203 protein-coding genes, 3 tRNA genes and 2 pseudogenes (1 of these 208 cut by a window edge) are annotated in these 229,341 nt (G+C 64.2%); 85 read left to right on the plus strand and 123 right to left on the minus strand.

The window, feature by feature from the left end; translation table 11 throughout:
* Positions 1–32 precede the first annotated feature (32 nt).
* Both NLN62_RS18035 and NLN62_RS18040 read left to right on the plus strand, forming a co-directional pair.
* A complete protein-coding gene (locus tag NLN62_RS18035; protein WP_254109722.1) occupies positions 33–1,172 on the plus strand; it encodes an HlyD family secretion protein in 1,140 nt (379 codons plus the stop codon).
* Positions 1,159–2,787, plus strand: coding sequence for an MFS transporter (locus NLN62_RS18040; protein WP_254109724.1), 1,629 nt, complete (start codon positions 1,159–1,161; stop codon positions 2,785–2,787). Before NLN62_RS18035 ends, NLN62_RS18040 begins: the two co-directional genes overlap by 14 nt.
* Positions 2,788–2,957: 170 nt before the next feature.
* On the opposite strand, the gene NLN62_RS18045 is transcribed toward NLN62_RS18040, so the two are convergent.
* The 3 genes from NLN62_RS18045 to NLN62_RS18055 all read right to left on the minus strand — a co-directional run bounded on the left by NLN62_RS18045 (position 2,958) and on the right by NLN62_RS18055 (position 5,715).
* Positions 2,958–3,404, minus strand: coding sequence for a hypothetical protein (locus NLN62_RS18045; RefSeq protein WP_063621741.1), 447 nt, complete (start codon positions 3,402–3,404; stop codon positions 2,958–2,960).
* Between the two features lie 309 nt (positions 3,405–3,713).
* Positions 3,714–4,454, minus strand: coding sequence for a sulfate transporter family protein (locus tag NLN62_RS18050; protein WP_254109726.1), 741 nt, complete (start codon positions 4,452–4,454; stop codon positions 3,714–3,716).
* Between the two features lie 88 nt (positions 4,455–4,542).
* Positions 4,543–5,715 carry a hypothetical protein gene (locus NLN62_RS18055; RefSeq protein ID WP_027525161.1) on the minus strand — a complete coding sequence of 391 codons (1,173 nt, stop codon included), beginning with the start codon at positions 5,713–5,715 and terminating at the stop codon, positions 4,543–4,545.
* 270 nt (positions 5,716–5,985) lie between these two features.
* Here NLN62_RS18055 and NLN62_RS18060 point away from each other — a divergent pair, with 270 nt between their 5' ends.
* Both NLN62_RS18060 and trpS (NLN62_RS18065) read left to right on the plus strand, forming a co-directional pair.
* Positions 5,986–7,629, plus strand: a complete 1,644-nt coding sequence (locus NLN62_RS18060) for a protease pro-enzyme activation domain-containing protein (RefSeq protein ID WP_254109728.1) — start codon at positions 5,986–5,988, stop codon at positions 7,627–7,629.
* Between the two features lie 422 nt (positions 7,630–8,051).
* Positions 8,052–9,080 carry a tryptophan--tRNA ligase gene (trpS, locus tag NLN62_RS18065; RefSeq protein WP_254109729.1) on the plus strand — a complete coding sequence of 343 codons (1,029 nt, stop codon included), beginning with the start codon at positions 8,052–8,054 and terminating at the stop codon, positions 9,078–9,080.
* A gap of 72 nt (positions 9,081–9,152) precedes the next feature.
* On the opposite strand, the pseudogene NLN62_RS18070 reads toward trpS (NLN62_RS18065), so the two are convergent.
* From NLN62_RS18070 to NLN62_RS18080, 3 genes and pseudogenes are all read right to left on the minus strand, one after another.
* Positions 9,153–9,553, minus strand: a pseudogene (locus NLN62_RS18070) (hypothetical protein).
* 286 nt (positions 9,554–9,839) lie between these two features.
* Positions 9,840–10,286 carry a nickel-responsive transcriptional regulator NikR gene (nikR, locus tag NLN62_RS18075; protein WP_027525164.1) on the minus strand — a complete coding sequence of 149 codons (447 nt, stop codon included), beginning with the start codon at positions 10,284–10,286 and terminating at the stop codon, positions 9,840–9,842.
* A gap of 69 nt (positions 10,287–10,355) precedes the next feature.
* Positions 10,356–12,815, minus strand: a complete 2,460-nt coding sequence (locus NLN62_RS18080; RefSeq protein WP_254109730.1) for a heavy metal translocating P-type ATPase — start codon at positions 12,813–12,815, stop codon at positions 10,356–10,358.
* A 63-nt stretch (positions 12,816–12,878) separates the two neighbouring features.
* Between NLN62_RS18080 and NLN62_RS18085 the strand changes: the two genes are divergently transcribed.
* The gene (locus tag NLN62_RS18085) at positions 12,879–13,154 is read left to right on the plus strand and encodes a metal-sensitive transcriptional regulator (RefSeq protein ID WP_254109731.1); all 276 of its coding nucleotides are present in this window, start codon (positions 12,879–12,881) and stop codon (positions 13,152–13,154) included.
* Positions 13,155–13,340: 186 nt separating this feature from the next.
* Here NLN62_RS18085 and NLN62_RS18090 read toward each other — a convergent pair whose 3' ends face one another.
* Entirely contained in the window at positions 13,341–14,324 is a 984-nt protein-coding gene (locus tag NLN62_RS18090; protein ID WP_254109732.1) for a YiiX/YebB-like N1pC/P60 family cysteine hydrolase, read from the minus strand.
* A gap of 190 nt (positions 14,325–14,514) precedes the next feature.
* Between NLN62_RS18090 and NLN62_RS18095 the strand changes: the two genes are divergently transcribed.
* Positions 14,515–15,897 carry an NAD(P)/FAD-dependent oxidoreductase gene (locus NLN62_RS18095; RefSeq protein ID WP_027525168.1) on the plus strand — a complete coding sequence of 461 codons (1,383 nt, stop codon included), beginning with the start codon at positions 14,515–14,517 and terminating at the stop codon, positions 15,895–15,897.
* A gap of 245 nt (positions 15,898–16,142) precedes the next feature.
* Here NLN62_RS18095 and NLN62_RS18100 read toward each other — a convergent pair whose 3' ends face one another.
* The 5 genes from NLN62_RS18100 to rpmI form a co-directional block, all read right to left on the minus strand.
* Positions 16,143–16,913 carry a sulfite exporter TauE/SafE family protein gene (locus tag NLN62_RS18100; RefSeq protein ID WP_254109733.1) on the minus strand — a complete coding sequence of 257 codons (771 nt, stop codon included), beginning with the start codon at positions 16,911–16,913 and terminating at the stop codon, positions 16,143–16,145.
* Between the two features lie 55 nt (positions 16,914–16,968).
* Positions 16,969–19,377, minus strand: coding sequence for a phenylalanine--tRNA ligase subunit beta (gene pheT / locus NLN62_RS18105; RefSeq protein WP_254109734.1), 2,409 nt, complete (start codon positions 19,375–19,377; stop codon positions 16,969–16,971).
* Positions 19,378–19,504: 127 nt separating this feature from the next.
* Complete coding sequence (pheS, locus tag NLN62_RS18110) at positions 19,505–20,587, minus strand: phenylalanine--tRNA ligase subunit alpha (RefSeq protein WP_027528249.1); 1,083 nt, start codon at positions 20,585–20,587, stop codon at positions 19,505–19,507.
* Between the two features lie 189 nt (positions 20,588–20,776).
* Entirely contained in the window at positions 20,777–21,136 is a 360-nt protein-coding gene (gene rplT / locus NLN62_RS18115) for a 50S ribosomal protein L20 (RefSeq protein ID WP_027528250.1), read from the minus strand.
* Between the two features lie 82 nt (positions 21,137–21,218).
* A complete protein-coding gene (gene rpmI, locus NLN62_RS18120) occupies positions 21,219–21,419 on the minus strand; it encodes a 50S ribosomal protein L35 (protein WP_008539890.1) in 201 nt (66 codons plus the stop codon).
* Between the two features lie 276 nt (positions 21,420–21,695).
* Here rpmI and NLN62_RS18125 point away from each other — a divergent pair, with 276 nt between their 5' ends.
* A complete protein-coding gene (locus NLN62_RS18125; protein ID WP_254109735.1) occupies positions 21,696–22,097 on the plus strand; it encodes a hypothetical protein in 402 nt (133 codons plus the stop codon).
* Positions 22,098–22,156: 59 nt separating this feature from the next.
* Here NLN62_RS18125 and infC read toward each other — a convergent pair whose 3' ends face one another.
* Positions 22,157–22,696 carry a translation initiation factor IF-3 gene (gene infC, locus NLN62_RS18130; protein ID WP_027528252.1) on the minus strand — a complete coding sequence of 180 codons (540 nt, stop codon included), beginning with the start codon at positions 22,694–22,696 and terminating at the stop codon, positions 22,157–22,159.
* Positions 22,697–22,940: 244 nt separating this feature from the next.
* Between infC and NLN62_RS18135 the strand changes: the two genes are divergently transcribed.
* The 3 genes from NLN62_RS18135 to NLN62_RS18145 all read left to right on the plus strand — a co-directional run bounded on the left by NLN62_RS18135 (position 22,941) and on the right by NLN62_RS18145 (position 25,607).
* Positions 22,941–23,729: a carboxylesterase gene (locus NLN62_RS18135; protein WP_254109736.1), complete on the plus strand. Its 789-nt coding sequence runs from the start codon at positions 22,941–22,943 to the stop codon at positions 23,727–23,729.
* A gap of 192 nt (positions 23,730–23,921) precedes the next feature.
* Positions 23,922–25,097: an IS481 family transposase gene (locus NLN62_RS18140; protein ID WP_254109737.1), complete on the plus strand. Its 1,176-nt coding sequence runs from the start codon at positions 23,922–23,924 to the stop codon at positions 25,095–25,097.
* Between the two features lie 42 nt (positions 25,098–25,139).
* Complete coding sequence (locus NLN62_RS18145; RefSeq protein ID WP_254109738.1) at positions 25,140–25,607, plus strand: nuclear transport factor 2 family protein; 468 nt, start codon at positions 25,140–25,142, stop codon at positions 25,605–25,607.
* 159 nt (positions 25,608–25,766) lie between these two features.
* Here NLN62_RS18145 and NLN62_RS18150 read toward each other — a convergent pair whose 3' ends face one another.
* From NLN62_RS18150 to NLN62_RS18160, 3 genes are all read right to left on the minus strand, one after another.
* Positions 25,767–26,564, minus strand: coding sequence for an acyl-CoA thioesterase domain-containing protein (locus tag NLN62_RS18150; RefSeq protein WP_254109739.1), 798 nt, complete (start codon positions 26,562–26,564; stop codon positions 25,767–25,769).
* A gap of 197 nt (positions 26,565–26,761) precedes the next feature.
* On the minus strand, positions 26,762–27,940 hold the full coding sequence (queG, locus tag NLN62_RS18155; RefSeq protein WP_254109740.1) for a tRNA epoxyqueuosine(34) reductase QueG: 1,179 nt from the start codon (positions 27,938–27,940) through the stop codon (positions 26,762–26,764).
* On the minus strand, positions 27,889–28,581 hold the full coding sequence (locus NLN62_RS18160; protein ID WP_027528257.1) for a glutathione S-transferase family protein: 693 nt from the start codon (positions 28,579–28,581) through the stop codon (positions 27,889–27,891). The genes queG and NLN62_RS18160 overlap by 52 nt, the downstream gene beginning before the upstream one ends.
* A gap of 168 nt (positions 28,582–28,749) precedes the next feature.
* Here NLN62_RS18160 and NLN62_RS18165 point away from each other — a divergent pair, with 168 nt between their 5' ends.
* The 3 genes from NLN62_RS18165 (at position 28,750) to NLN62_RS18175 (ending at position 31,731) form a co-directional block, all read left to right on the plus strand.
* Positions 28,750–29,556, plus strand: a complete 807-nt coding sequence (locus NLN62_RS18165; protein ID WP_027528258.1) for an undecaprenyl-diphosphate phosphatase — start codon at positions 28,750–28,752, stop codon at positions 29,554–29,556.
* A 100-nt stretch (positions 29,557–29,656) separates the two neighbouring features.
* Positions 29,657–30,994, plus strand: a complete 1,338-nt coding sequence (locus tag NLN62_RS18170) for an FAD-binding oxidoreductase (protein ID WP_254109741.1) — start codon at positions 29,657–29,659, stop codon at positions 30,992–30,994.
* Positions 30,991–31,731 carry an SDR family oxidoreductase gene (locus NLN62_RS18175; protein WP_254109742.1) on the plus strand — a complete coding sequence of 247 codons (741 nt, stop codon included), beginning with the start codon at positions 30,991–30,993 and terminating at the stop codon, positions 31,729–31,731. Before NLN62_RS18170 ends, NLN62_RS18175 begins: the two co-directional genes overlap by 4 nt.
* A gap of 34 nt (positions 31,732–31,765) precedes the next feature.
* Here the strand turns inward: NLN62_RS18175 and NLN62_RS18180 are convergent, their stop codons facing one another.
* Positions 31,766–32,737, minus strand: coding sequence for a complex I NDUFA9 subunit family protein (locus NLN62_RS18180; RefSeq protein WP_254109743.1), 972 nt, complete (start codon positions 32,735–32,737; stop codon positions 31,766–31,768).
* A gap of 138 nt (positions 32,738–32,875) precedes the next feature.
* Here NLN62_RS18180 and NLN62_RS18185 point away from each other — a divergent pair.
* The 14 genes and pseudogenes from NLN62_RS18185 (at position 32,876) to ptsN (ending at position 48,257) form a co-directional block, all read left to right on the plus strand.
* A tRNA-Leu gene (locus NLN62_RS18185) sits at positions 32,876–32,962 on the plus strand.
* A 596-nt stretch (positions 32,963–33,558) separates the two neighbouring features.
* Positions 33,559–34,944, plus strand: a pseudogene (locus NLN62_RS18190) (GH1 family beta-glucosidase); the annotation flags it as partial.
* Between the two features lie 8 nt (positions 34,945–34,952).
* A complete protein-coding gene (locus tag NLN62_RS18195) occupies positions 34,953–35,825 on the plus strand; it encodes a bile acid:sodium symporter family protein (protein ID WP_027528263.1) in 873 nt (290 codons plus the stop codon).
* Positions 35,826–35,852: 27 nt separating this feature from the next.
* Positions 35,853–36,722: an efflux RND transporter periplasmic adaptor subunit gene (locus tag NLN62_RS18200; RefSeq protein ID WP_051390301.1), complete on the plus strand. Its 870-nt coding sequence runs from the start codon at positions 35,853–35,855 to the stop codon at positions 36,720–36,722.
* Between the two features lie 377 nt (positions 36,723–37,099).
* The gene (locus tag NLN62_RS18205; protein WP_027528264.1) at positions 37,100–38,428 is read left to right on the plus strand and encodes a UbiA family prenyltransferase; all 1,329 of its coding nucleotides are present in this window, start codon (positions 37,100–37,102) and stop codon (positions 38,426–38,428) included.
* A complete protein-coding gene (locus NLN62_RS18210) occupies positions 38,428–40,167 on the plus strand; it encodes a DUF6798 domain-containing protein (RefSeq protein ID WP_254109744.1) in 1,740 nt (579 codons plus the stop codon). Before NLN62_RS18205 ends, NLN62_RS18210 begins: the two co-directional genes overlap by 1 nt.
* 19 nt (positions 40,168–40,186) lie before the next feature.
* A complete protein-coding gene (locus NLN62_RS18215; RefSeq protein WP_027528265.1) occupies positions 40,187–41,527 on the plus strand; it encodes a hypothetical protein in 1,341 nt (446 codons plus the stop codon).
* Positions 41,528–41,689: 162 nt separating this feature from the next.
* A complete protein-coding gene (locus tag NLN62_RS18220; RefSeq protein WP_027528266.1) occupies positions 41,690–42,304 on the plus strand; it encodes a ribonuclease D in 615 nt (204 codons plus the stop codon).
* A 139-nt stretch (positions 42,305–42,443) separates the two neighbouring features.
* Positions 42,444–43,181 (plus strand): LPS export ABC transporter periplasmic protein LptC, encoded by a 738-nt coding sequence (gene lptC, locus NLN62_RS18225; protein WP_027528267.1) that lies wholly within the window; start codon positions 42,444–42,446, stop codon positions 43,179–43,181.
* Positions 43,178–43,888, plus strand: coding sequence for an LptA/OstA family protein (locus NLN62_RS18230; protein ID WP_027528268.1), 711 nt, complete (start codon positions 43,178–43,180; stop codon positions 43,886–43,888). Before lptC ends, NLN62_RS18230 begins: the two co-directional genes overlap by 4 nt.
* A gap of 212 nt (positions 43,889–44,100) precedes the next feature.
* Entirely contained in the window at positions 44,101–45,087 is a 987-nt protein-coding gene (gene lptB, locus NLN62_RS18235) for an LPS export ABC transporter ATP-binding protein (RefSeq protein WP_027528269.1), read from the plus strand.
* 91 nt (positions 45,088–45,178) lie between these two features.
* Positions 45,179–46,801 (plus strand): RNA polymerase factor sigma-54, encoded by a 1,623-nt coding sequence (rpoN, locus tag NLN62_RS18240; RefSeq protein ID WP_027528270.1) that lies wholly within the window; start codon positions 45,179–45,181, stop codon positions 46,799–46,801.
* Positions 46,802–46,965: 164 nt separating this feature from the next.
* Complete coding sequence (gene hpf / locus NLN62_RS18245) at positions 46,966–47,559, plus strand: ribosome hibernation-promoting factor, HPF/YfiA family (RefSeq protein ID WP_027528271.1); 594 nt, start codon at positions 46,966–46,968, stop codon at positions 47,557–47,559.
* Positions 47,560–47,795: 236 nt separating this feature from the next.
* A complete protein-coding gene (gene ptsN / locus NLN62_RS18250) occupies positions 47,796–48,257 on the plus strand; it encodes a PTS IIA-like nitrogen regulatory protein PtsN (RefSeq protein ID WP_027528272.1) in 462 nt (153 codons plus the stop codon).
* 252 nt (positions 48,258–48,509) lie between these two features.
* On the opposite strand, the gene NLN62_RS18255 is transcribed toward ptsN, so the two are convergent.
* The 8 genes from NLN62_RS18255 to NLN62_RS18290 all read right to left on the minus strand — a co-directional run bounded on the left by NLN62_RS18255 (position 48,510) and on the right by NLN62_RS18290 (position 56,005).
* The gene (locus tag NLN62_RS18255) at positions 48,510–48,782 is read right to left on the minus strand and encodes a DUF1150 domain-containing protein (protein WP_027528273.1); all 273 of its coding nucleotides are present in this window, start codon (positions 48,780–48,782) and stop codon (positions 48,510–48,512) included.
* Between the two features lie 51 nt (positions 48,783–48,833).
* Positions 48,834–49,259: an Hsp20 family protein gene (locus NLN62_RS18260; RefSeq protein ID WP_011083554.1), complete on the minus strand. Its 426-nt coding sequence runs from the start codon at positions 49,257–49,259 to the stop codon at positions 48,834–48,836.
* Between the two features lie 280 nt (positions 49,260–49,539).
* Positions 49,540–50,631 (minus strand): sn-glycerol-3-phosphate import ATP-binding protein UgpC, encoded by a 1,092-nt coding sequence (locus NLN62_RS18265; RefSeq protein WP_254109745.1) that lies wholly within the window; start codon positions 50,629–50,631, stop codon positions 49,540–49,542.
* Positions 50,632–50,636: 5 nt separating this feature from the next.
* Positions 50,637–51,485: a sn-glycerol-3-phosphate ABC transporter permease UgpE gene (ugpE, locus tag NLN62_RS18270; RefSeq protein WP_254109746.1), complete on the minus strand. Its 849-nt coding sequence runs from the start codon at positions 51,483–51,485 to the stop codon at positions 50,637–50,639.
* A complete protein-coding gene (ugpA, locus tag NLN62_RS18275) occupies positions 51,485–52,366 on the minus strand; it encodes a sn-glycerol-3-phosphate ABC transporter permease UgpA (RefSeq protein WP_027528276.1) in 882 nt (293 codons plus the stop codon). Before ugpA ends, ugpE begins: the two co-directional genes overlap by 1 nt.
* 48 nt (positions 52,367–52,414) lie before the next feature.
* On the minus strand, positions 52,415–53,734 hold the full coding sequence (ugpB, locus tag NLN62_RS18280) for a sn-glycerol-3-phosphate ABC transporter substrate-binding protein UgpB (protein WP_254109747.1): 1,320 nt from the start codon (positions 53,732–53,734) through the stop codon (positions 52,415–52,417).
* Between the two features lie 453 nt (positions 53,735–54,187).
* Positions 54,188–55,393, minus strand: a complete 1,206-nt coding sequence (locus tag NLN62_RS18285) for a CaiB/BaiF CoA-transferase family protein (protein WP_254109748.1) — start codon at positions 55,391–55,393, stop codon at positions 54,188–54,190.
* A gap of 186 nt (positions 55,394–55,579) precedes the next feature.
* Positions 55,580–56,005, minus strand: coding sequence for an organic hydroperoxide resistance protein (locus tag NLN62_RS18290; protein WP_027528279.1), 426 nt, complete (start codon positions 56,003–56,005; stop codon positions 55,580–55,582).
* 158 nt (positions 56,006–56,163) lie between these two features.
* Between NLN62_RS18290 and NLN62_RS18295 the strand changes: the two genes are divergently transcribed.
* Positions 56,164–56,625, plus strand: coding sequence for a MarR family winged helix-turn-helix transcriptional regulator (locus NLN62_RS18295; protein WP_027528280.1), 462 nt, complete (start codon positions 56,164–56,166; stop codon positions 56,623–56,625).
* A gap of 5 nt (positions 56,626–56,630) precedes the next feature.
* Here the strand turns inward: NLN62_RS18295 and NLN62_RS18300 are convergent, their stop codons facing one another.
* The 3 genes from NLN62_RS18300 to NLN62_RS18310 all read right to left on the minus strand — a co-directional run bounded on the left by NLN62_RS18300 (position 56,631) and on the right by NLN62_RS18310 (position 57,697).
* Complete coding sequence (locus NLN62_RS18300) at positions 56,631–56,873, minus strand: GIY-YIG nuclease family protein (protein WP_027528281.1); 243 nt, start codon at positions 56,871–56,873, stop codon at positions 56,631–56,633.
* Positions 56,874–57,147: 274 nt separating this feature from the next.
* A tRNA-Ala gene (locus NLN62_RS18305) sits at positions 57,148–57,223 on the minus strand.
* Between the two features lie 66 nt (positions 57,224–57,289).
* Positions 57,290–57,697, minus strand: coding sequence for a TIGR02300 family protein (locus NLN62_RS18310; protein ID WP_027528282.1), 408 nt, complete (start codon positions 57,695–57,697; stop codon positions 57,290–57,292).
* Between the two features lie 179 nt (positions 57,698–57,876).
* On the opposite strand from NLN62_RS18310, the gene aroA reads away from it, so the two are divergent.
* The 12 genes from aroA to NLN62_RS18370 all read left to right on the plus strand — a co-directional run bounded on the left by aroA (position 57,877) and on the right by NLN62_RS18370 (position 70,086).
* A complete protein-coding gene (gene aroA, locus NLN62_RS18315) occupies positions 57,877–59,214 on the plus strand; it encodes a 3-phosphoshikimate 1-carboxyvinyltransferase (protein WP_027528283.1) in 1,338 nt (445 codons plus the stop codon).
* The gene (gene cmk, locus NLN62_RS18320; RefSeq protein ID WP_027528284.1) at positions 59,211–59,849 is read left to right on the plus strand and encodes a (d)CMP kinase; all 639 of its coding nucleotides are present in this window, start codon (positions 59,211–59,213) and stop codon (positions 59,847–59,849) included. The genes aroA and cmk overlap by 4 nt, the downstream gene beginning before the upstream one ends.
* 267 nt (positions 59,850–60,116) lie before the next feature.
* Positions 60,117–61,826: a 30S ribosomal protein S1 gene (rpsA, locus tag NLN62_RS18325; RefSeq protein ID WP_254109749.1), complete on the plus strand. Its 1,710-nt coding sequence runs from the start codon at positions 60,117–60,119 to the stop codon at positions 61,824–61,826.
* A gap of 187 nt (positions 61,827–62,013) precedes the next feature.
* Positions 62,014–62,994, plus strand: coding sequence for a signal peptide peptidase SppA (sppA, locus tag NLN62_RS18330; RefSeq protein ID WP_027528286.1), 981 nt, complete (start codon positions 62,014–62,016; stop codon positions 62,992–62,994).
* A 173-nt stretch (positions 62,995–63,167) separates the two neighbouring features.
* Positions 63,168–63,473 carry an integration host factor subunit beta gene (locus NLN62_RS18335; RefSeq protein ID WP_027528287.1) on the plus strand — a complete coding sequence of 102 codons (306 nt, stop codon included), beginning with the start codon at positions 63,168–63,170 and terminating at the stop codon, positions 63,471–63,473.
* A gap of 73 nt (positions 63,474–63,546) precedes the next feature.
* Positions 63,547–63,939 (plus strand): lipopolysaccharide assembly protein LapA domain-containing protein, encoded by a 393-nt coding sequence (locus NLN62_RS18340; RefSeq protein ID WP_254109750.1) that lies wholly within the window; start codon positions 63,547–63,549, stop codon positions 63,937–63,939.
* Positions 63,940–64,005: 66 nt separating this feature from the next.
* Entirely contained in the window at positions 64,006–64,665 is a 660-nt protein-coding gene (locus NLN62_RS18345) for a phosphoribosylanthranilate isomerase (RefSeq protein ID WP_254109751.1), read from the plus strand.
* Positions 64,662–65,879 (plus strand): tryptophan synthase subunit beta, encoded by a 1,218-nt coding sequence (trpB, locus tag NLN62_RS18350; RefSeq protein ID WP_027528290.1) that lies wholly within the window; start codon positions 64,662–64,664, stop codon positions 65,877–65,879. The genes NLN62_RS18345 and trpB overlap by 4 nt, the downstream gene beginning before the upstream one ends.
* Positions 65,876–66,712 (plus strand): tryptophan synthase subunit alpha, encoded by an 837-nt coding sequence (trpA, locus tag NLN62_RS18355; protein WP_254109752.1) that lies wholly within the window; start codon positions 65,876–65,878, stop codon positions 66,710–66,712. Before trpB ends, trpA begins: the two co-directional genes overlap by 4 nt.
* A gap of 212 nt (positions 66,713–66,924) precedes the next feature.
* Complete coding sequence (accD, locus tag NLN62_RS18360; RefSeq protein ID WP_027528292.1) at positions 66,925–67,866, plus strand: acetyl-CoA carboxylase, carboxyltransferase subunit beta; 942 nt, start codon at positions 66,925–66,927, stop codon at positions 67,864–67,866.
* Positions 67,863–69,206, plus strand: coding sequence for a folylpolyglutamate synthase/dihydrofolate synthase family protein (locus NLN62_RS18365; protein ID WP_254109753.1), 1,344 nt, complete (start codon positions 67,863–67,865; stop codon positions 69,204–69,206). Before accD ends, NLN62_RS18365 begins: the two co-directional genes overlap by 4 nt.
* Positions 69,207–69,345: 139 nt before the next feature.
* Positions 69,346–70,086 carry a metallophosphoesterase gene (locus tag NLN62_RS18370; protein WP_254109754.1) on the plus strand — a complete coding sequence of 247 codons (741 nt, stop codon included), beginning with the start codon at positions 69,346–69,348 and terminating at the stop codon, positions 70,084–70,086.
* A 74-nt stretch (positions 70,087–70,160) separates the two neighbouring features.
* Here NLN62_RS18370 and trxA read toward each other — a convergent pair whose 3' ends face one another.
* From trxA to ubiE, 11 genes are all read right to left on the minus strand, one after another.
* Entirely contained in the window at positions 70,161–70,481 is a 321-nt protein-coding gene (trxA, locus tag NLN62_RS18375) for a thioredoxin (RefSeq protein ID WP_027528295.1), read from the minus strand.
* 64 nt (positions 70,482–70,545) lie between these two features.
* A complete protein-coding gene (gene addA, locus NLN62_RS18380) occupies positions 70,546–74,055 on the minus strand; it encodes a double-strand break repair helicase AddA (protein ID WP_254109755.1) in 3,510 nt (1,169 codons plus the stop codon).
* Positions 74,049–77,195 (minus strand): double-strand break repair protein AddB, encoded by a 3,147-nt coding sequence (gene addB, locus NLN62_RS18385; protein WP_254109756.1) that lies wholly within the window; start codon positions 77,193–77,195, stop codon positions 74,049–74,051. The genes addA and addB overlap by 7 nt, the downstream gene beginning before the upstream one ends.
* Before the next feature lie 243 nt (positions 77,196–77,438).
* Entirely contained in the window at positions 77,439–78,161 is a 723-nt protein-coding gene (locus tag NLN62_RS18390; RefSeq protein ID WP_254109757.1) for a nucleotidyltransferase family protein, read from the minus strand.
* 113 nt (positions 78,162–78,274) lie between these two features.
* Entirely contained in the window at positions 78,275–78,592 is a 318-nt protein-coding gene (locus NLN62_RS18395) for a pilus assembly protein PilZ (protein ID WP_027528299.1), read from the minus strand.
* 77 nt (positions 78,593–78,669) lie between these two features.
* Complete coding sequence (gene tsaE / locus NLN62_RS18400) at positions 78,670–80,193, minus strand: tRNA (adenosine(37)-N6)-threonylcarbamoyltransferase complex ATPase subunit type 1 TsaE (RefSeq protein WP_254109758.1); 1,524 nt, start codon at positions 80,191–80,193, stop codon at positions 78,670–78,672.
* The gene (locus NLN62_RS18405; protein ID WP_254109759.1) at positions 80,190–82,694 is read right to left on the minus strand and encodes a PAS domain-containing sensor histidine kinase; all 2,505 of its coding nucleotides are present in this window, start codon (positions 82,692–82,694) and stop codon (positions 80,190–80,192) included. The genes tsaE and NLN62_RS18405 overlap by 4 nt, the downstream gene beginning before the upstream one ends.
* Positions 82,695–83,067: 373 nt before the next feature.
* Entirely contained in the window at positions 83,068–83,526 is a 459-nt protein-coding gene (dut, locus tag NLN62_RS18410; RefSeq protein WP_027528302.1) for a dUTP diphosphatase, read from the minus strand.
* Positions 83,523–84,974, minus strand: coding sequence for a bifunctional phosphopantothenoylcysteine decarboxylase/phosphopantothenate--cysteine ligase CoaBC (gene coaBC / locus NLN62_RS18415; RefSeq protein ID WP_254109760.1), 1,452 nt, complete (start codon positions 84,972–84,974; stop codon positions 83,523–83,525). Before coaBC ends, dut begins: the two co-directional genes overlap by 4 nt.
* A gap of 55 nt (positions 84,975–85,029) precedes the next feature.
* Positions 85,030–86,604 (minus strand): 2-polyprenylphenol 6-hydroxylase, encoded by a 1,575-nt coding sequence (gene ubiB / locus NLN62_RS18420; RefSeq protein ID WP_254109761.1) that lies wholly within the window; start codon positions 86,602–86,604, stop codon positions 85,030–85,032.
* Positions 86,601–87,362: a bifunctional demethylmenaquinone methyltransferase/2-methoxy-6-polyprenyl-1,4-benzoquinol methylase UbiE gene (gene ubiE / locus NLN62_RS18425; RefSeq protein ID WP_254109762.1), complete on the minus strand. Its 762-nt coding sequence runs from the start codon at positions 87,360–87,362 to the stop codon at positions 86,601–86,603. The genes ubiB and ubiE overlap by 4 nt, the downstream gene beginning before the upstream one ends.
* 81 nt (positions 87,363–87,443) lie before the next feature.
* Here ubiE and mutM point away from each other — a divergent pair, with 81 nt between their 5' ends.
* Complete coding sequence (gene mutM, locus NLN62_RS18430) at positions 87,444–88,325, plus strand: bifunctional DNA-formamidopyrimidine glycosylase/DNA-(apurinic or apyrimidinic site) lyase (RefSeq protein ID WP_254109763.1); 882 nt, start codon at positions 87,444–87,446, stop codon at positions 88,323–88,325.
* A gap of 270 nt (positions 88,326–88,595) precedes the next feature.
* On the opposite strand, the gene NLN62_RS18435 is transcribed toward mutM, so the two are convergent.
* On the minus strand, positions 88,596–89,339 hold the full coding sequence (locus tag NLN62_RS18435) for a ParA family protein (RefSeq protein WP_027528307.1): 744 nt from the start codon (positions 89,337–89,339) through the stop codon (positions 88,596–88,598).
* Positions 89,340–89,709: 370 nt separating this feature from the next.
* On the minus strand, positions 89,710–91,068 hold the full coding sequence (locus NLN62_RS18440) for a serine protease (RefSeq protein ID WP_027528308.1): 1,359 nt from the start codon (positions 91,066–91,068) through the stop codon (positions 89,710–89,712).
* Between the two features lie 238 nt (positions 91,069–91,306).
* On the opposite strand from NLN62_RS18440, the gene NLN62_RS18445 reads away from it, so the two are divergent.
* Complete coding sequence (locus NLN62_RS18445) at positions 91,307–92,110, plus strand: molybdopterin-synthase adenylyltransferase MoeB (protein WP_027528309.1); 804 nt, start codon at positions 91,307–91,309, stop codon at positions 92,108–92,110.
* Between the two features lie 12 nt (positions 92,111–92,122).
* Here NLN62_RS18445 and NLN62_RS18450 read toward each other — a convergent pair whose 3' ends face one another.
* Positions 92,123–93,130, minus strand: coding sequence for an aldo/keto reductase (locus tag NLN62_RS18450; protein ID WP_027528310.1), 1,008 nt, complete (start codon positions 93,128–93,130; stop codon positions 92,123–92,125).
* A gap of 116 nt (positions 93,131–93,246) precedes the next feature.
* Between NLN62_RS18450 and NLN62_RS18455 the strand changes: the two genes are divergently transcribed.
* On the plus strand, positions 93,247–94,158 hold the full coding sequence (locus NLN62_RS18455) for a LysR family transcriptional regulator (protein ID WP_254109764.1): 912 nt from the start codon (positions 93,247–93,249) through the stop codon (positions 94,156–94,158).
* 3 nt (positions 94,159–94,161) lie between these two features.
* Here the strand turns inward: NLN62_RS18455 and NLN62_RS18460 are convergent, their stop codons facing one another.
* Entirely contained in the window at positions 94,162–95,163 is a 1,002-nt protein-coding gene (locus NLN62_RS18460) for a D-glycerate dehydrogenase (RefSeq protein ID WP_027528312.1), read from the minus strand.
* Positions 95,164–95,491: 328 nt separating this feature from the next.
* On the opposite strand from NLN62_RS18460, the gene NLN62_RS18465 reads away from it, so the two are divergent.
* Positions 95,492–96,019: an SH3 domain-containing protein gene (locus NLN62_RS18465; protein WP_027528313.1), complete on the plus strand. Its 528-nt coding sequence runs from the start codon at positions 95,492–95,494 to the stop codon at positions 96,017–96,019.
* A 177-nt stretch (positions 96,020–96,196) separates the two neighbouring features.
* On the opposite strand, the gene irrA is transcribed toward NLN62_RS18465, so the two are convergent.
* Positions 96,197–96,688 (minus strand): iron response transcriptional regulator IrrA, encoded by a 492-nt coding sequence (irrA, locus tag NLN62_RS18470; protein ID WP_027528314.1) that lies wholly within the window; start codon positions 96,686–96,688, stop codon positions 96,197–96,199.
* Positions 96,689–97,039: 351 nt separating this feature from the next.
* Here irrA and fabA point away from each other — a divergent pair, with 351 nt between their 5' ends.
* The 4 genes from fabA (at position 97,040) to NLN62_RS18490 (ending at position 101,911) form a co-directional block, all read left to right on the plus strand.
* Positions 97,040–97,561 (plus strand): 3-hydroxyacyl-[acyl-carrier-protein] dehydratase FabA, encoded by a 522-nt coding sequence (gene fabA / locus NLN62_RS18475; protein ID WP_254109765.1) that lies wholly within the window; start codon positions 97,040–97,042, stop codon positions 97,559–97,561.
* Positions 97,562–97,609: 48 nt separating this feature from the next.
* On the plus strand, positions 97,610–98,833 hold the full coding sequence (gene fabB, locus NLN62_RS18480) for a beta-ketoacyl-ACP synthase I (protein WP_027528316.1): 1,224 nt from the start codon (positions 97,610–97,612) through the stop codon (positions 98,831–98,833).
* Positions 98,834–98,987: 154 nt separating this feature from the next.
* Positions 98,988–99,785 (plus strand): enoyl-ACP reductase FabI, encoded by a 798-nt coding sequence (fabI, locus tag NLN62_RS18485; RefSeq protein WP_254109766.1) that lies wholly within the window; start codon positions 98,988–98,990, stop codon positions 99,783–99,785.
* A gap of 140 nt (positions 99,786–99,925) precedes the next feature.
* Positions 99,926–101,911: an autotransporter outer membrane beta-barrel domain-containing protein gene (locus NLN62_RS18490; protein WP_254109767.1), complete on the plus strand. Its 1,986-nt coding sequence runs from the start codon at positions 99,926–99,928 to the stop codon at positions 101,909–101,911.
* Between the two features lie 16 nt (positions 101,912–101,927).
* On the opposite strand, the gene NLN62_RS18495 is transcribed toward NLN62_RS18490, so the two are convergent.
* Positions 101,928–102,524 carry a glutathione S-transferase family protein gene (locus NLN62_RS18495; RefSeq protein ID WP_027528319.1) on the minus strand — a complete coding sequence of 199 codons (597 nt, stop codon included), beginning with the start codon at positions 102,522–102,524 and terminating at the stop codon, positions 101,928–101,930.
* 86 nt (positions 102,525–102,610) lie between these two features.
* Here NLN62_RS18495 and NLN62_RS18500 point away from each other — a divergent pair, with 86 nt between their 5' ends.
* Positions 102,611–102,829, plus strand: coding sequence for a hypothetical protein (locus tag NLN62_RS18500; protein WP_156944961.1), 219 nt, complete (start codon positions 102,611–102,613; stop codon positions 102,827–102,829).
* On the opposite strand, the gene NLN62_RS18505 is transcribed toward NLN62_RS18500, so the two are convergent.
* From NLN62_RS18505 to NLN62_RS18515, 3 genes are read right to left on the minus strand one after another with little or no spacing between them, the layout of a single operon-like run.
* Positions 102,819–103,238 carry a Rid family hydrolase gene (locus NLN62_RS18505; RefSeq protein WP_027528320.1) on the minus strand — a complete coding sequence of 140 codons (420 nt, stop codon included), beginning with the start codon at positions 103,236–103,238 and terminating at the stop codon, positions 102,819–102,821. The genes NLN62_RS18500 and NLN62_RS18505 overlap by 11 nt on opposite strands.
* Before the next feature lie 51 nt (positions 103,239–103,289).
* Positions 103,290–103,778, minus strand: coding sequence for a GNAT family N-acetyltransferase (locus NLN62_RS18510; RefSeq protein ID WP_027528321.1), 489 nt, complete (start codon positions 103,776–103,778; stop codon positions 103,290–103,292).
* 12 nt (positions 103,779–103,790) lie between these two features.
* Positions 103,791–104,723, minus strand: a complete 933-nt coding sequence (locus tag NLN62_RS18515) for a hydrogen peroxide-inducible genes activator (RefSeq protein ID WP_254109768.1) — start codon at positions 104,721–104,723, stop codon at positions 103,791–103,793.
* Between the two features lie 113 nt (positions 104,724–104,836).
* On the opposite strand from NLN62_RS18515, the gene katG reads away from it, so the two are divergent.
* On the plus strand, positions 104,837–106,993 hold the full coding sequence (katG, locus tag NLN62_RS18520; protein WP_254109769.1) for a catalase/peroxidase HPI: 2,157 nt from the start codon (positions 104,837–104,839) through the stop codon (positions 106,991–106,993).
* Positions 106,994–107,083: 90 nt separating this feature from the next.
* On the opposite strand, the gene pnp is transcribed toward katG, so the two are convergent.
* From pnp to rimP, 8 genes are all read right to left on the minus strand, one after another.
* Positions 107,084–109,246 carry a polyribonucleotide nucleotidyltransferase gene (gene pnp / locus NLN62_RS18525; RefSeq protein WP_254109770.1) on the minus strand — a complete coding sequence of 721 codons (2,163 nt, stop codon included), beginning with the start codon at positions 109,244–109,246 and terminating at the stop codon, positions 107,084–107,086.
* Between the two features lie 379 nt (positions 109,247–109,625).
* Entirely contained in the window at positions 109,626–109,895 is a 270-nt protein-coding gene (gene rpsO / locus NLN62_RS18530; RefSeq protein WP_008540131.1) for a 30S ribosomal protein S15, read from the minus strand.
* A gap of 2 nt (positions 109,896–109,897) precedes the next feature.
* Positions 109,898–111,016 (minus strand): tRNA pseudouridine(55) synthase TruB, encoded by a 1,119-nt coding sequence (truB, locus tag NLN62_RS18535; protein WP_254109771.1) that lies wholly within the window; start codon positions 111,014–111,016, stop codon positions 109,898–109,900.
* Complete coding sequence (rbfA, locus tag NLN62_RS18540) at positions 111,013–111,456, minus strand: 30S ribosome-binding factor RbfA (RefSeq protein ID WP_027528326.1); 444 nt, start codon at positions 111,454–111,456, stop codon at positions 111,013–111,015. The genes truB and rbfA overlap by 4 nt, the downstream gene beginning before the upstream one ends.
* 156 nt (positions 111,457–111,612) lie before the next feature.
* Complete coding sequence (gene infB, locus NLN62_RS18545) at positions 111,613–114,294, minus strand: translation initiation factor IF-2 (RefSeq protein WP_254109772.1); 2,682 nt, start codon at positions 114,292–114,294, stop codon at positions 111,613–111,615.
* Between the two features lie 64 nt (positions 114,295–114,358).
* The gene (locus NLN62_RS18550) at positions 114,359–115,042 is read right to left on the minus strand and encodes an RNA-binding protein (protein WP_254109773.1); all 684 of its coding nucleotides are present in this window, start codon (positions 115,040–115,042) and stop codon (positions 114,359–114,361) included.
* A 24-nt stretch (positions 115,043–115,066) separates the two neighbouring features.
* On the minus strand, positions 115,067–116,677 hold the full coding sequence (gene nusA / locus NLN62_RS18555; protein WP_027528329.1) for a transcription termination factor NusA: 1,611 nt from the start codon (positions 116,675–116,677) through the stop codon (positions 115,067–115,069).
* A 2-nt stretch (positions 116,678–116,679) separates the two neighbouring features.
* Positions 116,680–117,435: a ribosome maturation factor RimP gene (gene rimP, locus NLN62_RS18560; protein WP_254109774.1), complete on the minus strand. Its 756-nt coding sequence runs from the start codon at positions 117,433–117,435 to the stop codon at positions 116,680–116,682.
* 354 nt (positions 117,436–117,789) lie between these two features.
* Between rimP and NLN62_RS18565 the strand changes: the two genes are divergently transcribed.
* A complete protein-coding gene (locus tag NLN62_RS18565; RefSeq protein ID WP_027528331.1) occupies positions 117,790–118,872 on the plus strand; it encodes a DUF2336 domain-containing protein in 1,083 nt (360 codons plus the stop codon).
* A gap of 93 nt (positions 118,873–118,965) precedes the next feature.
* Here NLN62_RS18565 and trmB read toward each other — a convergent pair whose 3' ends face one another.
* The 18 genes from trmB to murJ all read right to left on the minus strand — a co-directional run bounded on the left by trmB (position 118,966) and on the right by murJ (position 134,787).
* Positions 118,966–119,679: a tRNA (guanosine(46)-N7)-methyltransferase TrmB gene (trmB, locus tag NLN62_RS18570; protein WP_254109775.1), complete on the minus strand. Its 714-nt coding sequence runs from the start codon at positions 119,677–119,679 to the stop codon at positions 118,966–118,968.
* Positions 119,676–120,803, minus strand: a complete 1,128-nt coding sequence (locus NLN62_RS18575; RefSeq protein ID WP_254109776.1) for a M20 family metallopeptidase — start codon at positions 120,801–120,803, stop codon at positions 119,676–119,678. The genes trmB and NLN62_RS18575 overlap by 4 nt, the downstream gene beginning before the upstream one ends.
* A gap of 120 nt (positions 120,804–120,923) precedes the next feature.
* Positions 120,924–121,337, minus strand: a complete 414-nt coding sequence (locus NLN62_RS18580) for a helix-turn-helix domain-containing protein (RefSeq protein WP_027528334.1) — start codon at positions 121,335–121,337, stop codon at positions 120,924–120,926.
* A 218-nt stretch (positions 121,338–121,555) separates the two neighbouring features.
* Positions 121,556–123,169, minus strand: a complete 1,614-nt coding sequence (lnt, locus tag NLN62_RS18585; protein WP_254109777.1) for an apolipoprotein N-acyltransferase — start codon at positions 123,167–123,169, stop codon at positions 121,556–121,558.
* On the minus strand, positions 123,166–124,284 hold the full coding sequence (locus tag NLN62_RS18590; RefSeq protein WP_027528336.1) for a hemolysin family protein: 1,119 nt from the start codon (positions 124,282–124,284) through the stop codon (positions 123,166–123,168). Before NLN62_RS18590 ends, lnt begins: the two co-directional genes overlap by 4 nt.
* A gap of 13 nt (positions 124,285–124,297) precedes the next feature.
* Positions 124,298–124,795, minus strand: coding sequence for an rRNA maturation RNase YbeY (gene ybeY, locus NLN62_RS18595; protein ID WP_027528337.1), 498 nt, complete (start codon positions 124,793–124,795; stop codon positions 124,298–124,300).
* A gap of 56 nt (positions 124,796–124,851) precedes the next feature.
* Positions 124,852–125,847 (minus strand): PhoH family protein, encoded by a 996-nt coding sequence (locus tag NLN62_RS18600; RefSeq protein ID WP_027528338.1) that lies wholly within the window; start codon positions 125,845–125,847, stop codon positions 124,852–124,854.
* Positions 125,848–125,912: 65 nt separating this feature from the next.
* Positions 125,913–127,310: a tRNA (N6-isopentenyl adenosine(37)-C2)-methylthiotransferase MiaB gene (miaB, locus tag NLN62_RS18605; protein ID WP_254109778.1), complete on the minus strand. Its 1,398-nt coding sequence runs from the start codon at positions 127,308–127,310 to the stop codon at positions 125,913–125,915.
* 213 nt (positions 127,311–127,523) lie between these two features.
* Positions 127,524–127,934: a hypothetical protein gene (locus NLN62_RS18610; RefSeq protein WP_051390304.1), complete on the minus strand. Its 411-nt coding sequence runs from the start codon at positions 127,932–127,934 to the stop codon at positions 127,524–127,526.
* A gap of 10 nt (positions 127,935–127,944) precedes the next feature.
* A complete protein-coding gene (locus NLN62_RS18615) occupies positions 127,945–128,628 on the minus strand; it encodes an HAD family hydrolase (protein ID WP_254109779.1) in 684 nt (227 codons plus the stop codon).
* Positions 128,628–129,083, minus strand: coding sequence for a Fur family transcriptional regulator (locus NLN62_RS18620; RefSeq protein WP_254109780.1), 456 nt, complete (start codon positions 129,081–129,083; stop codon positions 128,628–128,630). Before NLN62_RS18620 ends, NLN62_RS18615 begins: the two co-directional genes overlap by 1 nt.
* Before the next feature lie 38 nt (positions 129,084–129,121).
* Positions 129,122–129,607, minus strand: a complete 486-nt coding sequence (gene rimI / locus NLN62_RS18625; RefSeq protein WP_254109781.1) for a ribosomal protein S18-alanine N-acetyltransferase — start codon at positions 129,605–129,607, stop codon at positions 129,122–129,124.
* A complete protein-coding gene (gene tsaB, locus NLN62_RS18630; protein WP_254109782.1) occupies positions 129,604–130,299 on the minus strand; it encodes a tRNA (adenosine(37)-N6)-threonylcarbamoyltransferase complex dimerization subunit type 1 TsaB in 696 nt (231 codons plus the stop codon). Before tsaB ends, rimI begins: the two co-directional genes overlap by 4 nt.
* A gap of 88 nt (positions 130,300–130,387) precedes the next feature.
* Positions 130,388–130,957 carry a NifU family protein gene (locus tag NLN62_RS18635; RefSeq protein ID WP_254109783.1) on the minus strand — a complete coding sequence of 190 codons (570 nt, stop codon included), beginning with the start codon at positions 130,955–130,957 and terminating at the stop codon, positions 130,388–130,390.
* 155 nt (positions 130,958–131,112) lie between these two features.
* Positions 131,113–131,607 (minus strand): universal stress protein, encoded by a 495-nt coding sequence (locus tag NLN62_RS18640; RefSeq protein ID WP_027528346.1) that lies wholly within the window; start codon positions 131,605–131,607, stop codon positions 131,113–131,115.
* Positions 131,608–131,685: 78 nt separating this feature from the next.
* Positions 131,686–132,081: a hypothetical protein gene (locus NLN62_RS18645; RefSeq protein ID WP_051390305.1), complete on the minus strand. Its 396-nt coding sequence runs from the start codon at positions 132,079–132,081 to the stop codon at positions 131,686–131,688.
* 16 nt (positions 132,082–132,097) lie between these two features.
* Complete coding sequence (gene trpS, locus NLN62_RS18650; protein ID WP_254109784.1) at positions 132,098–133,150, minus strand: tryptophan--tRNA ligase; 1,053 nt, start codon at positions 133,148–133,150, stop codon at positions 132,098–132,100.
* Between the two features lie 86 nt (positions 133,151–133,236).
* Entirely contained in the window at positions 133,237–134,787 is a 1,551-nt protein-coding gene (gene murJ, locus NLN62_RS18655; RefSeq protein ID WP_254109785.1) for a murein biosynthesis integral membrane protein MurJ, read from the minus strand.
* 186 nt (positions 134,788–134,973) lie between these two features.
* Here murJ and NLN62_RS18660 point away from each other — a divergent pair, with 186 nt between their 5' ends.
* Entirely contained in the window at positions 134,974–135,975 is a 1,002-nt protein-coding gene (locus NLN62_RS18660; RefSeq protein ID WP_254109786.1) for an adenosine kinase, read from the plus strand.
* A 146-nt stretch (positions 135,976–136,121) separates the two neighbouring features.
* Here NLN62_RS18660 and NLN62_RS18665 read toward each other — a convergent pair whose 3' ends face one another.
* Together NLN62_RS18665 and NLN62_RS18670 are read right to left on the minus strand one after the other, a co-directional pair.
* Positions 136,122–137,816 (minus strand): AMP-binding protein, encoded by a 1,695-nt coding sequence (locus NLN62_RS18665; protein WP_027528350.1) that lies wholly within the window; start codon positions 137,814–137,816, stop codon positions 136,122–136,124.
* A gap of 116 nt (positions 137,817–137,932) precedes the next feature.
* Positions 137,933–139,126 carry a serine hydrolase gene (locus NLN62_RS18670; protein ID WP_254109787.1) on the minus strand — a complete coding sequence of 398 codons (1,194 nt, stop codon included), beginning with the start codon at positions 139,124–139,126 and terminating at the stop codon, positions 137,933–137,935.
* A 323-nt stretch (positions 139,127–139,449) separates the two neighbouring features.
* On the opposite strand from NLN62_RS18670, the gene NLN62_RS18675 reads away from it, so the two are divergent.
* Together NLN62_RS18675 and NLN62_RS18680 are read left to right on the plus strand one after the other, a co-directional pair.
* Positions 139,450–139,770 carry a hypothetical protein gene (locus tag NLN62_RS18675; RefSeq protein ID WP_027528351.1) on the plus strand — a complete coding sequence of 107 codons (321 nt, stop codon included), beginning with the start codon at positions 139,450–139,452 and terminating at the stop codon, positions 139,768–139,770.
* A gap of 220 nt (positions 139,771–139,990) precedes the next feature.
* Positions 139,991–141,484: an NAD-dependent succinate-semialdehyde dehydrogenase gene (locus tag NLN62_RS18680; RefSeq protein ID WP_254109788.1), complete on the plus strand. Its 1,494-nt coding sequence runs from the start codon at positions 139,991–139,993 to the stop codon at positions 141,482–141,484.
* 114 nt (positions 141,485–141,598) lie between these two features.
* On the opposite strand, the gene NLN62_RS18685 is transcribed toward NLN62_RS18680, so the two are convergent.
* The 3 genes from NLN62_RS18685 to NLN62_RS18695 all read right to left on the minus strand — a co-directional run bounded on the left by NLN62_RS18685 (position 141,599) and on the right by NLN62_RS18695 (position 146,054).
* Positions 141,599–143,815 (minus strand): SLC26A/SulP transporter family protein, encoded by a 2,217-nt coding sequence (locus NLN62_RS18685; RefSeq protein WP_027528353.1) that lies wholly within the window; start codon positions 143,813–143,815, stop codon positions 141,599–141,601.
* Positions 143,816–144,156: 341 nt separating this feature from the next.
* A complete protein-coding gene (locus NLN62_RS18690) occupies positions 144,157–145,071 on the minus strand; it encodes a phosphoribosylaminoimidazolesuccinocarboxamide synthase (RefSeq protein WP_027528354.1) in 915 nt (304 codons plus the stop codon).
* A 65-nt stretch (positions 145,072–145,136) separates the two neighbouring features.
* Entirely contained in the window at positions 145,137–146,054 is a 918-nt protein-coding gene (locus tag NLN62_RS18695) for a pirin family protein (RefSeq protein WP_027528355.1), read from the minus strand.
* A 190-nt stretch (positions 146,055–146,244) separates the two neighbouring features.
* On the opposite strand from NLN62_RS18695, the gene NLN62_RS18700 reads away from it, so the two are divergent.
* Together NLN62_RS18700 and NLN62_RS18705 are read left to right on the plus strand one after the other, a co-directional pair.
* Positions 146,245–147,306 (plus strand): helix-turn-helix domain-containing protein, encoded by a 1,062-nt coding sequence (locus NLN62_RS18700; protein WP_254109789.1) that lies wholly within the window; start codon positions 146,245–146,247, stop codon positions 147,304–147,306.
* Between the two features lie 145 nt (positions 147,307–147,451).
* The gene (locus NLN62_RS18705; RefSeq protein ID WP_254109790.1) at positions 147,452–148,879 is read left to right on the plus strand and encodes a serine hydrolase; all 1,428 of its coding nucleotides are present in this window, start codon (positions 147,452–147,454) and stop codon (positions 148,877–148,879) included.
* A 61-nt stretch (positions 148,880–148,940) separates the two neighbouring features.
* Here the strand turns inward: NLN62_RS18705 and NLN62_RS18710 are convergent, their stop codons facing one another.
* Entirely contained in the window at positions 148,941–150,308 is a 1,368-nt protein-coding gene (locus NLN62_RS18710) for an MmgE/PrpD family protein (RefSeq protein ID WP_254109791.1), read from the minus strand.
* Between the two features lie 119 nt (positions 150,309–150,427).
* Here NLN62_RS18710 and NLN62_RS18715 point away from each other — a divergent pair, with 119 nt between their 5' ends.
* Positions 150,428–151,552, plus strand: a complete 1,125-nt coding sequence (locus tag NLN62_RS18715) for an aromatic acid exporter family protein (RefSeq protein WP_027528359.1) — start codon at positions 150,428–150,430, stop codon at positions 151,550–151,552.
* Here the strand turns inward: NLN62_RS18715 and NLN62_RS18720 are convergent.
* From NLN62_RS18720 to rpsT, 14 genes are all read right to left on the minus strand, one after another.
* Entirely contained in the window at positions 151,549–152,859 is a 1,311-nt protein-coding gene (locus tag NLN62_RS18720; protein WP_254109792.1) for an SMI1/KNR4 family protein, read from the minus strand. The genes NLN62_RS18715 and NLN62_RS18720 overlap by 4 nt on opposite strands.
* 95 nt (positions 152,860–152,954) lie before the next feature.
* Complete coding sequence (locus NLN62_RS18725; protein ID WP_254109793.1) at positions 152,955–153,605, minus strand: 2-hydroxychromene-2-carboxylate isomerase; 651 nt, start codon at positions 153,603–153,605, stop codon at positions 152,955–152,957.
* Complete coding sequence (locus tag NLN62_RS18730; RefSeq protein WP_027528362.1) at positions 153,602–154,099, minus strand: DUF2867 domain-containing protein; 498 nt, start codon at positions 154,097–154,099, stop codon at positions 153,602–153,604. Before NLN62_RS18730 ends, NLN62_RS18725 begins: the two co-directional genes overlap by 4 nt.
* Complete coding sequence (locus NLN62_RS18735; RefSeq protein ID WP_254109794.1) at positions 154,096–155,484, minus strand: MATE family efflux transporter; 1,389 nt, start codon at positions 155,482–155,484, stop codon at positions 154,096–154,098. Before NLN62_RS18735 ends, NLN62_RS18730 begins: the two co-directional genes overlap by 4 nt.
* Positions 155,485–155,696: 212 nt before the next feature.
* Positions 155,697–156,992, minus strand: a complete 1,296-nt coding sequence (gene murA / locus NLN62_RS18740) for a UDP-N-acetylglucosamine 1-carboxyvinyltransferase (protein WP_254109795.1) — start codon at positions 156,990–156,992, stop codon at positions 155,697–155,699.
* 383 nt (positions 156,993–157,375) lie between these two features.
* The gene (gyrB, locus tag NLN62_RS18745) at positions 157,376–159,811 is read right to left on the minus strand and encodes a DNA topoisomerase (ATP-hydrolyzing) subunit B (RefSeq protein ID WP_027527805.1); all 2,436 of its coding nucleotides are present in this window, start codon (positions 159,809–159,811) and stop codon (positions 157,376–157,378) included.
* Between the two features lie 285 nt (positions 159,812–160,096).
* Positions 160,097–160,726 (minus strand): hypothetical protein, encoded by a 630-nt coding sequence (locus NLN62_RS18750; protein ID WP_371260591.1) that lies wholly within the window; start codon positions 160,724–160,726, stop codon positions 160,097–160,099.
* 243 nt (positions 160,727–160,969) lie between these two features.
* Entirely contained in the window at positions 160,970–161,767 is a 798-nt protein-coding gene (locus NLN62_RS18755; protein WP_254109796.1) for a hypothetical protein, read from the minus strand.
* Positions 161,768–161,907: 140 nt separating this feature from the next.
* Positions 161,908–164,085 carry a hypothetical protein gene (locus tag NLN62_RS18760; RefSeq protein ID WP_254109797.1) on the minus strand — a complete coding sequence of 726 codons (2,178 nt, stop codon included), beginning with the start codon at positions 164,083–164,085 and terminating at the stop codon, positions 161,908–161,910.
* Between the two features lie 123 nt (positions 164,086–164,208).
* Positions 164,209–165,345 carry a DNA replication/repair protein RecF gene (gene recF / locus NLN62_RS18765; RefSeq protein WP_254109798.1) on the minus strand — a complete coding sequence of 379 codons (1,137 nt, stop codon included), beginning with the start codon at positions 165,343–165,345 and terminating at the stop codon, positions 164,209–164,211.
* A gap of 74 nt (positions 165,346–165,419) precedes the next feature.
* Positions 165,420–165,785 carry an endonuclease domain-containing protein gene (locus NLN62_RS18770; RefSeq protein WP_254113540.1) on the minus strand — a complete coding sequence of 122 codons (366 nt, stop codon included), beginning with the start codon at positions 165,783–165,785 and terminating at the stop codon, positions 165,420–165,422.
* A 327-nt stretch (positions 165,786–166,112) separates the two neighbouring features.
* On the minus strand, positions 166,113–167,231 hold the full coding sequence (dnaN, locus tag NLN62_RS18775) for a DNA polymerase III subunit beta (protein WP_027527810.1): 1,119 nt from the start codon (positions 167,229–167,231) through the stop codon (positions 166,113–166,115).
* A 253-nt stretch (positions 167,232–167,484) separates the two neighbouring features.
* A complete protein-coding gene (gene dnaA / locus NLN62_RS18780) occupies positions 167,485–168,903 on the minus strand; it encodes a chromosomal replication initiator protein DnaA (protein WP_254109799.1) in 1,419 nt (472 codons plus the stop codon).
* 1,287 nt (positions 168,904–170,190) lie between these two features.
* Positions 170,191–170,457, minus strand: coding sequence for a 30S ribosomal protein S20 (rpsT, locus tag NLN62_RS18785; RefSeq protein WP_027527812.1), 267 nt, complete (start codon positions 170,455–170,457; stop codon positions 170,191–170,193).
* Between the two features lie 384 nt (positions 170,458–170,841).
* Between rpsT and NLN62_RS18790 the strand changes: the two genes are divergently transcribed.
* The 3 genes from NLN62_RS18790 to NLN62_RS18800 all read left to right on the plus strand — a co-directional run bounded on the left by NLN62_RS18790 (position 170,842) and on the right by NLN62_RS18800 (position 172,937).
* Positions 170,842–171,159: a hypothetical protein gene (locus NLN62_RS18790; RefSeq protein WP_027527813.1), complete on the plus strand. Its 318-nt coding sequence runs from the start codon at positions 170,842–170,844 to the stop codon at positions 171,157–171,159.
* Between the two features lie 135 nt (positions 171,160–171,294).
* Positions 171,295–171,951 (plus strand): peptide-methionine (S)-S-oxide reductase MsrA, encoded by a 657-nt coding sequence (gene msrA / locus NLN62_RS18795; RefSeq protein ID WP_027527814.1) that lies wholly within the window; start codon positions 171,295–171,297, stop codon positions 171,949–171,951.
* A 245-nt stretch (positions 171,952–172,196) separates the two neighbouring features.
* Positions 172,197–172,937: a polysaccharide biosynthesis/export family protein gene (locus NLN62_RS18800; protein WP_254109800.1), complete on the plus strand. Its 741-nt coding sequence runs from the start codon at positions 172,197–172,199 to the stop codon at positions 172,935–172,937.
* A gap of 668 nt (positions 172,938–173,605) precedes the next feature.
* Here NLN62_RS18800 and NLN62_RS18805 read toward each other — a convergent pair.
* From NLN62_RS18805 to NLN62_RS18815, 3 genes are all read right to left on the minus strand, one after another.
* Positions 173,606–174,676 carry an IS110 family transposase gene (locus NLN62_RS18805; protein ID WP_254107548.1) on the minus strand — a complete coding sequence of 357 codons (1,071 nt, stop codon included), beginning with the start codon at positions 174,674–174,676 and terminating at the stop codon, positions 173,606–173,608.
* Between the two features lie 250 nt (positions 174,677–174,926).
* Complete coding sequence (locus tag NLN62_RS18810; protein WP_254109801.1) at positions 174,927–175,976, minus strand: lipopolysaccharide assembly protein LapB; 1,050 nt, start codon at positions 175,974–175,976, stop codon at positions 174,927–174,929.
* Positions 175,977–176,059: 83 nt separating this feature from the next.
* Positions 176,060–176,365, minus strand: coding sequence for a hypothetical protein (locus NLN62_RS18815; RefSeq protein ID WP_245288051.1), 306 nt, complete (start codon positions 176,363–176,365; stop codon positions 176,060–176,062).
* Between the two features lie 749 nt (positions 176,366–177,114).
* Here NLN62_RS18815 and NLN62_RS18820 point away from each other — a divergent pair.
* The gene (locus NLN62_RS18820; RefSeq protein ID WP_245288052.1) at positions 177,115–177,633 is read left to right on the plus strand and encodes a GDSL-type esterase/lipase family protein; all 519 of its coding nucleotides are present in this window, start codon (positions 177,115–177,117) and stop codon (positions 177,631–177,633) included.
* A gap of 109 nt (positions 177,634–177,742) precedes the next feature.
* Here the strand turns inward: NLN62_RS18820 and NLN62_RS18825 are convergent, their stop codons facing one another.
* The 4 genes from NLN62_RS18825 to NLN62_RS18840 form a co-directional block, all read right to left on the minus strand.
* Complete coding sequence (locus NLN62_RS18825) at positions 177,743–178,222, minus strand: hypothetical protein (RefSeq protein WP_035662825.1); 480 nt, start codon at positions 178,220–178,222, stop codon at positions 177,743–177,745.
* Between the two features lie 247 nt (positions 178,223–178,469).
* Entirely contained in the window at positions 178,470–179,141 is a 672-nt protein-coding gene (locus NLN62_RS18830) for a dienelactone hydrolase family protein (RefSeq protein ID WP_254109802.1), read from the minus strand.
* A 174-nt stretch (positions 179,142–179,315) separates the two neighbouring features.
* Positions 179,316–179,654 carry a hypothetical protein gene (locus NLN62_RS18835; protein ID WP_254109803.1) on the minus strand — a complete coding sequence of 113 codons (339 nt, stop codon included), beginning with the start codon at positions 179,652–179,654 and terminating at the stop codon, positions 179,316–179,318.
* A gap of 3 nt (positions 179,655–179,657) precedes the next feature.
* The gene (locus NLN62_RS18840) at positions 179,658–180,443 is read right to left on the minus strand and encodes an alpha/beta fold hydrolase (protein WP_254109804.1); all 786 of its coding nucleotides are present in this window, start codon (positions 180,441–180,443) and stop codon (positions 179,658–179,660) included.
* Between the two features lie 308 nt (positions 180,444–180,751).
* Between NLN62_RS18840 and NLN62_RS18845 the strand changes: the two genes are divergently transcribed.
* The 3 genes from NLN62_RS18845 (at position 180,752) to NLN62_RS18855 (ending at position 185,083) form a co-directional block, all read left to right on the plus strand.
* On the plus strand, positions 180,752–181,243 hold the full coding sequence (locus tag NLN62_RS18845; protein ID WP_254109805.1) for a (2Fe-2S)-binding protein: 492 nt from the start codon (positions 180,752–180,754) through the stop codon (positions 181,241–181,243).
* On the plus strand, positions 181,240–183,531 hold the full coding sequence (locus NLN62_RS18850) for a molybdopterin cofactor-binding domain-containing protein (protein ID WP_254109806.1): 2,292 nt from the start codon (positions 181,240–181,242) through the stop codon (positions 183,529–183,531). Before NLN62_RS18845 ends, NLN62_RS18850 begins: the two co-directional genes overlap by 4 nt.
* A gap of 457 nt (positions 183,532–183,988) precedes the next feature.
* Positions 183,989–185,083: an HD domain-containing protein gene (locus NLN62_RS18855; protein WP_254109807.1), complete on the plus strand. Its 1,095-nt coding sequence runs from the start codon at positions 183,989–183,991 to the stop codon at positions 185,081–185,083.
* Positions 185,084–185,201: 118 nt separating this feature from the next.
* Here NLN62_RS18855 and NLN62_RS18860 read toward each other — a convergent pair whose 3' ends face one another.
* Positions 185,202–185,612: a VOC family protein gene (locus NLN62_RS18860; protein ID WP_027523946.1), complete on the minus strand. Its 411-nt coding sequence runs from the start codon at positions 185,610–185,612 to the stop codon at positions 185,202–185,204.
* Between the two features lie 103 nt (positions 185,613–185,715).
* On the opposite strand from NLN62_RS18860, the gene NLN62_RS18865 reads away from it, so the two are divergent.
* From NLN62_RS18865 to NLN62_RS18880, 4 genes are all read left to right on the plus strand, one after another.
* On the plus strand, positions 185,716–186,690 hold the full coding sequence (locus tag NLN62_RS18865) for a tripartite tricarboxylate transporter substrate binding protein (protein WP_027523947.1): 975 nt from the start codon (positions 185,716–185,718) through the stop codon (positions 186,688–186,690).
* Positions 186,691–186,860: 170 nt separating this feature from the next.
* Positions 186,861–187,307 carry a helix-turn-helix transcriptional regulator gene (locus tag NLN62_RS18870; protein WP_254109808.1) on the plus strand — a complete coding sequence of 149 codons (447 nt, stop codon included), beginning with the start codon at positions 186,861–186,863 and terminating at the stop codon, positions 187,305–187,307.
* A complete protein-coding gene (locus NLN62_RS18875; protein ID WP_156944395.1) occupies positions 187,190–187,651 on the plus strand; it encodes an SRPBCC domain-containing protein in 462 nt (153 codons plus the stop codon). The genes NLN62_RS18870 and NLN62_RS18875 overlap by 118 nt, the downstream gene beginning before the upstream one ends.
* 15 nt (positions 187,652–187,666) lie before the next feature.
* The gene (locus tag NLN62_RS18880) at positions 187,667–188,401 is read left to right on the plus strand and encodes a thioredoxin family protein (protein WP_254109809.1); all 735 of its coding nucleotides are present in this window, start codon (positions 187,667–187,669) and stop codon (positions 188,399–188,401) included.
* Positions 188,402–188,552: 151 nt separating this feature from the next.
* Here the strand turns inward: NLN62_RS18880 and NLN62_RS18885 are convergent, their stop codons facing one another.
* On the minus strand, positions 188,553–189,794 hold the full coding sequence (locus NLN62_RS18885; protein ID WP_254109810.1) for a S1C family serine protease: 1,242 nt from the start codon (positions 189,792–189,794) through the stop codon (positions 188,553–188,555).
* A 199-nt stretch (positions 189,795–189,993) separates the two neighbouring features.
* Here NLN62_RS18885 and NLN62_RS18890 point away from each other — a divergent pair, with 199 nt between their 5' ends.
* The 4 genes from NLN62_RS18890 to NLN62_RS18905 all read left to right on the plus strand — a co-directional run bounded on the left by NLN62_RS18890 (position 189,994) and on the right by NLN62_RS18905 (position 192,329).
* A complete protein-coding gene (locus tag NLN62_RS18890) occupies positions 189,994–190,611 on the plus strand; it encodes a hypothetical protein (protein ID WP_027523952.1) in 618 nt (205 codons plus the stop codon).
* Positions 190,598–190,972, plus strand: coding sequence for a transcriptional regulator (locus NLN62_RS18895; RefSeq protein ID WP_027523953.1), 375 nt, complete (start codon positions 190,598–190,600; stop codon positions 190,970–190,972). The genes NLN62_RS18890 and NLN62_RS18895 overlap by 14 nt, the downstream gene beginning before the upstream one ends.
* Positions 190,973–191,002: 30 nt before the next feature.
* Entirely contained in the window at positions 191,003–191,734 is a 732-nt protein-coding gene (locus NLN62_RS18900) for a di-trans,poly-cis-decaprenylcistransferase (protein ID WP_027523954.1), read from the plus strand.
* A 109-nt stretch (positions 191,735–191,843) separates the two neighbouring features.
* The gene (locus tag NLN62_RS18905; RefSeq protein ID WP_027523955.1) at positions 191,844–192,329 is read left to right on the plus strand and encodes a cyclic nucleotide-binding domain-containing protein; all 486 of its coding nucleotides are present in this window, start codon (positions 191,844–191,846) and stop codon (positions 192,327–192,329) included.
* Here the strand turns inward: NLN62_RS18905 and NLN62_RS18910 are convergent.
* On the minus strand, positions 192,268–193,095 hold the full coding sequence (locus NLN62_RS18910; RefSeq protein ID WP_254109811.1) for a metallophosphoesterase: 828 nt from the start codon (positions 193,093–193,095) through the stop codon (positions 192,268–192,270). The two genes, NLN62_RS18905 and NLN62_RS18910, sit on opposite strands and share 62 nt — an antisense overlap.
* Positions 193,096–193,254: 159 nt before the next feature.
* Between NLN62_RS18910 and NLN62_RS18915 the strand changes: the two genes are divergently transcribed.
* The 3 genes from NLN62_RS18915 (at position 193,255) to NLN62_RS18925 (ending at position 195,421) form a co-directional block, all read left to right on the plus strand.
* Positions 193,255–193,941 (plus strand): DNA-3-methyladenine glycosylase I, encoded by a 687-nt coding sequence (locus NLN62_RS18915; RefSeq protein WP_254109812.1) that lies wholly within the window; start codon positions 193,255–193,257, stop codon positions 193,939–193,941.
* Between the two features lie 55 nt (positions 193,942–193,996).
* Positions 193,997–194,725: an SDR family oxidoreductase gene (locus NLN62_RS18920; RefSeq protein WP_254109813.1), complete on the plus strand. Its 729-nt coding sequence runs from the start codon at positions 193,997–193,999 to the stop codon at positions 194,723–194,725.
* A gap of 402 nt (positions 194,726–195,127) precedes the next feature.
* Entirely contained in the window at positions 195,128–195,421 is a 294-nt protein-coding gene (locus NLN62_RS18925) for a hypothetical protein (protein WP_254109814.1), read from the plus strand.
* A gap of 199 nt (positions 195,422–195,620) precedes the next feature.
* On the opposite strand, the gene NLN62_RS18930 is transcribed toward NLN62_RS18925, so the two are convergent.
* Positions 195,621–196,082, minus strand: a complete 462-nt coding sequence (locus tag NLN62_RS18930; protein WP_254109815.1) for a hypothetical protein — start codon at positions 196,080–196,082, stop codon at positions 195,621–195,623.
* Positions 196,083–196,499: 417 nt separating this feature from the next.
* Here NLN62_RS18930 and NLN62_RS18935 point away from each other — a divergent pair, with 417 nt between their 5' ends.
* The 7 genes from NLN62_RS18935 (at position 196,500) to acdA (ending at position 202,974) form a co-directional block, all read left to right on the plus strand.
* Complete coding sequence (locus NLN62_RS18935) at positions 196,500–197,738, plus strand: OmpA family protein (RefSeq protein WP_254109816.1); 1,239 nt, start codon at positions 196,500–196,502, stop codon at positions 197,736–197,738.
* A 189-nt stretch (positions 197,739–197,927) separates the two neighbouring features.
* Positions 197,928–198,344 (plus strand): VOC family protein, encoded by a 417-nt coding sequence (locus tag NLN62_RS18940; RefSeq protein ID WP_254109817.1) that lies wholly within the window; start codon positions 197,928–197,930, stop codon positions 198,342–198,344.
* Positions 198,345–199,087: 743 nt separating this feature from the next.
* On the plus strand, positions 199,088–199,474 hold the full coding sequence (locus NLN62_RS18945) for a hypothetical protein (protein ID WP_254109818.1): 387 nt from the start codon (positions 199,088–199,090) through the stop codon (positions 199,472–199,474).
* A 9-nt stretch (positions 199,475–199,483) separates the two neighbouring features.
* The gene (locus NLN62_RS18950; RefSeq protein WP_254109819.1) at positions 199,484–200,140 is read left to right on the plus strand and encodes a TetR/AcrR family transcriptional regulator; all 657 of its coding nucleotides are present in this window, start codon (positions 199,484–199,486) and stop codon (positions 200,138–200,140) included.
* A 2-nt stretch (positions 200,141–200,142) separates the two neighbouring features.
* Positions 200,143–201,141 carry an MDR family oxidoreductase gene (locus tag NLN62_RS18955; RefSeq protein WP_254109820.1) on the plus strand — a complete coding sequence of 333 codons (999 nt, stop codon included), beginning with the start codon at positions 200,143–200,145 and terminating at the stop codon, positions 201,139–201,141.
* Positions 201,142–201,158: 17 nt separating this feature from the next.
* On the plus strand, positions 201,159–201,734 hold the full coding sequence (locus NLN62_RS18960; protein WP_254109821.1) for a peroxidase-related enzyme: 576 nt from the start codon (positions 201,159–201,161) through the stop codon (positions 201,732–201,734).
* Between the two features lie 13 nt (positions 201,735–201,747).
* On the plus strand, positions 201,748–202,974 hold the full coding sequence (acdA, locus tag NLN62_RS18965; RefSeq protein ID WP_254109822.1) for a 3-sulfinopropanoyl-CoA desulfinase: 1,227 nt from the start codon (positions 201,748–201,750) through the stop codon (positions 202,972–202,974).
* Between the two features lie 24 nt (positions 202,975–202,998).
* Here the strand turns inward: acdA and NLN62_RS18970 are convergent, their stop codons facing one another.
* A complete protein-coding gene (locus tag NLN62_RS18970; protein ID WP_254109823.1) occupies positions 202,999–203,931 on the minus strand; it encodes a LysR family transcriptional regulator in 933 nt (310 codons plus the stop codon).
* Between the two features lie 85 nt (positions 203,932–204,016).
* Between NLN62_RS18970 and NLN62_RS18975 the strand changes: the two genes are divergently transcribed.
* Entirely contained in the window at positions 204,017–204,961 is a 945-nt protein-coding gene (locus NLN62_RS18975) for an MBL fold metallo-hydrolase (protein ID WP_254109824.1), read from the plus strand.
* Positions 204,962–205,172: 211 nt separating this feature from the next.
* Here NLN62_RS18975 and NLN62_RS18980 read toward each other — a convergent pair.
* The 14 genes from NLN62_RS18980 to NLN62_RS19045 all read right to left on the minus strand — a co-directional run bounded on the left by NLN62_RS18980 (position 205,173) and on the right by NLN62_RS19045 (position 225,089).
* Positions 205,173–205,249 (minus strand) — tRNA-Arg (locus NLN62_RS18980).
* A 155-nt stretch (positions 205,250–205,404) separates the two neighbouring features.
* Positions 205,405–208,515: an EAL domain-containing protein gene (locus NLN62_RS18985; RefSeq protein ID WP_254109825.1), complete on the minus strand. Its 3,111-nt coding sequence runs from the start codon at positions 208,513–208,515 to the stop codon at positions 205,405–205,407.
* A 184-nt stretch (positions 208,516–208,699) separates the two neighbouring features.
* A complete protein-coding gene (locus NLN62_RS18990; protein WP_254109826.1) occupies positions 208,700–209,785 on the minus strand; it encodes a branched-chain amino acid ABC transporter permease in 1,086 nt (361 codons plus the stop codon).
* Positions 209,782–210,792, minus strand: a complete 1,011-nt coding sequence (locus NLN62_RS18995; protein ID WP_254109827.1) for a branched-chain amino acid ABC transporter permease — start codon at positions 210,790–210,792, stop codon at positions 209,782–209,784. The genes NLN62_RS18990 and NLN62_RS18995 overlap by 4 nt, the downstream gene beginning before the upstream one ends.
* Positions 210,789–211,511 (minus strand): ABC transporter ATP-binding protein, encoded by a 723-nt coding sequence (locus NLN62_RS19000; RefSeq protein ID WP_254109828.1) that lies wholly within the window; start codon positions 211,509–211,511, stop codon positions 210,789–210,791. Before NLN62_RS19000 ends, NLN62_RS18995 begins: the two co-directional genes overlap by 4 nt.
* Positions 211,508–212,272: an ABC transporter ATP-binding protein gene (locus tag NLN62_RS19005; protein WP_027523971.1), complete on the minus strand. Its 765-nt coding sequence runs from the start codon at positions 212,270–212,272 to the stop codon at positions 211,508–211,510. The genes NLN62_RS19000 and NLN62_RS19005 overlap by 4 nt, the downstream gene beginning before the upstream one ends.
* 70 nt (positions 212,273–212,342) lie before the next feature.
* On the minus strand, positions 212,343–213,524 hold the full coding sequence (locus NLN62_RS19010; protein WP_156944412.1) for a substrate-binding domain-containing protein: 1,182 nt from the start codon (positions 213,522–213,524) through the stop codon (positions 212,343–212,345).
* A gap of 118 nt (positions 213,525–213,642) precedes the next feature.
* Positions 213,643–215,694, minus strand: coding sequence for an acyl CoA:acetate/3-ketoacid CoA transferase (locus NLN62_RS19015; protein WP_027523973.1), 2,052 nt, complete (start codon positions 215,692–215,694; stop codon positions 213,643–213,645).
* Between the two features lie 116 nt (positions 215,695–215,810).
* Positions 215,811–217,121 (minus strand): MFS transporter, encoded by a 1,311-nt coding sequence (locus NLN62_RS19020; RefSeq protein ID WP_254109829.1) that lies wholly within the window; start codon positions 217,119–217,121, stop codon positions 215,811–215,813.
* 198 nt (positions 217,122–217,319) lie between these two features.
* Positions 217,320–218,762, minus strand: a complete 1,443-nt coding sequence (locus NLN62_RS19025) for a sigma-54-dependent Fis family transcriptional regulator (RefSeq protein ID WP_027523975.1) — start codon at positions 218,760–218,762, stop codon at positions 217,320–217,322.
* A gap of 278 nt (positions 218,763–219,040) precedes the next feature.
* The gene (locus tag NLN62_RS19030; RefSeq protein ID WP_254109830.1) at positions 219,041–220,777 is read right to left on the minus strand and encodes a bifunctional diguanylate cyclase/phosphodiesterase; all 1,737 of its coding nucleotides are present in this window, start codon (positions 220,775–220,777) and stop codon (positions 219,041–219,043) included.
* Between the two features lie 221 nt (positions 220,778–220,998).
* Complete coding sequence (locus tag NLN62_RS19035) at positions 220,999–221,961, minus strand: sensor histidine kinase (protein WP_027523977.1); 963 nt, start codon at positions 221,959–221,961, stop codon at positions 220,999–221,001.
* Positions 221,962–222,342: 381 nt separating this feature from the next.
* Entirely contained in the window at positions 222,343–223,719 is a 1,377-nt protein-coding gene (locus tag NLN62_RS19040; RefSeq protein WP_254109831.1) for a cytochrome P450, read from the minus strand.
* 128 nt (positions 223,720–223,847) lie between these two features.
* The gene (locus tag NLN62_RS19045; RefSeq protein ID WP_254109832.1) at positions 223,848–225,089 is read right to left on the minus strand and encodes an LLM class flavin-dependent oxidoreductase; all 1,242 of its coding nucleotides are present in this window, start codon (positions 225,087–225,089) and stop codon (positions 223,848–223,850) included.
* A gap of 546 nt (positions 225,090–225,635) precedes the next feature.
* Between NLN62_RS19045 and NLN62_RS19050 the strand changes: the two genes are divergently transcribed.
* Entirely contained in the window at positions 225,636–226,832 is a 1,197-nt protein-coding gene (locus NLN62_RS19050) for a PHB depolymerase family esterase (RefSeq protein ID WP_027523980.1), read from the plus strand.
* Position 226,833: 1 nt separating this feature from the next.
* Here the strand turns inward: NLN62_RS19050 and NLN62_RS19055 are convergent, their stop codons facing one another.
* On the minus strand, positions 226,834–227,139 hold the full coding sequence (locus NLN62_RS19055) for a hypothetical protein (protein ID WP_254109833.1): 306 nt from the start codon (positions 227,137–227,139) through the stop codon (positions 226,834–226,836).
* A 135-nt stretch (positions 227,140–227,274) separates the two neighbouring features.
* On the opposite strand from NLN62_RS19055, the gene NLN62_RS19060 reads away from it, so the two are divergent.
* Positions 227,275–227,646: a helix-turn-helix domain-containing protein gene (locus NLN62_RS19060; protein ID WP_254109834.1), complete on the plus strand. Its 372-nt coding sequence runs from the start codon at positions 227,275–227,277 to the stop codon at positions 227,644–227,646.
* A gap of 109 nt (positions 227,647–227,755) precedes the next feature.
* On the opposite strand, the gene NLN62_RS19065 is transcribed toward NLN62_RS19060, so the two are convergent.
* Complete coding sequence (locus NLN62_RS19065; RefSeq protein WP_254109835.1) at positions 227,756–228,430, minus strand: MBL fold metallo-hydrolase; 675 nt, start codon at positions 228,428–228,430, stop codon at positions 227,756–227,758.
* 174 nt (positions 228,431–228,604) lie between these two features.
* A protein-coding gene (locus tag NLN62_RS19070) for a VWA domain-containing protein (protein ID WP_254109836.1) crosses the window boundary here: on the minus strand, positions 228,605–229,341 show its 3' portion. The gene runs 382 nt beyond the window's last position; only the last 737 of its 1,119 coding nucleotides appear in the window; its start codon lies beyond the right edge, outside the window — the gene reads right to left on this strand; its stop codon occupies positions 228,605–228,607.

Here is a 229,341-nt window from a genome sequence, read left to right on the forward strand (position 1 = left end):
ATTGTGTTCGCGACATGATTTCGGGGGGTGCCGTGAGTCAACAAGAACAAGTCAGTTCGCCGCCGCCTGCCGCTCCCCTCGTCGCTTCCAGGCCGACGCAACGACCGGCTCCGAGCCTGTGGAGCCGGCTCGCCATTCCGCTGTTTGCCGTCATCGTCGCGCTCGGCTTCGTCGCGTTGGCGACCCTGCGTTTCGACGAATGGGTCGGCAGCGCGGCAATCCAGACCACCAATGATGCCTATGTCCGTGCCGAGCTGACGCGGCTTGCGAGTCGGGTGACGGGCGAGGTGCTCAACGTTGCGGTCACCGATTTCCAGCGCGTGCACGCCGGCGATCTCCTGATCCAGATCGATCCCGCCGATTATCAGGCGCAGGTCGCACAGGCCGAAGCGAACGTTGCTGCCGCGCAGGCTGCGCTGGACAATCTGAGCAATCAGGTCGAGCTGCAATATGCGACGATCGCGCAGGCCGAGGCGGCGCGGCTCTCCGCCGAAGCGCTGGAGGTCGAGGCGCAGCAGGAGCAGCAGCGCCAGCAATCGCTGTCGCAGACCGAGGCCGGTACGCGGCAGCGGCTGGAGCAGGCGGTCGCATCGCTCGCGAAGGCGCAGGCCGACGTGCGTGCAAGCCGCGCCGTGATCGCCGCGCAGCGCCACCAGCTCGAAGTCCTGCAAGGAACCAAGAAGCAGCGCGCCGCCGACCTCGAAGCGGCCAAGGCGACGCTTGCAAGCGCCAGGCTCAAGCTCGGCTACACCAGCATCTCAGCGCCGTTCGACGGCGTCGTCGGCGAGCGCCAGGTGCAGCCCGGCGACTACGTCAATATCGGCACCAACCTCATCAACGTCGTGCCGCTGCCCAAAGTCTATGTGATCGCGAACTACAAGGAGACCCAGCTCACGCACGTGCAGCCGGGCCAGCCGGTTGACATCACTGTCGACAGCTTCCCGCGCGAGCGCCTGCGCGGCCGGGTCGAGCGCATCGCGCCGGCGACCGGCTCGCAAGTGGCGCTGCTGCCGCCGGATAATGCGACCGGCAATTTCACCAAGGTGGTGCAACGCGTTCCCGTGCGTATCCAGCTCGACGACAACCAGCCGCTCATCGAGCGCCTCCTGCCGGGAATGTCCGTCGTCACCAGCATCCACACCGACGGTGCAGGGACGAATGGCGGCAAATGACGGTGCCGATCCCGGACCTCTCTCGCGCGGCGGCATCGCGCCACGACCGGTCTTCGCTGTCGGGGCCGTGCTGCTCGGTTCGTTCCTTGCCAATTTCGACAGCCGGCTGACCACGGTCGGCCTGCCTGATCTGCGCGGTGCGTTCTCGCTCGGCTTCGACGAGGGAGCCTGGCTCTCCACCGCCGGCATCGGCTCGCAGATCTTCATCGCGCCCGCGGTGGCCTGGCTGGCGACGGTGTTTGGCCTGCGTCGCGTGCTCGGTATCCCGAGCCTCGTCTACGCCGTCATCTCCTTCATCATTCCCTTCGTTCACGATTTTCCGGCGCTGATCGCCCTCAGCATCGTGCATGGCCTGCTGCTCGGCACCTTCGTGCCGGCGACGTTGATGATCGTGTTCCGCAACCTGCCGATCCGCTGGTGGCTGCCGGCGATTGCGATCTACGCGATCCGCGTCGGCTTTGCGCTGGATACCTCGACCTCGCTGGTCGGCTTTTATGTCGACCATCTTGGCTGGCAATGGCTGTACTGGCAGGGCGTCGTCATCGCGCCGCTGATGGGCCTGATGGTCTATCAGGGCACGCCGAGCGAGCCGGTCAATCACGACCTGCTGCGCCATGCCGATTGGGGCGGCATGGTGCTGCTCGGTGCCTCCGTGTCGATGATCTATGCCGGCCTCGACCAGGGCAACCGGCTGGACTGGCTGGAGTCGGGCACGGTGATGGCGCTGATCACCGGCGGAGCCGTCCTGTTCGTCGGCTTCCTCATCAACGAGTCGCTAGTCCGCCAGCCCTGGGCGCATGTCAACGTGCTGTTCTCGCGCAATGTCGGATTGTCGCTGATCTTGATCCTGCTCTATACGCTGACCAGCCTCTCCAACTCGTCGCTGGTGCCGAATTTCCTTGCCACCATCGGCCTGCTCAGGCCCGAACAGAGCGGCCTGTTGCTGCTCACCTATGGCGCGCTACCGATGTTCGTGCTGGTGCCGCTCTCGATCTGGCTGCTGCGGCATTTCGATACGCGGACGGTGGTGGTCGTGGGATTTGCCTGCTTTGCCGCGGCCAATCTCTGGGGCACCCAGCTCACCCACGAGTGGGCGCGCGCGGATTTCGTCGGCATCGTGCTGCTGCAGGCGATCGGACAGTCGCTGACCCTGTTGCCGCTCATCATCACGCTGCTGTCGAACTCCGACCCGAGCCGCGCGACAGCTTTTGCGGCCTATATTCAGATCATGCGGCTTGGCGGCGCCGAGATCGGCGTTGCACTGATGGGAACATGGCTGCGGGTCCGCGAGCAGATCCATTCCAACTATCTCGGCCAGTACATTGCAACCGGGGACGTCGACGTGGTCAGGATGCTGAAGCAGCTTGCTGGCCGCTTCGCCGCCCATGGCTTGGGCGCGGCGCAGGCCCGCGCGGTCGGCACGCTCGCGGGCTTCGTGCAGCGCGAGGCCAATGTGCTCGCCTATATCGACGGCTTCTGGCTGTGCTTCTGGCTCGCGATCACAGCGCTCGGCTGCGTCGCACTGCTCACCCGCGCGCCGCCCGGACCGTTCACGCCGGCGCCGTTCGGTTTGGCCAAGTCGGTGCTGCGCAAGTGCGGAGTGGCGGTGACGTAGAGTGTCCGGATCTTGATCGGGTCGATCTAGAGCATGATCCGGAAAAGTGTGCAGCGGTTTTCCCTCGCGACAAACGCGGAACGCGTTTGCGCGGAGATCATGCTCAAACAATAACCTGAAGCGCGATGACGATTCATCCCAATCCCATCGCGCTTTAGGCGGCGTGCGGATCAGGCGATACTTCTGTCCTCCATCATCCGGCGTTTGACAGTTTCGCAAGTCTTGCGGACATCCTCCGTAAACAGCGCGCATTCTTCGATGCGCTTGAAAATCCTCTTGGCTTCCTCGCGATATGAGGCCGCGGTATCTCGCATGAAGGCAATCGTCGTGTGCACCTCGGCGGTCATCGCCTCGCATTTTTTCGCCGCGCTGATCAACTCGGTTCCCATAGCCTCGATCTCTTTGGCCGCGGCCTCATAGTCGCGCACGACGGCCTCGGCAGTGAGCTGGCCTACACGCGAAACCCCATCTCGATGCTCGACGTAGTCAGGCAATGGCTCGGATAGAGCCGGTGGGACAACCCAGCCGGGCGACCCGGGCAAAGCCGCCGTGACATCTGCTTCAAGCTTGGCCAGATCTACTGCCTTGTTTCTCGGAAATCTTTCGATGTTCGCCATGGATCAATTCTCCTACTGGACTCTAACCCTTTAGGAAATGGAGCCAATGCGCGAGAGATTCCTGACAACAGTCGCAGGCCCCGCTATTCCGCGGGACCCCCCGCCGGAATGGCGAGCTGATTGAGAATCCTGATTCGTGGCGAAAGATTCACGAAACTGCGGCGATGGTCCATCGTGAGGACGTCCTCCGCGGACGCCCACTTTCAGGCTCTCGATCGCAGGAGCACCCCAACCTCCGCCGCAAAGCGGGAGAGGGAGCGATCTCCTTGGCGGTCCGCAACCGGACTCAGGCGATCGGTCTAATCGTCGTCAGCGCATATACCGTGCCGGCTCGATCAGCTCCGGTCGCCGGCCCGACAGGCGTTTGTGCATGTGGACCATGAAGGCCATGCCGAAGATCGGCGTCGCCAGGTTGACGATCGGGATCGACACGAAGGCGGCGATGATCAGGCCGGCGGCGAAGATGGTTGCCGCATTGTCGCGCCGCATCGCCTTGGCTTCCTCCGGCGGGCGGAAGCGCATGGCGGCAAGCTCGAAATATTCGCGGCCCAGAAGCCATGCGGTGGCGATGAAGAAGATCAGGAAGCCGGCGCCCGCCAGGAACACGAAGGGCAGCACGATCAGATAGACCAGGATGGTCAGCAGCGCCGTCTTGACGCCCTCATGGATGGCCATCGTGAACGGCAGCGCGACGCCGGGGCGCTCGGCCGGATAGTGCTCGCGCTCGACATGATCGGCGACGTCGTCGACGAACAGGCTCGCCACCAGCGAGGTGATCGCGGGCATCAGGAGGATTCCGCCGAAGACGACGCCAAGGCCGGCCGCGATCGAGACGATCCAGGACAGCACCTCGAGGGCGGAGTGCCAGCCGGGGCCGAGCAGCCCCTCGAGCCAGACCTCGCCATAGGTGGCAAACCAGCTGAGCAGACGCTGCAAGCCGACCGCCAGCACGGTGATCAGCACGAGCGCGACGCCGATCGAGCGCCACAGGATCGAGCGCATCGGCGGCGAGATGATCTGCGACAGCGCCTTGACGGCGGCATCAAGCATCGGGGTACCTCTCACGAGAATTCACTCGCGAGAGGTAGACATGCCGGCCGCTTTCGGCAAGGGAGGCTGACCTGCCGCTGCGTGCGGCCTATTCTTCGGCCGCGATGCTGGCCCAGCAGGTGATTGCGCTACAGACCGAGCTCCAGCGGCCAAAACCCTTGTAGATCTGGGCCGCGACCTGCTCCTGCTGCTTCAGCGTGCCCTCGGCCTTGATCTGAGGGTCGGAGACGTTGCGGATCGCAAGCCAGCGCGGCGCCTTCGCGCCCATGTCCTTGGCGACGAGCCCGAGGATCGCATCGCCCATCTCGGAGACGTCACCGAGGCCCTGGAGATGGAAATGATCGTCCGAGGTGTCGAAGCCGAAGAAATCGGTGGTGACCACGGACGAGCTCAATCCGCTCGGCTTCACCACGAAGATTTTTGGCGGCCGCGTATTGTCCTTCGGCAGTTGCCCGGCATTGGCCTTGAACAGCGCCTTGGCCTCTGCAAAACGCGTCGTCTTCGCCGACTTGCTCGAAAAATGCTCTTGCGCGAACGGCTGCTTCTTGAACTTCGACAGGCAGTCGAAGCGAACGATCGGGCTGACGATGACGTCGCCAACCTCGACCTGCTTGCCGATGCCGCCGGCGGTTCCCGTGGTGATGACGAGCGAGGGCTGCACCTCCTGGATGATCTGGCGCCAGACGTCGATGTTCGGCAATTGCGGGCCGTCCTGCGACATGTGCGAATCGGACTTGAAGATCACGACCTTCTTCTTGCCGATCGTGGTGGTCCAGTAGGTGCCGAGCCGCTTCAGCTCCATGGCCGGGCAGCCGTTCCGCATCTTCTTGGAGATGGTCGTGAAATTGTGCTTGTAGGGCAGGTAGTCGTTGCGGGAGTCCTTGCCCGGCGTCAGCACGCGGCTGAGCGCATGGCCCTCGTCGACGGTCCAGGTCACCACCAGCACGTCGGCGCGCGGCAACGGGCTGTTGCCGTTGCCCCTCGGCTTCGGCCCGGTCTGCGGCGCGAGCCCCTTCGGCCAGGGAATGTCGGTGAAGCGCGACAGCCCGGTCGCGGTCGAGAAGGCCATGAACTCGCGGCCCGCAGGCGATTCCGAATCGAAATCGATGATCTCGCGCTGAAAATCTTCCGGAGAAACTTTTGCGGACCGTTTCACCGCTGCGTCCGCCAGGCGCTTGACAGTATAGGTCTCGCGCGGCGGCGGCGTCGTGATCGGATCGAAACCAAGATTTCTCTGAACCCATTTGCGGTCAGCCAGCATCGCTCAACTCCTGCGCCAATTGATTTTGAGAGTATCTTCCATTGGTCGGCCAAGCACGCCGACGGTTGCAATTTTAAATCGAGTTCGCTGACATCGATTGGTCCGAGCCACTGACCAATTCTGTTCCGGATTGAGATGTCGATGTTTTGATCGGTATAACAAAGGTATTTCTGAAAAAAGATCGTCAAATATCTGAACCAATTTCGACCTCAGATTACACCTATAGTTGAATACCGGCAATCGCCCTTCCAATCACAAACGGAGGAAGTCATGGCAGGCACGGTCAAACGCGTGGCGCTGGCGAACAGCGCGCGGAAGTTGCCGAAGGGGGCCAAGCTGGTTGGCGCGGCCGATCCCAAGCAGGAGATCGAGATCAGCGTCCGCCTGCGCGCCAAGCGCTCCGACGATGACACCGTGATGGCGCTGGGTGCGCAATTGCCGCGTGAACGGCAATATCTTTCCCGCAGCGAATTTGCCGAGCAGATGGGTGCCGATCCCGCTGATGTCGCCAAGATCGACAATTTTGCCCATCACCACGATCTCAACGTCAAGAGCGTGCATCTGGCCTCGCGCACAGTGAAGCTGACCGGCACGGTGAAGGCGCTGAGCGCGGCCTTCGGCGTCAAGCTCAACAAGGTCAAGCATGAGGGCGGGACCTACCGGATGCGCAAGGGCAGCGTGCAGATCCCAGCCGAGCTCGAGGGGATCGTCATTGGCGTGCACGGGCTCGACAATCGCCCGGTCGCGCGTCCGCACTTCCGGCACAAGCGGATCGGACGGGCGGCGATCGCGCACGCGGCTCAGAGCCGCAGCTTCTCGGTCGAGCAGATCGCCCAGCTCTACAACTTTCCGGACGGCGAGACCGGCGCCGGCCAGTGCATCGCGATCATCGAGCTCAACGACATCGACCAGAAGGGCAAGCCGACGGGAGCCGGTTACAAGACATCGGACCTGAAGACATTCTTCAAGAAGGCGGGAATCCCGATGCCGCAGATCGCGCCGGCGAGCGTCGACGGCGGAGCCAACAAGCCCGGCCATTCCGAAGCCGACGGCGAGGTCGTGCTCGACATCGAGGTGGCCGGCGCGATCGCGCCCGGCGCCAAGATCGTGGTCTATTTTGCGCCCAACACCACCAACGGCTTCATCGATGCGGTGAAGGCTGCAGTCCACGACAGCGCGCGAAAACCCTCGGTGATCTCGATCAGCTGGGGTGGCCCGGAAGATCCGGAGAACTCGCAACAGTTCCTCGACGGTCTCAACGAGGCGATCCGCGACGCGGCCGCAATGGGCGTCACCGTCTGTGTCGCCTCCGGTGATAACGGGTCGGCTGACATGGGCGAAGGTTGGGACGGCAAGCCGCATGCTGACTTCCCGGCGTCGAGCCCGTTTGCGCTGGCCTGCGGCGGCACCAATCTCACGGCGCCGAACGGCCACATCCAGGAAGTGGTCTGGAACGGCGGGCCGGAGGATGGAGCGGGCGGCGGCGGCGTCAGCATCGTGTTCGCCCAGCCAAAGTACCAGGCCAACGCCCATGTCCCGAAATCGCCGGCACATCACAGCGGGCGCGGCGTGCCCGATATCGCGGGCGACGCCGATCCGGCCACTGGCTATCAGATCTTCCTCAATGGCGCCGGCGCCACGATCGGCGGCACCAGCGCGGTGGCGCCGCTGATGGCGGGGTTGATCGCGCGGATCAATGAAGCCACGACCAAGAAGTTCGGCAAGACGGTCGGTTTCATCAACCCGCTGATCTATACAGCCGGGGCGCAAGGCGCGTTCCGCGACATCACCAGCGGCAACAACGACATCACCGGTCAGTTGCACGGCATGTACAAGGCCGGCCCCGGCTGGGATGCCTGTTCCGGGCTCGGCGTTCCCAACGGCACCAAGTTGCAGGATCTGCTGGCGGCGTAGTTCACGCGTGCTTCTCCCTCTCCCCGTTCTTACGGGGAGAGGGTTGGGGTGAGGGGCTGCATCCGCGATCACGGAGTCAGACTCGCACCGAGTGCGCCTCCTTTCCGTCATTGCGAGCGCAGCGAAGCAATCCAGAATCCCTCCGCGGTGACAGCCTGGATTGCTTCGCTTCGCTCGCAATGACGAGTTCGGGGCGTGGCGTCGGTCACGCCGTATCGACCGGCTTGCCGATGCATCCGAGCTGTGCGAATAAGCTGGTATGACCGACCCGATGACCCCTTTCATCTGCACTTGGTGGCGCTCCTTCTGAAGGAGCGGCGCGTCGTCATGTCTTTCATTCGACCATCGCCGCCGTGTTCGGCATGGTCATCATCCCAGGAACCCACTGTCGAAGCGCGGCGGCTCCAATCCCGGAGACGTCAATGCTTTCCCCAGCGCAAGACAAGCCGACCATCAAGCCGATCATCCTGACCGGTGATCGCCCCACCGGCCCGCTGCATCTCGGGCACTATGCGGGCTCGCTGCGAAACCGCGTCGCGCTGCAGCGGTCGCACCGGCAATACGTCCTCATCGCCGATCATCAGGCGCTGACCGACAATTCCGACGATCCCGACAAGGTGAAGCGCAACGTCATCGAGGTGGCGCTGGATTATCTCGCCGTCGGCATCGATCCCTCCGAGACGACGATCTGTCTGCAATCGGCGCTGCCGGCGCTGGCGGAGCTGTCACTGCTTTATCTGAACTTCGTCACCGTGGCGCGGCTTGAGCGCAACCCGACAGTCAAGGCGGAAATCCAGATGCGCGGCTTCGAGCGCGACATCCCGGCCGGTTTCCTCTGCTATCCCGTCGCGCAGGCCGCGGATATCACCGCGTTCAGGGCGAGCGTCGTTCCCGTGGGCGAGGATCAGGCGCCGATGATCGAGCAGACCAACGAGATCGTGCGGCGGATCAACCGCCAGGTCGGACGAAGACTATTGCCGGAAGCCGAAGCGATGATCCCGGCCACGGGGCGGCTTCCCGGCATCGACGGCCGGGCGAAGATGAGCAAGTCGCTGGGCAACAGCATCGCCCTGTCGGCGTCGCCGGGTGAGATTCGCGAGGCCGTGCGCAAAATGTACACCGACCCCCGACATGTCAGGGCCAGCGACCCCGGACAGGTCGAGGGCAATGTCGTCTTCACCTATCTCGATGCATTCGCCGAGGATCAGGCCGAGGTGGAGGAGCTCAAGGCGCGCTATCGGGCAGGGGGCCTCGGCGACGTCAAGGTCAAGAAACGCCTGGAAGATATCTTGCAAGCCTTGCTCGCGCCGGTCCGGGAACGCCGACACCGGCTCGCGCAGGATCAATCCCATGTACTGGCAGAGCTACGCAAAGGAACCGAGCGCGCGAAAGAGGTCACGCAGGCGACGCTCGACGAGGTGAAGGCAGGCTTGGGGTTGTTTTCGTTTTGAAGCTGTGCCGAGGCGGATGACGCTCTCTTCCCTTCTTCCCTTGCGGAAGAAGGTGGCGCGAAGCGCCGGATGTTATGTCATGCTGCCCGGCATGAAGCATCGGATGTCGATCCTCAGCACAGACGGCTCTGCATAAGACCTTATACAAACCGGCCAGACCATCGCCCGGCCAACTGGTTCGGTTCTTTGATCACCGCATCGTCCGGGACGTCCCACCATTCACCTCCTATATGGACGCGATAGTGGCCGTTCTTGCTTTCCCAATCGACCTCCGACAACGCCTTCCCGTCAGCGTCGGAGCAACAAAGGCCTTTACCTGACTTGAGCTTCTCGAACCAACCTTTGAGGGGAGAGTTTGCATAGCGGCCATCGACATCGCCGGCGACCGCTTTGTGAAATAGTGAAACAGGGCCAGCGAGAAAGAGTACAACGACCGACGTGGCAAGGATCGTCCTGTCTCGTGGGGCAATCATTGCGTGGATCTTTTTTTCGAGGGCCGAGCGGACGACCCCGGCTACAGGTGAGGATGACCGGGGCCGCCGACGATCCTCAGCTACAGTGCCTGAAAGGCGCCCCCCGAGGATCACGACTGATACTTAGAAAAAAATCAAAAAGCGGTCTTGTGATTGCGCGCCAACATTTTTGCTTCTTGCGCCTCGCTTCGAGATACGAGCATTCAGTCACGCGCTTCGCGAAAGAGACCCCTCACGCCCTTCCCACAAGGAGAGAGGGTGCACCGTGCGTGCGGCGAAGGCGACGTCACCCATGCTTGTGCGCGTGCTTGCGCGGCTTTGTTTGCTTGCCTTCACCCGTCGGGATCATCACCACGCGCCCGTAGCGCACGCCGCGTTCGGCGATGATGTGGTCGGCGAAATGCTTGACCTCGTCGGCTGATCCCCTGAGCGCCGTCATCTCCATGCAATTGTCGTCGTCGAGATGGACGTGCAGCGTTGCGAGGGCGAGATCGTGATGGCCATGGAATTCCTGTACCAGGCGCTTGGAGAGATCGCGCGCCGCGTGGTCGTAGACATAGACGAGGCCTGCAACGCAGGGACCCGTCTGCGCGGTGTCCTCCGCCGTCTGCTGCAACCCCGCCCTGGCGAGGTCGCGGATGATCTCCGATCGGTTCTGGTAGCCGCGCGCCTGCGCCGCCGCATCGATCTCCGCCAGCAAATCGTCCTCGATCGTGATCGTAATCCGCTGCATTGACGGCTCCCCAGCGTGCCGCGCGACCTCGCGCGGTTTGGAAGCCGTTTTACACGGATTTCGCAGGCGTCACAGCCGTGTTGCGCGAAGCCGCAGCGCGTTGCCGACGACGCTGACCGACGACAGCGCCATCGCGGCGGCCGCGATGATCGGCGACAGCAGGATGCCGAAGGCCGGATAGAGGATGCCGGCCGCGATGGGGATGCCGGCCGCGTTGTAGATGAAGGCGAAGAACAGGTTTTGCCGGATGTTGCGCATCGTCGCCTGCGACAGTTTTCGCGCGCGAACGATTCCCGTGAGGTCACCTTTGAGCAGCGTGACGCCGGCGCTTTCCATGGCCACGTCCGTGCCCGTGCCCATGGCGATGCCGACCTCGGCTGCCGCCAGCGCCGGCGCGTCGTTGACGCCGTCGCCGGCCATCGCGACGCGTCGGCCCGACGTCTGAAGCCTGGTCACGACCGCGCTTTTCTGATCCGGCAGCACCTCGGCTTCGACGTCGGTAATGCCGAGCCGGCGCGCGACGGCCTCTGCCGTGGTGCGGTTGTCACCGGTCAGCATGATCACCTTGATGCCCTCGGCGGCGAGATCCTTCAACGCCTGCGGGGTCGACGCCTTGACCGGATCGGCGATCGCGAACAGCCCGGCCAGCGTGCCGTCGACCGCCATGTTGATGACGGTGGCGCCGTCCTGGCGCAGCCGCTCTGCTTCCGCAGCGAGCGGCGTCGTGTCGATGCCTTCAGTGGCAAGATATTTTGCGTTGCCGAGCACGATGGTCTTACCGTCGACCTTGCCGGTCGCACCCTTGCCGGTCGGCGAATCGAACCCGTCGACCTGACTGATGCTGAGCTGCTTCTCCTTTGCCGCACGCAAAATCGCATCGGCCAGCGGGTGCTCGCTGGCGCGCTCGACGCTGGCGGCAAGGCGCAGGATCTCATCCTCGGCGAGACCTTCGGCCGGGACGATGGCGACGACCTTCGGCTTGCCCTCGGTCAGCGTTCCCGTCTTGTCGACCACGAGCGTGTCGATCTTTTCCATCCGCTCGAGCGCCTCGGCGTTCTTGATCAGAACGCCTGCCTGCGCGCCGCGGCCGACGCCGACCATGATCGACATCGGGGTTGCAAGGCCAAGTGCGCAGGGACAGGCGATGATGAGCACACTTACGGCGGCGACCAGGCCAAAGGCGAGGCGTGGCTCCGGGCCGAACCAGGCCCATGCGGCGAAGGCGATGATGGCGACGGCGATCACCGTCGGCACGAACCAGCCGGCGACCTGGTCGGCTAGGCGCTGGATCGGCGCGCGCGAGCGCTGGGCGTCGGCGACCATCTGCACGATCTGCGACAGCAGCGTCTCGCGCCCGACCTTTTCGGCCCGCATGATGAAGCTGCCGGATTGGTTCAGCGTGCCGGCAATGACCTTGGCGCCGGCTTCCTTGGTGACCGGCATGGATTCGCCGGTGACGAGGGATTCATCGAGCGAGGAACGCCCTTCAAGCAAAATGCCGTCGACCGGCACCTTCTCGCCGGGGCGGACACGCAAGCGGTCGCCGGCATGCAGCGTATCGATCTCGACCTCGTGCTCGCTGCCATCGGACTCGACGCGCCGCGCGGTCTTCGGAGCGAGCTGGAGCAGCGCCTTGATCGCGCCTGACGTTGCATCGCGGGCGCGCAGCTCGAGGACCTGGCCGAGCAGCACCAGCCCGGTGATGACAGCGGCCGCCTCGAAATAGACTGCGACCGCACCCTCATGACCCCTGAAGGTCGCGGGAAAGATTTGCGGCGCCAGCGTGCCGAACAGGCTGTAGACGTAAGCGACGCCCGTGCCCATCGCGATCAGCGTGAACATGTTGAGGTTGCGCGTGACGAGCGATTGCCAGCCGCGCACGAAGAACGGCCAGCCGGCCCACAGCACGACGGGCGTGGCGAATACGAGCTGGATCCAGTTCGAGAGCGTCGGATCGATCCAGTTGTGCGGGCCCGCTAGATGGCCCCCCATCTCCAGCACCACCGGTGGCAATGCCAGCGCGCCGCCGATCCAGAACCGCCGCGTCATGTCGGCGAGCTCGGGGTTGGGGCCGGTGTCGAGGCTCGCCACCTCCGGCTCCAGCGCCATGCCGCAGATCGGGCAGCTGCCGGGGCCGACCTGGCGGATCTCCGGATGCATCGGGCAGGTGTAGATCGTGCCTGCGGGCATCTCTGGCTCGCTCGACTCTTCCGTTCCCGTGGCGAGATATCTGGCGGGATCGGCCGCGAATTTGGTGCGACAGCCGGCGGAGCAGAAGTGAAAAGTCTCGCCGTGATGTTCGAAGCGGTGCTTCGACGTCGCGGGATCGACCATCATGCCGCAGACGGGATCGCGGACCTTGTCGCCGGGCGCAGCGTGATGGTGATGGGCATGGCCGGCATGATCGCCATGGCCGCCGCAGCAGGATGATGCCGCGGGCTTTTCCGCGGGCGGGGCAGCCTTGGCGGAACAGCCGCATTCGGAGTGCTTTGCGGTCGCGTCGACCTGCTTGTGTTCGGCTTCATTCATTCCAGCGCTCCGGCCTTGGCCCAGGTGCTTGTAACCTATACCCGGTAGGGGTATATAGACGTCATGCGCAAGGACATCAAGGCATCCGTCGGCAAACGCCTCGGCCGGATCGAAGGGCAGGTCCGCGGCCTCTCCAGGATGGTCGACGAGGACCGCTACTGCATCGACATCGTGACGCAGATCTCTGCGGTGCGCGCCGCGCTGCGCCGCGTCGAGGAGGAGATCCTGAAAGACCACGTCGCGCACTGCGTCGAGCACGCGATCTCGAGCGGCAACAAGACGGATCAGCGGGAAAAGATCGCGGAGTTGATGGCGGTGATCAGCCGAGCGGAACGGTGAGTTTCACACTCGCCGTCGTTGCAGAAGCGCCCGGTATCTCCCCACGTCGTCCTGGCGAAAGCCAGGACCCATACCGCGGAATCTATCGATTGTGTGCGGTCGGAGTCTCGAACGACGTGTCTTCGCCAAACTACTTCCAGGGGTAATGGGTCCTGGCTTTCGCCAGGACGACGTCGGGGTTGGCATCTACGCCGCGAAATCGCACGCCCGCGCACTGCGGCGGGGGTGGTACATGGCGATGCTCTTCAAAAACGGAAAGCGTTCCTTGACTGGAACGCGCGCGGCAGTATTGGCCTTGGCCGCACTCACTTCTTGAGCCGGAACTTCAGCCGGCGCTTCTTCGTCAAGCGCTTCAGGAACGAGCGGCGGCGAACGGAGCGTTTCTGGAAACACACTGAAAGTGCCCGCCACCTCCTCGAGCGGCTTCTGCTTGTCGGCCCAGTGCAAGGCCGTGTAGTCGAAGCCGTGCACGATGGTGGGTTTGACGACCTCGAAATAGGGCGAGATGTCGAAGTCGCGGGGCATGTAGAGCGAGGAATCGCGGATGTGCAGGATCTCGCGGCGCGCCTGCCGGCTGCCGGCCTTGGTGATCTTGGGCAGGATCGGATAGCGCACGGCGTCGAAGGCCTGCGCGATCAGCGCCGAGCAGATGATCTTGGTGGGATCGCCGGAGCCGATAGCGATCATGCGTCGCCGCCAGCGCTGCGGGATCGGCAGCGGGAACAGATAGCGCATCAGGTCCAGGATGTTCTTGGTGTCGTAGCCGAAGCCGATGCGGTTGATGGCGTAGCGGCAGACGGTGGTCCGATCCTCGTAGGACAGTCCCACCGGACGGCACAGCCTTGTATGATACGGAAAATATTTCGACAGCGGCGCGGAGGTGACGCCTTCCCCGATATTGGCCTCGATCAGCACATGCGGTTCGCCGTCGGGCTCGGCGGTCCCGTCAACCGGACCGACATAGAGGGCTGCGTGCGACCAGGTCGACTGCGTGAGATATTTGATGATGCCGGAGATGCGGTTGTTGCCCTCGACCAGCAGCACGTCGCCGGGCTGGATGACGCCGCGAAGATGCTCGGGATCGCTCGGCGTGAACGGCTCGTAGCCCGGCACCTCCTTGGAGAGGTACGCGGAAATCAACTTGCCGACTGAGTCTAGGACGGTCCCCATTGCGAGCTCCCCGCAGCCTATTCCGGCTGCCTTTTTCCCTTCTCTATCATGGTCGATACGCGTTGCAATTTGGTTCATTGCGCACGGCGATCAAGTACGATTGATTCACCATGATGGTTGCCGCGCTGCGCCAGATACGGCAAGGTTCGCTAGCTGTTCCCGTTCGCTTCAAGTCCCCGGAAACCATGACATGACAATCACGCGCCGCAGCTTCCTATCGGCGTCGGCGGCGTTCGCCGCAGCACCGGTCCTGCGCGCGACCGCGGCACCCCTGCCGCGCGAGGCCGACGTCGTCGTGATCGGCGCCGGCGCGGCCGGCATCGCTGCAGCGCGGCGGGTGATGGCGGCCAATCGCAAGGTCGTGGTGGTGGAAGCGGCAAGCCAGATCGGCGGCCGCTGCATCACGGACAGCACCACGTTCGATGCGGCGTTCGATCGCGGCGCGCGCTGGATGCACAACCCCGACACCAACCCGATGATCCGCCTTGCGCGTAGCGTCGGGCTCGACGTGTCACCGGCTCCCGTCGGTCAGAAGATGCGCATCGGCCGCCGCAACGCGCGCGCCGGCGAGACCGAGGAATTTCTGGCGGCGCTGGTGCGCGCCAATCGCGCCATTGATGAAGCATCGCGCGGCAAGCTCGACACCTCCTGCGCGTCGGTACTGCCCAAGGAGCTCGGCGACTGGGCGGGCACGGCCGAATTCCTGCTGGGCGCGAACTTTGCCGGCAAGGACCTCAAGGAGCTTTCGGTCATCGACAAGGCCCGCGCGCAGGACCGCAACTCCGCGATCGCCTGCAAGCAGGGTCTGGGCACGCTGATCACCAGGCTCGGCGAGCAGATGCCGGTTGCGCTGTCGACGCCGGCGAGCCGCATCCTCTGGAGCAACCGCGACGTCAGCGTCGAGACATCAGCCGGCAAGATTGTCGCGCGCGCCGCCATCATCACGGTCTCGACGAACGTGCTCACTGCAGGCGCGATCAAGTTCGCGCCTGACATCCCCAAGCGCACACTCGATGCAGCCTCCAAGCTCAGCCTCGGCAGCTACGATCACATCGTGCTGCAACTGCCGGGCAATCCGCTCGGGCTCGCGCGCGACGACATCCTGATCGAGCAGAGCAACTCGACCCGCACCGCGCAGCTGTTCGCCAATATCGGTGGTTCGTCGTTGTGCTCGATCGACGTCGGCGGCTCCTTTGGCCGCGACCTGTCGGAACAGGGCGAGCAGGCGATGGCTGCATTCGCCAGGGAATGGCTCACGAAACTGTTCGGCAGTGAGGCCACGGCGGGAATCAAGAAGATCAGCGCGACGCGCTGGAACGCCTCGCCGTTCGTGATGGGCGCGATGTCGGCGTCCGCGCCCGGTGGGCAGCTTTCGCGAAAAATCCTGACCGAGCCGATCGGCTGCATGTATCTCGCGGGCGAAGCGACGCACGATACGCTCTGGGGCACCGTCGACGGCGCCTGGGAGAGCGGCGAGCGCGCCGCCGAAGCCGCGCTCCGCCGCATCGGCGCGCTAAGGGATGAGCCTCCCGAATTGCCGACGCAATCGACGAAGCGGCGGCAGAAACGTTAGCCGTTGTTCTGTAAAAACGCCCCAAACTCAACTCGTCGTCCCGGCGAAGGCCGGGACCCATAACCACAGGGAGTGGTTATCGCACGAGATTGGTGACCACGAGTCTTCGCAAAACTACTCCCTGTGGTTATGGGTCCCGGATCTGCGCTTCGCTTGTCCGGGACGACGAGCGGAGTTTGGCGCGCGCGCTCGCCTTACGACACTAACCGGAGTCCTGGCTTTCACCAGGACGACCGTGGAGGGAATTACCGCAACACCCCATCCAACGCCGGCAGGCCAAAAATGACGGCCATCGCGATCAGCGCGTAGCAGATGGCGCGAAACACTTTTTCGCTGGCACGCCCGAACAGTGACGCGCCGAAGGCGACACCTGCCGCGTAGACCGGGCCGACGACAAGGGAGAGCAGCAGCGTATCGCGCGTGATCAGGCCGGTCGTCGCGTAGCTCACCATCGAAAACGAATCCGAGGCACCGAAGAACAGCACGATGTTGGCGCGGGCGACCGTCGCGACGATGGGGCGGCCGAGCCAGTAGCCGACGATCGGCGGGCCGCCGGTCTGCGCGAGGCCACTGCAAAAGCCGGAGAGGCCGCCGATGCCGACCGAAAGCCAGGCGTGATCCTTGCCGCGATAGCGCCAGCCCGACAGCAGAAGCATCAAGAGCGCGGCGACGAAGCAGGAGATGATCCAGCGCGTGGTGACGGGATCGAGCACGCTGAGGAAGTAGGTGCCGATGGGCACGCCGATCAGCGCGCCCAGCACGATCACGGCCGTGGCCTTGCGATCCGCCTTGCGCCAGGCGTCCGGAAGCAGCGGTGCCGCAGAGACGAAATCGATGATGAGCAGCAGTGCGGCGACGAGCCGCGGCTGCGCGACGCTGCTCGCAAGCGGCATGAAGATCAGCGCAGCGCCGAAACCCGAGAAGCCGCGCGCGGTGCCTGCGACGAACGCGATGGCGCAAAGCGCCATCGCAATGGTGAGGCTGACATCCCTGGGGAGGAGGTCGGAAAGACTCATGCTCTACAATTTCAGGAGCATGATGTTGTCCGAAAACCGCTTCGCACTTTCGGCATCATGCTCGCAGCGTGCCGCCGGTCTTCTTCGTCACCTCGGCCACGATCTTGGCGGCCACCGCTTCGATCTCCTGATCGGTCAGCGTCTTCTCGCGCGGCTGGATCGTCACCGCAATCGCGATCGACTTCTTGCCGTCGTCGATGCCCTTGCCTTCATAGACGTCGAACACGTTGACCGCGGTGATCAGCTTCTTGTCCACCGCCTGCGCCGTGCGGACGATGTCGCCGGCCTTCACGCCGCGATCGACGATGAAGGCGAAGTCGCGCGAGACCGGCTGGAACGCGGACAGCTCGATTACGGGCTTTGCCCGCGTCGGCTTCTTCTTGGCCTCGGGAATGCGGTCGAGGATCACCTCGAACGCCATCACGGGGCTGTCGGCGCCGAGCGCTTCCAGCGCGCGCGGGTGCATCTCGCCGAAATAGCCGAGCACGTTCTGCGGGCCGATCTGGATGGTGCCGGAGCGGCCCGGATGCAGCCATTTTGGTCCCCCCGCAACGATCTGCAGCGCCTGCATCGGCGCGCCGGCTGCAGCTAACACCGCCAGCGCATCGGCCTTGGCATCGAACGCGTCGGCCGCGGCAGAGCCCGACCAGTGACGGCCCAGGCCTTCCGACGCGGCAAAACCGCGACGAACACCCGACGCCGCCATGAATTGATCCTGCGGACGATCGCCCTTGAAGAGCTGCCCGACCTCGAACAGCGCGACATCGCCAAAACCGCGGTCGGCATTGGTCTGCGCTGCGGCGATCAGGCCCGGCAGCAGGCTCGGCCGCATGTCGGAGAGATCGGATGCGATCGGATTGGCGAGCTCGAGCTCGCGCTGGCCGCCGCCGAACAGTTCAGCCGCCGGCTTGGCGATGAACGACCACGTCACCGCCTCGACCATGCCTCGGGTCGCGAGCGCGCGCCTGGCCCGGCGGGTGCGGAGCTGCAGCACCGTCAGCACCGGCTTGCGCGCATCCTCGCCGCGCTCGAATGGCGTCTCCGGCACCTTGTCGACGCCAAAGATGCGGACGATCTCCTCGACGATGTCGGCCTTGCCGTGCACGTCGGTGCGCCAGGAGGGCACCGCGACCTTCACGGTCGGACCTGCGCCCGCCATCATGAAGCCGAGATGGCTGAGGATGCGCTTCATCTCGACCTGCGGCACCTCGATGCCGGAGAGACGCTTGACCTCGGACAGCGGGAAATCGATGACGCGGTCATCGCCGAAGGCCTTGCCGGTCACGAAGGTTTCCGACGGCGTGCCGCCGCACATCTCCATCACGAGCTTCGTCGCGAGCTCCAGGCCCGGCACCATGAAGGCCGGATCGACGCCGCGTTCGAAGCGGTAGCGTGCGTCGGAATTGATGCCGAGCTTGCGGCCGGTCTGCGCGATGTTGATCTCGTTCCACAGCGCCGATTCGATTAGCACGTCGGTGGTGTTCTCGTCGCAGCCCGAGGCCTCGCCGCCCATGATGCCGGCGAGCGATTCGACGCCATGCTCGTCGGCGATGACGCAGATGTCGGAGTCCAGATTGTAGTTGCGGCCGTCGAGCGCGAGCAGCCTCTCGCCGTCGCGGGCGCGGCGCACGAGGAGATTGCCCGTCACCTTCTTGGCGTCGAACACGTGCAGCGGGCGCGCGCGATCGAAGGTCATGAAGTTGGTGATGTCGACCAGCGCGTTGATCGGGCGCAGCCCGATCGCGGTCAGCCGCTTTTGCAGCCATTCCGGCGAGGGGCCGTTCTTCACCCCGCGCACCAGGCGCAGCGCGAACCCCGGACAGAGCGTCGTGTCCTCGACCATCACCTTCACCGGGCAGGGGAATTCGCCCTTCACGGCCTTGATGGTCGGATCCTTGAACTTGCCCATGTCGGCAGCGGCGAGGTCGCGCGCGATGCCGTGCACGCCGGTGCAGTCCTGCCGGTTCGGCGTCAGGTTGATCTCGATCACGGGATCGCCGAGGCCGGCCCATTCGGCATAGCCCGCGCCGATCGGCGCATCCGCCGGCAATTCCATGATGCCGTCGTGATCATTGGAAATCTGCAGTTCGGCCGCCGAGCACAACATGCCGCGGCTCTCGACACCGCGGATGGTGCCGACGCCGAGCGTGATGTCCTTGCCGGGAATGTAGGTCCCGGGGGCCGAGAACACGCTGACGAGCCCGGTGCGCGCATTCGGCGCGCCGCACACGACCTGCACCGGCGCACCGCCGTCACCGGTGTCGACCATGCAGACGCGCAGGCGATCCGCGTTCGGATGCTGCTCGGCGGAAATCACCTTCGCGATCGTGAAGGGTTTTAGCGCCTTCGCCTTGTCCTCGATGTTCTCGACCTCGAGCCCGATCATGGTGAGCTTCTCGGTGAGCTTGTCGAGCGTCTCGTCGGTATCGAGATGGTCCTTCAGCCAGGAGAGGGTGAATTTCATGGCTGCGTGCCTCGGGTCTGGTGAGTATTCACTGAGTTGCTTTGGTCGGTGTCAGAGCTCCCTCCCGCCTTGTGGGCCACAAGGGGGGAGGGAACGGAGAAAGACTTCGTGGGTCCGAGCACCACCATCACGCGCTCAGCCCTCCTGCCAGCGTCGGGACTTCCAGCGGCTTGAAGCCGTAGTGGGACAGCCAGCGGACGTCGCTGTCGAACAGCTGGCGCAGGTCGGCGATGCCGTATTTCAGCATGGCGATGCGGTCGATGCCCATGCCCCAGGCAAAACCCTGGTACTCGTCGGGATCGATGCCGCAGGCGCGCAGCACGTTCGGGTGCACCATGCCGCAGCCGAGAATCTCCAGCCAGTCCTCGCCCTCGCCGAAGCGGATCTCGCCCTTGTCGCGGCGGCACTGGATGTCGACTTCCAGCGACGGCTCCGTGAACGGGAAGAACGACGGTCGGAAGCGCATGTTGATGTGGTCGACCTCGAAGAACGCCTTGCAGAACTCGTGCAGGATCCATTTGAGGTGGCCGAGATGCGAGCTCTTGTCGATCACGAGGCCTTCGACCTGGTGGAACTGCGGCGTGTGGGTCGCATCCGAATCGATGCGGTAGGTGCGGCCCGGGCAGATCACGCGGATCGGCGGCTTCTGGCTCAGCATGGTGCGCACCTGCACCGGCGAGGTGTGGGTGCGAAGCAGCATGCGCGAGCCGTCCTCCTTCGGATGGAAGAAGAAGGTGTCGTGCATCTCGCGCGCGGGATGGCCGACCGGGAAGTTCAGCTTTGTGAAGTTGTAGTCGTCGGTCTCGACATCGGGACCTTCGGCGACCGAAAAGCCCATGTCGGCGAAGATGGTGGTCAGCTCGTCCCAGACCTGGCTCAGCGGATGGATACGGCCGGCCTCAGTCGCAGCGTCGCGCGGCGGCAAGGTGACGTCGATGGTCTCGGCAGCGAGCCGTGCATCGAGCGCTGCCGACTTCAGGACGTCGCGCCGCGCGGCAAGCGCCTGGCCGACCTTGTCCTTGGCCTGGTTGATCGCCGCGCCTTGGGTCTTGCGTTCGTCGGGCGACATTTTTCCGAGCGTGGCAAGCAGCGCGGAGATCGAGCCCTTCTTGCCGAGCGCGGAGACGCGGACGGCTTCGAGCGCGGCCTCGTCGTTGGCGGCCGCGACATCGGCGATGATCTGGGATTCGAGGTTGGCAAGATCGGTCATGGCAATCCCTTTTGGCCAGGATGCGTAGCCGATGCTCCTAGCCCGTCACACCCGGCGTTTCGCCGGGCATCCACGTCTGAGAAGTGTGTTTGCGCGAGAGATGACGGCCAGGGCAGTTAAAGCGCGACAACGCGCCTTGGCCCGGGCCATCACAAGCTGAAAGCTGCGCAGAGCACAGTGGAGGACGGCTTACGCCGCCAGCGCGGCCTTGGCCTTCTCGGCGATCGCCTGGAACGCGGCGGGCTCGCGGATCGCGAGATCCGACAGCACCTTGCGGTCCACGGTAATGCCCGACTTGGCAAGGCCGTCGATAAATCGGCTGTAGGTCAGGCCGAACGGACGCACGGCGGCATTGAGGCGCTGGATCCAGAGCGCGCGGAAGGTGCGCTTGCGGCGCTTGCGGTCGCGGAAGGCATACTGCGCGGCCTTCTCGACGGCCGGCTTGGCGGCGCGGATCGTGTTCTTGCGGCGGCCGTAGAAACCCTTGGCGGCCTTGTAGACTTTCTTGTGCTTGGCGTGGGCGGTCACACCGCGTTTGACGCGAGACATGACAAAAATCCTTCAGAGATGACTTTGGTTTTCGGAAGCGCCTGCGCGGACGCAGGCTCGGCTGAATTGATCGTGGACGCGATCAGGCGTTCGGCAAGAAGTACTTCTTGACGTTGTCGCCGTCGGTCTTGAACAGCACGCGGGTGCCGCGGAGCTGACGGATCTGCTTCTTCGTCCGCTTGATCATGCCGTGACGCTTGCCGCGCTGGGCGTGCATCACTTTGCCGGTAGCAGTCACCTTGAAGCGCTTTTTAGCGCCCGACTTGGTCTTCAACTTGGGCATTTGGCTCTCCTAATGGCCATAACAGAGTACCGCCCGCGAAGGCGGCTGGCCGTCAAAAATGCTCGTTAGAGCGTTGATTGTGCTCAAGTTTCTACGAACCAGCGTGAAACCCGCACGGGCACCGCCACGGCAGCCCTTAAATCAGCCGGGCGATGAAGGCTGGGCTTATGGCAGAGGTGAGGCCAATTGGCAATGATGAACCGCGGAAACGGGCTCGCAGACTATTTGACGTTGCCACTCTTATTGTCATGCCTTGCCGCCTGGAGGCGGACCAAAATGGCCCATTTTCCGCAGTCGCTTTCGTCTCGTGTTCTTCCCCGCCTTGGCACCGTTGCACTCCTCGCCGTGATCGGTGCCGCCGCACTGCCATCAGCCGCCGATGCCCGGCTTGGCGGCTATGACGGGGTCTGGAACGTCACCTTTGCCACCACGCGCGGCAATTGCAGCTCCGGCTACATGGTTCCGTTCACGGTGATCGGCAGCCGCGTGACCTCGGCCGGCGGCGGCCGGGTATCCGGTAGGGTCAACCGCGCCGGTTCCGTTGCGGTCCAGGTCTCGGTCGGCGCCTCCCATGCCAGTGGCGGCGGCCGGCTTGCAGGTAGCGCCGGTGCCGGCTCCTGGAGCGGAATCATCTCCGGCGACCGCTGTAGCGGCACCTGGCAGGCGACGCGAAGCTGAAAACGAAACGGCCCGCCAGATGCTGACGGGCCGTTGACCTCATAAGAGCTAAATCCGGCTCAGCGCGGCGCCAGCACCATGACGACCTGGCGGCCCTCGAACCTGGCGTCCTGCTCGACCTTGGCGAGCTCGGCGACGTCGCTCTTGATCTTGTCCAAAAGCTTGGTGCCGATCTCCTGGTGCGCCATTTCGCGGCCGCGATAGCGCAGCGTGATCTTGACCTTGTCGCCCTCTTCGAAGAACCGCTGCATCGCGCGCATCTTCACGTCGTAATCGTGATCGTCGATCATCGGGCGGAGCTTGATCTCCTTGATCTCGACGGTCTTCTGACGCTTGCGGGCTTCAGCGGCCTTTTTCTGGGCGGAATACTTGTACTTCCCGTAGTCCATAATCTTGCAGACGGGAGGGCTGGTATTCGGCGAAATCTCCACGAGATCCATGCCGGCTTCCTGGGCCATCTTGATGGCCATCATGGTCTCGACCGTACCTTTGTTGTCACCGGTCTGATCGATCAGCTGGATCTGCGCATTGCGAATATCATCATTGATGCGCGGCCCGTCTTTGGCGGCAGGGGCCGGGGCTCTATTGGGACGACGAATGTTGGTTCTCCAAAGTTGTGAACGAAGCGGGTAGTCTGAAGGAAGATGCGTCTGCGGGCAAGCAAGTCGCGCCTCGCACGCGAAAAACCCTCAAATGCGAGGCATTTTGGTCACGCCCATCCCCACGCCGCTCGACATAGACACCTTGTCCCGGTTCCGCAAGCGTCCCTAAAGGCCAATGCCGATCCGGGCGTGCCGCGGAAGCACCAGACAGCTCAAACCGCACAGCAAGAGTAAACGTTCCATGACGAATTCGACTGCCAACCAGGCTCCCACCTTCATCGATGTCGGCGAGGGTCCATCGCCGCGGCGGATCGCAGTCCGCAGCCGGGCCGGGAAGGGGCCCGGGCTGTTCTGGCTCGGCGGTTTCAAGTCGGACATGCAGGGCACCAAGGCCGTGGCGCTGGACGATTGGGCGGCGGCGCATGGCCGCGCCTCGGTCCGGTTCGACTATTCCGGCCACGGCGAATCCGGCGGCAATTTTGCCGACGGCACTATCGGCCGATGGCTCGAGGAAAGCGTCGCGGTGTTCGAGCGGTTCTGCGAGGGCCCGCAAGTTGTGATCGGTTCCTCCATGGGCGGCTGGATGGCGCTGCTGCTCGCGCGCGAAATCAGGAAGCGGGCCGGCAGAGCGTCGCTGGCGGGCCTGGTGCTCATCGCGCCGGCGCCTGATTTCACGGAAGAACTGATGTGGAAGAATTTCCCGGCCAATGTGAAGAAGGAGATCGAGACCACGGGCCTCTGGCTTCGGCCGTCGGAGTATGGCGACGGCTCGCCCTATCCGATTACGCGAAACCTGATCGAGGAAGGCCGCAACCATCTTCTGCTCGGCAGCGCCATCGACGTCGGCTGTCCCGTGCGCATCCTGCAGGGCGCCAAGGACCCCGACGTGCCGTGGCAGCACGCCTTTGCACTGACGCACCGACTGCCCGCCGATGACGTCGTGCTGACGCTGATCCAGGACGGCGATCACCGCCTGTCGCGCCCGCAGGACATCGCGCGCATCCTTGCCGCGGTCGCGGAGATCGGGTGAAGTTTCGAGCTCGATGTCATTGCCCGCGAAAGCGGGCAATCCAGTACTCCGAGACGCCTGCGATTGAACGGTGAAGCCGCGGCGTACTGGATGCCCCGGTCAAGTGTTTAGGCCGGACAGATCACTGACGGGTGTTCGGAGACATAGCTGACACATCAACATTGGCTGGATTGGTCGATTCGGGGTCCGTCCATGCCGTGGAACGAGGTGTCAGTAGTGGATCAGCGACGCGAGTTCGTGCGACTTGCCTTGCAGGAGGGGGCGAACCGCCGGGAGTTGTGCCGGCGGTTCGGCATCAGTCCTGATGTCGGGTACAAGTGGCTGAGACGATGGCAGGCCGGCGATCGGGAACTGGCGGATCAGTCCCGTCGTCCGAAGGCGATGCCCAAGCGCAGCGACGCTGCAATGGAGGCGCAGGTCGTGGCTGTGCGCGATAAGCATCCAGCTTGGGGAGCACGCAAGATCGCCCATTGCCTGAAGCGCGATGGGCAGGCTGTGCCGGTGCCGTCAACCGTGCATCAGATCCTGTGTCGGAACGACCGGATCAAGCCGAGCGAGAATGCGCCACCCAACCCCGGACATCGCTTCGAGAAGGAGGCGCCCAATCAGTTGTGGCAGATGGACTTCAAGGGTCACCTGCCGCTCGGCGATGGGACGCGATGTCATCCGCTGACCATTGTTGACGATCATTCGCGCTATGTCATGTGCCTGAAGGCATGCGCGAACGAGCAGCGCCCCACCGTGCAGAAGCATCTGACAGCCACCTTCCGTCGTTATGGTCTGCCGGAGGCCTTCTACACCGATAACGGTTCCCCCTGGGGCGACACGTCGGGTGTTCGCTGGACCGGGCTGAAGGTATGGCTGCTCAAGCTCGGCATCAGGGTGGTCCACGCCAGACCGTGCCACCCGCAGGGCCGTGGCAAGAACGAACGCTTCCATCGCACGCTCAATGCCGAGGTGTTTGCCATGCGTCGCTTCCGCACCCTGCCGGAAGTTCAGCGCGCCCTCGACGCCTGGCGCATGGTCTACAACCTGGAGCGACCTCACGAGGGGCTCGCCATGAATGTGCCCGCCGACCGCTTCCGACCGAGCTCTCGTGCCATGCCCGCGCGCGTTCCGCAGGTCGAGTATGACAGCAGCGAGACCGTGCGCAGGGTCTCATCGACGAGACCCTACATCTCCTTCAAGGGACGGTTCTGGAAAGTCCCCCAGGCCTTCGCTCGCGAGCGCCTGGCCATCCGCCCCCTCGATCGCGATGGCCACTACGGAATCTTCTTTGCCAGCTGGCAGGTCGCAGCAATCGACTTGACCAATGGCCAACCTGTCAGTGATGTGTCCGAACAGGTGTCAGCCATGTCCCCGGACTAAACATCAAGCCGGGGCATGACAGACAAGTGTGAGGAGAGGCCCATGACCATCACCGCCATGCTGCGCGCGTTCTGCGACGCGGTCGAGCAACGCAATGGCAAGGCCTTTGCCGATCTCTTCACTGAGGACGGCGTCTATCACGACGTGTTCTACGGCGCCTTCGGCGGTCGCGCGGCGATCGCCGAGATGATCGACGACTGGTTCTATCGCACGGCGACCGATTTCCACTGGGACATGCATGAGCCGGTGTCCGACGGTACCACGCTCTATGCGCGCTACACCTTCAGCTATCGCTCGACGCTGCCGGAAGCGAAGGGTGCGCGCGCGATGTTCGAGGGTGTTGCGATCATGAAGCTCAGGGACGGTGGAATCGCGGAGTACCACGAGGTCGCCAACACCGCGCCGGCCTTCGTCGACCTGAAATTCGCCCCGGAGCGCATCGCGAAGATCGTTGCCAAGCAAGGCGCAGCGCTCAAGGCGCGGCCGGAGATGAAGCGGCATCTGGCGTGAGTCTCTCCACACTGTCATTCCGGGGCGCGCCACTTGGCGCGAGCTATGATGCGCAATTGCGCATCTGAGAATCCATACTCCCGACTGGTGGTTATGGATTCCGGGCCTACGCCTTCGGCGCATCCCGGAATGACGACGTGGAGAGATAGAAGCGCGCGCCTACCGCTTCGACGGATTTGCCATCGGCTTGCGCTGCGCCAGTGCGGCCACCGTCGAGGTGCCGATCGGTCCCTGCTCGTCATGGAGCCAGCATTCGCCGATCGCGATGCCGTCGGCGGAGTGGTGGTTCACCACCTCGAAGCCGATCCATTCCGTCACCGGCAGGCGATGCAGATACACGGTGACGTCGCTGTTGATGAAGGCGAGCCCCTGATCGCCGGCATTGGCGAATGGGCTGGCGAAATCCGCAGCCACCGCGACGCGCGTGAATGGCGTCAGCGCAAAGCCGTCGACCAGCTCGCGCACCTCGCTCATCCAGAGCCGGCGCGGACCGAGCGAGCCCATATGGCCGACAATGGGCCGCGTCGTCCATTTGCCGTGCATGCCGAGGCGCGGATCGGTTGGCGTTGGAATATCGGCAGGCTTCGGTGCGTCCCAATTCGGCGGCGACCAGATGCTGCCGTCCGGATTTTGCGTCCGCCGCAACAGCTGACACGAGGCGCGCGCCATGCTGACTCCGCCGGAGACGAATTCCGCCTCCACCACGCGGATGCGTAGACCGTCGCGCACGAGCCGCGTGGTGATCTCGACCGGCTTGTCGATTGTCGGCAGGCGAAACATGTCGACCGTGAGCCGCGCCGGCACGAATTCGGGGCCGCAGCAGCGCTGCTCGATGCCGAAGCCGAGCAGGCCGACAATAACGCGTCCGTGCAGCGACTTCGGATCCCAGGGACCGTTGGCAACTTCCGTCGGATGGAATGTATTGCCGGTGCGCGTGAAGAAGGGCGTAGCTGTCATGACGCGCGACCTTGAAGGAACGCGCGGGGAAATCAAGGTCCCCAACCCTCATGGTGAGGAGCACTGTGTGCGTGCCTCACATACCGCTGTCATCGTCCGCGAAGGCGGACGATCCAGTATTCCAGAGGCGGTGACGAATACGGAGAAGCCGCGGCGTACTGGATGCCCCGGTCAAGCCGGGGCATGACGGCGGAGGGTTAGGAGGCCGCGCGCCACTCCTCGCGCACGCTGTCGTCGTGCTCCGCGGGCATCGCGGCCGTCCTCATCGCCGCAAAGTCCTCGTGCGACAACAATTGCCCCAGCGCCCACACCGCCGCTCCGCGCACCAGCGGGCTTGCATCGTCCAGCAATCGCCGTGCCTCCTCCGCCAGTGCCGCATCGCCGGAGTTGCCGATCGCGATCAGCACGTTGCGCAGGAAGCGATCGCGGCCGATGCGCTTCACCGGCGACTTCGTGAACAGCGCGCGGAACGCCGCGTCGTCGAGCCGCGCGAGCTCGGCCAGATCAGGCGCGCGCAGCGCCTCGCGTGCGGCGAGCTTTGCCTCGCGGCCCTCTTGCGCGAACTTGTTCCAGGGGCAGGCGGCGAGGCAGTCGTCGCAGCCATAGATGCGGTTGCCGAGCGCCTTACGGAATTCGTGCGGGATCGGCCCCTTGTTCTCGATGGTCAGGTAGGAGATGCAGCGCCGCGCATCGAGCTTGTAGGGCGCGGGAAACGCCGCGGTCGGGCAGATGTCGAGGCATGCACGGCACGAGCCGCAATGATCGATCTCGCTCTCATCGCGCGGCAGCTTCAGCGTGGTGTAGATCGCGCCGAGGAACAGCCAGGAGCCGAACTCGCGCGAGACGAGGTTGGTGTGCTTGCCCTGCCAGCCGAGATGTGCAGCCTGTGCCAAGGGCTTCTCCATCACGGCCGCGGTGTCGACGAACACCTTGACCTCGCAAGGTGCAGTCGCGACCAGCCAGCGCGCCAGCGCTTTCAGGCGTTTCTTGATCAGGTCGTGATAGTCGTCGCCCTGCGCATAGACCGAGATCGCGGCGCGAGAGCGCTGCTTCAGGATCTCCAGCGGATCTTGATCGGGGCCGTAATTGACGCCGAGCATGATCACGGAACGTACGTCGCTCCACAGACCGCGCGGATCGACGCGACGCTCCGGCTGCGCCGCAAGCCAATCCATGTCGCCATGGGCTCCGGCCGCAATGAACTCGAGAAAGTGCTTTCCGGCGCCTTCGATCGCGCCCGGCTCAGTGACGCCGATGCAGTCGAAGCCCAGGGTTCGCGCCTCGCGCGCAAGCGCCGTCTTCAGGTCGGACAGATCGGCTTCGGTCAGAAATCCAGGTCCACATAGGTCCGCGACGCCGGCACGCCGGCCAGCCATTCGCTGAGCAGCGGGCGGAACGAGGGGCGGGATTTGACCCGCGCGTACCACGCCTTTGCTGCGTCGTCCTCGCTCCATGGCACGTCGCCCAGATAGTCGATCGCCGAAAGATGCGCCGCGGCGGCGAGATCCGCATAGGTCGGCCGGTCGCCGGCGAGGAAGTTTCGCGTCTGCGCCAGCCAGCCGATATAGGCCAGATGATAGCGCACATTGGCCTTGGCGGCGCGCATCACGTCCGCCGAGGGCGGGCCGCCGCCATTCTCCTCGCTCATGAAACGCTTGTAGATGCGTTCGGTCACCAGCGGGTGAGACACTTCCTCGAAGAATTTTTCGTTGAACCACGCCATCAGCCGCCGCACCTCGATGCGCTCGGCAATTGTTTCCGGCATCAGCCGCTTGACGCCCATCGCGGCGCCATGGGCCTCGTCGATATATTCGGCGATGATCGTGGCGCCAGGAACTGACGGCTGGTCCTCGGTCGCCAGCACCGGGGTGGTGCCCGCCGGATTGAGCGTCAGAAAGGCCTCGCGCCGTTCCCAGACGCGCTCTTCCACCAGCTTCAGGTCGAGCCCGTACTCGCCGATGATCAGGCGAATGAAGCGCGAATGCGGGCAGAACGGGTGATGAAACAGCGTGAACATGCCTTTGACTATGTCGGGGGTGCTTAAGAATCCATCAATGTTTGTTCGGCGCCAGACTAGTCTTCCAAAACCGCGAGGCAACCCCGTGTAACTCGCATTTAGCGATTGCGGCAGAGGGACGAATAGGCGAGAAGAGCCCCGCTTTTCCTGCCGAAATGGATCGTAAATATGTCAGACGCAATACGGGCAGTGATCCTCGGCATCATCGAGGGCGTGACCGAGTTCCTCCCCGTTTCCTCCACCGGACACCTTCTGCTTGCCGAGCGCTTCTTTGGTCTCGGCGAAGGCGCGTTCTGGGACTCCTTTACCGTCCTGATCCAGCTCGGCGCGATCCTCGCGATCGTCGGCCTCTACTTCAAGAAGCTGTGGGATGTCGCGATCGGCATGTTCTCGGGCGATGCCTATGCGCGCCGCTTCGTGATCGGCGTGCTGGTCGCGTTCCTCCCCGCGGTCATCGTCGGCCTCGTTGCCGGCAAATACATCAAGAGCATGCTCTTCAATCCATGGGTGGTGTGCTTCACGCTGATCGTCGGCGGCGCCATCCTGCTCTGGGTTGATCAGCTCGATCTCAAGCCGCGCGAGCATGATGCGACGCGGTTTCCGCTTCTGACCTATCTGTTGATCGGCATTGCGCAATGCCTGGCGATGATTCCGGGCGTGTCGCGCTCGGGCGCCAGCATCGTCGCCGCGATGCTGCTCGGGGCGGACAAGCGCGCGGCGGCGGAATTCTCGTTCTTCCTCGCCATCCCCACCATGATCGGCGCCTTCGCCTATGACTTTTACAAGAACCGCGGCGAGATGACGATGGACCACATGGGCATCGTCGCGATCGGCTTCGTGGTGTCGTTCGTCACCGCGATCATCGTGGTGAAGACCTTCCTCGAATACGTCACGCGCCATGGCTTCACGCTGTTCGCCTGGTGGCGCGTCATCGTCGGCTCGCTCGGCCTGATCGCGCTGGCGCTGGGGCGGTAATTCCGTCGACAATCGCGCAGCTTTCTCAACGTAATGTAAGTGTTTCGACGGTAGGCAGTTTCCAAAGCAGGCCGGCTTGCGCCTCGCGAAGGAGCTGAACATGGCGCTGATCAGCGGCTGGGGACGTTTCCCGGTCGTCGATACCGACCTCCTGACGCCGCGATCGTTCGGTGCGGTCGGCGATGCCATCGCCGCGACCTCCGGCGGTGTCGCGCGTGGCAACGGCCGCGCCTATGGCGATGCCGGCATCGGCGTCAGCCAGACCCTCGCCATGACCGCCTTCGACCGCGTCAGGTCGTTCGATCCGGCGACCGGGCGCATTCGCCTCGAGGCCGGCGTGCTGCTGTCAGACCTGATCGAGACGTTCGGTCCGCGCGGCTTTCTGCCTTACGTCGTGCCGGGCACCCGCTTCGTTTCGGTCGGCGGTGCCATCGCTGCCGACGTGCACGGCAAGAACCATCATTGCGAGGGCGGCTTCGGCCGCTATGTCGACAGCATCCTCTTGCGCACCGGTGCGGGCGAGACCATCGAGGCCTCGCGCGAGGCGAATCCGGATGTCTTTCTCGCCACCATCGGCGGCATGGGGCTGACCGGTGTGATCCTCGAGGCGACGCTCAGGCTCCGGCCGGTCGAGACCGGCTGGATCCGCGAGCGGGTGATCTCGGCGTCCGATCTGCATGCGGCGATGCGCGCGCTCGATGCCGGCGACTCCGCGACCTATTCGGTGGCGTGGATCGATTGCGTGGCGCGCGGCAGTGACCTCGGCCGCTCGCTGATCTATCTCGGCGAGCACGCCCGCGCGAGCGAGCTGCCTGATGGTGCCGAAGTCTTTCCCCGCGGACAGGATCCGCGGCTCAACGTGCCCATCGACTTTCCGTCGATGACGCTGAACCGCTTCTCGGTCCGGGCCTTCAACGAGCTCTATTACCGAATGGGCGCACGGCGCGCCGGCGGCAGTCATTTGGTCTCGATCTTTCCCTATTTCTTTCCGCTCGACGGCGTCGGCGCCTGGAACCGCATCTACGGCCGCCGCGGTTTCCTCCAGCATCAATGCGTGATCCCGCACGAGGGCGCGCTTGGCGTGCTCGGTGACATCCTCGATCGCGTCTCGCGGCGCGGCGATGCCTCGTTCCTCGCCGTGCTCAAGAAGCTCGGCCAGGGCGACGGCCTGATGTCGTTTCCGATGCCCGGCTACACGCTGGCGCTGGATTTCCCGGCGACCGGAAACATCATGAATTTCCTCGACGAGATCGACCGTATCGTCGTCGCCGCCGGCGGCCGCCTCTATCTCGCGAAGGACGCGCGTCAGTCGCGCAGCACCTTCGAGGCTGGCTATCCGGCCCTGCAACGCTTCAAGGAGATCCGGGCATCGCTCGATCCCATGGCAAAAATCCGCTCAAAGCTTTCGCAGCGACTGTTTGATGAGGTGCAGCCGTGAACTCTCGCAAGATCGTGCTGGTGTTAGGGGGCAGCTCCGATATCGGACGCGCCACCGCGCGCAGCTTCGCCAAGGCCGGCTGGGATGTTCAGCTCGCTGGCCGCGATGCCGCGGCGCTCGAACCGGATGCTGCTGACCTGCACGCGCGCTATGGCATCGGCGCCAGCACGCATCGCTTCGACGTGCTGGATACCGCTTCGTTCGACGGCTTCGTAGCTGGTTTGCCGGCGCTACCCGATGTCGTCATCTCGATCGTCGGCCTGCTGGGCTCGCAGGAAACGGCAGAGCGCGATCTCGATCACGCCACGACGATCATGCGCTCCAACTACGAAGGCCCGGCGCTGATCCTCGGCCTGTTCGCCGAAAAATTTTTGGCGCGCGGCAGTGGCTCGATCGTCGGGGTGTCCTCGGTCGCGGGTGACCGCGGCCGTGCCTCGAATTACGTCTACGGCTCCGCGAAGGCCGGGTTTTCCGCATTCCTGTCGGGCCTGCGCGCCCGCGCCAGCCGAAGTGGCGTTCACGTCGTTACCGTCAAGCCCGGCTTCGTGCGCACCAAGATGACCGAGGGCATGAAGCTGATCGGCCCGTTGACCGTGGAGGCTCCCGTCGTTGGGGATGCCATCTTTGGCGCCGTCGAGCGCCGGACCGACGTCGTCTATGTCAGCGGCAAATGGCGCCTCGTGATGTTCATCATCAAGGCGCTGCCCGAAGCCGTGTTCAAGAAGCTGAAGTTCTGAAGGTGCGCTCCCTCGCCCCGCTTGCGGGGAGAGGTTAGGCTACGCCGTTCTTGCGCTGGAACTGCCCGGCGGGGCGGAAGCGCCAGAGATATTGCGGGGCGATCCCCTCCAGCGAATCCGGCGTGATGCCGAGGCCTTCCAGCGTCAGCCCGGCCGCCTTGGCGGCATCCGAGACGACATTGTCCTTCTCGAGCAGCGTGACCTGGTCCGGCGTCAGCTTGAATGCGCCCGGCGCGAATTGCAGGAAGCTGGCCTGGAAGCGGGCAAGCCCGAACGGCAGCGGCACCAGCATGCGCTTGCGATCGGTGATCGCGAGGATCGTCTCGATGATCCCGCGCATGGTCAGGACTTCGGGACCGCCGAGCTCGTAGGTCGCGCCCGCCTTGGCCTTGCCGTCGACGGCGTCCGCGATCGCGGTGGCGACGTCGCCGACATAGACCGGCTGCATCTTGGTCTCGCCGCCGATCAGCGGCAGAACCGGCGACATCCGCGCCAGCGCGGCAAAGCGGTTCGTGAACTGGTCCTCGGGGCCGAACACCACGGAGGGACGGAAAATCGTGGCCGAAGGCACCGCCGCCAGCACGGCCTGCTCGCCGGCCGCCTTGGCGCGGGCGTAGAGCGAGGCCGACTGCGCGTCGGCGCCGATCGCGGAGACATGCACCAGTCCGGCCCCGGCGGCAGCGGCGGCCTTGGCGGCGGTCTCGGCGCCCTTGGCCTGGACAGCGTCAAAAGTCTGCGCGCCGCTCTCGGCGAGGATGCCGACCAGATTGATCACGACATGCGAATCACGCAGCGCCGCCTCGACCGAGGCCGGGTAGCGCAGATTGGCCTGCACGGTATGGACCTGGCCGACCTTGCCCGAGGGCTGCAGGAAGTTGGCGAGCTCCGGCCGCCGGACCGCGACCCGGACCCGGTAGTCGCGCTTGCACAGCGCGCGGACGACGTTTCTGCCCAAAAACCCCGATCCGCCGAAAACCGTGACGAGGGTGTCGAGATTCGATGCCATGGGGTCCGTTCCTGCCGAAAGGCTGCGCCTGAGGCAGGCTTGTATCGGGCCGGTTTGCGATGCGCAATCGGCTCGCCACGTTGGATTTGACAAGCGCGTCATCGATCCGTAGTAACCGCCCCCGTGCCCAACAGGCATGCCCAGGTGGCGGAATTGGTAGACGCGCTGGCTTCAGGTGCCAGTGGCTTCACGGCCGTGAAGGTTCGAGTCCTTTCCTGGGCACCACCCCCAACCCAAGTGGTTGAAATCGTTCATTTGTAGGGGATCTGAGCCGCTGACCGGTATACAAAACCGGGACAGAGCGCGATGAACTATCGAATGGCCTTCCTCTCCAAGGATAACCGACTCCTCGTTCCTCGGTTTCCGGACGAGGACACACGCCGACGTCCTGAAGACGTTGGACAACAACCGGGATATGTTGACCTTCGAGCAGTGCATGAGCAGCTCGCCCCTGGTCGTGACCCCCAAGATCGGTAGGGAAGTTAAGTTCTCCCGGGGCAGGAAAAGCCTCGTGGAATTCGATATGAGGGACAACGGGGGCCAATTGATAGCATTGGCCAAGAAGCTCCGTCGCAAGACGCCGAAGGGGGGCAGGCGGTCACTGCGGGCGATTGCGTTGGGCTGCACCGAGCGCGCTACGTGAGCGAAACTGGAAAGCCGTTCGCGCCCACGGCCGCCGCTCGAGTGCTTGGCGAGCTGTGACTGTCGTGTTGATCCAGATCAAACGGAAAGACTCGGCTCAATAGGAGAATTTTGAGGTCGGATAGCCGGGAGCCGGAGGTCCGTACATGAACGCAATAGCAACCAAATCGCCCGCTCCCGTAGGCCGCCGTTTTCCTGACGGGTTTTACTGGGGCGTCGGCACTTCGTCATACCAGATCGAGGGAGCATGGAACGAGGACGGCAAGGGCGTGTCGATCTGGGATACGTTCGCGCACACGCCCGGCAACATCAAGAACGACGACAACGGCGACGTCGCGAATGACCACTACCACCGGTACAAGGAAGACGTTGCGCTGATAAGGTCGATCGGCGCCAAGGCTTACCGATTTTCAATCGCCTGGCCCCGGATATTCCCTGAAGGCACTGGCCAGCCTAACCAGAAGGGACTCGACTTCTACCACCGCCTCGTCGACGAGATGCTCCGCGCCGGCATAGAACCGTTCGCCACCCTTTACCACTGGGACCTGCCGCAAACGTTGCAAGACAAATACGGTGGCTGGCGGTCCAAAGACACGGCGAAGGTATTTGCCGACTACGCCGGCTACATGGCCGAGCAACTCGGCGACCGCGTGAAGCACTACTTCACGATCAACGAGTTTCGTTCTTTCGTCGAGGGCGGCTACCAGGTTATCGACGTCGATGTTGGCGGCGGAAAGAAGGTCCGCCTCGGCGGTGCGCCTGGGCTCTCTCTCTCCGATTCCGAACTGAAGCAGGTCCGGCATCACGCCGTGCTCGGCCACGGCCTTGCTGTTCAGGCAATCCGGGCCCGCGGGCCGGTCGGCACGAAGGTCGGCTTCGCGGAGAACATCAGCGTCGCGGTCCCGCTTATCGATGCACCCGAGTACGTCAAGGCCGCGGAGACGGCCACGCGCGACCGCAACGCCGGCTTCATGACGGTCATGCTCGAAGGGCGGTACACCGAGGCGTACTTGGCCGAGGCCGGCGGCAGCACTCCCAAGTTTACGGAGGAGGAGCTGAAGACGATTGCCTCGCCGCTCGACTTCGTCGGCATCAATGTCTACAAGCCCCGTTGGTACGTAGAGCCGTCCGACGAGCCGCCGGGTTACCGGGAAATCCCGCTCAACGCCTCCCATCCAAAAATGCAATCGTCGTGGCACGTCCTCGACCCGGAGGTCATGTACTGGGCGCCACACCACATGCAGAAGATCTGGGGCGCGCGATCCATTTTCATCACCGAGAACGGCTGCGCCGCATCGGACGTCGTTGCCGAAGACGGCAGGGTGTACGACTCCGACCGCGTGATGTTCCTGCGCGCCTGCCTCGGCCAACTCCAGCGAGCGACGTCGGAAGGCGTGCCGGTGGACGGGTACTTCCTCTGGAGCGCGCAGGACAATTTCGAGTGGATTGACGGCTACGGCAACCGGTTCGGACTGATCTACGTCGACTTCGATACCTTGAAGCGCATCCCGAAGCTGAGCGCCGAATGGTTCCGGGAGGCGGCGCGGCAGAACGCGGTGGTGTAGGAAGAGGCATGAGCGTGTTAGCGCTCATAGGCTTCGCGTTGACGGCCAGTATCTTTCTAGCGGTGCTGGCAGTGGGCATGCGTGTCGCGCCCGCGGATTTGCGATATCTCTTCAGCAGACCTTCGCTTCTTTTGCGGTCCTTGGTCGCCATGAACCTGCTGGCGCCAATCATTGCCGTGCTCGTCTGCAAGATGTTCTCGCTGCACCCCGCGGTGACCGTCGCGCTCGTTACGCTCGCGGTCGCGCCAGTGGGATCTCTGTTCTCGCAGGGCATGCTCCCACTCGTCGCGCCCGGAAATGCCGCCTACGCGCGAGGGCTGTTCTTCGCAAGCATCGTGCTGTCGGTGGTCCTTACACCGCTTACCGTCGAGTTGATGCAGGTGCTCTTAGGCGGGGACCTGCATGTCAATCCGTTGTCGGTCGCGCAAGTGGTCATCAGTTCTGTGCTGCTGCCGCTCGGCATCGGCCTTGCAATCGGGCAGTGGTGGCCGGCGGCGACGCGGTGGAACTCCGCGCTCCAGACGGTAAGCACTGCTGTGCTTGCGATCTGCAACGTCGTGCTCCTGATTTTCGTTTGGTCGCGCCTGGGATTGGTCATCCAGGAAGGCACATTGACGGCAATCGCCATCATGACGCTGGGTGGACTCGCCGTCGGCCATTTTCTCGGTGGCCCCGGTGAGGACGACCGCACCGTGCTCGCGTTTGCGACGGTCTCGCGTCACCCCGGCGTTGCCATCGTCGTCGCCGGTCTCATGGATCAACCGCTGGCGCCGATCGGCGTTCTACTCGCCGTCATCGTGAGCGAGATCGTCGTCGTTCCCTACCAACTGTGGCGCAAACGGCTGCGTACCACCGGGTCCGCGACCCCCGGCGCACGTTGAATACGAGTGACTGCACAGGAGGCTGCAATGACCGCAATTGAGATCGACCGCTTGAGATCGCTCCGTCTGCGGAGCATCCCGACATTCGCCGTGGCTTGCCTGATGATCCAGGCGGCCGTCGCGCAGCAACCGGACGCGCCTGACGTCCTTGAGTACAAGGGAACGGTGGCCGCCGCGCGCGAAGCGGAAGTGGCGCCCCGAATCGATGGACTTCTGCTCAAGATCAACTTCACCGCGGGACAACCGGTCAAGAAAGGCGATCTTCTGTTCGAGTTCGCGTCAAAGGACAAAGAACTATCGGTCGCGGTTGCCGAGGCGAGCCTGAAAGAGGCCGAGGCGCAATTGCGCCTTGTCGAGGTAAAGCTGAAGAACGCGCAGACCCTCCGGACCCGCAACGTTAACTCCCAAATGCAGTTGCTGGAAGTGGAAGCACAGCGGGATCTCGCGGCGGCCAAGGCCGACCAAGCGCGCGCCAACCTGCAGCTTGCCGAACTGGTCTTGCAGCAAACGAAGCTTTACGCGCCAATCTCTGGGATCATCAGTCGTCCCTTGGTCAAGGAAGGCACGTATATCACCAAGGAAGCGCGCGATCAGAGTCGTCTCGCCACCATCGTCCAATTGGATCCGATCCGTGTGGTCGGCCAGGCGCCTGCCGCCATGTATTTTCAGCGCGGCGAAACGGTCCCGAGTATCGAGCAGATTGCCGAGCGGCGTGAGTTCAGCATCGTCCTGCCAAACAGCGACAAGTATCCGCACAGGGGACGTCTCGTCGCGGGGAGCTACGAGTTTGACGTTGCAACGCAGACGACCGAGATAGCTGTGGAGTTTCCGAATCCGGACTATCTGTTGAGGCCCGGCCTCAACGTAACCCTTCAGTCATCAATCCGGGCGAAGTAGAAGTAAAAGTAAGAGGGTTGTTTCCTGCGCGTCTGTTCGGTACACAATTCCGGTACACAACTTTGGCCGGTCGGCTCGAAAACCCAGCAAAATTCAAGGGTTCCGGACAGTGGCGATCCAGTCCTTTCCTGGGCACCATTTTTCTCGGTAGCTCCCTGATGTGACGGCCGAATCGGGGCCTTGGCGTTGCCATTGGTCCGAATGGGCTACCCGGCGCCAAACCATTTCGGCCGGTTCCTGATCCCCGAAATCCCGCCCCACCTTCTCCAGTCCGATTAAGCCGTCCTTAGCGTTTGGAAATTACGGTTTTGGCCGTCCATTTCCCTGCTCCCCGGCCGCTGGCCGGTCATGCCAGCCAGTTAAGAGCGCGTATTCGAATGGAGCAGCCCCAATGGCAGCACGATCTCCTTGAACTGGAGCCGCAGCCGGTCCCGACGGCCGCTCCGCGTGCGCTGGTCCTTGAGCTCGAAGGCGCGCTGCTGCGCTCGGATCTGTTGCTGGAGGCGCTGCTTTGCGAGCCCGGACACATGCTCGGCCGCCTGCGCGCCGCCGGGAGCTGGCGCAAGGACAAGCTCCTGCACCTCGTCGAGGGCGCCAGGCTCGACTATGCCAGCCTTCCCTATGAGCAGGACGTCCTGAACCTGGCGCTCGCAGCGCGCGCGCAGGGCCGCAAGGTCTATGTGACCGCCTCCCGGCTGCGCCACCATGCCGAGGGCATCGCCGCGCATCTCGGTTTCGACGGCGTGGTCGCGACCGCTGATCTCGACGACTTCGACTATGTCGGCCATCGTGATGCCCCGGGTGCCGATCGCAAGGCCGGCCTGAAGACTTCGGTCGGCCTGAAGGTTTGGGTGAACGCGCTCCGCGTCTATCAATACGCCAAGAATACGCTGGTCTTCGTTCCCCTGGTGACGGCGCATCAGATGAGCCTGTCGGCGCTCGGCGCGGCGCTCCTGGCCTTCCTGGCGTTCTCGGCCTGCGCGTCCGGCGCCTATCTGATGAACGATCTGTTGGATCTCGCCGCCGACCGCCAGCATCCGACCAAGCGCCATCGCGCACTTGCGGCCGGTGATCTGCCGATCGCATCCGCGCTGCTCGCGATTCCCGTGCTGTGGCTTGGCGCGTTCGCCGCCAGCCTCTGCATCTCCGGCGTCTTCACCGCCGTGCTTGCCGCCTATCTCGCGACCACGATCGCCTATTCGCTTCTGCTGAAGCGCAAGATGCTGCTCGACGTCGTCACGCTCGCCGGCCTCTATACGCTGCGCATCGTCGGTGGCGCTGCCGGTATCGGCGTGGTGCTGTCCGAATGGCTGTTGATGTTCTCGCTGTTCGTGTTCACCTCGCTGGCGCTGATCAAGCGCTTCAGCGAGCTGACATTGCGGCAGGGTGCCGGCCTTTCCGATCCCGCCAACCGCGACTACAGGATCGGCGATCTCCAGGTCATCGCGGCAATGGCCGCGGCGAGCGGCATGAATGCGGTGATCGTGTTCTCGCTCTACGTCTCGTCCTCGGCGGTGATGACGCTCTACAGCCGGCCCTGGATGCTGTGGCTGCTCAATCCGCTTTTGCTCTACTGGTTCGGCCGCGCGCTGATGATGGCGCATCGCCGCGAGATGCCGGACGACCCGATCCTCTACACCTTCAGAGACAACGCCAGCCGGATCACGGTGATGGCGATGATCTGCATCATGCTGGCAGCGATCTGATGACCGAAACAAGTCTGAATATGCCAATCGACCGGGAGGGCGCCGCGAGCGTTTCCGCTCCCCTCATCGAGACGCTGACGATTGCGCTGGCCGGCTCGCTATTGTCGATCCTGACGAGTGGATTCGTCTTCGGTGTCGACAACAACATCTTCCACCTTCCGATCGTTGCCGGCCTCTTCAATGAGCCGCAGTATCAGGACGACGCGTTCATCCAGTCGATGCGCTACTTTGCATCCGGCGTCTGGATCGTCTTGAGCGACAGCCAGAAATATTTTGACCACACCGAGCTGGTTTTCTTCGTCCTGAATTTTCTGTCGAGGCTGTTCTCTGTCCTCGGCTTCCTGTGCTGCGCGTCGCTCCTCGGCATCACCGATCGGCGCGACAGGATTGTGTTCACCTTGCTCGTCTGCTCGATACCGCTGCTTTTGGGCTATAGCCCTGCCGGTACCGGCGGCCTGTTCATCAACTATTTCACGCACTCGGAAATCGCGAACGGCACCATTCTCTTAGGCGTCTATTTCGCGGCCCGGGGGCGCTTCACGGCGGCGACCGTCGCCCTCGGCGTTACGTTCTTCGTCAATGCGTTCATGGCGATCTGGCTCGCGCCGCTGCTGGCGTTCATCGGCATCTACCTTCTGATCAAGAAGGAGACGACCATCGCTGCGGTCTGTTCGCGGACCGCGATCGGCCTCGTGATCTCCGCGCCGATCATGTTTCCGGTGCTGCACGCGATCCTGTCCAATCCCGAGCTAGGCAAGTCGCTTGGCGTGGACTATGCCGCCTATCTCCGCGAATATTTTGCCGGCCACTCCCTGATCGATTCGATCTCGATGTCCGGCATCCTCCAGATAGCGGAGATCGCGGCCCTCGGTGCAATCGCGCTTTACTGGTTCGGGCCGACGGGCCGGGAGCTGCAGGTCGCCTATCTCGGGGCGATCCTCCTCTATCTGCTCGGCGTCGTCCTGCCATCCCTGAGCACGTCACCTTTCCTCCTCAACATTCAGCTGCTTCGCTCGGGTACGATCATTCATCTGTTGGCGGGCCTCGCCATTGCCGCGCTCGCCACGTGCTGGTTGCGTCGTGACAGTTCTGCCCTATTCCTGCCCGGCTGCGCGATCGTGCTGGCGCTCTATCTGGGCGATGTCGCATTCCTGATTGCCATTCCAATCATCCTGGCAGCCCGGCATATTCGCGAAGCGACGGAAACCGTGCCTGCCTATCGTCGCAGGGTCGGGTACGCGTTGCTGGCCATGGCCGGATGCGTGCTGTTTCCGCTGGGCGCCTGGAACTATTTCGTGTTCGATCGGGCCTATTCCGAGGGGGCGCAGGAATGGGCGGATGTAGGCAATTGGGCGCGCATGTCGACGCCGACAAGCGCGACTTTCATCGTGCCGCCGAGACCCGACCTTGACGCAAAACCGACGCCGTCGATAGCGGACATTGCCCTGTCGCGGCAGGGCAACTTCGAATTCGTCTCGCACCGCCGGGTCTGGGTCGACTACAAGCGCGGTGCGGCGGCGATGTGGACGCCGTCCTACTACGCGGTCTGGCACCAGCGCATGACCGAGACGGCCGGACTCGGAGATCACGCATCAAAGCTCGCCTATGCCGCGCGCGAGGGCATCGGCTATGTCGTCGAGAAGTGCGACGCGGTGTCGTCGCAGGACAGCAGCAGCGTGCTGTTCCGCACCGCCCATCTCTGCGTGTCCGCCGCGAAACGCCAGGCCGCAGGGCTCTGAAGGCGCCGGGGCGCTCCACATGGCCAACGGCAACGTAAAGCGGCCGAACGTGATGGAGACGCCGGTCGGGAAAGCTGGGCTCGCCTTGTCGTATCCCGCTGGCGGCATCGGCCAACTGCCGAACGCCTGGTTGATGCTTTTTGCTGCGCTCCTCGCCATCCCGGTCCTTGCAAGCTTCGTCGTCGACGGCAACTCGAGCGGGCAACTCGGGTGGGACCTTCACGTGAACTGCGCGGGGGTCGATGCCTATGTTGCGGGGCTTGACCCCTACTTCATCGGCAATTTGAAGAACACCACGTTCGCATACCCCTATCTGCCGGTGACATTGGATGTCTTCCGGCCCCTGTGCTCCACGGGACTGCTCGTTGATCATCACAGCGCCGTCTATCTCGTCCTCGGCATTCTCTGCGGACTGCTGTTGCCCAGTCTTGGCGCGCCCCGTGCGGGCCTGCGCGATACATGTCTCAGAGTGCTTTGTGCCCTCGGAGCGTTCGTCGGCTTCGAATGGACACTGGCGTCCGGGAATTTTTCGATTCTGACCGGCTTGCTGACGGCGGTTGCGCTGGCGCTCTTGCTCAGTCCGCTTGAAGAGGAAGACAACACGAGCTTCATGCTGCGCTTGACCGGTGCCTCCGTGCTCGGCCTGGTGACATCATTCAAGCTGGTCTTCTGTCCCGTCCTTGCTTCACTCTACTTCCTGCCGCAGCCGCGCTTTCGCAAACTCATCCTGATCGCCGTCGCAGTCGGCATGTTCGTTTTGCCGATCCTGATCTCGATGGTGTTTTACGCCGACCTCTTCCCAAGCTGGCTCCGCGCCATCTCCGGTCAAATTCCCGGGCAGCTTGGCGTCGCCCAGGACAGGATGAATCCCTCGCTCTTCATTCTCGTCCAGGGCCTGGCAAAACGTTGGGATCTGGCGGGCAGCGAAGCGCTCGTGTTCGCCCTCTATGGGCTTGCGGCGATCGCGCTCGTGCTGGCGCCATTCGCCTTGTCCGTATCGCGCGCCATCGCCGGTCGGGTCTCGCCCGAGACCGGATGGCTTGCGAACAGGTTGGATCGATGGCTGATCGATCATCCCCGCGACGCCGCGCGCATCACGGTTCTGGCGATGTATGCACTCTATCTCTGTTCGCCGCGGCTCAAGGAATATGCCTTCTTTGAATTGGCGATCTATGCCGCCGTTCTCATCGTCGATCTTCCGGCCACGGCGATAGTGGCCGTTCTGACCGTCGCAATCCTCATTCCGACCCTGGTCTCGATCTCCGGCGGCGCCATCGAAGGCGGCTTCCTTCAGCTTTTCGCAGCGCTGCTGTGCTTCTGGGTCTTCCTGGCTGATTTTGGCAAGTATCAGCGTCCCTGAGGTCGGCTTGCGCGGATATCTGCCAGCGGATACACCGCCGAAGCGGGGACGAAGGGCTAGCCCAGACTTTTCGGATTTCGCTCGCGCGCCCGACCCTCGCCAGTTCCCGTTCCGCCCATTAGCCTGCAAGGCTGCATCGATTCGACTGAGGTTTGAAACGCCATGACCGTACGCCTGCATCGCGGCGATCTGCCGGACCTGTCCCGCTACACCGGGTCGGTCGCGATCGACACCGAGACCATGGGCCTGAACCCGCATCGCGACCGGCTCTGCGTCGTGCAACTCTCGCCGGGCGACGGCAGCGCCGACGTGGTTCAGATCCCCAAAGGGCATACTGACGCGCCGAACCTGAAGGCGCTGCTCGCCAATCCCTCGATCACGAAGATCTTCCATTTCGCGCGGTTCGACATCGCCGTGCTGTATGAGGCCTTCGGTGTGATGACGACGCCGCTCTACTGCACCAAGATCGCCTCGCGCCTGACCCGCACCTACACCGATCGCCACGGCCTCAAGGACCTCGTCCGCGAGGTGCTCAATGTCGATCTCTCCAAGCAGCAGCAATCGAGCGATTGGGGCGCAGACAGCCTCAGCGAGCCGCAGCTCGCCTACGCCGCCTCCGACGTGCTGCACCTGCACAGCTTGCGCGAACGGCTGGATGCCATGCTGGTGCGGGAGGGCCGCACCGCGCTGGCCCAGGCCTGTTTCGACTTCCTGCCGACGCGGGCGAAGCTCGATTTGCAGGGCTGGGAGGCCGAGGACATTTTTGCGCACTCTTAAGGAGATCCTGCCGGCCGGGAGGGTGCCTCGGGGCGCCCCGGCCGCCCCGTTTCGGACACAGTCGTAACGGCCTGTCGCGGGCTGCATATTCCGGCGGCGCCGGGTACAATCGGGCGTCAACGGGCGCCCCGGAGCAGCAGTGAGTTCGGTCCAGACCCCAGCCTATGATGCCTTGGAGGCGCGCTTCGCGGCAGCGGCGCGCCACAGCCGGCTGGTCCACATTCTGCGCATCGCCGTGCCGGTGACCGTCGTCATGGCGATGGCCATGATCATCTTCGTCTCGGCCTTCAACAAGTTCCGGACCACCAAGGAAGTGGCTTTCGATCCCGGAAACCTGGTGGTCTCCGGCACCAAGATCACGATGGAAACGCCGCACCTGTCGGGCTACACGCCCGACCAGCGGCCCTATGAGCTCTGGGCCAAGACCGCGACCCAGGACATCAGGGATGCCGATCATGTCGATTTGCACAAGCTCAGGGCCAAGCTCCTGATGCAGGATCAATCGACCGTGTTCCTCGATGCCCTCAACGGAACCTTCGACAACAAGCAGCAGCAGCTCGATCTGCGCAAGGATATCTTCCTGCGGACGTCGTCGGGCTATGAGGCCCGTCTCAGCCAGGCCTTCGTCGACATGGCCAACAACACGGTCACCTCGGATGAGCATGTCGACGTCAAGCTGACCAACGGCACCCTGACCTCCGACCGCCTGAAGATCATGGAGGGCGGCGAGGTGATCCGCTTCGAAGGCCACGTCGTGATGTATCTGGACAAGCTAGGCAATGACGAGCCGGCGGCCGCGCCACCAGCACCTGCCGAGCCCGCGCGACCACCCGCGAAAACGCGCTCGCTCCAAAACAAGTCTGCGACCTCGAGATGATCTCCATGACGAAGCACCTTTTGCGCAACGGTTTTTCGAAGAGCGTTGCGTTCAGCGCCGGCGCGCTCACGCTTGGTGCGGCACTTGTCGCAGCAGTGCATGCGCAGAGCACCATGCAGGGCGTGCCCAACGCCATGCAGGGGTTTTCGCAGAACCGCGATCAGCCGATCCAGATCGAGGCCGCCTCGCTCGAAATGCGCGACAAGAAGAAGGAAGCGACCTTCGCCGGCAACGTGAAGGTCGTGCAGGGCGACACCACCATGACGTCGAAGACGCTGGTCGTGTTCTACGAATCCGGCGGCGACAAGCCCGCGGCACCGCAGCCGGCGGCGAAAAACGCCAAGGCGGCGGCACCGATGCAATCGGCAACGCCAGGGCCGAACGGCAGCTCCTCGATCAAGCGGCTGGAAGCGCGCGGCAATGTCGTGGTGACCCAGAAGGACCAAGTGGTGACCGGCGAGACCGCGGTGTTCGACACCAAGACCAATCTCATCACCATGCTCGGCGGCGTGGTCCTGACCCAGTGCAAGAACGTGCTGCGCGGCGACCGCCTGATGGTCGACATGACCACCGGGGTGTCGCGTGTGGAATCCGACAGCGGCAAGGTCCAGGCCCTGCTCCCGCAAGGCGGCGGCGGCGATTGCGGCTCCTCCAAGCCCGGCGCCGGCCCGCCTTTGGCGCTGCCGGGCGCAGCTAAACAGAAGTAAATTCAACAACTTGTGTACGGTGCTGTCGGAGCGAGGTTGAAGCCCGCCCGACAAGACTGTATCTACCCCAGCGGGCTCGGCAGCGGGATCCGCCGATAAGGGATCGAGGGTGTTTCTCTGGGCAGGAGGCATCCTTTCACTCATGCTGTGCCGGCGAATCGCGCCGGGGCGGCAGATCGCGGGATCACCGTGAAAGGCTTGAGACAGCGGGGATGGTCGATTTATTCAGCATGTTCCGTCGGCGCCCCGCCAAACGTGGCCGGCCAGGATTTGCGCGCCTGCGCGACGACATCACCGCGCTCGGTGACAGCGTCGGCAGCCTTCTGACCAGCCCGGTGCGGGACGCGCCGCCGATCGCGCGCGAGCAGCCGATACCGGCGCAGGAACCGCCGCGGCCTCGTCCCCAACCCGCCGCCAGGCCGGCCCAGACCGCCACCAAGACCAACGGTTCGGGCGGTCCGCAGCTCTTGCGCCGGCCCGGCCTCCTGGCTGTGCATAGCGTGGAAAAGAGCTTTGGCAGCCGCCAGGTGGTGCGCGGCGTCAGCATCTATGTGCGCCGCGGCGAGGCCGTCGGCCTGCTCGGGCCGAACGGCGCCGGCAAGACCACCGTGTTCTACATGATCACCGGGCTGATCAAGGCCGATCGCGGCGCGATCGAACTCGACGGCCATGACGTGACGAAGCTGCCGATGTATCAGCGCGCGCGGCTCGGCATCGGCTACCTGCCGCAGGAGGCCTCGATCTTCCGCGGCCTCACCGTCGAGCAGAACATCCGCGCCGTGCTCGAAGTAGTGGAACCCTCGCGCAAGAAGCGCGAGCAGCAGCTCGACTCGCTGCTCGACGAGTTCAACATCACGCGCTTGCGAAAATCGCCGTCGATTGCGCTGTCCGGCGGCGAGCGCCGCCGCGTCGAGATCGCGCGTGCGCTCGCGACCCGTCCCAACTACATGCTGCTCGACGAGCCCTTCGCCGGCATCGATCCGATCGCGGTCGGCGACATCCAGGACCTGGTGCGCCACCTCACCAACCGCGGCATCGGCGTCTTGATCACCGACCATAACGTGCGCGAGACGCTCGGCCTCACCGATCGCGCCTATATCGTCTATGCCGGTGAAATCTTGACCGAGGGTAGCCCGGATGAGATCGTCAACGACCCGGACGTCCGCCGTCTTTACCTTGGCGAGGAGTTCCGCCTCTAGCCCGTTTTTCGCTTTCGTCAAGACGTGTACATCGGGCTCAGACTAGGATAAGCAAAAATCGGACCAAATTTTTGGGAACGGTTCTTGCTTCATGGCGCTGACGCAGAGATTAGAGTTCAGGCAGTCGCAGTCGCTGGTGATGACGCCGCAGTTGATGCAGGCGATCAAGCTGCTGCAACTGTCCAATCTCGATCTTACGACCTTCGTGGAGGAGGAACTCGAGCGCAATCCGCTGCTCGAGCGGGCGAGCGACGAGCAGCCCCCGGGCGATGCCCCGACGGAAACGGCCCAATTCAGCGATAGCGACGATTCCGGCGGCAGCCATGGCGACGAGCCGGGCGGCGGTTCAGGCGAAGCCTTCGAGCCGGGTCAGGAAGAGTGGCTGAGCAAGGATCTCGGCACCCGCGCCGAGATCGAGCAGACGCTGGATACCGGGCTGGACAACGTCTTCTCGGAAGAGCCGGCGGAAGCCGCGGCGCGCAATGCGCAGGATGCGGCGCCGAGCGTCTATACCGAATGGGGCGGCGGCGCCTCCGGTGACGAGGACTACAATCTCGAAGCTTTTGTCGCGGCAGAGACGACGCTGTCCGACCACCTCGCCGAGCAGCTCTCGGTCGCGTTCACCGCGCCGGCGCAGCGCATGATCGGGCAGTATCTCATCGACCTCGTCGATGAGGCCGGCTATCTGCCGCCGGATCTCGGCCAGGCCGCCGAGCGGCTTGGTGCATCGCAGCAGGATGTCGCGGACGTTCTTGCGGTGCTGCAAAAATTCGATCCGCCCGGCGTCTGCGCGCGCAATTTGAGCGAATGCCTGGCGATCCAGCTTCGGGAGCTCGATCGTTACGACCCGGCGATGCAGGCGCTGGTCGAGAATCTCGATCTCCTGGCCAAGCGCGACATCGCTTCCTTGCGCAAGGTCTGCGGCGTCGACGACGAGGATATCGCCGACATGATCGGTGAGATCCGCCGCCTCGATCCCAAGCCCGGCATGAAGTTCGGCTCCTCGCGCCTCCAGACCATGGTGCCGGACGTCTATGTCCGTCCGGGTCCCGACGGCGGCTGGCATGTCGAGCTCAACAGCGACACTCTGCCGCGCGTGCTCGTGAACCAGACCTATTACTCCGAGCTGTCGAAGAAAATCGGCAAGGATGGCGACAAGTCCTATTTCACCGATGCCTTGCAGAACGCGACCTGGCTGGTGCGCGCGCTCGATCAGCGCGCCCGCACCATCCTGAAGGTCGCAACCGAGATCGTGCGCCAGCAGGACGGCTTCTTCACCCATGGTGTCGCGCACTTGAGGCCGCTCAACCTGAAAGCGGTTGCTGACGCCATCCAGATGCATGAATCCACGGTGTCGCGCGTCACCGCCAACAAATACATGGCGACAAATCGCGGCACCTTTGAACTGAAGTATTTCTTCACAGCGTCGATCGCGTCGGCCGATGGCGGCGAGGCGCATTCCGCCGAAGCCGTCCGCCACCACATCAAGCAGCTGATCGATTCGGAGGAGCCGTCCGCAATCCTGTCGGACGACACGATCGTGGAACGGTTGCGTGCGTCCGGCATTGATATCGCCCGGCGCACGGTTGCGAAGTACCGCGAAGCCATGCGCATTCCCTCTTCGGTACAACGCCGTCGCGACAAGCAGAGCGCTCTTGGGAACGTCCTCTCTACCGCACTGTCCGATCGCTCCCGCAACACCGAGCCGGCCTGATTGCGCGCGCCTCAAATCGCGCTACTCTCAAGCTCCCTTGAGATCGGCCCAGGCTCGAGCATGATCCGGCAAAGTGCGAAGCGGTTTTCCGAAAAGATCATGCTCAAACAACAGCCTAACGCGCGATGTCATCGCGCTTTGGCACCAACCAGGCGAGGCATCATATGACTCTCCGGATTTCGGGCAAAAGCATCAGCGTCGGCGAAGCCCTCCGCGGCCGCGTCACCGAGCGCACAGACGAGGTCTTGCGCAAATATTTTGACGGCAATTATTCCGGCCACATTACGCTGAGCAAGGACGGGTTCGGCTTCCGCACCGATTGCGCGCTGCACCTCGATTCGGGGATCACGCTGGAAGCCGATTCGAACGCGTCGGATGCCTATGCCAGCGCCGACCAGGCGCTGCTGATGATCGAGAAGCGGCTCAAGCGCTACAAGAGCAGGCTGAAGGACCGGTCGGCCCGCAAGACCGCCGCTGCCTCCGCGGCGCTGGCCGCGCTGGACGCCACGGCTTACGTCCTGGAGGCCCCGGGCGAGGGCGAGGACGAAGTCACCGGCTACAGCCCTGTCATCATCGCGGAATCGACCACCTCCTTGAGGCAGCTCTCGGTCAGCGAAGCGGTCATGGAACTCGACCTCAGCGGCGCCCATTGCCTGGTATTTCAGCATGGCTCGAGCGGCCGGGTGAACATCATTTACCGCCGGGCGGATGGCAATGTCGGCTGGATCGACCCTCCTGGGTCCAATTCCGGGAGTTAGCCCAGCCTGCCATCGAAGGTTCTGGGACCTTCCCCGTATGACTCCTGTCTTTAAGGATGAGCACGGTAAAAGGCGCTTGCGGGAGTTGGCACCGGGATTGCGTTGGAGTAGAAGCGCCCCACATCAGGGCCGGGGCTAAGTCCGCCTCCTGCTTCACCTTCTTGACGCCGGCCAAATCTGGTCTACCAACTTGGCCAATTCGGAACCTGACGGCTTAATTCACCTCGGAAAGCTCCATGCCGATTACCGATCTGGTCGCACCCGAGGCGATTCTCCCGGCATTGAAAGTCAACAGCAAGAAGCAGGCCTTGCAGGAACTCGCTGCCAAGGCCGCCGAGCTCACGGGGCAGAACGAACGCTCTGTCTTCGAGGTGCTGTTGCAGCGGGAAAAGCTCGGCACCACCGCGGTCGGTTATGGCGTCGCGATTCCCCACGGCAAGCTGCCCAAGCTGGAAAAGATTTTTGGCCTGTTCGCGCGGCTCGATCGCCCGATCGATTTCGAGGCGATGGACGGCCAGCCGGTCGATCTCGTCTTCCTGCTGCTCGCACCTGAAGGCGCGGGCGCCGATCATCTGAAGGCGCTGGCGCGTATCGCCCGCCTGTTGCGTGACCAGGACATCGCCAAGAAGCTGCGCGCCTCGCGCGATGCGCAGGCGATCTACTCCGTGCTCGCGCTGCCGCCGGCGAGCGCGGCGTAATTCGGCAAGCCGATCGGGCTGCTGATCCGCCCGGTGTTCTCACCTTGAGACGTGGCGTCTCCACAAGCGCCGTCATTGCGAGGAGCGAAGCGACGAAGCAATCCAGATTGCCTCCGCGGAAGCAGCCTGGATTGCTTCGCTACGCTCGCAATGACGAGGAGACTGCAAGCGATCTGCAGCTCAAAGCAAAACGGGCATGCCTTCGTGTGAAGGCATGCCCGCTTGAAATTCTATCGATGCGAAGCGCGCGGCTCAGTGCACGCTCACCGCCTGCAACTCGTTGCTCCAGGCATTGGCGATCGCGGCTTCGCGGCTGTCGGTCAGCATGATCGGCGTGCCGTCGGCGGCGTGGAGCGCGAAGAGCTTGAGGCCTGGCGCAATCTTGGGCGCCTCGGGAAACAGGTCGGGTACGTCCTCCGAGCGGATCTGCTTCACGTAGGCGATGTGGCCCTCGCCGAGGGTTGCCAGCGTCTCCGGTGAGACGTTGTTGGCTTCGTATTCGAACGCAACATGACCGTTACTCATGGTCTCGACTCCTCTCTCGAAACTAAGCGGTCGAGTCCGCTACTCGTTCCATTATTCGTGCTCATTGATAGCGATTGTCTTAACGATCCTTTCCGGTTCCGGCCGGGCAAGATCGATCGACAACAGCCCGTTCTTCAGATCCGCACCCAGCACCAGCATCCCCTCCGCCAGCACGAAGGTGCGCTGGAAGTGGCGCGCGGCGATGCCGCGATGGATGTATTGCCGGGTCTTGTCGTCCTGCTGACGCCCGCGGATCACGAGCTGGTTTTCCTCAATGGTTACATCGAGTTGGTCGCGGGTGAATCCGGCGACCGCCAGCGTGATGCGCAAGCGCTCGGGCTGGCCGTCCGACCGATCGCACCTCTCGATATTGTACGGAGGATAACCGTCGGCGCCTTTGACGACCCGATCGAGCACACGCTCGATCTCGTCGAAGCCCAGAAGGAACGGACTGGATAACGTGGGAACACGAGACATAGTTTACAAAGTCCTCGCGGAAAGCGACTTTGACGTTTCAGGGCCCTGAATGGCACCCCTTGTGACCCAATATGGGCATATCCCCGTGCCGGTTCAAGCACCTAGCGGGGGGCTGTGAGTTCGTCACTCCGGGCGGCGCAAAGCGCCGAATCCGGAATCTAGGGGTTGTGGCGCGATTTCGGGTTCTCGCTGACGCGAGCCCCGGAAATGACCAAGTCCCACGCTGGCTACTTTGCATGGGGTTGTTTTCGATATTTTTAATGGCTCGTGACGGAAAGCCTCAGGCCTCGATCCGCTTGCGGCCGTCGGCGCTGAACAGATGCAGCTTCTCGCGCACCGCGGCGATGCGGATCTTCTGACCGATCGCGGGTGCCTCGGCTCCGGGGATCCGGACGATGACCTCGCCGGGCGGCAGCTCGCCGGGCGTCGCGGAGACCTGCTTCTCGTCCTGCCGGCGTGAGCCGTAGACGAAGGTTTCGGCGCCGACCCGTTCGATGGCTTCCACGGTGAGGGCAAGCGCGACGCCGCCGGCCGGCGTCTGGTCGGTGATGACGAAGTCCTCCGGGCGGATGCCGAGGATGCCGGCCTCCGCCGCGCGGCCATTGCTGCCGAGCTGCGTCTTGACCTCGTCCGGCCGCGTCGACATCAGATTCATCGGCGGCGCGCCGATGAAGGAGGCGACGAAGGTGGTGGCCGGCTTCTCGTAGATCGCGAGCGGATTGCCGATCTGCTCGACCTGGCCGCCATTCATCACGACGAGGATGTCGGCCAGCGTCATCGCCTCGAGCTGGTCGTGGGTGACGTAGATCGACGTGGTGTTCAGCCGGCGCTGCAACTTGCGGATCTCGACCCGCATCGCGATGCGCAGCTTGGCATCGAGATTGGACAGGGGCTCGTCGAACAGGAACACCTTTGGCTGGCGCACGATGGCGCGGCCCATGGCGACGCGCTGGCGCTGGCCGCCGGAGAGCTGGCGCGGCTTGCGCTCGAGCATCGGTGCGAGCTCGAGCACGCGCGCGGCTTCCTCAACGCGGGTCTTGATCTCGGCTTCCGCCATGCCGCGATTGCGCAAGCCGTAGGCCATGTTGTTGTAGACGCTCATATGCGGATAGAGCGCGTAGTTCTGGAACACCATCGCGATGTCGCGTTCGGCGGGCTCGACCTGGTTGACGACGCGGCCGCCGATGTCGATCTCGCCGCCGGAGATGGTCTCGAGCCCCGCGACCATGCGGAGCAGCGTCGACTTGCCGCAGCCGGAGGGACCGACCAGCACGCAGAACTGACCGTCGCCGACATCGACGTCGACGCCCTTGATGGCCTCGAAGCCGCCCGGATAGGTCTTGCGGACATTGCGCAGGGTGACGTTGGCCATAGTCTCTACTTCTCCGTCTCGACCAGTCCGCGCACGAACAGTTTCTGCATCGCGACGACGACGAACACCGGCGGCAGCATCGCGAGCACGGCGGTCGCCATCACGATCGGCCATTCGGTCAGCGCGTCGTTCGTGGTCATCATCTTGCGGATGCCGACCTGGATGGTCTGCATGTCGTCGCGGGTCGTGATCAACAGCGGCCAGAGATACTGATTCCAGCCGAGGATGAAGAGGATCACGAACAGCGCCGCCATGTTGGTGCGCGACAGCGGCAGCAGCGTATCCCAGAAGAAGCGCAGAGGTCCCGCGCCGTCGATCCGCGAGGCTTCCAATAGCTCGTCCGGCACCGTCATGAAGAATTGGCGGAAGAGGAGCGTCGCGGTGGCCGACGCGATCAGCGGCAGCGACAGGCCGGCAAAGCTGTCGAGCATGTGCAGGTCGGCGACGATCTTGTAGGTCGGATAGATGCGCACCTCGACCGGCAGCATCAAGGTGATGAAGACGATCCAGAAGATCGCCATCCGGAACGGAAAGCGGAAATAGACGATCGCATAGGCCGAGATGATCGAGATCGCGATCTTGCCGACCGCGATCAGCATCGCCATGATCAGCGAGTTGAGCATCATGTTGCCGACGGGCTCGCGGGTCGTTCCGCTCGTGCCGACGAAGATGGTCTGGTAGTAGACCTCGAGGAAGTGCCCGCCCGGCAGCAGCGACATCTGTCCGTTGGCGATCAGCGCGTTGTCCTGGGTGGAGGCGACGATCGCGATGTAGACGGGGAAGGCGACGATCGCGATCCCGATCCACAGGATGATATGGGCGACGTAGCGGCGGATGCCCTCTTGCTCGACCATCAGTAGGTCACCTTGCGTTCGACGAAGCGGAACTGGATTGCCGTCAGCACGATGACGAGCACCATCAGGATCACCGACTGTGCCGCGGAGCTGCCGAGATTTCCGCCCAGGAGCCCCTCGGTATAGACCTTGTAGACCAGCGTTACCGTCGATGTTCCAGGACCGCCACGTGTCATCGTATCGATGATGCCGAAGGTGTCGAAGAAAGCGTAGACGATGTTGATGACCAGGAGGAAGAAGATGGTCGGCGACAGCAGCGGGAAGGTCACGGTCCAGAACCGCCGCATCGGGCGGGCGCCGTCGATCGCGGCCGCTTCCATCACGCTCCTCGGGATGGCCTGGAGGCCGGCGAGGAAGAACAGGAAATTGTAGGAGACCTGCTTCCAGGCGGCGGCGAGGATGACCAGCGTTGCCGCCTGATTGCCATTGAGCAGCGGATTCCAGTCGACACCCATGTCGCGCAAATAGCGCGAGAGCACACCGAGCGAGGGGTGCAGCATGAAGATCCAGAGCACGCCGACGACGGGCGGAGCGACCGCATAGGGCCAGATCAGCAGCGTGCGATAGAGCGTGCCGCCGCGCATCGGCCTGTCCGCCATCACGGCGAGCAGCAGCGCCAGGGACAGCGACGAGACGGCGATCGCGAACGAGAAGAAGAAGGTCCGGACGATCGCCTCGAAATAAGCGGGCTCCCCAAACAATTCCACGTAGTTGTCGAACCAGACGAAGCTGGTCGAGAGTCCGAAGGCGTCCTGGAGCAGGAAGGACTGGATGACGGCCTGCAGGGCAGGCCAGTAGAAAAAGATCAGGACGATCGCGAGCTGCGGTGCAACCAGCGCGAACGGCAATAGCCTTGATTGGAAAATGGCTTGCTTTTGCATGATGTGAGGTGAGCGGCAGGCCGCGAGATCGGCCTGCCGCTCATCGCCTTATTTCACGGCGGTCTTTTCGAACTGCCGGAGCATCGTGTTGCCGCGTTCGACGGCGGTATCGAGCGCCTGCTTGGCGGTCTTCTTGCCGGCGAGCGCCTGCTCGATCTCTTCCGACCAGACGTCGCGGAGCTGGACCATGTTGCCGAGCCGCAGGCCGCGCGAATTCTCGGTCGGCTCCTTGTTGGTCAGCTCGATCAGCGGCGTTTCGAGATACGGCTGATCCTTGTAGAAGCCCTCTGCCTTCGCCTTCTCATAGGCCGCCTTGGTGATCGGCAGATAGCCGGACGCCTTGTGGATGTAGACCTGACGATCGGTATCGGAGAGGAAGGTCAGGAATTTCGCGACGCCCTTGTACTCGTCGGCCGATTTGCCGCCCATGATCCACAGCGATGCGCCGCCGATGATCGAGTTCTGCGGCGCGCCCTTGACGTCGGGATAGTAAGGCATCGGCACCGCGGTGAAGTTGAACTTGGCCTGTGCCTTGACGTTGCCGAAGAAGGCCGAAGAGGTCAGGTAGATCGGGCATTCGCCGGAGGTGAAGCGGCCTTCGCCGGTGTTGGTGCGGCCAGCATAGTCGTAGGTCTTGTCCTTCTGCAGCTCGACCAGGTTTTCGAGATGCTTGACCTGGAGCGGACCGTTGAACTCGAGAACCGTGTCGAAGCCATCGAGACCATTGGCCTTGGACGAGAGCGGCACGTTGTGCCAGGCGGAGAGCTGCTCGAGATTGACCCAGGTCACCCACGAGCCGGAGAAGCCGCAGGTGGAATAGCCGGCGGCCTTCAGCTTCTTGGCGTCCTCGAAGACTTCAGGCCAGGTCTTCGGCGGCTCTGCGATGTTGGCCTTCTTGAGCGCGTCGAGATTGATCCACATGACCGTGGACGACGAATTGAAGGGGAAGGACAGCATCTCGCCCTTCGAGGTCGAATAGTAGCCGGTGATCGCGGGCAGGTAGGCCTTGGGGTCGAACTTCTCGCCGGTCTCGGCCATCAGCTTGTAGACCGGTTTGACGGCGCCGGTCGCGGCCATCATGGTCGCGGTGCCGACTTCGAACACCTGCATGATGTGCGGCGCGTTGCCGGCGCGGAACGCCGCAATGCCGGCGTTCATCGTGTCGGCGTAGTTGCCCTTGTAGGTCGGAATCACCTTGTAGTCGCTCTGCGACGCATTGAAGTCGTTGGCGAGCTTGACGATGACGTCGTTGTTCGCGCCGGTCATCGCGTGCCACCACTGGATTTCCGTCGCGGCCTGCGCCGTCGAGGCGGCAAGGCCGAACGTGGCGGCAATGGCGGCAGCCGCAGCGAATTGTCGAAGAGCCATTAAGAAAACCTCCCTTGGGCCGTCATCAAAGTGCGCATGCGCTAGCAGCGCCATATGACGTTCACGTGACTGTGTAAGCGGCCGAAACGAAAGCGGCAAGCGCCGGAAAAGGGAAGCCGTCAAATAGGCGAAGACGTCCGCGTACGGGGAGCCCGTTCGCGGCGCGCAGTCGTGGGGCGCGCCGCAGTGCGGCATTGGATGACGTGAAGTTAATGATCAGGCCGCGGGTTCGAAAACCTCTCCCGCTTGCGGGAGAGGCCGAGGCCGCCTTCGGCGGCCGTTCTTCTAACAGACGCCGAAGCAAAGCCTCGGCTATGGCGTAGCGCCGGGTGAGGGTTCTATCCTCATGGGGATTGTCCCGTTGCGGAGACACCCTCTCCCCAACCCTCTCCCGCAAGCCGGAGAGGGGGCGCAGTGCCTTTGCGGCGACGCTGAAGGCTATTCCATGAAACCCTAGCGCTTGCGCTCGGGGCCGCAGACCGTGCCCATCTCGACCATCGCCTCGATCTCGGCGCTGGAATATCCGAACTCGCCGAGCACTTCTGTGGCGTGCTGGCTGAATTTCGGCGGCACGCGGCGCAGGCTAGGCTTGCTGCGATCGAGCCGGATCGGCGAGGCGACGCCCTTGTACCAGTCCTTCTCGATGATATCGCCGCGGTAGATCGTGTGCGGATTGCTCAACGCCTGGTCGATCTTCTGCACGGGACCTGCGGGCAGTCCGGCGGCGAGCAGGCGATCGCACAGCGGCTCGGCCTCATGCTGGCTGAACACCGCGGCAAGCTCGGCGCGCAGCGCCTCGCGATTGGCGATGCGGTCCTTGTTGCGCGCAAAGCGCGGATCGGTGCCGAGCTCGGGCTTGCCGATCTCCTTGGCCAGCTTGCGGAAGGTGCCGTCATTGCCGACGCCGATGAAGATGTCGTCCGTGCGGGTCGGGAAGATCGCGTAGGGCACGAGATTGGGATGCTCGTTGCCGGTCAGGCCAGGGGGCTTGCCATGCATGAAGTAGTTCGCGGTGTGCGGATGCATGATCGCGAGGCCGGTCTCGTAGAGCGTGGTCTCGAGGAATTGCCCAAGCCCTGAGCGCTGCCGCTCCGACAGCGCCATCAAAATGCCGATCGCCGCATAAAGTCCGGTGGTGATGTCGACCAGCGGCACGCCGATCCGCATCGGCCCGCTCTCTCGCGAGCCCGTCGCCGCGATCATGCCGGTCATGGCCTGGATGATGGCGTCGTAGCCGGGATTGCCGCCGCGCGGGCCGTCGGCGCCGAAGCCGCAGATCCGGCAATGCACGAGGCGCGGGAATTTTTCGCGCAGCACCTCGTTGCCGATGCCCCATTTCTCCAGCGTGCCGGGCTTGAAATTCTCGATCAGGACGTCGGCCGTCTCCAGCATCTTGAGCAGCACGACGCGGCCGCCTTCGGAGGCGAGGTCGAGGCCGATCGAGCGCTTGTTGCGGTTGATGCCGACGAAGTAGGCCGCGTCCTCCTCATGGAAGGGAGGTCCCCACTCGCGCACCTCATCGCCTGCGGGCGGCTCGACCTTGATCACGTCGGCGCCGTGGTCGGCGAGAATTTGCGTGCAATAGGGGCCGCCGAGCACGCGCGTGAGATCAATGACGCGCAGTCCGCTCATTGCGCCGGATGCGGCTTCGGAAGTCATGACGGCAACCTTCGCTTAAGGGAGGATCGATGTTCGATCACTGGCCTAGCGAGGTTCGCGAGAGCCGGCAATGGCTCCCCGGGTGGGGCCGCATGCGCCGCCGCGGCCAATCCCGCGGCGTGGCATATCAAGGCGGCGAGTGGCTGGCGCGAGGGGGATCTCGGGCCAGCCAGCCCGCCTCTGGTTTTAGGCAACCTTCAGGCGGACGTCGACGTTGCCACGGGTCGCGTTGGAGTACGGGCAAACCTGATGGGCCTTCTCGACCAGCGCCTCGGCCTCCGCGCGGGGAACGCCGGGCAGCGAAACCAGCAGTTCGACCTCGAGGCCGAAGCCGCCTTCCGAACGCGGGCCGATGCCGACCGTCGAGGTCACCGCGGTGTCGGCGGGAACCTTCGGCCCGCCCTGGGAGGCCACGAACTTCATCGCGCCGATGAAGCAGGCGGCATAGCCGGCCGCAAACAGCTGCTCGGGATTGTTGCCCGCCCCGCCTCCGCCGCCGAGCTCCTTCGGGGTGGTGAGCTTCACGTCCAGCGCGCCGTCGAGGGTCGCAGCGTGGCCGTCGCGGCCGCCGGTGGCCTTGGCGCTGGTCTTGTAGAGGACATTCACGGACATCTTGGGTCTCCCTGGTTTCCGGTTGGGGTGCCGCATATATTGCAGACAATTAGATTGTGTGCAATATAAATTGCGCGGCCTCACATTTAATTGTTCGCAATTGAATGTGCCGCCGCTCCGCCCCAGAATGTCGAAGCGAATCTCGTGAGGCTTTTCCCATGGCTCGGAAACAACTGGCCGCTGACCAGCCGCTGCGGCTCGATAACCAGATCTGCTTTGCGGTCTATTCCGCCGCGCACGCCTTCAACCGTGTCTACAAGCCGCTGCTGGACCGGCTCGGCCTGACCTATCCGCAATATCTGGTGATGCTGGTGCTGTGGGAGCGCGACGGCGTGCCGCTGAAGGACATCGGCGAGCGACTGTTTCTGGACTCCGGCACGCTCACGCCGCTGCTCAAGCGCCTCGAAGCCGCGCAGCTCGTCAAGCGCACCCGCTCGACCGAGGACGAGCGCCAGGTGCTGATCGCGCTGACGCCGCAGGGACAGGCATTGAAGGACAAGGCGCGCAGCGTGCCGCAGTCGATCCTGGCCGCATCCGACTGCACGGTGCCCGAACTGGTCGCGATGAAAAACGAGATCGTCGCGCTACGCGACCGGCTGAATGCGGTGATTGGGGAGTAGGGGGCTTAGCAGAGCCGCTTTTTCGAGAAGGCGCGGCCTGAGTGCGACTTCAGATATTTTTCGAACGCCAATGCTTTCAGTTTGTCAGGGAAAGCGCAGTACCAGACCAGCTTCCACGGCTTGAATTTCGCGGTGTGAGCGGATTTGCCGGTGTTGTGCTCCGGAACCCGTCGCTTCAAGTCTTCCGTAGCGCCGATATATTCCTGGTCGGGGAACTCGATGCTGCGGATAATGTAGACGTACCACATTGATGGCTCACGTCGGGGCAGTCGTCTGAGGGGGCGGGGATAGAGCGTCGGGCAGTCCGTCTTCGCCCTTTGGGCTTTTCGCCGGACACCACGCTTCACCCTTCGGGCTCTGCGCGGCTGCGCCACGCGTAGCCGGGTGAAAGGCCAAACAGCTTAGCAGGCGGGAGAAGAGAATTGAACCCGTCCGTCTTCGCCCTTTGGGCTTCGCCGGACACCACGCTTCACCCTTCGGGCTCTGCGCGGCTGCGCCACGCGTAGCCCGAAGGGCGAAGCGTGGTGGAGCCAGGCGGGATCGAACCGCCGACCTCTTGCATGCCATGCAAGCGCTCTCCCAGCTGAGCTATGGCCCCTTAACCATCCGACGCGCCTTGGGCAGCGCGTCGGGAAAGACCCAGAACCACAGTTCTGGAATTATCTCAAGTCTCTTCATCGCCTCCGACATCACCAATGATGTCGGTTACGTCCTCATCGCCCTCTTCGTCGTCGGCGATAAAGGTCGAATCATCGTCATCGTCGTCCTCGAGGGTCTCGTCGACCTCGATGTCGTCCTCGGATTCGGGCACGGCCGCCTTGACCTTGCCGGTGTTCTCCTCGGCATCGGCTTCCTCGAGGGATACCATTTCCTCGGTCTCGGCCGGTTCCGGCGTGGTGTCCTGGGCCATGCTGCGCGCTTCGGCGCTGCGGGTCGGGCGCGCTGGCGCTACCGGAGCAATCGGCACCACCTCGCCAGTATAGGGCGAGATCACCGGATTCTTGTTGAGGTCGTAGAACTTCTTGCCCGTGGTCGGGCAAATGCGTTTGGTTCCGAGTTCGGACTTGGCCACGGCAGGAATCCTGGGAATGTCTGAAAAGCGGTGCTTCACTTGGCTAGTTGGCGGCCCGCTGTCAATAGCGCATTGCGGAAGAAAGACATGCCCGTGACGGCGGGCTGACCATGTGGTACCTGCGCGCGCGAGCCCAAGGAGCATTCAAGGTCTACCTGCGGGCATTCAAGGACACAATCTTGACCCATTCCGACCAACCGAGGCCGCTCCAGTCGCGCGCTAGCGGCGCCCTGACCGGGAAAGTACGGGTACCCGGGGATAAGTCGATCTCCCACCGCTCGCTCATCCTGGGCGCGCTGTCGGTCGGCGAGACCCGGATCACCGGCCTCCTGGAGGGCGAGGATGTCCTCAATACCGCCAAGTCCATGCAGGCCCTCGGCGCCGCGGTCGAGCGGACCGGGGATTTTGCCTGGCGCGTGCGCGGGGTCGGGGTGGCCGGCTTTGCCCAGCCCAAGGCGCCTCTGGATTTCGGGAACTCCGGGACCGGCTGCCGGCTGGTGATGGGGGCAGTTGCCGGTTGTCCGATTTCGGCGGTTTTCGACGGCGATGCCTCGCTGCGCACCCGTCCCATGCGGCGGATATTTGATCCCCTTGAGAAGATGGGCGCCAAGGTCATCGCCGTCGTCGAAGGCGGCAAGCTGCCGCTGACCCTGCAAGGCGCGCGTGACCCCCTTCCGATCACCTACAAAACCCCGGTGGCCTCCGCCCAGATCAAGTCGGCAGTGCTGCTGGCGGGGCTGGCTGCGCCGGGAACGACGACCGTCATCGAGAGCGAGGCGAGCCGCGACCACACCGAGCTGATGCTCAAGCATTTTGGCGCCGATATCACGTCGGTGGCGGAGGGCCAGCATGGCCGCCGCATCACGCTCGTCGGCCAGGGCGAACTGCACGGCGCCGATGTCGTGGTACCCGCCGATCCTTCCTCGGCGGCCTTTCCGGTCGTTGCCGCGCTGATCGCCGAAGGCTCCGACGTCGTGCTGTCCGACGTCATGACCAATCCGCTGCGCACGGGTCTCTTCACGACGCTCCGCGAGATGGGCGGCTCGATCGAGGAGAGCGAGGTCCGCGGCGATGCCGGTGAGCCGATGGCGAGCTTGCGCGTGCGCGCCTCGAAACTGCACGGCGTCGAGGTGCCGCCGGAGCGCGCGCCGTCGATGATCGACGAATATCTTGTGCTCGCGGTTGCGGCGTCCTTCGCCGAAGGCACGACCATCATGCGCGGCCTGCACGAGCTGCGCGTCAAGGAATCCGACCGGCTGGCGGCGACCGCCGACATGCTGCGCGTCAACGGCGTAAAGGTCGAGATCTCCGGCGATGATCTGATTGTCGAGGGCAGGGGCCATGTGCCCGGCGGCGGTCTCGTCGCCACGCATATGGATCACCGGATCGCGATGTCGGCGCTGGTGATGGGCTGCGCCTCCGACAGGGCCGTGAAGGTCGACGACACCGCCTTCATCGCCACCAGCTTTCCCGATTTCATTCCGATGATGCGTTCGCTGGGGGCCGATTTTTCATGATCATTGCCATCGATGGCCCCGCGGCCTCCGGCAAGGGCACGCTCGGCAAGCGCCTCGCGCATCATTATGGCTATCGTCACCTCGATACCGGCGTGATCTACCGGGCGGTGGCCCATGCGCTGATACAGGCGGGCGCCGACCTGCGCGACGAGGCTGCCGCCGTCGCAGTGGCTTTGGAACTTGATCCCGAAAAATTCGGCAATCCCGTCCTGAAGACCCAGCAGATTGGCGAGGCTGCCTCGGTGGTCTCCGCAATTCCCAGGGTTCGCGAAGTCCTGGTCAATTTCCAGCGGCAATTCGCCGCCGACCCGCCCGGCGCGGTGCTCGACGGCCGCGATATTGGAACCGTGATCTGCCCCGATGCGGACGTGAAGATCTTCGTCGTCGCCGACCCCAAGGTCCGTGCCCGCCGCCGCACCATGGAGGCGCGGTCGCGGGGCGAGGAGGCCGACGAAGCCGCTGTGCTGGCCGACATCATTGCGCGCGACGAACGCGACCAGAACCGGCCCATCGCGCCCTTAAAGCCGGCCGCGGATGCTTACTTGCTAGATAACTCCCAACTGGATATAGAAGGCGGCGTCCGGGCCGCCATCGACATTATCGAGGCCGTCCGAGCGGGCCGCCCGCGGACTTGAGCCGCGGTCGTCATTGGAGGAAGAGCCCGCTCCCGTTCTTGAAGGTCGATATTCCGATCCCCGTTTTGGGACCGGCGACGATTTGAGGCTCCGGAAACAATTCAACGTATCGAACGCGCGGGCTCTCGCCGGCCCGCTCTTGCTGCTTTCAGGGGAAGACCCGATGCAGCGAGCGGTCGCTCGAAGGTTTTGCGGACCTTCCGACACTGCGCGCACGATACGCCCATAAACCCAACGGCCGGCAAGACGTCCGCAACTGGAGAACAAATGGCTTCGACTTCCGCTAGTACCTACAGCCCCTCGCGTGACGATTTCGCCGCGATGCTCGATGAGTCCTTTGCAGGCGGCAATCTGCAGGAAAGCTCCGTCGTCAAGGGCAAGGTTGTTGCAATTGAAAAGGACATGGCCGTCATCGACGTCGGCCTGAAGACCGAGGGCCGCGTCGCGCTGCGCGAATTTTCCGGCCCCGGCCGTGAAAGCGACCTCAAGGTCGGCGACGAGGTGGAAGTGTTCCTCGATCGCATCGAAAACGCCCTCGGCGAGGCCGTGCTGTCGCGCGACAAGGCGCGCCGCGAAGAGAGCTGGGGCAAGCTCGAGAAGGCGTTCCAGAACAACGAAAAGGTCAACGGCGTCATCTTCAACCAGGTCAAGGGCGGCTTCACCGTCGACCTCGACGGCGCCGTGGCGTTCCTGCCGCGCTCGCAGGTGGACATCCGTCCGATTCGCGACGTCGCGCCGCTGATGAACAACTCGCAGCCGTTCCAGATCCTCAAGATGGATCGCCGCCGCGGCAACATCGTCGTCTCCCGCCGCACGGTGCTGGAAGAGACCCGCGCCGAGCAGCGTCAGGAACTCGTGCAGAACCTCGAAGAGGGTCAGGTCATCGACGGCGTGGTCAAGAACATCACCGATTACGGTGCGTTCGTGGATCTCGGCGGCATCGACGGCCTCTTGCACGTCACCGACATCGCGTGGCGCCGCGTCAACCACCCGACGGAAGTGCTCGCGATCGGCCAGACCGTGAAGGTCAAGATCATCAAGATCAACCACGAGACGCACCGCATCTCGCTGGGCATGAAGCAGCTGCTGGATGATCCGTGGCAGGGCATTGAAGCCAAGTACCCGCTGGGTGCCCGCTTCACCGGCCGCGTCACCAACATCACCGACTACGGCGCGTTCGTCGAGCTCGAGCCGGGCATCGAAGGCCTGATCCACGTCTCCGAGATGTCGTGGACCAAGAAGAACATGCACCCCGGCAAGATCGTCTCGACCTCGCAGGAAGTCGAAGTGCAGGTGCTGGAAGTCGATTCCGTCAAGCGCCGCATCTCGCTCGGCCTCAAGCAGACCATGCGCAACCCCTGGGAGGTCTTCGTCGAGAAGCATCCGACCGGTTCGGTGGTCGAGGGCGAGGTCAAGAACAAGACCGAGTTCGGTCTGTTCCTGGGTCTCGAGGGCGACGTCGACGGCATGGTCCACCTCTCCGACCTCGACTGGAAGCTTCCGGGCGAGCAGGTGATCGACAACTACAAGAAGGGCGACGTGGTGAAGGCCGTCGTGCTCGATGTGGACGTCGAGAAGGAGCGCATCTCGCTCGGCATCAAGCAGCTCGAAGGCGACCCATTCGCCGAGCCGGGCGATGTCAAGAAGGGCGCGGTCGTGACCTGCGAAGTGCTCGAAGTGAAGGAAGCCGGTATCGAGGTGAAGATCGCCGGTACCGACTTCACCACCTTCATCAAGCGCTCCGAGCTTGCCCGTGACCGCAACGACCAGCGCGCCGAACGCTTCGCCGTCGGCGAGAAGGTCGATGCCCGCGTCATCCAGTTCGACAAGAAGGCCCGCAAGGTCCAGGTGTCGATCAAGGCGCTCGAAGTCGCCGAGGAGAAGGAAGCCATCGCGCAGTACGGCTCCTCCGATTCGGGGGCGACGCTCGGCGACATCCTCGGCACCGCGCTCAAGAACCGCGGCGAGAACAAGTAAGCCAACCGCTTGTTTCGCAAGCATCAAAGCCCCGGCGTTTCGCCGGGGCTTTTTTGCTGCGCTCCTTCCGGGCTACGCGGCTACCACCCTTGCTTTCTTCAAATTGCGTCGCAATTGATGTATCCAGATAAGCCGATGGTCACGCTGCGCCTGCAAAAGGCGTGAACCCACATTTGGAGATTTTTCGATGTCGCTCGATTCGGACATCATCGTCGATCGCCGCCGGATCCGCCGCAAGCTGACGTTCTGGCGCGTCGCTGCCGCGCTGATCGCGATCGCGGCGATTGCAGGCGTGGCGCTGGTCGCGACGCCGGGCGCGCGCGGCACATTCGCGTCCGCCGGCTCGATCGCGCGCGTCCAGATCGATGGCCTGATCCGCAGCGATTCCGAGCGCACGCAGGCGCTCGAGCGGCTGGAGAATTCGCGCGCGGCCGCCGTCATTGTCCACATCAATTCGCCAGGCGGCACCACCGCGGGCTCCGAGCAGCTCTATGATTCCCTGACGCGGCTGAAGGCGAAAAAGCCGCTCGTCGTGGTGGTCGAGGGGCTTGCCGCTTCCGGCGGCTACATCACCGCGATCGCGGCCGACCACATCATCGCTCAGCAAAGCTCGCTGGTCGGCTCGATCGGCGTCCTGTTCCAGTTTCCGAACGTCACCGATCTCCTGAAGACCATCGGCGTCAAGGTCGAGGAGGTCAAATCCTCGCCACTGAAGGCAGCGCCGAACGGTTTTGAGCCCACCAGCCCCGAAGCGCGCGCTGCGCTCGATGCGCTGGTGAAGGATTCTTACGCTTGGTTCAGGGGACTGGTGAAAGAGCGCCGCGGCATGGATGATTCGCAGCTCGAGAAAGTCGCCGATGGCCGCGTTTTCACCGGTCGGCAGGCGATCGAGCTGAAGCTGATCGACCAGCTCGGCGACGAGAAAACTGCGGTGACATGGCTCGTCGAGCAGAAGGGCGTCAAGAAAGACCTGCCGGTCCGCGACTACAAGCTCCAGCCTCGCTTCGGCGATCTGCCATTCCTCAAAACGGCGGCTACCGTCACGCTCGAAGCCATCGGTTTGAGCTCGCTGGCGCATCAGATCGAGCGCAGCGGCGTCACGCAGGCGGTCGATCGGATCGGTTTGGACGGAATGCTCGCGCTATGGCAGCCGGCCGCGTCAAACTGACCGGGAACCGGGCGAGGTCGAGAGGGTTTTCCCGTTCGGCTTGTATTGTGACAGACCCCCTTTCGGACCTTTGTCACGCACTTTAGCGCGGTCCAAGCTTGATTTAGCGTCTTGACAGATCAAGGTATTTTCACGGAAATGGTCATCCGCACGCTTCCGGGTCCTATCTCTCGATGATCAAATCCGAACTTGTTCAGCGTATCGCCGAGCACAACCCGCACCTTTACCAGCGGGATGTCGAGAACATTGTGAATGCGATCCTCGAGGAGATCGTCGCAGCGCTCGCGCGCGGCGATCGGGTCGAGCTGCGCGGTTTCGGTGCTTTTTCAGTGAAGCATCGTCCCGCGCGCGCAGGGCGCAATCCGCGGACGGGCGCCCATGTGCCCGTCGACCAGAAGAGCGTCCCGTTCTTCAAAACGGGCAAGGAAATGCGCGAGCGGCTGAACCGCGACCATCCGGACCCCGGCGGGCCAGACTAGGGCCGGCGCCCAGGTTTGCCGGGGCGTGGCCGCTTGATGCGGCCACAAGCATGATTCAAGGCGAGCGATCGAGATGCGAAAATTCCTGACCGCGTTGATCGTGATTCCGTTCGGCCTGCTGCTCGTCGACTTCGCCGTCGCCAACCATCATTTGGTCAAGGTCTCCTTCGACCCCTTCAATTCGGCCGATCCGTCGCTGGCGATTGCCCTGCCGCTATTCCTGCTCCTGATTCTGGTGGCTGTCCTCGGGGTGCTGGCCGGCGGCTGCGCCGTCTGGTTTGGCCAGCGGCATTGGCGCCGCGCGGCACGCCGCCACGAGGCCGATGCGCGCTCGGCAAGGGCCGAGCTGGCGGATATTCGGGCTTCCATGGCCCCTGCAAGGCCCGATCCGCAGCGGCTGCCGGTCCGCGCCGGAAGCGGCCTTTACGGCCCCGTCGGGCGAGACAAGCAGCGCGCGACGTTGTAGAAGCGGCCGCATCGAAAACCCCGTTTTTCCGGCCGCCGACCCGCGGCCTCCACACGCTTTGAGACCATGTCCCTGCTCGTCAAGATCTGCGGCCTGTCCACGCGCGAGACGCTTCAAACGGCGCTCGATGCCGGCGCCGACATGGTGGGGTTCGTGTTCTTTCCGCCCTCGCCCCGGCATCTGTCGCTGGAAACCGGGCGCGATCTTGGCCGCCAGGTCAAGAAACGTGCGCTGAAGGTCGCGCTCACTGTGGATGCCGACGACGCGACGCTCGACAACATCATGGACGCGCTCTCGCCGGACATCCTCCAGCTCCACGGCAAGGAGAGCATCGCCCGGCTGCGTGACATCAAGCAGAAGTTCGGCCGGCCGGTGATGAAGGCGCTGCCGGTCGAGACGTCGGCCGATCTCGCGGTGCTGCCCGGCTACGCGGTGGTTGCCGACCGCATCCTGTTCGATGCCCGCCCGCCGAAGGACGCAACGCGTCCCGGCGGGCTGGGGGCGACCTTCGACTGGCACCTTCTCGAAAATCTCGATCTGACGTTGCCCTATATGGTCTCGGGCGGGTTGCACGCCCAGAACGTCGCAGAAGCCCTTCGCCTCACTGGCGCCGGTGGCGTCGACGTCTCCTCCGGGGTCGAGAGCGCCCCCGGCGTGAAGGACCCGGAGATGATCAAAGCCTTTATTCGCGCCGCGCGCGCCACCCAAGAGTTGAGCGTACGATGACCAAGGCCAAACCAAACTCCTATCGCAGCGGCCCGGACGAGCGCGGCCATTTCGGAATTTTCGGCGGACGCTTCGTCGCCGAAACCCTGATGCCGCTGATCCTCGATCTGGAGAAGGCGTACAACGCGGCCAAGGCCGATCCGGCCTTCCAGGCCGAGATGAATGGCTATCTCAAGAACTATGTCGGCCGGCCCTCGCCGCTTTATTTCGCCGAGCGCCTCACCGAGCACCTCGGCGGCGCAAAAATCTATCTGAAGCGTGAGGAGCTGAACCACACCGGCTCGCACAAGGTGAACAACGTGCTCGGCCAGATCATGCTGGCACGGCGCATGGGCAAGAAGCGCATCATCGCCGAGACCGGCGCCGGCCAGCATGGCGTTGCGACCGCAACGCTCTGTGCGCGCTTTGGCCTGGAATGCGTGGTCTATATGGGCGCCGTCGACGTCGAGCGGCAGCAGCCCAACGTCATCCGCATGGAGATGCTGGGCGCAAAGGTGTTTCCGGTGCAGTCGGGCACGCGCACGCTGAAGGACGCGATGAACGAGGCGCTGCGCGACTGGGTCACCAACGTGCACAATACCTTCTATTGCATCGGCACGGTCGCAGGTCCGCATCCCTATCCGACGCTGGTGCGCGACTTCCAGTCGATCATCGGCAACGAGACCAAGGCGCAGTTGCAGGAGGTTGAAGGCCGCCTGCCGGATTCGCTGGTCGCCTGCATCGGCGGCGGCTCCAACGCCATGGGCCTGTTCCATCCCTTCCTCGATGATTCCTCCGTCGAAATCTTCGGCGTCGAAGCCGCGGGCCACGGGCTCACGCAACTGCATGCGGCCTCGATCGCGGGTGGCCGTCCCGGCGTGCTGCACGGCAACCGCACGTATCTCTTGATGAACGAGGATGGCCAGATCCAGGACGCGCACTCGATCTCGGCCGGTCTCGACTATCCCGGCATCGGCCCCGAGCATTCCTGGCTGCACGAGATCGGCCGCGTCAACTATCTCTCCGCGACCGACGACGAGGCGCTCGCAGCATTCCAGCTATTGTCGCGGCTCGAAGGCATCATCCCGGCGCTGGAGCCTGCGCATGCCATCGCCAAGGTGATGGAGCTCGCGCCGAAGCGGCCCAGGGATCACCTGATGGTCGTCAATCTCTCCGGTCGCGGCGACAAGGACGTCCCGCAAGTCGGCGATATCCTGAGGGGCAAGAGCAAGTGACCACGCGTATCGACACCCGTTTTGCCGAGCTCAAGAAGCAGGGCCGCTCGGCTTTCGTCACTTTCGTGATGGCCGGCGATCCCGATCCGGCGACGTCGCTCGAGATCATCAAGGCGCTGCCGAAGGCGGGCGCCGACGTGATCGAGCTCGGCATGCCCTTCACCGATCCGATGGCCGACGGCCCGTCGATCCAGGCGGCCGGCCTGCGCGCGCTCAGGGCCTGCATGACGCTGAAGAAGACGCTTGAGCTCGTGCGCGGCTTCCGCAAGGACGATGATGCCACGCCGATCGTGCTGATGGGCTACTACAATCCGATCTACATCTACGGCGTCGACAAGTTTCTCGCCGATGCAAAGACTGCCGGCGTTGACGGCCTGATCATCGTCGACCTGCCGCCGGAAGAGGACGACGAACTCTGCCTGCCCGCGATGAAGGCCGGCCTCAATTTCATTCGCCTGGCAACACCGACGACCGACGACAAGCGTCTGCCGGCCGTGCTCGCCAACACCTCGGGCTTCGTCTACTACGTCGCCATCACCGGCATCACGGGTGCGGCGGCTGCGGACGCTACGGCGGTGAGCGAAGCGGTTGCCCGCATCAAGCGGCATACAAAGCTGCCGGTCTGCGTCGGCTTCGGCATCCGCACACCGGAAAACGCCCGCGCCATCGCCTCGCATGCCAATGGCGCGGTGGTCGGCACGGCGCTGGTCGATGCCCTCAAGAACAGCCTCGATGCGGAGGGGCGCGCCACCGGCAAGACCGTTAACGCCGTCGCCGAGTTGACCGCATCCCTCGCCCAGGGCGTGCGGGGCGCGCAGCAGGCGGCGGAATAGGTCATAATTCCGCTTCTAAAGCGCGATGAGATTGGGCTGAATCGTCATCGCGCTTTAGGTTATTGTTTGAGAATGATCTTTTCGGAAAACCGCTTCACACTTTTCCGGATCATGCTCTAACGCGGATCACACGGCGGCTTGCCGGGGAAAGTCCCGGCCGCCATATATCCCTTCAGGCGATCCCGAGGCGGGATGGCTAATCGGAGCAAACCATGAACTGGCTCACCAATGTGGTCCGGCCGAAGATCCGCAACATGCTGCGGCGGGAGACGCCGGAGAATCTGTGGATCAAATGCCCGGATTCCGGGCAGCTCGTGTTCTACAAGGACGTCGAGGCCAACCAGTTCGTCATCCCCGGCTCGAACTATCACATGCGCATGGGGTCGGTGGCGCGCCTCAAGTCGATCTTCGACAACGAGACCTGGTTCGACGTCGCTCTGCCGGAGGTCGCTCCCGATCCGCTGAAATTTCGCGACGAAAAGAAATATGCCGACCGCATCAAGGATGCGCGCGCCCGTACCAATCTGAACGATGCGATCAAGGTCGGCTACGGCAAGCTCGAAGGCGCCGCTGTCGTCATCGCCGTGCAGGACTTTGACTTCATGGGCGGCTCGCTCGGCATGGCCGCGGGCGAAGCCATCGTGCGCGGGCTCGAGCTCGCGGTCGAGAAGAAGTCGCCCTTCATCGTGTTCGCAGCCTCGGGCGGCGCGCGCATGCAGGAGGGCATTCTGTCGCTGATGCAGATGCCGCGTACGACCGTCGCCGTGCAGATGCTGCGCGAGGCAAAACAGCCTTATATCGTGGTGCTCACCAACCCGACCACCGGCGGCGTCACCGCGTCCTATGCGATGCTCGGCGACGTGCAGATCGCCGAGCCCGGCGCGCTGATCGGCTTTGCCGGCGCGCGCGTGATCGAGCAGACCATCCGCGAAAAGCTCCCCGAAGGTTTCCAGCGCGCCGAGTACCTGAAGGAGCATGGCATGGTCGACATGGTCGTGCACCGTCACGACCTGCGCCCGACACTGGCGCGGCTCTGCCGCCTCCTGACCAGGTCGCCGGCGCTGGAGGGCGCGTCGAAATCAGCGCAGCCGGTGACGAGCGCGGCGCAGATCGTATCGGCCCCCGACGTGGCGCCGGCCGCACCGCACGCGTGAACGCCTCCGCTGACAGCGCAAAGCCGTCGCTCGGTGACGTGATCGGGCGGCTGTCGGCCCTGCATCAGAAGCGCATCGATCTCGGGCTCGAGCGGATGCATCGCCTGCTCGAGCGGCTTGGCCATCCCGAGCGCAAGCTGCCGCCGGTGATCCATATCGCCGGCACCAACGGCAAGGGCTCGACGCTCGCATATCTCCGCGCCACGCTGGAAGCAGCAGGCCTGCGCGTTCACGCCTATACCTCGCCCTATCTGGTCCGGATCAACGAATGCGTCCGGCTCGGCCGCGTTGGTGGCGGCGTGCTGGTCGGCGACGACGAGTTGCGGGCCGCGTTTGAAGAGGTCGAACGCGTCAATGCCGGTGAAGCCGCGACCGTGTTCGAGCTCAAGACCGCCGCCGCCTTTCACCTGTTCGCGCGAAATCCGGCCGACGTGGTGCTGCTCGAGGTCGGCCTCGGCGGGCGGCTCGATTCGACCAACGTGATCGACGCGCCGCTCGCCTGCGTGATCACGCCGATCAGCATGGATCACACGGATTTCCTTGGGCCGACGCTCGGCTCGATCGCCGGTGAGAAGGCAGGAATCATCAAGCGCGGCGTGCCCGTGATATCGGCCGAGCAGACGCCGGAGGCGATGCCCGCGATCGAAGCGCAGGCCAGGCGCATGCGCGCGCCGCTGTTTGCCGCGGGCGAGAGCTGGCACGTCAATGTCGAGCACGGGCGTCTCGTCTATTCCGACGATCGCGGCCTGATGGACCTTGCGGCGCCGCGCCTGTTCGGCCGTCACCAGTTCGACAATGCCGGCCTTGCGATCGCAACGCTGCGCGCAGTCAGCGCCTTCAAGATCAATCATGCGGCGTTCGAAGCCGGAATCGTCGGTGCGGAATGGCCGGCGCGGATGCAGCGGATCACCTCCGGTGTATTGCTCGGCTGGGGACCGCAGGGCTCCGAGATCTGGCTCGATGGCGGACACAACGCGGAGGGCGGCCGCGTCGCGGCCGCCGCGCTCGGCGATCTCGAGGAGCGGGTCTCGCGTCCCCTGGTGGTGATCGCCGGCATGATGGCCAACAAGGACGCGCAAGGCTTTCTCGCCAATTTCGCCGGCCTCACCCGCCACATCATCGCGGTACCCATCCCGGAGACCGAGAACGCCATGCCGGTCGACCGGCTCGCGGATGCCGCGCGCAGTTTTGGTATGCGCGTCGAGACCGCGCCCGGCATAGAGGCCGCGCTGCGCGCCCTGTCACGGCTCGCCTATGAAGTGCCGCCGCGCATCCTGATCACCGGCTCGCTCTATCTCGCCGGCCATGTGCTCGGCATCAACGGCACGCCTCCTGCATAAAGGTCTCGTGTCCCGGACGCGCTGCAACGCATCAGCGTTGCCGCGCAGAGCCGGGACCCCAGGCCGCATGGGCCCCAGCTCTGAAGCGCACCGCTGAAGGAGCGCTGCGCTGCGTCCGGGGCACGAAGGAGAGACCACGATGCACTTTGCCGCGATTGCCGATGTCCACGGGAACTATCTCGCGCTGGAGGCGGTGCTTGCCGACATCCGCGCGCACGGCATCAAAGACATCGTCAATCTCGGCGACATGCTGAGCGGCCCGCTCGATGCGCGTCGGACGATCGATATCCTGATGCCTCTCGACGCCGTGCACGTACTCGGCAATCACGACCGCTATCTCCTCGACCGCCCGCCCGAGAACATGGGCTCATGGGATCGTCCCGCCCATGCGCAGCTGGATAGCGCGCGTCTCGACTGGCTGCGCGCGCAGGCGATGACGCGCGTGTTTCGCGACCAGGTGTTCCTCTGCCACGCGACACCGGAAAACGACGAAGTCTATTGGCTCGATACCGTTCATCCCGACGGGACGGTCGCGATGTCGCCGCTGGACCGCATCGAGCAGTTCGCAAAAGGCATCACGCAATCCCTGATCCTCTGCGCGCACACGCATCTTGCGCGCGCCGTGCGATTGCGTGACGGCCGGATGATCGTCAATCCCGGCAGCGTCGGCAGTCCCGGCTATCGCGACAAGCATCCGTATCCGCACTTCGTCGAGGCCGGCACGCCGCACGCGCGCTATGCGATCCTCGATCTGGTGAACGGCGCCTGGCAGGTGACGTTCCGCCACATCGTTTACGATCACGAGGCGATGGCCGCGCTGGCGCGGCGGAATGGTCAACCGGATCTCGCGCAGGCGCTCGCGACGGGATGGATCAGATAGCCGCAATGAACTTCACAAAACAAAACGGCCGGCATTTCGCCGGCCGTTGTCGAAAATAATCTTGGCTGGGCAAATCAGACGGCAGCGGTGATCCACTGCTGCAGCTTTGCCTTCGGCGCCGCGCCGACCTGGCGGGAGGCCATCTCGCCGCCCTTGAAGATCATCAGGGTCGGGATCGACATCACGCCGTATTTCGACGCGGTCTTCGGGCTCTCGTCGACGTTGAGTTTGACGATCTTGACCTTGTCGCCCATCGCGCCGGCGATCTCGTCGAGCGCGGGTGCGATCATGCGGCAGGGGCCGCACCATTCGGCCCAGAAATCGACGACCACCGGGCCGTTCGCCTTGAGCACTTCGGCTTCGAAATCGGAATCAGAAACCTTACCAACGGCCATGGGGATACCTCGCACAATGAGAGAAGGGCGCGACGGGAATCGCGCCCGAGATCATGGCGTCAACCTATGAACGGCGCCTTGCCGGGTCAAGGACGCTCACGCCGACATGAAGGGATGCCAGCGCCGCGTCCAGCGCGGGAGCGGAAATCTCCATATATTCAAGGGCCTCGGTCCAGAGCAGGACCGCCCTGATTGGCGTTTGGGGATAAAGCCGGGAGAGCACGGCCCGGTACAGCGCAAGCTGCCGGACATAAGCCGCCGGTGCCTCCGCGGCGCTCTTCGGCGCCACCTGGTTGGTCTTGAAATCGACGATCAGGACCTCCCCGGGGGTCACCACCAGCCGGTCGATCTGCCCCGACACCAGCGCCGGCGGCCGGCCGGATCGTTCGAGCCAACCGACGATCGCGACCTCCGGCCGACTGCCCGCGGCGAACACGGCGGCAAAACGCGGCGCGGCGATCAAGGCGAGTACCTTGTCGGCCAGCGCGGCGCGGTCGGCTTCCGGCCAATCCGCGGCGTTGCGTGCCATGAAGCCGAGCGCAGACTCGCGCCGCCGGTCGGGGGCGATATCGGGCAGGGATTGCAGCAGCCGGTGCACCAGCGTGCCGCGCTGCAATGCGAGGGCCCGGGACTGGACCGATTCGCCCGTCCGGACCGCGCGGCCTTCCCCGGCGGCCTGGCCGGAGGGGCGCACCGGATCGTCATCGAGGATCTCTTGCGGCGCCGGGCTTCGCAGCCAGTCCGGCAGGGTGATGGTCTCCTCGGTCGAGGTTGCGGGCGTGCCCAGCGCCGCGACGTCCTCCGGCCGGGCAAAGCGGGTCACTTTGCCGAGCGGAGTCTCGATCGTCTGCTTCTCGAGGCCGGAACCGGTGAGGCCCTTGTCCACGAGGTCGTACCAGCACAGCTTTCGCACCGTGTTCATGTTGCCGGGCATGCAGCCGCCGACGATCAGCCGGTCCGCCGCGCGCGTCATCGCGACATAGAGCAGGCGGCGATATTCGTCCTCGGTCTCCTCGAGCATTGCCTTGCGCGCGTCGATGACTGGTTTCGGATCGTCCGCCTTCCGCCCGGCCCACACCACGACCTCACCGCCATTGCCGCGCGGCACCTGGATCAGCCGCAGCCGCTGCGTGTCCGAGGGCGAGGAGGTGGTATCGACCATGAACACCACGGAGGCCTCCAGGCCCTTGGCGCCGTGCACGGTCATCACGCGGACCTCGTCGCGCGAAATCTCCATGTCGCGCTTCACCTCGGTATCGGCCGAGCGCAGCCAGGCCATGAAGCCTTGCAGCGAGGCCGGCGCCTTGCGCTCGTAGTTCAGCGCGAGTTCGAGGAACTCGTCGAGCGCGTCGTTGGCCTCATGGCCGAGCCGCCGCAGGATGCGCGCGCGGCCCCCGTCGCCGCCGAGCAGCCAGGCATAGAAGGCGAACGGCGTCTCGTTGCGTGCGTGGGCCTCGCAGGCCTCCAGCCTGCGCTGCACGGTTGCGAATCTCTCGCTTGTTCGCCCGTGCTCGGCCAGCGCCCGGCGCAGCGAGCCCTTGCGGTCCCAGGCGAGCGCAAACAGGTCGTCATCATCGAGCCCGAACAGCGGGCTCTTCAGCGCCACCGCGAGCGCAAGATCATCCTGCGGCAGCAGCAGCGCATCGGCGAGGTTCATCAGATCGATGATGGCGATGTGCTCGGTCAGCTTCAGCCGGTCGGCGCCGGCGACGGGAACGCCGGCATGCTTCAGCGCCTGGATCACCGCGTCGAACGCATTGCCGCGCCGCCGCACCAGGATCAGCATGTCGCCATAGCGGAGGGGACGCCGCTCACCGGTATGCCCGGTCAGCGTGCCGCTCTCCACCAGACGCTTGATCTCGGCTTGGATGCGGCGGGCGAGCTTGACCTCGGGGCTCGTGACGGAGACGCCGTCGAACGGCGCGCGCCAGCCTTCGATGTCCTGCCTGTCGTCGGCCTCCGCTAGATCCCAGAGCTCGATCAGGCTCGGGCCGGCATCGCTGAGGGCATTGTGCAGGGGATGGCCGATCTCGATCGCGTGGATGCTCTTGTAGATCTCCGCCTCGCGGAAGACGTGGTCGACCGAGTGCAGGATCGTTGCACCCGAACGGAACGAATAGGTGAACGCGACGGGATCGAATTTCAGGCCGGCTGCGGTGAACTTGCGATGCAGCTCGCGCCGGCGCGCGTCGAATTCGTGCGGCGCGGCACCCTGGAACGAGAAGATCGATTGCTTCTCGTCGCCGACGGCGAAGATGGTGCGGTTGAGTCCCTCGCGCGCGCCTTCGCCGGCGGTAAACTCGGAGATGATGTGCGCAACGATGTCCCACTGCCGCGGGCTCGTGTCCTGCGCCTCGTCGATCAGCACGTGATCGACGCCGCGGTCGAGCTTGTAATGCACCCAGCCCGAGCTGACGCGGTTCAGCATCGTCAGCGTCTTGTCGATGAGATCGTCGTAGTCGAGCAGGCCGCGCTCCTGCTTTTCGCGCCGGTAGTTCGCCGCCGCGGCGGTCGCGATATGCAGGAGAGCCTCGGTGCGATCGCGCACGGTGACCGCGCGGCGCCTCTCGATCAGTCCGCCGAGACGCTGCGCCTCGGCCTCGAACAGGCGCGCGACGGAGGGGTTGTGATCGCCGAACTTCTTGGTCAGAACGGCCTTGCGCGGCAGCTTCTCGTCGGTGAGGAAGACGCTCAGATAGGCATCGACCTGCGCGCTGCCGGAAAACAGTTTTGCCGCGCGTAAGCGCCCTGCCTGGTCGTTATCGGACTTGCTGCCGTCCTCCAGCGCAAAGGCGATGTCGTCCCAGCGCGAGCGCGGCAGGAAGGGGCCATCGAGAATTTCAAGCTCGATGTCCTCCATGCGGTCAGCGGCATCGACGCCCAGCACTGCCGCCATCTCCGCAGCAGCCGCTGCAGCGCTGCCGGCCGCGTCGGTCCAGGCCATGAAATGATCGCGGCTAAGGCAGGCTTCGCGCACGACCTCCTTGAAGGTGACGTCGGCGGCGTTCGCCATGGCGGTCAGCAGCGCGCGGCCGGTGACGCTATCAGGGTCGCGCGCGGCCTCCAGCAGCACCTTCAGATTGGCGCGCTCCATCATGTCGGTCTGGTCGCGCTCGTCGATCACGGCGAAACGTGCCGGAACATTGGCCTCGAACGGAAACTGCTGGAGCAGGCGGGTGCAAAGCGCATGGATGGTCTGCACTTTCAAGCCGCCCGGCGTCTCCAGCGCGCAGGCGAACAGCTTTCGCGCCTCGCGCCGCAGTTTTACGTTGGGGTAGGGGATGCCGGCGGCGCGGATCGCATCGTCAAGCGCGGCGTCATCCAGCGTCACCCAATGGCCGAGCGTGGTGAACACGCGCTCGGCCATGTTGGCAGCCGCCGCCTTGGTGAAGGTGATGCAGAGTATCTTTTCCGGCGGCACGCCCGAGAGCAACAAGCGGATCACGCGCTGCACCAGCACATGCGTCTTGCCCGAGCCGGCATTGGCCGACACGAAGGCCGATGCGGTCGGGTCGGACGCGCGCGCCTGCGTCGCACGCACGGCATCGGGGATAGGGCGCGGCGCCTTCACCATTCCTCGATCCCCAAGCCGCCGGCGGCGGACCATTCCTTGATGCGCGCGAGATCGTCATAGCTGCCGTAGCGGTTGGTCCACATCGGCAGGTTCAACGAGGTGTAGGCCTGGTTCTCGTCATCGAACGCGCGGATCAGTGCTTCCAGCTTGTTTCGCGCATCCGCGGCGGCGGTGTCCGGCGGCTGCGGCGCGTCGCTCGGCTTGATCTTGAGCTCGAGAATGCGCTCTTCGCCTGGCGGATTGTTGCCGCTCAGGCGAACGTAGACGAGCTGGCTGACGGATGAGCCGGCGTCGATGCCGGGAAAGCCGCCCTCGCGCAGGATCGCTGCTTCGAGCGTGAGCTGCGGCGATAATCCCATGCGCACCTGCTTGCCGGTCGGCGGCTGGCCGGTCTTGTAGTCGAGGATCGCGTAACCGCCGCCCTGCCGTTGCTCGATGCGATCGGCGCGCGCGGAGAGATAGAACGTGCGCTCATTGTCGAGCCGGATTGCTATCTCGCCGCGGGTCTCGGCGCTGATCGCCTCGATCGCGCCGCGCCGCGCTTGCTCCCATTCGCCAAACCAGCGGGCGATGCGCTGAAAGCGCGGCCACCACAACGCCCGCGCTTCGGGGCGCTCCATCAGCGGCGCAAAATGCTTTTCGCCGATCGCGCGCAGGACGCGCACTGGGTCCTGCGGCAGGCGCGCGGCATAGGCTTCCGTGAACTCGCCCAGCGCATCGTGGATGGCAGAACCGCGATCGGCTGCGGAGAGCGGCATGTCGACGGGATCGAGGGCATCGAGCCGCAGAATGTATTTTGCGTAGATCGTGTAGGGGTCGCGCAGCCAGTCCTCGATCGCGGTGACCGACAGCTTCAGCGGCCGCGTTGCGCGCGGTGGCCGCGGCTCGGGCTGCTTGATCGGCTTGACCTCGTCGGGCTGGTCCAGCGCGCTCGCGAACTGGACATATTTTTCGCCGCCGCGTTTTGCGGTCCTCCAGTGATCATCACCCGCAACCGCTTCCAGCCGGTGCAGGAAGCGCGAGGCCACCGCCGGCGCGCCACCGGCCTTGGCGGAATGGGTGAGGATCACCTCGTCGGCGCCGAGCAGCTGCGCGAAGTCATGCGCGGAGAGGCCGATGCGGCGCTCCGGCAGGTCGAGGCCGAGCTCGTGCCGCATCGGGCGGCTGAGCCAGGGATCGATGCGCGGCGAGGGCGGCCACACGCCTTCGATCAGCCCGCCGACGATGATGCGGTCGGCCTGCATCAGGCGCGATTCCAGCGGGCCATAGATCTGGAGCCGCGCGCCGGGCTTGTCCGGCCGCCGCACCGCGCGGTCGCCGAACGCGGTCTGGAACACGTCAACATAATCCGGCAGCGGCACCACCAGCCCGCTCGTCGTGCCGCCGCGCAGGAGATCGTCGAAGGCGGCGGCAAGTGCCAGTCCCTCGCGGTCCTCGAAGGCAAGCGAAACGCCCTGCTCGTCGCGCGACAGCGCGATCAGGATCTCGCGATGACGATGCGCGAGCTCGGCGAAATCGTAAGCCTTCGACGATGCCAGGCCCTCGATCGGCGCCAGCGCCGCTTGCAAGGCTGCGATCAGCGCCTGGATGCGATCGAGGTCTTCGGCCCTCAGCCGCGCGCGGGGCTCACTCCGATGCAGCGCGGAGACTTCGCTCCGCCAGAGTTTTGCAAGCTCATCGCGGAAGCGGGTGAACTCGCGCGAGAGCCCCGCCGCTCCCGGCGGCGGGCGCGTGCCGCGCAACACCGCGAGCTCCAAGCCTTCGATCGCGCTCGTCCACGCGCCGGACGTGGCGCCGAGCCGGCACAGCTGATGCTTGAGCAGCGCGAGCAAGGTCGGCGGCTCCAGGCCCTTCGTCGCAACTTCCGCCGCAAGGCGCGCGAAGGTGCCGGCGGAGGTTTCCATCAGCACGTCGCCGCCGGAATCGTCGAAGGCAAGATCCCAGCGCGCGAGCGCCGCCATCACCCGCCGGGCCAATGCGCGATCCGGTGTCACCAGCGCGGCGGATTTGTCGAGATGCCGCGCCTCGCGCATCGCAATCGCGATCGCGAGCGCTTCCATCTCGGGATTGGGCGCCTCGACGACGGCAAGCCCTTTCATGCCGGCGCCGATCTTGCCGGCGACATCGCTCTGCTTCAGCCGGTCGTGCCATTTCTCCGTCGCGCTTGACGGCCGCATCGATTCGGAGGCCAGGAGATCGCGACCACCTTCCGCCGGTGGTTGGAGGATGTCGACGTCGCTGCGCCTGATTCCGAAACGCTGCAACAGCGCGTGCATGGCATATTGCGGATGGTTCGAGGCGGGATGTTCCGCGAACTTGCCCAGCGCATCGCGCACGCCGCCGATGGTCCGCCAGGCGTCCTCGTCGAGATCGGTGTCGAGCCCCGGCAACACCACTGCGCCATGCGGGAGTGAAGCAACCGCGTGCAGGAATTTTGCGGTGGCCGGCATCGAACCGGTCGAGCCCGCTGCGATCACGGGCCCCGCGGGATGCGCGGTCAGCCGTTTTGCTTCTGCGGCGATCAGTTGATCGCGCCGCGCTGCAGGTTCGATCCGGTTGATCTCGGCGAGATGGCTCGGCCAGGCCTCGCGCGCGATGCGCAGAAACTGAAGCGAATGCTGCCAGTATTGATCGAGCTGGTCAGGAATGAGCCCGTCGAGCGCGCTCCAGTCGACGCCGCGCGTCACCATGTCGTCGATGAGGCGCGCAAGATCCGAGGCGAGCGCCAGTGTCGAGGCGGGGCCGCCGACCACCAGCGGCGCCAACACCTCGCCTTTGGCCCAGGCTGCGACCAGCCGCGCCAGCGTCAGCCTGCGTTCGAGCTCGCCCAACCGTGGCGGAATGTCGAGCGGTGTCGTGCCGGAAAACTGCTCGGCCTCGTCGGCAAAGGCGAGCTCGTCCTCGTCGATGTCGCCGAGGGCGACGATGCGCGGCAGCACCACCGCGTCCGTCTTCATCTCCTCCAGGAAGATCTCGCGCACCACGCGCATCGCGCGCCGCGTCGGCAGATAGAGCGTGGCATCCGCCAGCCGCGCCGGTTCCTTGCGCGCCTCAAAGCCATCGACCAGCCGGCCGTCGAGCAGCGCGGCGATGACCGTGCGCAGGAAGGGAACCGAGACTGGAACGGTGAAGACGCGCATGAGCTGCCTGATTCGGGATCAGGCGCCAATATAGGGAGACAGCTTCAAATGGTCATGAGCGCAAGCGAGGTCTTCCCCGCTGTTCGCCACTCCACGTGCTCTCGTGCCCCGGACGCGGCGCGGCATGAAATGACGCGCCGCTGAGCCGGGGCCCACGTTGCGTCATCACGGCTGTGGGCTGTGTGGGTCCCGGCTCAGCAGTGCATCGCTGCGCGCTGCACTGCGTCCGGGACACGAGAGCGGCTAAGCCACGCTCTCCAGGAACGCCTCTTCGGCGGCGTGCACGGCATCGGGGGTGCCGACGTGCATCCACAGGCCGTCGAGGCGGAGGCCGAACAGCCGCTCCTGCTCGCCGGCGTGGTCGAACATCTTCGTCAGCGAGAACTCGCCCTTCGGGGCGCCTGCAAATATGGACGGCGAGATGATGGCCGCGCCTGCGTAGACAAACGGCACCACCTGATGCTCGCGGCGCGCGCGCAGGGTGCCGTCCGGCAGCATCGAATAATCGCCGCGGCCGCCATAGCCGATGCTGCTCGCGGTCGGCGCCATCAACAACAGGATGTCCATCCGCGCCGGATCGAAATTCTCCGCGAGCCGCTCCAGGTTGGAGCGCACACCGTCGATCCAGAGCGTGTCGGAGTTGACGTGGAAGAACGGGGCGTCGCCCAGCAACGGCAGTGCCTTGACCACGCCGCCGCCGGTGCCGAGCACCTGGTCGCGCTCGTCCGAGATGATCACGCGCGGCCGCTTGCGGCCGGCGACATGGTCGATGATCTGATCCGGCAAATAGTGCACGTTGACCACGGCCTCGGTGACGCCGGCCTGGTCGAGCTTGTCGAGCACATGGTCGAGCAGCGGCTGGCCCGCCACGCTCACCAGCGGTTTCGGCATCTTCTCCGTCAGGGGGCGCATGCGCAGGCCGAGGCCGGCTGCGAGCACCATCGCTTTGGTCGGTTTGACGGACATGCCTGACTTTCTCGAAAACCTCTGTTTCGTGGCCCCAGCAATCCTAGCACGCGGATCAGCCGGCCAAATCGCCATAATCACCTGGGATGACGTTTGTACGACGGGTGTTGCAATCAAGCTCCCGCAGATGTGGACCGCGCCTTTTTCCGCTTGTTGCCCTGTTTGAGGAAGTTGACGCCGATCTGGTCGCCATTGACCCAGGCCAGCTCGCAGCGCCGGTAGGCCAATCCGGTGGACGACAGCAGCAGAAAAAATTCCTTGAGGTGCAGGCCCTCGACCGAGCCCTCGATGGTGAGCTTGGCGCCGGTCTCGCAGACGTCCTCCATCGTGCAATCGCGCCGCCAGGTCCCGTCGATTCCCATCATATGGGCAGGTATCCCGCGCTCGAAGACGACGCGATCGCCTTTGCGTCGTTCGGTGCTCGCTGCCATGCGTCCTCGCTTCCCACCCGTATCTTTGCGGCCTCCAGCGGACGAGATTACGGCTGCGATGGCTAACAGCCGGTAAATCAGCCCTTCGGCGGCGGAACGTTGGCGAGATACCAGTCGCGCATATGGGCCAGTGACGGGTGCGCCAGCGAGCGCTGAAGATAGGTCCAGATCCGCGGCTGGTGGCGCAGATAATGCGGCTTGCCGTCGCGGCGGTTGAGGCGCGCAAAAGTGCCGAGAAGGCGCGTGTTCCGTTGCGCCGACATGACGGCGTAGAGCTCGGCAAAGCCCGCCGGATCGAAGCCGGCATCGCCGGCGCGGCGTGCCTTGATGTAGCGCGACAGCAGCGTCAGCTCGAGGCTTTCGGGCACGTCGATGCGGGCGTCCTGAAGCAGCGACACGACGTCGTAGGATTGCGGGCCGAGCACGGTGTCCTGAAAGTCGATCACGCCGAGACGTGAGATGCCTGTGCGGTCGGCAAGCCAGATCAGATTGGGCGAGTGATAATCGCGCAGCACCCAGGTCTTCGGCGCCGCCAACGGTTTTGCGAGCAGCTCACGCCACATCGCGAAGAATTCCGCGCGCCTCTCCTCGCTCAGCGGAGCGTCGCGATCTGGGAGGTACCATTCCGGCATCAGCCCGATCTCGATCAGGAGTGCCTCAGTGTCGAAGACGGGAATGGCGTAGTCGCCATGACCGGACAGCGGCAATATCTCCGGCAAGGCCCTGCCGTGCAGCGCGGCCAGTGCGTCGGTCGCGACCTCGTAGCGTTCGGCAATCGGGTGCGGCGGATCGCCCTCGATCACGCCCTCGTTGCCAAAGTCCTCCGTGATCAGGAAACCATGGTCGAGATCGGAATGGTGGATCACAGGCGCTGAGAGGCCTTGTGCGCGCAGGCCTTCGTCGATCGCGACGAACGGTTTTACGTTCTCGGCGAGATGCACCGCGGCGCTGTAGGACTTTCCGTTGTAGATCGCGGCGCCGTCGGGGCGCTGCGGAAAATTCATGAGGATGATGATCTCGTCGTCGCGGATCAGCCGCGCATAGGAACGGGTCGAGGCGTCGCCATTCATGCGCCGCCGCGTTGCGCCCATGTAACCGGATCTCTCGAGAAACTCGCGCAGCGCTTTCAGCCGCGCGACCGTCGCTGCGGCCCTGCCGTAGCCGGTGATATCGGCCGCGCGCGCGGTCGATCCGAGCGCGGGCCGATGCGTGAGCGCGATATCGATGCGATCCAGAGGCAAGGCGGACGGCGCGCGCTCCGGCCATTCGACGAGGACGAGCGTGGCATCTGGCAGCGGCGACAGCCCGATCTCCTCGAGCTCGGCTTCGTCCTCGACGCGATAGAGATCGGCATGCAGCACCGGATATGGCGGCAGCTCATAGCCCTGCACCAGCGTGAAGGTCGGGCTCGGCACCTCCAGCGCCTCGTTGTCCGCGAGATAGCGGATCATCGCGCGTGCAGCGGCGGTCTTGCCGGCGCCGAGATCGCCGGAGAGTGTGATGACGTCGCCAGATCCGACCAGCAGTGCGAGATCGGCCATGAGCTGCGCAGTCGCGGTCTCGTTGAAAAGCGCGACGGAGAATGTCGTTGATGCGGTCATTCGGCGGCGTCGCGATGCGCCGCCTGGTCGGTCGGGAAATCGCAGGTCACGGTCGTGCCCTTGCCGACGATCGAATCCACCCGCACCTTGCCGCCATGCAGCTCGACGAAGGAGCGCACCAGCGACAGGCCGAGGCCGGCGCCGCGATGGCGCGAGCCTTGCGAGCGGCTTTCGAACCAGTTGAACACCTTGTCTTTCATGTCGGCAGGTATTCCAGGCCCGGAATCTGTCACGGTGAAGACCACGCTGCGCTCGGTGCGGCGCGCGCTGATGCCGACGGTCGAATCCTGCGGCGAGAAGCCGACCGCGTTGGCGAGCAGGTTATAGAGTACCTGCACCACGCGCTTCTCGTCGCCAATGAAGCTGCCGGCGTCGGGCGCGATCTCGACCTTGAGGCGGATGCGGTCGGTGGCGAGCCGGTCCTGGATACCTTCGGCGGCAAGCTCGATTGCCTTGGAGACGTCGACCGGGCCGAGCTCGAGCTTCATCGCCCCCGCGTCGATGGTCGCAAGATCCAGGATGTTGTTGGTCAGCGCGAGCAGCGCGTTGGTCGATTTGGTGACGTAGTCCAGATATTCGGCCTGCTTCGGCGTCAGCGGACCGGTCGAGGGATCGCTGAGGAAGTGCGCGAAGCCGATGATGGTGGTGAGCGGGGCGCGCAGCTCGTAGGAAACGTGGTGGACGAAATCCACCTTCATCTGGTCGGCGGCTTCCAGCGCCTCGTTGCGCTCGCGCAGCGCGCGCTCGACATTCTCGGTGTCGGTGATGTCCTGGAAGGTCAGCATCGTGGCGCCGTCGGGCAGCGGCCGGATCATGCCGTTCACGACGCTGCCGTCCTTGCGCTCCAGCTTCAGCGGCACGTCGACGCGATTTTCGATCGAGGTGATGGCCTCGCGGATCTGCCGCCAGACATGCGCCTCGTCGAACAGCGGCTGACACCAGCCCTCCACGGCCTGGATGTGCGGCTGCTCGCGCAAGGCCTCGTTCGACAGCTTCCACATCCGCGCGAAGGCCGGGTTCGACAACTGGACCTTGCCGTTGCTGCCGAACACCGCGACGCCCTCGGCGAGACTGTCGAGCGTCTCGCGCTGCACGCGGATCAGGCCGTCGAAGCGGCGGGCGAGATCGAGGCTCTCGGTGACATCGTCGAACAGATAGGTGACGCCGCCTTCGGGGCTGGGCGTGGTGACGACGGAGAGCGCGCGACCGTCGGGCAGGAACCATGTGTCATGGGCGGTCTCGACCGCGCGATAGGCCTCGTGCAGCTTGGCCTTCCAGGCGCGGAAATCCGGCTGCTCCGGCAGCTTGCGCGCGGCGCGGAGCTGATCGAGCACGCTGGAATCATCGGGATTGGCATCGAGGAAGGTACGGTCGAGATCCCAGAGCCGGCGATAGGAATCGTTGTAGAAGGCGAGCCGCCGCTGCCCGTCGAACACGGCAACGCCGGAGGAGAGCTGGTCGAGGGTGCGGCGATGCGCCTCCGCCATCCGCACCAGCGCCGAGCTCAGCGCATCCGCTTCGCTGGCGTCGATCGCGACGCCGACGCTGCTGTCGCCGACATTGACGGCACGCACGTCATAGATGCGGCGCTCGCCGCCGATCACGATCGGCAGGCGCGAGGTGAAGCTGGCCGCGTCCTTCAGCCCGCGCTCCATGTCGGCGCGGTCGGCGCTGTCCAGGAGCTCGAGCTTGCGCTCCTGGGCATCGATGACGTTTGCCGCTTCGGTCGCCCGCACATAGGCCGGGTTGGCGTAGGCGAGCGCTCCGTTCGCGCTCTTGGCCCAGATCGGCCAGGGACTAGCCGCGGCAAAGCCGCGCAGCATCTCGGTCTCGTCGAGCAGCGCCTTGTGGCGCAGATTGGTTTCGGCGAGCTCGCGCCGGAGCCCCGAGAGTTCGCGAATCCTGACAATGGCCTGGCCGCCGATGGCGCGGCCGATCGCCTCGAGGGTACGGCCGCTCGCGGTGGACAGATTGAGCTGGAACCCGTCGCCATGCTCGCGCAGCGCATCGACCGCGTGATCCATCTGCAGCGCCGGCTCCGGCGGCAGCCAGGTTCCAAACGCCAGCACGCGCTGCGGCGAGGAGTCACGCGGCAGCACCATGGAGATGTCGCCGGAGATCTGCGCGCGATTGTCGCCCGCGGGCCAGGAGATCAGGATCTGCGGCTCGGCGAACAGCAGCGCGCCGAAGCGGTCGGCCTGGAGTTGCAGTTCCCCGATCCGGGTCTGCAACCGCTCCTCGTTCTTCGCGGTGCGGACGCGGGTCCGCATCAACAGGATCGCGGCGACCACCGAGAAGCCCAGCAGAGCGAGCGCGGTCGCCAGCACCGCGATTTCCTGCCGGTTGAAGTCCAGCAGTGTGGAAAGTGTGTCGACGAGATCGGCGGCATCCGCCGGCGCAGCCGGAAGGAGCGCCGCAAGAGCGCCACCGATCAGGCCGTTGCGCGCCAACGACGTGCACGACAGCAGCGTCCGACGCATCGACACGATCACGCCTGACATCATTGCCCCAAGACCGCACGAATTTGCGCCCGGCGATTTCCCCCGCCGCGCGCGAATCAAGAGACAATATCCCCTTCGTGACTCGACCGGTAAGAGTCCAGATCGTGAACGCAAAGGTGGCCCCAAAAAAATGCCGGCCACGCGGTTCCAGGTCCATGTAGTCCTGCGGCTGATTCGGCTGGAGTTGCCACGTGTTAGCGTGTCACGCTGGCCGCCGCGATGGTGGTGCGCTCCCTCTCCCGCTTGCGGGAGAGGGTTGGGGAGAGGGTGTCTCCGCAGAGAGATTCCCAATGAGGAAAGAGCCCTCACCCGCGTCGCTTCGCTCCGCGACCTCTCCCACAAGCGGGAGAGGTGAAGCCAACTCGCGGCTGTGTCAGCGTCCGGTGGAGCCGAAGCCGCCGGCGCCGCGATCCGTCGCCGACAGCGTGGTGACGGGAACCAGACTGGCCTGAACGACAGGTGCGATCACCATCTGCGCGATGCGCTCGCCGCGCTTGATCTCGAACGGCGTATCGCCGTGATTGATCAGGATCACCTTGATCTCGCCGCGATAGTCCGCATCGATCGTTCCGGGCGAGTTCAGCACGGTGACGCCGTGCTTGGCGGCGAGGCCGGAGCGGGGCCGCACCTGCGCCTCGTATCCGGCCGGCAATGCGATCGCGAGTCCCGTCGGCACCAGCGCGTGCTTGCCGGGGGCGAGCGTCAGAGGTTCGCCCTCGGGAACGGCGGCCATCAGGTCGAGGCCGGCGGCCTCGGCCGTCTGGTAGGCCGGCAGCGGCAGGCCTTCGGCATGGCCCAAGCGTTGCAGTTCGACGGTGACCTTCGTGCTCAAGATGCGGGCTCCAGGGATTTGTCGGCCACGCTCTTTACGACATGCGCGATCAGCTCGGTGGCGACCTGTTCCTTGGTCATCACCGGCCAGGAATCAACCGCAATCTCGCCGTCCTCCCCACCGCTTTTACGGCTGAGCAGATGCACGGTGTTGCGGTCGCCGCCCATCACGCCGGTTGCCGGCGAGACGTCGTTGGCAACGATCCAGTCGCAGCCCTTGCGCGCGAGCTTGGCCTTGGCGTTGTCGATGAGATGCTCGGTTTCGGCGGCAAAGCCGATCACCAGCGGCGGACGCTTGTCGCTGAGTTTCGAGATCGTGGCGAGGATGTCGGGGTTTTCGACGAGTTGAAGCGGCGGCATGCCGGCCGACGTCTTCTTCAGCTTCTGCTCGCCCTCATTGGCGACCCGCCAGTCGGCAACCGCTGCGGCGAAGATGGCGATATCGACCGGAAGCGAGGCCTGCACATGCTCCAGCATCTGCCGGGCCGATTCCACGTGCTTGACCGTGACGCCGTCGGGATCGTTGAGGTCGACCGGGCCGCTCACGAGGATCACCTCGGCGCCTGCGGCCTGCGCGGCGGCGGCAATGGCAAAGCCCTGCTTGCCGGAGGAGCGGTTGGCAATGTAGCGCACCGGATCGATCGGCTCGTGGGTTGGCCCCGCGGTGATCAGCACGCGCTTGCCCGCGAGCGGCCGCGGCACCGGCGGCCGCAGCAGGCGCTCGGCGGCGACGGCGATCTCGATGGCCTCGGACATCCGGCCGACGCCGGCCTCGCCCGCTTCCGCCATCTCGCCGGCGTTGGGGCCGATCATCACCACGCCGTCGCGCTGGAGTTGCGCCACGTTGCGGCGTGTCGCGGCGTTATTCCACATCAGCGGATTCATCGCCGGCGCCAGCAGGATCTTTCGGTTGGTGGCGAGCAGGACGGCGCTGGCGAGATCGTCGGCATGACCGCATGCCATCTTGGCCATCAGATCGGCGGTCGCCGGCGCCACCACGATCAGGTCGCAGTCGCGCGCGAGGCGAATATGGCCGGCGTCGAACTCGCTCTGGGGATCGAACAGGTCGGTATAGACACGCTCATGGGAGAGCGCGCTTGCCGCCAGTGGCGTGACGAATTGCTGCGCGGCCTTGGTCAGCACGCAGCGGACGTCGACGCGCCGCTCCTTGAGCCGGCGGATCAGGTCGAGCGACTTGTAGGCTGCGATCCCGCCGCCGATGATCAGGGTGACGCTGACCTCGGCCACGGCGCCGGTGCGCGGGGATGGGGGAGCGGGAGACGCCGCGGGCGGCGCCGCGAACGGCGTCAGCGGCTCCTCGCGGCCCTCGATCAGCTCCCGCAGGATGACCCGGACCTCTTCCTCGACCGACCTGCGGTTCTTGGCCGAGCGCAGGCGCAAATAGGTTTTGACGCCTTCGTCGAGCTTGCGGATGGTCAGGCTGGCCATGACGCCCTCCAGCAGGGAATGATGGCAATGCTATCACATCATGAATGCATTGCAATCAATTCCCTCGGATGGCGAGCAGGATTCCGACCAGGGCGAGGGCAATAACCCAAAGGCCAATCGTCTGCCACCGAGCTTTGCGGCCCTCCGCGCGGGCCATTTCCTCGATCGTGTCCGACGACAGCATGTGGCCTTCGCGGGTCATGGTTTCCAGCTGCTCGAGCACTGTCACGGCGCGGCTCGCGATTGCAGGCAGTCCCGCCAGCACCCGGCCGAGCTCGCCGGCGCCGGACATCGCGCCCTGGATGCGGCCGACCGGGCCGAGATTTTGCGCGATCCACTCGCGCACCACGGGATCGGCGGTTTTCCAGATGTCGAGCTTGGGATCGAAGCCGCGCGCGACGCCCTCGACCACCACCATGGTCTTTTGCAGCAGGATCAGCTCGGGTCTGGTCTGCATGTCGAACAGGCCGGTGACCTCGAGCAAAAGCGTCAACAGCTTCGCCATCGAGATTTCTTCGGCGGTGCGGTTGTGGATCGGCTCGCCGATGGCGCGGATCGCCTGTGCAAAGTTCTCGACCGAATGGTGCGAGGGCACGTAGCCCGCCTCGAAATGCACCTCCGCCACGCGGCGATAGTCGCGGGTGATGAAGCCGAGCAGGATTTCGGCGAGGAAGCGCCGCTCCTTCAGGCCGAGCCGGCCCATGATGCCGAAATCGACCGCGACGAGATGTCCCGCATCGTCCAGGAACATATTTCCCGGATGCATGTCGGCATGAAAAAAGCCGTCGCGCAGCGCGTGGCGCAGAAAGCTCTGGATGACCTTGCGGCCGAGGTCGGGCAGGTCGACATGGGCCCCCTGCAGGCGCACGTGGTCGTTCAGCGCGATGCCGTCGATCCACTCCATCGTCAGCACGTTGTGCGTGGTGCGATCCCAATCGACCGTGGGCACGCGGAAATCCGGATCGCCCTGCGTGTTCTCCGCCATCTCCGACAGCGCGGCCGCTTCCAGCCGCAGGTCCATTTCCATCGCGACCGAGCGCGACATGGTGTTGATGACCTCGACGAGGCGCAGGCGGCGTGCTTCCGCCGAATAGGTCTCGGCCTTGTGTGCGACGAAGAAGAAATCGGAGAGGTCGCGTCGGAAGCGCGCGGCGACGTTGGGTCGCAGCACCTTGATCGCGACCGCCTTGCGCACGCCGTCGCGTACCACCTCGCCACGATGCACCTGCGCGATCGAGGCCGCCGCAACGGGCGGGCCGAAGCTCGCGAACACCTCCGTCAGAGGACGCTCCAGCGATGTCGCGATCGCGGCTTCCGCCTCGGCTTGCGAAAACGGCGGCAGGCGATCCTGGAGGCTTTCAAGGTCGCGCGCCATGACGACGCCGACGACGTCCGGGCGTGTTGCCAGGAACTGGCCGAGCTTGAGATAGGCCGGGCCCATCCGGGTCAGCGCGCGCGACAGCCGCGGTCCGTGCTTTGGGCCGCGCCGTTCGACGAGGCGGGCAAGCTTCAGGGCGAGTTGTCCAGGCGGCGGCACCAGGCTCGGATCGACGGCGCCGAACACGCCCTCGCGCGCAAACACGATCGCGGCGCGGGCAAGACGCGCAATGTGGGTAATGGCAGAGATCACAAACGCCAGCCTGAATGCAATGCGACGATGCCGCCGGACAGGGTCTGCCAGCTCACGCGGGAGAAGCCGGCCGCGCGGATCATGTCGGCGAAGGCGTTCGGCTTGGGGAATTTGCGGATGGACTCGACGAGATACTGATACGATTCGGCATCGCCCGTGACCATGCGGCCAAGCGGCGGAATCACCTTGAACGAGAACAGGTCATAGAGACGATCGAGCCCGGGCATCTCGACCGTGGAGAACTCCAGGCACAGGAAGCGGCTGCCGGGCTTCAGCACCCGATAGGCCTCGCCAAGTGCGAGATCGATCCGCGGCACGTTGCGGATTCCGAAAGCGATCGTATATGCGTCGAAGCTGCGATCGGCAAAAGCGAGCGCTTCGGCATTGCCCTCGACGAAGTCGACCTGGGTGTCGAGATGCCGCTTCTCGGCGCGCTCGCGTCCCACGGCCAGCATGTTGGCGTTGATGTCGCAGACCGTGGCATGAAAGCCGGCGCCTGCCGCCTTGGCGGCGCGGAACGAAATATCGCCGGTGCCGCCGGCGACGTCGAGCAGCGCGAACGGCCGGTCACTCCGCGGCGGGTCGAGCGCGTTGATCATGATGTCCTTCCAGACCCGGTGCAGGCCACCGGACATCAGGTCGTTCATCAGGTCATAGCGCGAGGCGACGCTGTGAAACACGTCGTTCACCAGCGTCTGCTTGTCGCTCAGGGGGACGTCCCTGAAGCCAAAATGCGTGGTTTCGCCCGGCCGATCCATTACTCTACTCCACGAGGCGGACCATAGCGCGGCCGCCGCAATGGCGCTATCACACCGCCCTCATAAGGTGAATGCCTGACCATGCCTGAATTGCCCGAAGTCGAGACCGTCCGCCGCGGCCTCCAGCCCGTCATGGAAGGCGCCAAAATCGTCAAGGCAGAGGCCCGCAGGGCCGATTTGCGCTTTCCCTTTCAGCCGGATTTCGTGGCACGGCTCCAGGGCCAGGTGGTCACCGGGCTCGGCAGGCGCGCAAAATATCTCATGGCCGATCTCGCCTCCGGCGACGTGCTGTTGATGCATCTCGGCATGTCCGGCTCATTCCGCGTGATCAAGCCCAATGATGAAAAGTCGCCGGGAGAATTTCACTATCCCAGGGGCAAGGACTCCTCGCACGACCACGTGCTGTTTCGCATGTCCTCGGGCGCCGACATCGTGTTCAACGATCCGCGCCGCTTCGGTTACATGAAAGTGATCGCGCGCAACGCGCTCGAGGACGAGCCGCTGTTGCGCGGGCTCGGCCCCGAGCCGCTCGGCAACGAATTCGACGCCGCGATGCTGGCGCAGTCCTGCGCCGGCAAGAAGACCAGCCTGAAGGCCGCGCTGCTCGACCAGCGTGTGGTGGCGGGGCTTGGCAACATCTATGTCTGCGAGGCGCTACATCGCTCGCATCTGTCGCCGCGCCGGATCGCCGCCACGCTTGTCACGCGAAAGGAGGAGCCGACCGATCATGCCAAGCGGCTGGTCGGCGCGATCCATGCCGTGCTCAACGACGCCATCAAGGCGGGCGGCTCGAGCCTGCGCGATCATCGCCAGACCACCGGCGAGCTCGGCTACTTCCAGCATTCGTTCAAGGTCTATGATCGCGAAGGCGAGCCCTGCAAGACGCCGGGCTGCGGCGGCATCGTGAAGCGCTTCACCCAGAACGGACGATCGACGTTCTGGTGCCCGAAATGTCAGAAGTGAGGATCAAGCTCGCGGCCGAGAAAGCCGTGAGTCTCTGCGCGGCTGACGAACCCACCACGAGCGTCATTGCGAGCGCAGCGAAGCAATCCAGACTGTCACCGCGGAAAGATTCTGGATTGCTTCGCTGCGCTCGCAATGACGGGGCGGATGAAGCCTTCGAATGGCGAAGCGAAGCAATCCGGCCGGGCTGGTGGGCGGATTGCTTCGCAGCTTGGGCGCCCTGCTACCGGAAAACGGGGAGCCCGGCTGTCGTCTGAGCGATCGCCCCGCTCAGGACGCCAGTGTAGCTGTGTCCTTCGACGTGATCTCTGCGGCGGCGTGCAACATTCCGTTGGCGGCCGAGATGACCTGATCGATCAGCAGATTGGTCGTCGTCGCGAGGTTGAGCCGGGTCTCGATCCAATCCCAGAGCCCGCGGATCTCGGCGGCCGACTTGCTGCCAGGCGCGAATTCGCTGACGGCAAGGCCGGCGGCGAGCGAATCCTGGTGATCGTTGCGCATTACGATCATCGGGCGCGCGAGCACGTCGGCGAGCTCGAGCGCGGCTTCCTCGCCGAGCGTATTGGCCGCATTGTCGATGCGCTGGCCGCGGATCGGTGTCTGGTTCAGCACGAAGCCGAAGGGCCGTTTCCAGGCGCGGGCGACGCTGAGCGTCGAGGCGGTAGCCTCGATGTCAGCGACCGTGGGCCGGGCCGGGATCAGGCACAGGTCGGAATGGCGAATTGCAGCGGTGGTCGCGGCGCTGAGGCCGGCCGCGGTGTCGACGATCGCGAGCTGCAGGCCGCTCGCCGCCAGCATCTTCAAACGTGGCTCGATGTTGGAGGCCTGGTAGATCGGTTCGACCACGGGATCAGCCGTGGTGCGGCGGCGCTGCCAGTTGGACAGCGTGCCCTGCGGGTCGGTCTCGATCAGGCGAACGCTGAATCCGGCCTGCCGGGCGGCCAGCGCGAGGCCGATGGCAAGGGTGCTCTTGCCACTGCCACCCTTTTGGGTGGCCAGTACGATAGTATGCATAGATGTTGAATCCTCTGGAATGCTTGGGTCTCGGGTAACGCCACGCGAACGTGCATCGATGGCGATGCTGAGCTCTTCTCGCTCAGGACGTGCCCGGCCCGATCCAAAGGGATCGCGGATGTCCGAATCAACGGTACGATGATGGCGGAATCTGGGATTGCGGCGAATCCGTAGCAATACTGAATCAGTAGTCGTACGTACCGCTCGTGCGCCGGAAGCAGCGCAGCGCGCCAGCGGTGCGCTGCTGAGCCGGGGCCCAGAAACTGCGCGCTGAGTATTTGGGTTGCATGGGTCCCGGCTCGGAGGCGCGGCATTTCATGCCGCGCCTCGTCCGGGACACGAGAGAAGAAGCGTGGCCGTCGCCTGATCGTTACTTCCGCACGCAGATGACGCGCACGACGGCCGCTTTTGCATCCGTCGAGCTGCCATTGCCGGTTACATCGTTCGCCTTCAGGAAATCGCGCACGGCATCGGCAGGCACCATCACGGCCTGCGCGGCAGGCGCCGCGTTGGCGGGGCCGGCGACGACCAACGGTTTCAGCAGTGCGATGCCGGCGAACTTGCCGTCACCATCGATCGCGGCGGCGCCGGAAAATCCGACCGCCGGCGCCGGCGAGAGCGCTGCATCGCCGCCGGTGACGGGCGCCAGCGCAGTCTTGAGGCTCGAGACCGCGGCGCTGCCGCCTTGATTCTGCGGATCGGCGATGCCGATGACATCGACGGCCGCTTTGGCCGCCCCGCTCGCCAAGTTCAGCGGCTTCAATCCGCGCGCTCCGTAGATATGCAGCAGCGCGAGATCGTGCTCCTTGTCCTCCGCAAGCCGGTCGGCATTGCCATAGCCCCCGATGGTGATGGCAAGGCACCCGTCGGTCACGAGACGGTCGGTGACGATCGCGCCGTCGTCGGTAACGACGATGCCGGTGCCATATTCGACGGTTTTCCGCGGTGGCGGTCCCGCCTGCGGCATCGAGGGAAACGCGTTGAAGGCGCTCGACATCGCGATCACGACCGGCTCGACGGTGTTTTCCATGGCCTGGTCGTAGAGGATCGTCATGATCCGCACCTCGTCACCCCTGAAGGTGCCGCGCACGTAAAACTTCTTCAGGCCCTGCAATCCCGACAGCACGAAGAAGTCGGGCTTCACCACCGTGTAATCGACCTTGCGCCCGGCGGGGTCCTTCTTCTCGACTTCCGCGAGCTTTGCGGTGGTCGGGTTCGCCTCCTTGCGGCGGCTGAGCAGCACCTGCACCGTGCCGGTCGGCGAGGTCCATTTCGAGCCGTTGGCGTCGGTCGCCTGCTGCGGCACGAGCTTGCCGGGGATGCCGAGCCGCGCGCCGCTGGTAGGCTCCATCACGATCTTCCAGCCGACGCTCTCCTGCTTCTTGCGCGCCGTCTCGGTGAGTGCGGCCCGCTCCTGCGGGTTCAGCACACCGGTCGGCTTGCCGCCGTTCGCTTTCTGGTATTCCTTGATGGCGTTGACCATGCGCTCGCTGACGTCGCCGGTAATCGCGCCGTTATACTGCCCGACCCAGGCGAGGTCGGATTGCAGCAGAAGGCGCTCCGCCTGCGCCATGGCGTCCGCGGTCTCGGACGGCGTTTGCAATGCGGGACGGATCGGAACGGTCTGGACCGTCTTCGGCCTGGTGCCGGGAAGCGGCGGCGTCGTCATCTGCGCGTGCGCGCTCGCCGCGGTCACCAACACAAATGTTGCCGCGAGCATCGATCTCATGACAAATCCAACCCGGCCATTGAACGTGGGCTCATTGAAGCACATCTCGTTGGTCGCAAACAATCTCGGGGTGGTTCAGGCCTGCGATAGAGGGCGCGAAGCCATGTTCTCATGTCCTCATCCTGAGGAGCGACCTCAAGGCCGCGTCTCGAAGGATGGCCCCGGGTGACATGCGGGCCTTCAGGGTCGAGACGCGCGTTCCGCGCTCCTCACCATGAGGGTCAAGAGAGGAACGACGATGCTGAGTCCCGACGAACTCGAACGCTATGCCCGCCATATCGTGCTGCGCGATGTCGGCGGGCCGGGTCAGGCCGCGCTGAAGCAGGCCTCCGTGCTGGTGATCGGTGCCGGCGGTCTCGGCGCGCCGGCCCTGATGTATCTTGCCGCCGCCGGCATCGGCACGCTCGGCGTGGTCGATGACGACGTCGTGTCGCTCTCCAACCTTCAGCGCCAGGTCATCCACACGACGCCCGATATCGGCCGGCACAAGGTCGAGAGCGCCGCGGAGCGGATCGCGGCCCTCAATCCGCATGTGCGCTTCGTCGGTCACGCCACCTGGCTCAACGCCGACAACGCGCTCGGCCTGATCGGCGATTACGACCTCGTGCTCGACGGCTCCGATAATTTCTCAACCCGCTATCTGGTTTCGGACGCCTGCTTCTTCGCGAAGAGGCCACTGATCACGGCCGCGCTCGGCACCTTCGACGGTTCGCTGACGACAATCCGCGCGCACGAAAAGAACGAGGCCGGTGAATTCAATCCGACCTATCGCTGCCTGTTCCCGGAGGCGCCGCCGCCGGGCACCGTGCCGGCCTGCTCCGAAGCCGGCGTGATGGGCGCGCTCGCCGGCGTGCTGGGCTCGATGATGGCGCTGGAAGCAATCCGTGAGATCGTCGGCTTCGGCGAGGGCCTGGTCGGCCGTCTGTTGATGCTGGATGCGCGCGCGATGCGCTTCGAGACGCTGCGCTACGCGCGCGATCCGGCCAATCCGCTCAACGGCGATGGACCCGTCTTCGACGATCTGAGCATCCACCGCGAGTAGTGGCGGGCTTGCTCAGCGCGCGAGCGGCCGCTCGCTGTCCAGATGTGCCATCTGCTCGGCGGCATAGCGCGTGCCGGAGGCGACATCCGGCGGGAAGGCTTTTGCGAGCGCCGCAAGATGCGCCGGCGTCAGTGTCACCTTGGTCGAGCCGAGCGCCTCGGTGAGACGGTTGCGGGTGCGGGCGCCGACCAGCGGCACGATCTCCTTGCCCTGCGCCGCCACCCACGCGATCGCAACCTGCGCCGGCGTGGCACCGATCTCGGTAGCGATCGCACGCAGCGAGTCGACAAGCGCGAGATTGGCGTCGAGGTTCGCCCCGTGGAAGCGCGGGGTCATCAACCGGTAATCCCTGCCGGCCTTGCCGCTGTCCTTTGTCCAGTGGCCGCTGATCAGACCGCGCGACAGCACGCCATAGGCGGTGATGCCGATGCCGAGCTCGCGGCAGGTCTTCAAAATATCGCGCTCGATGCCGCGCGCGATCAGCGAATATTCGATCTGGAGATCGACGATCGGATGTACGGCGTGCGCGCGGCGAATGGTGTCGGAGCCAACCTCGGACAGGCCGATATGCCTGATGTAGCCGGCCTTCACCAGCTCGGCGATTCCGCCGATCGGCTCCTCGATCGGAACATTGGGATCGAGCCGCGCCGGGCGATAGATGTCGATGTAATCGGTGCCGAGCCGCTGAAGCGAATAGGCGAGGAAGTTCTTGATCGCGGCCGGCCGGCAATCGATTCCGGCGAATTCACCGGCGGGTCCGCGCAGCGCGCCGAATTTGACGCTGAGCTGCACCTTGTCGCGCGGGCGATCCTTCAACGCTTCCCGGATCAGCATTTCATTGTGGCCCATGGCGTAAAAGTCGCCGGTGTCGAGCAGCGTGATGCCCGCATCGAGCGCCGCATGGATCGTGGCGATGCTCTCATCGCGGTCGGCCGGTCCGTAGACCTCCGACATGCCCATGCAGCCGAGACCGATCGCAGTGACGGTGGGGCCGGTTGAACCGAGTTTGCGCTGTTCCATGATGGCTCTCCTCGAATGGCGGGCAGGCTGCGCCGCGTGATGAGGTCAGATATGCGCATGGCCGATTACGCCGATAAGCTGGACAATTCAGAATAGCTTGTTCATCATATCGAACAATGGCCGATCCTGACCTGCGTGATCTCGACGTCTTCGTTGCTGTCGCCCGCACCCGCAACTTCCGGCGCGCGGCGCAGGACATTCGCGTATCCGTGTCGAGTCTCAGTCAGCGCCTACGAGATCTGGAGGAGCGCCTCGGCGTCCGTCTGATGAACCGCACCACCCGCAGCGTCGCGCTGACCGAGGCAGGCGAGCTGCTGCTGTCGCGCGTGGCCCCGGCGCTGCGGGATGTTGGTAATGCCCTCGATCAGGTCCGGGGCCTGCGCGAGGTTGCGTCGGGCCGCCTGCGCATCAATGCGCCGCCGCCGGCGGTCGATCTGGTGTTGGCACCGATGGTCGGGCCGTTCCTCGCGGCCTATCCGCAGGTCGATCTCGACATCGTTTCCGAAAGCGGTTTCGTCGACATCGTCAGTGCGGGCTTCGATGCCGGCGTGCGCTATGGCGAGCATCTCGCGCAGGACATGGTGGCGATCTCGCTGAGCGGTCCGCAAAGCTATGTCGTCGTCGCATCACCCGATTACGTCGCGCGGCGCGGCATGCCCCGGCACCCGAACGATTTGCTCGACCATGATTGCATCCGCGCCCGCTACAGCAGCGGCGTCATGCACGATTGGGAATTCGAGAAGGGCGGCCAGATCATGAAAGTCGATCCACCGGCCAAGCTGATCTCGACCAACATGGGTCTTGCCATGCGTGCCGCGCTGGACGGCGCTGGCATCTGGGCAAGCCTTGATGGCTATGTCGGCGAAGCCCTGAAGTCCGGTGCGCTGGTGAGCATGCTGGAGGATTGGTGCGAGCCGTTTCCGGGACCGTTCCTGTACTATCCGAGCCGGCGCCAAACGCCGCCCGCGCTGCGCGCCTTCATCGATTTCGTCGCCGGCTGGCGCAAACGCGAGACGCGCGAACAATAAATCTCAGAGCATGCTCGGTAGCACGCGATCCGGCGGCTTGTGAGCGTCGAGGAAGGTGCGGATGTTGATGATCACCTTCTCGCCCATGTCGACGCGGCCTTCGATGGTGGCCGAGCCCATGTGCGGCAGTAGCGTCACCTTGCCGGCTTTCGCGAGCCGCACCAGCTTCGGATTGACCGCGGGCTCGTGCTCGTAGACGTCGAGGCCGGCGCCGCCGATCTCGCCGGCTTCGATCAGCTTGATCAGCGTGTCCTCGTCGGTCACCTCGCCGCGCGCGGTGTTGACGATATAGGCCTCTTTCCGGATCAGCTTCAGCCGCCGTGCCGAGAGCAGGTGATAGGTCGCAGGCGTGTGCGGACAGTTCACCGAGATGATGTCCATCCGCGCCAGCATCTGGTCGAGGCTTTCCCAATAGGTCGCGCCAAGCTCCTCGGCGATCTTCGGGGCGACGGGACGGCGATTGTGATAGTGGATCTGCAGGCCGAAGGCGCGGGCACGGCGCGCCACGGCCTGGCCGATGCGGCCCATGCCGACAATGCCGAGGCGCTTGCCGCCGATGCGATGGCCGAGCATCCAGGTCGGCGACCAGCCCGCCCAGGGTTTGCCTTCCGTGAGCACCGAGGCGCCCTCGATCAGCCGGCGCGGCACCGCGAGGATCAGCGCCATGGTCATGTCGGCGGTGTCCTCGGTCAGAACCTTCGGCGTGTTGGTGACGGTGATGCCGCGCGCATGCGCCGCCTCGACGTCGATATTGTCGACACCGTTGCCGAAATTCGCGATCAGGCGAAGCTTGCAGTCGGGCTGGTTGATGATGTCGGCGTTGATATGGTCGGTCACCGTCGGGACGAGCACCTCGGCCGTGCGCGCGGCCTCCGCGATCTGCTCCCGCGACATCGGGGTGTCGTCAAGATTGATCCGGGCGTCGAACAATTCGCGCATGCGCGTCTCGATCGAGTCCGGCAGCTTGCGTGTCACGACGACGAGGGGTTTTTTCTTGACCGACATGTCCTGCTCTCATGAGGCTTCGCTGGCCGCCTCTGTGGTCAAAGGCTTACCGTTCAGACCTCATTAACCCGGTTGTTCGACACTGGCCTTGCCGCATCGTCCCCGGCGTTTCCTTCAAGCTCTCCCGACGTTTCCGGCCGGAAAATCGGGCCAAACTGGTTTGTTAGACGCTCGTCCTCTCTAGCAGATGGCCGGGCCAAGACAAGAACCACGGCAGCGGAGGGAAAGACCCGCGTGGGGCGGGGAGAGGACATGCGGCATGGATTTGGAAGTGATTTCTCGGAATTCGGCTCGCTTGCGCCAGGGTTCCGGCAGGAGACGGGTCGTGATGGCGTTGGGGCGTTTTTGGTCGGTGGTGGTGCTCGTCTTGGGTTGGCTGGGCGCATCGGTCAGCCCCGGACATTCGGCCAAGGACGCGGTTCAGACCGCGAGCGGCCTTCCCGTGCCGCGCTATGTCAGCCTCAAATCCGACCATGTGAATGTCCGCGCCGGCCCGACCAAGGACAACGATGTGGCCTGGGTCTACACCCGCGCCGGCCTGCCGGTCGAAATTACCGCCGAGTTCGAGAACTGGCGCCGGGTGCGCGATTCCGAAGGCGCCGAGGGCTGGGTCTATCATTCATTGCTGTCGGGGCGCCGCACCGCGGTCGTCACCATGAAGCACAAGGACGATCTCGCGCCGATCTATGATCGCGCCGACACCGAGAGCGCGGTCGCCGCAAAGCTCCAGGCCGGCGTCGTCGCCCAGGTCAAGAAATGCACCACAGGCTGGTGCCACGTCATGGGCAACGGTTTCGACGGCTGGATCCAGCAGGAGCGGCTCTGGGGCGTCTACTCCGACGAGCTGGTGAACTGACGCCGCAGGCGTCATCCCGGGGCGATGCGTCAGCATCGCAATCCGGGATCTCGAGATTCTCCGAAGCGCAATTGCGCTCGGAGGTCTGGTGCTCGCGCACCATCCCGGAATGACCACGCAAATAAAAATGGCCGGGACAAGCCCGGCCATGACGATCTCTCGTCCTGTTTCGAGAACTCAGCGCTTCTTGCGCAGGCGCACCACCATGTCGATGCGCGCGATCTCGTAGCCCTCGGGCACGTCGGGCATCTTCGAGAGCGCCAGATGCGGGTCGGGAATGTCGACCAGCTCGTGGCTGTTCTCGAGATAATAGTGGTGGTGCGTGGTGACGTTGGTGTCGAAATAGGTCTTGGTGCCGTCGACGCTGACCTGGCGCAGCAGACCGGCATCGGTAAGCTGGTTCAGCGTGTTGTAGACGGTCGCCAGCGACACCGGAACCTTGGCCAGCGTCGCTTCCTCGTAGAGCATTTCGGCGGTGAGGTGCCGGGCACCCTTGCCGAACAGCAGCCAGCCCAGCGCCATGCGCTGGCGCGTCGGGCGAAGCCCGGCGGCCTGGAGCATTTCGTTGACGTCGTGCCACGGGCAGCCGGTCAGGGCCGGCTGGCGTCCGGAGTGGAGGGACGCGGAATGGGCGGTTTCGTCATGGTGGTTCGGGGCGCTATCGCTCATTTCCGATTTCAGGGCACGCGAGGAAAACACTATTGTTCTGCAATATATGGACGGATAGATGCAGATGCAAGTTTCTCGCAACTAGAGCGGTTCTAAGTCGGTCCGGAACCGGGACGAGATGCGATCATTTTACCCTGTAAAGGGCGCTTTGACGCCGGGAGGGCCTATGATAGAGAGCGCGCGGTCCCGCTTAACCGATTTTGGCGCAGCCGGGCTCAACGAGGCTTGGCCCGCGGTCCGTCCGGTCACGCGGTTTTCGCGCCTGACAACGGCGAATGGCGCTCCTTCCGTCGAGAAACGGGGCCATTCTCGCCAAAACTGCCCCATCGGGATTTGAACAGAGGCTCCGGGATGCTGAACAGGCGCAACGGTTACGAATACGAGGATTTGCTGGCGTGTGCCCGCGGCGAGATGTTCGGCCCAGGCAACGCCCAGTTGCCGCTGCCGCCGATGCTGATGTTCGACCGCATCACGGAAATTTCGGATACCGGCGGCGAGTTCGGCAAGGGACTGGTGCGGGCCGAGCTCGACGTCAAGCCGGACCTCTGGTTCTTCGGCTGCCATTTCAAGAACGACCCGGTGATGCCGGGCTGCCTAGGCCTCGACGCGCTCTGGCAGATGGTCGGGTTCTACCTCGGCTGGATCGGCGGCGAGGGTCGCGGCCGCGCGCTGGGGTTGAGCGAGTTGAAGTTCGGCGGCCAGGTGCTGCCCGAGGCCCACAAGGTCGTGTACAACGTCGACGTCAAGCGCGTGATGCGCTCAAAGCTGGTGTTGGGCATTGCCGACGGGTGGCTTTCGGTCGACGACACGATTATCTATCGCGCCAAGGATCTGAAGGTCGGCCTGTTCAAGCAGGGCACGAGCCTGGGCTGAAGCAAGGCGCATCAATTTGAAGGCGACAACGATTAGGGCGAGGCGGTCATGAGGCGGGTTGTGGTCACCGGGATGGGCATTGTCTCGTCCATCGGAAACAACACCCAGGAAGTGCTTGCGAGCCTTCACGAGGCGAAGTCAGGCATCTCGCGGGCAGAGAAATATGCCGAGATGGGCTTCCGCTCGCAGGTGCAGGGCGAGCCGACGCTCGATCCCGCCGCTGTGATCGACCGGCGCGCGATGCGCTTCCTCGGCCAGGGCGCCGCGTGGAATCACATCGCAATGGAGCAGGCGATCCAGGATTCCGGCCTCGGGCCTGACGAAGTCTCCAACATCCGCACCGGCATCATTATGGGCTCAGGCGGCCCGTCGGCCCGCACCATCGTCGAATCCGCCGACATTACCCGCAGCAAGGGACCGAAGCGTGTCGGACCTTTCGCGGTGCCGAAGGCGATGTCGTCGACGGCGTCCGCGACGCTCGCGACCTGGTTCAAGATCAAGGGCGTGAACTATTCGATCTCGTCGGCCTGTGCGACGTCGAACCATTGCATCGGCAATGCCTACGAGACGATCCAGATCGGCAAGCAGGACATCATCTTCGCCGGCGGTTGCGAGGAATTGGACTGGTCGCTGTCGGTCCTGTTCGACGCCATGGGCGCGATGTCCTCGAAATACAACGACACGCCCGCCACCGCCTCGCGTCCCTATGACGTCAATCGCGACGGCTTCGTCATCGCAGGCGGCGCCGGTGTGCTGGTGCTGGAAGAGCTCGAGCATGCCAAGGCGCGCGGCGCGCGCATCTATGGCGAGATCGTCGGTTATGGCGCGACGTCGGATGGTTACGACATGGTCGCGCCGTCGGGTGAAGGCGCCGACCGCTGCATGCGCATGGCGATGTCGACCGTCAAGACCAAGGTCGATTACATCAACCCGCACGCCACCTCGACGCCGGCGGGTGATCCGCCGGAGATCGAGGCGATCCGGAAGGTGTTCGGCGTCGGCGAGAAGTGCCCGCCGATCTCCGCCACCAAGGCGCTCACCGGCCATTCGCTGGGCGCAACCGGCGTGCAGGAGGCGATTTACTCGCTGCTGATGATGAACAACGGCTTCATCTGCGAGAGCGCGCACATCCAGGAGCTCGATCCGGTGTTCGCCGACATGCCGATCGTGCGCAAGCGCATCGACAACGCCAAGATCGGCACCGTGCTGTCGAACTCCTTCGGCTTCGGCGGCACCAACGCCACGCTGGTGTTCAGCCGGCTGGATGCGTGATTGTTCGATTTGGTCATGCCCCGCGAAGGCGGGCCATCCAGTACGCCGCGGCCTCTCGATTTATCACGAACCGTCCTGGAATACTGGATCGCCCGCTCCAGTGCGCAAGTGCGCACAAGGCGGGCGATGACGTCGAAATGGGAGCTATGAGGCGATGGAAGGTCTGATGAAAGGCAAGCGCGGTCTGATCATGGGCATCGCCAATGATCACTCGATCGCCTGGGGCATGGCGAAGGCGCTGCATGCCCACGGCGCCGAGCTTGCCTTCACCTTCCAGGGCGATGCCCTAGGCAAGCGCGTCAAGCCGCTGGCGGAGTCTCTTGGCGTGGAATTGGTGCTGCCTTGCGACGTCGAGGACATCGCCAGTGTCGATGCCACATTCGCTGCCTTGCGCGAAAAGTGGGGCAACCTCGATTTTGTGATCCACGCGATCGGCTTTGCCGACAAGAACGAGCTGAAGGGCCGCTACGCCGACACCAGCCGCGAGAATTTTTCGCGCACCATGGTGATCTCCTGCTTCTCGTTCACGGAAGTGGCCAAGCGCGCTGCCGAACTAATGACGGAGGGCGGCAGCATGATCACGCTGACCTTCGGCGCCTCCATGCGCGCGATGCCGAATTACAACGTGATGGGCGTGGCCAAGGCGGCGCTGGAAGCCTCGGTGCGTTATCTCGCCGCCGATTTCGGTCCACGAGGCATCCGCGTCAATGCGATCTCTGCAGGCCCCATCCGCACGCTCGCCGGCTCGGGCATCGGCGAGGCACGCGCGATGTTCGCTTTCCAGCAGAAGCATGCGCCGCTCCGCCGCGGCGTCACGCTCGACGAACTCGGCGGCTCGGCGCTGTATCTGCTGTCGGATCTGTCCGGCGGCGTCACCGGCGAGGTGCACTACGTCGATTCCGGCTACAACATCGTCCTGATGCCGAAGCCGGAAGATCTGAAGGCGGAATGAGCCTTCCGAGGCCCGACCGGGGCCGCGGCGCCTCCTCGCACCCCACGATCATGGGGCAGACTCCGCAATAGCATGATGTTTCCTGCGCCCGGTAGCGCCGCACGACCGGCGCGTCCCGCGGTTCGGGAGGAATCTTGCCGATGGTGCGTGCGATCTGTCGCGCGGGTGTGCTCGCGTCCATTGCGGGCGCTGCCCTGACCTGCGCGAGCTTCCCTGTCCTGGCACAGTCGGCGATCTGGGATTCGGCCCTGTCCAATACGCACTGGTACGTGCCGACGGCACAATTGCTGGCCTACGCTGCGCCGAAAACCAGTTTTTCGAATCCGATTCCAATCGGCGATCAGACGCTGTGGTCGCTATCCACCGCGACGAATGGATCATTCACCGGGACCAGCGTCGCGCAGCTCAAGATCGGGTCGGCGCTCGTGACCGACACCTGCACGATCCAGGGCTTCGTGACGACGGCGGGGCAGATCACGATGCTGTTCACGCCGACCTCGGGAGGCGCCGTGACCGTCGGCCTCGGCAACATGCGATCTATCAACGGTGTAACGGAGATGGAAATGCAGATGATCACGGGGGATAGCCTCCTCGTGACCCACTGGGCCTATATGCTGCCCTATGACCCCGCGACCTTCACGCCGCCGCCCTCGCAGGCCGTCCCGGCCAATTCGGTGCCGCAATGGGCATGGACGGCCGGCACCCCGTGGCGGATCGTCAGTCCCGCCCTGTTCGGCACGTCCACTCCCGGACGTTTCGTCATCACGAATTATCAGAACGGATATTTCTGGGGCGTCGGTATCGCGCCCACAGGCGGTGCCACCAGTTTCACCCTGCTGGGCTCCGTGACGCCGGAGGGCAACGTTCTCTTCAACACGCTGTCACGCGGCAATCTCACCAGTCTCAATGGGACCGCAAGCGGCGACGCGTCGGGTTCGCAGATGCTGGTCAGCACCTACGACCTGACGGGCAATCCGACCGGCGCGATAGCCTACCTGTCGCTGGTGCAGCCCTATGCCGACACCCTGCGATCCCAGAACAACCGGGCAGGGATTGGCGCGGCCGACACGCTCTACCAAATGTCCACGGCGTCGCTTGGCTGGACGGGCTCCATGGTGCCGGGCTTCCTCGCCCTGGACAATCTGAGCGGTCCGAGCCTGTCCAACGCCATTAATCAGACATTGCCCGTTCTCACCGGCGCGGCGTCGCAGGCGACCTATGCGACGCAGCGCGCGCTTCAGCAGGCCGTCACGGGACGTCTTGACGACATTCGTGGGCTCAGCTCCGGCGTTGTGCCCGAGCGGAACGTCTGGATGAAGCCGTTCGGCGGCATCGTCCGGCAGGGAAGCCTCGATGGCGTCCCCGGATACAACGCCTCCGGCGGCGGCGTAGCCGTCGGCGCGGACGCTGCGATTTCGCCACGCGCGATGCTTGGCGGCGTGTTTGCCTATTCCCGTCAGGCGATCACGGGAAGCGAGGATGCGATTCCCAATCGGCTCGCCATCGATTCATATCAGCTGGGACTCTACGGCGCTTACGCGGTCAGCCGCGACCTTCACGTCGATGCCCAGCTTGACGGCGCGCTCAATGACAATGGAGAAAGTCGCTCGCTGACTTTCATCAACAACACCGCAGCAGGAAACTATCGGTCCTACAGCGCTCACGTCGGTGTTGCGGTCAAGAAGCAGATCCCGCTCGAGGTTGGACTTACGCTCGTGCCGTCATTTCGACTGGACTACGGACAGGTGCGTTCGCCCGCCTATCAGGAAAATGGTGCCGGCGGCTTCAGCCTCAACGTCGATTCGCAAGTCTATCGGGAGCTGACCCTAACGACGGGGCTCAAGGGCGCGTATCAGCTGGCGAGGCAAGCCTATCTCACCGGCGAAGTCGGGATCGGCTACAACGCGTGGAATCGGGGATTACAGATCAGCGCGACATTTGCCGGAGGTGGCACGAGCTTCGTCACCAACGGTCTCAACCTCTCGCCATGGATCTACTCGGCGGGCCTCGGACTGGTCATTGCCGGCAGCAACCGTGTCGATCTCGGCATTCGGTACGGCCTCCAGGCCACGACGTCCGGATTGCTGCAGCAATCCGGTCTGGCCGTCCTTAAGGTCAGGCTTTGAGTCCGACGCAGTCGCCTCACCCCGCCGCGATCTTCTCTGCGCGCTGGAATGCCGGCCGCGCCACGCAGCGGGCGATATAAGCGTCGAAACTGGGGCGCGGCGGCACCAACTTGAACATCCGCACGGCGAAGTTCAGCCCCGAGCCGATCACGATGTCAGCGGCCGTGAACTCGTCGCCAAGGATCCATGGTCCCTTGGCCAGCGCGGTGTCGAGGACGTCGAACACTTGCGTCGCGCTGCCCCAGGCCGCTGTGGAGGTGGGCACCTCGAGCTTGGTGAAGATCTGGATCAACCCGGGCTCGATGCAGGCCGGCCCGAAGAACAGCCATTGCAGGTATCGTGCGCGACGCGGATCGGTCGGCGCCGGCGCGAGCTTCGTCTCCGGATAGCGATCGGCGACATAGGCGCAGATCGCGGCCGCCTCGCCGAGCGCGGCATCGCCATCGACCAGGGCCGGTACCTTGCCCATCGGATTGATCTTCAAGTACTCCGGCGCCTTCTGCGCGCCCGTCGTGATGTCGGTCAGTACACGCTCATAGGGCAGGCCGGTTTCTTCCATCAGCCAGAGCGCGGAGAAGGAGCGCGAGCGGGGCGACCAGTAGAGCTTGATCATGGGATCTCACCTTTCATCGGGACGCGATTTTCCTCGTGCATCGCGCGTCTTGTGCAACTTGGCAAGTCGCTACGGCTGGGGTTGCGATGCATGTTTCACGCGAGATGTTGGTCAACGCTCCCTTTCCGCACGCTTTGGTACAACGTCATCAAAATGCACAAGACACTGAAAATGAGCCTGCAATCGCCGCTGGCGTGTCGCAGACGCTTTGGTCGATGGACGATCTCTGCGAGAAGATGGACGCTGTTGCGCCGAAGCCTGGAAAGCGCAGCCCCTACAAAAAGCACGTTGCCGTCACTCTCTAAAGGCCGTGACGCGGATTTCGACGTGCATCTTGGGGTCGCCAAGTACCGCGACGCCCAGGCACGTCCAGATCGGCTTATGATCGGGCATCCGAAGGCGAAACTGCCGCGCCATCTCCGCTGTAGCTGCAAGGATCGTCCCGTCCGGTTCCGGCGTATGGTATGAGTTGATGTGAGCGACGTTTGCCCAATCAAGCCCGACCTCATTCAGCATGAAGGCCACATTATCGAAGGCTTGATTGATCTCTGCCTCAATCGGAACGCCGACCGGGAAATCGAGCGTATCAGGATGCCAGCCGCCTTGGCCAGATAACTCAACTCGGCCATCGGTCTCCAAGACCATCGAATAGCTGTATTCTCTGGCGTTCTTTTCGCCCCAAGCGCCCGGAGAATTAAGCTTGAACCTCGCCACATTGCTCTCCCGTCGCGAGCATCGCGAGCCTATCGCAGGCAGCCCTTCATTTCAAACTAGGACACTACCTGGCAATCGATCGACGCTGTTCTTTCTGCGCCACCGATAGCACTTCATCATGAAGCCCGTTGCCGTCGCGATCTCTTCCCGCTCGAACATGAAGCCCTCGCGCTCGTACCAGCGCCAGGCCTTCTCGTTCTCACGCACGCAGCGCAGGACGATCTCGTCGGGCAACTGCGTCCGCGTGAAGGCGAGCAGCTGCCGGCCGAGCGAGCGTCCCTGATAGCTTGGCGCGACGAAGAGCATGTCGAGATAGAGTTTTGGCAGATGCAGCGCCAGCATGGCGGCGATCACGCCATGATCATCGGCGACAAAGAGGCTCCAGCCATCCTCGATCTCGCGCCGCACGCGCGCGCGCAGGTTCGCGAGCAGGAAATTGCTTGCCTCCGCCAGGCCGGTCGAGACCCAGCTCTCCATCCAGACGCGGGCGATCTCGTCGTATTCGTGCGGCTCGGCAGGACGGATGACCGGAGTGGACATGGGTATGATCGATCAGGCCCTGCGTGGAGCGGCTGTTGCCGCATGCCGTGCGCGCACCTTGCCGGCCGACAGGCACACCACCTCGGAGATTTGCAGGAGCTGCCGTGCCAGCGGGCTGGTCTTGCGCCAGACCATGCCGATGGTGCGCGAGGGCTGCGGATCGGCGAAGCGCGCGACCGAGACGGAGGCCGAGCGCGTCTCCACCGGCAGGGCCATTTCCGGGATCAAGGTCACGCCGATGCCGGCGCTGACCATCTGAACCAGCGTCGACAGTGAATTCGCATCCAGCATCTCGCGCGGCGGGGCCGATTGCATATTGCAGAACGACAGCGCCTGGTCGCGGAAACAATGTCCTTCCTCGAGCAGCAAGAGCCGCATCTCGCGCATCATCTCGCGTGAGGGCACCGGCGTTCCCTCATCCGTGCTCGGCCGCACCAGCAGGAATTTTTCCTCGAACAGTGCAACTTCGGTCAACGATGGTTCGGAGACCGGCAGCGCGACGATCGCGGTGTCGAGCCGGCCTTCGGTCAGCTCCTGGATCAGCTTGGGTGTCATCGTCTCGCGCACGCGGATATCGAGCTCCGGATGCAGGCGCGTGAGGTTCTTGGTGATCGTGGGCAGCAGATAGGGCGCGATCGTCGGGATCATGCCAATGCGCAGGCGGCCGGCGAAGCGGTCGCGCGAGGCGCGCGCGAAGTCGCCGAGCTCATCGACCGAGCGCAGGATCTCGCGCACGCGCTGGGCGAGCTCCTCGCCGAAGCGCGTGAGTGCGACCTGGCGCGCGCTGCGCTCGAGCAAGAGGCCGCCGAGCGTCTCCTCCATTTCCTTGATCTGCATCGACAGCGCCGGCTGCGAGATCGAGCAGGCTTCCGCCGCGCGCCCGAAATGGCCGAGACGCGCCAGCGCATCGAAATATCGGAGCTGCCGCAGCGTCAGATTTATCATCAGAAAATCCTATCGCAGCGATCATTAAAGTCAACTTTACCTGATAAGAGGGGGCGCCTAGAGTCGCTTGACCTGGGTCATGGCGAAGTTCGACGCCACCAGAGGAGGTATTCATGGACGATCAAGCAAAATGCCCGTTCACGGGCGGCAAACCCGCACCCTCGAACCGCGAGTGGTGGCCGAACCAACTGGATGTCCAGGTCCTGCACCGGAATTCCGATCTGTCGGATCCGATGGGCGAGGACTTCGACTATGCCAAGGAATTCAAGACGCTCGACCTGAATGCGGTCGTCAAGGACCTGCATGCGCTGATGACCGACTCCCAGGAGTGGTGGCCGGCCGACTTCGGTCACTATGGCGGCCTGATGATCCGCATGGCCTGGCACAGCGCGGGCACTTACCGCATCACCGACGGTCGCGGTGGCGCCGGTGCCGGTCAGCAGCGCTTCGCGCCGCTGAACAGCTGGCCCGACAACGCCAACCTCGACAAGGCCCGCCGGCTGCTGTGGCCGATCAAGCAGAAGTACGGCCGCAAGATCTCGTGGGCCGACCTGATGATTCTCGCCGGCAACGTCGCGCTGGAGTCGATGGGCTTCAAGACGTTCGGTTTTGCGGGTGGTCGCGCCGACGTCTGGGAGCCGGAAGAATTGTATTGGGGTCCCGAAGGCACGTGGCTGGGCGATGAACGCTACAGCGGCGAGCGCCAGCTCGCCGCGCCGCTCGGCGCGGTGCAGATGGGCCTCATCTACGTCAATCCGGAAGGACCGAACGGCAAGCCGGATCCGGTCGCGGCCGCCAAGGACATCCGCGAGACGTTCTTCCGCATGGCGATGAACGACGAGGAGACCGTCGCGCTGATCGCCGGCGGCCACACCTTCGGCAAGACCCACGGTGCGGGCGATCCGTCTCTCGTCGGACCCGAGCCGGAAGCCGGTGCGCTGGAAGATCAGGGTCTCGGCTGGAAGAGCAAGCACGGTACGGGCATCGGCGCCGACGCGATCACCGGTGGTCCGGAAGTCACCTGGACGCAGACGCCGACGAAGTGGAGCAACTATTTCTTCGAGAACCTGTTCGGTCACGAATGGGAGCTGACCAAGAGCCCCGCGGGCGCGCAGCAGTGGAAGGCCAAGGTGACCGAGGCGGTCATTCCGGACGCGTTCGACAAGTCCAAGAAGCATGTTCCGACCATGCTCACGACCGACCTCTCGCTGCGTTTCGATCCGGCCTATGAGAAGATCTCGCGGCGCTTCCTCGCGCATCCCGACCAGTTCGCGGACGCCTTTGCCCGCGCCTGGTTCAAGCTCACCCACCGCGACATGGGTCCGATCGCGCGCTACCTCGGCCCGCTGGTGCCGAAGGAGACGCTGATCTGGCAGGATCCGATTCCGGCCGTCGATCATGAGCTCGTCAGCGAGCACGACGTCGCTGGCCTGAAGACGAAGATCCTGGCTTCCGGCCTCTCGGTGTCCGAGCTGGTCTCCACGGCCTGGGCATCGGCCTCGACCTTCCGCGGCTCCGATAAGCGCGGTGGCGCCAACGGCGCGCGTATCCGCCTTGCCCCGCAGAAGGACTGGGAGGTCAACCAGCCGGCCCAGCTCTCCAAGGTGCTCGGCAAGCTCGAGGCGATCCAGAAGGAGTTCAACGCGGGCAAGAAGAAGGTCTCGCTTGCCGACCTCATCGTCCTCGGCGGTGGCGCCGCGGTCGAGAAGGCTGCGAAGGACGCCGGTATCGACGTGAAGGTGCCGTTCACGCCGGGCCGCATGGATGCGTCGCAGGAGCAGACGGACGTTCCGTCCTTCGCGCCGCTCGAGCCGCGGGCTGACGGCTTCCGCAACTATGTCGGCGGCAAGCATCAGTTCCTGAGGCAGGAGGAAGCTTTGGTGGACCGGGCGCAGCTGCTCGTGCTCACCGCGCCGGAGCTGACGGTTCTCGTCGGCGGTCTGCGCGTGCTCGGTGCCAACGCAGGTGGTTCGAAGAACGGCGTGTTCACGGCGAAGCCGGGGACGCTGACCAACGACTTCTTCGTCAACCTGCTCGACATGAGCACGCAGTGGGCGCCGGTTGCCAACGGCGCGTATGAGGGACGTGACCGCAAGACCAATGCGGTCAAGTGGACCGCGACCCGCGCCGACCTGATCTTCGGCTCGCACTCCCAGCTCCGCGCCTTCGCCGAAGTCTATGCGAGCGCGGATTCGAAGCAGAAGTTCGCCAAGGACTTCGTCGCGGCCTGGACCAAGGTGATGAACGCCGATCGCTTCGACATCGCCTGAGGTGCTCTACCTCTTCCCGCTGGGGAGAGGTGAAGGAAAACAAAAAGGGCGGCCGAGAGGCCGCCCTTCGTGTTTGCAGTGCCGAGAGATTTACTCGCCGGCCGCTTCGCGCGGAGCCTGCTGGCCCTCGGTAGCCTTCTGCTTGGCCTCGAGGTCCTCGCCGGTCTGCTGGTCGACCGCCTTCATCGACAGGCGGGTCTTGCCGCGATCGTCGAAGCCGAGCAGCTTGACCTTGACCTTGTCGCCTTCCTTGACGACGTCGGTGGTCTTTTGCACGCGGCTGGCAGCGAGCTGGCTGATGTGGACGAGGCCGTCCTTGGAACCGAAGAAGTTCACGAAGGCGCCGAACTCCATCACCTTGACGACGGTGCCGTCATAGATCTGGCCGACTTCGGGCTCGGACGCGATCGACTTGATCCACTTGATCGCGGCCTTCATCGCCTCGCCGTCGCTGGAGGCGACCTTCACGGTGCCGTCGTCCTCGATGTTGACCTTGGCGCCGGTCTTCTCGACGATCTCGCGGATCACCTTGCCGCCGGTGCCGATCACTTCGCGGATCTTGTCGGTCGGGATCTTGAAGGTCTCGATGCGCGGCGCGTATTCGCCGAGCTCGGCGCGAGCCGCGGTCAGGGCCTTCGCCATCTCGCCGAGGATGTGGATGCGGCCTTCCTTGGCCTGGCCAAGCGCCACCCGCATGATCTCCTCGGTGATGCCCTCGATCTTGATGTCCATCTGGAGCGAGGTGATGCCCGCTTCCGTGCCGGCGACCTTGAAGTCCATGTCGCCGAGATGGTCTTCGTCACCGAGAATGTCCGAGAGAACCGCGAAGCGCTTGTCTTCGAGGATCAGGCCCATCGCGATGCCGGCGGTCGGCCGCTTCAACGGCACGCCGGCGTCCATCAGGGCGAGCGAAGCGCCGCAGACCGACGCCATCGAGGACGAGCCGTTGGACTCAGTGATCTCCGACACCACGCGCGTGGTGTAGGGGAATTCGTGGTGCGGCGGCAGCACGGGATGGATCGCGCGCCAGGCGAGCTTGCCGTGGCCGATCTCCCGACGCTTGGTGCCGCCGAGGCGCCCGGTTTCGCCGACCGAGTAGGGCGGGAAGTTGTAGTGCAGCAGGAAGGTTTCCTTGTACGTCCCCGACAGCGCGTCGATGTACTGCTCGTCCTCACCGGTGCCGAGCGTGGTCACGACCAGCGCCTGGGTCTCGCCGCGGGTGAACAGCGCCGAACCGTGGGCGCGCGGCAGCACGCCAACTTCCGCGACGATGTTGCGGACCGTCTTGACGTCGCGGCCGTCGATGCGCTTGCCGGTATCGAGGATGTTCCAGCGAACGATCTTGGCTTCCAGCTCCTTGAACACGGCGGCGACACGGAGCTTGTCGTATCTCGGCTCCTGCCCTTCCGGGAAGAAGTGCGCCAACACCTTTTCCTTGGCGGCGCCGACCGCGGCGTAGCGTTCCTGCTTGATCGGGATCGCGTAGGCGGTGCGCAGCTCCTGCTCGATCAGGCCGAGCATCTCCTTCTCGATCGCGGAATTGTCGATCGCGACGACTTCGCGCGGTTCCTTGGCGGCCTTCTCGGCGAGCTCGATGATCGCGTTGATCACCGGCTGGAAGTGGCGGTGACCGAACATCACCGCGCCGAGCATGATGTCCTCGTTGAGCTCCTTGGCTTCCGATTCCACCATCAGCACGGCGTCGGCGGTGCCGGCGACGACGAGGTCGAGCTGGGTATCGACCATCTCGTCGAGGGTCGGGTTGAGCACGTACTCGTCATTGACGAAGCCGACGCGGGCGGCGCCGATCGGACCCTTGAAGGGCGCGCCGGACAGCGTCAGCGCGGCCGATGCGGCAACCAGCGCCACGATATCGGGATCGTTCTCCATATCGTGCGACAGCACGGTGACGATCACCTGCGTCTCGTTGCGCCAGCCGTCGACGAACAGCGGACGGATCGGACGGTCGATCAGGCGGGAGACCAGCGTCTCCTTCTCGGTCGGACGGCCTTCGCGCTTGAAATAGCCGCCGGGAATGCGGCCCGCGGCATAGGCCTTCTCCTGGTAGTCGACCGTCAGCGGCAGGAAGTCGACGCCTTCGCGCGGCGCTTTCGCGGCCACGACAGTGGCGATCACCACGGTCTCGCCGTAGGTCGCGAGGACGGCGCCGTCGGCCTGGCGCGCGACCTTGCCGGTTTCAAGCTTGAGAGGGCGTCCGCCCCAGTCGATCTCGACTGAATGCTTATTGAACATAGATGTCTTCTTTCATGGGTTCTCGAAAGAAGGGGCGCGTCGAAAAACAAAAACCATGCGCAAGATTGCGGGACGCTGATCGAAACGGGTGATCAGCGTCCTGCGATCCTGCCATGGTTTTTGGATTTCGGATGGCGTCCATCCTTTCGGGTCATACGGGCGCCTTGCCCGTTGCGCCCAGCCGCCGGATTGCTGCTGGACAGGTCAGTCGGCATGAGCGTGAACGCCAAATCGCGGCCTTCGACCATCATGCCCCGGATGCGAATCGGTATTGGCCCGCACCCGACATGCGCGTGAGCCTCGATCAAAAACCTTGAAAAAAGTGCTTTCGTTCGAAACCACGCGCAAAAACGCGCGCCGGTGGCGCGCGCAAGAGCTCTTAACGACGAATGTTGTGCTTCTCGAGCAGCGCCTTGTACCGCGCCTCGTCCTTCTTCTTGAGGTAGTCGAGGAGCGAACGGCGCGTCGACACGAGCTTCAAGAGGCCGCGGCGCGAATGGTTGTCCTTCACGTGGGTCTTGAAGTGGTTCGTGAGGTTGTTGATGCGTTCCGAAAGGATCGCGACCTGGACCTCAGGCGAGCCGGTGTCGCCGGCCTTGGTGGCATTCGTCTTGATGACTTCCGCTTTGCGTTCTGCGGCAATCGACATCGTCAATTTCTCTCGTTGCGACCGGTGCTGGCAGTCAGGCCGGTCAGGTTGAACACACGCTTGGGGATGATTTCGCCATTGCCAACTTCAGCAAGCGCCAAAAGACGGCCTGCCACCGTGACATAGACTGTGCCGCTACAAGTGGGCGCATCCCGTCCGCGCAATAAAACGGCCTGGCCCCGATGGAGCCTTGCCGCATCAGCCCGAGTGACGGCCAGTGCCGGGATGTCGTCCAGCGCGGTCTCAACGGGCAAAAGCGCGTCGGCGAGGCTGCCCTCGCCGGACGCGGCTCTATGGCACAAAGCCTCCAACTGATCCAGCGGAATCATGTCGTTCTCGCCAAATGGACCGACCAGGGTCCGCCGCAGCGCGCAGATATGGCCGAAAGTGCCAAGAATCCGGCCCATATCGCGGGCCAACGCGCGGACATAGGTCCCCTTGCCGCATTCGGCTTCGAATACCGCTCGATCGCTATCTGGTTGATCCACAAGGGATAAATGGTGAATCTCAACCGGGCGGGGGGCCAGTTCCACGACCTCGCCGTCGCGCGCCAAGTCGTAGGCACGCTCGCCCTGGACCTTGATCGCGGAATAGCGCGGCGGGACCTGCTCGATGACGCCGGTGAACCGGGGCAGCAGCGCCACGATGGCCTCCCGGGTCGGGCGCTGGTCGGAGGTCGCGGTCGCCCGGCCCTCGATATCATCGGTATCGCGCTCCTCGCCCCAGCAGACGGTGAAGCGGTAGCGCTTGCGGCCGTCCATCACGAAGGGGACGGTCTTGGTGGCTTCCCCGAGCGCGATCGGCAGGCCGCCGGAGGCGAGCGGATCGAGGGTGCCGGCGTGGCCGGCGCGCTTGGCCTGGAACAGGCGCTTCACCACCGCAACCGCCTGCGTCGAGGTCATTCCGATCGGCTTGTCGAGCACGACCCAGCCGTGCACATCGCGCCGGTCGCGGCGCGGCTGATTGCTCTTCTGCTGCTTGGCGCGCGGATCATTGTTGACGCGGCGCTCCTGCGCATGCGGCGTGGCGTCGCCGCGCATCTCGGCAAAATTATTTTTTTGCACGTCGCGCGAATCAGCGTCTTCGGTGCCGATTGCACCGTGAGCCGGGTCCGTCATCATTGTTCTTCTTCCCGATCCGAATCCGGATACTGTTCCAGATCCTTGTCCAAGTCTTTTTGCACCGCAGGCGTTCGCAATAATTTCTCGATCCGTTCCGCTTCGTCGAATCGCTCGTCGACGCGGAAGCGAATGTCAGGTGCAAATTTCAGGTTAACGCGCCGCGCGACTTCGCCGCGCAGGAATTTCTTGTTGCGATCGAGCGCTGCAATCACGCGTTCGGTGTCGCGGCCGCCGAGCGGCATCACGTAGATGGTCGCGAGCTTCAAATCCGGCGACATCCGTACCTCCGGCACGGTGATGATGTGGCCTTCGAGGTCCGCATCATGCACATTGCCTTGCGCCAGAATATCGGCCATCGCATGGCGAACCTGCTCGCCGACGCGCAACTGTCGCTGCGAGCCGCCGGGCGCGGAGCTCTTTTTCTGATGGTGGCGGGGCATTTCTCTGAAAAATCACCTCATCATGCCTGTGATGGGACACGGGCATTGTCATTGTCATGTTGAACGAATGAGACGTCGATGGCCGGAATGAATCCGGCCATCGCGCTCTCGCAATTTCAGTTCAAAAAGATCCAGGCGCTTCGGTAAGATTTGGACTTACAGGGAGCGCTGGATCGTCTCCACTCGATAACACTCGATCACGTCGCCCACGCGCATGTCGTGGTAGCTCTCGAAGGCCATGCCGCATTCCTGGCCGGCCTGCACTTCCTTCACTTCGTCCTTGAAGCGCTTCAGCGTCGACAGCTTGCCTTCGTGCACGACGACGTTGTCGCGGATCAGGCGCACATTGGCGCCGCGTTCCACGGTACCGTCGGTGACGCGGCAGCCGGCGACCTTGCCGACCTTGGAGATGTTGAAGATCTCCAGGATCTCGGCATTGCCCAGCATGGTTTCGCGCAGGGTCGGCGCGAGCAGACCGCTCATCGCCTTCTTCACGTCATCCACGAGGTCGTAGATGATGTTGTAGTAGCGGATCTCGATGCCGTTGCGCTTGGCGGCCGCGGCCGCCTCCTTGTTGGCGCGAACCGAGAAGCCGATGATCGCTGCGTTGAAGCCTTCAGCGAGCGTCACGTCGGATTCCGAGATGCCGCCGACACCGGCATGCAGGATGCGGGCTGCGACTTCGTCGGTGCCGAGCTTCTCGAGCGAGCCGAGGATCGCTTCCAGCGAGCCCTGGACGTCGGCCTTGACGATCAGCGGGAATTCCTTGCGGCCCGCGGTCTTCAACTGCGACATCATCTGCTCGAGCGAGCCACGCATGCCGGAGATCGAGGCTGCCGCGTTCTCGCGCTTCTGGTGCGCGCGGTAGCTGGTGACCTGCCGGGCGCGGGCTTCGTTCTCGACGACCGCGAGACGGTCGCCGGCCTCCGGCGGACCGTTGAAGCCGAGCACTTCGACCGGCACCGACGGACCTGCCTCCTGCACCGTGTCGCCCTGATCGGAGATCAACGCACGGACACGGCCCATCTCGGCGCCTGCGACGATGATGTCGCCGACACGGAGCGTGCCGCGCTGGACCAGCACGGTCGCGACGGGACCACGGCCGCGGTCGAGCTTGGCCTCGATCACGGTGCCCTCGGCCGGACGCTGCGAATTGGTCTTCAGGTCGAGGATTTCGGCCTGCAGCGCGATCATCTCGAGCAGCTTGTCGAGATTGGTCTTGTTCTTGGCGGAGACCTCGACGTCGACGACTTCGCCGCCGAACGATTCGACCTGCACCTCATGCTGGAGCAGCTCGGTGCGCACGCGCTCGGGCTTTGCGTCGGGCTTGTCGATCTTGTTGATCGCCACGATGATCGGCACGCGCGCCGCCTTGGCGTGGTTGATGGCCTCGACCGTCTGCGGCATCACGCCGTCGTCGGCCGCGACCACCAGCACGACGATGTCGGTGACCTTGGCGCCGCGAGCGCGCATGGCGGTGAACGCGGCGTGGCCGGGCGTGTCGATGAAGGTGATCTTCTTGCCGCTCTCAGGCGACAGGACCTGATAGGCGCCGATATGCTGGGTGATACCGCCGGCTTCGCCCGAGACCACATTGGCATGACGGAGCGCGTCGAGCAGCGAGGTCTTGCCGTGGTCGACGTGGCCCATCACGGTCACGACGGGCGACCGCGTTTCGGTGTCGGTGGAATCGTCGACGGCGTCGAACAGGCCTTCCTCAACGTCCGACGCGGCGACGCGCTTGACGGTGTGACCCAGTTCTTCAGCGATGAGCTGCGCAGTGTCGGCGTCGATCACGTCGGTGATCTTGTGCATCGCGCCCTGCTTCATCAGCATGCGGATGACGTCGACCGCGCGCTCGGACATGCGGTTGGCGAGTTCCTGGATGGTGATCGCTTCCGGGATCGTCACCTCGCGGATCAGCTTTTCCTTCGGTTCGTTCGAGGCATGGCCCTTCAGGCGCTGGGTGCGTCGGCGGAACGAGGCGATCGAGCGCTCGCGCACTTCGTCGGCATTGAGCGCGGTGACGACCGTCAGGCGGCCGCGCTCCTTCTGCGGGCCGGGCTTGTGGGTGGTCTTGGGGGCTGCCGCCGGACGCGCGACGCCGCCGGGACCGCGGCGGATCTGGCGCGGACCCTCGTCCTCGTCCGGTCCGGCGGCGACTGCGGGGGCGCGACCCGCCGGGCCGGCCGGCCGCTGCGTGGTCGTTGCGGGCCGGGCCGCGGAGGCCGTCGGCCGCGCACTGGTCGTCCCGGGCCGCGGCGCAGGAGCCGCCGGTGCTGCCGTCGCGGTGCGCGCCGCAGATTGCGGCTGCTCGCCTTCGCCAAAACGCTTCTTGGCCTCGATCTCGGCCTTCCGCTTGGCTTCGTCTTCGTGGCGATGACGTTCGTCCTCGGCCTTGCGGCGGGCTTCAGCGGCCTCGCGCTCAGCGCGCTCGGCGGTTTCGCGGATGGCGCGGCGCTGGGCTTCTTCCTCGGCCTGGCGGCGTTCCTCGACCTCGCGCAGCTTGGCATCGGCCAGCGCGCTGGCGCGGGCGGAACGTTCGTCCTCGGTCAGCGTGCGCAGCACCACGCCGGAATTGGCGTTGCGCGGCGCGGCGGGCGGCGGAGCCGGGCGCGCCGCAGGAGCGGGGGCGGCCGGCGCCGGCTTCGCAACCTCAGGGGTGTGCGGCTCGGTGTCCCCGATCCGGCGCTTGCCGCGCTTCTCGACCACAACCTGCTTGCTGCGGCCATGGCTGAAGCTCTGGCGCACGGTGCCCGTTTCGACGCGCGGCTTGAGCGTCAGCGTCTTGCTCGGAACGCTCAGCTTCTTGTCGCCAGGGGTCTTGGTATCAACCATTCAGCAGTCCTAATCTTGTTGTCGTTGTGCGTTGCCGCACCGTCATACCGGTCGTCGTTTGTCTTCAGAAATCCTGGCCGCGCTTTTCGGCAGTCTCGTCATCGTCCGCCATCCGGTATCGGACCAGCATCTGGCTACGTGACAGGAATGTCCTGCTCGCCGGGCCCGCGAGCAGCGCAGCATGTATCACATTTGACCTGCCTAGTGCCAAATCCAATTCTGCCGATTTCAATGCGGTGACGACCGGAATTTGCGTCTTCTCGTCGCGATTCCGCTCGTTTTGCCGCACCATCGCGTCCAATTTGCGGATTCCGTCCTGAGCTCCGTCACTGGCGTGGATCAGGACTGCAACCGCTCCCTCTTTCAGGGCGGTCTCGACTTTGCCGAAACCGGCCAGTACCTGGCCCGCCTTGGTGGCAATCGCCAGCGCCTCGGTCACACTCCGAACCAGCAGCGTTTCCGTGTCAGAGGGAAGCGTCGGCGGGACGCGCAAATTGCGCCTGAAGGCCTTGCTGAAATGGTTACGGCGGACGGCTTCCGCAACCGCCTGTCGCGAGGCCGATATCCACATGCCCCGGCCAGGGAGCTTGCGCTTGAGGTCGGGAACAATATCGCCCTGGGGTGAAACGACGAAGCGGATCAGCTCGTCGATCGGCCGGACCTTTCGGCTGACCACGCACATGCGCATGGTCGCGGACCTTTCGGTCCGCGGTCCATGGTCGAGTTCGGGGTCACTGCTGGCAAGCATCCGGGCGACATCTCCTGATCGCCCTTAAGCCGGCTGCTGTTCGGACGCCTCGGCGTCTTCAGCGGGCTTGGCGAGGTCGGCCTCGGTGATCCAGCCGGCCTTGACGCGCGCCTGCATGATCATCGCCTCCGCATCGTCGCGGGAGATGTCGATGCCGTCGAGCGCGCCCTTGAACTTGGTCTGCTCGCCGCCTTCCTTGCGCTCGGTCCAGCCGACCAGGTCGTCGGTGGCGCAGCCGGCGAGGTCGTCGACAGTCTTGATGTCGTTCTCGCCGAACTTCACCAGCATCTTCGAGGTGACGCCGGGCACGTCCTTGACGGCATCCTCGACGCCGAGTTCCTTGCGCTTGGCCTCGAGCTCGGCTTCCTGCTGCTCCAGATATTCGCGCGCGCGGTTCTGCAGCTCCTGCGCAGTCTCCTCGTCGAAACCTTCGATGCCGGCGAGTTCCTTGACGTCGACCATCGCCAGTTCCTCGACCGAGGTGAAGCCTTCGGACGCCAGCAATTGACCGACCACCTCGTCGACATTGAGCGATTCCATGAAGACGCGGGTGGAGTTCTCGAAATCGGCCTGGCGGCGCTCCGATTCCTCCTGCTCGGTCAGGATGTCGATGTCCCAGCCGGTAAGCTGCGAGGCGAGGCGGACGTTCTGGCCGCGGCGGCCGATCGCCAGCGACAGCTGGTTGTTGGTGTCGGGCACCACGACCTCGATGCGCTCGCGGTCCTCGTCGATGACGACCTTGGACACTTCGGCCGGCGCCAGCGCGTTGACCACGAAGGTCGCGATATCCGGCGACCAGGGGATGATGTCGATCTTCTCGCCCTGCAATTCGTTCACCACCGCCTGCACGCGAGAGCCGCGCATACCGACGCAGGCGCCGACCGGATCGACCGAGGAATCGCGGGAAATCACGCCGATTTTCGCGCGCGAGCCGGGATCGCGGGCCACCGCCTTGATCTCGACGATGCCGTCATAGATTTCCGGCACTTCCTGCGCGAACAGCTTCGCCATGAACTGCGGATGGGTGCGGGAGAGGAAGATCTGCGGGCCGCGGGTCTCGCGGCGCACGTCGAAGATATAGGCGCGGACGCGATCGCCGTTGCGGAACACCTCGCGCGGCAGCATCTCGTCGCGGCGGATGATGGCTTCGCCACGGCCGAGATCGACGATCACGCTGCCATATTCGACACGCTTGACGACACCGTTGACGATGTCGCCGATGCGGTCCTTGAATTCCTGGTACTGCCGGTCGCGCTCGGCCTCGCGCACCTTCTGCACGATGACCTGCTTGGCGGACTGCGCGGCGATGCGGCCATATTCCAGCGGCGGCAGCGTATCGGCAATGGTGTCGCCGACCTGGGCGCCGGGATTGGCGCGCTGCGCGTCGACCAGTGAAATCTGGTTGGAATGATTTTCAACCTTGTCGACGACCAGCATGTGGCGCGACAGCCGGAGCTCGCCCTTCTTGGGGTCGATCTCGGCGTGAACGTCGGTCTCGCTGCCGTAACGGGCGCGCGCCGCCTTCGCGATGGCGTCCTCCATCGCGGCAATGACGATACCGCGGTCGATCGATTTCTCGCGCGCAACGGCGTCGGCGATCTGCAGCAATTCAAGTCGATTGGCGCTGACTGCCATGGTTAGTCTCCTTCGTCAGGCTCGATTTCGCCGCGCCGCGCCCGTTCGGCGGCCAGGCGATGTTGCTTGGTGTTCTTCGGTGCCGGGTTCTTTTTCGGCTTGGTGTTCTTGGTCGTCTTTTCGCTGATCTTGGCGTGCGCCGGTTGCGGCGGCTCCAGGCCGAGATTGCGGCGCATCTCGCGTTCCTGCGCCTTGCCCCGGCGCATGGACTCCGCGATCAGCTCGTCGGTCAGGACCAGTCGCGCCTCGCCGATATCCTCCATCACCAGGAGAACGTCGGTGTCCTCGCCGGCCTTGACGTCGTCGCGCGTGATGCGAACGCGGTCGCCTTCGATGCCGGCAACGGTGCCGCGGAAGCGCTTTCGCCCGTCATGGGCGACGGCCATCTCGATCTTCACGAGGTGACCCAGATGGCGCTCGAAATCGGAGCGGCGCACCAGCGGCCGGTCGATCCCCGGCGAGGATATCTCCAGCCGATAGGCGCGGTCGATGGGATCGGCGACGTCGAGCACCGGCGACAGCGCCCGCGAGATCGCCTCGCAATCCTCGATCTGCATCGAGCCGTCCGGCCGCTCCGCCATGACCTGGACCGTGCAGCCGGCTTCCCCGGAGATGCGGATCCGCACCAGGCGATAGCCCATGCCTTGCAGCACGGGGCCCGCGATCGCCGAGACCCGCGCGGCCACGCCCGGCTCGACCACGAGCCGCGGCTCGGCCAATAGCTCGGTATCTGTGGAACCAGCGCTGGGTTCGATCATATCAGGGGTCAAGACGCTTCTAGTGGTTAACGCTTGCTTTAAGCTGCTTTAGGGAACTCGTGGGGTCGGTCGGCCCTCGCAGACGTGGTCGCCCGATCTCGTCGTCGATGCAGGTAACAAAAAAGAGCGGGTCCTTCCGGGCCCACTCTCAATACCGATCGTATGAGAAGATAAGTTGGCGCGGATATAGCGCTTTTCGCCCCTCTCGACAAGGCCCGGCCGCCCCAGGAGCGGCTTTTTGTGCGGCCCATGGCCTAACCGTTCCTTCACCAAGGATGGCCTAAATTGCCTGCTGGCGGCGCATTTTAAGGCTTCTCGTGTACTCCCGGCGTGCCCAATGCGAGTTTGCGTTTCATGACCGTTGCCACGTCGCTCATTCCCGGACTGGACGAGATCGTCAGGCGTGGCGACCCCCGGCGTCGCAGCGACATCGCGCGCGCCGTCGCCGACCTGTTCTTCCAGGACGCCGCCAAGCTCAGACCTGATCTCGTCGATCTCTTCGACAATCTCCTGATCGACCTCGTTCCGCATGCCGACCTGACGGCGCGCATCGATCTTGCCGAACGGTTTTCGCGCGTGGCAAACGCGCCGCGCCATCTCGTCGGTCAGCTCGCGCGCGAAAACGAAATTCAGGTGGCGGGCCCCGTGCTGCGCCGCTCGCCGGTGCTCGACGAAGCCGCGCTGCTGGAGATTGCGCGCCTGAAAGGTCAGGGCCACCTTCTTGCCATGACCGAGCGACCCGTCCTGTCCGCCGACATCACCGATGTGCTGGTCGAGCGCGGCGATCGCGACGTGGTGCGGCGTGCCGTCGGCAATGCCGGTGCGATGTTCTCGGCAGGAGGCTATTCGGAGCTGATCAAGCGTGCGGCACAGGACGGCGTGCTGACGCTCAAGATCGGCCAGCGCGACGATCTCTCCGGCGACCAGCTCAGGGACCTCCTGGGCGGAACGCTCGACGTCATCCGCCGTCGTCTGTCGAGCGTGGTCAAGCCTGCGCGCCAGGCCGAGATCAGGCGCGCGATGAACGAGCTCGAGGAGGCCTCGCTGCCGCCAGGTCCGCGGCGCGATTATGCGGCGGCACAGCGCACCGTGCTCGGCCTGCATCGCGAAGGTCACCTCGGCGAAAGCGCGCTGCTCGGCTTCGCCAAGGCCCACAAATATGAGGAATCCATCGCTGCGCTGTCCGCGATGTCCGGCGTCAGGCTCTCCGTGCTCGACCGGCTGATCGCCGGCGACCGTTACGATCCGATCCTGATCCTGGGCCGGGTTCTGAATTTCGGCTGGCCCACCGTGCGCGCCCTGATCCTGTTGTGGTACGGCCCGCAGCGCGCGCCCGCAGATGCCGATATCGAAGCGGCGCGAATGAACTTCACCAAGCTGATGCCGTCGACCGCCGAGCGCGTCGTGAATTTCTGGCGCAGCCGCCAGACGATCTGAGGTCAATTCTTCTGTCATTCCGGGGCGCGCGAAGCGCGAACCCGGAATCCCGAGATTCCGGGTTCGATGCTGCGCATCGCCCCGGAATGACAACTATAGTCGTTTGAATCGCAAATACGCCGCCTTGCGGCCCTCGCGCTCGGCTTTTCTGCCATAGCGCGTCATGGTGTAGCCGTCCCAGGGCTTCCGAAAATCGTCGGCGCGCTCGGCGAGCCAGACGAAATCCGGCGAGCGCGCGAGATGCGACAGCGTCCAGGCGCAGTAATCGTCGATGTCGCAGACGAAGCGGAATTCGCCGCTGCTTCTAAGCACGCGCGCTATCGCGGCAATGGTCTTGTCCTGGACGAAGCGTCGCTTCCAGTGCCGCCGCTTCGGCCAGGGATCGGGATGGATCAGGTCGATCCGCGACAGCGAAGAGTTCGGCAGCCAGGCCAGCAGCTCGGCGGCATCGCCCGCGAACAAGCGGATATTGCCGATATTGCGCGCCTCGATCTGCGCGAGGATCTTTGCCATGCCGTTGACATAGGGCTCGCAGCCGATGAAGCCGGTGGCCGGAAAGTCTTGCGCCTCCGCCGCCAGATGCTCGCCGCCGCCGAAGCCGATCTCGAGCCGCAGCGCTTGCGCGGCGGGATCGAAGATCTCGCGCGCATTCGCAGGCGCGCCTTGCGTGATGTCGAGCGTGAGATGCGGCAGCAGATGCGCAACGAGGTCGGCCTGGTGCTGGCGGAGCTTGTGCCCCTTGCGGCGGCCGAAGAACGCGCGTTCGCCGTCGTCAGCGCGAGCCGGATCCGATCTGCGCTCGCTCATCGCAGCGTCTGGTACAGGCGATAGAGCAGCCGCGCGCGCGGCTCGAGCGAGGAGACGTAGAGCTGCTCATAATGGGTGTGTGCGCCCTTGCCGTCGACGCCGAGCCCGTCGAGCGTCGCGGTATGGGCCGCGGTGAAATTGCCGTCCGATCCGCCGCCGGTGTGGGTGTCGATCAGGTCGAAGCCGAGCTCGCCCGCCAGCGTTTTCGCGTGCTCATAGAGCGAGGCGCCGGAATTGCTCTTTTCGTAGGGCGGCCGGTTGAGGTTGCCCGTCACCTTGACGGTGACGCCTTCGGTCTTCGATGTCAGCCCAAGAATCTTTCCGACGAATTCTTCGGCGTCGGCATTGCTGAGCACGCGCAGGTCGACCTCGGCATGGGCTTCTTCCGGCGTGACGTTGGGTCGCGTGCCACCGCGCACCACGCCGACATTGACGGTGACGCCACGCTCGAGATCGTTCATCCCCTCAAGTGCGTGGATGATGTGGGCGAGCTCGCGGATGGCGCTGCGGCCATCCTCGGGCCGCGAGCCCGCATGCGCGGGCACGCCCTTGATGAAGATTTCGAATCGCCCGACGCCCTTGCGGCCCGTGACGATCTTGCCGCCGTCGCGCGCCGGCTCCGTCACCAGCACATATTTGGCCTTGCGTCCTTCCGCTTCGATCAGCGCGCGCGAAGTCGGGCTGCCGATCTCCTCGTCCGAGGTGAATATGTGGGTGATACCGAGCGGCGAGCGGTCGGACGTGGCGCACAGGTTGCGGAATGCGTGATGGGCGATATAGGCGCCGCCCTTCATGTCGTAGATGCCGGGGCCGAAGGCGCTGTCGCCCTCGACCTTGAAGGGCAGGCGCTCGATGAAGCCCATCGGGTGTACTGTATCGAGATGGCTGAGCACGACAATGCCGGGTCTGTCCTGTCCCCATGCCGAACGCACCACGAGATGATCACCGCAGCCATTGATGCCCGCGACGCGTTCGGTCGTGACGGGCAGGTCGCGATGCTGCTCTGTGACGACAGACATCAGCTTGTTGACCTGCTCAGGCGCCTCCGTCGGCGTCTCGATCTCCACCCAGTGGCGAATGCCCTCGAGGATGGTCGCAGTGTCGAACGGATTTGAGCTGGACATGTCGTCGCCTAAAGCCTCGGGGTGAGCAATGTCGCGGAAGGTCGCGCGCCTTATACGCGGACCGCACATCACGACATAGGCCAGATTTGGCGCAGCCTCATGGCCCGAATGCAGGGCGCGTCAGCGGTTGTCGGGGCCTTCGCGGGCGGCAATCTGCTCGACGAGATCGACGATCGAGCGGCGCAGCTTGGAATCGGTGATCCGGGTGAAGGCTTTCGTCAGCGCCAGCCCTTCGGACGTGGCGAGGAAGTCGGAGACGTAGGAGGGCGAGGCGCCCTCGCTGAAGCCTTCGGGGCCCGGCGTGCCGCTCGGTCCGCCCTCGAACAGGAACGACACCGGCACCTGGAGGATTTCCGCGATCTGCTGAATGCGACTCGCGCCGACCCGGTTGGTGCCCTTCTCGTATTTCTGGATCTGCTGGAACGTCAGGCCAAGCGCTTCGCCAAGCTTCTCCTGGCTCATGCCCAACATGATGCGGCGCATGCGCACGCGGCTGCCGACATATTTGTCAACAGGGTTGGGCGCTTTCGACATCTCCTCTGCCCTCCTCAGACACCTTTAGCGCAACAGGGGAGTATGCGTCAGGTGATAACGTCGCCAAAACCTCTCTTGGGATTTTTGGGAAACATTGCGGAGAAATTTAGCAACGCCCCACTGTCTTGGTGCAGCAAGGGCAGAATGCGGAGCGCGCCGCCGCTCTGTCAACCGGTGGATTACGGTTGTCAAAAGTTTACCGGCAGCGCCGCCGGCGATCAGGGAAGCCGTCTGGCAACGCGCTTGCGCACTGCAAGAATGACGGCGAGCGCGACGAGGATCGCGGCCGGAATGTCGCCGACCCTGGCATACACGGTCGGCGGGATCGCAGTGGGCAGGCCCGAATCCAGCACGCCTTCGATGCCGAGGCCAAGACTGGCGACGACCCGGCCGACGGGATCGACGACCGCCGAAATCCCTGTATTTGCCGAGCGGACCAGCGGCAATCCGAGCTCGATGGCGCGCATCCGCGCCTGCTCCATGTGCTGGTGCGGGCCAGTGGAAATTCCGAACCAGCCGTCATTGGTCAGGTTGACGATCCAGCCCGGGCGTTCTTCGCGTCCCGCAACGTCACCGGGAAAGATGGCCTCGTAGCAAATGAGCGGTAGCGCGGACGGCGCGCTCGGCACCGGCAGCGCGTGCCGCAGGGTGCCGGGAATGAAGCCGCCCTGAACCCGGGTCAGTTGCTCGAAGCCGAGCTTCTCCATCAGATCCTGATAGGGAAGAAATTCTCCGAACGGTACCAGGTGCAGCTTGTCGTAGACGGAAAGCACGCTGCCGTCGTGGTCGATCACGTAGATCGAGTTATAGGCGCGCGTGATTCGCGTGCCGGGCGGCAGATCGGGCGCACGGACCGACCCCGTGATCAGCACCGTTCCCTTCGGCAGGAGGTCCGCGATTTGCGCCATCGCGTCGGCTTCGCGGGTCAGGAAGAACGGAAAGGCGGATTCAGGCCAGATCAGGATGGTGGCATCGCGTACGCCGGTCGACTGGGGTCCGGAGGCGCGGTCCGACAAAGCGAGGTACTTCTTCATCACCTCCGCCTTGGCGGAGTAGTTGAACTTGGCGTCCTGCTGGAGATTCGGCTGCATCAGGCGGAGCTTTGCGCCCGCCGCCATCGTCGTTGGATGCAGCGACAGGCGGATCGCGCCGAAGATGCCCATGACGATCAGCAATGCGATCGCTGCGACCGGCACGCGCCACGGCATTTTCCGATCCGCGGTGCGGTCGATCAGCACCGCGGGACTGGCGAAGATCGCGACCGTCAGGAACGTCATGCCCCACAGGCCGATCAGGGACGCGGTCTGTGCCAGCGGCAGCGGCTCGGACAACGCATAGCCGAAGGCATTCCAGGGAAAGCCGGTCAGGGCATGGCCGCGCAACCATTCGGCGACGGTGAGACTAGCCGCGAGCGCGAGAATGCGCCCGCCGTCCTTGGTCCAGAGCAGCCGTGCCAGGCCAAAGCCGATCGCCGTGTAGATCGCGAGATAGGCCGGCAGGCCCAGCACCGCGAACGGCGTCAGCCAGGCAAAGGTCTGGGCATCGACGAAGAAGGCGTAGCCGATCCAGTAGAGGCCGGGGACGAAATAGCCGAGCCCAAACCAGTAGCCGGTCAGCGCAGCGGCTGGAACGCCACCGAACCGGCCGCCGCCGGCACCGTCGATCAGCCAGACCAGCACCGGAAAGGTCAGGAACAGCACCGGCCAGGCGTTGAACGGTGAGAGCGCCAGCACCGAGAGCGCGCCGGCCGCCATGGCAATGAGCGCGCGCTTCCATCCCCAGGTGAGGATGATGGCAAGAGCGACCATCCGAAGTCGTTGCGCCGGGGTCACTGCGTGCCGGCTCCGTCGCTGGGCGGCGGATTGGGCGCGTCACCGGATGGCGGCGTACCTTGATCGGGTGAGGCCTCGCGGCGGCGGCTTTCGCGCTGGGTGCGCGGGGCCGGACGCTCTTTGCGGGCCGCGATGCGCAGCCGCTTGACGCGGCGCGGGTCGGCGTCGAGCACCTCGACCTCGTAATTGCCGGGGCCGGAGATCACCTCGCCGCGTACCGGCAGGCGGCCGACGAAGCTGACGAGATAGCCGCCGAGCGTCTCGACCTCTTCACCCGCCTCGCCAGTGACGAAATCCTCGCCGATCACGGAGCGGACGTCGTCGATGCTCGCGCGCGCATCGGCGATGAAGGAATTGTCGAGCTGGCGCACGATCGACGGCGGCTCGTCGCTGTCGTGCTCGTCGTCGATCTCGCCGACGATCTGCTCGACGATATCCTCGAGCGAGACCAGCCCGTCAGAGCCGCCATATTCGTCGACCACGAGCGCGAGATGGATGCGCGAGGCCTGCATCTGCGCAAGCAGGTCGATCGCCCGCATCGAGGGCGGCACGTAGAGGAGCTTGCGGATGATGTTGGCGTCCTGCAGCGGCAGCGCGAGGTCGACCGCGCGCAAATCGAGACCGGCAGGCAGCGGCTTCTTGCGCTTGGTCTTGGTGGCCTCCGAGACGCGGGCCTTGGCTGTCATGAAGGTCAGGAGGTCGCGGATGTGCACGATGCCGACGGGATCGTCGAGCGTCTCGTTGTAGACCACGAAGCGGGAATGGCCCGCGCTCTCGAAACGGTCCATCAGCTCGCCGAGCGGGATGTCGCGCTTCACCGCGATGATGTCGGCGCGATGCACCATGACGTCGGCGATACGGCGCTCATGCAGGTTGAGGATGTTGCGCAGCATGGTGCGCTCGACGGCGGAGAAGCCGGCATCGTCAGGCGTCGTGGCGTCGAGCACGACCTGGAGATCGTCGCGGACCGATCCCGCCTTCCAGCCGAACAGCGTGCGGATCGCGCGGATCAGCCAGCCTTCGGCGGTCGGACGCGCGATCTCGCCCGGCTGCACCACCGCGGGCAGGTTGCGGGTGTTTCGCGGATTGTCGTGGATTGGTTCGGAATCCGCCATCTCAATCGATCCGTCAGCGCTCTGCATAGGGGTCTGGGATACCGAGCTGGGCCAGGACGTCCTGTTCGAGCGCTTCCATCTCCTCCGCGTCAGCGTCGTTTTCGTGGTCGTAGCCGATCAGGTGCAGGAAACCGTGCACCGCGAGATGGCTCAAATGGTGGTCGAACGGCTTCTGTTCCTCGTCCGCCTCGCGCCGCAGCGTCTCATACGCGATCGCGATGTCGCCGAGCATGCGCGGCGCATCGCCCGCCTTCCATTCGCCCTCCGGCTGGAGCGCGGGAAAGGACAGCACGTTGGTCGGCTTGTCGATGCCGCGCCAGTTGCTGTTCAGCGTGCGGATGCCGGAATCATCGGTCAGCATCACGGCCACTTCGGCATCCGTGACGTCGTCGTCGACGAAAGAGGCCGCCGCGGCGATCGCGCGCTGGATCACCGCCTCGGCATCGGGCTCGCCCTGCCAGCAATCGGCAACGACGAGAACCTCGGTCATGGGAAGGTTGGAATGCGACATGGTGTTGTTCGGAGCGGACGACGCTTGTCTTGCGTCTTTCGATCCGGCTTTTCTCGCTATGGCTTGCCTGCGGCCGGCCGCTGTGCCGACCCCTCATAGGCGGCAACGATCCGCGCCACGAGCTCGTGGCGGATCACGTCCTCGGCGGTGAAATGAACTTGTGAAATGCCCTCGACGCCGCCGAGCAGACGGGTCGCCTCCGACAGGCCGGAGGTCTGGCCGTTCGGCAGGTCGATCTGCGACGGATCGCCGGTCACGATCATGCGGCTGTTCTCGCCGAGACGCGTCAAGAACATCTTCATCTGCATCGAGGTGGTGTTCTGCGCCTCGTCCAGGATGATCACGGCATTGGTCAGGGTGCGGCCGCGCATGAAGGCGAGCGGCGCGATCTCGATCTCGCCGGTCTGGAGCGCGCGCTCGACGATGCGCGCGTCCATCAGGTCATAGAGCGCGTCGTAGATCGGGCGCAGATAGGGATCGACCTTCTCGCGGAGATCGCCGGGCAGGAAGCCGAGTCGCTCGCCGGCCTCCACGGCCGGGCGCGACAGGATGATCTTGTCGACCTCCTTGCGCTCGAACAGTTGCGCGGCGTGCGCGACCGCGAGCCAAGTCTTGCCGGTGCCGGCGGGGCCGATACCGAACACCAGCTCATGGCGTTTCAGTGCGCGGATGTAGGAATCCTGTGCGGCGGTACGCGCGCGCACCGGGCGCTTGCGCAAATTGATGCTTTCGAAGGTCGACTTGGCCGACTTGGCGTCGAACTCGAACAGCGAGCCCTGCGCGATCACGGCACGAATCGCGCCTTCGACCTCGCCCTGGTCGAGATCCTGTCCCTTCACCGCCTGGGCGTAGAGCATCTCCAGCACGCGCCGCGCCGCGTCGCAGCCGTCGCGCGTGCCGCCGATGGTGATGTGGTTGCCCTTGGAGTCGACGACGACGCCGAGCCGGCGCTCGACCTGCGCCAGATTCTGCCCGTAGGGGCCGACCAGCGCGGAAGCGGCGCGGTTGTCGTCGAAGTCGATGACGACCTGGGTTTCGGGCGGAACTTGCATGTCGCGGTCAAATTTGCGGCTGGGAGCGAACGAAGACGAATCCGATGCGCTTTTTGGCAAGGGTTTCAGGCTCCAGTGGCGATTGGCGATAAAGCGGGCCGCTGCGCGGGCTCGGGCGTCACGAGCTCGCCGAGCAGGCTGTAGCGTTCGAGGCTGTCGATGCGAACCGGCAGGATTTTTCCGATGATATCGGGCGATGCCATCACATGTGCGGGCTGAAGGTAAGCGGTGCGACCGACGATCTGGCCGTCCTTGCGCGCCTCGCGCTCGAACAACACGTCGACGGTTGTACCAATCGCAGCCTTGTTGAAGGCCGATTGCTGGGCGTCGATCAACTCCTGGAGCCGCTCCAATCGCTGGTCCATCTCGACTAGGGACACCGTCTCCTGCATCTCCGCGGCTGGGGTTCCCGGCCGGGCCGAATATTTGAACGAGTAGGCTGCAGCGTAGCTGATTTGTGTGACCAGTGCGAGGGTCGCGCGAAAATCTTGCTCGGTCTCCCCAGGGAAACCCACGATAAAATCTGATGAAAAAGCAATGTCTTGGCGTACAGCCCGGAAACGGTCGATGATCTTCCGGTATTCATCGGCGGTATGCTTGCGGTTCATGGCCGCCAGGATCCGGTCCGAGCCCGACTGCACCGGCAGGTGCACGAAGGGCATCAGGCCGGGAAGGTCGCGGTGGGCCGCAATCAGGCTGTCGTCGACGTCGCGGGGATGGCTGGTCGAATAGCGCAGCCGAACGATGCCGGGAATCTGCGCGAGATGCTCGAGCAGCTTGCCGAGCGGCCAGCTTTGTCCGTCCGGTCCCTCGCCGTGATAGGCGTTGACGTTCTGGCCGATCAGCGTGAGTTCGCGCACGCCATGGTCGGCTAGCCGCTTCACGTCGTCGACGATCTTCGCAACCGGACGCGACACCTCGGCGCCGCGCGTATAGGGCACGACGCAGAAGGTGCAGAACTTGTCGCAGCCTTCCTGCACGGTGACGAAGGCGGAGATGCCGCGCGCGCGGATCGCCTCGGGCTTTGGCTGGGCGAGGAAGCCGAACTTGTCGGCCGCCGGAAATTCGGTCTCGATCGCGCGGCCGTCATGGCCTGCGCGCTTCAACAGCTCCGGCAAATGGTGATAGCTCTGCGGCCCGACCACGACGTCGACCACCGGAGCGCGGCGCACGATCTCCTCGCCCTCGGCCTGCGCGACGCAGCCGGCGACCGCGATCTGCATGGTGCGGCCACCGCGCGCGGCCTCGTCCTTGGCGACGCGCAGGCGCCCGAGCTCGGAATAGACCTTCTCCGACGCCTTCTCGCGGATATGGCAGGTGTTGAGGATGACGAGGTCGGCATCCTCTGTGCTCGCCGTCTCCACGAATCCTTCCGGCGCCAGCGTGTCGACCATGCGCTGGGCATCGTAGACGTTCATCTGGCAGCCATATGATTTGATGTGCAGCTTGCGCGGCGGCGTCATGGAACCCGGATTTGAGGTGGAGAACGGCCCTCAGATATAGGCTGTAGGGGCGAAAATCCAGCGATTGGACCCCTCAGAGACCGTCATTCCGGGGCGATGCAAAGCATCGAACCCGGAATCTCGCGCCAAATCCCCTGGATTCCGGGCTAATCGCGGCGCGATGCCCCGAAACGACGATGGCAGGCCAAGCTCCGGCGACCTGGGTGTATCAACCTACCGGCGCGGGGTGGCGAGCCATTCTCTCCAGAACGCATCCTGCGCATCAACCGAGGCGGGGATGACATCAGGCCCCGTTTCGAAGATTTCGACGAGATCGGTCATGTGCACGTGGGCACCCTTGGTCAGCCGGTATGCCTTCAGGCCCCGTCCCATGTCTCTCGCCATTCCAGAAGGATACACATTGAGGCTGGCACCGTAGCAGAATGGGATGAACCCCTCAGGTTCAAGCTGACGGCGTATCAGGCACAGAGCCTCGAAGAAATCGTCAGCGTTGGCTTCGATTTTCCTTCCGCGATAAGTGCAGCTCAGCCTGCACGTATCACCAACGTCGTGCTCGATGAGCACAGCTCTCTCGTCGTCACCGGCGCCAATCAGCTGAATTTCGTGTTGCTCGTCCAAGTTCACCGCACATTCTTCACGCCAAAAGCTCAGGGTCGGCCGCGACCTGCCGGACCAGCTCCGGCAACCGCCGCATGTCATCGAACGTCAATCCAGCGCCGGCCGCACGCAGCCTGGCGGCGTGACCCGGTGGGCAGTGGCTACCGCCGTGAAAGCCGAGCACGGTCATCCCGGCAGCGTGCGCACCCGTCACCCCGGGAACGCTGTCCTCGATCACGAGGCATCGTTCCGGCGCGGCTTTCATATGCTCGGCGGCGAACAGAAACAGATCGGGTGCGGGCTTGCCGCGTGCGACCTGGCTTGCGGAAAAGATGTGCGGAGCAAGCATATCGTATAGCCCGGCACAAGACAGGCCGTGACGGATCTTCTCCGGTGTGCCGCTCGATGCAACGCATTTGGGCAAATCGATTGCGCCAATCGCGGCGGCCACATGGGTGATCGGCAGCAGATCGCTGGCATAAAATTGCAGCGTCGCCGCATTCACCTGCTGCTCCAGATCGTCAGGTAGCTTGCGGCCGATTTCCTGTTCGACCATCAGCCGCGCATCCCGCTCGGATACGCCGAGGAAGCGGACCAATACCTGCTCCGGTGTGATCGGGTAGCCGTGGCGCGTCAGCACATCCGCATGCGCGCGACAGGAGATCACCTCGCTGTCAACGAGCACGCCGTCGCAGTCGAAGATGATAAGGTCTACAGGCACTAACTTGCAGGCTTCTCGTCGTCGAGCGGGACGCAATAGAGCTCGAGCCGGTGATCGACCAGCTTGTAGCCGAGCTTGCGGGCGATCTCCGCCTGCAGCTTCTCGATCTCTTCGGAGGTGAACTCGATCACCTTGCCGTCGCGCAAATTGATGAGGTGGTCGTGATGGCTGTCGCGCATCTGCTCGTAGCGCGCGCGGCCCTCGCGGAAATCGTGGCGCTCGATGATGCCGGCATCCTCGAACAGTTTTACGGTGCGATAGACGGTCGAGATCGAGATCTTGTCGTCGACGGCGACGCAGCGTCGATAGAGTTCCTCGACATCGGGGTGATCGACGGCTTCCGCGAGCACGCGGGCGATGACGCGGCGCTGCTCGGTCATGCGCATGCCGGTGGCGGCACAGCGCGCCTCGATGCCGGTCGCCTTGGTCGCAGAAGAATGTTTGAGTACGGTCATAGGGTTGTCTGCCTGGCGGGCGCCTTGTTCAGTCGATGTTACGACAAGTCACGTCGCATCAGAAGTGCGTTCAATTGTTCCCCGTTCGCCTGCTTATAGTAGCGTTCGCGGCGCCCGACCACCATGAATCCGATGCCGTCGTAGAGGGCCCGCGCCGGCCGGTTATTTTCCTCAACTTCGAGAAATATAGTGCGCACGCCGCGGCCGGCGAGGTGGCCGAGATGGGTCAAGAGCAGCGCGCGGGAGAACCCGCGGCCGCGATAGGCCTGGTCGACGGCAATGGAGAGGATTTCCGCCTCGTCGGCGCCCATCCGCGAGACCGCAAAACCGATCGTCTTGCGGCCCAATCGCAAGCGATGCACCAGCGTGTTGCGCTCGCTCATCATGCTTTCGAATTCGCCTTCGCCCCAGCCGCGCGCAAAGGCTGCGCCATGCAGTTGCGCGAGGCGCGCAGCGTCGCGCGCGCTCGCGCCCTCGACGAGGGCGGTGCCGCCGCGCCACCATTCGGCGAGCCAATTCATCATGGAGTTGCGGCGTGTGCTGCGAGTGGCGGCATGGCGGCCGGTTTCGCATCGGGCGCCCGCAAATAGAACGGACGCGCCGGATTGGTGTCGGGATCGGCGGCTGCACCCAGCCAGGCCACCCAATTGATGTCGGGCGCGGCCTGCGGATCGACGGCGATCGGTTGGGCTGCGTCCTTCGGCCAGCGATCGGCGAGAATTTTGGCGGCATTGCCGACCAGATGCGGCGCGCCGAATTGCGAGGCGGCGATCGCCTCATCGACGCCCGCAACTCCTGGCCGCACGAGCTGGCTGCCGTCGCCGGCGACGATCTGAAAATAGACGTGGTCATGCCGCGCGTCGATTGCGGAGATGACAGGTGCCGGCTTGTTCTGGCTGATGATGGCGGCAGCATAGGCCGACAGCGTCGTCAGCCCCACCGCCGGCTTGCCGGCTGCGAGCGCAAGTCCGCGCGCGGCCGAAATCCCGACGCGCAGCCCCGTGAAGCTGCCGGGACCGGTGGTAACCGCCATGCGGTCGAGCGCGGTGAAGCTGAGCTCGGCCGATTGCATCACCCGCGCGATCAGCGGCATCAAAGCTTCCGCATGCCCGCGCTTCATCGGCAGCGATTCCTGCGCGCGCAGTTCGGCGGTTTCGGTGTCGAGCACGGCCGCGGCGCAGGCGTCGAGCGCAGTATCGATGGCAAGGATCAGCATAAAAAAGCGAATGGCGAGTGGCGAATAGCGAGCAGCCTAACCGATCGGGGTTTCATTCGCCATTCGCTACTCGCCATTCGCGGCCAAATCACATCGGCCGGACTTCGACCACGTCGGGCACGAAATGCCTGAGCAGGTTCTGGATGCCGTGCTGGAGCGTCGCGGTCGAGGACGGGCAGCCGGAGCAGGCGCCCTTCATGTTGAGGTAGACGACGCCGTCCTTGAAGCCGCGGAAGGTGATGTCGCCACCATCATTCGCGACCGCGGGACGCACACGGGTCTCGATCAGATCCTTGATCATGTCGACCGTCTCTGCATCCGCCTCGTCGAAAAATTCGTCTTCCTCGTCGAGGTTGTCGTCACTGGCGGCCACGCCATCGGCGAGCAGCGGCGCGCCGGACATATAATGCTCCATGATCGCGCCGAGGATCGCGGGCTTGAGCTGCTGCCATTCACCGCTCGCCTTGGTCACGGTGATGAAGTCGCTGCCGTAGAACACGCTGGTGACGCCGGGCACGTCGAACAGTTTTTCGGCGAGCGGCGAGCGGGCGGCGGCCTCGCGCGAGGCGAATTCCATCGGGCCGCCGTCGGATACGAGGCGGCCTGGGATGAACTTCAACGTGGCGGGATTGGGGGTAGCTTCGGTCTGAATAAACATGGCTCTCTCCGGACGTCGCCGGTTCAAGGCCGGCGCGTGAGCTTTCAGTACCAGATGGCGACGCCAAACGCACGGTCAAGGGGCGGGTGGGGAAGTTTTGCTGCGGGATCAGCGGGTTAACCCCTCGCGCCGTTAACGGGGAGGGGGAAACGGTCCTATGACAGCGCGTCGACCTCGGGGTCGCTCAGCTCGCCCGAGATGATCGTCACCGGAATCGGGAACGTGCCGACGGCATTGGCGAGCAGCGCGACGAGCGGCCCCGGTCCCTCGGCGCCGGGATTGGCCGCGAGCACCAGCATCGCGATATCCGGATCCTGGTCGATGACCTCGAGCAATTGTTCCATCGGGTAGCCCTCCCGGATCACGCGTTCCGGCGTGATCGCGGCGATGCCGTTGGCGCGGCCGGCGGCGCGATCGAGCGCGGCGTTCGCCGCCTCCTCCGCTTCAGCGCGCATGATGTCGGCGACACCGAGCCATTGCTGGTTCTGGTCCTCGGTCTCGATGATGCGCAGCATCACCACGCCGCCGCCGGCGCGGATCGCCCAGCGGCTGGCGTAATAGACCGCGCGGTCCCATTCGGCGGTGTCGTCGACGATGACAAGGCATTTGGGCTTGTGACCCGGCTCAAAGCATCGTCGCTTGCTGCTCATGCATGTCCCGGCGTATCCCCGCCCGGCATGCTGCCACGGTGTGGCCGTCTTCGACAAGCGGCGTCGCCGATCTGAGCCCTAGTCTGGACGATTCCAGGGGATCGGCACGGGCGCCTTCGCGGCTGCAACACTCTCTGCGTCGCCCGGCTGCACGGAAATGATGTGCAGGTACTCAAACGGCAGTTCGGTTCCTAGCCAAAACTGATCGTTCTCAGCGACAGAAGCGGGTTGATTCGCGAGCATGCCGACATAGCCATTCGCCTTGCGCTCGCGGACGATCACCCACATCCGCTCAACGGATGGGTGTTCTTCACCCTCGACGACAATCTCGAAGATCAGCTTGGCGTAGTCGCCAGGCTGGAGAAGCTTCCGGACGGCGAGATCCGGAATTTGAAAGGTCTCGGGGGTAGCGCGGTGGCGCTCCTCCCCGTCTCCGAGGCGCCAGCCATCTCTTTCGAAGTCTGGCGTTCTCATCGGCGTCGTCCGCCGACTAGCGCTTGCGGATGAAGCCGACGATGTCCTTGGAAAGCGCCATGGTCTCGTCCGCAATCGCGCGCGCGCGGTCGGCGCCGTCGTTCAGGATGGTATCGATGTGACCGGGATCGGCAACCAGGCGCTTCATTTCGCCGGCGATCGGCGCCAGCTTTGTCACGCAGAGATCGACCAGCGCGTTCTTGAAGCTGGAGAACTGGCCGCCGCCGAAATCGCGCAGCACGTCGGCTTTCGCCCGGCCCGACAGCGCGGCGAAGATCCCGACAAGGTTGTCGGCCTCGGGGCGCGCTTCCAGGCCCTTCTCCTCCGTCGGCAGCGGCTCCGGATCGGTCTTCGCCTTGCGGACCTTCTGCGCGATGGTGTCGGCATCGTCGGTCAAATTGATGCGCGAGTAGTCCGACGCATCCGACTTCGACATCTTCTTGGTGCCGTCCCGCAAGCTCATCACGCGCGTCGCGGGCCCCGTGATCAGCGGCTCCGGCAGCGGGAAGAACAGGCCGTCGCCGAAGCCGTGACCACGAATCGAATCGCCAAAATCGTTGTTGAACTTCTGCGCGATGTCGCGCGAAAGCTCGAGATGCTGCTTCTGGTCCTCGCCGACCGGAACATGCGTGGCGCGATAAAGCAGGATGTCGGCCGCCATCAGCACGGGATAATCGTAGAGGCCGACGGAGGCGTTCTCGCGGTCCTTGCCGGCCTTCTCCTTGAACTGGGTCATGCGGTTGAGCCAGCCCATGCGCGCGACGCAGTTGAAGATCCAGGCAAGCTCGGCGTGGCCGGCGACCTGGCTCTGGTTGAACACGATGTGCTTCTTCGGATCGATGCCGCTAGCAATGAACGCCGCGGTCACCTCGCGGGTGTTGCGCGCGAGCTCGGCCGGTCCGCCCCAGACGTCCACGCCTTGCGTGATCGCATGCATGTCGACCACGCAATAGATGCAGTTGTGCGTTTCCTGCATCTTCACGAAGTTGACGATCGCGCCGAGGTAATTGCCGAGGTGCAGATTGCCCGTCGGCTGGACGCCCGAAAAAACCCGTTCAACGAATGGCATGGCAGCTTTCCTGGCAAGCTTTCCTGGAAGGTACGGGCCGTCGTTTCCAACAGCGGCGCTGCTCCGTCAAGTGTAATTCGCTGCTCTTACGCGCCCCGGTCCTGATGCGCCGGCCGCCTCAAGGCGGCAACGGCCTCGCGCCAGGACGCGATGCCGAGCAGTTTCAGGAACAGGCCATAGGCCACCAGGCCACCCGTGATCTGAAGGCCGAGAACGATCAACCCGAGCAGGCTGTGGCCGCCGGCGGGCGTGATCGCGGTCGTGAGCCAGAGCAGGGTGCCCATGGCGAGCGCGGCGAGCGCGATCCGCGGCAGCCGCTTGCGGGCGTCGTCGTCGACCGCGAAGCCGAATTCGTCTGCACCCTTGCGAAGCAGCGAGAGCGCGCTGCTCCAGGCGCCGCAGGCGATGCTCGCTGCAATGCCCGTTGCGCCGAAGACATGGCCTAGAACCACCGCGAGCGCCACGGCGACCACGAACCCCTTTGCAGTCGCGATCAGCGGCGCCATGGTGTCGCCGCGGGCAAAGAAGGCCGGCGACAGGGCCTTGATCAGGACATGGGCGGGCAGGCCGAGCGCCAGCGCCATCAGCGCGCGTGCGCTGGCCGCAGTGTCGGCCGCGCCGAACGCGCCATGCTCGAACAGCAACCGCACGATCGGCTCGGCCAGCACGATCAGGCCAAGGGTCGCCGGCAGCGCGAGACCCGTGGCGAGCTCGAGCGCCCGAGATTCGGCATGCGCCACGGCGCCGCGGTCGCCGCTACCGGTCGCGCGTGTCAGCTCCGGCACCAGCACGGTACCCATGGCGACACCGACGATGCCGAGCGGCAATTCGATCAGGCGGTTGGCGAAATAGAGCCAGGAGACGGCCGACGGCGTCGCCGAAGCAATGATGGCACCCGCCACCATCAGCCATTGCGGCCCCGAGCTTGCGATCATGCCGGGGATCGCCTTGGCGAAGAAGCCGCGCATTTTCTTGTCGAAGGTGACGCGCAGGGGCGTGGCGAGGCGCGCGCTGCGCTGCGAGCCCAGCATCAACAGTTGCAAGAGGCCGGCGATGCCGACGGTCGCGGCAAGCGTCCATGCGGCGAAGACCGCATCGGCGTGTCCCAGCAGCAGAGCTGCGATCGCGGCGATCAGCGCGATGTTGAACAGCAGCGGCGAGAACGCCGTGAGTGCAAAGCGGCCTTGCGCATTGAGCAGCCCCATCAGCACCGTGACCGGGCCGGCAAAGGCGAGATAGGGCAGCATCAGCCGCGCGTTCGCTACCGCAAGATCGCGCGTGTCGCTTCCGACGAAGCCCGGCGCGATGATGGTGATGATGAGCGGCATCACCAGCGCGATCACGATCGAGGCCAAGATCAGCGCCGCGCTGATCGTCCCCAGCACGCGGCCGGCGAAGGCCGCTGCGGCCTCTTCGCCCTCGCGCTCACGGATGCCGAGCCAGGCCGGGACCAGCGCCGCATTGAGCGCGCCTTCGCTGAGCAGCCGGCGTACCACGTTGACGAGCTGGAACGCGGCGAGAAATGCGTCCGCGACGGCACCGGTCCCGAGCAGCGCCGCGATCAGGGAGTCGCGGGCAAAGCCCAGCAGCCGTGAGGCCAATGTTCCCGTCGAAACGGTCAGGAAGGAGCGGATCATCGGGCCTACATACCATAGCGTTTTCGAGCGAAGTGGTCCCGGTTCGCGTAAAGAAAACGCGTCAAAAGATAACCCTTCGTTGCTTGCTCGCGCGGGGCCTAACGTGATAGGCCGCGAGCCGGATTTCGAGCCGAACAGGAAGCGGATTTTCCGCGTAACCGCAATCGGGCAACAGGATCAAGGTGAATGGCTGACGCGAAATATGACGTCTTGGGGATCGGCAACGCGCTGTTCGACGTGCTGGTCCGGACCGACGAGGCTTTTCTCGCCAAACACGGCATGACCAAGGGCAGCATGTCCCTGATCGACGAGGCGCGCGCCGCCGCCATCTACAAGGATATGGGCCCGGCCACGGAAGTGTCGGGAGGCTCAGCCGCCAACACCATCGTCGGCGTTGCGAGCCTGGGGGCGCGGGCGTCCTATGTCGGCAAGGTCAAGGACGACCAGATCGGCAAGCTCTATGTGCACGACATCCGCGCTGCCGGCGTTGCCTTCGACACGCCGGCCGCCAAGGACGGCCCTGCCACCGGCTGCTCCTACATCCTGGTGACGGCGGATGGCGAGCGCACCATGAACACCTATCTCGGCGCGGCGCAAGACCTGTCGCCCGCCGACATCGATCCGGCCGAAATCGCGGCCGCGCGCATCGTCTATCTCGAGGGCTATCTCTGGGACCCCAAGAACGCCAAGGATGCTTTCCTCAAGGCGGCGAAGATCGCGCATGATGCGCGCCGCAGGGTGGCGCTGACGCTGTCGGATTCGTTCTGCGTCGACCGCTATCGCGACGAGTTCCTGTCGCTGATGAAGAACGGCACGGTTGATATCGTGTTTGCCAACGAGTCCGAGCTGCATTCGCTCTACATGACCTCGGATTTCGACGCCGGGCTCAAGCAGCTCCGCAACGACGTCAATCTCGGCGTGGTCACGCGCAGCGAGAAGGGCTGCATGGTGGTGTCATCAGAAGATGCCGTCGCGGTGCCGGCCTCGCCGATCGACAAGCTCGTCGACACCACCGGCGCCGGCGATCTCTTCGCTGCCGGCTTTCTGTTCGGCCTCGCGCGGGATCTCTCCTACAAGCAATGCGGCCAGCTCGGCGCGCTCGCCGCGGCCGAAGTGATCCAGCACATCGGCGCCCGCCCGCAGGTTTCGCTGAAGGAGCTGGCGCAGCAGCGCGGATTGACGGTGTAGCGCGAACTCGCCTCAGTCTCCGCTGTCATCGCCCGGCTTGAACCGGGCGATCCAGTATTCCAGAGACAGCGACGAATACGGAGAGGCCGCGGCGTACCGGATTCCCCGCCTTCGCGGGGAATGACAGCCTCCCTTTGGCCGGTCACTCACGCCGTCTTCGCGGCCTTCAGCCCGAGCCGTTTCTCCACGGCATCCCGCATCAGAAACTTCTGGATCTTTCCCGTCACGGTCATCGGGAATTCGTCGACGAACTCGACGTAACGTGGGATCTTGTTGTGGGCGATCTGGCCCTCGCAGAAGGCGCGGACTTCCTCGGTCGTCAGCTTCTCGCCTGACCTGACGCGGATCCAGGCGCAGAGCTCCTCGCCGTAGCGGGTATCCGCCACGCCAAAGATCTGCACGTCCTGGATCTTCGGGTGGCGATAAAGGAATTCCTCGATCTCGCGCGGGTAGAGGTTTTCCCCGCCGCGGATCACCATGTCCTTGATGCGGCCGACGATGTTGCAATAGCCCTCGGCGTCGATGGTGGCGAGGTCCCCGGTGTGCATCCAGCCGTTGGCGTCGAGCACGTCGGCGGTCTTCTCCTTGTCCTCCCAATAGCCGAGCATGACGCTGTAGCCGCGGGTGCAGAGCTCGCCGCGTTCGCCGCGCTTGACGATCTTGCCGTCGAGATCGACGACCTTGACCTCGACATGCGGATGAATGCGTCCGACGGTGGAGACGCGGCGCTCAAGCGGATCATCGACCGCGCTCTGGAAGCTGACCGGGCTGGTCTCGGTCATGCCGTAGGCGATCGTCACCTCCCGCATGTTCATCTCGGTGTTGACGCGCTTCATCACCTCGATCGGACACGGCGCCCCGGCCATGATGCCCGTGCGCAGCGTTCTTAGATTGAACTTCGAGAAATCGGAGTGATCGAGCTCAGCGATGAACATCGTCGGCACCCCGTAGACCGCGGTGCATTTCTCCTGCTCGATCGTCCGCAGCGTCACGAGCGGATCAAAACCCTCGCCGGGGTAGACCATGGCCGCGCCGAGCGTGACGGAGGCGAGATTGCCCATCACCATGCCGAAGCAGTGATAGAGCGGCACCGGGATGCAGATGCGATCCGTCTCGGTCAGGCGCATCGCGCGTCCGGTGAAATAGCCGTTGTTGAGGATGTTGTGATGGGTCAGCGTCACGCCCTTGGGTGAGCCGGTCGTGCCGCTGGTGAACTGGATGTTGACGGGATCGTCGAACTGCAAGGACGCGCCGAGCGCCGCCAGCTGTTCCCGGTGACGGGCGCTACCCATGCGCGCGACTTCTTCGAACGGGATCGTGCCTGATACGGCGGGACCGCCGATCTGGATGACGATGCGTAAATCGGGCAGCCGCGCCGCGTGCAGTTGCCCCGGCCTGGCACTGGCAAGCTCCGGCAGCAGCGTGTTGAGCATCTCCATGTAGTTGCTGGTCTTGAAGGCCGTCGCGGTGACGATCGCCGCGCAGCCGACCTTGTGAAGCGCGAATTCCAGCTCGCTGAGGCGATAGGCGGGATTGATCGTCACCAGGATCAGCCCGGCCTTGGCGGCCGCGAACTGGGTCAAGGTCCATTCCGGGCGGTTCAGCGACCAGATGCCGATCCGCGCCCCGCGTTCCAGGCCGAGCGCCAGAAAGCCGGCGGCGAGCGCATCGACCCGTTCGGCAAATTCCGTCCAGGTCCACCTGACGCCGTGGCTGGGCGAGACCAGCGCCTCGCGATCGCCCCAGCGCCGCACGGCCAGGTCGAGGCTACGGCCGATCGTGTCGCCGAGCAGCGGCGTATCGGAGATGCCACAAACATAGCTGTCAGCTTTGTCTGCCAAGGTCGTGTCCTCCAGCCCGTTTCATGATGGCCACGTGCCCCGAGGGCGAGGGCCTTCGGGGCACGGTACATCTTGTTGTGAGCACGCGCGACAAGGCGCGTCTTAGACTTAAGGGGCTATGCCGCCCTCTGGCCGCTTCCGGCATCGAGGCCGGCATAGACGCCCCGTTCGAAGCCGGCGAAGGCTTCCAGGCAGTCCTTGTCGACGAAGGGTAGGAGTTGCATCAGGATCACGCCGGTGACGTCGCGTGACGGATCGATCCAGAAAAAGGTGTTGGCGAGTCCCGCCCAGGCCATGCTGCCCGGGCTGCGGCCCTCAGCCGTCTTGGCGGTGTTGATCATGAAGCTGAGGCCCCACTTCTTCGCCTGCTCAGGATAGAGATCGACATCGTTGGTGTAGATCGGTGCAGCCGAAATCAACTTGGTGACGTTGAAATCGCCGATGTGGTTCTGGCTCATGGTTGAGATCGTCTCAGGCCTGAGGACCTGGTTGCCGTTGCCGCGGCCCTTGTTCAGGATCATCTGGGTGAACTTGATATAGTCGCTTGCGGTGGAATAAAGGCCGCCGCCACCCATGTGGAATTCCGGCTCCTGCTCGAGCTCGAACGGGATCGCAGCGACCTGTCCGTTCTCGCCGCGCGCGTGCATGCCGACCAGCCGCTTGCGCATGTCATCGGTGATCTTGAACGCCGTATCACTCATGCCGAGCGGCGCGAACAGGTTGTCGCGCAAGTACGCGTCGAGCCGCTTGCCGCTGACGGCCTCGACCGCCTTGCCGACGAAATCGATGTTGATGCCGTATTCCCAGCGCGTGCCCGGATCGGACGCAATCGGCCTTCTCAACGTGTGGTTCTTGCAGGTGGTGATTCCCGGCGTTCCCGTTTTTTCCAGAAAAGCGGCGATGTCGCCGTTCCACAATTCATAGCAGAAGCCGGCGGTATGGGTCATGAGTTGGCGCAGCGTGATCGGCCGCTTCGCCGGACGCAGCTTTGGCGCGCCATTGGCATCAAAACCTTCGAGCACTTGCGGGGCGGCGAGGTCCGGCAACACCGTGCTGATCGGTGCTTCGAGCGAAAGCTTGCCCTGCTCGACCAGTTGCATCGCACCTGCGGCGGTGACCGCCTTCGTCATCGACGCGATCCAGAACACGCTGTCCACCGTCATTGCATCGGGCTTGGACAGGTCGCGCTTGCCGAACGCGCCTTCATAAAGCACGTCCTTGCCGGTCGCGGCGACGGCGACGACGCCGGGAATGGCCTTCGCATCGCTCTTCTGGCGCAGAACCTGATCGATCTGGGCTTTGCTTTGCATGCGCATTTCCTCCGGTTTGATTATTGTTGGAAGTGATCGATTGTCCTCCCGCGAACCACGTGCGGCAAGCATCTCAACTGCAGTGCCGTTCGCGATGTCGTGACTTGACGGCGGGTCACCCGCGAAGGACGACACGGGGACCAAACTGCAACACCTCGTCACAATCTGCGGTGGATGACCGCACTTCGCCGAGACCTCGCGGGGTATCAGGCGATATGCTTCGGGCATACTGCTCTGAAATATTTTGTGAAGGCGTTCAGACGCGGCCGGCCAAAGATTTGAAGCAAATGCTGGCGGCTTCGGTTGCCGCGAGGGGGCTTAAAATGATTTCGACCTGGAGCGAATGGAAGCGCTATCCCCGTCAGGGGCGGGGCGAGAACCTCGAGGCGCCGATTTCGCCAGGCATTTACGAAGTCCGGATCGCCGGTACCGGCGCGCTACATTCCTTCGGAGCGGTCGACAATCTGGCGCAGGCCCTGGCGCTGCTGCCGGTCGGCTCGAAGTCGTGGTTCGGCCGGCGCGACACCACTTCCGTGCCGGATCTCGAGTACCGGACCTGCGCCACCTCGACCAGGGCCGACGCGAAGGCGGCCGCCGAGCGCATGATCGGCCGGCGCGAGACCTATATGAGCGGCGCGGCGTAGACAACGCCAAGACTGAGTTGAGCTGAGTTCTGCCCACGATGCAGGACACCTCCCGTACGCAGAGGTAAGAGATCGCGGCCAGACTCAAGCAAAAATCGTCCTGCCCCGGCTTCGCGCTGATCCCAGATTAGCTTGAAGCAGACTTGCGTTGCGGGGCGATGCAATATGCCCCGCATGCCCCTATATTCCGGGCCAATCCGACAGTCCCAGGAGCAACGCCATGACCCCGACCGCCGCCGCACGCGCCCCGCAAGCCACCGCCGCCCTGCGCGATCGTCTCAAGGATCCCTCGCTGCTGCGCGAGGCCTGCTACATCGACGGCGCCTGGGTTGGCACGCCGTCGCGGCCGGTGACCAATCCGGCGAACGGCGTCGAGCTCGCAAAAGTCCCGGTCATGAGCACGGCAGAGACGACGCAGGCGGTGCAAGCCGCCGAGCACGCCTTCCCTGCCTGGGCCAAGTTGACCGCCAAGCAGCGCTCCAACATCTTGCGCAAATGGTTCGAATTGATTGCGGCCAATCGCGAGGATCTCGCGCTGATCCTGACCTCCGAGCAAGGCAAGCCGCTGACTGAAGCGCTCGGCGAGGTCGATATCGGCGGCGCCTATGTCGAGTTCTTTGCCGAGGAGGCCCGCCGTGTCTATGGCGAGACCATCCCGACTCAGCGTCCCGACGCACGCCTGCTTGCGATCAAGCAGCCGATCGGCGTCTGCGGCGCCATCACGCCGTGGAACTTTCCCTGCTCCATGATCACCCGCAAGGTCTCGCCTGCGCTCGCGGCTGGCTGCACCGTGGTGCTGAAGCCCGCGAATGAAACGCCGCTGACGGCGCTTGCGCTGGTCGCGCTCGCCGAGAAGGCCGGCGTGCCGAAGGGCGTGTTCAACATCCTCACCGGCAATTCGTCGGCGATCGGCAAGGTGCTGTGCGAGCATCCCGCCGTGCGCTTCGTCGGCTTCACCGGTTCGACGGAGGTCGGCAAGATCCTCTATCAGCAGGCGTCCGTCGGGGTGAAGAAGCTCGGCCTCGAGCTTGGCGGCAATGCGCCGTTCGTGGTGTTCGACGATGCCGATATCGATGCAGCGGTTGAAGGTGCGATCGTCTCGAAATATCGCAACATGGGTCAGACCTGCGTCTGCGCCAACCGCCTCTATGCCCAGGACAAGATCTACGACGAGTTCGTCGAGAAGCTTTCCAAGAAGGTCGCGGCGATGAAGATCGGCGACGGCACCGAGACCGGCGTGGTGCAGGGGCCGCTGATCAATTTGGACGCAGTGCTGAAGGTCGAAAAGCACATCGAGGATGCAGTCAAGGGCGGCGCCAAAATCGTCACCGGCGGTAAGCGCCATGCGCTCGGCGGCAGCTTCTTCGAGCCGACGGTGCTTGCCAACGTCAAACCGGATGCACTCGTTGCGCATGAAGAGACCTTCGGCCCGCTCGCGCCGGTGTTCCGTTTCAAGGACGAAGCCGAGGTGATCGCGATGTGCAACAACTCGCCGTTCGGTCTCGCCTCCTACTTCTATTCCCGCGACCTCGGCCGCGTCTGGCGTGTCGCCGAAGCGCTGGAATCCGGCATGGTCGGCGTCAACACCGGCCTGATCACGACGGAAGTCGCGCCCTTCGGCGGCGTCAAGGAAAGCGGCCTCGGCCGCGAAGGCTCGCATCACGGCATGGAAGAATATGTCGAGATCAAATACGTGATGATGGCGGGGATTTAGGTTTGTAGCCGCGGATGGAGTGCCGTAGCCCGGATGGAGCGAAGCGAAATCCGGGATTCCCGAGTCTGGTGAGAAACCCGGATTGCGCTTCGCTCCATCCGGGCTACGCTTTCGTCAGCGCCGCAGCACCGCGATCGTCCTGTTTGCAAAGCTCAGCCGCTCGGCCATGACCGACACGAAATAAGTCAGGAGCTTATGGCTGAGCTCGGGGTCTTCGTCCCTGATCGCATCGAACTGGTGCGTGTTCAGTACATAGAGCACGCTCGCGACCTCGGCCTGGATGGTCGCGCTGCGCGGCGTATGCGACACCAGACCCATCTCGCCGATCGTGGTGTAGCGGCCAAGGCTGCGCACGCGGGTGGTCCGGTTGTCCTCGGCCGGGACCATGATGCCGACACGTCCGTCGAGGATGAAGTGCATGGAATCGGCTGGGTCGCCGGCGTGCACGATGACCTCCCCGGCGTCGACCTCGATACGCTGGCAGCGGCGGATCAACTCGTCGGCGTCACGCTCGCTATCGAGAATCCGCGCGAACCAGTCCCGCAGGTTGGCCTCTTCCTGCGCCAGCCCCTGATGTTGCGAGATGATCTCGTTCTCACACCACTCCAGCGCATGATCGAGCTCGGGAATGATGGTGACGCCTTCACTGATGAAATCGCTGGACCGCAGCACCTTTTCGGCCGCGGCCGACAGATGCACCAGGATCAGCTCGACGCCGAGGTCGCGTGCGCTGCGCTTGATCTGGGCAAAGCTGTAGGCGGCTGACGAATCGACGCCGGTCACGAGCTTGAAGTCGAACAGCAGATAGCGGCACTCCGGCCGCTCCTGGAGCAGGCGCTTGACGTGCTGATAGAGCCGGTTGGCGGAGCCGAAGAACAGGTAGCTCTGCAGGTTCAGGCCCTGGATCGTGCCGCCATGGGCCAGCAGCACCTCCTGGTCGTCGCGCGAGCGGTCGAGCGAAGAGCGGTATTCGGAGCCGTCAAAGCTGTACTTGATCGACTCCACCCGCGCCGCGCTGAACGCGAATGTCAGGCAGCCGATGATCACCCCGATCAGGATGCCCGGCACGAAGCCCCAGCCGACAATGATGATGATGATGGCGATCAGCGACAGATATTCGAGCTTCGACAGCCGCTTGCGCGATTCGATGATCCATTTGTGGAGCTGATCGGCGCCGAGATAGAGCAGAAGGCCGCCCAGCACGAATTTCGGCATGAACCCGAGCAGGTCGGGGCCGATGGCGAGCATCAGCAGCGACATGGCCGCGACGGTGAGGCCGGACAAGCGTCCGCGGCCGCCGCTGCTGAAATTGAGAATCGAACGGCTGACCGAAATGCAGCCGGTATAGCCGCCGATTGCCCCGGTCAGGATGTTGGCCGCGCCCGTGATGTTCAGCTCGCGCTCCAGATTGGCCTCGCGATGCACGGCGACCTCGATCCCCGTGGTGTTGAACAATGTGCTGGACGCCGTGACGAAGATCACGGCAACCACGTTGCCGAGCAGGTCCGGCACGGCGGACCAGGGATAGCGGACGAGATCATCGCTGTGCCAGGGCAGCATGAAGGCCGCCGGCGGCGGAGGCTGGAAGGTCCAGCCCATGGCGCGCGCGTCCTCCGGCGAGATGCCCGCGATCCAGAACGCCACATGCGCCGTGAGCATGCCGCCGACAAGGATGATGGGCAGTCCGAACGGGCTGCGCGAGCGATGCCAGGTGAGGTACAGCACCAGCGCCATGGCGCAGGCCGCTCCCAGTTCCGACAGGGTGACGCCGCTGGTGAAGCGCAACAGCGTCCCGAGCTGCACCGGATGATTGGTGATCACCCGGATCGCGCCCATGACGATCAGAAGTCCGGTGGCTCCGAGGAATCCGCCGACCACGGGATAAGGCACGTAGCGGATCGCCCGGCCCATCCGCGTCAGCCCCAATCCGCACAGCGTGATACCGGTCAGAACGGTCGACAGGCCGAGCGTGATCAACACGGACGAGAGCAATGGTGCCGGCAGATTCGCCGCATCGATGCGCTCGACCAGCGAGGCGGCCAGGATTCCCGTCACCGCAGCGGTGGAGCTGTCCGGCGCGGCAATCGCAAAGGGCAGGGAGCTTCCGAATCCGATGACGGCCGCAAGCACGGCGGAGCTGATGAAGGTCGCGGCGATTCCGTAGGACAGATAGGGCGAGAGCGGACCGGCGAAGATCAGCAGGGCATAGGAGAGCCCGAAGGTGACGGTCAGCACGCTCGCGGCGCCGCCGCCCAGTATATCATTCAGCGCACGCTTGAGAGTCGGATCGAATCGAGTGGCTGGATCGTAGGTGATTGCTGGATCTGTCACGCCCTTGCGCTCGCCTCTGAAAATTCCCGTCCGAGACGTAGACGACTGCGAGCCTAGCGCAAAAGGATTCTTGCAAATATGAAATAGCCAACAGTTTGGGCGATCTGAAATGATCGGTCGAAGGCGCCGTGTCAGCCTCGGTGTCGTCCTGGCGAAAGCCCGGACCCATTACCCCAGGGAGAAGTCGTGGAGCGAACGTAACCGCGAATCTTCGCCAAACCCTGTCCTGTGGTAATGGGTCCTGGATCAACGCTCGCTCCGCTCGCTTGTCCAGGACGACAGCGGAATGTGAATGGCGGTCAACGTCGGAGTGCGTCCCCGACGATGACTCGCGAGGAGAGCTAGAGCTTCAGCTCCGACCCCGTAATCCGCCGATACGCTTCCAGGTACCTCTTGCTCGTCGCCTCGACGACGCTTGCCGGCAGCGGCGGGGGCGGGGCGTCGCCGTTCCAGCGGCCGGCGCGGCGCTCGACATCGAGATAGTCGCGCAACGGCTGCTTGTCGAAGCTCGCCTGCGGCTGGCCGGGCTTGTAGGCGTCGACCGCCCAGAAGCGCGATGAGTCCGGCGTCATCACCTCGTCGATCAGGATGATGCGGCCGTCCTTGTCGCGGCCGAATTCGAACTTGGTGTCCGCGATGATGATGCCCTGTTCTCGCGCCAGCTCCTCGCCGAGCGTGTAGATCGCGCGCGTCATGCTTTCCAGCGTATAGGCGACCTCGTCGCCGACGATCTCACGCATCCGCGCGATCGTGATGTTCTCGTCATGGCCGGTCTCGGCCTTGGTCGCCGGGCTGAAGATCGCAGGATCGAGTTTTTCGCTCTCCACGAGCCCCGCCGGCAGCTTCTCACCGGCGAGCGTGCCGGAGGCCGCGTATTCCTTCCAGGCGGAGCCGGAGATGTAGCCGCGGATCACGCATTCGATCGGAAACACCGTGGTGCGCTTGCACAGCATGGCGCGGCCGAGGATGTCGGCGCGGTGCGCTTTCAGCGCCGGCACTGCTGCGATGATCTCATCCGTGTTGGCGCTGATGACGTGATGCGGCACCACGCCTTCGAGCTCCCTGAACCAGAAGGCGCTGATCTGGGTTAGCACCGCTCCCTTCATCGGGATGGTCTCGCCCATCACGACGTCGAAGGCGCTGATGCGGTCGGTGGTGACGAGCAGCAGGCGGTCGTCATCGACGGCGTAGATATCGCGCACCTTGCCACGCCCGATCTTGGGGAGCGGCAGGTCACTGGAGAGCATGGTGGTCATCGGCAGGGGGCCTTCGGACAGGAGATCTTAAGCCGCGCGAAAAGGCGGCCCAAGATCGGGATAGCCTATTCCGGCAGCGGAATGAACTCGTGTTCCTGCGGAACAGCCGCAAAGCGGCCGGTTTTCCAGTCCTGCTTGGCCTGCTCGATCCGCTCCTTGCTGGAGGAGACGAAATTCCACCAGATGTGGCGCGGACCCTCCAGTGCATCGCCGCCGAGAAACATCATCCGCGTCGGCCTCACGGCCTTCACGGTGATGCGGTCGCCGGGCCGGAAGATCAGCAGGCGCGGCCCCTCATACCGCTCATTGGCGATCTCGACCTCGCCGTCGACGACATAGATCGCGCGCTCCTCGTGATCGGGGTCGAGCGGCACGCTCGCGCCTTCCGCCGCCGTCACCTCGGTATAGAACCAGGGCGAGACCATCGTGACCGGCGAGGTGATGCCGAACGCGGAGCCGGCGATCACCCGCGCGGTGAAATCGCGCTCGGAGATCATCGGCAGGTCGCCGGCGGCGTAGTGCTGGAACGACGGCGCGATCTCTTCCGATGCTGCCGGCAGCGCGATCCAGCTTTGCAAGCCCAGCATCTTCTGACCCGAGGCGCGCTGCGTATCCGGCGTGCGCTCGGAATGCGCTATGCCGCGGCCGGCGGTCATCAGATTCATCGCGCCGGGCGCGATCTCCTGGACGTTGCCCTCGCTGTCGCGATGCATGATCGCGCCGTCGAACAGATAGGTGACGGTGGCAAGGCCGATATGTGGATGCGGCCGCACGTCCATGCCCTTGCCGGAAACGAACTGCACCGGGCCGAAATGATCGAAGAAGATGAAGGGCCCGACCATCTGCCGCTTGCCATGCGGCAGCGCGCGGCGGACTTCAAATCCATCGCCGAGATCGCGGGTGCGCGGCACGATGACGAGATCGAGCGCATCGCATGTTTTGGGATCGCCGAGCACGGGATCGTTGTCGGGCATCCAGCTCATGGGAGAACTCCTGTTGGCCGTCTTTGGCGCAATCGTAGCAGGATTTGGCATTGCCGTCGCAATAATACCCGGACCGCTCATCGCATGCGCGTGATGAGGCGTCGCTAACTCTGATAACCTGCGGGTGCTTGAAAAAATCGGCCTGACGGACGATGTTCGGGCTGCCCAAACCCATCGGTCGCAACATTTGATGACTACAGCCGCTCTCGAGCTTGCCTTCCGCTCCGCCAGCGTCGCGCTGCTACTGGTGCTGGCTGCGTCATTGGTCGCCGATTTTCGCAACGTGTTGGCGGGGCGGCTCGGTGCTGCTCTCGCACTGGGCTTGGCCGCGCATGCGGTTAGCTATTCGGTTGGTGTCACGTCGCGGATCCCGGCATCGCATGCGCCGCTAATTGCGCTATCGACCGGCAACATCGTGGTGTTCTGGCTGTTCACGCGCGCGCTGTTCGACGATGAGTTTCGCTTGAGCTGGTGGAACGGATGGGTCTGGGCGCTGGTGACGGCGTTCAGCTTCGTTGGATGCCTCTGGATTGCACCGGGCGGCCACGTGCGGTTCTCGGTGACGGTGGTCAATCTGATCGTGCTCGGCTTCATCGCGCTTGCGATTGGGCAGACGATCGCCTCGTGGCCGGCCGACCTGGTCGAGCGCCGCCGCCGCGTTCGCGTCTTCCTCGTCTGTGCCGGCGCGCTCTATGGCGGAGTGAATGCACTGCTTCAGATCTCCGTCGCGGGTTACCGCGTCGGCGATGCCGCCGACACGATCAATGCCGGCGTGCTCGCCTGCATCGTCGCGGCCATCGCCTATGCCATGATGCGCGTCGATGCCGCCGATCTGTTTCCGGTTGCCGCGGAGGCCGCACCGGCGGTCATTTTCAGCCCGCAAGGAGCCGAAGATGCCGCTGACCAGAAGCTGATCGATGCCCTGATGCGGCTGATGGCGGATGAGCGGATCTACCGCCAGGAGAACATCACCATCGGCGTGCTGGCGGGCCGGCTGAAGATCCCGGAATACCGGTTGCGTCGGCTGATCAACCAGCGGCTCGGCTACCGCAACTTCAATGTGTTCCTGAACAACCACCGGATCGAGGAGGCGAAGGCCGCGCTGGCCGATCCCACCCAGGCCGAGGTTCCCGTTATCACCATCGCGATGGACGCCGGCTTCCAGTCCCTCGGCCCGTTCAACCGCGCCTTCAAGGCGGTGACCGGCGTGACGCCGACGGAATATCGCCGACTCAAGGCCGATGCGGCTTAGATTTTTAGATCATTGAAATCACAGATAAATTTCAAAATCGGCTAGGTCCGATCAGTTTCAACCAGGTCATTTTCCAAATCCGGCGAGCGCTTCCCGCCCGCATCCGGCTCCCTCTCCGGCACTCGCCTCGAACCGGAGAAAGCCTGTGACCCGCCGCCGAAAAATCCTCCTCCTCACCACCGCCATTGCCTGTGCCGGCCTCGCGCTCGGCGCGGCGCGGGCGCGCGATGTGCCCAAGGTTGCCACCGGCTTCATCGCCGACACGCTCTGCGCGGAAACGTTCGTCTCCGGCCTCGATCCCCAGCACAATCTCGCCGAGACCACGGATGCGATGCCGGGCGCCGGTCTGTTGACCTGGGCGATGGATTTTCAGGTCGATCGCGTGCGCAAGGATGTGACGGTGTCACTGTTCGGCATCGGTCGCAGCCACGCCGTCTATCGTGAGGGGCTCGGCTGCACGCTCGAGCACGGCCAGCGGATCACCGACGGGGCACTGCCGCCTGACGACAAGCAGCCCGCCTTGCTGCCGGAGATCGCCGGCCCGGGACTGGTGGAGCCGCAAAGCGAAGGACTGTCAACCGCGCTCGACCGCGCTTTCACCGAACCCGCGCAGCCGCCCTATCGGCGCACGCGCGCGATCGTCGTCATGAAGGCCGGCCACATCATCGCCGAGCGGTATGCCGACGGTGTCGGACCGCAGACGCCGCTGCTCGGCTTCTCCATGACCAAGTCGGTGACCTCGGCGCTGACAGGCATTCTAGTGCGCCAGGGCAAACTCAAGCTCGACGGGCCCGCGCCGATCGCCGCCTGGCAGAATCCGGATGATCCGCGCCATGCTATCACCGTCGACCAGTTGCTGCGTCACACCGCTGGGCTCGCGCTCGGAAGCTCGTTGCAGGCCTCGCTCGGCTCTGCGCTCGAGCCGGTCAACACGATGAAGTATGCGGAAAACGACATGGCAGCCTTTGCCGAGCGTGCGCCGCTTGCGACCGCGCCGGACACGGCCTGGAATTATCACGACGGCAACTTCGTCATCCTCGCGCAGCTGATCCGCAATGCCGCCGGCGGTAAGCCCGGAGATGCGCTCCGTTTCGCGCGCCGCGAACTGTTCGCGCCGCTCGGCATGGTCAACGTCACGCTTCAGCTCGACGGCGCCGGCACGATCGAGGGCTCCGGCGAAATGCTGGCGTCCGCACGCGACTGGGCTCGGTTCGGCCAGCTCTATCTCAACGACGGCGTCGTTGGCGGCAAGCGTATCCTGCCCGAGGGCTGGGTCAGCTATTCGGCATCGGCGACGCCAAATGCCTGGGTCGGCATCGGCGCCGGCTTCTGGACCAATCAGGGCGACAGCTTTGGCGCGAAATTCCGCATCGAACATGGCTGGCCGCGCGATGCGTTCTTCGCCAAGGGGACGATCGGGCAATATGCGATCGTGATCCCGTCCGAGCGCCTGGTGATCGTGCGCCTCGGCCGCTCGCCGAACTGGCCACCGGAGGTGGACGGCGTGTTCGACCTCGTCCGCGACGTGGTCGCAGCCACGCATGACAAGAGCAAGATGGCGGGTGGGAATTAGTGGGCTCTTCCCTTCTCCCTTTGCGGGAGAAGGTGCAGCGCCGATGCGGGGCGAGCTGGGCTTATTGCCTCCCCAGCTCCGTCGCCTTCGCCACGCGGTCGAATCGTTCCAGCGACAGGATCGCATCGGCAAATTGCTGGGCACGCGCGTTCAGCACGGGGCGTGCCAGCGTCAAGAATTTCTGCTGCATCGCCTGCGCATCCGGGAACGAGTTCGGTTCGCCCGAGGGATCGGCGTAGAGCCGCTCGTGCACGCCGTCGTCGGTGGTGATGCTCACGCGCGCGCCGAAGGGATGGACGCGGCCTTCCAGGCGGGCATCCTGCACGACGTCGAACTTGTCGGCGAGCGCATCGATTGCGGCATCGCCGAGCCTGCCATAGTCGTCCCAGCCGAAGCTGCCCTGGTCGAGGGCGAGCGCGCCGGTGAAAAACATCGAGAACTGGCCGCCGACGATCGAGCGCGGGTGCCGCTTGGTCGCGGCATCGCCGGTCAGCGTGATGCCGTTGCGATGCAGGCCGATCTCGACACGCTTGACCTGCTCGGGCGTCAAATTGTGCTCGCGCCGCATCGCGATCAGCGCGTCGATCGCGGCGTGGGTGTAGCGGCAGCTTGGATAGGGTTTGACGCCGATCTTCATGGTCTCGTAGCTCTTGCCGAGCTCGGCGACCGCTTTGTCCGGATGCGCATCATCTGTGTAGCCGACCAGGAGGCCGTGCTTGCCCTCGACCGATTCCGTCGAGCCGATGAAATCGTTGCGCGCCAGCGTCGCGGCGATCACGCCGTTCATCGCGGCGGCGCCGACCTGGTAGCGCTTGTTCCAAGCGCCGTTGAGCAGAAATTGCAGCGAGCCCGCGGCCTGGCTGCCGGAGACGCCGAAGGCCGAGATGATCTGCTTTTCGCTCAGGCCGAACAGCTTGCTAGCTGCGGCCGCCGCACCATAGGTGCCTGCGGTCGCGGTCGGATGGAAGCCGCGGGCATAATGTGAGGTCGGGTCGAGCGCGTTGCCGAGCCGGCAGCAGATCTCGTAGCCTGCGACGATCGCGGTGAGCACGTCGCGCCCGGAGGCGCCGACCATCTCGCCGACTGCGAAAGCCGCGGGCACCACCGGCGCGCTCGGATGCAGCGAGGAATCCGCATGCGTGTCGTCGAAATCGAGGGAGTGGCCGAGGGCGCCGTTGAGGAGCGCGGCGACCGCCGGCGTCCAGGTTTTGCTGTCGCCGAACACGGTGGACTCGCCCTTGCCGTCGAGCGCGAGCACCTCCAGCATCTTCAGCAGCGACGGCGTCGATTCCGCCTCGCGGCGCGCGCGAATCGCGCTGCCGAGGAAATCGAGCGTCAGCACTTTTGCGCGCTCAAGCACCTCCGCCGGAACATCCTCGTATTTCAGGTTGCAGACGAAGGCGGCGAGCGTTGCGGTTTCGTGGGCCATCGTGTTTCCTCGTTTTGGCCGGCAGGGTAGGCGGGCGGATTTTTCCTTTCAAGCCGCCTGGCGGCTTGCGGGTATCAGCTATGCTTTGGGCCGGGTTACGGGGATCGGGATATTCGACGATGGCATTCGCACGGCAGCTATACGACCGGGTTCGGTCGCGAAGGACGCAACTGGGGCTGGCGATCCGGGTCACGGTGGCGGCAACCGCGGCCTATGTGATCGCAACCGCGCTGCACCTATTGCTGCCGCTCTGGGCGGTCCTGACCTCGCTGATCGTGACCCAGATGAGCGTCGGGCGCTCGCTGAAGGCGACGCGCGACTACATGCTCGGCACGATCGGCGGCGCCATCTATGGTGGCGCCATCGCAATCCTGATCCCCTATTCGAGCGAAGCCGGGCTGTTGGGGCTTCTGGTCTTGTCGGTCGCCCCGCTCGCCTTCATCGCCGCTATCAATCCGAGTCTCAGCGCTGCGACAGTGACCGCCGTGATCGTGCTTTTGGTTCCCACCTTGCATCACTCCGATCCCATGACTTCGGCGATCGATCGCGTCAGCGAGGTCGCGGTCGGCGCGATCACGGGGCTGCTCGTCTCTTTCCTGGTGCTGCCGTCGCGCGCGATCCGGCAGATTCGTGCCGGCGCTGCGCGCCTGCTCGAGCTGATCGCCGACGCCTTCACCGAACTGCTGGCAGGCCTGACGCGCGGCCGCGACAACGACGCGCTGCATCGGATCCAGGACGGCATCGGCACCGCGATGGTGGGACTCAACGCCACTGGCGCCGAGGCCGAGCGCGAGCGCGCGGCGCGCCTGTCGAGCGGGCCCGACACCGGTCCTCTGCTGCGAACAGTGCTGCGGCTGCGCCATGATGTCGTGATGATCGGCCGCGCCACCGTGGTGCCGCTGCCGGCCGACGTGCAGGTCAGGCTCGCCGCGCCCTTGTCGGAGGTCGGTACGGTGATCGCGCAGTTCCTGCGCTCCGCGGCCGCGGCGCTGCGGGCCGGCGCCGGTGCGCCGCCGATCCATCCCGTGCACGTTGCGCTGCAGACCTACGCCGATGCGGTCGCCGCCGTTCGTCGCGACGGCCTGATCCGCGGCCAGCCCGGCGATACCGCCGAGCGCTTCTTCGCGCTCGGCTTCTCGCTGGAGCAGATGCACCAGAATCTCAGCGACCTCGATCGCGTCATCGGCGAGTGGTCGGAGGCGGCGGCGGACAAGCCGGCGCGGGTTGCGGATCAGTCGAGCTAGATGTTGAGGAAGCCGAGGGTCAGCTTGTCGCGCTGCTCGATTCCCTGAATGAGGGCTGCGAGCGCTGCATCAAAATTCGGTTCCGGCCTCTCCAGCTCCCAGGCGCCGTCATGATCCCAGCGATAGCACCAGCCGTAGCGCTCGCCCGGTTCGAGATGGAGCAGAAGGCAACGGCTGGCCTGTGCCGGCTCGGCTACGGGCAGCAAGTGCCGGAGCGAAACGCCGTATTCCGCGCGGAAATGCGCGACGGCCTCCTCGAGCTGCTCGGCGTCCGCGAAAGAGACAAAGCTGAGAATGTTGCTGCGCTGGGTGGCGAGATCCGCAGGCCGATAGAAGCGAAGCTCGGCGGAGTCCTCGGGCAGCCGGACCAGGAGCTCGGTCTCGCCGCGCGACAGCAGGAATTTGCGATAGTCGTCCGGTAGCTGAAGGCCGAGCTCGGTTTCCGCCTTGCGCACCTCTTCTTCGCGCGCGGGTTCAGCGGTCTTCCAGCGCCACTGTCCGTTTGCGTCCGCTTTGCGCCGCGCTTCGTAGTCGGCGTAACCGGGCAGCGCCATGATGTCCTCATAGCCGCCATAGCGTGACCGGCGATAGGCATCGTCGAAGGCATCCTCCGTGCGCTCCGGAAAATAGACGCAGAGGATGACGGCGCGCTGCAGGATGCGCTTGTGATTGGCCGCGACCCTGCAGGCCCGCTCGATCGCCGCGAGTCCGGCCGATGGATTGCCCGCGCGCACATAGGCGTCGCTGAGCGATTCGAGGATACGCCCCTCCAGCTCGCTCTCGTAAATCGACCAGGCGTAATGCGGTTGTTCTGCGGCACGCCGCGCAGCCAGCGTATCGCGCGCCCGTTCGGCAATGTGCAGCGTCCGTTGCGCGTCCGCATCGGCCGCGAGGCCGTGATGAGCGGCAAGCCACAGATACAGCGGCTCGTGCTCGGCCGGCGTGCCCTTCAGCGCCCGGAGATGTTTTGCCTGCTCGGCGAGCGGTGCGCCCAGTGCGGCCATCATCAGTTCGTCCAGGCCCTTCTGCCAATCCGGCTTGGCTTGCGGATCGGGCAAGAGGTTGCGCAGCGTATATTTGGTGTGGCTGGTCTCGAAATAGCCGGCGTCGACGAGCCTGGCCCCCTCGCGCCGGAACGAGGAGATCGCCACGGTGGCGTCCGAATAGGTCTCGCGCAGAAACTCGTCCGATCCGTACTCTCCCTCGCGCATGTGGATGCCGATGATCATGGGGTCGCCGCCCAGGATCAGCAGCAGCTCGCGGTCGTCATCACCAGGCGGACGATGGAAGAATTTGGCCAGATACATCGGATCTCCGAACGCGAGCAAAACGTAGGCCGGCATAGCTGCCGGCCGTCACGTCTCAGTCGCTTGCGCGGAGAAACTGGTTCACGGTCGCGGGGTTAGCGCCGCCTCAGACCCTTGCTTTGCATGCGCCAGACCAGGAGATCGATGCGGTCCTGGCCGAAGAACGGCTCGTTCTCGAAAACGAAGGTCGGCACGCCCCAATGGCCGGAGGCCGCGTGATCCCTTTCGTTGTCAGCGATCACCTGCTGGTAGCTATCAGGATCGGCGCTGATCGCCGCATCCATCGCGGCGAGATCGAAGCCGGCTTTTTCGGCGGCACGCGCGAGATGGTCGCCTTCGTTCCATCCCTCGGCCGAGCCGTCCCACAACACGCGCGCGATCGCGGAGGTAAATTCGAGCGCGCGACCCTCGAGCTGGGCCATGGCGCCGAGCCGGGTCAGGCGATGGATGTAGGGTTGCTCCGCCGCGACCTCCAGCGTCGTCCTGTCCTGTACGACCGGGTCGGGACGGGGAAAGCGGAACGGAATGTTCTCGTGCTGAGCCACGCGGCTGCTGTCAAGGATGACATAGGGGATGAACTGCCGGTTGGTTCTCTTGAAGAAGCCGGGCACGCGCACCGCGAGCGGATAGACCGGCCGCAGGTTCACCGTGAGATCATAGCCCGCGACGAGTTTCAGCGTTCTGGGCAGCGCCAGATAGCTGTAGGGACTTCGGAAGGAGAAGAAGAGGTCGACTGAGAGGGTCATCGGACTGCCTCCACGATCCGCCCCATCATGCTGCGGACCACCAGCTTGTGGAAGGGCATGATCAGCGTGAGATAGCTTCGGCCGAGCAGATTATGTGTCCGCACCAGCGTGGTCGAGGTCACCTGCTTCTGCTTCTGCTTCTGCGTCGCGTCGCCGGCGACATCGACCACGATGCGGAAATCGAGATGATAGTCATCGAAGCCGGCGACGAGTCGCTCCGGCGTTTCGCTGACCACCGGAAACAGCCCGATCAGGCCTCCCGGCGCCGGCGCGCCTTCGCCCGACGTCTTGAGCCCGAACGGCGTCACCAGGATGTTACGCAGGCGCAGCAGCGCATCGATCCAGCGCGGTCCGTGCAGCACCATTCGGACACAGGCCTCGCGGGCGGTAAGCACCTTCCCGCCGATCTCAACGCGATGGGCGTCGATGAATTGCGCGCCGGCAAGCAGTGCGTCGGCGTCGACCTCTGGGGTAACTTCGCGGACGGGCGTCATTCCCCCAATCTGCGCGCCAGCCGCTGGAAGCGCAAGATCAGAAGGGCGGCGTAGACGAAGGTCCCGAGCGACAGCCCGATCCAGACGCCGACCGCGCCGAGATGGATGTTGAAGGCGAGCAGCCAGGCACTCGGGAAGCCGACGCACCAATAACCGATGATGGCGAAGACGAGCGTCATCGTTGTGTCGTTGAGGCCGCGCAGCGCCCCGCCCATGATGGTCTGCAGACCGTCGGCGATGAAGAAGGTCGAGCCGACCAGGAGCAACGTCGCGGTCAGCTCGATCGTCTCCGAGCTCGTCTCGCCACCGCCGAAGAACAGCCGCGCCAGCGCATATCGGCCGATCACGATGGCAAGCGTTAGCGCCGCGACGAGCGCAACTCCGAGCAGCGCCGCGACGAGGCCTGCGCGCTGCACCGCCGCCGGCTCGCTGCGGCCAAAGGCGTGTCCGACCCGCACTGTCGCCGCCATGCCGATGCCGAGCGGGATCATGAACAGCACGGCGGTAACCTGGAGCGCGACCTGATGGGCGGCAAGCGCGGTCGTGCTGATCAGTCCCATCAGAAGCGCGGCCGAGGAGAACATGCCGTATTCCATCAGCAGCGCAAACGAGATCGGCGCGCCGATCGCGATCAGCTCGCGCGTCAAGGGCCAGTCGCCACGCCAGAGGTGTACGAGCGGATGATAGTCCGAAAACGGCTTTCGAAACGCGACGATGGCCAGCGCTGCGAAGAAGGTGCCGAAGTTGATGAGCGTGGTCGCGAGCCCTGCGCCGAGCAGGCCGAGCTGCGGCAGGCCGAACAGGCCGTGGATCAAGAGATAGACCAGCACCGCATTGGCGGGGATCGCGGCAAAGGTGATCCATAGCGGCGGTTGCGGCCGGTTCACGGCGCCCATGAATCCGCGCAGCGCAATGAAGCCGAGCGCCGGTGCGATGCCCCAGGCAAGCCCGAACAGATAGCGCTGCGCCAGCGCGGCCGAATGCGGCGTCTGTCCGAGCGCCAGCAGGATCTCTTCGCCATAGAGCGGGGAGGCAATCATCGGCAGCGAGATGAGCAGCGCGACCCATAGCCCGACGCGCAGGGAGCGCCGGATGCGCCCGACGTCTCCGGCGCCAAAGGCCTGTGCCGCCAGTGGTGCCACGGCGGCGACGAGGCCGAGGCCGAAGGTGAAGCTGATGAAGTAGACCGTGTGTGCCAGCGCTGCGGCCGCGACCGCGTCCTGGCCGAGCCGGCCGATCAGCGCGAGGTCGGTCGTCATCATCGCGATCTGCCCGAGCTGCGTCAGCATCATCGGCACGGCCAGCCGCAACGTCTCGCCGAATTCATCAGCGAGGTGGTTGGGCGCGGCAAGCTGCTGCGACGGGCGTCGGACGGTTTCGAGCATGCCCAAGCAATAGCATCGCGTCGCGTCGAAAACATGGCCTGCGCTTTTCACCCTCTCCCCTTGTGGGAGAGGGTGGCTCGCCGAGTAGCGGCGAGACGGGTGAGGGGTCTTTCTCCTCGCGCGAATCTGTCTCAGTCGTCGTGCGGATAGATACCCCTCATCCGGCGCTTCGCACCACCTTCTCCCACAAGGGGAGAAGGGACGTCATAGCCTCAGCTCTTCCGTTCCGGCACGCGCTTGATCCTGGCGCCGAGCGCGTTCAGCCGCTCGTCGATGCGCTCATAGCCGCGCTCGATCTGGTCGGCATTGTTGATCGTCGAGGTGCCCTCGGCGCAGACCGCGGCGAGCAGCATGGCCATGCCGGCGCGGATGTCCGGCGAGATCATCGAGGCGCCGCGCAGGCGGCTGGGTCCCGCGATGATCGCGCGGTGCGGATCGCACAGCACGATGCGCGCGCCCATCGCGATCAGCTTGTCGACGAAGAACATCCGCGATTCGAACATCTTCTCGAACATCAGGATCACGCCTTCGCATTGCGTGGCGGTGACGATCGCGATCGACATCAAATCGGCCGGGAAGGCCGGCCAGGGCTGGTCCTCCAGCTTCGGCACGTGGCCGCCGAAATCGTCCTGGATCTTCAGCGTCTGGTTGGAGGGCACGATCAGGTCGTCGCCCTCGACGCGACAGACGATGCCGAGCCGCTCAAAACCCATGCGGATCGAGCGCAGATGCTCGACGCCTGCGCGGACGATGCGCAGGGGCGAGCGCGTCACGGCGGCAAGTCCGATCAGCGAGCCGACTTCGATATGGTCGGGCTGGATCGCATAGGTCGCCGAGCCGAGCGTCGCCTGCCCATGAACGATCATCGTGTTGGTGCCGATGCCCTCGATCTTCGCGCCGAGCGCAACCAGGAAATTGGCGAGGTCCTGCACATGCGGTTCGGAGGCCGCGTTGCGCAGATATGTGACGCCGTGGGCAGCCACGGCCGCAACGAGTGCGTTCTCGGTCGCGGTGACGCTCGGCTCGTCCAGGAACACGTCGGCGCCGGTCAACTTTGGCGCGCGGAATTCCAGCCGGTCGGTCGCGGTGACCTTGGCGCCCAACTGCTCCAGCGCCAGCACATGCGTGTCCAGCCTGCGCCGGCCGATGACGTCGCCACCGGGCGGCGGCAGCATCACCTCACCGCAGCGGGCGAGCAGGGGGCCCGCGAGCAGGATCGAGGCGCGGATGCGGACGCAGAGCTCGGGATCGAGATCGGCGGCGCGGATGCTCTTGGCGTGAATGACGAGCGTGTTGCGCTCGCGCCATTCGGCCGACGCGCCGACCGAGCGGATCAGTTCGACCAGCGTCTCGGTGTCGCGGATGCGCGGCACGTTCTGAAGCGTCACCGGATGTTCGGTGAGCAGGGCAGCCGCGATAATCGGCAGCGCCGAGTTCTTGTTGCCGGACGGCTCGATCGAGCCCGAGAGCCGGTGACCGCCCTCGACGATATACTGGATGGGCGCCACGTCGGTTTTCTCCGTCCTGTTGCTGTGGGGCGGGCTGCTTCGGGAGCGGAAACTACCGAGAATTGAGCAGGGTAGCAATTCTGCACTTGTCGCGGCGGGAGGCCGCTCATTGGCCCCGAACAGGCCCGCTGGACCCGGCGTTTAGAACAAGCCGATGATATTGGCCACCACATAAAGGATGACGATCAGCATCAGCACGCCCATCGCCAGGAAGGAGCCCCCTCTCCCGCTTACGGGAGAGGGGCGGGGAGAGGGTGTCTCCACAACGGGGCACTCCCCAAGAGGAGAAAGCCCTCACCCGGCGCTTCGCGCCGACCTCTCCCGCAAGCGGGAGAGGTGCAGCGACGCCGTGGCCAGCAGACATAATCCGAAGCCGCTTCGCCTCAGATATCGATCGTTGCGCTTAGCGAGTGTTCCTGGATGAAATCGCGGCGCGGCTCGACCACATCGCCCATCAGCTTGGTGAAGATGTCGTCGGCCTCGTCGACCTCCTTGACCTTCACCTGGAGTAGCGAGCGCACTTCGGTGTCCAGCGTGGTTTCCCAGAGCTGCTCCGGGTTCATCTCGCCCAGACCTTTGTAGCGCTGCAGCGTGATGCCTTTGCGGCCGGAATCGGTGACCGCCTCGAACAGGTCGACCGGGCCGTGGACGACGTGCTCGCTGTCCTTGCGTCGCAGCTTGCCGGAGCGGGCGTAGACGTCCTGGAGCTTCGTCGTGTACTCGTCGAGCTTGCGGGCCTCGGCCGAGCCGAGCAGCGCGTCGTCAATGATAGCCGCTTCCTTGACGCCACGCACGGTGCGCTCGAACAGGAAGCCCTGGCCCTCGACGAATTGCCCGACCCAGCCGCGTTCGACCTCTTCGGCCTGGTTGTCCAGCCGGCTGGCGATGTATTGCGCGGCGGCCGTGGCGTTCTCGGGATTGCCGTAGATCGACTTGTTCAGCACGCCGGTGATGGCGGCCTGCTCGACGACCTTGCGGTTATAGCGGCTGTGCAAATTGCGCAGGATGCTGCGGACGACGCGGGCGTCGTCAACCAGCGAGCGCAGGTCGCGGCCGGTGCGATCGCCGCCGGTTCCGGGAACGAACACGCAATCGTCGAGCCCGGCGTCGATCAGATAGTCCTCGAGCGCGCGCTCGTCCTTCAGGTACTGCTCGGACTTGCCGCGCGTGACCTTATAGAGCGGAGGCTGGGCAATATAGAGATAGCCGCCGTCGATGATGTCGCGCATCTGCCGATAGAAGAAGGTGAGCAGAAGCGTGCGGATGTGGGCGCCGTCGACGTCGGCGTCCGTCATCACGATGATCTTGTGATAGCGCAGCTTCTCGACCGAGAAATCGTCGCTGATGCCGGTGCCGAGCGCGGTGATCAGCGTGCCGATCTGCTCGCTCGACAGCATCTTGTCGGGGCGCACGCGTTCCACGTTGAGGATCTTGCCGCGCAGCGGCAGCACCGCCTGGAACTCGCGATTGCGGCCCTGCTTGGCGCTGCCGCCTGCCGAGTCGCCCTCGACGATGAACAGCTCGGACTTCGCCGGATCCTTCTCCTGGCAATCGGCGAGCTTGCCGGGCAGCGAGGAGACCGAGAGCGGGCTCTTGCGCGTCAGCTCGCGCGCCTTTCGCGCGGCCTCGCGGGCAGCGGCGGCCTGGATCACCTTGCCGACGATCATCTTGGCTTCGCTGGGGTGCTCCTCGAACCACGCCGCAAGCGCCTCGTTGAGCACGTTCTCGACCACGGGACGCACTTCCGAGGACACCAGCTTGTCCTTGGTCTGCGACGAAAACTTGGGATCCGGCACCTTCACCGACAGCACGGCCGTCAGGCCTTCGCGGCAGTCATCGCCGGTCAGCGCGATCTTTTCCTTCTTCGCGTTGGCCTCGGCATAGCCGTTGACCTGGCGCGTCAGCGCGCCGCGGAAGCCGGCGAGATGGGTGCCGCCGTCACGCTGCGGGATGTTGTTGGTGAAGCATAGCACGTTCTCGTGGTAGCTGTCGTTCCACCACAGCGCCGCCTCGACGCCGATGCCATTGGCTTCCGAGCGCACCATGATCGGCGAGGGCACGAGTGCCTTCTTGTTGCGGTCGAGATATTTGACGAATTCCTCGACGCCGCCGGAATAATGCATCTCCTCGCGCTTCTCGACCGCATGGCGCATGTCGGAGAGGATGATGTTGACGCCGGAGTTGAGGAAGGCGAGTTCGCGCAGGCGATGCTCGAGCGTCGCGAAATCATACTCGACGTTCTTGAAGGTTTCGGTCGAGGCCAGGAACGTCACTTCCGTGCCGCGCCTGCCCGGCGCATCGCCGACGACCTTCAGCGGCGCGACGGCATCGCCATGGGCGAACTCGATGTAGTGCTCCTTGTCGTCGCGCCAGATGCGAAGCCCGAGCTTGCTCGACAGCGCGTTGACGACGGAGACGCCGACGCCGTGCAGGCCGCCGGAAACCTTGTAGGAATTCTGGTCGAATTTTCCGCCGGCGTGGAGCTGGGTCATGATGACCTCGGCCGCCGAGATGCCTTCGCCCTTGTGGATGTCGACGGGAATGCCGCGGCCGTCGTCACGCACGGTGACGGAATTGTCGGCATTGAGGATCACGTCGACGCGCGTGGCGTGGCCCGCGAGCGCCTCGTCGATCGCGTTGTCGACGACCTCGTAGACCATGTGATGCAGGCCCGAGCCGTCGTCGGTGTCGCCGATATACATGCCCGGGCGCTTGCGGACGGCATCGAGCCCCTTGAGCACGCGGATCGATTCCGCGCCGTATTCGCTCGCGTTGGAGGGCTCGTTTTCGGCACGCGGCTGCCGAGCAGGTTCTGTCATGAGAGGCCTTCGAGGATGTCGCCCGAATCAGCAGCGCAAAGGGCGCTGATTTGGGAGGTATTTGTGCCATGAAAGAGGGATTGCGCCTAGCGCAAAGTATCCTCCCACAACCCTTTGATCAGATAGGGTTTTTTAGGCAGTTTTCAAGGCGTTCGAAGACTGATTCTGGGCGCTGCAAAAAGCCCGATTCGAGGGTGCTTTCTCGCGTCGAGAACGACCGCATTTTCCCGGTGTGACGGCGCCGGTTCCGAGGCGCCGTGGGCGCCCCGGGGAAGGCTTTGGGGTTCAGTAAATCCGGGAGGGCTTATCGCCGTTGTCTCCCCCGAGGGACCAAGCCTCGCCTGAGGCCACAGTGATGGTATTGGTGCCGACCGGATGGCCCGACACGAGCAGCTGGTAGGAATACGTGCCGGGCGGCAGATCCAGCGTTTGTGGGTGATTTTCGCCGCCCGCGATCTTGATAGTTTGATCGTTGATCGCGAGCGAAGCCACGTCCGGCACGAGATAGCCGAATATCAGCCGCGCTTGTCCGGGCAGCGGCAGGAAATTGGCCTTGGCCGCGGCCTCCGCATTCCGCTGCACCAGATCGACCGTGGTCTCGTCCTTCGCGCGACCAAGCTTCAGGGTGGCCGGCCCCTCCGGGGATTTGAACGAGAGCTCCGCCTGCTCGGCCGCAACGGCGGCGCCATCTGCCAGTTCCTGCCAGCCGCGCTTCGCCAGCTCGGTGCGGTAGAACACGAGCACGTCGCCGAACTCGGCGGGTATGCTGGCTTTGAGCGTGCGCCGGATCGGGGCCTTAACGCCGTCAGCATAGTTGGAGGTGAACGATCTGTGGCTGATCCGGGTCGGCACGGGCAGATCGACATTGGGATCGAGCTTGAGTGGTCCGGCCCCCAGCCGCGACAGGTGCTGCACCCAGCCCTCGGCCTGTGCCGGAAGCGGGCAGCTTGCGAGAAGGAAGAGGCCGCATGCAAACAGCCGCCATCGTGCTGGGGCTGTCGTCCGATGCCTTGCCGTCGTCATGCTTACTCTCCAAGGATGTCGCGCATCTTGATCTTCGCGCGACGCAGAGGCGCCGCAGCCTCTAGACGACTAGTCGCCCCACGAACCGGACAGGTTCAACCCGGCCGTTACAGGCAAAGCCGGTGGCCGTCGGGCTCAGTACAGCTGGAACAGCGACTGTACGTTCCCATCGGGTCCCACCGTAAGCTCCCAGGTGTCTTCGGCGGCAATCGTGAGGGTGTCGGCGCGGGCTGGATGGCCTGCCACGCGCAGCTCGTAGGAATACACGCCCGGCGGCAGATCCAGCCGCAGCGCGTGTTGCTGGCTGTCCGCGATCGTGATCGTCTGCTTGTCGATGGTGAGCACGGCTTCGTTGTCGCTGCTATTGGCGAAGACCAGCGCGGCCTCGCCGGGCTCGGGCATGATGTTCGACTTGGTCGCAACGTCCGAATTCTTCGCCACGAGATTGACCGAGGTGTTGCCGTTCTTGCGGCCGAGTTTCAGCAGCGCCGGCCCCTGCGGCGAGGCGAAGGCAAGCTGCGCGTGATCGGCGGCGACCACCGCGCCATCCGGCTTTTCCTGCCAGCCGAGCTTTTCGAGCTCGGTGCGATAGAAGGCGAGCACGTTGCCGAGCTTGGCGGGCACGCAAGCTTCCAGCGTGCTCCGGAGCGGCTCCTTGATTCCGTACGTCACCGTGGTGTTGAAGCCGCTGAAGCTGGATTCCGCCGGCACGGGCATGTCTTTGCCGGGTTTTGGCGTCAGCTTCTGCCAGCCGATCGCAGCCTTGATCCTGGCGAGCGGGCTCGGTGCGATACAGCCGCGATAGGCCTGCACCACGTCCACGATGCCGTCGTCGGCCCGTGCCGCAATCGGCGAGTTCGCCAGGAGGAAGAGGCCGCATGCAAACAGCCGCCACCGTGCCGGGGCTTTCGTCCGATGCCTTACCATCGTCATGCTTACTCTCCAAGGATATCGCGCCTCTTGATCTTCGCGCGATGCAGAGGCTGCGACACGGTGGCCGCAGCCTTTAGACGACTAGTCGCCCCTCGAACCGGCCTGGTTCAACCTGGCCGTTACAGGCAAAGCCGGCGGGATCAGTACATCTGGAGCGGCAGCATCTCGCCGGTCGGCCCCACCATGAGGCCCCAGGCGTCACCCGCGGCGATCGTGATGCTGTCGGTGCGGGCCGGGTGGCCGGCGACCTTCAGCGAATACTGGTACTTGCCCGGCGGCAGATCGAGCATGGGGCCCTTCGGCGATTGCGGACCGCCAGCGCCGGCGGCGATCTTGACGGTCTGCTTGTTGATCGTGAGCTGTGCCTCCTGATTGCCCATGTTGCCGAGCAGCAGCTTGGCCTGTCCGGGCTTGGGCATGATGTCCGCCTTCGTCGCGGCGTCCGGGTTCTTCTGCACCAGGTTGACCGACGTCTCACCGTTGGCGCGGCCGAGCTTCAGCACGGCTGGTCCCTGCGGCGAGGCGAAAGCGAGCTGCACGCGATCGGCGGCGACCACCGCGCCATCCGGCTTCTCCTGCCAGCCGAGCTTGGTGAGCTCGCCGCGATAGAACGCGAGCACGTCGCTGAGCTCGGCAGGCACGCTGGCTTCGAGCTCGCGGCGGAACGGCGCCTCGACGCCGGGCAATTTTGCCGTGCCAAGCGAGGTCGACGTGCGCTGCTTCGGCACCGGCAGCGCGGACTCCGGGTCCGCCTCCAGCGGCTCGGACGCTTTGGCCTGCGCGCCAGCCTGATCGCTGCCGGCCTGCTTGCCGGTGGACGCAGGCTTGGCCGCGGCCATGCGCAGGCCGGACCCGCCGGCGCTGACATTCACCTTGGCGCCCATCTGCATCACCGTGAACGAGATCGTCTTGCCGCCCTTGGCGAACTCGAGGACCGCCATGTTCGGCTGGTTGATCACCGAGGGCTGCTCCTTCCAGCCCGCCTGCTTCAGCGCTGCACGGTAGAAGGTGGTGATCGCCTTGACGCTGGAGGTGGAGTTGAATTCGAGCCGGCCGTCATCGCCCTTGAAATCCACCTCCTGAGCGTTCTCCGGCAATGGCACCGGCGTGGTGCTGCCGGCCTGCGCCTGCAACGGCGAATCGGACAGCGTAGCGGCCTGCGCCTTGCGCCTGACTTCGTCCGCGGCGATGACCTGTTTCGCCATCTGCTCCGCGTCTTTCATGAATTGGTCGTCGGCGTCCTTCTTTGCCTTGGCGCGGGCGGCCAGCACGGACTCCTTCACCTGCGCGGTCAGCGTGACCATCGTGAAATCATATTTGCGGCCAAGGTGCAGCACGCCGGCTTCCTCGGGCGAGGAGAATTTCAGCGCGACGTCATCGCCTGCGGCAAGAGGTGCATTTCCCTCTTCGGTCCAGCCGCGCGATGCAAATTCGCGATGGTAGAAAGCGAGCACGGCGGGCAGTTCGGCAAGGGCGGCGACCGTCAGCTCGCGCCGGTTCGATCGGGCATCGCCCCGGCCACTTGCGGACTTGCGAGGGGTTGGTGCCGGCAGACCGGCCATGTCCTCGGCGCGAAGATCGGTCGGCAAGGCGAACGGCGCGATCTTGATCTCGACATTGGTGCGGCCGTCGTCGCGGCGCATCAGCGTCAGCATCACCGGCTTCTGACGATAGAATCCCGTCGCGTTGTCATCGGGATGGTCGTAGAACGCGCGGACGCCGTTCGGCATGGTTTCGGTCAGGTCCGCATTCGGCCAGCTTGCGGCCGTCTCGGGCGTGAGCTTGCGCCAGCCGATGGCGGCCATTTCCTTCGTGTAGAACGCCAGCGTCGCATCGAAAGCGGTGGGCGCGATGCAGCCGAGATAGGGCCGGGTCTCGTCGAACACGAGATCGATCGCGCCGTCGGGGAAGGGCACATTCGAATAAATGCGGTCCGGGGAGTAATAGACCGCCGATTGGTCGGGGCGACCGAGCCACTGCGTGAAAGAGACCGACAGTCCCTGCCGCCCCTTCTTGAAGACGAGACCGGTATTGTTTTCGTCGAGCGGCCTGACATAAGGTACCCAGCCGTCGGCTGCGAGCATCTTCTTGACGGCAGCGCGCGTCACCGCGACCACAGTCGGCACGCCATACTGCATGCGATTGGGATCGGGGCGGGAATTGTCCTCGAACGCGCCCTCCAGCCTGGGAAGCCCGTGGACGTCGACGATGCCGTCGTCGGCCCTGGCCGAAATCGATCCGCTTGCGAGAAGAGCGAGGCCGCACGCAAACAGCCGCCATCGTGCCGGAACTTTCGCCCCGCGCCTTACCGTCGACATCGTCAAATCTCCAAGGATGTCGCGCGTCCAAAATCCTCGCGCGATTGCAACGGCTGCGACACTGCCGGCGCGGCCTCAAGAGACTAGTCGCCGGGGGAACCCGCCAGGTTCAACGGTGAGACCCTACCGGCGCGCCGTGATGCGTCCGTTCTCGACGTCGAACACCTCGCCGGAGCTGCCGATCTCGGCGAAGGCGGCCGGGTCCGCGCCGGTCAGCCACACCTGCGCGCCGAGCTTTTGCAGTTCCGCAAACAGCGCGGCGCGGCGGTTGGGATCGAGATGCGCGACGACCTCGTCGAGCAGCAAGAGCGGCGCGATGCCGGTCATCTCGGCGACCAGCGTCGCATGCGCCAGCACGAGCCCGATCAGCAGCGCCTTCTGCTCGCCGGTCGAGGCATCGCGCGCCGGCATGCTTTTCGGCGCATAGACGACCTGGAGGTCGGTCAGGTGCGGACCGTCTGTGGTGCGCCCGGCGATCGCATCACGCGGGCGGTTGCCGCGCAGGATCTGGCGGTAGCGGTCCTCGACCGAGGTCGCGGTCTCTGTGAGCAACGCGTTCTCCATCCAGCCGTCGAGCGCGATTTGCGCCGACGGGAAGGCGGAGGATTGCGCGCGGGCATTGAGCATCTCGGTCAGCTTCGCCGCGGTCTGGCCGCGCGTCGCTGCGACCGCGACCGCTAGCTCCGCGGTCTCGCGCTCAATGGCGTCGCACCAATGGTCGTCATAGTTGCGTACTTCAAGGAGCCGGTTGCGCGAGCGCAAGGATCGTTCAAGCGCCGAGATGCGGCTGGAATGCTCGCTGTCGATCGCAAGCACCAGGCGGTCGAAGAAGCGCCGCCGCTCCGAGGCCGCGCCCATGAACAGGCCGTCCATCGCCGGCGTCAGCCACACCATGCGGATGTGGTCGCCAAAGGCGCTCGCCGAGTTGACCGGCTCGCGGTCGATGCGGCAGCGCCGGCTCGCCGCGCTGTCGGCGCGCGGCGCATCGATGCCGGTGCCGAGCGTGGCAAGGCCCAGCGCGCCCTCGACCTGCGCGGAGACCGCCCAGGAGCCGTCGCCCTGATTGTCGGCGACGTCTTCCAGCGTGGCCCGTCGCAAGCCGCGGCCCGGCGACAGAAATGAGATCGCCTCGATGCAATTGGTCTTGCCCGCACCATTGGGCCCGACCAGCGCCACCATGTCAGCCGCCGTCTCGAGCCCCGCCGCCCGGTAATTGCGAAACTGCGTCAGCGTCAGGCGATGAATGCGGGAAGGAGTCATGTGGGTCCTCTTACCCTCCCCCCTTGTGGGGGAGGGTGGCGCCTCACGAAGTGAGGCGACGGGTGAGGGGTATCTTACCGCGCGCTGAGCTTTGCAAGAATGTCCTCCAATACGGCCGCGGGTTGTTGCAACACATCGTTGTTCCAGTAGCGCGCGATTTGAAACCCCTCCGTGGCGAGCGCTGCATCGCGTCTCGTGTCGCTTTGCAGTTCTGCGTGCTGACTGCCGTCGATCTCGATCACAAGCCGCTTCTCGAAGCAGACGAAATCGAGAATGTAGTTCTTGAAAGGAACTTGTCGGCGAAACTTGACAGTGGAGAGCCGGCGATCCCTGAGCAGCCGCCACATTGCGGCTTCTGCATCCGTCGGTTCTTGTCGCATCTTCTTCGCGAATTCACGCAGATGCGTGGCGGTCGGTCGATGATGCGGGTCTTGCGGCACCAACCCCTCACATCGCACTCTGTTCGTGAAGCGGCGGTGGTGTGCCTTCACCTTCTCCCACAAGGGGCGAGGGCACAGCAACGCGCATCACGTCTTTGGCGTGAGGCAAAGCCGGTGCTTCACCCTCTCCCCTTGTGGGAGAGGGTGGCTTCGCGAAGCGAAGCCGGGTGAGGGGTTGCCTCCGCATTGCAGGTGCGGAGAGAGGACCCCTCACCCGAGTGAGGTTGTGTCGACGAGCGGAGCTGCCCTCTCCCGCAAGGGGAGAGGGCACAGCAATACGCAGCGCAATCGGTTCATGAGTTTGGCGTCGACGCGGAGCCACGCGGCTCACACCCGCATCGGCATCAGCACGTAGAGTGCGCTCTTGTCGTCGCGGTCCTGGACGAGGGTCGGTGAACCCGGGTCGGCGAGCTTGAGGGTTGCGACTTCGCCCTCGATCTGGGCGGCGATGTCGAGCAGGTAACGCGAGTTGAAGCCGATATCGAGCGCATCCGAGGCGTATTCGACCTCGAGCTCTTCGGTCGCGCTGCCGGAATCCGGATTGGTGACCGACAGCACCAGCTTGCCGGCGGAGAGCGAGAGCTTCACCGCGCGGCCGCGCTCGCTGGAGATCGTCGAGACGCGGTCCACCGCGGCCTCAAAATCCTTCTTGTCGACGACCAGTTCCTTGTCGTTGTTCTGCGGGATGACGCGGCCGTAGTCGGGGAAGGTGCCGTCGATCAACTTTGAGGTCAGCACCACATTGCCGATGGTGAAGCGGATCTTGGCCTGCGACAGCTCGATCGTGACTTCGGCCTCGCTGTCCTCGATCAGGCGCTGCACCTCGCCGACGGTCTTGCGCGGCACGATCACGCCAGGCATGCCGGCGGCGCCCTTGGGCTGCACCAGATCGAGCTGGGCGAGGCGGTGGCCGTCGGTGGCGACGCCGCGCAAGGTCGCAGCCTTGGCTGAGCCCGCGGCATGCAGATAGATGCCGTTGAGATAGTAGCGCGTCTCCTCGGTCGAGATCGCGAACTGGGTGCGGTCGATCAGCCGCTTCACGTCCTTGGCGGCAAGATTGAAGGAGTGCGACATGTCGCCGGCCGCAAGATCGGGAAAATCATTCTCCGGCAGCGTCTGCAGCGTGAAGCGCGAGCGGCCGGCGCGGATCGCCAGCACCGAGCGGTCGCCGTCGCCTTCCAGCACGATCTGCGAGCCGTCGGGCAGCTTGCGCACGATGTCGTAGAACATGTGCGCCGGCACGGTCGTGGAACCGGCGGTCGCGGTTTCGGCGGCGAGCGTCTCCGTCACCTCGAGATCGAGGTCGGTCGCCTTCAGTGACAATTTCGCGCCCTCTGCGCGGACCAGCACGTTGCCGAGGATCGGGATCGTGTTGCGGCGCTCGACCACGCGGTGGACGTGGCCCAGCGATTTCAGGAGTTGCGCGCGTTCGACCGTAACCTTCATTGCACTACCCGCCCGATCCCAGGATGGAAAAGCCGGGCGGCCGAAAGCGGCGCCGCGGCACGGAAGAAACCCGACAAAGCCGGATCATCCAGCCGATATGATCAAAGCCGTCAGGGTCGCGCAAGGTGGCGCGTAAAGCCATCCGATTCAAGGGATTGGGGTGCTGTTCCCCACGATTTACATCCCGATTTTGCCCCTCGCCCCGGCGGCAAAGCCGGGACGATCGATGGCAGGTCGGAATGGCCTTAGGGGTTTATTCCTGAAGCTGGCGCTTCAAGGATTCGACCTCTTCGGACAGCGCCGCATCCTTGCTGACCAGTGCCTCGATTTTGCGCACTGCGTGCAGCACGGTGGTGTGGTCGCGTCCGCCGAAGCGGCGGCCGATCTCCGGCAGCGAGCGCAAGGTCAGCGTCTTGGCGAGGTACATCGCGACCTGCCGCGGCCGGACCACGTTGGCGGTACGGCGCGAGGACAAGAGGTCGGAGCGGCTGACATTATACTGCCGCGCCACCACGCGCTGGATGTCCTCGATCTTGATGCGCTTGGGCTCCTGCGGCCGGATCAGGTCGCGCACCTCGCGCTCGGCCATTTCCAGCGTCACCGGCTGGTTGTTGAGCTTCGAATGAGCAAGCAGCCGGTTGATCGCGCCTTCGAGGTCGCGGCCGTTATGGGTGATGGTGCGCGCCAGATAGTTCAGCACCTCCTCGGGCACGTCGAAGCTTGCATGATGGGCGCGGGCGGCTGCGACACGCGACCTGAGAATGCCAAGCCGCAAGTCTTCCCCGAGCGATCCCATCTCGACCACGAGGCCGCCGGCGAGCCGCGAGCGAACGCGATCGTCCAGGCTCTCGAGATCGGACGGCGGGCGGTCGGCCGCGATCACGACCTGGCGGCCGGCATCGATCAGCGCATTCAGCGTGTGGCAGAACTCGGCCTGCGTCGACTTGCCCTGGAGGAACTGGAGATCGTCGATGACAAGCACGTCGATGCCGCGCAGCGCTTCCTTGAAGGCGAGCGCCGTCTGCGTCTTCAGCGCAGCGACGAAGCCGTACATGAATTTTTCCGCGGTAAGGTAGAGCACCTTGCGCTCGCTACCGGAATTGCCGGCCCAGGTCACCGCCTGGAGCAGATGCGTCTTGCCGAGGCCAACGCCGGCATGGATGTAGAGCGGGTTGAACATCACGGGATCGCCGCGGCGTCCTTCCGCGACCTGGCGTGCCGCCGCATGCGCCAGCGTGTTGGCGCGGCCGACGACGAAGCTTGCAAAGGTCAGGCGCGGATCGAGCGGCGAGCCACCGAGCGCGTCATGGCTGGCGGAGACTGGCGCGGTCGCGGTCGCGCGCAGCTCGGCCGAGGAGCGGCCGTCCATGCGCTTGGCCTCGATCGGCGCCGGCGCTTCCTTGAGCGCGATGGTCGGGCGCACAGCGGTGCGCACGGTGAGGTCGATACGATGCACTTCCGGCAGCTCGGCCTGCCAGCAGGAGAGCACACGCTCGGCGTAATGCGCCTGGATCCAGCTCTTCAGGAAGCGCGTAGGGACCGACAGCCGCACGCTCTCCTCCTGCACCCCTTCGAGATCCATGCGTGCAAACCAGCTGGTGTAGACGTCCTCGCCAACGCTCGAGCGCAGCCGCCCCTTCACGCGTGACCAGCGATCCTGTTCCGATGTCATTGTTTGTAACTTTTCTTTGGAGATAAGGTTGCGTTGCGAGTGCCGTTGCAGGTTTCCTGCCACGGCACGACCTCAAGCGAGGCCATCCTGAAGGCACAGGTCATCCGTTCGGCGCGAACGCCGCGAGGCAGACCAGTGATGTCAAGAATGGAGGGTTCGCGAGGTCAGCGCGTACTCAGCGCGCAAGGACTCGCCGGAGGCTGGTCGGAGGACGAACTCGAAACGGCATCGTTGGATGAAGAGATATGATTCAATACCGCGTTACGTTCGTTCGACATGGTGCCTCCCCGTCCTGCCGTGATTGCTCACGGCAAGGTCCTGCGTGTCGCCTATGAACTTCGTGCAGGAACTCCACATTCCCAGCACGAGGCCCGCCCGTCTTTCCTAACTCGTCCGCGTGGCGCTGCCTTCGCGCTTGTCGGGCCGCCCGTCGCTGTCTCTCCGTTGCGTCTGAACGCGAACGAGACACGAATGCCCCGCTAGGAGACATTTCGACAAAGAACCACCCTTCCCATATTGCTATGGGTTTCAAACCGACAATCGCTTGGTAAAGCGTCGCCCACGTGCACACCGCCGCCGATTTGCACGCTCGCCCCGTTTCTAAAACCGCGCTGGTCTCAAGATCGTGGGCGCTGCGGACGGCTTTAAGAAATACACGATGCGCAGAGACTCGCAACGGAATTGATTCACAGTTGAGGAGCTTAAATCCTGATCTGCGTTAACGCGGCGCGGGAGTTGTTCACAGGGTCGAGAACCAAGTTTTTGAATCGCCGTGCAGAATCGAAAGCAATGCGCGTCATGTGACAATTCTCCGACAGCGCGCAAAAAAAATTTACAAAAGCGTCACGCGAGTGCCGTGTGAGCCAATTTTCCAAATGCTTCGGGGCGCTATGTGGATAAGTGATTATCGAGACATCGTTTTTCGAGTCTCGTTTTGCAGGGTAACCCTGTCTTTGCACAGCTCCCGTGGAAACTACGGTGTCCAAATGCCGAGGCAGAAATTCGTTCTGCCGCGCCACACGGGCCTTTCGCAACTGCGATGAAAGTTTCCGGTGTGACGGAATCGCCAGCAGGTAAACTACGGAAGGTAAAATAGCGCGCCGAAAAATTTTTCCAAGAGCCCATCCATCGGCGCGCTTCTGTCAAAGAGCAGGTATCAACGAACTCCGGTCGCAGGGCTCTGAAGCAAAAGCTGCGGCTCGCTCTGATATTCGTCGCGTGCAGCAACAAAAAGAAAAAGCCCGGCGCGTGCCGGGCTTCATCCGCGTTCCGCGATGTGCGGTCGGATCACTTGCCGAGCTTGGCGATCTGATGCGTCAGCCGTGACACTTTGCGGCTCGCATTGTTCTTGTGAATGATGTTGCGCTGCGCGGCACGCATCAGGGCGGGCTCGGCGTTCGCCAGCGCCTTCAGCGCGGCGGCACGATCGCCGGACTTGATCGCCTCTTCGACGGTGCGGACTGCGCCGCGCATCTGGGTGCGACGCGACTTGTTGACGGCGGTACGACGGGCAATCTTGCGCGTCGCTTTCTTGGCGGAAGTGGTGTTGGCCATAGTCTCAAAAATCCTCTGCGGTGACCGGTCGCTTCTTGCTCGGATTAGCGCCGGCTGCTTGAACCGCGAAATCGACGCTCGGTTTTAGGGTGTTCGGTTGCTAAGGCTATTCCCGGAGCTTGCGCGCCAGCCTTACGGCCATTGCCTTATACGGCTGCCTCACACGGCTCAAAGAACAGCGGCGGCGGGATTGCGCCCGCCGCCAGTTGGCGCCCTTATAGAGGGGGCCTGCGGCACCGTCAACGGCTTCGGGAGGCCGCAAAGGCCCCCCTGCCAGCCCGGGAACTGCCGTAACGTACTGACGAGGTTGAATTTCCGCTCTCGCCCCGGTATTGGCTGGCGGCGTTCGCCTCGTCCCGGCGGACGGGCATATTAAGGTGATGCATGATCCGCGGCTTTTTCCGACTGATCGGCCTGTTGCTGCTGGCTGGCGGCTTCATCTTCATGGTCTATGACGGCGCCCGCTGGGTGGCGGACCAGACCCTGCGGTTCACCCGGTTCGGCCAGTTCTGGAACGATATCCATCAGTCCAGCCAGCAGGCGTTTCGGACCTGGGTCGAGGCCAAGGCCCCCTGGCTATGGACCTCGGTGATCCGCCTGGTGCTGGACCAGCCGGTTTTCGCCGTGCTGGGCATTCTCGGCATCCTCCTGATGATCCTGTTCCGGCCGCGGAAACCCCTGATCGGCTATTCGCGGGACTGACCGCTCCTGGATAAGGAGGCGGCGTAACAGGGCTGCCTCTCCAGCCGTAAATGCCTATATTCAACTGGCATCGCGAGCACGCCGCCTCAAGCACCCCTGCTTGGGCGACGGACAGCTCGTTTCGGAGATCCGACCATGCTGTTCATGCGCAAGACCACTGCACTCCCGAGCGCAGCCGAGGCGCTGCCGGGCCGTGCGCAGCCTTTACCGACCGCCACCACCCATTTCGTCAACGGCCAGAAGCTCAAGCCGCCTTACCCCGCGGGTCTCGAGCAGGCCGTGTTCGGGCTCGGCTGCTTCTGGGGTGCCGAGCGCAAATTCTGGGAGCTCGGCGAGGGCGTCTACGTCACCGCGGTCGGCTATGCCGGCGGCCATACGCCCAATCCTACCTATGAAGAGGTCTGTTCGGGCCGCACCGGCCACACCGAGGTGGTGCTGGTCGTGTACGATCCGAAGAAGATCTCTTACGAGCGGCTGTTGAAGGCGTTCTGGGAGAACCACAACCCGACGCAAGGCATGCGCCAGGGCAATGACGTCGGCACGCAATATCGAAGCGCGATCTACACCTATAACGATGCGCAGAAGAAGGCGGCCGACGAGTCCAGTGCGCTCTATCAGAAGGCGCTCGCAGCCAAGGGGCTCAGCGCCATCACCACCGAGATTGCGCCCGCCGGCGAGTTCTATTTCGCCGAGGACTACCACCAGCAATATCTCGCCAAGAATCCGGCGGGCTATTGCGGCCTTGGTGGCACCGGCGTGTCCTGTCCGATCGGCGTCGGTGTGAGCGCGTGATCTAGCCACGAACTCGGTGCACCTCTCCCGCTTGCGGGAGAGGTCGCATTGCATCGTGAGATGCAATGCGGGTGAGGGCTCTCTACTCAAAGAGCGTTCATTGCGGAGGCACCCTCATCCCAACCCTTTCCCGCAAGCGGGAGAGGGAGCGCACCGCGCCCGTTGTCCGCATTGTCGGGCCCTACGACCCTCAACGCTTTATTAACCATAACCGGTGCAAGACTGGAGCTATCTCGGTTCAAGGGATGGCTCCAGTGCGGGTTGCGCACGCGTTTCGATTGTCGATCCTGGCAGCGTCCGCCGCGCTTGCCCTTGGCGGCTGCATGCAAACCGTCGGTCCCGTCGCGGTCGCGCAGCCGCGCAGCGATCTCGACTACATGGCCTATGGCCAGCCCGCCGGGCCGCAACCGGTCGCCGTCGTCGACAATTCCGGTGGCGGCGCCATCGGCGCGCTCCGCAATTCCTTTGCCGCAGCTCCCACGCCTGCAGCGGTCGGCTATGCCGCGCCGATGCCGGTGCGCTATGACGCGTCCTATCATCTCGATGCCGGCGACAAGCTGCGCGTCGTGGTCTACGGCCAGGAAGGTCTTACCAACACCTACGCGATCGATGCCGGCGGTGCGATCACCATGCCGCTGATCGGCGCGGTGCCGGCGCGCGGTCGCACCACGGCCGGGCTCGCCTCCGAAATCGGCGTGCGGCTGCGCAACGGCTATATCCGGGAACCGTCGGTGGCGGTCGAGATCGAGGCTTATCGTCCCTTCTTCATTCTGGGTGAAGTCGCCGCGCCCGGCCAATATCCCTACGTGCCGAACATGACGGTCGAAAGCGCCGTCGCGATCGCCGGCGGCTTCTCGCCGCGCGCCAAACGGGACGTGGTCACGGTGACCCGCAGCGATGCCGGCGGCGCGATGCGAGCCGTGGTGCCGCTCGGCACTCCCGTCGGCCCCGGCCACACCGTCTACGTCGGCGAACGCTGGTTCTGATCCTCTCTCATCACCGTCAGTCCGGGGCGCGAAGAAGTCGCGAGCCCGGAATCCATTTTGCCACGCCCTCCGAGGCGCGATGGATTCCAGGCCTGCGCCTGTCGGCGCATCCCAGCGGTGCAGTCAAAAGAGCGCGTCTGTTTATGGCTCGTTTGAGACCCATCGGACCGACGCTGAAGACGTCCGCTCATCAGGGCTGACCGGAAGGCACGAAGCGACGCGATTGACCCGAATGTATGGTCCGGCCGCGCGTTGCAAGAAGATTTCGACGACTTGGCGGTGAGCGGTCTTGCATCAATGTATCCGGCCTCTGTTTGGAGCGTTGCTCCGGACCATCATGGATATCAGCGCGCATGCGATCTGATTAGCGGTCAGGCCTCGACCGGGCCATTCGGGTCACCAGTGTTCGCATGCGCCGGGAAGACCGATCCTCCATACTCGTCTTATCTTCTCGCAGACCTCGGCGGGTAAGATTACATCGTCGATGGGTCTCTCCTCATTTCATGGCTGTTCCTTTGTTCGTGCCTGGCGGTCGTTCCTTCGTCCCGGCCTGGGCGTGCAGAACGGGCCGCGCGGAAGGGGCCGTCAAGGCTGGCCGTCGCACAGGCTTACCTCTTGCTTCCATGCTGCCAGGCCACGTCTTGACGGCCCCGAGCACGGCGCGAGCATCAGGCTGGGCGGTACGCCATCGCATCGGTCTTGTCGCATGCGAAGGCGCGCCCCTTGTTGAGAACCGCCCATGCGATGCGGGCGAGCTTGTTGGCCAGCGCAATGGCAAGCACGTTGTGGTGTAGTCGCTTCTTCGCCGCTTCAATCCAAGATTTGAGGCCATAGCGTTCCCAATGCTTTGGCCCAACCTTGACCAGCACGACCCAAGCCGCCTGAACGAACAGGCTGCGCAAATAGCGATTGCCGCGCCTTGATATGCTGCCAAGGATTGTCCGGTCTCCCGTCGAGATCTGTTTCGGTACCAGCCCGAGCCAGGCGCCGAAGTCGCGGCCTTTGGAGAACACGTCTCCGGTGCCGATCGCGGCCACCATCGCGCTCGAGATGATGGGGCCAATGCCGGGGACCGTCATCAGCCGCTCGCAGTGCTGATCTTGACGGGCGAGCGTTTCAATCTCGCCGGAGAGACCTTCGATGCGCGCATCCAGGCGGCGCCAATCTGCTGACAGGTCTTCGATGATGCGCACCATGCGGAGCGACAGGACATCGGTTCGCGTCGCCAGAACGCCCGGCAGCTCGGCGCGCAGGAAACGCAACCCTTGCCGGACCGCAACGTCCCGCTCGAGCAGGAAGGCGCGGATCTGATTGATGATGCCGGTACGCTGGCTAACCAGCCGCTCGCGCACGCGGTGCAGGGCCTGCAAGTCAAGTTGGTCGGCAGTCTTGGTTGCAACGAACTTCATGGTCGGGCGTTGCACCGCCTCGGCGATCGCCTCCGCATCGCGGAAGTCGTTCTTCTGTCCCTTGCTATACGGCCGCACGTATTTGGCTGGCATCAGCCGGGCATTGTGGCCGAGTCCCTGTAGCTTGCGGCTGAGATGATGCGCGCCGACGCAAGCCTCCATCCCGATCAGGCACGGCGCCAGGTTGGCAAGTCGCGCCTCGACCTGGCCACGCGACCATTTTTGCCGGAGTACGATCGCACCACGCCGATCGTGCCCTACGACGTGAAACGAGTTCTTGCCGATATCGATACCAACCACGGCAATTGCGCTGCTAGATTTCTGAGACATGGCATGCTCCTTTTCGGTGCCCCGAACCAGCTTCGATCACTGGCGGGGCTGGAGCACGGCCGGACCATGCCATTAGCGGTCACTGACAGGTCTAGCGGACAGTATCAATTTCCAGCGTCTAGTCTTCTTCACGCATGCCGGCTCACTATCGGAAATACTCTGGGGAAACCGTCGCCGCCGCACACGGGTGGGCCGCCGCACACGAATATCCGCAACAAGTCGCGCCTGACCGTCCTGCAGGAAACCCGAGCTAAGCCGACATGTGCTTCTCCAGAGCTACCGCGATCTTCTCCAGGGCGGCATTCCTGTGCTTCATGTCGACGGTCTGTTGTTCGCACATCTCGATCATCGTCCGGCCGGACCAGCGTCTGCGCGCATGCAAACCTAATCGGGAACAAAGCCAGCCCGCCACCGCGAAGAGGCCTATCGTGGCGAGCCAGGATAGCGCCTGCCCCTGACCGAAGTCCGCGATGGCGCGGCGGAAATCGCCCCTGGTCAGGTACGCGCTGGCGCGACCGCTATGGGCGTCGCTATCTTTCGGATCGAGCGCGATCATCTGATCGTAGTCGGCGATGGCGCGGTCAATATCGCCCTTGGCTTGATAAGCGTAGCCGCGGTTGTAGTAGGCGTCCCTGTATCTCGGATAGAGCGCGATCGCCTGACTGCAGTCGGCGATGACGCGATCGAGGTCACCCTTTGCCCTGTATGCGAGGGAACGGTTGTAATATGCGACCGCATATTTCGGGTCGCGCGCGATCACCTGGTCGTAGTCGGCGATTGCGCGATCAAGGTCGCCTTTGCCATAGTAGGCGTTGCCGCGGGCGGTGAGGGCGACATTGTTGTTCGCATCGAGTTCGAGGCTGTCGGTATAGTCGGCAATGGCACGGTCGTTGTCGCCCTTGGCCTGATAGGCGTCGCCGCGCTCGCCGTATCCGACGCGCTTTCCATAGTCCGACAGACCGCTTTCGAACGCCCGGTTCACGTCCGCTATCGCCCGATCGTAGTCGTGCCGCTGGTTGTAGATACGCGACCTGTTGAGCAGTGAGCCGGCGGCTTTCGGTTCGAGCCGGATCGCCTCGTTGTAGTCGTTCAAAGCGCGGTCGACGCGATCGGCGAGACTTGTCCACGACCAGGAATAGCCACGCGCATGATACAAGTTGGACAGGCCTTGGTCATCGTAGTCGCCGCTTTCGATCGCACGGGTACAGGCGGCGATGGTCGCGGCAGCGGTTTCCTTCGATCCGTTCAAACAGTCCTGTCGATCGTCGGCTGCCGCGGGCCGGCTGACGGCGGCTGCCATTGCGATTACCAAGGCAGCCAGCCAGGCATACGCAGAAATCCTAGAGCGCATCCTCTTCTCTCCGCGACGCACCGATGTTCGGGCTAACCGGCAGACGGCTTTTCCAGAGCCGCCGCGATCCTCTCCAACAATGCGTTCGTGCGTTGGGTTTCCACAACCTGCTGCTCGAAGAGATCGACCCAACTCGCTCCGGATGCTGCGCGCCCATTCCTGCGCGAAAACCACAGCCAAACGCCGATCAGCGCCAGGAACGGCAACCAGGACATGATCAGACTCACCAACCAGTACGGCGCACCACCGCGTGCTGTGAGCGTAAACCAGGCGAAGAAAGCTCCGACGAGAACGATCCACACAGCGGCGGGCAGAAACCAAGAGCGAAGCTTGGTCATTCCATGCACGACAGTTCCCCTTGGTTGATCTTGGGATACAGACGCTATCATTGGTTGATTGGTCTTTCCATGCAGTCCCCTCTGCAGCCGTCGCAACGTGGTTAGCCGTTTCTTTGCGAGATGCCTCAGCCACCATGAAAAGCTTGGCGCAAGCTGGCGCATTGCCGCATGTCACGACTGCGCCCCTTGCTGCAACGCCTCTACACCTGCAAGAAGTGCGGCACGGTCGAGGTAAACAGAGAGCTTGCGGACTCCACGCGCCGCTCCCGGTTCGGGGCCTGTCGCTACTCTGCTATTGATTACGGTTCGCGGCCGTCATGACGAAAGTGGCAGCGCCGTTGAGCTTGTTGCAATTGTCTGGATTTGGCCCATCGGCGAAGTGGCCGCGCGCCTCGTCGAGATCCGGGCACGGTTGCTGGAGCGACACGGGTTCGAATCGCCGAAATAGGGCACGACCGGATATATGAAGATAGGAAATCTACTCGAGCCGGGCGTCGACCTGTTATGCTTCAATTGGAGACCGAATTGCCTGTCCCGCACGGGGCGCCGGAGGTAGGTGATGACGACTCGGCGCCCATAGTTCTATTCGCCGCAATCTTTCACAGCATCCATTCCAAGTTCAACTGAGCGAGGTTCTCGTGGCCAGGCGAATCCTGTGTTTTGGCGACTTTCTGACGTGGGGGTAGATTGCCGTTCGCGAGGGCGCACCAACGACAAGATTCCCTTATCCAGAGCGGTGGACGGGGATCATGGCCTCCAGACTTGGATCCGACTACGAGATCGTGGAGGAAGGTCTGAGTGCACGAACGACGGCGATCGATGATCCCGTTGATCCGCGTCTGAACGGATCCGTCTATCTGCCCTCCGCGCTGGCAAGTCACCTTCCGCTGGACCTCGTCATCATCATGCTCGGAACGAACGATGCGAAGAGTTACTATCATCGCACGTCATATGAAATTGCAGTCGGCATGTCGAAACTGGTCGGCCAGGTGCTCACGTCGACGGGTGGCGTAGGCACGGTTTACGGAGCCCCTCAGGTGCGCGTCGTGGTGCCGCCTCCACTTGCGCCGGTAGCCGATCCCTGGCTCCAGGGAATGTTCGAGGGCGGGCGCGAGAAGACGGTGGAGCTTGCGACGCAGTACAGGTCTCTGGCCAACTTCATGAAGGTCGACTTCTTCGACGCAGGACGCGTGATCCCAACAGGCGGTCTGGATGGGAATCCATTTCTCCGCGCAAAACAATGCGGATCTCGGCAACGCCCTGGCTGACAAGGTCTTGGAGATATTTTCGCGCAAGCACGGTGAATGTCGGCAGGTGAAGCTTGCGCGCCTCTGCCCATTGCTCGTGTGAATATACGGCTTGGTCACAACTCGCGCATCACCGCCTGAAATCAAGTCGCCCGTTCGGAAAGCATCCGTCGATGCGCGCCGCGTCGACCACGCGCCCGACCCATGGCCGCGTGATGCCGGGGTCCGTCAGGTTGATGTATTTTCCGACCAGGCGATCTGCACCGTCGCGCACGGCATCGATGAGCCCGTGCCTTCGGCCATCGTCCCAATCGAAGCGCAGATAGATCCGGTTCCCCGCGACGCGGAGCTCGGCGCGGCCCTGTTTCCACTTGTCCGGCGCATCGCCCAAAATGGTCGGATCGGCGCCGCCGCTCCACCGGCTCGCCCAGGCGCCGTCCAGAGGATCGGATGCTGCAGGCATCGAGGCCCATTGTGCCGCGTTGCCGTCGTCCTCGCCGCCGCCGAGTGTCGCCGTCGCGGCATAGGTGATCACGTCATGGTCGTTGGGTTCCGGCACGTCCATTGTGCCGAACGGGTTGCGGATGACGCGGCGCATGGTGTCTTGCATGACGATGTCCCGAGATGAGTTGGCTTTGAAACAGCTCTATCGCCAGGACCAGTCATCGCCCACCCGATTTCCGCAAAGGCAAACGCGATCCTCCCCCTCCGTCATTCCGGGGCGCGACGAAGTCGCGAGCCCGGAATCCATTTCGTTACGATCTCTGAGGCGCGATGGATTCCGGGCCTGCGCCTGTCCGCGCATCCCCATTGCGCAAGTGCGCAATGTGGAATGACGACGGTGAGAGAGTCGCGCTCTACTTCAAATGCTTCGCAAAGAACGCCATGCTGCGCGGCCAGGCGATGTCGGCGCTGGTCTTGTCGTAGCTCGCGCGCTCGTCGCAGTGGAAGCCATGTTGAGCGCCGGGATAGATGAAGACCTCGACGTCCGCCCGCTTGCCCTTGATGGTCTCGACGTCAGTCAGGGGAATGCCGGCGTCTTTCTCTCCGAAATGCAGCTGCGTCGGCACCTTCGGCTTCTCGTCGGCAAAGCGCACGACGGCGCCGCCATAATAGCCGATCGCGGCCGAGAGGCCGGACAGCCGTGCCGCCGCGACATAGGCGATGCTGCCCCCCAAGCAGAAGCCGATGATGCCGACCGGGCCGACACTCTTCACCGCGTCGATCGCGGCCTGCGTATCGTGCAGCATCGCTGCCCAGTCGGGGTTGACGACGAACTTGCGTGCCTCGGCGATCTCGTCGGGCGAATAGCCCGACTGGAAATTGGGCGAGGTGCGATCGAAGATCGACGGCGCGACCGCGACATAGCCTTCCTTGGCGAGCCGGTCGCACACCGAGCGGATGTGATGATTGACCCCAAAAATCTCCTGGATCACCACCACCGCGCCTTTCGGCGCGCCGGTGGGGTCGGCGCGATAGGCGCCAAGCTGGAAATTGTCGGAGGCCGTCAGTTGGATGTCCTGTCCCACGAGGTTGTCCTTCGTTGTTGGTTGTTGATCCAGAATACCGCTCCGACTCGTCATCCTCAGGAGCGTGCTCTTGCGCGCGTCTCGAAGGATGAAGGCCCTGTTGCTTCAGCGGGGGCTGCATGGTTCGAGAGGCGCCTTCGGCGCTCCTCACCATGAGGAGTGAGAGTCGCGGTTCTACTCCCACATCCAGTTCTCGCCGTAGTCCTCTTTCCAGCCTGCGAGGCGACCATGGCGGAATTGCAGGAACAGGCGGTTGCGGTGGGGGATGAGCCGGCTGCCGCCGAGATTGCGCAAGGCGAGGTAGATCTCGTTGCCGGGGCGTCCGCGAACATATTGCAGCGGCTGGCCCAGCGCCTGCGCGGCCTGGGCGGCGTCCATCCCGAAGGCGAGCGGCGTGGTGTTCGACAATGTCGTGACGAAGGGCAGGCGCGGCGGCGTCCATTGCTCGGCTTGCGCCGCGGCCGTCATCATGCCCAGCACTATCGCGACAGTTGCCATCATCGTCGGCTTCATCGTTCAGGTCCCTTCGCGGCCCGCCTCGTGCGGCAGATTTTTCAGGAAGGGGACCACTGCGTCAACAAAAGCCTGCGGCTGATCGATGTTGACGGCATGCCCGGCTGCGGGAATCACGACCTTGTGTGCGCCGCGGATTTTTGCCGCCATGTAGTCGGACGCGGCGAGGAACGGGGTGTCGTCGGCGCCGACCACGATTAGCGACGGCACCTCGATGTCCGGCAGCAGCTCCATCACCTTCGCGTCGCGCTGGGTCAGCATGCCGCGCGCGGCGAGCGCAAGCCCCCTGGCGTTGCGGTGGCTGGCGGTCGCGCGCTCGCGGGTCGCCGATGTCAGCACCTCGAGACCTTCGCGGTCGAGCTTGTCGGCCGTGGCGCGTGCGCGCGCGTTCCAGGCCTCGCGCGCATCGTCCTTTTTGAAGCCCGGACCGGTGTCGACGATCAGGAGCGCACGCACGCGCTTCTGATGCGCGCGATAGAAGGCGAGCGACATGTAACCGCCGAGCGACAGCCCGCCGATGATGGCGCGCTGCGCGCCGACCGCATCGAGGATTGCGGCCATGTCGCCGACGGTCAGCGCTTCGCTATAGGCATTGGGGTCGTCGGGATAATCCGACTGGCCGTGACCGCGCATGTCCCACAGCACGAGCGTGGTGTGCCTGGCGAGCGCATCGATCTGCCCATGCCACATCGCCGAGGTCGATGAATAGCCGTGGGTCAGAAGCAGCGGCGGCCCGCTGCCGTGGACTTCGTAGTGGATGGCAACTCCGTCCCGATCGATCCGTGGCATCGCGCCCACCTGTGTTGATGTCGAACATCCTAGCGTGATGAGTTACTTCGAGGAAACTGCCTCAGCGTGACGGCATGCATGCGTCATGCGAATTTTACGCTTATTCCGTCAGGCGGTTGCGTCAGATCGTTGTGGCAACGCACAACGGTGATGCCAGCATCATGTTTGTTTCGATCGTTTCCAAATTGCATTTGCCTCGGCAAACGAACGCGATCATTCTCGCGCCCAAGGCCGACGCCAGCCCGGTGGGTTTCGGTCAGACAAGTTGCCGCCGTAAGCGGCTTCATGCACCGGCAGGGGAAGAAACCATGCCTACTCTCACCATCAACGGGCGGAGTATGTCCGTGGATGCGGCGCACGATACGCCGCTCCTTTGGGCGATCCGCGAGCAATTGCAGATGACCGGCACGAAATTCGGCTGCGGGGCCGGTCTGTGCGGTGCCTGCACCGTGCACGTCAACGGCGAAGCCGTCCGCTCGTGCCAGACCATGGTCGGTGACGTCGCCGGCAAGAAGATCACCACCGTCGAAGGCCTCTCCGCCAAGGGCGATCACCCCTTGCAGAAGGCGTGGATCGCCGAGCAGGTCCCGCAATGCGGCTACTGCCAGTCCGGTCAGATCATGCAGGCCGCAGCGCTGCTGTCGAAGAACTCGAACCCGACCAAGGAAGAGGTCGTCGCGCATATGGACGGCAATCTCTGCCGTTGCATGACCTATTCGCGGATTCAGAAGGCGATCATGCGTGCCGCATCCGAGATGCGCACCGCGTCCGCCTCCGGCAATGAGCGGAGGCCCACATGAATCAGCACGTAAAGGACGTCACCGCCGAGACGACTGATCTCAGCCGCCGCTCGTTCCTGGTCGGCACTGCGGCCACCGGCCTCGTGCTTGGCTATGCCGGCGTCCCCGGCGTCAGTGAGGCGCTTGCCGCGCCTTCGAATTTCGAGCCGAGCGTCTGGTACTCGATCTCGCCCGAAGGTCTCGTCACCGTGACCTGCGGCAAGGCCGACATGGGCCAGCACATCGCCTCCACCATGGCGCAGATCGTCTGCGAAGAGCTGGGCGCGAAGTGGAGCGACATGCGCGTGCAACTCGCCTCCAACGATCCGAAGTTCAACGACCCCGTGCTGGGTGCGCAGATCACCGGCGGCAGCTGGTCGACCATGATGAACTTCGACGCGATGAGCCGTGCGGGTGCCGCGGGCCGCATTGCGCTCACGGAAGCTGCGGCCGCCGCGATGGGCCTGCCGCCCTTCTACAAGGACGAGCTGGTCGTGCGCGACTCCGTGATCTCGCATCCGAAGTCGAAGAAGCAGATGACCTTTGCCGAGATCGTCAAGAGCGGCAAGGCGACCAAGACGTTCACGGCCGACGATCTCAAGGCCATCAAGCTGAAGACGCCGGACCAGTACACCATGATCGGCGTGTCGGTGCCGCAGCTCGACATCCCCTCCAAGACCAACGGCACGGCCAAGTATGGCATCGACGTCATGCTGCCGGGCATGGCCTACGGCAAGGTCGTCACTCCGCCGGTGCGCTTCGGCGCCACGGTGAAATCGGTCGACGACAGCGATGCCAAGAAAGTGCCGGGCTTCATCAAGGCGGTCATCGTCGACGACAAGACGCAGACCACCTCGGGCTGGGTCGTGGCGGTGGCCAACACCTACGCGCAGGCCCGCAAGGCGGCGGACGCGCTGAAGATCGCCTATGACGGCGGTCCGAACGCAAAGCTGTCGAGCCAGTCGTTGCTGGACGAGGCGAAGCGGCTCCAGGGCCTCGACGATTCCGGACAGTATTTCGTCAAGGACGGCGATCCGAACGCGGCGTTCGGCTCGGCGGCCAAGGTGCTGGAGGCGGAATACACCACCAACATCAACATCCACGCGCCGATGGAGCCGATGAACGCCACCGCGGAGTTCAAGGGCGACATCCTGCACATCTATTCCGGCAACCAGTTCGCAACGCGCTCCGGCGCGATCGCCGCCGGTGCCGCCGGGATCGATCCGAAGTTCGTGGTCATGCACCAGATGTGGCTCGGCGGCGGCTTCGGCCGGCGGCTCGATGCCGACATGATGGTGCCGGCGGTGCAGGCGGCCAAGGCCGTGGGCAAGCCGGTCAAGGTGATCTACTCGCGCGAGAACGACATGACGATGGATTTCTCGCGTCCGCTCACCTACCAGAAGGTCAAGGCCGGCGTGGACGGCGACGGCAAGATCGTCGCGATCAGCCACGACGTAGTCTCGGCCTGGCCGACCGCGCGCTGGGGAATCCCCGATTTCCTGACACCCTCGGTCGACAAGAAGGGCCCGCTCGATAGCTTCACGGTGAACGGGTCGGACTTCTTCTACACCGTGCCCAACCACTATGTGCGGGCGATCAAGAACGAGATGGCGCACAACGCCACCCCGTCCGGTCAGCTGCGTTCGGTGGCGCCGGGCTGGACCTTCTGGGCCGTCGAAAGCATGATCGACGAGATCGCGGCTGCGACGGGCAAGGACCCCGCCCAGCTCCGCATCTCGCTGCTCGACGGCGCAGGCAAGAACGACGGCGGCGCGCAGCGGCTGCGCAACACGCTGCTCGCTGCGATGGGCCTTGCCGGCTACGGCACCAAGAAGCTCCCCAAGGGAGAAGGCATGGGCGTGGCCTGCGTGTCGTCGCAGGAGCGCGCCACCGCAAGCTGGACGGCGTGCGTCGCGCACGTCGCCGTCGCGCCGTCAGGCGCCGTGACCGTGAAGAAGCTCACGGTCGCGACCGACGTCGGCACGCAGGTACATCCCGACAACATCCGCGCCCAGGTCGAGGGTGCGGCGCTGTGGGGCCTGTCGCTCGCGTTGTACGAGAAGGCGACGCTGAAGGACGGTGGCATCGAGCAGACCAACTTCGACAGCTACACGCCCTTGCGCATGAGCCAGATGCCGGAAGTCGCGGTCGCCGTGATCGCCAATGGCGAGAAGGCGACTGGCGTCGGCGAGCCCGCGGTGACGGTGGTCGCACCCGCCATCGGCAATGCCATCTTCAACGCCTCGGGCGCCCGCGTGCGCAGCCTGCCGATCACGGCGGAGGCCGTGAAGGCGAACATGAAGGCGTAAGGCCGGCCGCAGACTGCAATTGAGACGATCCGCCGGAGGGCGACCTCCGGCGGATTTGTTTTGCGGGTCGGCCTTGCCACAAACTCAACGTCATGCCCCGCGAAAGCGGGGCATCCAGTACGCCGCGGCCTCTCCGTATCCTCGCGCTGTCTCTGGAATACTGGATCACCCGCTTTCGCGGGTGATGACGGCCGAGAGTGGGGTTGGCATCCAGCACGGTCTCTTTGGCCGACCTGTCAAATGGCTTCGGCGACTGCCGCGTTACTTTGCATGGGGTTGTTTTCGACATTTTTGGCCGAGCCGTCGGCACCTCGGCAAAATCCCTCAAACTTTAACAAACCCCGCAGGTTCCCGTTCAGCACGCGCATTAAGGGCCGGAGAACCTGATGCCGCTAGGGTGGTGCAGTCGAGCGCAGTGCTCTTTTCAGTTGCCTGTTCAGTTGCTTTTGGGGAAGCCATGACCGCCTCAGCCAAACCCGCCGCCAAACGCAGGCTCCTCCTGGCCTCCGACCGCAGCGACCAGAGCAGCGAGCTCGCCCACATCCTGCAGTCCGTCGGCGACGTCGCAACGGTCTCGACTGAGGAGATCCCCGAGCAGCCGGCGCGCGATCTCTCCGGCATCGTCGTCGACATCAACCTGCGCTCGCCCGAGAGCGTGCAGCGGGTGCGCAACAAGCTGCGCGGCGATGCCTATCGTTCGATGCCGCGTCTGTTCGTGCTGGCGGATGCGCTTCACCACGGCACCATGCAGGCGTGGGCGCTGGGCGCCACCGACACGATCTCGCGGCCACTGCAACCCGAGGCCATTTTGCAGCGCATCCGCGCCGCGTTTCCGGACACCACCACTTACGACGCCAGCGATCGCGGCAAGACGCTGAACCGTGGCGTCGAGGCGGCGCACGGCGTGCTGGCGAAAATGTTCGAGAAGCTGCCGCTCGGCGTGCCCCTGACCTTCGACGACGTCATCGCCGCCGAGAGCAAGATCCTCAAGGCGATCAAGCATTCCTCGCTGCGCGAGTGGCTCACCACCGTCGGCTGCCATCATGTCGGCAGCTACCGGCACTGTCTGTTCGTCACCGGCTTTGCGGTCGCCTTCGCGCAGCATCTCGGCATGCGCGAGGACGACCAGCGCCGTCTGACCCGCGCCGCTCTGCTGCACGATGTCGGCAAGGCCTTCGTGCCGTCACAGCTTCTGGACAAGCCCGGCAAGCTCACCGACGAGGAGATGGACGAGGTTCGCCAGCATCCGCGCCGCGGTTACGAGGCGCTCGCGGCGCAAGGCGGCTTTCCGCCGGAAATGCTCGATGTGGTGCTGCACCACCACGAGTTCCTCGACGGCAGCGGCTATCCGAACAAGCTCTCGTCGAACCAGATCAGCGACATCGTCCGCCTGACGACCATCGTCGACATCTACGCGGCGCTGGTCGAGAAGCGCGCCTACCGCATGCCCTTCACCCATTCCCGCGCCTTCGCGATGCTGGAGGGCATGGCCGGCAAGCTGGACCAGCAGCTCGTGCAGGCCTTCCGCCCGGTGGCGTTGGGATCGTTCTGACTTCCCACTTTCTCATTCCGGGGGCGCGCGAAGCACGAACCCGGAATCTCGAGATTCCGGGTTCGGTGCTGACGCACCGCCCCGGAATGACGATCTACCTCATGAACGCCAGCCCGCTTCAATTCTCATACGACGAAATCTCGATCAGGCTCCCGTCCGGATCGCGGCAATAGACCGAGCGCAGCGTGCCGCGGGCGCCTTGCTTCTCCACCGGGCCTTCCTCGATCGCGACGCCATGCGCCGTCAGATGCGCCACCACCTCATCGGGCGTGGCCGTGGTGAGGAAGCACAGATCCTCGCTGCCGGCAGTCGCATGGTTCGCGGTGAACCACTCCACCCTGTCGGCATCGCGCGGCCGGACGTTGATCTTCTGGTTGCCGAACTGAAGCGAGGTCCGCGGCGCTTTGCCGCCGCCCGGATCGAACACCCTCACTTCCATGCCGAGGATTTTGCGGTACCACTCGGCGGTAGTTGCGACATCTGCGACGTTGATGACGAGGTGATCGAGGGCCTGGACCTTGACGGACATGCCTTATCCTTTCGTCGCGATGCAGCTAGCGCACTTCTCGTCGCTGGCGCGCTTTGTTACAACGCGCTGCCTTCAAGAACAACAAACCGGGAGACGACTTCAGATGATCACACGCCGCACCGCGCTGCGCCTGCTCGCCGCCAGTCCGCTTGCAACCGCGCCGTTCTCAAGGGCCTTTGCGGCGGAGTATCCGGCGCGGCCGGTGAAATGGGTCGTCGGCTATCCGCCGGGAGGCGCCACCGACATCCTGGCGCGGCTGATCGGCCAGCGGCTGTCCGAAAAGTTCGGCCAGCAGTTCGTGATCGAGAACAAGCCCGGCGCCGGCAACAACATCGGCACCGAGTCCGTCGTCAATGCCGAGCCCGACGGCTACACGCTGCTGCTGGTCAACCCGGCCAACTACATCAACGCCTCGCTCTACGCCAATCTCAAGTTCAACTTCGTGCGCGACATCGCGCCGGTCGCCTCGTTCCAGCGCGTGCCGAACGTGATGACCGTGAACAAGGACGTGCCGGCGAAGAACGTCGCCGAGTTCATCGAGTATGTGAAGGCCAATCCCGGCAAGGTGAACATGGCCTCCTCCGGCAACGGCACCTCGGTGCATCTGTCCGGCGAGATGTTCATGGCGATGACCGGCTGCAAGATGCAGCACGTGCCCTATCGCGGCGCAGCGCCCGCGATCACCGACATGCTGGGCGGTCAGGTGCAGGTGATCTTCGACAACATGCCCTCGATCATCCAGCACATCCGCTCCGGCTCGCTTCGCGCGCTCGGCGTCACCACCGCCGACAGATCCTCGCAATTGCCCGACGTGCAGGCGATCGCGGAAACCGTTCCGAACTACGAGGCGAGCGCGCTGTTCGGCATGGGCGCGCCGAAAAACACGCCGAAGGAGATCATCGCGAAGCTCAACGGCGAGATCAACGCCATCATGAAGGAGCCCGACATGACCAAGCGTCTGGTTGAGCTCGGCGGCGAGCCGCTCGTGCAGACGCCGGACGGGTTCGGCGACATGATCAAGGCCGAGACCGAAAAGTGGAAGAAGGTCGTTGAGTTCGCCGGCCTGAAGGTCGACTAGCGATCTCGGCTAGCGCATCACGACGCTGACGAAGCCCCGCCGCGAGGCGGGGCTTTTTAATGTGCGGTCCGGAACAGGTTCCCGAGCCTGCGCGCGATCACGCACTCGTGCGGAGGAGTGTGCGCGCGGTCCGGCTTGACGTCCTCGCGCTTTCGCTTATACTAAACCATATGGTTAAATATCAAGACGAGACGCTGGACCGAACCTTTGCGGCGCTGTCCGATCCGACGCGGCGTGCGCTGCTGGCGCGGCTCGGCGAGGAGGACAGCCTGTCGGTGAGCGAGCTGGCCGCGCCGTTTTCGATCTCGCTGCCCGCGATCATGAAGCATCTCGAGGTGTTGTCGGATGCAGGCCTGATCGTGCGGGAGAAGACCGGGCGCACGGTCGCCTGCCGGCTCACCGCCAAGCCGATGGAGCAGGCGATGGACTGGCTCAATCGCTACGCACGCTTCTGGTCCGACAATTTCGATCGCCTTGCAGCTTTTGTGGAGGACGACCCATGGCCATCAACCAAGCAGCCGCCCGCGCCGATGAGCGCCCAAGCCTCACCCTCACGCGCCGCTTCCGCGCGAGGCCGGAAAGGGTCTACGCCGCGTGGACGCAGGCCGAGCAGCTAGCGCAGTGGTTCGGCCCGCCGAACATGAAGCCCGCGACGGCGCAGGCCGACCTCGACGTCCGCACCGGCGGCCGCTACCGGATCAGCTTCACCCGCGACGATGGCGAATATTTCGAGGCCGGCGGCATCTACCGCGAGGTCGTGCCGAACGAGCGGCTGGTGTTCTCCTGGGCCTGGCACTCGACGCCGGAACGCGAGTCGCTCGTCACCATCTCGTTCAAGCCCGACAACGGCGGCACGCTGATGATCTTCCACCATGCCCAGTTCTTCGACGAAACCGCACGCGACAACCATCAGCGCGGCTGGAGCTCGTTCTTCGACAAGCTCGATGCCTTCGTCGCCTGATCAGCGGAGTTCATCATGCAGCAACATCAGATCGTTTCCCGCCAAGAGTGGATCACGGCGCGCAAGGCCCATCTGGCGCGTGAGAAGGAGCTTTCGCAGGCGCGCGAGCGCCTCGCTGAGGAGCGTCGCCGGCTTCCCTGGGTCAAGATCGACAAGGAGTACGTATTCGACGGCCTGAACGGCAAGGTGACGCTCGCCGACCTGTTCACGGGACGTCCGCAGCTCGTCGTGCAGCATGTGATGTTCGCACCCGACTGGGAGGCGGCCTGCAAGAGCTGCTCGTTCTGGGCCGATGGTTTTGAGCGCATGGTGCCGCATCTTGCCGCGCGCGACACCACCATGGTCGCGATCTCGCTCGCGCCGGCCGCCAAGCTCGAGGCGTTCAAGAAACGCCTGGGCTGGACCTTCGACTGGGTGTCCTCGGGCGGCAACGACTTCAACCATGACTTTGGCGTGACGTTCACGCGCGAAGAGATCGAGAAAGGCGAGCCGAAATACAATTTCGGTACCACGCCGTTCTACGGCCCCGAGCTGCCCGGCATCAGCGTGTTCTTCCGCGACGAATCAGGTGCCGTCTTCCACACCTACTCGTGCTTTGCCCGCGGTCTCGACATGATGAATGCGGCCTATCAATATCTCGACCTCACCCCGCTCGGCCGCCACGAGGAAGGCCTGCCCTATCCGATGGACTGGGTGCGGCTGCGCGACCAGTACGCGCCGGAAGCGGCGAAGGCGGGGGTGCTGCCATAGCTAGATCCCGGACGGCGCTGCCGTAGGGTGGGTAATGGCGCGAAGCGCCGTCCCCCCATCTCTCCGAGATTGCGAGAAAGGAGGTGGGCACGCTTCGCTTTGCCCACCCTGCGGCTCCTGAGTTGAGCGGGTCGTCCTGAATTCGCACAAGCTACCGCTTCGCGTCGGCCTGCTCCGTGCCCGTGCACGAGATCAGCATCGTATAGGCGCGGGCGTTGCCGGCGATGTCGGTGGTCTTAAGTTCGCCTTTCGGCTCGGCGGTCTGGTAGGGCACGACGGAATTGTCGAGGAAGTCGCGCACTGCGCCGGTCTTGATCGCGAAGTTGATGTTTTCGGGGATCGTTCCCGTTGCCTTCATCAGCATCCTGGCATCGAGCTTCGCGACGACGACGCCGACCAGCTGGCCGGACGTGTCGAACAGTGGGCCGCCGCTGTTGCCCGGCTGGACGGCCGCGCTGATCTGGAGGTGACGGGTGTCGTTGAGAATGCCGCTGAGCGAGCTCACGATTCCCGTCGTGACCGTGAAGTCGGAGGTCAGGAGGCCATGATAGGGAAAGCCGATCGCCACGACGGAATCGCCGGAACGGATTGAACGATCGCGGATCCTGGCGAAGTCCTTGAACGTGGCCGTCGCGGGCGCCTGGAGCAGCGCCAGATCGTTGATCGCATCGCGCGACACGACGCGCAGCACCATCGTCGCTTCGCCGGTGAGATTACCCTTGATGTCCCCGACGCAGCCGTCGATGACATGATTGTTGGTGACAATGTGCCCGCTGGCGCTGACCACAAAGCCCGTGCCGCTGTAGGTTCCGGTCTTGCCCGGCTTGGCGGCGGGCGGCGCGGCTGGTTTCTCTCCCGTCGCCGGCTTCGCCGCGACCTTGGTGAAATCGCCGGCCTTGCTGAGTCCGTCGGCCTTTACCTTGGTGACGCAATTGGCCAGCGCCGCGATCACGGGCCCGCTCGACGTCAACTGGAATTGCAGGACGGTGCGGCCGGCCGTCGCGACCATAAGGCTCGCCTTCTGGAACGACCGCACGACATTCGACGGCATGATCGCGGTGAGCATGTCGGATCGATTGGCTGTGGCAAACACGCGCGCTTGCTCCTGGCCGTCGAAGATCACGTCGATCGCTGCGTTCTCGCCCTTGTTGAATTTGTAGCCGGGACTGGCGAAGCTCAGCAGCCACGAGCCCGCTGCATTCTGGGCGACGACGAGAATGACGCCGTTGGCATAGGGCGCCGTTGCTGCGCAATGCGAGAACGCGCCGGACTCATCATTGCTGAACGCGCCGCCGACCCAATTGCCGATATTGACGGACCCGAACGGCCCCGCGGCATTGGCAAACCCGACAAGAAGAACGTGCAACACGCACGCAACAGCCCACTTCAGCATCGCAAAGCCCCCGGAACGCCCTTGGGCCGCATCTTACCTGTCCGATCCGGCCAGGCGCAACCGGCAGTTGTCCGGCGCCGGCCGTCGCCCGGCCGGACGGCGGCGCCCTTGCATTTACTTTGCGACGCGGTATACTTTGCATCACAAAGTAAGGCTCGCACCCGTGGGTGCGAGGGTGGAACGAGGCTCGACGTTGCAGATGCGCGATCTCGACAAGGCGCTGGCGGATATCGTGGCGATCCGCAGCCAGATCGCAGCCGGCACCGCCTTTCGCGGCTACGGTCCCGCGACGATGGTCGCAACCGGAGCGCTCGCACTGATCACCGCCATCCTGCAATATCTCTTCATCGACGACCCGACCACCGAGCCGCTCGCGTTCTTCCTCGGCTGGGGTCTTGCGGCGGCGCTCTCCGGCGCCATCATCTGGATCGAGATGCGCGCGCGCTCGCGCCGTCATCACTCCGGTCTTGCCGATGTCATGATCTACCAGGCGATCGAGCAGTTCCTGCCGGCCGGTGTCGCCGGCGTGCTGCTTGCGGTGGTGTTGTGGAAGTTCTCGGCCGAGACGCTCTGGTTGTTGCCGGGCTTGTGGCAGATCCTGGTGTCGCTCGGCATTTTCGCTTCCGTCCGCTCGCTGCCACGCAGCGTGGCGCTGGCGGGCGCCTGGTATTTCGTGTCGGGATTCGCGGTCGTTGTGCTGGCGAGCCAGACCCACACGCTTTCGCCCTGGACCATGGGGCTACCCTTCGTGATCGGGCAGTCCGTGATGGCCGGGATTCTCTATGTTGCGTCTGGAGACAATGATGTCGAAGACTGAAAGCGCGCCCTTCTCCTACGAAGGCCTCGACCGCGTCATCCACGAGAAGGCGAGGCTTGGCCTTTTGACCTCGCTGATGGCGCATCCGAAGGGTCTTGCCTTCGCCGATCTCAAACAGCTTTGCGGCCTGACCGACGGCAATCTCAGCCGGCATCTCGCCGTGTTGCAGGAGGCCGGCCTCGTCGACGTGACCAAGGGCTACGAAGGCAACCGCCCCCACACCACCTGCCGGCTGACAAAAGCCGGTCGCCGCCGCTTCCTGGACTATCTCAGCGTGCTCGAACGCCTGGTGCGCGATGCCGCCAAGGCCGCCGGCCGCGAGGCGCCGCCGCTCGGCCGCCTCGGCATCATCTCGACCTGATCACCCCATTTCTTGACCGGAGACTTTGCGATGCAAAGTGACGTCACGCAGGCAAACGAAAAGCTTCACGTCGGCATCATCATGGACGGCAACGGAAGATGGGCGACACGGCGCGGCCTGTCGCGCGTCCGCGGCCACGAGGCCGGCGTCGAGACGATCAGGCGCATCGTCGAAGCGGCACCGAAGCAAGGCATCGGCACGTTGACGCTCTATGCGTTCTCGACCGACAACTGGCGCCGGCCCAAGGCCGAGGTCGCAGCGCTGATGACGCTGCTCCGCTTCTATCTCGCCAACGAGGTACAGAGCCTGGTCAAGAACGGCGTGCGGCTCTCCGTTATCGGCCGCCGCGACCGCCTGCCCGAGGGCATCGCCGCGGCGATTGCAGGTGCGGAGCGCGCGACCGCCCGCGGCAAGACTCTGCATTTGCGCATCGCCGTCGACTATTCGGCGCGCGACGCCATCCTCAACGCCGCCGCGAAGGCGGCCGCGCTGACGAGCCTGACCCGCGAGGCCTTCTCGCAGCTCGTCACCGGCGAAGCATCCTTGCGCGACGTCGATCTCATCATCCGCACGTCTGGCGAAAAGCGGCTGTCGGACTTCCTGTTGTGGGAGGGCGCCTATGCCGAGCTGCATTTCACCGAGCGGATGTGGCCCGAATTCGATGCCGGCGATCTCGCCGAGGCGCTTGCCTCCTTCCATCGCAGGGAACGCCGCTTCGGCGGCTTGCAGTCCCTGCCGCTGGAGCCCGCGCCGAGCATTTGACGCGATGCGGCATGGCGGCCGATGCCGAAAAGTTGAGCAGCTTCGCCGCTTTTATCCCTTCGACGCCGGACGTGCCGGTGCCTAGTCTCCCGGAGATGGGGATATCGATATGCGCGCAGTCCTTGACTATTGCACTGGCGGAACGCAGCGGCAGGTGCCAGCCGGAACCTTGATCCTCACCGAGGGCGGCGCCTCCGGGCACCTCTACGTGCTGATGGAAGGCAAGCTCGAGGTGATCAAGGGCGGCACCGTGGTTGCGACCATCGCCGAGCCCGGCGCCGTGTTCGGCGAGATGTCGGTGCTGCTCCAGCAACCCCATACCGCGACGGTACGTGCTTGCGTCGATTCCGTCATCTACGAGTTCGACGATGCCGCCTCGTTCCTGATCCAGAAGCCGGAGGTCGCGCTTCTGCTTGCGCGCCTGCTGGCGCAGCGGCTCAATGTCGCCAACACCTATCTTGCCGATCTCAAGCGGCAATATGCCGGCCAGGGCAACCATCTGGCGATGGTCGGCGACGTCCTGCAAAGCATGATCAATCTGCCGCCGCAGGAGGTTTCGCCAGGCTCGGATCGGCAATCCGATCCAAGAATGTGAGCCAGTCGGGCGGCTGCGTGATTGCTGCCGCAGGCCGCCGCAAAGGCGCATCGAGATCGATCCATTGGGCTTCGCCCGCCGCGAGCCAAAAGGCCTTGCCCGCGTCGAGATCGAGCACGATGTGGGTCGGCGGCCGGCCGTGCTGGAGGCCTGCATTGAATACCCAGGTGGTGCCGAGCCGGTCGTACCACGAGCCTTCGGTGATGAAGGGCGATTGGTGCACATGGCCCGAGATCACCATCGCCGGCTGGTACTGCGCGATCCATTGCACGAGATCGACGTCACCGAAGAAGCGCTTGCCGCCCCAGCTCGTCGGCGAATTCGCCGGCGGCGCGTGATGCGCCCAGATCCAGCGCCGCGGTCGTCTTGCGGCGGCCTCGCGCAGTTGCTCGGCGATGCGTGCCTTGGCCAGCGGCCCGTCCCACCACGGGCAGACCGTGAACAGCGTGTCGCCGATCCTCAAGTCGTCGCCGTCGCAGGCAATGCCGAGCTCGCGCACGTCAGCGATCCAGCGCGAGATTTTCTCGCCCTCGGCGCTGCGCTCGTCGAGGTCATGATTGCCCGAGCACAGGATGACGCGCGTCTGGCGCACCAGCGTCGCGAGGTATTTTTTCACCACCACGATCTGCGCGCGAAAATCCACCTGTGAGGAGATGTCCAGCGCATCGCCTGCGAAGATCACGAGGTCGAACTGCGGCGCCGCGCTGACGAGCCAGTCGAGCTGCGGCAGCGAGTAATGCAGGTCGGCGACGACCAGGCAGCGCATCGAAAATCCGTCAGGTCAGGAAATAAGGCGCGGGAATTCCGTATCGGAAAAGCAAGAAGCAGACCAGCGCGGCCAGCCCGCGGCCGCGGCAAATTGGCAAGGGCTGGACCTTCCCGGCGAAGTCTGATGTCGTAGCGCGGCCTCATCGCAGGTGATCGCATGACCTCGTTCAAAACCATTCGCGCCCGCGCCGAGAAGCGCAAGGGCGGGCCCAAACAGCTCGAGAAGCTGCTGCCGGCAAAGCCCGATGCAAAGGCGCTCGCCAAACTATCTGACGATCGCATCCTCGCGGAGATGACGAAGCGGGTGTTTTGCGCGGGCTTTGCCTGGAGCGTGATCGACCAGAAATGGGACGGCTTCGAGCAGGCCTTCCTGCGCTTCCAGCCGGCCAAGCTGAGTTTCCAGCCCGAGGACTACTGGGAAGGCCTGATGCGCGACGCCCGCATCGTGCGCAACGGCGCAAAGATTATGTCGGTGCGCGAGAATGCCGCCTTCGTGCAGGAGATTGCAAAAGAGCACGGCAGCTTCGGCAAGTTCCTGGCGAAATGGCCGGCTTCTGATGAGGTCGGGCTGCTCGATCTGCTTGCAAAGCGTGGCAGCAGGCTGGGGGGCAACACCGGCCAGATGCTGCTGCGCTTCGTCGGCTGGGACGGCTTCGTCACCTCCCGGGACGTCGTCGCGTGCCTGCGCGATGCCGGCCTCGATATTGCCGAGGAGGTGAAATCGAAGGGCGATCTCGCCAAAGTGCAGGCGCAGTTCAACGCCTGGGCCAAGGAGACGGGCTTGCCCTATGCGCACCTCTCGCGCATCTGCGCGTTGTCGGTGGGAGAAAACCGCGGGGAGTGACGGCCGCCGCGCCACGGCAGGCGCCGGACGAAGCGCCCAACAGGGAGAAGCGTCCATGGCAAAAGATCTGGAAGGCAAGGTTGCCGTCGTGACCGGGGCTGCGTCGGGCATTGGCCTTGCGAGCTCCGAGGCGATGCTGGCTGCGGGCGCGCGCGTGGTGCTGGTCGACCGCGACGACGCAGCTCTGAAGGCGGTTTGCAACAGGCACGGCGCCGCCGCGATCCCGCTCGTCATCGACCTGCTCAATCCGAAGGACTGCGCCACACTGCTGCCGCGCGTTCTGGAGAAGGCTGGTCAGCTCGATATCCTGCACGCCAATGCGGGCACGTATATTGGCGGCGACCTTGTCGATGCCGACAGCAGCGCGATCGACCGGATGCTGAACCTGAACGTCAACGTCGTGATGAAGAATGTCCACGACGTGCTGCCTCACATGATCGAACGCCAGACCGGCGACATCATCATCACGAGCTCGCTGGCGGCCCATTTTCCGACGCCATGGGAGCCGGTTTATGCGTCGTCCAAATGGGCGATGAACTGCTTCGTGCAGACGGTGCGGCGCCAGGTGTTCAAGCATGGCATCCGCGTCGGATCGATTTCGCCCGGTCCCGTCATCACGGCGCTGCTCGCGGACTGGCCGGCGGAGAAGCTGAAGGAAGCCAGGGACTCCGGAAGCCTGCTCGAGGCCAGCGAAGTCGCTGATGTGGTGATGTTCATGCTGACGCGGCCACGTGGCATGACCATCCGCGACGTGGTCATGCTGCCCACCAATTTCGATCTCTAGAGCATGATCCGGACCCGGAGGGCCGCGTTAGCGCAAAGTGCGAAGCGGTTTTCCCTCGCGACAAACGCGGAACGCGTTTGCGCGGAGATCATGCTCAAACAACAACCTAAAGCGCGATGACGATTCTTCCTAATCTTATCGCGCTTTAGGCGCGTCTTGATCTCCAGACGCGTCCTGCGGGCAACCGCCGCAGCGTGTCGACTACGTTGAGCCGCCATCTCGATGTCGCCCCAATCATGCCACGAGCACGGCACACGCAACCGATCGCCTCGGACATGGTGGCGCGGGGGAACAATTGCGCGCGCGATCTGTTCGGAAGTCTAGGCCGGGGCGGCCAGTGCTGGAACAAAGTCCGCCACGGTTACGCCGGGGACAACAGACAAGCGCGAAATGGAGCGGCTCATGAAGCTGAATCCCATCCAGGTCAAAGAGACCATGAGACAGTTGGACGCCCAGGTGCTTCCCGACGGACACCCGGCCGTGCCTCAGCTCAACAGCCTGTTCGGAGACCATACGTTTTTCGTCGACGAGAGCGGACTGAAAGTGCTGGAGCCCACCGATTCCTCCGAGATGGAGAGCCGGACCGGCGAAGTCGTCAGTCTTGCCGACTGGAGCGATCCGGAGCTGACCAGCCTCCGGGCGCACCAGCCGGAGCCGACCGGCGTGATCGTGGTGTTCGAGCCGAGCAAGCATTGAAGGATTTCGCGCAAGCGCGACGGCCGTCGGCGCGCTGATGGGCGCGCCGCGGCCGATGACGATCGGATGACGACTGGACCCCAGATGTGCCATTGATGCCGCTCGCTAACCGGCGACCGAGCGCCGGCAGCGTCGGACATTGCATGCGGAAGCTTGCCAAGGACAATGGCTGGGACGAGCGGATGTCTCAATTGACGTCTCAATTCAGGCATCTCTCAAAAAGACTTGCCTGCTCGATTTCTGGCAGGCCTTCAAATTGAACACGAATGATTTCGATCCGCTCGCCAATCTTTTGAAAGACAAGACGCACGCTGTCATATTCGTGTTGAGAGGCTGCCTTGCCGTCCGATCTGGTGATTGTAACGGGGCGCAGGGCGACCCTGATTTTCTTGCTATCAATCATTGTCGATTCAAGAACTTCATGGACCGTAGTAACGAACGCCTCGCCTTTAGTCTCCTGGACTGTCGCTGTTGCACTTCCTTCGCCAGGTGCAGCAAAAGATACCCTGGAACCCTTCTGATCAGAAATTGCTTTGCTGCAATCCGGTGACCATGTTCCCAAAAGGCCGAATTCCTTCAAGGCGCCCTTGGCGTCGTCCCCAAATGCTGGAGCGGAAAGCGTACTGGATGCGAGGACGGTCGCGACAAAGATGCGGCGCATTAGTCTCATCTCGCACGACCTCCATGCAGGAAAGCACGAGCTAGGTGTTACCCTTAAAACACCTTCTATGTATCGATTTTTTTCGCGTCATCGGCGACGCATGAACGGATGTGGACCAACCGCAGCGGCAATCAGTTAGTGGCGCGCCGCAGCCGATGAAGATGGGCACTGCTTGTTCTCCGTGGCGCCATGATGCAGCAGCCTGCTGCGCGATCCGCCGGGTGGTCGGGTTACCCCTGTAGTTGCTTCACCGATCACCACCATCGGGCGGCTTGCTCTTGACGTGCAGTCGAGCACATGAAACCGTTCGCGCCCTGCGGCCATCGGATTTCAAGCTTGGTCGTTTCGTCATGTCTCCTTTTTAGGCACGTCTCGTTGTGAGACGAGGGCCAAATTGAAATAGTTAAAGGACTACGCGTGAAATCCCCGCTGCATTTGACAATCGCCATTCTTGCTCTCGTTGCTTCGACACCGGCCTGGGCGCTCAAGGGCCTTCCCGCGTCCGTTCAGTTGCCGCCAGGTGTGGTCTTCAAGAATACCGACCGCAATGTGGACGTCGAGGATTTTGGCCAGGCGGAGTTTCTGATCGAAAAGAATGCGGAAGGCTTCGATCAACGGATCGTGCAGCAGGGCAAGCACTATCAGAGCATTTTGCACATGATTCCTCGACCGAAGCCCGATGACAGCAACAAGACGTGGCAGGAGATCAAGCCCTATTGGCTCAAGGCCGGCTGGCAGATCGTGCGCGAGTGGGAAACTGGCGCGACGCTCAAGAGTTCTCAGGGCGGAGCGGAAGTTTGGGCGACGGTGGGTGTTGCCAATGATTTCGACGAGATACAGATCGATATCGTCGAGGTGGGTGGCTCGAAGGTCGCTCTGACCCTGCGCCCTCCGGGCGCCACGCCGGAAAAGGCCGGCGACAAGGATGACTTTCCTTATCTTGCGCACTTCCCCGGGACGACGCTTGGAGGCACCAGCCAGGATCCTTCGCCGCTTGATGTCACCGTGCCGCAGAAGGACCAGGAAAGAGTGCTGGCGGGAACCGGACAGGTCATCAAGAGCTATCGCTATCCTGCGAGCGTGTCGGTGCTGCAATTCATTACGGTCTACCGTGAAGCGCTAACCAAAGCCGGCTGGCAGATTCCATTTGAAAGCCAGGGCCTCTCCCAGTCAGACGGAATTCTGCTTGCGCATTACGCACAGGGAGGCCGAGACATCTGGGTCTCCATGCATATCGGCGCCGGTGAAATCAGCGTGGCTGTGGCGGATGCCGGCGCGGACGATCTCGCCGCGCGTCTGGACAAGGACTGCCATGTGCCGCTTTACGGCGTGCATTTCGATTTCAACAAGGCGACTCTGCGCGAGGAATCCGAGCCGGTGCTCAGCCAGGTGCTGGGCACGCTGAAGGGCCAGCCAAAGCTGATGATCGAGCTGCAGGGACATACCGACAATGTCGGCAGTGACGATTACAATTTGAAGCTGTCGGAGGCCCGGGCGCAGGCCGTCATGCAATGGCTGGTCGCGCACGGCACTGAAACGTCTCGGGTGAGCGCGCAGGGCTATGGCAAAAGCCGGCCGGTCGCTTCCAACGACAGCGACGAGGGACGCGCGAAGAATCGGCGCGTCGAGCTCGCGCGCAAGGGGTGCCAGCGTTGACGGGATCCAAGCTGCGACTGATCCAGGAGGTCGCGCGAATATTCTGATTGGCGCGCCGCTGCGGATGAAGATGGGCACTGTTTCGCCGTGGCGCGATGATACGGCAGCCCGCCACGCGCTGCTGTTGGTAAGGTTGCGACACCCTCGCGACGTGACGGCCAGCTTGTCGCATTTGGCTTGGTATGAGCGATGAATCGGCATCTTTCCCTCGTCAGCCTCATAGTCGCGGACTATGACGAAGCGATCGCCTTCTTCACCGGTGCCCTTGATTTCGAGCTCTGCGAGGACACGCCGCTCGGCGGCGGCAAGCGTTGGGTGGTCGTCCGCCCACCGGGCGGCGCCGGCTCCGGCCTGCTATTGGCGCGGGCAAACGGTCCGGCCCAGGTCGCGCGCATTGGTGACCAGACCGGGGGCCGAGTCTTCCTGTTCCTGGAGACGGATGATTTCGATCGCGATCATGCGCGCATGATCGCAGCCGGTGTGCGGTTCGTTGAGGAGCCGCGGCATGAGGCGTATGGCGTCGTCGCGGTTTTCGAGGATCTCTGTGGCAACCGCTGGGACCTGATCCAGCGCAACTCGATGCACGGCTGCGAGACCAGCCCTTAGCCGACGCCGCCGCCAAGAGGCGGTTTGCTGCAGCGCGTTGTGAATGCCCCGCCGGTGAGCGGCTAGTTGTTTGGGACTAGTCGTTTATCTCTAACTCTCATGTCCGGCTTGGCGTTGGGGATGCGCACTGGGATTCTTGCCTGGCACGATCGTATTGGCCGTGTGTCTAAGCAGGAGCCGACGACAATGAATTTCCGCACGTTCTGTCTTTCATTCCTTGTTGTGAGCGCGTTGGTCGGCGTCGCGCATGCCGACACTGACGCCGCGAACCCCGCTTTGCCGATCATCATCGGTCCGCTACCCCCCGTGCACGTCGGGCCTCCTCCGATGCCGTGGTGGCCGCCACATATCCCTGTCGATCCGGTGCCGGTCCATCCGTGGCCGCCGCTTCCAGCGCCACATCCGATTGTTCCTGGTCAGGGGTGCGTGCCGGCGCCGGGCACAGCTTGCCCGCTCTGAGGCAGACACCGTCCGCTCGCGTCAGCCATAGCGCGACATATGCGCAAAGTACCGGCACGGCCTTGATAAAGGGCTGCAGCTAGTCGGATGACCCCGTAGCCGTGTGGTCCGCACCCGGTAGGGGAAACCTCAGGGCGCAAGAGTCGGAGTCGGCCGGCGTGATCGTGGTGTTCGAGCCGAGGAAGCATTGAGCGAAGCTTTGCGCTGCCCGATGGAGGTGGGCCAGCTTGCTGGCGCGCCACGGCCGATGAAGATGGGCACTACTGCTTCGCCGTGGCGCTATGATGAACCATCCCGATTTGCCAAAAGCCATCCTGACTTCGCCGTTGCCGCGAGGTCATCCTCATGTAAACGCCTTAGAGGAAGCGATGTTTGCAAGCCGTATGCGCGTCGGCGCCGGCGCTCTTGTCGTCTCCGGGGTCCTGTTCGTGATCTACCCGGCACTTCGCCCGTTCTCCGACGAGAGTTCGTTGCTGGGCGCCGCGGCCTTTGGGTCTGGGGCATGGCTGGTTTCGCACATGCTTGCCATTGTGGCGTTTGCCTTGTCGCCGCTGGGTTTGCTGGGGCTGCAATACTCTCTACTCGGGACATCGGCCGAACCGCTGCTCTTTCTCGCCGTCCGTGCGCTCGACGGTGGCACGGCTGTTGATTTTACAAGACGAGCGGTCTAATAAATCGCTGTGAAAGCGATTTTGCCATCAACAGGGCCCCGTCGTCGTGGTCGCCCGCCCAAGGACCAATCGCGGCCGGACGCGCCGCGCGCACGGCTGCTACGCACCGGCGTCGCGATCCTGACCGAGAAGGGCTTCAGCGCCGTTGGAGTTGAGGAGATCCTGGAAGCTGCAGACGTGCCAAAAGGGTCATTTTACCACTACTTCGACAGCAAGGACGCCTTCGGTCTCGAGCTCATCGACGCCTATGCCGACTATTTCGCACGCAAGCTGGACCGATGGTTCGACAATACGGAGCGCGCTCCCCTCGACCGTCTCCGTGATTTCATTGCGGACGCACGGTCGGGGATGGCGCGGTACCGCTACCGGCGCGGCTGTCTCGTCGGTAATCTCGGACAAGAGATGGGCGTTCTGCCAGAGCCGTTTCGAAAACGCCTAGCTGCCGTCTTCCGGGACTGGGAGACGCGGACGTCCCGGTGTCTGCGCGCGGCGCAGGAGGCGGGCGAGATTTCCACGGGCATCGACTGCGAAGGCCTTGCGCAGTTTTTTTGGACCGGCTGGGAGGGGGCGGTGTTGCGCGCCAAGCTCGAACGACGTCCCGACGCGCTCGACTTATTTGCCGACGGCTTTTTTGCCATCGTCCACGCAAAGTGTAAGGGGAGTTGAAGGTGGGTACGAATTTCAAAGCCATCCTGATCGAGCATGATGGCACTCGGCAGTCGGTAAGACTGGCCGAGCTTCCTCGGGACCGGTTGCCTGAGGGAGATGTGACAGTTCGCGTTGCCTGCTCGACGTTGAACTATAAGGATGCGCTGGCCATCACGGGAAAGAGTCCCGTTGTTCGTAATTTTCCTATGATCCCCGGCATCGATTTCGCGGGGACCGTCGAAGAATCCTCGAAAGCCGACTTCAAGCCAGGCGACCGGGTCGTGCTGAATGGCTGGGGCGTGGGCGAGCGGCATTGGGGCGGGTTGGCCGAAGTTGCCCGGGTGAAGGGCGATTGGCTGATCCCTTTGGAGCCGGCCTTTTCCTTGGCTCAAGCGATGAGCATCGGGACGGCCGGTTACACTGCCGCGCTCTGTGTGATGGCGCTTGAGCGCCACGGCGTTACGCCGGGAAGTGGCGAGGTGCTCGTGACCGGCGCGGCAGGCGGTGTGGGCAGCGTCGCAACGGCGCTACTCGCCAAGCTCGGTTATGAGGTGGCCGCAGTTACAGGGCGTCCTGAAGAATCGGACTATCTCACGAAGCTTGGTGCCAAGCGCATCTTGCCGCGATCGCGGTTCAGCGAACCGGGGAAGCCGCTCGCGAAGGAAGAATGGGCCGGCGCGGTCGATGTGGCCGGCGGGCAGGTGCTCGCCAACGTCTGCGCATCGATGAAGTATCGTGGTGTGGTCGCGGCCTGCGGTCTCGCCGCCGGCATGGGCCTGCCGGCGACCGTGGCCCCCTTCATCCTGCGAGGCGTCACACTCGCTGGCATCGACAGCGTCATGTGTCCTCGCGAGGAACGCCGCGAGGCGTGGCGGCGACTTGCCCGCGACCTCGATCCTTCTCTTCTTGATGCGATGACCGAGCGCGTGCCGCTCGAAGCCTGCATCAGCGTTGCAGATCGTCTCATTGCGGGCACGGTGCGCGGCCGCGTAATCGTGCCAATCTCCAACGAGCAATAATTTAGGGATCCAAAGTCATGACCCAAGCCCTTGCAGTCAGCCGCTTCCCCGTTCCCGATCTCGCCGACATGCCCGACGACATCCGCAGCCGCATCCTGGCCGTTCAAGAGAAGTCGGGCTTCATCCCGAACGTCTTCCTCGTGCTCGCGCACCGACCGGACGAGTTCCGCGCGTTTTTCGCCTATCACGACGCGCTGATGGACAAACCCGGCAATCTCACGAAAGCCGAGCGCGAGATGATCGTGGTCGCAACCAGCAACCTCAACCAGTGCCAGTATTGCGTGGTGGCGCATGGGGCGATCCTGCGAATCCGTGCCAAGGATCCCCTGATTGCCGACCAGGTCGCCGTCAACTACCGCAAGGCGGACATCACTGATCGCCAGAAAGCGATGCTGGATTTCGCCGTCCGGGTCTCCACCGAGGCTCAGAAGGTCTCCGAGAGCGACTTCGCCACGCTGAAGTCGCACGGATTCACGGAAGAGGACATGTGGGACATCGCTGCGATCTCGGCCTTCTTCGGCCTGTCGAACCGGCTTGCCAACGTCACAAGCATGCGTCCGAACGCCGAGTTCTACGCCATGGGCCGCGGCTGAGAGGAGGTACGCCATGGAGCTTTCATCGGAGCAACTGGCGCTGAAGGAAAGAGCCGCGGCGTTCTCGAACGGGCTGCTGCGCAAGCGCGGCGCCGAGATCGATCAATCGCGTGAATATCCCTGGGACGTCGTCGAAGCGCTGAAGACCGAGCGCTTCATGGGAATGACCATTCCGAAGGAATACGGCGGCCAAGGCCGGAGTTTCCTTGATACGGCATTGGTCATTGAGGAGATGGCACGCTCCTGCACAGTCTCGGCACGCATCGTCGTTGAAGCCAACATGGGTGCCATCTCGACCGTCATGGCGTACGGCACCGATGCGCAGCGCCGGCGCGCCGCCGATCTTGTATTGGCAGGCGACAAGCCCGCCATCTGCATCACAGAGCCAGAGGCAGGCAGTGACGCGAGCGGAATGAAGACCCGGGCTGACAAACGCGGCAATCGCTACGTGCTCAACGGCAGGAAGCATTGGATCACCGGTGCTGGCGTGTCGCGTCTGCACCTGATTTTCGCCCGGGTTTTCGATGAGGGCGGCGAGGAACTCGGCGTTGGCGGCTTCCTGGCGGTGCGCGGGGAAGTCGAAGGACTGCGGATGAGCAAGCGCGAAACGACCATGGGGCTCTGCGGCATGCCCGAGGGCGAGCTCATATTCGAAGATCTCGAGATCACGCCAGATATGGTGCTGCTGCCCCCGTCGGGCTTCAAGCGCGGTTTTGCCGATCTCATCAACGCCTATAACAGCCAGCGCGTCGGCGCGGGCACCGTCGCCATGGGGATCGCCGCCGGCGCCCTGGAGCACGCGGTCGAATGGGTCAGGACGCGCGAACAGTTCGGGCGGCCGATCGGCGAGTTCCAGGGCCTGCAATGGATGCTAGCTGACATGCAGACCCAGCTCACGGCGTCCCGCCTGATGCTGCATGCGGCAGCATCCTCGCGCGGTCCGGGCAGCGCGTTTCCCGACCCGATGCTCGCAGCGCAGGCAAAAATCTTCGCGTCGGAAGCCGCGATCAAGATCGTCAACGACGCGCTGCAAATGTTCGGGGCACGCGGCTATTCGCGTGACTTTCCGCTTGAGCGCATGGCGCGCGACGTGCGCATGTTCACGATCGGCGGCGGCACCGCACAGGTTCTGCGCACGCTCGTCGCCAGCAAGGTTCTGGGCTGGAAGCTGCCGCAGACCCGCGATGGCTACACGATACTCGAAAACCAACTAGATCGAGATCTAGGATCAAAGCCATGACCTTGAGATCGTTGGCGTCACCATTCAGGGTTTCTTCGCGCCTTGGCTCTTCCTCAGATCAGCAAACTCTTGCCTGAGCAGGTCCACGACCGTTCTGACCTTGGGTAGATCCGCCATGCGCTTGTGGCAGATGATCGTGAGTTCTGCGCGGAGCGAGGTTGGAAGTTCGAGCTTGAGCTCCACGAGTTCGCCCGGTCGTTTGAGCCGATGGGAAGTCTTCAGAAGGATCATCGCGCCGACGCCGGCCTGGCAGGCCGCGACCTGTACGCTGTAATCGTCAGATGTGAAAGCAGGACGAAAGTCCGGGATCCTGGCCGCGAGCTCCGGATTCGGGCTCGTCATCTCGCGCTCTCCCGCCCATGCGATCCAATCGAGGTCGCGGAAACCGTATTTCGCGGGCAGTCTCCGCGCGTAGTCCCTGCTCGCGTAGGCGCCGATCGGAACGACAACTTCATCGACTGTGATCAGATCAGGATCATCGGACGGGTATCTCCTGAGCGCGATGTCCGCCTCGCCGAGCGAGAGGTTCAGGCGTTGCGTGCTGGCCAGAACCTCGAGAGTGATCTGTGGATGCTTTCTCTTGAGCTTTTCCGCGATCGGAGCCAGGAAATCGAAGGCGAATGAAGGTACCGCCGCGATGCGTACGCGGCCGCTCACGGGTGAGTTCTTCGCATCGAGTGAGCGGGCAGCTTCCGTCGCCCATTGCGCCATACCTTGAGCCGCGGGAAGTAGCCTCGCTGCGGTTTTCGTCAAGGTGATGCCCAGGTCCTTGCGGACGAAAAGCGGCTCGCCGAGCCCGTACTCCATCTCTGCAATCCTCCGGCTCAAAGTGGGTTGGCTCACCTTGAGGCGCCGTGCGGCGCCGCTCAGACTCCCCGCGTCGCAAACGGCGAGAAAGATCCGCAGGTCATCCCATTGTAGTTCCACCTTCTCACTCCCCAGTCCGCGGTCATCCATTTATGTATGGTGACATAGGAAGTTAGGCGATTGCTATTCTGCCTGTCGAGGGCAAAAGGAGCGCCAGAAATGAGGAAAAACAATCATGCTCCGCAAGCCAGGTCTCTTTTTCATTGGCGCCTTTGCCATCGCCGTACTTCCCGCGTGCACGCAAACCTCGCATCCGGGGAAGCCCGCCGATCTCGGAAAGCCAATCAGCTCGGCGGCCATGGAAGCCTTGATCGATGAGCCGGGACCGATTGAGCTCAAGACGGTCGTTGGCGCGGATTGGATTGCCGATCTTTCGGGGCTGCTCAATCTGAACGATCCAAAAGCCGTCCAAGCTGGATTCAAGGATCACGAGGAGTCGATCAAGGTCTATGCGCATGTGGTGCGGCATCCGACGCAGGGATTTTTCCTGGTCGATACCGGTGTTTCAAAGCGGCTGGTGGAGGATCCGGCGAGCTTGGGGGTCGGATGGGTTCTGAGAAAATTCGCCAAGATTCAAAGGATGCAGGTTCGGGAAGACACGTCGTCGGTCATCAAATCGGAAGGCGTTCCTCTCAAGGGTGTGTTCATGACCCATCTCCATCTCGATCATATCTCCGGCATGCCTGATGTTCCGAAGGACATTCCGATCTACACAGGCCGCGGTGAGCCCGAATATTCGAGCCTTGTGCATATGGTCGTTCAGGGGACGGAGGACAGCCTGCTTGAAGGAAGGCCCCCACTTCGGGAATTCCAGTTCTCGAAAGATCAGGATGGGAAATTCGAAGGGGTGATCGATGTCTTCGGTGATGGTTCATTCTTCGCGATACAGACCCCGGGACATACTCCGGGCCATGTCTCCTATCTCGCCCGCACACCAACAGGTCCGGTGCTCCTGACGGGCGACACAGCCCATACGCGTTGGGGGTGGGAGAACGACGTCGAGCCTGGGACTTACACGGACAACCGAGAAAGCGAACGGAAGAGTTTGCTCGCGTTGAAGGCCCTGAGCGAACGTCACCCGAAGATGATTGTGAAGCTGGGTCATCAGCCTCTGGACTAAAGGGCAGCTAGTAACTGGTCCACAAGCTCAAGGCGCGGCTCGAGCATGGTGAGGCAGCAATTAGGCCTCGCCTCAAGCCGCCGCCCGTCACTTGCCGCTGAGGCATTCGTGGACCTGCTGGTGGTCGAGGGCCCCCCTGCGTGACGCCGCTTGCCTGCTCTGACAGGGCGAGCACATTCAGCAGACAATCGTGATTGCGCATCGATGATGTTGGCGCACCCGACACGATTCGAACGTGTGACCTTTGCCTTCGGAGGGCAACGCTCTATCCAGCTGAGCTACGGGTGCAGCGAGCCTCATTTAGCTGATTGGCGCGGGGTCGGCAACCTCTGGCCGGCGTCCTTCTCAGCCCCGGGGCGGACCCGCGCCGCCGGGGCCGGAACCTCCCGAATCCCGCGATCGAGGCCGGCGAATTCGGTCTTGGGGAGGCGGGAAACGCCGCTTCAGGCCACCGCTGCCACTTGGGCGCTGCGCGGGCCGAACAGCTTTCGCACGTCGCTTGCGGCCTTCGGCGCGCTGAACAGGTAGCCCTGCATCTCGGTGCAGCCGAGGGCGCGCAGCATCTCACGCTGCGCTTCGGTCTCGACGCCTTCGGCGACGGTGGTCATGTTGCTGGCGCTGGCGATGTTGACCACCGCCTGGACGATGACGGGCGCGCCGCTGGTTTCCGCGATGTCCGCGATGAAGCAGCGGTCGATCTTGATCTTGTCGAACGGGAAGCGCTTCAAATAGCTCAGCGAGGAATAGCCGGTGCCGAAATCGTCGAGCGCAATGCGCACGCCGATCGAGCGAAGCTGATGCAGGATCGAGAGCGCGGCCTCGTCGTCGCGGATCAGCACGGCCTCGGTGATCTCGAGTTCGAGGCGGCACGGATCGAGACCGGACGCGGCGAGCGCGCCGGCAATCTTCAGAGCCAGCGTCTCGCATTTGAGCTGCACCGGTGAGACGTTGACGGCGAGCCGCACATGGCGGGGCCAGCTTGCGGCCTCGGCACAGGCCGTGCGCAGCACCCAATCACCGAGCTCGTTGATCAGGCCGGTGTCCTCAGCCACGGGAATGAACTGGGCCGGCGAGACCATGCCGCGCTCGGGGTGATGCCAGCGCAGCAACGCCTCGCAGCCGGAGACCTCGCCGGAGCGCAAATTGACCAGCGGCTGGTAGTGGAGCTCGAAGCCGCCCTCGACCATTGCCTGACGCAGGTCCTGCTCCATGGCAAGGCGCGCCTTGGCACAGGCATCCATCGCCGGCACGAAGAAGCGATAGGTGCGGCGGCCTTCCGCCTTGGCGCCGTACATCGCGAGGTCGGCATTCTTGATGAGCTGGTCGAGATCGGTACCGTCCTGCGGCGCCAGCGCGATGCCGATCGAGGCATCGGTCGAGAGCTGATGGCCGAGACAATGGTAGGGCTGCCGAATCGCCTCGTGGATCCCTGTCACGAAGGCCAGCACGTCGGCGGATGTCTCGATCCCGGTCTGGATCACCGCGAACTCGTCGCCGCCGAGCCGCGCGATGAGGTCGCCCGGCTTGAGGCAGGTGCGGATGCGGGCCGCGACCGCCTTCAACAGCTCGTCGCCGACGTGATGGCCGAGCGAATCGTTGATGCCCTTGAATTCGTCGACGTCGATATAAAGCAGCGCGAACCGCCCGCCACCCGCGACCTTCTCGAGCTCGCGCTCGATCTGCTCGCGGAACAGCAGGCGGTTCGGCAGATCGGTCAGCGCGTCGTAATGCGCCATATGCGCGATCTTCTCGTCGGCGCGGCGCCGCTCCGTCACGTCCTCGATGACGTTGATGATGTAGCGCGGCTCGCCACCGTTGTCGCGGATGCCGATACGCTTGGAGATGACGTAGCGATGGCCACCGGTCCTGGTTTCCCAGGCCTGCTCACCCAGGACCAGGCCCTCGGGCGACTGCAGCAGGCTGTCGTCCTCGCAGGTAACGGTCTCGGCGTCTGCCGGTGGAAGAATGTCGAAGGCCGTCTTGCCGACAATCGTCTTGCCCGATTCCCCGAACACCTCCTCGGCAATCCGGTTGACCAGCAGATATTGCCGCGTGCGGGCGTCCTTCACCGTGATCTGCGAGGGGATATGGTCGATGATCTCGCGCAGGAAGGTGTAGTTGCGGTCGCGCTCCTGCTCGAGATTGCGCCGTTCGGTGATCTCCTCGATCGTGGCAACCCATCCGCCCTGCGCAAGCGGGGTGTTGATGACCTGGAAGGCGCGGCCGTTCGAGAATTCATGGATTCTCGTCGAGACCTTGCCCTCGGCGACGATCTTCATGACGCCGGCGCAAAACTCCTCGACGTTGCCGTCGAACGTCCCGCGCTCCTTGCGATGATGCATCGCCTCGTGGATGTGGCAGCCGGGCTTGATGACGTCCGGGGACAGGCCGAACATGTCGGCATAGCGCCGGTTGCAGGTGACGATGTATCCGTTGGCGTCGTAGAGGATCAGGCCCTGCGACATGTTGTTCAGGGCGGTATCGAGCCGCAGTCGTTCCGCCTCGATCCGCGCTTGCGTCTCGCGGTTCTGGCGGCTGATCTGGCGAATGATGAGATAGAGGATGAACGCGATGATCGTCGCCACCAGCGTGGCCGCTGTTATCATGAAGCGGGTTTGCTCGTGCCAATCCGCAAGCGCCGATTCCGTCGTGTTGGTGGCGATGACGATGATCGGGAAATGCACGAGCGACGCACCGGCGCCCAGCCGCCCCACGCCGTCGACCGGACTCTTCTCGATCCGCACCGTCTGCCGACCGCCCTTGGCCGCGATCTTCTGCAGCAGCGGTGCGTCGGCGTAACTCTTGCCGATCAGCTTTTCGATGTGCGGGTACCGCGCCAGCATCGTGCCGGCGCTGTCGAACAGCGATATGGCGGCGCCACTTCCGAGCGCAACGGAGGAGAAATATTTCTGATAGCTCGCCGGATCGATCCGGCGCACCATGATGCCGAGGAGCCCGCCCTGCGGGCTGGTCAGCCGACGGGCCACCACCGTGGTCCATTTGTCGATGATGAGACTGCGCACCGTCTCCAGCAATACAGGCTCTGACTGGGGATTGGATTTGAAGGTCTGGAAATAGGCTCGCGACGAGATGTTGATCTTCGGCAGCGGCTCGTTTCGCGACCAGTTGATGATGTCGCCGTTGATGTCATAGATCGCGATGTCGCCGAGATAGTTCACGGCGCTGATCTTGTTCGCGAGCATGCGATGGGCTTCATCGCTCGACATCCGCTCGCGGAACACCTCAGGCGAAGAGATGTCGGCGAGCTTCATCTGCGCCACCAGATCGGCGGCGACGGTCTCGGAATCCTCGAACTGCTGATCGAAATGGCGGGTCAGCAACACGACGGTGTTCTCGAGCTCGCGTTCGTTGTTGACGAGGGCGCGCTCGCGGAAATCGTCGATCACCATGGTGGTGACGACGAAGATGCCGGCCACCAGCAGCGCGCCGCACAGCGTCAGCCACAGCACGGGTCCGCGCCGTACGGCAGCGTCCCAGCCGCCCCTTGTGGCGGTGGCTATTCTGCTCGTGATCGTGGACGACATCAGGCGCATTCCCCCTCCCAGGGGAAACATGCATACTATGCACAAATGGCCTAACCCTTAGGAAAGCCGGTTATTTAAGGCTTAACCGGGCGGCGCCACTGTCCGGGTCGATGGCGACAGCGGACTATCCTGCTTCGCCTTCAGCTTGCGCGTTACACGCGTGAAACGGAGCAACCGCGGTGTTAACGCCGACTTAAAGCGATGCGTCTTTGGTGGGCTTGGCGTCGGCATTGCGCAGACGCCCGACCACGCCGGTCGGAAAGAAGTAGACGCTGGCAATGAAGAGCAGCCCGAGCCACAGCAGCCAGCGGTCCGGGTGCAGCAGGCCCGGCAGCAGCGGCAGACCGGCATCGGCCGCCGCCTTCGAGGCAACGCCCATCAGGGACTGAAGATAGTTTTGCGCGAGGATGAAGATGGTCGCCCCGATGATCGCGCCGTAGATCGTGCCCATGCCTCCGATCACGACCATCAGGAGAATATCGAGCATGATCGAGAAGCTGAGCGAGGTGTCGGGCCCGGCGTAGCGTAGCCACAGAGCGTTGAGAATGCCGGCGCTGGCGGCGACCAGCGCCGCGAGGCAGTTGGCATAGGTGAGGTGGAACACGGTGCGGAAGCCGAGCGCCTCGGCGCGAAAACGGTTCTCGCGGATCGCCTGGAGCACGCGGCCGAACGGCGAGTTCACCACGCGCAGCAGCGCGAGGATCATCAGGGCTGATGCCGCGAAGACGAGGTAGAAGGTCAGGGTGCGGCCGTTGAACTCGAAACCTGCAAAGCTCTTCGGGATCAGCACGGTGCCGGGCCGCAGCAATTCCGGCAGCTGAAAGCTCCGCCCGTCCTCGCCGCCGGTGAGCCAGGAGAGCTGCGAGGCCAGCACCTGGAACGCGGAGGCGACCGCGAGCGTGATCATGGCGAAGAAGATCGCCGCCACCCGCAGCGAGAACAGTCCGATCGCGAGCGCCAGCAGCGCCGCGAGCGGCAGGCCGATGACGATGCCGGTTGCGACTGCGCCCCAATTAGGTCCCATCGAATAGAGCGCGATCGCGATCGCGTAGCTGCCGATTCCGTAGAACATGGTGTGGGCGAACGACACCGAGCCGGTATAGCCGAGCAAGAGGTCATAGGAGGCAACGAGCGCCGCAAAGATGCAGATCTTGGCCGCGACGTTCATCGCCTTGGCGCCCGGGAACAAATAGGGCGTCGCCGCCAGCGCCAGGATAATGACGACGAGAATGAGGGTGAGAACGCGGCTCCGCGGTGGGTCGCCTGACAGGATCATCATCGGCTGGTCACCGCATAGAGGCCGCGCGGCCGCCACATCAAAACGGCGACCATCAGCAGGATGTTGGACACGAGGGCGAGCTTCGGCACCAGGAAGCCGCCGTAATTGGCGACCATCGCGACCAGAAGCGCGCCGATGAAGCAGCCGCCGATCGAGCCGAGCCCGCCGATGATCACGACGATGAAGATCAGCACGGTGAGATCGTCGCTCATGGAGGCGTGGACCTGCTCGCGATAGAGGGCCCACATCACGCCACCGAGGCCTGCAAGCGCCGAACCCGTCATGAACACGCCGAGGAACAGGCGGCGGATGCGATAGCCGAGCGCCTCCACCATCTCGCGGTTCTCGACGCCGGCGCGGATCAGAAGCCCGAGCTTGCTGCGGTTGAGCACGAGCTGGATCGCGATGAAGACGACGAGGCCGACCAGCATCGCGAGCAGGCGGTATTTTGCGATCGCGACGTCGCCGAAGATGAACGAGCCGCGCAGCGAGGTCGGCAGCGGCAGCGGGATGATCTGCGGGCCCCACACGGCATAAAGCGTCTGCTCGGCGACGATCAGGCCACCGGTCGTCATCAGGATCTGCTTCAGGTGCTGGCCGTAGACCGGGAGAATCAAGATGCGCTCGACGACGAGGCCGAGCGCACCGGACACCGCCATCGAGAGCAACGCGGCCGGCGCCAGCACGGCAAGGTTCATCAGAAGCGAATCCGCCTGCATCGCGGCGGCAAACGGTAGCAGGATCAGAGTTGCCACATAGGCGCCGACGGCGATGAAGGCGCCGTGGCCGAAATTGAGCACGTCCATCAGGCCGAACACCAGCGTCAGGCCTGAAGCCATGATGAAGATCATCATGCCCATGGCGAGGCTCGCGACAGTCAGCGTCAGCCAGGAGCTGGTCGAGCCGACGAAGGGAATCATGACCAGCGCGAGCGCAATTGGAAGCAGGATCGGCGCGATGTCGCGCTTGGGCTTCGGCAGCGGATCGGTTGCGGCAAGGTCGGTCATTGATGCGCCTCCAGGCTCAGGCCGAGCAGCCGCTCCTGGAGCGGCACGTCGGCGGCGAGCGCCGCCATCTCGCCGCGATGGACGATGGTGCCATTGTCCATCACCAGCACGCTGTCGCCGAGCTCGCGGGCGGCAAAGAAATTCTGTTCGACCAGGAGAATCGTCGCGCCCTTGCGCTTGATCTCCTTCAGGCACTCGATCAGCGCCATGACGATGGCGGGCGCCAGGCCTTTGGTCGGTTCGTCGATCAGCAAGAGCTTGCGCGGCTCGATGATCGCGCGGGCAATCGACAGCATCTGCTTCTGTCCGCCTGAGAGAGAGCCGGCGCGCGACAGCCAGAACCGACGCAGCGCGGGGAAGAAGCCAAAAATCCAGTCGAGTTGGGCGTCGTCGAGCGGATCGTCGCGCGCTGCGAGCACCAGGTTCTCCTTCACCGTGAGGTCGGAGAACACCGCCATGCTCTCCGGCACGTAGCCGACGCCCAGCCGGGCGATGTCGGGCGTGGCGCGGCCTTCGATGCGCTCGCCGGCGAGACTGATCTCGCCGCTGGAGGCCTGCCACAGCCCCATGATGGTGCGCAGCGTCGTGGTCTTGCCGGCGCCGTTGCGGCCGAGCAGCATGGTGGTCTGCCCCTGGGCGACCGCGAGGTCGATGCCCTGGAGGATGTGATAGCGGCCGATATGGGTGTGCACGCCGGAGAGTTTGAGCAGATCGGTCATGCGGCGCTCTTCGGGGCAACGCCGAGATAGGCTTCCTGCACGATCGGCGAGGCGATCACCTCGGCCGGCGGGCCGTCGGCGACGAGCTGGCCGTTATGCAGCACGATGATGCGGTCGGCGAGCGAGCGCACCACATCCATCTTGTGCTCGACCAGGAGGATGATCTTGCTCCTGTCCTGCTTGAGTTGCGCAATGAGGTTGAGCACTACCGGAACCTCGTCGATGCTCATGCCTGCGGTCGGCTCGTCGAACATGAAGACCTTCGGCTCCAGCGCGATCATCAGCGCGACCTCGAGCTTGCGCTGGTCGCCATGCGAGAGCGCGGTCGCGGTGACGCCGCGGCGGTTGCCGAGCGCGACCTGGTCGAGGATGCCGTCTGCGCGCGCGATCATGTCGCGCCGCACCATCCAGGGCCGTAGCATGTCATAGTGCGTGCCGTTCGCCGCCTGCACCGCGAGGCGGACGTTCTCTTCCACCGTCAGGGTCGGAAACAGGTTGGTGAGCTGGAACGCGCGGCCGAGACCAGCGCGCGTGCGCAGCGGCGCCGAGTGCTCGGTGATGTCGGTGCCGTCGAACAAAATGCTGCCGCTCGACGCGCGCAACTGGCCCGAGATCAGGTTGAAATAGGTGGTCTTGCCGGCGCCGTTCGGTCCGACGATGGCGGTGAGCTCGCCCGGGCGGAAGCTGCAGCTCACATTGTTGACCGCGACATGGCCGCCAAAGCGGATGGTCAGGTCGCGCGTCTCTAACGTCAGGGCCATCGGGAGAACTCTCGGATCATTCACGGAAAGTCCTCTCCCCGCGAGAGATCGCGGGGAGAGCAAGACAGCATCACCGCTTGTTGCGGATCGGAACGTCCATGTCCTCGATCTTCAGCTCGCGCACCGGCTCGAGGATGGCCCAGGCGACGTTCGGATCGACCTTGACCTTGAAGTGATACATGCTCTGGAGCGCCTGATGGTCTTCTTTCCGGAACACCATCTTGCCCTTCGGCGTGTCGAACTCCATGCCTTCCATCGCCGTGATCAGCTTCTCGGTGTCGGTCGACTTCGCCTTGGTGACGGCGGCAACGACGGACATCGCCGCGGCAAAGCCGCCCGCGGTGAAGAAGTCCGGCGGCGCGTTGAAGCGCTTCTGGTGCTCGGCAACCAGCCAGTCGTTCACCGGGTTCTTCGGGATGTCGTAGTAGTAATAGGTCGCGCCTTCCATGCCCGGCAGCGCCTTGTAGGCGGCGAGCGCCGGCAGGATGTTGCCGCCGGTCGAGAGTTCGATGCCGTAACGCTTCGGATCCATGTCCTGTAGCTTGGCCAGCGGATTGCCGGCGCCGGCCCAGATCACCCAGATCACCTTGCGGCCCGGCTTGTCCTTCAGCGCGTCGAACAGGCGCTGGCCGACGGCGGTGAAGTCGGTGGTCGAGGTCGGGGCATATTCTTCGGCAGCTAAGGTCGCGCCGGTCTTGGCCAGCGCTTCCTTGAAGGCGGCGACGCCGTCACGGCCGAAGGCGTAGTCCTGCGCCAGCGTTGCAACGGTCACGCCCTGCTTGCCGATCGCGACCGCGTTGGAGATCGCGTCCTGCGAGGAGTTGCGCGCGGTACGGAAGATGTAGCGATTCCACTTCTCGCCGGTAATCTGATCCGCGACGGCGGGCTCGACGATCAAAATCTTCTTGTTCTCTTCGGCGACGGGCAGGATCGCGAGGGCCGCGGCCGACGACGTCGTGCCGATCGCGATGTCGACCTTGTCGTCCTGATAGGCTTCGGCGAGCGCAGCTTTCGCTAGGTCCGGCTTGCCCTGGTCGTCCTTGGTGATGATGACGATCTTGCGACCGTCGAGCATCATCGTGCCCTTGGTGGCGTATTCAAAACCCATTTGCAGTCCGGTCTCGGTCTGCTTGGCATAAGCCTCCAGCGGGCCGGTCTTGCCGTAGATCAGCGCGACCTTGAGATCATCTGCGCACGCTGTGGTGGCCGCGGCGAGGCCAAGAATCGTTGTTGCTATGGTTGTTGTTATGATGACTGGTAAACGCAAGATGATCCCTCCTGATCCATTTTGTTGGGCAATAGCGATTTGCACAGCGCGGCGGACATTGCAATTCAACCTTCCGCCCGGGCCTGCGCATGCAAGGTCTGCATCATTTTTGAGCCTTCCGCGCGCCGCGTGACGCGCCGTCATCGCGTGCGTCAGTCCCTTCGACCTGCCGCATATCCGACTGCGCCTCGGCGGCGCTCTCGAAGATGTGCGGCGCTACGCCGCGTTTTTCCAGCGCCTCGCCGAGCTTGATGCGCAGGAACCCTGATGTCGTGTAGCGCGAGACGCCGGAATAGAAGCGGTCGACGAGGCCGCGGACCATGGCCGAATAATCGTCCATCAGCTCGGGCAGGATCGAAAAGTTGTCGTAGTTGACGATGGCGTAGACCCTATGGCCGAGCGGGGCGAGCCTGGCCTCGACGATGCGCGCGATGGCGTCGATATCGGCCTTGCTGCGCAGGGGATAGCGTTCCAGATTGACGAAGAACATGTTCTGCTGCTCGTCCAGCGTGAAGCGCTGGTCGAGCGGGATGGTCAGAAGCCGTTCGCGCAGCTCCATCAGATCGTCACGGAAGATGCGCGCGTCCATCAGGGCGGGGTCGCGCGGGACCAGCGGCTTGAAGTCCATCAGGCGCAGGATGTCGCGCTCGATATCGATGCCGGGCGCGACCTCGATGAGCTCGAGGCCGTCGGGGCGTAAGCTGAAGACGCAGCGCTCGGTGACATAGAGCACGCGCTGCCCGCGCGCCGCCGAGACGGCTCCGCTGAAGGTGACGTGCTCGACATGGTCGACGAACTTGCGTGACTTCGCTTCTTCGACGATCGACAGCTTGCCGTCGCTGACCGCGATGTTCTGCTTGCCCGCGCCGAAGGTGCCGACGAACACCACCTCCTTGGCGTTCTGGCTGATATTGATGAAGCCGCCGGCGCCCGCAAGCTTCGGCCCGAACTTGCTGACGTTGAGGTTGCCGGCACGATCGACCTGCGCGAGGCCGAGGAAGGCCGCATCGAGTCCGCCGCCGTCGTAGAAGTCGAACTGATACGGCTGGTCGATCACGGCCTGCGTATTGATGGCCGCGCCAAAGTCGATGCCGCTCGCGGGGATGCCGCCGATCACGCCGGGTTCCGCCGTCAGCGTGATGAGGTCGATGATGCGCTCCTCATTGGCGACCGATGCGATTCCCTCGGGCATGCCGATGCCGAGATTGACGACGCTGTTGGCCTTGAGTTCGAACGCGGCGCGGCGGGCGATGATCTTGCGCTCGCTCATCGGCATCACGGGCAGGGATGCTGCACGCACCCTGATCTCGCTCGAAAAAGCGGGGTTATACTGCGTGCCAAACGTCTGCCAGTGATGCTCGGGCTTCGCCACCACGACGCAGTCGACGAGGATTCCGGGAATCTTGACCTGGCGCGGATTGAGGCTGCCGCTCTCGGCGACGCGCTCGACCTGGGCGATGACGATGCCGCCGGAATTATGCGCGGCCATGGCAATGGTGAGCGCTTCCAGCGTCAGCGCTTCCTTCTCCATGGTGAGGTTGCCGTCGGGATCGCCGGTGGTGGCGCGGATGATCCCGACATTGATCGGGAACGTCCGGTAGAGCAGGCATTCTTCGCCGCCGATCTTGATCAGCTCCACCATGTCCTCGGTGGTGCGTGCGTTCAGCTTGCCGCCACCGTTGCGGGGGTCGACGAAGGTGCCCATGCCGACGCGGGTGATGTGGCCGGGCCGGTGCGCGGCGATGTCGCGGAAAAGATGCGTGATCACGCCCTGCGGCAGATTATAGGCCTCGATCTGGTTGGCGATCGCGAGCTGCTGCAATTTCGGTGCAAGGCCCCAATGCCCGCCGATCACGCGCCGGACCAGGCCCTCATGCGCGAAATGGTTGAGACCGCGGTGCTTGCCGTCGCCCTGGCCCGCCGCATAGACCAGCGTCAGATTGTGCGGCTTGCCTTGCGTATAGGGCGCATCGCCCTCGTTGGAGAGGTAGAGCTCCTCGAGCGCCATCGCGATCTCCTCGGCAAAGCCGATGCCGACGAAGCCGCCGGTGGCGACCGTGTCGCCGTCGCGGATCAGCATGACGGCTTCCGCCGCCGTGACGATCTTGCCCTTCTCGGAATTGCGCAGGTAAGGCAGAGCTGGGTGCTGGCTCACGGCGTTCCTCCCGATCCCTGGACCGCATGCCGTTGTTGTTCTATTGCGTCGATCTTAGCGCGAGGAGCAGTCCTGGAACAGGCCGCTCCTCGCGGCGCGAGACGTGGTCGGGCCGGTCAGGCCTGAACTATCTTGCGTGTTTCGGTGGCGAAGTAGACCGACACGATGGTGATGATCGCCAGCGCGATCATGTACAGCGAGATCGGCCAGGTTGCCGGCGCATAGGCCGTCATCAGGCCGGTCGCGATCAGCGGCGACAGCGCGCCGGCGAAGATCGAGGCGAGGTTGTAGCCGAGCGAGACGCCGCTATAGCGCACCTTGGTGCCGAACAGCTCGGACAGGAAGCTCGCCTGCGGGCCATACATCGCAGCATGTCCGACGGCGAGGCCCAGCAAGATCGCGATCCAGGCCAGGTGCGGTTCCTTGGTCGACAGCAGCATGAACAGCGGGAACGACATCAGTGCGGAAAAGACCGCGCCGAAGATGTAGATCGGCCGCCGCCCGACGCGGTCGGAGAGCGCGCCGAACGCAGGGATCGTGAAGGTCTCGATCGCGGCCGCGATCAAAACGCCGTTCAGCATGTCCTGCTTGTTCATGCCGAGCGATTGTGTCGCATAGGCGAGCACGAAGGTGGCATAGATGTAGAAGAATCCGTTCTCGGCGAAGCGCGCGCCCATCGCGAGCAGGATGTTCTTTGGATACATCCGGATCGCCTCGAGGATCGGCATCTTCACTTCCTGCTTGGTGTCCTTGACCTTCTGGAACTCCGGCGATTCCGCGATGGTGAAGCGGATCCACAGGCCGACCAGCACCAGCGCGATCGAGAACAGGAACGGGATGCGCCAGCCCCAGGCATAGAGCTGCGCGTCGGTCAGCATCGAGGAGACGACCGAGAACACCAGCGTGCCGAGCACGAGGCCGAGTGGAGCGCCAAGCTGCGGCCAGCTCCCGTAAAAGCCCTTCTTGTCCTCGGGGGCATGCTCGACTGCCATCAGCACGGCGCCGCCCCATTCACCGCCCAAGCCGAAGCCCTGGATCAGGCGGCAGGCGACGAGCAGGATCGCGGCCCAGATGCCGGCGGTCTCATAGGTCGGCAGGAAGCCGATCGCCGCGGTCGCAGCACCCATGATCAAGAGCGTCAGATACAGCATCGTCTTGCGGCCGATCTTGTCGCCATAGTGGCCGAACACGACGCCACCGAGCGGGCGTGCGATGAAGCCGAGCGCATAGGTCGCAAACGCCAGCAGCGTGCCCATCATGGGGTCGAAGGTCGGAAAGAACAGCTTGTTGAAGATCAGCGCGGCGGCGGTGCCGTAGAGGAAGAAGTCGTACCACTCGATCGCCGTGCCGATCAGGCTCGCGGTGGCGACGGTGACGTGCGATGGCTGCTTTGCCTGAAGCTGATTGACTGTGATCGCTCCACTCATCTTGGGTTCTCCCTGTTTTTGCCAAGCGCGCATTTGCAGCATGCGTCTTTGTGCAGAGCGAAAAGCAAGCTCCGCGCCAGATGCGGCGGATGTGGGCAAAGTGGCTGAAAACGCGGCAATTCGCGCATCTGCGCCAGGAAGAACGCGCAGCGAGTCGTGTCCGGAGTCTGAGACTCCGGACAATCTCAGTCTCGAAACTCAGACGGAGGCCGGCCCTGAGGCGAGGCCGAACTTGGCGAGCTTCTTGTAGAAGGTCGCACGCGAGATCTGGAGCATCTTGGCCGCTTCCGAGATCTGGCCGTTGCTGGCGGCGAGCGCCTGTTCGAGCGTGTGCTTCTCGAACTCGGCTTCGGCTTCGGCATAGGGAATGACGGTGCCGCCGGTCCGGGCCTGCGCCACGGGTCTGGTGTCGGCGCCGACGGGAAGGATGCGAGCAAAATCCTCGCCGGTCAGCCGTCCCGAATCGCTCAGGATCAGCGCCCGCTCCAGAATGTTGCGGAGCTCGCGGACGTTGCCGGGCCAGTTGTAGCGGGCAAGGCTTGCGAGCGCGCTCGGCGTGATCCTGGCATTGACGTAGTCGCCGGTGGCACTGATGTCCTCGAGCAGCCGCGCGCAGATGTCGGGGAGATCGTCGAGACAGTCGCGCAAGGGGGGTAGGCCGATCGAGAGCACGTTGAGCCGGTAATAGAGATCGGCGCGAAAGGCGCCCTCGCTGACGCGCTTGTGCAAATCGACATTGGTGGCGGCGACCACGCGCACGTCGATCTTGGTAACTTTGTCGGAGCCGAGCGGCTCGATCTCGCGCTCCTGCAACACGCGGAGCAGCTTGGCCTGGAGCTGGAGCGGCATCTCGCCGATCTCGTCGAGGAACAGCGTGCCGCCATCGGCGATGCGGAATTTTCCCTCGCGGCCCTTGCGGTCGGCCCCGGTATAGGCGCCCGGCGCAGTGCCGAAAAATTCCGACTCGATCAGCGTGTCGGGAATCGCGGCGACGTTGACGCTGACGAACGGCTTTTCGGCGCGGGAAGAGGCGTTGTGAATGGCCTGCGCCAGCATCTCCTTGCCCGTTCCGGTCTCGCCGGTCAGCAGCACGGTGACGTTCTGCCGCGCGGCGCGCGCCGCCAGTTCCTTGGCCTGCGCGATCCCTGGCGTCGCACCGACGTAATCGGCAAAAGTGAAGCGCGCGGCACGTGCGTGCGACAATTGCCGCCGCGCCAGCCGCAGATCGCTTTCGAGCTGGGTGACGCGCGCGAGCAGCGGCTTCAGGCCTTCGAGGCGGTCATAGAGCACGAAGCCGATAGCGCCGATGATGTTTCCGCGCTCGTCCTCGATCGGCATGCGGGTGACGACGAGCTGCTCGCCGCCGAGCTCCATGATGTCGAGGATGATCGGCTCCCCGGTCTCCACCACCCGCCGCATCAGGCTGTTGGGAATGATCTCCTCGATCGGACGTCCCAGCGCCTCGGACTCGTGCGAGAGGCCGATCGCGGTGACGTATTTCTCGTTGACGTAGACCACCCGCCCGTTGCGATCGATCGCAATGGCGCCCTCGCAAAGATGCTCCAGCCGCTCGAACAGCGTCTCCATGGCGCGGGCGCGAATATAGGCGGGATCGCTGACGACGGAGGAGGGAGCGGACATGGCGTACCTCGGTGGCTGCCAAGCGAGGCAAGCCCGGACGTTCGCCTGCTTCTTAGCAAAAGGCCAGCAATTTCAAAGGGAGAATTCGCTGCTTGTAAGGATGGTCCATCCCCAGCACGTCGTCCTGGACAAGCGCAGCGCAGATCCAGGACCCATTACCCCAGGGAGTAGTTTGGCGAAGACTCGTGGTCACCGACTTCGCGCCACAACCACTCCCTGGGGTAATGGGTCCTGGCTTTCGCCAGGACGACCTCGAGGTGGTTGGGCCGCTTCAGGGCCTACCGCCGGTATCCGCCCGCCCGTGAATAGCCCTGCCGGTTCTGCTGCATCGGGCGGCTGGCGATGCTGACGCGCGCTTCGCTGGCCGCGGGGGTTGCGAGCTTCAGCTCTTCCAGGAAGACCGGCCGGGCGAAATAATAGCCCTGCGCATAGCGGATCTTGGTCGCGGCCTGGAGATAGGCCAGCTCCTCATAAGATTCGAGGCCTTCGGCGATGACCGTCATGCCCAGCGCTTCGCTCAAGGATTCGATTGCGCGCAAGATGCCCTGGCTGCGCGGGCGCTTATGGATGTCGGTGATGAAGGAACGGTCGATCTTGATCTCGTCGGCCGTGATGTCGGCGAGCGCCGAGAGCGAGGAAAAGCCGATGCCGAAATCGTCGATGGAGACACCGACGCCGAGCTTGCGGAACATCGGCAGGATTTCAGACTGAAACAGATTCGTGGCGACGAAGGCATCTTCCGTCACTTCGATCATGAAGCGTTTCGGGAAGCCGGTCTCGTCCAGCGCTTGCGCAAAAGAGCGCATGAACTCGGGATTGCCGGCCTGCTTAGCGGCGACGTTGATGCTGATGCTCGCTTCGGCGCCAAAGGTGTCGTTGATCAGGTCGATCGACCTCACGATCTCGGCCAGCACGAGATGGGTGAGCTCGTCGATGAGCCCGAGCTCGACCGCGAGGTTGATGAACGAGCCCGGTGCCTGGATCACGCCCTCATCGTCGCGCAGGCGCACCAAGGCCTCGATGCCCTTCACGGCCTGGGTCCTGATGTCGACCTTGGACTGGAACGCGCAGCAGAAACGCTTCTCGAGGATGGCGAGCCGCAGCGACTGCTCGATCTTCATGCGCGCGAGCGCCTCGCGCTCCATGCCGGAGTCGAAGAACGCAGCAGAACCCTTGCCCTGGTTCTTGATGCGGTACATCGCGATGTCGGCGTTCTGGCGCAGCACCTCGAAGGAGCGGCCGTGATCGGGATAGAGGCTGACGCCGACCGAGGTGGAAGCGAAGATCTCGGAGGAGTCGATGAAGAAGGGCGCGGTCAGGCGCTTCAGCGTCGCCTGGATGAATTCGGCGACCTCCTCTTCGCTCTTGATCGGCGAGAGCAGCAGCAGGAATTCGTCGCCCGAGATCCGCGACAGCATGTCGGTCTCGCGCAGGTCGCGGCCGAGCCGCTTCGATAGCTCGACCAGCAGCGCATCGCCGACCGAATGGCCGTAATAATCGTTGATGTGCTTGAAATTGTCGACGTCGAGAAAGGCGAGTGCAAAACGCTCGCCGTTGCGCTCGCGCCCCAAAATGCTGTTGACGCTATGCTCGATCACGCGCCGGGAGGGCAGGCCGGTGAGCTCGTCGAAATAGGCCGAGCGAAACAGCTGGTCCTCGAAATTCTTCTGCTCGGTGATGTCGGAGGAGGCGGAGATGAGGAGATCGCGGCCGGCAAGGCGGATCGGGCGATGGGTGGTGAGCAGGACCTGGCGCGCAGTGCCGTCGTGGAGGGATTCCTCGGCCACCACGGGCTGGCCTGCCCGCATCGCCTGTTGGCAGGCTTCGTGGCGCTGCGCCAGGTCCGGCGCCGGCCGGCTGCCATCCATGCCGAGATGGCGGGCAGCGGCATCGTTAACCAGAATGAGGTCGCCGCGCGCATCCTGCACGGTCACGCCGGCAGGCAGCATTCTAACGATTTCCTTGAGAAATCCGAGCTCGGCATCAGTCGCGCCGGAGTATTTGCTGTCGTTCATAGAATTCATGAATCTTGTTGTTCAGGCGCGCCTTTGTAATGGTGCGATCTTGCCGAAGTCCCTCTTAGGTTTGGTTAAGGGATACACAGAAATTCGGGAATGGTTCGCCGCAACTTGTCGCGCCGGCGCGAGCGGCGCCGATCGTCATTAACAGAGCGTCAACGCCACTTGCGAAACTGCGGGGGATGCGCGCGGCCCGCTTTCGCTTTGCCGTCAAAGTGTCAGGATTTGGGAATGCGACATTGCATGATGCAATGAACGCCGCTCTTCAGGTATGAGATCTCGGTCTTGCCGTCGAAGGCGACGAGCGCCGATTTCAACAATTTTGTGCCGAAGCCAGGCGCCGAGACCTTGTCGACGCTGGGTCCTTCGGTTTCGTCCCAGGTGATGGTGAGGCGGTCGTCGGAGACGGTCCACGACACCATCAGCAGGCCGCGCAAGGCGGAGAAGGCGCCGTATTTGCTCGCGTTGGTGGCGAGCTCGTGAAACATCAGTGACAGCGTGACCGCGAGCTTCGCCGGCAGGAAGAGCCGCTCGCCGTTCAGCGTGAAGCGGACATGGCCGTAAGGACCGAGCTCGGAGATCAGGAGGTCGCGGATGTCGCAGCCGGAATTGTCGACCCGCGCGATCAGATCGTCGGTTGCCGCCAGCGACCGCAGCCGCGGATCGATGCGGGCCCAGACCTGCGGCTGGTCATGCAGCACCTGATGCAGCACCGCATGTACGGTCGAGAGCTTGTTCTTGAGCCGGTGCTGCAATTCATCGACCAGGAGCTTGCGATACTCCTCTTCCTCGATCAGGCGCTTGGAGATCCGCCGCTGCTCGATCAGGAGCGAGCGGTAGTGCTCGACGCCCCAGATCGTGAGCGCGGTGACGGCCCAGTACAGCACGAGCAGGACGAAGCGCGCGGTGTCGGCATGGGCGTCGCCGAAATTCAGGCTGACGCCGAGCACGCCGCCGATCAGTGCCGTGATGACGCCGATGCGCAGGCCGCCGAATGCAGCAGCAAAGAACACGGCCGGAAAATACGGTGTGAAGAAGATGTCCGGCCGTACCTGGGCGAGGCCCCAGCGCACCAGCGTCGCGAGCACGAGACAGATCGTCGCAAAGCCGACGCTGAGCGCCAGCGAAGGCGGCGAGATGCCGAGCCAGCCCTTCCGGAATTCGTCGACCAGTTTCACCATCTGCCGTTTAACCGCGAAGCGAGCTCGATAGGCGGGCTGCAAATGAAGGCGATGCACAGGCCGCCTGCGCAAGCATAGCTTGCCTCGGCATTGGCGGGCGCGGATATTGACCGTTGGAACGACAGCGCCGCACGGTGCCGGTCTATTGGCCTCAAATCATTCGAAAACAGGAACATCCCACGGGCAGGCTGGAGCGACCAGTGGGAGTCTTTATCGTCGAAGATGCCAAAATTGTGATCGATGGATGGCTATACCGGAAGGCGAGGTGGCCAGACCACAGCGAAGAATCCGTGGGGTGGGCAAAGCGAAGCGTGCCCACCAATTCTCCATCCGCGAAAAGTGGTGGGCACGGCGCTCCGCGCCTTTGCCCACCCTGCGATCTCACACCGCCTTCACGTTCACCCGCAATCCGTCGCGCGGCTTGGGGATCGGCCACATCTGCCAGTCCGGCTTGTAGCCGGGCTCCAGCGATACCTCGAGATTCTGCAAGAAGTGCCGCGCAAAGCATTTCGCCTGCATGTAGGCGAAGTGCAGGCCGAGGCACATATGCGCGCCGCCGCCAAACGGGATCCAGGCGAAGCGGTGGCGGTTGCGCTGCGCCTCCTCGGTGAAGCGCTTGGGATCGAAACGGTCCGGCTCCGGCCAGATGTCCTTCATGTGATGGGTGTAGAGCGGATTGACGCCGACCGCCGTGCCGGCCGGAATCGTAAACCCCTTGAATGTGAAGTCGCGCATCGCACGGCGCGGCATCGACGGCACCGGCGGCTTGATCCGCAGCGCCTCCTTGAATGCCATCTCCGACAGCGGCATCTTTTCAAGATCGTCAAAGCTCGTCGGCGAATCGGCCGACAGTTTTAGCGCCGCAACCTCGTCGCGCAGCCTGCCTTGCCAATCCGGATGGGCCGCGAGCTCGCCGATGAACGACGTCAGCGACGAGGTCAGCGTGTCGTGCGCGGCCATCATCAAGAAGCTCATATGGTCGATGATGTCCTGCTCGGAGAGCAGCGCGCCGTCCTCATGGGTGGCGTGGCAGAGTTGCGAGAACAGGTCCTCGCCGCCTTGATTAGCGCGGCGCAGCGGAATCTGCTCCCTGAAATAGGCGACGATGCGCTTGCGGCCGTTGACGCCGCGCGCCATCTGCGTGCCCGGCAGCGGACGACGGATCGGGGTGACGGCGGCCGCCACCATGTCGACGAAGGCGCGATTGATCTCGGCGACCTCCGGCCCGATATCGGCGCCGAGGAACGAGGTCGCGGCGAGATCGAGCGTCAGTTGCTTCATCGCCGGATAAAGCTGCATCACGCCCGGTTTTGCCTTCCACTGCGCGACGCGCGCCGCGATGCCCTTGTCGAGATCGGTGAGATAGGACTTCATCGGCCCGGACTTGAAGGCGACCGACAGAGCCTTGCGGTGCAGGCGGTGCTCGTCGAAATCGAGGAGCATCAGGCCGCGCGGAAACAGCAGGCCGAGCACCTTGTTCCAGCCATGGGTCGAGGAGAACAGCTTCTGCTGGTCGAACAGCACAAGCTCGTTCGCTTCGGGCCCGAGCAGCACGACGTTGGTCTCGCCGAAAATGTGGGTGCGATAGACCGGGCCGTATTTTGCGCCGGCCGCCTCGATGTGGCCCTTGGGATCGGCCAACACCTGGAACGTCTTGCCGATGATCGGCCAGCCCTCGTCGCCCGGAATGTGCGTGAGCTCGTTGCGCTTCGGTGCGGTCCAGCTGATCGCAGGCGAGGCCACACTCTGCATCGACATGGCGTTGGCTCCCGGTTGTTGACCGAACCGGATCGCGCGACCACGACCCGGCTGACGTCGACAGCATAGCACAGTTGGCGCGGAAATGATGTGACGGCATTCCCTAGGCGGATGCCGCGATGCAGACCCTAGGCCTGCCGTTTCGCGGCTTCCTTCTGTAAATCCGGTGCGTTGACGGCAGGTATCGCGACGCGGCCGGGGCCGGTCTGCTTCAAGGCCTCGGCGGCCTTCTCGTTCTCCATGATCTTGGCCATCACCGCCTGTCCCGCCCGCTCGAAGATCGCGCGGTTCTCGATCACGAATTTTTGCGACCTGCGCAGCCCGTCGATATAGCCGTTGATCTCGGGCACCACATAGCGCGCGACCATGTCCCAGCTCCGGCGCATGGCTTCCGGATTGGCCCAGTCGTGCACGAAGCCGATGATGGCGCCGACGCCGCCGGACACCTCCATCACGTTCTTGATGGTTTTGACGAGATCATCGGGCGTGCCGATGGTGGAGGCCGCGCCATCGACGAAGGCGGTCTTGTCCACGGCCTCGTCGGGCGAGGAGAACGCTGTGAGGCCCGGCCGTTGCAGCGTGCCGACATTATATTCGTTGTGCCAGCGCATCAGCCCGGCGCCGGCCTCGCGGCGCGCCTGCTCGCGGGTCTCGGCGATGTGCCAGGTGAGCAGCACACGCCAGTCGGCGCGGTTGACCGTGGTGCCGTGCTTCCTGGCGGCATCCTCGGCGAATTCCCATTGCTGGCGCAGCGACATCAACCCCTGAGTCGTCATCGAGCCCAGCGAGATGATGCCGATGCCGTATTTTCCGGCGAGCGTCATGCCCGACGGCGAGATCTGCGAGGCCACCACGAACGGCATCTCCTCCTGGAGCGGGAGGAGCTGAAGCGCGGCGTCGTTCATTGTGAACCAGTCGCTCTTGGCGGTGACGCGCTCGCCGTTGAAGAGGCGGCGGATGATCGCGATCGCCTCGTCCTGGCGGTCGCGCTGCGTCATCGGGTCGATGCCGAGCGTATGCGCGTCGGAGGCGAGCGCGCCCGGACCGGAGCCGAAGATCGCGCGTCCGCCGGTCATGTGGTCGAGCTGCACCATGCGCTGGGCGACGTTGAACGGATGGTGATAGGGCAGTGACACGACGCCGGTGCCGAGCTTGATGCGCTTGGTGCGCTCGCCGGCCGCGGCCAAGAACATCTCGGGCGAAGCGATCATCTCCCAGCCGGAGGAATGATGCTCGCCGCACCAGAACTCGTCATAGCCGAGGCTATCCAGCTGCTCGACCAGGTCGAGATCGCGCCGGAACTGGAGCATCGGATGCTCCCCGATCGGGTGATGCGGGGCAAGAAAGGCTCCGAATTTCAGGCGCGCCATGGGTTTCTCTCCGGCTTGTTGTTGCAGGCTTTCGGTCAACCTACGGCTCGGCCCGAGCCGACGCAATCCTTCGAGGCCGCGCAGACGTCATGGTTGTCGCGCAAATGAGCGCTGCTTGCCGGCAGCCGGAATTTTGCGCCAGCCGTCGCTCCGATCTCACGGCGTGTTCAGCGTGCGTATCACGCGAAAGCTGTGGCATCGCCTTCGAGCCACGGCGCGCCGTCGGTCGGGGTGCTTGGTCGCGCGCCGAAAAGATCGCGTTCATGTTGCGATCGGCGCAGTCTTCTTCGCGAGCGAATCGTTGCAATCGGCGCGCGCAGCATTTCTCGTCGCACTCGCCTCGTTTGCGACGTTAATCGTGATCTGCGTCGCATTTCTGACATGGATGCGCCGCGTGTCCGCATGAACTCTAGGCAACATTGTCGATTGCGCTGTCGAATTGCCCGTTAATTCACGGGGATTGACGACACACAGACTTTTTATTTTGCGACGCAGCAACTATCTGTTTTGGGGTGACGTTGGAAGTCGCCCCATCAGGAGCTGTCGGTGTCGTTAACCAGGAATGTCGATCTGTTAAGACGTCTGCCAAAGCTGGACGGTCTGCGCTTTGCCGAAAACTTGCGCGGCGCGGGCCAGCACAGTCCGCTGACGGAGATCACCGGATTCGGCTCTAATCCCGGAAACCTGCGCATGTTCGCGTACGTGCCGGCGCAATTGCAGCAGGTGCGCGCGCTCGTCGTCGTGCTGCATGGTTGCGGCCAGTCCGCGGCTGGCTACGATCTCGGCGCGGGATGGTCGACGCTTGCAAAGCATTACGGCTTCGCGCTGCTGATGCCGGAGCAGCAGCTCGTCAACAACGCCAACGCCTGCTTCAACTGGTTCAATCCGGAAGACACCACGCGCGACAGCGGCGAGGCCTGCTCGATCCGCGAGATGATCGCGCACATGGTCACGACGCACGGCATCGATGCGCGCCGCATCTTCATCACCGGCCTATCGGCCGGCGGCGGCATGACCTCGGTGATGCTCGCAACCTATCCGGAGGTTTTCGCAGCCGGCGCGGTCATCGCGGGGCTGCCTTATGGCGTGGCGTCGAACCTGCGCCAGGCACTCGATGGCATGTTTCATTCGCCCGAGCGTCCCGCGCGCGAGCTCGGCGATCTCGTGCGCAAGGCGTCCGACCATCGCGGTCCCTGGCCGAAAATCTCGGTGTGGCACGGCAGTGCCGATCGCACCGTCAATCCCGGCAATGCCGATGAGATCGTCAAGCAGTGGCTCGACCTGCACGACCTGCCGCTGGCGCCGATGGCGGAGACCGTCGTCGACGGCTATCCGCGCCAGGCCTGGTGGAATGCGGACGGCGAGACCATCGTCGAATCCTTCGCCATCACCGATATGGCGCACGGCACCCCGCTCGGCGTCGCCGACAACGATCATCGCTACGGCGTGGAAGGCGCCTTCCTGATCGAAGCGGGCATCTCCTCGTCGTACCACATCGCAAAATTCTTCGCCCTGACCGACTGGATCCGCAGCCCCGCGCCGGAGCAGAAGCCGACCGCGGCGGCAAAGCCGGTGCCGGCCCTGTCGCCCGCGCCGCATCTTGCGAGGTCGATCCGCACCGCCGTCGCCGAGCCGCATGGAAATGCCAAGCTCAAGGCCAAGCCCAGCAAGAAGGCCAGGCGCGGCCTCGACATCAGCGCCGTCATCACGCGCGCGCTGACGGCCGCGGGGCTGATGAAGTAGATCAGGCTGCGGTGGCGTCGATCACCTCGATCGGCGTCACCGTCACCTCGCCGCCGGCGACCTGTCGCGTCATCTCGGTATAGTGCTTGAAGAAGTCGCGCGATTGCAGCGTCTTCTGCGCGGCCTCGTCGGTGACGCTGGCGAGGTGGAAATAGCTGTTGTCGTCGCGGTTCTTCATGCAGCGATAGCCGATCCGGCCCTTGAGCTCCGGATCCGCGTTGATCGCCTTGATGAAGCGGCCGATCTCCTGGTGCCAGGCTTCCGTCGTGCCGTTCCTGAACTGGTACTCGATCATGAAGTGCTTCATGTGACGCTCCCTTCGTCATGTGCGCCATCATCTGCGCCTTGGGAGCAGTTCTGCAAGTATGAACAAAATTGATAGTATGGACTTTTTTCGCGTCCCTCCTATCCTCAATCCCCGCGATGCGATGGAGGTGACGAGATGGCGAAAGCGAGATCGGCCTTAAGGAGCTGCCCGGTCGCAGCCTTCCAGAAGATGATCGCAGGCAAGTACAAGCTCAGGATCGTCTGGGATCTGAAGGACGGTCCGCGCCGCTATGGCGAAATCAGGAGCGGCCTGCTGCGAGGTGCCGCGGGCAGCGCCGAGATCACCCCGCGCGTGCTCAGCCGCGAATTGAAGGCGCTCACCGAGAGCGGGCTGATCGACCGCCGGGATTTCGGCGTGGTGCCGCCGAAGGTCGAATACCGCCTGACCCGCAAGGGCAAGAGCTTCGTGCCCGTGATTGCCGCAATCCGCGACTGGGGCGAGCGGAATTTGAGCGAGCCGGCGGCGCTCGCGGATGCAGCCGAATAAAGCTTGGAGCGTGATGGATTTGGTCGAATCGGTGCGAGCCGCGGATTCGGTTCACCTCTCCCCGCTGGGGAGAGGTGAACGACCGCTTCGTAGTTTAGCTCATCATGCTCTACATCTCGCCGGTGATGAACTGATTGGTCATCCGCTCATGGCCGATGCGCGAGCCCGCGCCATGGCCGCAGATGAAGCCGACGTCGTCGCCGAGCGGCAGGAGCTTCGTCTTGATCGAGTTGATCAGCGTCGCGTGATTGCCGCCGGGCAGGTCCGTGCGGCCGACTGAACCCGCGAACAGCACGTCGCCGACATGGGCAAAGCGCAGCTCCTTGTTGAAGAAGACGACGCTGCCGGGCGAGTGGCCGGGGCAGTGCAGGATGTCGAAGGAGAGGTCGCCGATCGAGACGGTGTCGCCTTCCTCCAGCCAGCGGTCCGGCGCGAAATTGCGCACGCCGGTCATGCCGAAGCGCGCGCCGCTCTCGACCACATTGTCGAGCAGGAACTTGTCGGCGGCGTGCGGCCCTTCGATCGGCACCTTCAGCGCGTCGCGCAGGTCGGCGGCGCCGCCGACGTGATCGATATGGCCGTGCGTCAGCCAGATCTTCTCCACGGTCACGCCGGTCTGCTTGATTGCGTCCAGGATCTTCGGAACGTCCCCGCCGGGATCGATCACCACGGCCTTCTTGCTGGGCTCGTCCCAGATGATGGTGCAGTTCTGCTCGAACAGCGTCACGGGAACGATGATTGCGCCCGCTTTCGCCGCCTCGGATTGTTCGGTTTGCTCGATCATGGCCTCACATTGCCGATTTTTGGCAGCCCGCCAAGCAAAAGATTCGTGCGGGATCTCGCGGAACGGTTGTCCTGAAGTCTTGAGGGATCTTGAGGGAGGCCGGATCCCTGGACGATGACCGCAGCGGCGAGGATCTGATTGCAGTTTGTCCCCGCCGCCGGCGCCGGAGTGGTCCTACCGCTTGATCTGTGCCTTCAGCGTATCCTCAACGACCCCGTCGAAAGAGGATGTTCTCGGCGCCTTCGCAAGCTGGTCGCCGACATACTTGTCGCGCTTGGCGACCAGCGTTGCGAGTTGCTCGTTGAGCGCCTTGCGTCGGTCGATCTGTTTGGCGACCTCGGCCGAGCGCTCCTCGGGTTTCATCGCGCGCAGCCTCACCGGCAGGTCTTCTTCCTTGACGGAGGATACGCTGGTGCCTCCGGCAGCGGCGTCGGCGACGAGATCGCCGCCGCTGGTGATGGCCTGCGAGGTCACTTTGGACCGCTTGTTGATGAAGCTCGCCATGTCGGAGGCGCTTGCCGGCGCCGCGTTTGCCATGCGCCCAGCTTTTTCCACCTGGATTTCGGTGCGCTTCTGGAGCTCCGGCGACCCATAGGGAATCACGGTTTCGTTGATCTGCCGCTGCAGGATGATGATGTCCTGGTCGTAGGGCGTTTCGATCACCACGACCTGCCCTCCGTCCTGCGGTATCGCGATGAAACGGCCGTTGCCAATCTGTGCGATGTCGCGCCACACACGCTCGGTATCGCGTGCATCGCCGGCGAGCACGGTGTTGACGATGATGTCCTTCTGCCTGGCGACTGCCAGGGTCAACGGATATTTGGTGTCCTGCGCATAGTCCATGTGCGGCGGTGCGTCGCCAACCAGGAATACGATGCGTCGCGACTCCGCGCCTGGTGTCCACTGCAGCT

It is taken from the genome of Bradyrhizobium sp. CCGUVB23, from assembly GCF_024199885.1.
In the GTDB taxonomy this organism is placed as follows: Bacteria; Pseudomonadota; Alphaproteobacteria; order Rhizobiales; family Xanthobacteraceae; genus Bradyrhizobium.

Coding starts and splice junctions, on each gene's coding strand:
- NLN62_RS18050 (WP_254109726.1), bottom strand. CDS start 4,454: ATGCTTGATGCCGCCGTCAAGGCGCTGTCGCAGATCATCTCGCCGCCG.
- nikR (WP_027525164.1), bottom strand. CDS start 10,286: ATGCAGCGGATTACGATCACGATCGAGGACGATTTGCTGGCGGAGATC.
- infB (WP_254109772.1), bottom strand. CDS start 114,294: ATGGTTGATACCAAGACCCCTGGCGACAAGAAGCTGAGCGTTCCGAGC.
- NLN62_RS18195 (WP_027528263.1), top strand. CDS start 34,953: ATGAGCGTGTTAGCGCTCATAGGCTTCGCGTTGACGGCCAGTATCTTT.
- NLN62_RS18940 (WP_254109817.1), top strand. CDS start 197,928: ATGAATCGGCATCTTTCCCTCGTCAGCCTCATAGTCGCGGACTATGAC.
- NLN62_RS18260 (WP_011083554.1), bottom strand. CDS start 49,259: ATGTCTCGTGTTCCCACGTTATCCAGTCCGTTCCTTCTGGGCTTCGAC.
- coaBC (WP_254109760.1), bottom strand. CDS start 84,974: ATGGCCAGCCTGACCATCCGCAAGCTCGACGAAGGCGTCAAAACCTAT.
- NLN62_RS18635 (WP_254109783.1), bottom strand. CDS start 130,957: ATGTTTATTCAGACCGAAGCTACCCCCAATCCCGCCACGTTGAAGTTC.
- NLN62_RS18920 (WP_254109813.1), top strand. CDS start 193,997: ATGGCAAAAGATCTGGAAGGCAAGGTTGCCGTCGTGACCGGGGCTGCG.
- nusA (WP_027528329.1), bottom strand. CDS start 116,677: ATGGCAGTCAGCGCCAATCGACTTGAATTGCTGCAGATCGCCGACGCC.
- rpsO (WP_008540131.1), bottom strand. CDS start 109,895: ATGTCGATTGCCGCAGAACGCAAAGCGGAAGTCATCAAGACGAATGCC.
- NLN62_RS18550 (WP_254109773.1), bottom strand. CDS start 115,042: ATGCTTGCCAGCAGTGACCCCGAACTCGACCATGGACCGCGGACCGAA.
- NLN62_RS19005 (WP_027523971.1), bottom strand. CDS start 212,272: ATGGCCCTGACGTTAGAGACGCGCGACCTGACCATCCGCTTTGGCGGC.
- NLN62_RS18890 (WP_027523952.1), top strand. CDS start 189,994: ATGCGCGATCTCGACAAGGCGCTGGCGGATATCGTGGCGATCCGCAGC.
- rplT (WP_027528250.1), bottom strand. CDS start 21,136: ATGTCTCGCGTCAAACGCGGTGTGACCGCCCACGCCAAGCACAAGAAA.
- addA (WP_254109755.1), bottom strand. CDS start 74,055: ATGGTGAAGGCGCCGCGCCCTATCCCCGATGCCGTGCGTGCGACGCAG.
- NLN62_RS18285 (WP_254109748.1), bottom strand. CDS start 55,393: ATGACTTCCGAAGCCGCATCCGGCGCAATGAGCGGACTGCGCGTCATT.
- rimP (WP_254109774.1), bottom strand. CDS start 117,435: ATGATCGAACCCAGCGCTGGTTCCACAGATACCGAGCTATTGGCCGAG.
- NLN62_RS18985 (WP_254109825.1), bottom strand. CDS start 208,515: ATGCGCCTGATGTCGTCCACGATCACGAGCAGAATAGCCACCGCCACA.
- NLN62_RS19030 (WP_254109830.1), bottom strand. CDS start 220,777: ATGAACGACAGCAAATACTCCGGCGCGACTGATGCCGAGCTCGGATTT.
- NLN62_RS18150 (WP_254109739.1), bottom strand. CDS start 26,564: ATGACAGCTACGCCCTTCTTCACGCGCACCGGCAATACATTCCATCCG.
- NLN62_RS18575 (WP_254109776.1), bottom strand. CDS start 120,803: ATGTCCAGCTCAAATCCGTTCGACACTGCGACCATCCTCGAGGGCATT.
- trxA (WP_027528295.1), bottom strand. CDS start 70,481: ATGGCCGTTGGTAAGGTTTCTGATTCCGATTTCGAAGCCGAAGTGCTC.
- NLN62_RS18815 (WP_245288051.1), bottom strand. CDS start 176,365: ATGACCAAGCTTCGCTCTTGGTTTCTGCCCGCCGCTGTGTGGATCGTT.
- NLN62_RS18855 (WP_254109807.1), top strand. CDS start 183,989: ATGACCGCCTCAGCCAAACCCGCCGCCAAACGCAGGCTCCTCCTGGCC.
- NLN62_RS18345 (WP_254109751.1), top strand. CDS start 64,006: ATGTCCCTGCTCGTCAAGATCTGCGGCCTGTCCACGCGCGAGACGCTT.
- NLN62_RS18860 (WP_027523946.1), bottom strand. CDS start 185,612: ATGTCCGTCAAGGTCCAGGCCCTCGATCACCTCGTCATCAACGTCGCA.
- fabB (WP_027528316.1), top strand. CDS start 97,610: ATGAGGCGGGTTGTGGTCACCGGGATGGGCATTGTCTCGTCCATCGGA.
- NLN62_RS18835 (WP_254109803.1), bottom strand. CDS start 179,654: ATGAAGCCGACGATGATGGCAACTGTCGCGATAGTGCTGGGCATGATG.
- NLN62_RS18710 (WP_254109791.1), bottom strand. CDS start 150,308: ATGGCCCACGAAACCGCAACGCTCGCCGCCTTCGTCTGCAACCTGAAA.
- NLN62_RS18135 (WP_254109736.1), top strand. CDS start 22,941: ATGACGAATTCGACTGCCAACCAGGCTCCCACCTTCATCGATGTCGGC.
- NLN62_RS18045 (WP_063621741.1), bottom strand. CDS start 3,404: ATGGCGAACATCGAAAGATTTCCGAGAAACAAGGCAGTAGATCTGGCC.
- accD (WP_027528292.1), top strand. CDS start 66,925: ATGAACTGGCTCACCAATGTGGTCCGGCCGAAGATCCGCAACATGCTG.
- NLN62_RS18850 (WP_254109806.1), top strand. CDS start 181,240: ATGAATCAGCACGTAAAGGACGTCACCGCCGAGACGACTGATCTCAGC.
- ugpE (WP_254109746.1), bottom strand. CDS start 51,485: ATGGTCGAGCAAGAGGGCATCCGCCGCTACGTCGCCCATATCATCCTG.
- NLN62_RS19040 (WP_254109831.1), bottom strand. CDS start 223,719: ATGTCGATGCAGAGTGTGGCCTCGCCTGCGATCAGCTGGACCGCACCG.
- rimI (WP_254109781.1), bottom strand. CDS start 129,607: ATGATGAATTGGCTCGCCGAATGGTGGCGCGGCGGCACCGCCCTCGTC.
- NLN62_RS18875 (WP_156944395.1), top strand. CDS start 187,190: ATGGCCATCAACCAAGCAGCCGCCCGCGCCGATGAGCGCCCAAGCCTC.
- NLN62_RS19065 (WP_254109835.1), bottom strand. CDS start 228,430: ATGATCGAGCAAACCGAACAATCCGAGGCGGCGAAAGCGGGCGCAATC.
- ubiE (WP_254109762.1), bottom strand. CDS start 87,362: ATGGATCGGCCGGGCGAAACCACGCATTTTGGCTTCAGGGACGTCCCC.
- irrA (WP_027528314.1), bottom strand. CDS start 96,688: ATGAGCGATAGCGCCCCGAACCACCATGACGAAACCGCCCATTCCGCG.
- NLN62_RS18810 (WP_254109801.1), bottom strand. CDS start 175,976: ATGGCAGCCGCCGTCAGCCGGCCCGCGGCAGCCGACGATCGACAGGAC.
- dnaN (WP_027527810.1), bottom strand. CDS start 167,231: ATGAAGGTTACGGTCGAACGCGCGCAACTCCTGAAATCGCTGGGCCAC.
- NLN62_RS18895 (WP_027523953.1), top strand. CDS start 190,598: ATGTCGAAGACTGAAAGCGCGCCCTTCTCCTACGAAGGCCTCGACCGC.
- NLN62_RS19060 (WP_254109834.1), top strand. CDS start 227,275: ATGGCGAAAGCGAGATCGGCCTTAAGGAGCTGCCCGGTCGCAGCCTTC.
- NLN62_RS18515 (WP_254109768.1), bottom strand. CDS start 104,723: ATGATAAATCTGACGCTGCGGCAGCTCCGATATTTCGATGCGCTGGCG.
- NLN62_RS18845 (WP_254109805.1), top strand. CDS start 180,752: ATGCCTACTCTCACCATCAACGGGCGGAGTATGTCCGTGGATGCGGCG.
- NLN62_RS18790 (WP_027527813.1), top strand. CDS start 170,842: ATGATCCGCGGCTTTTTCCGACTGATCGGCCTGTTGCTGCTGGCTGGC.
- NLN62_RS18945 (WP_254109818.1), top strand. CDS start 199,088: ATGAACCATCCCGATTTGCCAAAAGCCATCCTGACTTCGCCGTTGCCG.
- NLN62_RS18970 (WP_254109823.1), bottom strand. CDS start 203,931: ATGGATGACCGCGGACTGGGGAGTGAGAAGGTGGAACTACAATGGGAT.
- NLN62_RS18080 (WP_254109730.1), bottom strand. CDS start 12,815: ATGAATGAAGCCGAACACAAGCAGGTCGACGCGACCGCAAAGCACTCC.
- NLN62_RS18160 (WP_027528257.1), bottom strand. CDS start 28,581: ATGTTCACGCTGTTTCATCACCCGTTCTGCCCGCATTCGCGCTTCATT.
- NLN62_RS18220 (WP_027528266.1), top strand. CDS start 41,690: ATGACCGTACGCCTGCATCGCGGCGATCTGCCGGACCTGTCCCGCTAC.
- NLN62_RS18300 (WP_027528281.1), bottom strand. CDS start 56,873: ATGTGGTACGTCTACATTATCCGCAGCATCGAGTTCCCCGACCAGGAA.
- NLN62_RS18295 (WP_027528280.1), top strand. CDS start 56,164: ATGGCTCGGAAACAACTGGCCGCTGACCAGCCGCTGCGGCTCGATAAC.
- rpsT (WP_027527812.1), bottom strand. CDS start 170,457: ATGGCCAACACCACTTCCGCCAAGAAAGCGACGCGCAAGATTGCCCGT.
- truB (WP_254109771.1), bottom strand. CDS start 111,016: ATGATGACGGACCCGGCTCACGGTGCAATCGGCACCGAAGACGCTGAT.
- trmB (WP_254109775.1), bottom strand. CDS start 119,679: ATGAGCGAGCGCAGATCGGATCCGGCTCGCGCTGACGACGGCGAACGC.
- NLN62_RS18730 (WP_027528362.1), bottom strand. CDS start 154,099: ATGACGCCCGTCCGCGAAGTTACCCCAGAGGTCGACGCCGACGCACTG.
- NLN62_RS18040 (WP_254109724.1), top strand. CDS start 1,159: ATGGCGGCAAATGACGGTGCCGATCCCGGACCTCTCTCGCGCGGCGGC.
- NLN62_RS18170 (WP_254109741.1), top strand. CDS start 29,657: ATGGCGCTGATCAGCGGCTGGGGACGTTTCCCGGTCGTCGATACCGAC.
- tsaB (WP_254109782.1), bottom strand. CDS start 130,299: ATGCTGATCCTTGCCATCGATACTGCGCTCGACGCCTGCGCCGCGGCC.
- NLN62_RS18510 (WP_027528321.1), bottom strand. CDS start 103,778: ATGTCCACTCCGGTCATCCGTCCTGCCGAGCCGCACGAATACGACGAG.
- NLN62_RS18880 (WP_254109809.1), top strand. CDS start 187,667: ATGCAGCAACATCAGATCGTTTCCCGCCAAGAGTGGATCACGGCGCGC.
- NLN62_RS18925 (WP_254109814.1), top strand. CDS start 195,128: ATGAAGCTGAATCCCATCCAGGTCAAAGAGACCATGAGACAGTTGGAC.
- msrA (WP_027527814.1), top strand. CDS start 171,295: ATGCTGTTCATGCGCAAGACCACTGCACTCCCGAGCGCAGCCGAGGCG.
- NLN62_RS18405 (WP_254109759.1), bottom strand. CDS start 82,694: ATGTCAGGCGTGATCGTGTCGATGCGTCGGACGCTGCTGTCGTGCACG.
- rpsA (WP_254109749.1), top strand. CDS start 60,117: ATGGCTTCGACTTCCGCTAGTACCTACAGCCCCTCGCGTGACGATTTC.
- NLN62_RS18660 (WP_254109786.1), top strand. CDS start 134,974: ATGGCTGACGCGAAATATGACGTCTTGGGGATCGGCAACGCGCTGTTC.
- cmk (WP_027528284.1), top strand. CDS start 59,211: ATGATCATTGCCATCGATGGCCCCGCGGCCTCCGGCAAGGGCACGCTC.
- trpS (WP_254109784.1), bottom strand. CDS start 133,150: ATGCCATTCGTTGAACGGGTTTTTTCGGGCGTCCAGCCGACGGGCAAT.
- fabI (WP_254109766.1), top strand. CDS start 98,988: ATGGAAGGTCTGATGAAAGGCAAGCGCGGTCTGATCATGGGCATCGCC.
- rpoN (WP_027528270.1), top strand. CDS start 45,179: ATGGCGCTGACGCAGAGATTAGAGTTCAGGCAGTCGCAGTCGCTGGTG.
- NLN62_RS18990 (WP_254109826.1), bottom strand. CDS start 209,785: ATGATGATCCTGTCAGGCGACCCACCGCGGAGCCGCGTTCTCACCCTC.
- lptB (WP_027528269.1), top strand. CDS start 44,101: ATGGTCGATTTATTCAGCATGTTCCGTCGGCGCCCCGCCAAACGTGGC.
- NLN62_RS18450 (WP_027528310.1), bottom strand. CDS start 93,130: ATGGAACAGCGCAAACTCGGTTCAACCGGCCCCACCGTCACTGCGATC.
- NLN62_RS18090 (WP_254109732.1), bottom strand. CDS start 14,324: ATGGGGACCGTCCTAGACTCAGTCGGCAAGTTGATTTCCGCGTACCTC.
- NLN62_RS18085 (WP_254109731.1), top strand. CDS start 12,879: ATGCGCAAGGACATCAAGGCATCCGTCGGCAAACGCCTCGGCCGGATC.
- NLN62_RS18230 (WP_027528268.1), top strand. CDS start 43,178: ATGATCTCCATGACGAAGCACCTTTTGCGCAACGGTTTTTCGAAGAGC.
- NLN62_RS18465 (WP_027528313.1), top strand. CDS start 95,492: ATGGCGTTGGGGCGTTTTTGGTCGGTGGTGGTGCTCGTCTTGGGTTGG.
- addB (WP_254109756.1), bottom strand. CDS start 77,195: ATGCGCGTCTTCACCGTTCCAGTCTCGGTTCCCTTCCTGCGCACGGTC.
- NLN62_RS18670 (WP_254109787.1), bottom strand. CDS start 139,126: ATGCAAAGCAAAGCCCAGATCGATCAGGTTCTGCGCCAGAAGAGCGAT.
- NLN62_RS18500 (WP_156944961.1), top strand. CDS start 102,611: ATGCATGTTTCACGCGAGATGTTGGTCAACGCTCCCTTTCCGCACGCT.
- NLN62_RS18435 (WP_027528307.1), bottom strand. CDS start 89,339: ATGCATACTATCGTACTGGCCACCCAAAAGGGTGGCAGTGGCAAGAGC.
- NLN62_RS19035 (WP_027523977.1), bottom strand. CDS start 221,961: ATGGTGAAACTGGTCGACGAATTCCGGAAGGGCTGGCTCGGCATCTCG.
- NLN62_RS18975 (WP_254109824.1), top strand. CDS start 204,017: ATGCTCCGCAAGCCAGGTCTCTTTTTCATTGGCGCCTTTGCCATCGCC.
- NLN62_RS18885 (WP_254109810.1), bottom strand. CDS start 189,794: ATGCTGAAGTGGGCTGTTGCGTGCGTGTTGCACGTTCTTCTTGTCGGG.
- NLN62_RS18675 (WP_027528351.1), top strand. CDS start 139,450: ATGATTTCGACCTGGAGCGAATGGAAGCGCTATCCCCGTCAGGGGCGG.
- NLN62_RS19020 (WP_254109829.1), bottom strand. CDS start 217,121: ATGAGTGGAGCGATCACAGTCAATCAGCTTCAGGCAAAGCAGCCATCG.
- NLN62_RS18840 (WP_254109804.1), bottom strand. CDS start 180,443: ATGCCACGGATCGATCGGGACGGAGTTGCCATCCACTACGAAGTCCAC.
- sppA (WP_027528286.1), top strand. CDS start 62,014: ATGTCGCTCGATTCGGACATCATCGTCGATCGCCGCCGGATCCGCCGC.
- tsaE (WP_254109758.1), bottom strand. CDS start 80,193: ATGACCGCATCAACGACATTCTCCGTCGCGCTTTTCAACGAGACCGCG.
- NLN62_RS18930 (WP_254109815.1), bottom strand. CDS start 196,082: ATGCGCCGCATCTTTGTCGCGACCGTCCTCGCATCCAGTACGCTTTCC.
- NLN62_RS18565 (WP_027528331.1), top strand. CDS start 117,790: ATGACCGTTGCCACGTCGCTCATTCCCGGACTGGACGAGATCGTCAGG.
- NLN62_RS18255 (WP_027528273.1), bottom strand. CDS start 48,782: ATGAGTAACGGTCATGTTGCGTTCGAATACGAAGCCAACAACGTCTCA.
- acdA (WP_254109822.1), top strand. CDS start 201,748: ATGGAGCTTTCATCGGAGCAACTGGCGCTGAAGGAAAGAGCCGCGGCG.
- NLN62_RS18825 (WP_035662825.1), bottom strand. CDS start 178,222: ATGCAAGACACCATGCGCCGCGTCATCCGCAACCCGTTCGGCACAATG.
- gyrB (WP_027527805.1), bottom strand. CDS start 159,811: ATGACAGAACCTGCTCGGCAGCCGCGTGCCGAAAACGAGCCCTCCAAC.
- NLN62_RS18695 (WP_027528355.1), bottom strand. CDS start 146,054: ATGAGCTGGATGCCCGACAACGATCCCGTGCTCGGCGATCCCAAAACA.
- NLN62_RS18590 (WP_027528336.1), bottom strand. CDS start 124,284: ATGGCGGATTCCGAACCAATCCACGACAATCCGCGAAACACCCGCAAC.
- NLN62_RS18680 (WP_254109788.1), top strand. CDS start 139,991: ATGACCCCGACCGCCGCCGCACGCGCCCCGCAAGCCACCGCCGCCCTG.
- rbfA (WP_027528326.1), bottom strand. CDS start 111,456: ATGCCCCGCCACCATCAGAAAAAGAGCTCCGCGCCCGGCGGCTCGCAG.
- NLN62_RS18870 (WP_254109808.1), top strand. CDS start 186,861: ATGGTTAAATATCAAGACGAGACGCTGGACCGAACCTTTGCGGCGCTG.
- NLN62_RS18210 (WP_254109744.1), top strand. CDS start 38,428: ATGACCGAAACAAGTCTGAATATGCCAATCGACCGGGAGGGCGCCGCG.
- ptsN (WP_027528272.1), top strand. CDS start 47,796: ATGCCGATTACCGATCTGGTCGCACCCGAGGCGATTCTCCCGGCATTG.
- NLN62_RS18205 (WP_027528264.1), top strand. CDS start 37,100: ATGGAGCAGCCCCAATGGCAGCACGATCTCCTTGAACTGGAGCCGCAG.
- NLN62_RS18055 (WP_027525161.1), bottom strand. CDS start 5,715: ATGCTGGCTGACCGCAAATGGGTTCAGAGAAATCTTGGTTTCGATCCG.
- NLN62_RS18640 (WP_027528346.1), bottom strand. CDS start 131,607: ATGAGCAGCAAGCGACGATGCTTTGAGCCGGGTCACAAGCCCAAATGC.
- dnaA (WP_254109799.1), bottom strand. CDS start 168,903: ATGACATCGGAACAGGATCGCTGGTCACGCGTGAAGGGGCGGCTGCGC.
- NLN62_RS18265 (WP_254109745.1), bottom strand. CDS start 50,631: ATGGCCAACGTCACCCTGCGCAATGTCCGCAAGACCTATCCGGGCGGC.
- NLN62_RS18995 (WP_254109827.1), bottom strand. CDS start 210,792: ATGACCGACCTTGCCGCAACCGATCCGCTGCCGAAGCCCAAGCGCGAC.
- NLN62_RS18900 (WP_027523954.1), top strand. CDS start 191,003: ATGCAAAGTGACGTCACGCAGGCAAACGAAAAGCTTCACGTCGGCATC.
- NLN62_RS18960 (WP_254109821.1), top strand. CDS start 201,159: ATGACCCAAGCCCTTGCAGTCAGCCGCTTCCCCGTTCCCGATCTCGCC.
- NLN62_RS18460 (WP_027528312.1), bottom strand. CDS start 95,163: ATGTCGGTCAAGAAAAAACCCCTCGTCGTCGTGACACGCAAGCTGCCG.
- NLN62_RS18735 (WP_254109794.1), bottom strand. CDS start 155,484: ATGCTCGAAACCGTCCGACGCCCGTCGCAGCAGCTTGCCGCGCCCAAC.
- NLN62_RS18455 (WP_254109764.1), top strand. CDS start 93,247: ATGGCCGATCCTGACCTGCGTGATCTCGACGTCTTCGTTGCTGTCGCC.
- ugpB (WP_254109747.1), bottom strand. CDS start 53,734: ATGGCTCTTCGACAATTCGCTGCGGCTGCCGCCATTGCCGCCACGTTC.
- trpB (WP_027528290.1), top strand. CDS start 64,662: ATGACCAAGGCCAAACCAAACTCCTATCGCAGCGGCCCGGACGAGCGC.
- NLN62_RS18335 (WP_027528287.1), top strand. CDS start 63,168: ATGATCAAATCCGAACTTGTTCAGCGTATCGCCGAGCACAACCCGCAC.
- NLN62_RS19000 (WP_254109828.1), bottom strand. CDS start 211,511: ATGACCGATCTGCTCAAACTCTCCGGCGTGCACACCCATATCGGCCGC.
- katG (WP_254109769.1), top strand. CDS start 104,837: ATGGACGATCAAGCAAAATGCCCGTTCACGGGCGGCAAACCCGCACCC.
- NLN62_RS18440 (WP_027528308.1), bottom strand. CDS start 91,068: ATGAGATCGATGCTCGCGGCAACATTTGTGTTGGTGACCGCGGCGAGC.
- NLN62_RS18095 (WP_027525168.1), top strand. CDS start 14,515: ATGACAATCACGCGCCGCAGCTTCCTATCGGCGTCGGCGGCGTTCGCC.
- NLN62_RS18340 (WP_254109750.1), top strand. CDS start 63,547: ATGCGAAAATTCCTGACCGCGTTGATCGTGATTCCGTTCGGCCTGCTG.
- NLN62_RS18060 (WP_254109728.1), top strand. CDS start 5,986: ATGGCAGGCACGGTCAAACGCGTGGCGCTGGCGAACAGCGCGCGGAAG.
- NLN62_RS18645 (WP_051390305.1), bottom strand. CDS start 132,081: ATGAGAACGCCAGACTTCGAAAGAGATGGCTGGCGCCTCGGAGACGGG.
- NLN62_RS18580 (WP_027528334.1), bottom strand. CDS start 121,337: ATGTCGAAAGCGCCCAACCCTGTTGACAAATATGTCGGCAGCCGCGTG.
- NLN62_RS18490 (WP_254109767.1), top strand. CDS start 99,926: ATGGTGCGTGCGATCTGTCGCGCGGGTGTGCTCGCGTCCATTGCGGGC.
- NLN62_RS18600 (WP_027528338.1), bottom strand. CDS start 125,847: ATGCAAGTTCCGCCCGAAACCCAGGTCGTCATCGACTTCGACGACAAC.
- fabA (WP_254109765.1), top strand. CDS start 97,040: ATGCTGAACAGGCGCAACGGTTACGAATACGAGGATTTGCTGGCGTGT.
- NLN62_RS18495 (WP_027528319.1), bottom strand. CDS start 102,524: ATGATCAAGCTCTACTGGTCGCCCCGCTCGCGCTCCTTCTCCGCGCTC.
- NLN62_RS18370 (WP_254109754.1), top strand. CDS start 69,346: ATGCACTTTGCCGCGATTGCCGATGTCCACGGGAACTATCTCGCGCTG.
- pheS (WP_027528249.1), bottom strand. CDS start 20,587: ATGACCGATCTTGCCAACCTCGAATCCCAGATCATCGCCGATGTCGCG.
- NLN62_RS18180 (WP_254109743.1), bottom strand. CDS start 32,737: ATGGCATCGAATCTCGACACCCTCGTCACGGTTTTCGGCGGATCGGGG.
- NLN62_RS18915 (WP_254109812.1), top strand. CDS start 193,255: ATGACCTCGTTCAAAACCATTCGCGCCCGCGCCGAGAAGCGCAAGGGC.
- ybeY (WP_027528337.1), bottom strand. CDS start 124,795: ATGTCGCATTCCAACCTTCCCATGACCGAGGTTCTCGTCGTTGCCGAT.
- NLN62_RS18100 (WP_254109733.1), bottom strand. CDS start 16,913: ATGAGTCTTTCCGACCTCCTCCCCAGGGATGTCAGCCTCACCATTGCG.
- NLN62_RS18620 (WP_254109780.1), bottom strand. CDS start 129,083: ATGACCGTACTCAAACATTCTTCTGCGACCAAGGCGACCGGCATCGAG.
- NLN62_RS18145 (WP_254109738.1), top strand. CDS start 25,140: ATGACCATCACCGCCATGCTGCGCGCGTTCTGCGACGCGGTCGAGCAA.
- NLN62_RS18865 (WP_027523947.1), top strand. CDS start 185,716: ATGATCACACGCCGCACCGCGCTGCGCCTGCTCGCCGCCAGTCCGCTT.
- trpS (WP_254109729.1), top strand. CDS start 8,052: ATGCTTTCCCCAGCGCAAGACAAGCCGACCATCAAGCCGATCATCCTG.
- NLN62_RS18715 (WP_027528359.1), top strand. CDS start 150,428: ATGGCATTCGCACGGCAGCTATACGACCGGGTTCGGTCGCGAAGGACG.
- NLN62_RS19025 (WP_027523975.1), bottom strand. CDS start 218,762: ATGTCCGCTCCCTCCTCCGTCGTCAGCGATCCCGCCTATATTCGCGCC.
- NLN62_RS18140 (WP_254109737.1), top strand. CDS start 23,922: ATGCCGTGGAACGAGGTGTCAGTAGTGGATCAGCGACGCGAGTTCGTG.
- NLN62_RS18725 (WP_254109793.1), bottom strand. CDS start 153,605: ATGACCCTCTCAGTCGACCTCTTCTTCTCCTTCCGAAGTCCCTACAGC.
- NLN62_RS18165 (WP_027528258.1), top strand. CDS start 28,750: ATGTCAGACGCAATACGGGCAGTGATCCTCGGCATCATCGAGGGCGTG.
- rpmI (WP_008539890.1), bottom strand. CDS start 21,419: ATGCCCAAGTTGAAGACCAAGTCGGGCGCTAAAAAGCGCTTCAAGGTG.
- pnp (WP_254109770.1), bottom strand. CDS start 109,246: ATGTTCAATAAGCATTCAGTCGAGATCGACTGGGGCGGACGCCCTCTC.
- pheT (WP_254109734.1), bottom strand. CDS start 19,377: ATGAAATTCACCCTCTCCTGGCTGAAGGACCATCTCGATACCGACGAG.
- NLN62_RS18800 (WP_254109800.1), top strand. CDS start 172,197: ATGGCTCCAGTGCGGGTTGCGCACGCGTTTCGATTGTCGATCCTGGCA.
- NLN62_RS18805 (WP_254107548.1), bottom strand. CDS start 174,676: ATGTCTCAGAAATCTAGCAGCGCAATTGCCGTGGTTGGTATCGATATC.
- NLN62_RS18700 (WP_254109789.1), top strand. CDS start 146,245: ATGACTACAGCCGCTCTCGAGCTTGCCTTCCGCTCCGCCAGCGTCGCG.
- NLN62_RS19055 (WP_254109833.1), bottom strand. CDS start 227,139: ATGAAGCACTTCATGATCGAGTACCAGTTCAGGAACGGCACGACGGAA.
- NLN62_RS18690 (WP_027528354.1), bottom strand. CDS start 145,071: ATGACCACCATGCTCTCCAGTGACCTGCCGCTCCCCAAGATCGGGCGT.
- NLN62_RS18390 (WP_254109757.1), bottom strand. CDS start 78,161: ATGTCCGTCAAACCGACCAAAGCGATGGTGCTCGCAGCCGGCCTCGGC.
- NLN62_RS18395 (WP_027528299.1), bottom strand. CDS start 78,592: ATGGCAGCGAGCACCGAACGACGCAAAGGCGATCGCGTCGTCTTCGAG.
- NLN62_RS18290 (WP_027528279.1), bottom strand. CDS start 56,005: ATGTCCGTGAATGTCCTCTACAAGACCAGCGCCAAGGCCACCGGCGGC.
- recF (WP_254109798.1), bottom strand. CDS start 165,345: ATGACTCCTTCCCGCATTCATCGCCTGACGCTGACGCAGTTTCGCAAT.
- NLN62_RS18820 (WP_245288052.1), top strand. CDS start 177,115: ATGGCCTCCAGACTTGGATCCGACTACGAGATCGTGGAGGAAGGTCTG.
- NLN62_RS18200 (WP_051390301.1), top strand. CDS start 35,853: ATGACCGCAATTGAGATCGACCGCTTGAGATCGCTCCGTCTGCGGAGC.
- NLN62_RS18760 (WP_254109797.1), bottom strand. CDS start 164,085: ATGTCGACGGTAAGGCGCGGGGCGAAAGTTCCGGCACGATGGCGGCTG.
- hpf (WP_027528271.1), top strand. CDS start 46,966: ATGACTCTCCGGATTTCGGGCAAAAGCATCAGCGTCGGCGAAGCCCTC.
- NLN62_RS19045 (WP_254109832.1), bottom strand. CDS start 225,089: ATGGCGCGCCTGAAATTCGGAGCCTTTCTTGCCCCGCATCACCCGATC.
- queG (WP_254109740.1), bottom strand. CDS start 27,940: ATGGCTGGCCGGCGTGCCGGCGTCGCGGACCTATGTGGACCTGGATTT.
- NLN62_RS18445 (WP_027528309.1), top strand. CDS start 91,307: ATGCTGAGTCCCGACGAACTCGAACGCTATGCCCGCCATATCGTGCTG.
- murJ (WP_254109785.1), bottom strand. CDS start 134,787: ATGATCCGCTCCTTCCTGACCGTTTCGACGGGAACATTGGCCTCACGG.
- miaB (WP_254109778.1), bottom strand. CDS start 127,310: ATGACGCCGCCGCGCAAGCTGCACATCAAATCATATGGCTGCCAGATG.
- mutM (WP_254109763.1), top strand. CDS start 87,444: ATGCCTGAATTGCCCGAAGTCGAGACCGTCCGCCGCGGCCTCCAGCCC.
- NLN62_RS18125 (WP_254109735.1), top strand. CDS start 21,696: ATGGCCCATTTTCCGCAGTCGCTTTCGTCTCGTGTTCTTCCCCGCCTT.
- NLN62_RS18755 (WP_254109796.1), bottom strand. CDS start 161,767: ATGACGATGGTAAGGCATCGGACGAAAGCCCCGGCACGGTGGCGGCTG.
- NLN62_RS18905 (WP_027523955.1), top strand. CDS start 191,844: ATGCGCGCAGTCCTTGACTATTGCACTGGCGGAACGCAGCGGCAGGTG.
- NLN62_RS18720 (WP_254109792.1), bottom strand. CDS start 152,859: ATGTATCTGGCCAAATTCTTCCATCGTCCGCCTGGTGATGACGACCGC.
- NLN62_RS18215 (WP_027528265.1), top strand. CDS start 40,187: ATGGCCAACGGCAACGTAAAGCGGCCGAACGTGATGGAGACGCCGGTC.
- ugpA (WP_027528276.1), bottom strand. CDS start 52,366: ATGCAAAAGCAAGCCATTTTCCAATCAAGGCTATTGCCGTTCGCGCTG.
- NLN62_RS18910 (WP_254109811.1), bottom strand. CDS start 193,095: ATGCGCTGCCTGGTCGTCGCCGACCTGCATTACTCGCTGCCGCAGCTC.